Here is a 219,222-nt window from a genome sequence, read left to right on the forward strand (position 1 = left end):
CGGGTGTAGTAGAGCTTGTCGCCGATATTCTTGACGTTGAGCTGCAGCGACAGCGCCTTGGTCACCTCATAGGCGGCGGTCAGGTTGTGGACGAGATAGTCCTTCGAATAGAGCACCCGCGACAGCGGTCCGCCGACCACGGTGCGCGTCGGGAGATTGATCGCGAACTTGCCCTGGTAGGTCGCGCCGTAGCCGATCGTCAGGCCGAACGGCAGGGTATAGGCGGTGTAGAGGCTGCCCGAGTGCTTCGGGGTCTGCTGGAGCTGCGCACCGGCCGAGGGGTCGAGCGCCGCACCCTTCGCCACCGAGCGGATCAGCTCGCTGTCGAGATAGGTGTAGTTGGCGGTGATCTGCCAGGCCGAGGTGATGTGCCCGGTGGCGCCCAGCGCGACGCCGTCGACGCGCGAATGGCCGTCAAGCTGCTGATCGGGGACGGTCGGGTCGACCGAAGGCACCTTGTAGCTGTCACGATCGGTGCGGAACAGCGCGGCGGTCAGCAGCAGGCCGCCCTTGAACAGCTCCGCCTTGCCGCCGATCTCGTAATTCTTGGCGCTCTCGGGCTTCACGTTGCAGGTCGCGGCCGAGCAGCTGCCGTTGACGGTGCTCTGCGACGGGGTCCGCGAATTGCCATAGGCGACATAGAGGCTGATCGGTTCGATCGGCTTGTAGACCGCGCCGACGCGGTAGGAGAGCAGGCTGTTGCGGTTGCCCGTGCGGGTCACCGCCGTGATCTGGCCCAGCGTCGCTGCCGCGGTCGACAGGGTGTAGGCCGCGAACTCGCCGATGTTGCGCTCCCAGCGAACGCCGCCGTTGAGCTCGAAATGGTTCGACAGCTTCATCGTGTCGAACAGGTAGACCGCCTTGTTCGCGACCTCGCTGTGGCTCCGCGCGCTGACGATGAAGTTCACCGGACCGCTATAGACATTGCGGTTGTTCAGGTTCGGATCGTTCCAGGCGTAGGCCGGGATGGTCACGGCGGTGCCATTGGCATTGCGCTGCGAATTGCCCGAGCGCACGTCATAATATTCGCGCGAGAGCGAGATGCCCAGGTCGAAGCTGTGCTCGATGCCGAAGGTCTCGAACGTGCCCTTCAGGTCGGTCTGGTTGTAGATGATCTGGTTGCGGGTATCGCGGGTGTTGCCGCGCGAGCCGCCGCTCGGCGTGAACAGGCCCGGGGTGGTGCAGGCCAGGCCGGCGGCAGTGAGGCTCGTCGGCAGGCAGAAGGTGCCTTCCGGGCCGTCCGCGATCGAATATTGCTCGACGTCCTGGTAGCGGGTGAGGTTGCGCAGCGAGATCTTGCTGCTCAGCTCATGCTCGAAGATCGCCGTCGCCTGATCGACATTGCTGTCCTGCTTGTCGAGGTTGCGGAAGCCGTAATAGGCGCTGCGGCTGGTGCCCGGCACCTGGCCGGTGAACCAGTTGTTGGTGCTGCTGACATAGGGCACGCCGAACTGCGGGATGTTGTTGTCCTCCTGGTGGAGGTAGATCAGGCTCAGCTTGGTCGGCGCCTCGAGCCCGAAGGTAACCGACGGCATCACGCCCCAGCGCTTGTTGTTCTCGACTTCGCGACCGGGAACATCGTTGCGGTGATACATCGCGTTCAGCCGGACGCCGATGCTGTCGCTCAGCTTCCTGTCGATATCGGCGGTGGCACGGTAATATTCGTCGGTGCCGATCCCGGCCTGCACCACGGTCTTGTCGCGGCCGCTCGGGCGCTTGCTGACCAGGTTGATGTTGCCGGCGATCGAACCGGCACCCGAATAGACCGAGTTCGAGCCGTTGGTGACTTCGATCTGCTCGATGTTGAAATTGTCCGAGCGGGTATATTGCGCGCTGTCGCGCACATTATCGATCGTGATGTCGTTATTGGCGCTGAAGCCGCGCAGGTTGATACTGTCGCCATAGCCGCTGCCGCCTTCGCCGGCGCCGAAGGTGATGCCGGGCACCGTCGCCAGCGCATCGCGCAGCGACAGGATGTTCTGCTGCTCCATCACTTCGGCCGTGATCACCGTCACGGTCTGCGGGGTATCGCGCAGCGGACGGGTGTTCTTCGGGCTTTCCTGCTTCGGCTGGTAGACCTGGCCGTTGACCGTGATCTGGTCCTTGTCCTGCACGTCGTCAGACGAAGCGGGGGTATTCGCCTTGTCGCCGTCCGGCCCGTTGGAGGCGTGGGCTGGCGCGCTGGCGACGAAGCCGACACAGGCGAGCGCGAGGAAGGCGGGCGCAGCCGCACCGGTCGAACGATTCACTTGGGAACCCCCTGTTACAGATTGTTTCGCCGCCAGCTATTGCGAACCAATCTCAGAGTCAACGCTAATGCGACTGGATCGCAACATTGTCGTAAAATTGTCGCGACCGTCACAGCGGGAAAACGTCAGGGGCGATGCATCTCGGCGAGCAGCCAGGTGCGGATCGCACTGGCAAGGTTGGGGGGATCCTCCCCGCTGATCCGGGCATGGTCGATGGCCGCGACCAGCGCATTGAGCGGCAAGGAACGCCCCGCTGCGGCACGTTCCAGCGCGTCCCAGAAGATCGGCTCGAGGCTGATCGAAGTCTGGTGCCCGGCAATGGTAACGGAGCGCTTGATCGGCCCCTCGAAGCCGCCCGGGGGAGGATCGATCTTCATTCCCGCCGGCTCGCTCGCGGGCCGGGCATCATTCGGAGTCGAAGAGCGCGGCCAGCTGCTCGACCATCGTGCCGGCAAGCTGCTCGGCGTCCATGATGGTCACGGCGCGGCTGTAGTATCGGGTCACGTCATGCCCGATGCCGATCGCCACCAGCTCCACCGGTGAGCGCGCCTCGATCCAGCCGATCACCTGGCGTAGATGGCGCTCCAGATAGGAGCCCGAATTCACCGACAGGGTCGAATCATCGACCGGGGCGCCGTCCGAGATCACCATCAGGATCTTGCGGTCCTCGCTGCGCCCGATCAGTCGGTTATGCGCCCAGAGCAGCGCCTCGCCGTCGATATTCTCCTTGAGCAGCCCCTCGCGCATCATCAGCCCGAGTGACTTCTTGGCGCGGCGCCACGGCTCGTCGGCCTGCTTGTAGACGATGTGGCGAACGTCGTTGAGGCGGCCGGGCTGGGCCGGTCGGCCATCGGCCAGCCACTTCTCGCGGCTCTGCCCGCCCTTCCACGCACGGGTGGTGAAGCCGAGGATCTCGGTCTTCACGCCGACGCGCTCCAGCGTGCGCGCCATGATGTCGGCGCTGATCGCAGCGATCGAGATCGGCCGCCCGCGCATCGAGCCCGAATTGTCGATCAGCAACGTGACCACCGTGTCCTTGAACTCGGTGTCCTTCTCGCTCTTGTAGGAGAGCGACTGCATCGGGTTGATGACCACGCGCGCCAGCCGAGCCGCGTCGAGCAATCCCTCTTCCTGATCGAAGTCCCAGCTGCGGTTCTGCTGCGCCATCAGCCTGCGCTGCAGCCGGTTGGCGAGCTTGGTCACCGCGCCCTGCAGATGCACGAGCTGCTGGTCGAGATAGGAGCGGAGCCGGTCGAGCTCCTCGGTGTCGCACAGGTCGGTCGCGGCGACGACTTCGTCGAACTGGGTGGTGTAGGCGCGATATTCGAACTGGGGCGGCAGGTCGCTCCACGGCCGGTTCGGGCGGACGGGCATCATGCCCTCCTCGCCTTCTTCGCCGGGCTCGCCGTCGCCATCTTCCATCGCGTCGGACTGCTGCTGCTCGCCTTCCTCGCCCTCGTCGGATTCGCGCTGCTCGCCACGCGCCTCCGCCTGGCCTTCGCTCTGGCTCGACTCGCTCTCGCCTTCCTCGTCGCCGTCCTGCTGCTGGTCGTCGGTGCCTTCGTCCTCGCCGCCGCCTTCATCGGCTTCGTCGGGGATCAGGTCGCCCTCGGTCAGCTCCAGGTCCTGGAGCAGCTTCGACGTAAGCGAAGCGAATGCCTGCTGGTCGTCGATCGCCAGCGCCAGGGCATCCAGGTCGGAGCCGGCGCGCTCTTCGATCCAGTCGCGGATCAGCGCCATGCCCAGCGCCGCGGTGGCAGGCGATTCACGCCCGGTCAGCCGCTCGCGGACCATCAGGCCGAGCGCCGTCGACAGCGGCACTTCCTCGCGGTTTCGCGCCCGGGTGATCGGGTCGGCGCGCAGCTTCAGTTCCAGCGCATGCTCGAGATTGGCGGCGATGCCGGCATAGCCGCGCGAGCCCAGCGCCTCGACCCGCGCCCCTTCGACCGCGTCGAACACCGCGCGCGCCACCGGCTCCTTGGGCGCGCCTTTCAGGTGCAGCGCATTGTCGTGGTGGCGCATGCGCAGCGCGAAGCTGTCGGCAAAGCCACGCGCCTCGGCGACTTCCTCGGCCGGCAGGCCGCGTGAGGGCGCCGGCACCTTGATCTGGCGACCGTCCTGGCGCGGCGCCTCGCCGGTGAAGCTCAGCTCGGCCTCGCGCTCCCCCGAAAGCGCGCGCGCTGCGCCGCCAAGGACATTGCGGAACCGGTCGAGCGGAGAGTCGGCAGCCATGGCGATTGTCTTTGTGTGCCTTGTCCCCCAGGATCAAGTCCGAAGGGGGATTGGATGAAGTTTCTTGACCGTATCGGCCTCGGGCGGATGAGCCACGGGGAATATAATGCCAACCTCACCGGACTCGGCATTTTCTTCGGCGCAGTGCTCGGCTTCGTGATGGCCAGCACCGAGAACCTGACCACCAAGGACTATGTGCTGGTGCTGTTCACCACCGCGGCGATGGTGATCACCATCCTCTATGTCTCGTCGAGCCGGCACCGGATCGCCTATTCGATCCTCGCTTTCGCCTTCATCGCGGCGCTGCCCTATATCCTGGGGCTCCTGGTGACCCCGGGCGCACAATTGCCGCCCAAGCTCCAGCCGACGCTGGCGGTGTGGCTGGCGATGACGCTGATCGCCGAGTTCAACCCGCGCGACCGCGAGACCGGGCAAACCGCCTAGCGGCGCCACAACCGCCGCCAGAAGCCGCGCCGCACGGGCGGCTGCGGCGGCGAGGGCTCAACCTTGCCCACGCCCATCCGCGCGTGGATCAGGTCCTTGAGATAGGCATATTCGTCGCCGGTAATCGGCCCGCCCTCACCCCCGCGCGCCGTCCAGCGGCGGGGGTGGAGCGGATCGTCGTCCGGCGTGTCGCTCAAGCCTTGCCGACCACGCTTTCGGGCAGGTCCTTGCCGAACACGCGCTGGTAGTATTCCGCCACCTGCGCGCGTTCCGCCTCGTCGCACTTGTTGAGGAAGCTCAGCCGGAACGCGAAGCCGACATCCTTGAAGATCTCGGTATTCTGCGCCCAGGTGATCACCGTGCGCGGGCTCATCACGGTCGAGATGTCGCCGTTGACGAAGCCCTTGCGGGTCAGGTCGGCCACGCGGACCATGTTCTCGACCAGCTCCTTGCCGCCCGGCTTGTCGAAATCGCCCGACTTGGCGAGGACGATCTGTGCCTCGACCGCGGCGGGGAGGTAGTTGAGCGTCACCACGATGTTCCAACGGTCCATCTGGCCCTGGTTGATCTGCTGGGTGCCATGATAGAGGCCGCTGGTGTCGCCCAGGCCGACCGTGTTCGCGGTGGCGAACAGGCGGAAATAGGGGTTCGGGCGGATCACGCGATTCTGGTCGAGCAGCGTGAGCTTGCCCTCGGTCTCGAGCACGCGCTGGATCACGAACATCACGTCCGGGCGGCCCGCGTCATATTCGTCGAACACCAGAGCCGTCGGCGTCTGCAGCGCCCAGGGGAGCAGGCCTTCGCGGAACTCGGTGATCTGCTGGCCGTCCTTGAGCACGATCGCGTCGCGGCCGATCAGGTCGATACGCGAGATGTGCGCATCGAGGTTAATGCGGATGCACGGCCAGTTGAGACGCGCGGCGACCTGCTCGATATGCGTCGACTTGCCGGTGCCGTGATAGCCCTGGACCATCACGCGGCGATTGTGCGCGAAGCCCGCCAGGATCGCGAGCGTGGTATCCGGATCGAAGACATAGGCCGGATCGAGATCGGGCACGCGCTCGTCCGCTTCGCTGAACGCGGGGATTTCGAGGTCGGTATCGATCCCGAACAGGTCGCGTGCGCTCACCATCTTGTCGGGCGAGTCGAGGATCGTGGTGCTCCGGCTGTCGGGCTGGGTGTTGGGGATGTCCGCCATGTCTTCGTCCTTCCGTCGCCTGAGCGACTAGAAGCTCCCGTGCCGCACTGCAACGGGGATCGCGCAAAAGCCGCGATCCAAACGACCGAGCGCCGGCCCTTCCCTCGAATCGGCTTTCATGGGATCATGACGTCATAGCAACGGTCGCGCGTACACCGATTCTTGTCATCACCTGGGGAAGTCGATGAACTGGAAGCTGTTGTTCCTGGCGCTGCTTGCGCCGCTTGCGGCCTGCGACTGGGGCCAGCAGCCAGCCCAGCCGCCCCATCGCCCCCCGCCCCCGGTGACCCGCCCGATCGATCGCGGCCCCGACTGGCTCGCCGCCGTGCCTTATTGCGAGGGCGCGCTGCGCCGCGGCCAATGGCTGGTCTGTGACAACAAGGGCCTGAACTGGCTGCACCGCACGCTCGCCAACCAATGGGCCGAGGATCGCCAGGGCGCCACCCGCCAGCAACTCTGGGTCCAGCGCCAGCAGCTTCAGGCGCTGGCAAGCGAGCGCGACGCCTGCGAGACGGCGGAATGCGTGGCCACCGCCTATCGCCGCTATCTGCGCAAACCCGATCGCTGGGTGCCCGAGCCCGGCGGCTGGAACCCGCCGCCCCGGCCGCGCCCCCGCCCGGTCCATCACCGCCCGCCGGCCCCCAAGTACAACTGGCGCGACAATGGCGCGACCTGCGCGTCGAAGATCGGCTGGCAGAAGGCGGCGCTGCTCGCGCGGCAATGCTCGGTGGTCAATCCGGACGGCCAGTGCGGCCCCCAGCGCTCGTGCGGCGCGCTCAAGACGATGATCCTCGACGGCTGCTGGGACATGGGCGACCGCAAGCCGGGCTTCTGCGGGCGGGTCTAGGCGCTGCCTACAGCGCCGCGGCACCGGCTCGCGAAAAGTACAGGCCAAGAGCGGGTTTTCGCGGCCGGAATTTTGACCTTTTGGGCGGAAACGCACCGCATCTCGCAACATGCTTGCGCGCGCGTGATCCTATCTTTCCTACAGTATCAAAGAGGCGGAGCCGCCCCCTTCACCGTCACCCCGGCAGGCGAAATCCTACATTGCAAGGTACAGGAGTGATGCCCCCTACCTGCTCCTCGGCGTGCCTGACCGCCAGTCCCTAATCGTTCTCGAACCGCGGCAGCCCGAACAGGTCGACGAAGCGCTGGCCCGCGGCGAGGTCGCCGGTGACCGCCACCCGCCCCTCGCGGATCGACTCCGTGAGCGGCAACGGGCCGTAGAAGGTCGCGGCCAGCAGCGTAGGCACGCCTTCGAAGATCACCTCCGCCCCGGCCGGATCGCGCCGCTCGATCACCAGCCCGCCCTCGACGATCGCCGCGCGGAACGGCTCGCCGCCGACCCGGAAGCCCAGGTCGATCGAGAGGCCCCGCGCCGGCTCGCGCGCGATCATCGTCTTGAGCGACAGCATGAAGGCGCCGTTACTGAGCGGCAGCGTGACGTCATGCGCGGGCGAACCCGCCGCCCAGCGGCTCAATGCGAAGATCGGTTCCTCGAGCTGGGCACCCCATTTGGTCAGCTCATAAACCTGGGCGTTGACCGGCGAGGGCAGCTGCCTGCGGCGGATGATCCCGCCCTTCTCGAGCCCCTCGAGCCGCTGGGTGAGGATATTGGCGCTCAGCCCCTCCAGCGCGCCGCGGATCTCGCCGAAACGACGCGGCCCCAGCAGCAATTCGCGAACGATCAGCAGCGACCAGCGTTCTCCGATCAGATCCATTGCGAGCGCCGTCCCGCACGCGTCCTGATACCAGCGGCGCGCCTTGGCGAAGTCGTTGCTAGTTACTTTTTGTGACTCCATGGTTGCTTTTAATAACCGATGGGCGCATCAGGATCAAGAAAGCGATTCGCGAAGCCCCCAAAGCGGAGGTTTATTCCGATGACACTCGTTCCCGCCGCAGAACTGGCCGCCCGCGAAACCGCGCGCTGGCCGAATGAGAGCCCGCAATATCGCCAGGCGCGCACCGCACTGCTCGCCGAGGAGATCGAACTGCGCCGCCATATCGAGGCCGTCGCCGAGCAGCGCCGCGCCCTGCCCGCCGGCCCCGAAGTGACCAGCGACTATCGGTTTGAGGGCGAGCACGGCCCGGTCCACCTGGCCGACCTTTTCGGCACGCACGACACCCTGGTGATCTACACCTGGATGTTCGGACCCCAGCGCGAACGCCCCTGCCCGATGTGCACTTCCCTGCTCTCGGCCTGGGATGGCGAGACGCCCGACATCGAGCAGCGCGTCGCCTTCGCGGTGACCGCACGCTCGCCGATCGACAAGCTCACCGCGTTCAAGGCCGAACGCGGCTGGCAGCATCTGCCGCTCTATGCCGACACCGACCAGGCGTTCAGCCGCGACTATAACGCGATCGCCCCGGACGGCAGCGACATCCCGCAGCTGCTGGTCTTCACCCGCCGCGACGGCACGATCCGGTTCTTCTGGGCCGGCGAGATGGGCGCCGAAAGCATGGATCCCGGCCAGGACCCGCGCGGCGCGCCCGACCTGATGCCGCTCTGGACGATACTCGACTGCACGCCGGAGGGCCGCGCGCCCGACTGGTATCCCTCGCTCACCTACTGACAAGAACCACCAGGAGAGAAGCAATGCCCCAGATGATCTTCGTCAACCTGCCCGTCAGCGACGTGGCCAAGTCGACCGCCTTCTACGAGGCGATCGGCTGCACCAAGGATGCGCGCTTCAGCAACGAGCAGGCATCGGCCATGCAGCTGAGCGACACGATCGTGTTCATGATCCTCAACCGCGACTTCTTCCAGACCTTCACGCCCAAGCCGATCGCCGATGCGCATGCGGTGACCGAGGCGCTGATCTGCATCTCGCGCGACAGCCGCGAGGCGGTGGACGCGATCGTCGAGGCAGCGGCAAGTGCCGGCGGCAGGGCCGATATCCGCGAGAAGCAGGACATGGGCTTCATGTACGGCCGCAGCTTCGAGGATCCGGACGGCCATATCTTCGAGCCGATGTTCATGGACATGGAAGCGGCGATGGCCGCCTTCCCCGAAGGCCCCGCGCATGAGCCGGCCTGATCCCGTGCAGCGCAACCGCATCCTCGGCTGGTGCCTGAGCGGGCTGGTCCTGCTGTTCCTGGCGATGGACGCCGGTGGCAAGCTGATCGCCCCGGCGCAGATGATCGCCTACAGCCCGCCGATCGGCATTCCCGCCGAGCCAGGGCTCTACCAGCAGCTGGGCGTGATCCTGGCGGTATGCGCCCTGCTCTATGCGGTGCCGCGCACGGCGGTGCTCGGCGCGATCCTGCTCACCGGCTATCTGGGCGGTGCGGTCGCGCTGCACTGGCGGGTGGGCAGCCCGTTGTTCAGCCACACCCTGTTCGGCGTCTATCTGGGCGTGATCGCCTGGGGCGGGCTGTGGCTTCGCGATCCCCGCGTCCGCGCGCTGATCCCGATCGCCTGAGAATATCAGAGTCCAAAGGAGAGGACCGATGGCAGACAAGATCACCACCGTATTGTGGTTCGACCATGTGGCCGAGGAGGCCGCCAATTTCTATACGTCGCTGCTGCCCGACAGCCATGTCGGCAAGGTCTATCGCGCGCCCGGCGACAATCCGAGCACCGAGGAAGGCGCGGCGCTGGTCGTCGAATTCACCCTGGCCGGGCGCAGCTATGCCGGGCTCAACGGCGGGCCCAATTTCAAGCCGAACGAGAGCGTGTCCTTCCAGATCCTCACCGAGGACCAGGAAGAGACCGATCGGCTGTGGAATGCGATCGTCGGCAATGGCGGCCAGGAGTCGATGTGCGGCTGGTGCAAGGACAAATGGGGCTTCAACTGGCAGATCACCCCGCGCCGGCTGATCGAGATAAACTTCGGCGATGACCCCGATGCCGCGCGCCGCGGCTTCGAGGCGATGATGACGATGAAGAAGATCGACATCGCGGCGGTCGAAGCCGCGGCGAAAGGCTGAGGAGAGATGCCATGGCTATCGAGATCACCGGCTTCAACTGGGTGCCCGACTTCGCCCGCGGCTATGTCCGCGACCTCAGGCCGCGCTGGGCCTGTGAGGAGATCGGCCTCCCCTATTCCACGCGGCTGATCAGCCCGATCCCGCCCAAACCGGCCACCTATTTCGAGGAGCAGCCCTGGGGCCAGGTGCCGGTGCTGCACGACGGCGGCATCCAGCTGTTCGAAAGCGGCGCGATCCTGCTCCACCTCGCCGAGAAGGACACAAGGCTGCTGTCGCGCGACCCGCAGCAGCGGGCGACGACGCTCGCCTGGCTGTTCGCTTCGCTCAACAGCGTCGAGCCCGGCCTGTTCGAGTTGGGCAACGTCACCCTGTTCTCGAAGGACGAGGAATGGGCGAAGCTGCGCCGGCCGAGCCTGATGGAGGACATCGGCAAAAGGTTCGACCGGCTCGCCGATGCGCTGGGCGACCGCGAATGGCTGGGCGACGGGTTCAGCGTCGCCGACATCGCGATGGTGACGGTGCTGCGCAATGCCGACAACAGCCCGCTGATCACCGAGCGGCCGGCGCTCGCCGCCTATGTCGAGCGCGGCATGGCGCGGCCCGCCTTTCAGCGCGCGATGGCCGCGCAGCTGGCCGATTTCCAGCCCGCGCCCGTCGCGGCCTGACACCCGGATAGAGGAGAGAGATGATGACCTATATCGACGGTTTCGTAGCCCCCGCGCGCGATCGCGAGGCCTATCGCGCGATGGCCGCCAAGGCGGCGCCGGTGTTCCTCGAGCATGGCGCGCTGCAGGTGGTGGAGAGCTGGGGCCATGACGTGCCGCGCGGCAAGACCACCGATTTCTACATGGCGGTGAAGGCCGAAGACGGCGAGACGCCGGTCTTCTCCTGGATCGTCTGGCCCGACAAGGCGACGCGCGATTCCGGCTGGGAAAAGGTGATGGCCGACGAGCGGATGAAGCCGCCGGCCGAGATGCCCTTCGACGGCAAGCGCATGTTCTGGGGCGGGTTCGAGACGATCGTGGACACGGGAGAAGCCAAGTGAACGCGCATGGGAGCTTCATCTGGTACGAGCTGCTGACCAGGGATGCCGGCAAGGCCAAGGCCTTTTACGACTCGGTCTGCGGCTGGAACATCGATGCCCAGCCGGCGCCGGGCGGCATGGACTATCGCATGATCAACGCGGAGGACGGCCAGGCGGGCGGCGTCATGCAGCTGAATGCAGACATGGTCGCCGGCGGCGCGAAGCCCGTCTGGCTCGGCTATCTCGGCGTCGATGACGTCGATGCCTCGGTCGCCGCGGTAGTCGCCGAAGGCGGGCAGGTCCATCTTCCCGCTTTCGACATTCCCGGCGTCGGCCGGCTGGCGATGGTCACCGATCCGCAGGGCGTGCCCTTCTACGTGATGCGCGGTGCGGTGGACGCGACCAGCACCGCCTATCAGCGGATGGGCTTCGGCCATGTCAGCTGGAACGAGTTGCTGGCGCCGGACGATACGGCCGCGCTCGCCTTCTACGCGAAGCTGTTCAACATCGAGAAGGTCGGCGGCATGCCGATGGGCGAGATGGGCGAGTACAGCTTCATCGCCAATGGCGACAGCAAGGGCGAGGCCGTCGGCGCGGTGATGAAGGCACCGCCGGGCGCGCCGACCGGCTGGGGCTTCTATTTCCGCGTGCCCGACATCACCGAGGCGCAGACGAAGGTCGAGGCCGGGGGCGGCACCGTCGTGCAGGGGCCGATGGAAGTTCCCGGCGGCGAATGGGTGATCAACATCGTCGATCCCGAGGGTGTTACCTGTGGCCTGGTCTCGCCGGGCAAGAGCGGATGACGATCACCATCACCGCCTTCGATCGCTCCCCCGATGGCGGCAAGGGGCTGGCCCGCGACACAAGGGTGCGCTGGGCGCTCGAGGAAGTCGGCCAGCCCTATGATGTGCGGCTGGTCACCTTCCCGGAGCTGAAGCAGCCGGCGCATCTGGCGCTCCACCCGTTCGGCCAGATCCCGACCTATGAGGAAGGCGATCTCGCGCTGTTCGAGACCGGGGCGATCGTCTTCCACCTGGCGGAGCGATTTGCGGGACTGCTCCCGGCGGATGCCGATGCGCGGGCACGGGCGATCAGCTGGATGTTCGCGGCGGTGAATACGATGGAGCCGCCGATCCTCGACCTGACCACCGCGAGGATCTTCGAAGGCGACAAACCCTGGGCCGCCGAGCGGTTGCCGCTGGTGCAGGCGCGCATCCGCCCGCGCCTCGACCAGCTGGCCGCGCGGCTGGGCGAAGCCGAATGGCTCGACGGCGATTTCAGCGCGGGCGACCTGATGATGGTCTCGGTACTGCTCCGCCTGCGTCCCTCGGGCATGCTCGACGACTATCCGACGCTCGCGGCCTATGTCGCCCGCGGCGAGGCCCGCCCGGCCTACCAGCGCGCCTTTGCCGACCAGCTGGCGGTGAACACGCGCGCATAGGCACTTGGCTCCACGTCTCCCGTTCCCCGGCGAAAGCCGGGGAGCAGGTCAGGCAACCTAGGCGAACGCCGGCGCGGTCTTCAGGTGCTGGTACGCCTCGATCACGCGCTGGAGTCGCCCCTCATGGCTGCGGTCGCCGCCATTGCGATCGGGATGGAACTTGCGGACCAGCTCCGAATAGCGCTTGCGCAGCATCGTGCGGTCGGCGTCGATCTCAAGGTCGAGGACCTTGAGCGATTCCCGGTCCTTGCCCGACAGCGGCTTGCCGTCCTTGCGCTCGGCACGGTCCTTCATACGGTCCTTGAACCGCGCGCCGATCGCGTCGAGCGGGTCGGCGAAATCGGCCCAGCGCGGCGGGCGGTCGGCGCCGCCGGTGCCGTTGAAGGCACGCGTCTCGCGCTCCCAGCCGGCATAGGGCCGCTGGGCGTCGTGGATCTCGTCCGGGCTCATGCCCTGGAAGAAATTGTAGCCCGAGTTGAACGCGCGGACGTGATCGAGGCACAGCCAGCGATATTCGCCGGGGCCGTCAAAGGTCGCCCGGCTCTCGCCCGCGGGCGCGCGGAACTCGCCCGGCTCGTTGCAGCCCGGCTCGGAACATAGTCTTCCCTGCGCCTCCACCCGGCCGTGGAACCGCGCATTCGGCCTGTCTTTCTTCGGGTGGCTGTCAGCCACGTGACCTCCCTTGAGCAAACCGCCTATATAGGCGCGATGACAAACCCTGCCAGCGGCGGACTCGCCGACATCATCGCTGCCCGTCTCACCGCCGCGCTCGCCCCGACGCATCTCGAGGTGATCAACGACAGCCATCACCATAGTGGTCATCTCGGCGACGACGGCACCGGCGAATCGCACTGGACCGTGGTGGTGGAAAGCCCCGCCTTCCAGGGCCAGTCGCGCGTCCAGCGCCAGCGCATGGTCAACACCGCGCTCGCCGATCTGCTCCAGGCGCGCATCCACGCGCTGGCGATGAAGGTGCGCGCGCCGGGCGAATGAGCGCGACCCGAAAGGGTGGGTTTCCAAACTGTGGCTGTCCGCCGAACATGGCGCAGGCTAGCTATCTGGTGACGAGAGGGCCCTTATGACCGACGAGCTTTTCACCCAGATCATCACGCCCACCACCCATGACCTTGGCGGGTTCAAGGTGCACCGCACCCTGCCCTCCAAGCCGCGGACGATGGTGGGGCCGTTCATCTTCTTCGACCAGATGGGCCCGGCCCGGCTGACCGTCGGCACCGGCATCGACGTGCGGCCGCATCCGCACATCAACCTGGCGACGGTGACCTATCTCTATGCCGGCGCGATCGATCATCGCGATTCGCTCGGCACCTTCGCGACGATCGAGCCGGGCGCGGTGAACCTGATGACCGCCGGCCACGGCATCGTCCATTCCGAGCGCTCGCCCAGCGCCGAGCGCGAGAAAGGCCCCGAGCTTTCGGGCATCCAGACCTGGCTGGCCCTGCCCGAGGACCGGGAAGAGATGAACCCGGCGTTCGAGCATGTCTCGGCCGCCGAGCTGCCGATCGTCGAGGACATGGGCGCGCGCTGCCGCGTCATCATGGGCGAGCTGTGGGGCGCCAGGGCACCGACAACCACCTATGCCCAGACCATCTATGCGGACATCGAGCTGGAGGCCGGCGGCGCGGTGCCGATCGATCCCTCCGCGACCGAGCGCGCCGTGTATCTCGCCTATGGCGATGCCAGCATCGACGGGATCGAGATGGAAGTCTCGACCCTCTACATCCTGCGCCCCGGCATCACCGCGATCCTGCGCTCCGGCAGCGGCGGGCGCGTGGCGCTGTGCGGCGGCGAGGACTTCGCGACGCCGCGCCATGTCTGGTGGAACTTCGTCTCGTCGAACCGCGACCGGATCAACCAGGCCAAGGAAGACTGGAAGGCCGGCAACTTCCCCAAGGTGCCAGGCGACGACAAGGAATTCATCCCGATCCCCGAAGTGCCCAAGACGGTGAGCTATCCCTAGCACCCGCCTGAGCGTCTGCCGCCGCAAGGCGCGGTTTCCCTCAAGGGAAGACGCGCTGGCGGCGATCGCGAAGAGCGGCTGGGAACTGCGCCCCTATCGCTGCGACCGGTGCTGGCAGTACCACCTGACCAGCCGGACCAAGGGGAAGCGCTTGCCGCGCGGCGCCTGATCGCTAGGCTCGCCTGAAAAGGAGAGGCGACATGGCGGAATTCGAGACCCAGCGCATCGCGCTGCCCACCGGGGTGGAGCTGAACGTCGCCCTCGCCGGCGATCCCGCCAACCCGCCGATCGTGCTGCTCCACGGCTTCCCCGAATCGCACCGCACCTGGCGCCACCAGATCGCCGCGCTCGCCCGCGACCATTATGTCATCGCGCCCGACCAGCGCGGCTTCGGCTATTCCTCGCGCCCCGCGGGCGTGGCGAGCTACACGCCCGACAAGCCGGTGGGCGACCTGCTCGCGCTCGCCGACCATCTCGGCATCGGTCCGTTCACGCTGGTCGGGCACGACTGGGGCGGCGCCATCGCCTGGATGGCCGCGCTGCAGAACCCGCAGCGGATCGCCCGCCTGGTCATCGTCAACGCGCCGCACCCGCTGGTCTTCCAGCGCAGCATCTTCGACGATCCCGCCCAGCGCGCGGCGAGCCAGTACATCATTGCCTTCCGCAACCCCGATTTCGAGCAGTTCGTCGAGCGGATCGGGCTCGAGACCTTCTTCGACGAGAGCTTCGCCAAATATACCGACGCGGCGAAGCTGGAGCCGGAGAAGCCCGCCTATCTCGCCGAATGGAGCCAGCCCGGCGCGATGACCGCGATGCTCAACTGGTACCGGGCCAGCGCGATCCTGGTGCCCGCGCCGGGCGAGACGCCCGAGCGGCCGGCATGGCTCGACGCGCCCTTCCCGCCCGTCACCCAGCCCACCCTGGTGATCTGGGCGATGCAGGACACCGCGCTCCTCCCTGTCCAGCTCGACGGGCTCGAGGCGCTGGTGCCCGACCTCACCGTCGTCCGCATCGCCAGCGCCGGCCATTTCGTGCCCTGGGAAAAGCCCGAGCTGGTCAACGAGGCGATCATGGAGTGGCTGTCGTAGCGACACACCCAGTTGCTACCCCTACAACACCACCTGCGCCGCCGCATCCAGCGCGATCCCCTCGGTCGCGCGCGCGTCGCCGGGGCGGACCCAGGCGGCATGGGCATGGGCGGTGGCGACCACTTCGCGCGCCGCGGGGCCGGGCCAGGTCCGGATGCTGACCACCTGCTCGCCCAGCGCCCGGTCGGGCTCCATCGCCACCCAGGCAAGCGGGCGCGACGCCGTGGCGCGCGCCCCCGCGGCTTCCATCGCCGCGCGGATCCGCGCCGTCCGGTCATCGGGGATGTATTGCCACACCACCGAATGCATCAGCACCCGCGTGACGCCCTCGGCCTGCGGCTCGGCCAGCCGCGCCTCCATCCAGTCGGCGGCATCCGCGCGATCCAAAGACACACCCCGCGCCCGGATCATCCCGATCGCCGCCTGCAACCGCTCCAGCCGCTCGGGCTTCTCGGCCCAGACATAGGCGGCGAGCCGCGCTTCGACCGCGGGATCGGTCACGTCGAGCGGCGCGATGTCGCTGCCCCGCGTCGAGACGATCTCCAGCGGCGGCAGCGCTGGCGTCGGCCCCAGCCATTCCGGCGCGATCGTGATCGGCGAGTCCGCCGGCCCCAGCATCGCCCCGCCCAGATCGAAGCGGAAGCGATCGATCAGCAGGTTGAGCCCACCGCTCGATCCGATCTCCAGCACTTCCAGCTTCGGACCCAGGCGCCGCGCCACCTCGACCAGCCCGACGATCAGCGCACCGGAGCGCCCCGCCTCGTTGGTCTGCGGCGGCCCGTCGAGCCAGGGCAGCAAGTCAGCATCGTTGCGCGCCAGCACCCGGTTCAGCGCATCCTGCAGCGCCGCGCCCGAAACCCGCCCGGCGAATATCTCCGCCAGCTCGGCATCCGCCCCCGCCAACACCAGCGCATGCAGCCCGCCGATCAGCCGGAGCGGCAGCGCATCGCGCGTCGGCTCCCCCGTCCAGTCGAGCACCGCCCGCCCCGTCCCGCTGCTCCGGTCGAGCCCGTCGGCCAGCGCCGTGCAGAGTTCGGCGTAGAGGGGCGCCGCCATCTTCCGGCAATAATATTCCTGGATCCGGAACGCCCCGCGGTTCGTCGCTTCATCGGCCAAAAGAAATACCTCCGCGGCCGCTCTGTTGCGCCTGGGGGGTGCCCCGAGTAAAGCCCCGGCTTCGATGACCGAACCGCTGATCCTTGCCGTCCCCAAGGGGCGCATCCTCGACGAGGCGCTGCCGCTGCTCGCCCGCGTCGGTATCATCCCCGAGCCCGACTTCTCGAACGAAAGCTCGCGCGCGCTGCGCTTCAAGACCAACACGCCGGCGATCGACCTGATCCGCGTGCGCGCGTTCGACGTGGCGACCTTTGTCGCGCATGGCGCCGCGCAGCTCGGCATTGTCGGGTCGGACGTGCTTGCCGAGTTCGACTATTCGGAGCTCTACGCGCCGGTCGATCTCGGCATCGGCCATTGCCGCATCTCCGTCGCCGAGCCGGCCGACCTGGCGGTGAAGGACGATCCGCGCGGCTGGAGCCATGTCCGCGTCGCGACGAAGTATCCGCACATCACCCGCGCCCATTTCGAGGCGCGCGGGGTGCAGGCCGAGTGCATCAAGCTCAACGGCGCGATGGAGCTGGCGCCGGTGCTCGATCTCGCGCCGCGCATCGTCGACCTCGTCTCCTCGGGCCGCACGCTCAAGGAGAACGGCCTGGTCGAAGTCGAAGTGATCGCCGAGGTGAGCAGCCGGCTGGTGGTCAATCGCGCCGCGTTCAAGACACGGGCGACCGATGTCGTCCCGCTGGTCGACAAGTTCCGCAAGGCGGTGGCGGCATGATCCGCCTCAACGCCTCCGACGCCGGCTTCTCGGCCGCCTTCACCGATCTGGTCAACGCCCGCCGCGAAGCCGACGAGGATGTCGCGCGCGACGTGACCGCGATGATCGCCCGCGTCCGCAACGAAGGCGACGCCGCGGTCAGGGAACTCACCCAGCGCTTCGACAGGTTCGACCTCGATGCCCAGGGCTGGACGCTCGACCGCGCCGATTGCCTCGCTGCCTGGGAGGGCCTCACCCCCGAGCTGCGCGACGCGCTCGAGCTCGCCGCCGAGCGGATCGCCACCTATCACGCCAAGCAGAAGCCCGAGGATCGCGACGAGATCGATTCGACCGGCATCCGCCTCGGCGCACGCTGGAAAGCCGTCGATGCCGCCGGCGTCTATGTGCCTGGTGGCCGCGCCGCCTATCCCAGCTCGGTGCTGATGAACGCACTGCCGGCCAAGGCGGCGGGCGTCGGCCGGCTGGTGATGGTCACGCCCACCCCGAACGGCGAAGTGAACCCACTGGTGCTCGCCGCCGCGCATCTCGCCGGGGTCGACGAAATCTGGCGCATCGGCGGGGCGCAGGCGATCGCCGCGCTCGCCTATGGCACCGAGACGATCGAGCCGGTCGATGTGATTACCGGCCCCGGCAATGCCTGGGTGGCCGAGGCCAAGCGCCAGCTCTACGGCGTGGTCGGCATCGACATGGTCGCCGGGCCGAGCGAGATCGTGGTGGTGGCGGACAGCCGCAACGATCCGGACTGGATCGCCGCCGACCTGCTCAGCCAGGCCGAGCACGACCCGACCAGCCAGTCGATCCTGTTCACCGACAATGTCGATTTCGCCGACAAGGTCGCCGATGCCGTCGAGCGCGCGCTGGCGAAGCTGGCGACCGAGCGGACCGCCCGGGCGAGCTGGAATGCCAATGGCGCGATCATCGTCGTGCCCGATCTCATCGCCGCGATGCCGCTGGTCGATCGGCTGGCGCCCGAGCATCTGGAGCTCGCCTGCGATGCGGCGGAAGGGCTGTTCGACATGGTGCGCCATGCCGGCTCGGTGTTCATCGGCCGCTACACGCCGGAAGCGGTGGGCGATTATGTCGCCGGTCCGAACCATGTCCTGCCCACCGGCCGCCGCGCGCGTTTCGCCTCGGGCCTGTCGGTGCTCGACTTCATGAAGCGCACCAGCTTCCTCTCGCTCGACCAGGCCGGCCTGGCGGCGATCGGGCCGGCGGCGGTGGCCCTGGCGAACGCGGAAGGCCTGCCGGCGCATGCCGAGTCGGTCGCCATTCGCTTGCGGAACACGTGATGCGCGCGCCCGATCTCGACGAGGATGGCTGGTGCCTGGCAAGCGCGGTGGACTATCACGCGCTCGACGCCGAAGTCTTCGACCTGCCCGACGAAGCGACCCGCACCGGCCTTAAGCCCGGCGACTTCGCCAAGCTGATCTTCCTGATCGCCGTGGAGGAAGACGAGGAGCCGATCACCGACCGGATGTGGGTGGTCGTCCGCGAAACCGCCGATGGCGGCTATTTCGGACTGCTCGATAACGAACCCGACATCGACGAGAATGACGAGTTCTGGCTGGGGACGGAGGTTCCGTTCGGGCCGGAGCATGTGATCGAGGTCCAGCCGGGCAACGCCGAGAGCGTCGCCTATGCCGCACGGACGCCGCTGAAAGTGTGGCCGCGGGGTTGAGTTCATCGTCACCCTGAACTTGTTTCAGGGTCCAACTCTCCCCAAACGATATCCCTCGCGGCTCCTTGGATGCTGAAACAAGTTCAGCATGACGAAGTTGGGCCTATCGCAAGACGCTTTGCCAACTCGCCCGAAGCGACCTATGGGGCGCAGCATGCCAAGCCATCAAGCAAAGTCCCGTTCCAAGGCGCGCGCCGCCGCGCGCCTCGCTGCCGTGCAGGCGCTGTACCAGCACGAAATGGAAGCGGTCTCGATTCCCGCGCTGCTCCACGAGTTCCACAATCATCGCCTGGGCGCGACGATCGAGGACGTGGAATATGCCGAGGCGGACATCGCCTTTTTTGACGACATCGTCACCGGCGTGAGCGAGCGCCGCGACGAGATCGACCGGATCATCGCCGGCAAGCTGACCGCCGACTGGACGCTCGACCGGCTCGACAAGCCGATGCGCCAGATCCTGCGCGCCGGCACCTATGAGCTGATGGCGCGCAAGGATGTGCCCGTCGGCGCCGCGATCAGCGAATATCTCGACGTGACCGACGCATTCTACGACCGCCGCGAGAAGGGCTTCGTCAACGGCATCCTCGATGCCGTGGCCAAGGAAGTGCGGGGTTGATCCCATTCCTCCCCCGGAGGGGGAGGGGGACCGCCGCTAAGCGGTGGTGGAGGGGTAGCGCGCCTCACGCTTCATCGCTCGTGGAGATTACACCTCCACCAGCTTCACTGGTTCCCCTCCCCCTCCGGGGGAGGATTGGATTGTGAACGAAGCCGAGTTCATCGCCGCCCTGCGCACGCTGCCGCTCCACCCCGGCGCGCAGGAACTCCGCGACGACACCGCCATCCTGGCGATCGGGGGCGAGACGCTCGTCCTCACCCATGACGCGATCGCCGAGGGCGTGCACTACCGCCCCGGCACCGATCCGTTCGACGTGGCCTGGAAGCTGGTCGCCACCAACCTCTCCGATCTCGCCGCCAAGGGTGCCGAGCCGGTGGGCCTGCTGGTCGGTGCGGTGCTGGTCGATGGCGCCGAGCGCTTCGTCGAGGGGCTGCGGGCGATCCTCGCCGAATATGACGTGCCGCTGCTCGGCGGGGATACCATCTCGGTTTCGCCGGCCACCTTCGGCTGCACCGCGATCGGCCGGGCGACCTTCACCCCGGTGCCGCGGCGCGACGGCGCGCGGCCGGGCGACGGGCTGTGGATCACCGGGCCGGTCGGCGCGGCGATGCTCGGTTTCGAGACCGGGCAGGGCAGCGCCTATCTGCGCCCGCGGCCCCGGCTGACCGACGGGCAGGCGCTGGCGCCGCACGTGACGGCGATGATGGACGTGTCCGACGGGCTTCTGCTCGATGCCTCGCGCATGGCCGAGGCGAGCGGCTGCACAGCCGATATCACGCTCGCGAAGGTGCCGGTGGCCGCCGGGGCCGACCCGCTGCGCGCGGTCACCTGGGGCGATGATTACGAGCTGCTGTTCGCCGCGCCCGCCGGGTTCGAGCCGCCGGTGCCGGCCGCGCGGATCGGCGGGATGATCGCCGCCGGAAAGGCACCGCTGCTGCTCGATGGGCAGGCCCCGGGAATCGCGCTGGGATACCAGCATCGCTGAGCGGCTTGCGCTGAGGGCACGCGCCCGATAGCCTCCCCCATACCGGGCCTTTTAAATCCGGCACACAGACCGGCGCGGCTCGATATCCAATAGGGGAAGGGCTTGAACGCATGACGATTGTGTACATCGCCATAGCCTGCGGCGTGCTCGCAGTGCTCTATGGCTTGTTGACCAGCCAGCAGGTGCTGAACGCGCCGGCGGGCAACGAGAAGATGCAGAGCATCGCCGCTGCCATCCAGGAAGGCGCCAAGGCCTATCTCGGCCGGCAATATACTACGATCGGCATAGTCGGCGTGATCGTCGCCGTGGTCGTGTTCTTCACGCTCGGCACGCTGCCGACGGTGGCGTTCCTGGCCGGTGCGGTGCTTTCGGGCGCGGCCGGCTTCATCGGCATGAACATCTCGGTCCGCGCCAATGTGCGCACCGCCGAGGCCGCGCGCGGCTCGCTGCAGGGCGGGCTGACGCTGGCGTTCCGCTCGGGCGCGATCACCGGCATGTTCGTGGCGGGGCTGGGGCTGCTCGCGATCGCCGTGCTGTTCTGGTACCTGGTCGGCCCCGCCGGCCTCACGCCCAATTCGCGGGCGGTGACGCTGGCGCTGACCGCGCTGGCGCTCGGCGCCTCGCTGATCTCGATCTTCGCGCGTCTCGGCGGCGGCATCTTCACCAAGGCCGCGGACGTCGGCGCCGACCTGGTCGGCAAGGTCGAGGCGGGCATCCCCGAGGACGATCCCCGCAACCCGGCGGTGATCGCCGACAATGTCGGCGACAATGTCGGCGACTGCGCGGGCATGGCCGCCGACCTGTTCGAGACCTATGTCGTGACGCTCGGCCTCACCATGGTGTCGATCGCGCTGCTGGTGAAGAACCTCGCGCCCGAGCTGCTGCTCAAGCTGATGGCGCTGCCGCTGATCGTCGGCGGCGTGTGCATCATCACCTCGATCATCGGCACCTATATGGTCCGCCTGGGCAAGAGCCAGTCGATCATGGGCGCGCTCTACAAGGGCTTCTGGACCACCGCGATCCTCTCGGTGCCCGCCATCTGGTTCGCCACCCAGTATACGCTTGGCGACATGCATGCGGTGATCGGCGCGCTGCCGGTCGATCCCAGCGCCTTCCTCGAGCCGAGCGACGCGATCACGCCGGAAGCGGCGGCGGGGCTCGCCTCGGGCGCGCAGTTCACCGGCATGAGCCTGTTCATCTGCATGATGATCGGCCTGGCGGTGACCGGCCTGCTGGTGTGGATCACCGAATATTACACCGGCACCAACTATCGCCCGGTCAAGTCGATCGCCAAGGCATCGGTGACCGGCCATGGCACCAACGTCATCCAGGGCCTGGCGATCAGCCTCGAATCGACCGCGCTGCCGACGCTCGTCATCGTCGTCGCGGTGATCGCCGCCTACCAGATCGCCGGGATCATCGGCGTCGCCTTCGCCGCGACCTCGCTGCTCGCGCTGGCCGGCATGGTCGTCGCGCTCGACGCCTATGGCCCGGTGACCGACAATGCCGGCGGCATCGCCGAGATGGCCGGGCTCGAGGACGAAGTCCGCCACAAGACCGACGCGCTCGACGCGGTGGGCAACACCACCAAGGCCGTGACCAAGGGCTATGCGATCGGCTCCGCCGCGCTCGCCGCCCTCGTGCTGTTCGGCGCCTATACGACCGACCTCAAGGAGTTCTTCCCGGACGTCCCGGTCGATTTCAGCCTGAACAACCCGTACGTCATCGTCGGCCTGCTGCTCGGCGCGCTGCTACCCTATCTGTTCGGCGCCTTCGGCATGACCGCCGTCGGTCGCGCGGCGGGTTCGGTGGTCGAGGACGTCCGCCAGCAATTCGCCAACGACAAGGGCATCATGGCCGGCACCAGCCGTCCCAACTATGCCCGCACGGTGGACATCGTCACCAAGGCGGCGATCAAGGAGATGATCGTCCCCTCGCTGCTGCCGGTGCTCAGCCCGATCGCGATCTACTTCATCATCACCGCGGTCGCCGGCCAGTCGCAGGGCTTCGCCGCGGTCGGCGCGATGCTGCTCGGCGTGATCGTCTCGGGCCTGTTCGTCGCCATCTCGATGACCTCGGGCGGCGGCGCCTGGGACAATGCCAAGAAATATATCGAGGACGGCAATTACGGCGGCAAGGGATCGGACGCGCACAAGGCGGCCGTGACCGGCGACACCGTCGGCGATCCCTACAAGGACACTGCCGGCCCGGCGGTGAACCCGATGATCAAGATCACCAACATCGTCGCGCTGCTGCTGCTCGCGGCGCTGGCGGGCCACGGCGCGGGCTGATCCGGGCCACCTGAAACTGAGGGGCCGCCGGCGCGATCCGGCGGCCCTTTTTCATGCCCGATCGGGGCGGGATCGCCCCGCCGTTTTGCGATTGCAAAAAGCGACATCGTCGCCGCGAAGGGCCGATTTTCCCCTTTTCCGGCAATAGTTTGCCACAAATCCCTCCGTAAGAATACGTACGTAAAATTCGTAATTCATGCCGCATCGCGCCACGCACCTCGGCAATAAAATACTGAAATTGCGTGATTTATCGCTACATCATCTGTCGCGCCCACCGCCACAGTTGCAAAAACTGCATCTGTCCCGCCGCCTATAATGATCCCGAAACAGGAAAAAAGGGATCCGGCTGGTGCGATTGAAGATTGGTGCAAGGGTCAATTTGATCGGTGTGGCCTCGTTCCTGGGGCTGGTGCTCGTCACGGTGCTGTCGCTGATGCAGCTGAGCAGCGTCATGCGCGGCGGCATCGCCGACCAGACGCGCAAGACCGTAGAGGTCGCCTACAGCACGATCGCCCATTACCAGGCCGAGGAGCAGGCCGGCCGGATGACCCGCGCCCAGGCACAGGCCGCCGCGCTCCAGGCCGTCTCGGCGATGCGCTATTCCGGCAAGGAATACTTCTGGATCAACGACATGCAGCCACGGATGCTGATGCACCCGATGAACAAGGCGCTGGTCGGCCAGGACGTGTCCGCCACCAAGGATCCGAACGGCGTGCCGGTATTCACCTCGATGGTCGACATCGTCCGCGCCAAGGGCGAGGGCTTTCTCGACTATAGCTGGCCCAAGCCGGGCAGCGAGCAGCCCCAGCCCAAGATCTCGTTCGTGAAGGGCTTCGCGCCCTGGGGCTGGGTGGTCGGCAGCGGCGTCTATGTCGACGACGTGCAAGCCGCCGTCGGCGCCGCCGCGTGGCGCCAGGGCGGTATCGCGCTGGTCGTGATCCTGCTGGTCAACGCCATGGCCTTCATGCTCGGCCGCACGATCAAGCTGCCGCTGGTCGCGATCACGCGGCGCATGCGTGGTCTCGCCGATGGCGACAAGGACAGCGAGATCCCCGGCCTGAGCCGCGGCGACGAGATCGGCGAGATGGCCGGCGCGCTCGAAGTGTTCCGCGAAGCCGCCGTCGCCAAGGAGCGCGCCGAGGCTGCCAAGGCCAAGGCCGATGCGGAACAGCAGTTCGTCGTCGACACGGTCTCGCAGCAGCTCGGCCAGCTGTCGGAAGGCGACCTGACCGCCGAGATCAAGGCCGAGTTCCCGGCGTCCTACGGCACGCTTAAGTCCAACTACAACAAGGCCGTCGGCAACCTGCGCGACCTGATCGGCGCGCTGTCCACCGCCGCGGTGGCGATCCGCACCGGCGCGAGCGAGATCGCCTCGGCCTCGGAGGACCTCGCCCGCCGTACCGAAGCCAATGCCGCGAGCCTCGAGGAGACCTCCGCTTCACTCACCCAGATGCGCGGTCGCCTCGAAAGCTCGAGCGAAGCCTCGACCCGTACCGTGGCCCAGGCCGATGGCGCGATCAGCACCGTCTCGGGCGGCCGTGCGATCGCCGAGGAAGCGGTCCAGGCGATGACCCGCGTCGCCGACAGCTCGAAGGGCATCGACAGCGTGATCGAGGGCCTCGACAAGATCGCCTTCCAGACCCGCGTCCTCGCGATGAACGCCGCCGTCGAGGCGGGCCGCGCCGGCGAGGCGGGCCGTGGCTTCGCGGTCGTCGCCGACCTGGTCTCGGCGCTGGCGATGCGCTCGGAGGAGGAAGCCGGCCGCGCCCGCGACCAGCTGACCGCCACCCAGACCGACATCGTCTCGGCGGTGGACCGGGTCCGCGAAGTCGACGGTGCGCTGGCCGACATTTCGAGCAGCGTCGAGCAGGTCCATGAGCTGGTCGCGAAGATGGCCGAGGACAACCGCGCCCAGTCGAGCACGATCGGCGAGATCGCCTCGGTCGTCTCGGCGATGGACACCTCGACCCAGCAGAATGCGGCGATGGTCGAAGAGACCTCGGCGGCGGCACGCAGCCTCTCGGGCGAAGTCGACCACCTCGCCGACCGCGCCGCCCAGTTCCGCACCGAGGACGCGCCCCGCGCGACGCGATCGGTGGCCAGGCCGGCCGCAGCCGCCAAGCCCCGCCCGGCCGCCGTGCCGATCGCCCGGGCAACCGCGGACGCCGGCGACTGGGCCAGCTTCTAAACCCCAGTTCCCCGGCGAAAGCCGGGGCCCAGGGTTTCTCTGCCGGCTCGCTTGCGACCCTGGGCCCCGGCGTTCGCCGGGGAGCAGTCAACCGATCGCCCAAAGCCCGCTTCTCAAAGGACTCCCCCATGTTCTCGCGCAAATTCGCACCGGCCCTGCTGGCCGGAACCATCGCTGGCGCCTGGGCCACCCCGGCCCTTGCCCAGCAGACCGACAGCGACCGGTTCAAGGCACTCGAAGCGCGTCTGGGCGCGCTCGATGCCGAAGTCGCCGAGCTCCGCAGCGCCCTCGCTGCCGAGCGGTCCAGGAACCCCGGCGTGGTTGCCCCCGCGTCCCTGGACCGCCCCGTGACCGTCGCCGCTGCAACCCCTGCGGCGGCGGTCACGCCTCCCCTCGTCCCCACGCCCAAGGCTCCGGCGAACGTCGGTCCCAGCGTGAAGATCAGCGGCTTCTTCAAGACGGTCGCCTCGTTCAGCCACACCAGCGGCGGCACGATCGCCACCAACACGATCGGCCGCGACTTCTACGTCCCCGGCGCGATCCCGATCGGCGGCCGCTCGGGCGGCACCGATTTCGAGACGCATGCCAAGCAGTGGCGCATCGTCGTCGCGGCGAGCACGCCGGTGGGCGGCCATACCCTGTCGGGCCTGGTCGAGACCGATTTCCAGACCGGTTTCGGCGCCGGCAACCAGCGCATCGTCAACGCCTATAACCCGGCGCTGCGCCGCGCCTTCATCCAGTTCGACGGCTTCCTGGCCGGCCAGGAATGGACCAACTTCCAGTATATCGCGGCGCTGCCGGAGACGACCGACTATCTCGGCCCGAGCGAAGGCACCGTCTTCGTCCGCCAGTCGCAGCTGCGCTACACGCGGAAGCTCACCCCCACGCTCAGCCTGTCGGTCTCGGCCGAGAACCCGGCGACGATGAGCGCCAGCGTGGGCGGCGCGCTGGTCGAGAACGACACCGATCGCCTGCCCGACGGCACCGCGCGACTCAACTGGAAGCTCGGCAAGAGCGAGCTGTCGCTCGCCGGCCTGGCGCGCAAGCTGACCGTGGCGGGCGCCAACAACGATGCCGATGCCACCGGCTGGGGCGTGTCGCTGGCGGGCAAGCTGCCCTTCGGTCCGAACGGCCGCCACGACCTGCGCTTCATGGCGACGCATGGCAGCGGCATCGGCCGCTATGTCGGGCTCAACCTGGTGCCCGACGCGATGATGGCGGCCAGTGCCGGGCGCATCCGGCTGGAGACGGTCGATGTCACCGCCGGCTTCGCCGCGCTGCGCCTCGGCTGGACGGGCACTTTGCGCTCGACGCTGATGGCCAGCTACCAGAGTGCCGACTATCCGGCCGGCCTGATCGATCCCGCCGCCACCGCGGAATCGTGGAGCGGCTCGGCCAACCTGTTCTACTCGCCGATCAAGCCGGTCGATCTCGGCGTGGAGTTCCGCCACGGCCGCCGCGAACTCGTCTCCGGCGCCCACGGCGTCCTCGACCGCTTCGAGATGATCGCCAAGTACAGCTTCTGAGTGGGATGGCGGGGTGCATCATCCCCGCCTCTTTCGCTTCCCCGGCGAACGCCGGGGCCCAGGGTTTCTCTGCCGGATCGCCCGTGGCCCTGGACCCCGGCGTTCGCCGGGGAGCAGGAACTAGTTCCCCTCCCTGCAAGGGAGGGGTTAGGGGTGGGTGAGAAAAGGCCGGGCTCGACGCCCGGTCTTTTCTTTATCTCCACCGGTTAGCTGGGCTCCCCCGGCCTTCGCCGGGGTCGCAACCCACCCCCGGCCCCTCCCTTGCAGGGAGGGGAGCAAGAAGAGCGCCGATCGAAAAATGGTTTGGCCCCGCACCCAAAATCCCCGCCCAACCGGCTGACAATCCCACTCCCGCACCCCATATCGGTGCAAGGCGGGGAACCTCATCGGGTTCTCCGCCTTTCCTTTTCCCGTCTTGCGCTGTAAAGGCACCGCCACTTTAAGCGCGCGCTGACTAGAGAGGCATATTTTTGGCCAAAGAAGAACTGCTTGAAATGCGGGGCCAGGTCGTTGAGCTTTTGCCCAACGCCATGTTCCGTGTTCGCCTCGAGAACGACCATGAGATTCTCGGCCACACCGCCGGCAAGATGCGCAAGAACCGCATCCGCGTGCTGGTGGGCGACGAAGTGCTCGTCGAGCTGACGCCCTACGACCTGACCAAGGGCCGTATCACCTATCGCTTCAAGTGATCCGGGGCACAGCACCGGATCGTCCCGGCGCTGGCCGGGCACCTGAAGCCTGAAGGTCCGCCCCGTGCGGCTCGTACTAGCCTCCACATCGCCGCGCCGACTCGATCTGCTCAAGCGGATCGGGGCCGAGCCCGTGCGGGTCGCGGCCCCCGATGTGGACGAGGATGTCCGCGCCGGCGAGAGCCCGCGCGCCTATGTGCTGCGCGTCGCGGTCGACAAGGCGCATGCGGTGGAGCGCGCGGCCGATGAGATCGTCCTCGCCGGCGACACCACGATCGCGGTCGGCAAGCGCATCCTCGCCAAGCCCGAGGACGAGGCCGATCTGCGCCGCATGCTGAAGCTGCTGTCCGGCCGCCGCCACCATTGCCTGTCCGCAATCTGCCTGATCGGGCTCGACGGCAAGGCGCGCACCCGCATCTCCGACACGATCGTCACCTTCAAGCGGCTGACCGATGCCGAGATCGACTGGTACGTCGCGTCCGGCGAAGGCATGGGCAAGGCGGGCGGCTATGCCATCCAGGGCAAGGCCGAGGCGTTCGTCCGCTATATCGCCGGCAGCCATTCGGGCGTGGTCGGCCTGCCCGTGTTCGAGACGCGGGCGCTGCTCGTTTCGGCAGGCCTCGTACTTGGCTGAGTGGCTCTACGAGGCCGGGATCGGCGAGAACCGCGCCGCGCTGGTCTCGCGCGGCGCCATCTGGAAGGCACGGATCGAGCTTGAGGACACCGGTCCGCGCGTCGATGCGGTGCTCGAGGCGCGGCTGGTCGACAAGGCCGCCAAGCTGATCGCGCTCGACGGCGGCGGCGAGGCGCTGTGCGACCATATCCCCAGGACCGTGACCCAGGGCGCCAGGCTGCGGGTGAAGATCACCCGCGAGGCGATTCCCGAGCCCGGCCGCGCCAAGCTGCCCAAGGCGGTGCCGAGCGACGAGCCCCTGTCCGACGGGCCGACGCTGCTCGATCGGATCACCGCGAGCGGCCTGCCGGTACGGGTGCTGCGCGCGCACGAGCCCGATGCGCTGGAGGAAGCGGGCTGGTCCGAAGTGCTCGACGAGGCGATCACCGGCGAGATCGGGTTCGCGGGCGGCGCGCTGCGCCTCTCCCCTACCCCGGCGATGGCGCTGTTCGACGTCGATGGCTCGGGCAATCTCGAGACCTTGTCGGTCGCGGCCGCGCATGCGGTGGCGCGGGCGATCGAGCGGCTCGGGATCGCGGGGTCCATCGGTATCGATTTCCCCACGCTGGTCGGCAAGGACGCGCGCAATGCGGTGGCCGAAGCGATCGACGCGGCCTTGCCCCAGCCGTTCGAGCGGACCGCGGTGAACGGGTTCGGCTTCCTGCAGATCGTGCGGCGGCGGGTGCGGCCTTCGCTCCCCGAATTGCTGCGCGCCGATCTGGCGGGCGCGGCGACTCGTGCGGAGCTTCGCGTGCTCGAGCGTCTTCCCCCGCCGCCGCCGACTACCCATATGGTGACCAGGAACATCGCCCGCCGCCTCGCCCAGCAGCCTGGCTGGACCGCGGAGCTGGCACGGCGAATCGGCGGGGTGACGGTGTTCACCTCGGCAGGGGATTGAAATGAGCCGGAACAAGGGCTGCCCGGTCTGTGGGCAGCAGGTGGTAATCGAACACGCGCCTTTCTGCAGCAAGGGCTGCAAGGACCGCGATTTATTGCAGTGGCTGGGAGAGGGATATCGAATCCCTGCAGAGCCGGCGCCCCGGGATGTAAATTCGGGGGTGGACAGCCCCGATTCGCCCGACTAAGAGGCGCGCTCCCCGGCACTCGCCGGGCGTGCCCGGGTAGCTCAGTTGGTAGAGCATGCGATTGAAAATCGCAGTGTCGGCGGTTCGACTCCGTCCCCGGGCACCACGTCTCCCAGATGGTGCGGAACGCGTTTTCAGGTGGTGATCCGCCGGCGGCTGTGCCACGAATCGCCGCGAAAATGTCGTCGCTCCCAAAATCCTCGCCGCTGATCGGCGCCCCTGGATCCGAGCCCGCCCGCCGGGCCCCGACGATCGATGATGTGGCGGCCCTGGCAGGCGTCGGCCGCGCCACCGTCTCCCGCGCCCTCAACGACCAAGCACATGTCAGCCCCCGCATGCGCGAGAAGGTACTGCGCGCGGTCGAGGCGCTCGACTATCGGGTGAACCCGCAGGCACGCAACCTGGCGAGCCGGACGAGCAAGACGCTCACCCTGATCAACTGCAACTCGCGCGACGCCCCGCCCAACTCGCATTACTTCGCCGCGATCGAGATGGGAGCCCTACGCGCCGCCGCCGCGGCGGGCTTCGAGCTGCTGACCTACAGCCTGCATATCGAGGACGAGGATCGCGACGATCGCGTCGTCGAGTTGTTTGCCGCAGGACGTACCGCCGGGCTGGTTCTGTCGCCGCCGCTTTCCGCCGATGTCGCGCTCGCCCGCCGGCTGATCGCCCAGGGCTGCCCCGCCGTGTGCATCTCGCCAGGCGACGACGTCTCCGCGCTGCTGCCGAGCATCGGCTTCGACGAGGAGGCGGCCGGCTATGAAATCGCCCGGCACGTGATCGCGGCCGGTCACCGGCGCTTCGGCTATATGCTGGGCATCGAAGGCCATCCGGCGGCCGAGCGGCGCCATGACGGCTTTATGCGCGCACTGGCCGAGGCCGGACTGAGCGCCGATGCGGTAACCGCCCTGCGCGGCGATTTCAGCTTCAAGTCGGGCGTCGACCTGGCCGAAGAAATGCTGGCCGGGCCGCAGCGCCCGACCGCGATCGTCTGCGCCAATGACGACATGGCGGTGGGCACGATGTTCGCCGCGCAGCGCATGGGGCTGGCGCTGCCGGCCGACCTTACCGTGGTCGGCTTCGACGATGCGCCGGTGACCGGCTATATCTGGCCGCCGCTGACCACGATCCACCAGCCGATCCGCCAGATGGCGGCACGCGCGGTCGAGCGCCTGGTCGAGACGCTGCTGCGTGGGCACGGCGTGATGACGCCAGGACTGGAACTGGTCGCGCACCATCTGGTGCCGCGCGATTCGGTGGCGCCGCCCAGGAACTGAGCGGCAGCCCGACGCTACTTCTTGGGGGTGACCCAGACCGATACCGGCACCACCACCTTGCCCGGCGCGGGCTTGCCCACATCGACGCGATCGATCGCGACCAGTTCGCCGCTCTCGAGGTTGAACGAGGCCCAGGGCTTGGGCATGCGGCCGAAGCTCATCTTCTGGATCGGCTGGCCGGTGGTCGAATTCATGACGGTAGCAATAACGGGCATTCGCGTGGCCGTAGCCAGCCGGCGCGGCGGGTGTCCAGTAGCGATGGCGCGCTATCCACAGCCTAGTTTCGGCATGCCCCTGATGAAGCATTTGTTTATTCACCTACTAATTCAGTGGGATATTCTAGCCCCTCGTAACCGGCCTGAGACTCACCGCGCGAGGCTAACCCATGTCGCTCAAGCTTTTTGATACCGTCCCCGACTTCACCCAGGAATCGACCTTCGGCACGCTCAACTTCTACGACTGGGCCGGCAGGGACTGGGTGGTGCTGTTCTCGCACCCCAAGGATTTCACCCCGGTGTGCACCACCGAGCTGGGCACGGTCGCGCGACTGAAGCCCGAATTCGACAAGCGCGGGGTGAAGGTGATCGGCCTGTCGGTGGATCCGGTGGACCGCCATCTCGACTGGGCGAACGACATTGCCCGCACGCAAGGCGCGGCGCTCAACTTCCCGCTGCTCGCCGATGTCGACCGGCGCATCTCGGAGCTGCTCGGGCTGATCCATCCCAATGCCTCGGACACGAACACGGTGCGCACGGTGTTCGTGATCGACCCGCAGAAGCGCGTGCGGCTCACCCTTACCTACCCCGCCTCGACCGGGCGCAACTTCGACGAGATATTGCGCACGATCGACAGCCTGCAGCTGACCGACAGCCACAAGGTGGCGACCCCGGCCGACTGGAAGCAGGGCGAGGATGTGATCATCGTTCCCGCGGTGGGCGAGGAAGAAGCGCGCGCGCTGTTCCCGCAGGGCTGGACCGAGCACACCCCGTATCTGCGCACCGTCGCGCAGCCGGTGCCCGCGCCGTGAACGAGACCGTGACGGCTCCTGCCCTGTCGCCGTTCACGGGCGAGATCGCCCAGGCGGTCTCCGCGCTCAATGCGGCACGCTCGGCCTGGCGGGAACGCCAGGCCGGGCGCCATGCCGTCACACGCTTCCCCTCGCCCACGGCACTGGCCGAGGCGATCGAGCATCTCTCGGCCGCGCTGTTCCCCGCCCGGCTCGGTGGCTTTCGCGGCGGCCCGGCGCGCGAGGACGACTTCGTCGCCGAGCAACTCGCCCAAGCCTTTGCGCTGCTGCGCGAGGAAATCGCCGCCGAGTTCGACTATTGGCAGCGCGAGGCCGACCAGCCCTTCGATCCCGACCAGCCGGAAGCGATAGTCCGCCTGTTCTCCGCGACCCTCTCCGACATCCGCGCGGCGATCGATGCGGACGTGGAGGCGGCGTTCGTCGGCGATCCCGCCGCGCGCAGCGTCGACGAGATCCTGGTGAGCTATCCCGGGGCGTTGGCGATCCGCTATCACCGGATCGCGCACGAACTGCACGAACTGGGCGCAGCGATCGTCGCGCGGATCATCTCCGAGCTGGCCAATGCCCGCACCGGCATCGACATCCATCCGGGCGCGACGATCGGGCAGAGCTTCTTCATCGACCATGGCACCGGCGTGGTGATCGGCGAGACCGCGATCATCGGGCGCAACGTGCGGCTGTTCCAACATGTCACGCTGGGCGGGCGCAGTCCGCTGGGGCTGGCGCCGGCGGGGCCGCGCAGCCGCTTCGCCCGGCATCCGATCCTGGAGGATGACGTGATCGTCTATGCCGGGGCGACGATCCTGGGCCGGGTCACCATCGGGCGCGGCAGCAAGATCGGCGGCAATGTCTGGTTGCTCGACGATGTCCCGCCGCATAGCCTTGTCGTGCAGCCCGGCGCGATCCGACTGGATTCGGCGGAAGCCGACAGCATCGGCGCGCGGCTGGCGGAGCATGGCGCATGAAACCCCTGATCGGAGTCCTTTGCTGCAACGAGTTTTCGGAACGGCCGATCCAGACCGTGGCGAGCCGCTTCATCGCGCCGCTCGCCCAGCTTTCCGACGCGACCGTTCTGCTGGTACCTGCGCTGCCCGACACGGTGGACGCGCGTTCGCTCGCCCGCAAGCTTGACGGGTTGCTGCTCACCGGCTCGCGATCGAACGTCGCCGGGCATCGCTACAGCGACAGCGGCTTGGACCAGACCCCGCTCGACGAGCAGCGCGACGAAGTGGCGCTGGCGCTGAGCGGCGCGATGATCGACGCCGGGCGGCCGGTGTTCGGCATCTGCCGCGGGCTGCAGGAGCTCAACGTGCTGTTCGGCGGCACGCTGCGTGGCGACCTGGACGGGCATCATCTCGAAGGTGAGGAGCGCAGCTTCGAGTGCCTGTTCACCCACGGCCATGACGTGACGCTGACCCGGGACGGCGTGCTTGCCGGCGCCACCGGCGCGGACCGGCTCGCGGTCAATTCGGTGCACCGCCAGGGGATCGACCGGCTGGGGAGCGGGTTGACGATCGAAGCGCTGTCGCCCGAGGACGGGCTGGTCGAGGGCTTCTCCGCGCGCCCCAATGGCGGGCAGGTGCTGGCGGTGCAGTGGCATCCCGAATGGGACGTTGCGCGCCAGCAGGGTAGCCAGGCCTTCTTCCGGCTGGTTGGGGAAGCGCTGGCGGCCTGAACGCTGGCGGCGGTTATCGGATTTGCAACATCGTACGGAACACCCCCTGCCCAAACTGCTCCCCGGCGAAGGCCGGGGAACGGAAGCAATCAATGCCGGTGCTACGGACCCGCTAGCGATTGTCCGGGCCGGCAACGTTCGCTGAGCTGCCGACGGGCTCGCCTTCCTTGGCCTGCTTGTAATGGCCGAGGTTCATGCCGACGAAGATCAGCACGACCAGCGCGAGGATGATCGCGACGACAAGCACGAAGCCGCGCTTGCGGCGGGGCGTGAGCGGCGGAGATTCCTGCTGCGGTTCCATGCAGGAGATACCAGCGAGCGGGGCTTCCGGTTCCGTGCACCCCTTCAGTCGTGTGCGGGGATGAACTCGGTTTTCTTCTGCGCCGGCAGGCCCACGGGATGGAAATACGCCATGGCCCGGACGCCGATCCGCCCGTTCCGCCGGACTATTTCGAGGGAGCAACCGTCTTCCGGCGAGTTCTGGGGGAAGAGCTTGTCGCCCAGGCGAGCCTCTACCCCAGCTTCCTCGGGCCGCGCCGGATCGGCCGGCGCCGCGTCCGGCCTGAAGCCCCCATTCGGCGTGGAGACGAAACCCGGGCCGCCTTTCCGGTTGAAATAGATCCGGACGCCGTTCTCCGAGGTAACGACATCGGTGACCCAGCATATGAAGGGGCTGCGCGTATCAGCGCTAGGGAGATCCGCCAAAGTCGGAGGCAGGACGGCAGCGATCAAGGCAAGTCCAATCATCCTCTCATCCTCCAAAGGCTCGCCCGAGTCTTATCCCTGGCGGTATGAAGGACCGCAAGCCCGGCATCTCCGCGGGGCTTGACGCAAGATGCCTGGATGCCGACACCGATGGGATAGTCGCGCCATTGCGCGGTTCGGGGGAGGACTGTCGTGCGTCTTGGATCGATTGTGGCCGCTTGCGCGCTCGTGATGCCGCTGCAGTTCGCTCCGGCATCCGCACATTCGACGACGCCCGAGCTCAGCATGCGGCCTGCCTGGATCACCGAACCGGGAGCGGGCGACCTCATCGTCTACATCACCGACGATTTCAGGAAGTCCGCGCCTATCGCGCCGCAACCGCTGAACGTCGTGACGATCCGCCGCGCCAATCCGGGGGACCCCCGCAACAGTCCCAAGGAGGACATGGATGCACTGTTCAAATATCTGAAGGCGAACACCGCGTTCATGGCCAAGGATTCCGTTGCGTTCACCTCGGGCCGGGACCTGATCCGCTTCTATTTCAACGGCGATCATGCCGCGCTCGCCGCGAAGTTCCAGTTTCCGAAAGCCACGCTGGGTGAAGCCACCGCCCAGGACTGGACGATGCTGCGCTCGATCAGCATCCCGGACTTCTCCCGGTTCATCGCCAGGAGCGCCACCTCGCAGGCGGAACTTCAGCGCACGCTTTTCGGCGCCAAGGTCCCGCCGGCGGAAGCCCGGACCGTGGAACTCAAGCTGAAGATCGACACCGACAGCCCGGCGCAGAGTCAGGCGCTTGCGGTCGCACTGCGCAACAAGCGCCTCGACAATGTCACCGTGAAGCTGACGCCCGCCGCCGACGATCGCTCGCTAACCTTCGACGCGAGCATGCGCTTTTCCGAAGCGCTCGTGCAGAAGGTCATGAACGAGACCTGCGCCGACGCCGCCAAGGCCGGTGGCCAGTGCGTCTCCTGGGCGGGCAGGTTCCAGTCCGTCCACGTCGAACTTTCGCCCTAGCGCCCGATCAGCGTCACCCAGTCGATCGGCTTCTTGCCGGTGCGCTCGGCCAGCTTCGCGGCGAAATCGCGATAGGGAATGCCGGTGATGGCTGCGGCGAGCGCATAGGTGTTCACCGCGTTGCCCGGGTCCCAGGGGTGCGGGGCATATTCCTTCTGCCCCGCTGCCGCGCGCTCGCGATCGAAGGCGATCTGCGAATTGGCGAACTCGATATGGCTCTTCTCGCCGAGCGCATAGGGCTCGAGCCATTTGAGTGCGCCGGCGAGGCTCGATCCCGTGGGACTCTGCCACGCGTACCAATCCTGGTCGTGCACCTGTGCCGACAGCGCGGCCATCAGCATCGGATCGAGATTGTAGGTGACATAATGGAGCGCATCGCGCTCGTAGAAGTCGAATACCGAACCGTCGGGGCGGATATTGCCGGTGACCTGCTTACGGAAGGCCGCGCGGGCACGATCGATCAGCTGTGCGTCACCGACCTCGAACGCCGCCATCGTCGCCAGCTTGATACGGTGGCTCTGCCAGTTGGTGTGGGAATTCTTCACCGTGCCGTCCATCGCGTCGAGATAGCCCTTGGCCATCTTGCGCCAGAACGCATCGAGCTTTGCCTTGAGCACGGGCGACAGGTCGTCCTCGGTCAGGTCGGTGGCGAGGATCAGCGTGTCGAATCCGGTCTCGTCGATCGGGTTGAACGACATCTGGTAGATATCCGCCCAATTCTCGAGATAGCGTGCGGTCTGGTCGAGATAGCGCCTGTCGCCGGTCAGCCGCCAGGCAAGCGCCAGCGCGATCACGATCGGCTGGTCCTGCTTGGCCTTGAGGCTGATCTCGCGGATGCCCTTGCCGGGGAGCGTCCCTTCGGTGTGGAGCTGGGGGATCGCACCGGGCGGCCGATCGAGCGCGGCACTGGCTCGGGCGAGGATCTGGCGCGCCACCGGATCGGTCGCCGGAATGCCCTTGGCAAAACCCGGGCCGAGGATCGCATTGTCCTGCGCGAATGCGGGAACGGCGCCGAACGCCAGCAGGGCGACGGCGCTGGAGAGAAGCAACTTCATCGGGCGGGTCTCACCGAAAAGGGGGCGGAGCGGCTGCACGCATAGCCGCTCCGCATGCAGGGAGGCTAGAAGTTGGTGCGCACCGTCAGCGTGTAAGTGCGGCCGTCATAGTCGATGCGGCGCGGCAGCATCGGGTCGTTCTCATATTCCGAGCGGGTCGCGTTGGTGAGGTTGAACGCATCGAGCGAGAGCGAGAAGTTCTTGCTTATGTTGAGCGAGGCCGAAGCATCGAGCTGGCTGCGCGCCTTCACAGTGCGGGCATCGCCGACGAAGCTGTTGCCGGCGGCCAGATCGTACTTGCCGCGATGGTTGAAGACCATGCGCAGGCCGAACAGCTTGGTCTCGTAATAGCCGATCAGGTTGATGTTGTGCTTGGCGACGCTGGGCAGCGTGATCGGGTTGCCCGCCGTGTCCTTCCCGTCGATCTGGGTATAGGTGTAGTTCGCCGCGCCGCCGAGATACTTGAGGAAGCCCGGCAGGAAATCGAGGTTCTGCTGGATCGAGACCTCGACGCCGCGCACCCGCATCGGGTTCTGGTTGGTCAGACCGCTCGCCCGGACGATCGCGTTGACCAGCGCGCCGCCGGCGCCAATGAACTGGTTCGAGCTCACACAGTTCGGACCGACGATGCTGAGGTTGCCCAGCCCGTAGTCGACGCCGTTGATGCGGCCGTCCGACGGGCAGAGCACGTTCTGGTCGGTGATCGGGCCAATATAGCCGTTGACGTTCTTCTGGTAGACCGCGACCGCGAAGGCGCCGCCGGGCCGGTTATACCATTCGAGCGACAGGTCGAACGAGTTGGAGGTGTAGGGCTTGATGCTCGTCGCGCCGATCGTGACCGTGTAGACCGGATCGACCGCCGGAGTGAGCACTTCGGGCACCTGGACGAAGGAGATCGGCACGGTGTCGCGCGGCTGCGGGCGGACATAGGTCTTGTAGTAGGCGCCGCGCAGGACGAGGTTCTTGGCGAGGTCCGCCGCGAACATCGCCGAGGGCAGCCAATAGTCGTAATGATCCTTGTAGGTCCGGTTCGACATGCTGTGGTTGACCGGCCCGGCCAGCGTCGAGAGCGCGCTGGCGCAGTTGCGGCAATCGAGCGCGTCGATCCGCTGGTCCGTGGTCTCGTAGCGGACGCCGGCATTGCCGCGGACATGGATACCGAAGATGTCGGTATCGAACTTGCCCATGAGATAGGCCGACATCACCTTCTTCGAGTTGGTGAAGTTATTGTTCCAGTAATTGGCGTCCCAATAGTTGTTCACCAGCCCATAGGGAGTGAGGAACACGCCGCCGCTGCCATAGACGAACTGGCCGGGCAGGCCGTTGGGATTGGCGGTGGTGCGCGGGCCGGTGTTCACCGGGGTGACCGCGCCGAGCACCTGGTTGATGTTCAGGTCGCGCCAGTTCTGGGTATAGCCTCCCGCGGTGCCACCGAAGAAATCGGACACATAGGGGTTCACCACCGACATCGCCGGGGTAACGTTCCCGGTGTTGGCGCCGAGCGAGGTGTTGCGCGAGCCGATCGAGGTATATTCGTTGCGCTCGTAGCGCAGGCCCGCCTGCACACTCGACAGGAAGCTGCCTTCGAAGCTGCGCTCGAAATCGAGCTGGATCGCGTCGAGCGCATTCCACGACTGACCGTTGGTGCCGGTGACGCCGAAGCGATCGCCCTGGGTGCCCGCCGTCGCGCCCGGCATCTGCGCACCGGCCTGGGTGGCCTGGTTCGCCGCCGAGGGCAGCGGATAGCCGCCGGTCGGGATGTGCGAGGCATTGGGCGTGTTCAGGATGAACTTGGCATCCTGCAGGCTGGCGCCGCCGGTGAAGATCGAAGCGGTGATGCCGTTCAGCCCGGCGGTACCGAGATTGCGGTACGGGTTCTGAATGATGTCGAGCTCGATCTGGTTGGCAAGCACCTGGGCGCGCGAGATCGTACCCTGCGCGGTCACCCGCCACTGATCGTCCTTGAATTCGATCGTCGGGTTGATCGCCCAGGTCTTCTGCTTGGCCGGCTCGGAGCGGATCGAGTCATAGGTCTGCAGATTCTCGGCCGAGAACTGGTTGATATAGGCGCGCGGACCGCTCGAGGTCTGGACGACATAGGGCGTGCCGAGGCTGGTGAAATGCGCCACGGCTGAAGTCGCCGCGAGCGCGGTGTTGGTGTTGTTGCCCGCCGAAGTGTCGATGTAGAGGAGGTGGTTCAGGCCCTTGTCGAGATTGCGCTCGGTATAGAAGCCCGTCGCGCCGAACTTGATCTTGTCGGTCGCCTGCCACTCATAGCCCGCGGCGCCGGTGAGCAGATGTCCCTGGTTCATGCGGACGAACTGGCGGACCTGGCTCGGATAATAGACACCGCCCGGATATTGGGCGATCAGCGCCTGGTAGGTCGGGTTGGTGGCCGCCGCCTGCTGGTTGCCGACCTGGATCGCACCGAGGCGATTAGCCCAGGTGTTGACCGAGATGGAGTCGCGGCGGAACTTCTCGTCCTTGTAGGCGACGACGCCGAACACCGCGAAATTGTCGGTGATGTGCGCATTGTAGCCGGCGGAGAGCGCCGGGCTGCCGAGGTCGCCGAGATCGTTATACTCGTAAGACGCCTTGGCCCAGCCGCCCTGCTTGCGGCCGAGCGCCGGGGCGATGCGCAGATCCACATTGCCCGAGAGGCCGCCGGCCAGGTTCGCCGCCGAGGGCGACTTGATCACGGTGATCGCGGTGAAGATGTCCGAATTGAACGCGCCGAGCGGCGTGGACGAGGTGTTGGTTGCGCTGCCCAGGATCGGATCGGCGAAGCCGCCGCCGTTCAGCGTGGTGCGCGCGAACGAGCCCGGCAGGCCGCGCAGCGAGATCGTCGCGTTGCGCGAATCCGCCTCGCGGTTGATCTGCACACCCGGGATGCGCTGCACCGCTTCGCCGACGTTCAGGTCCGGGAAGCGGCCAAGGCCATCGGACGAGATCGAATCGGTGATCTGATCGGATTCGCGCTTGATGTTGAGCGCATCGGCATAGGCGCGACGGAAACCGGTGACCACGATCTGGTCGGTCGGCGTCGGCTCCTCGGCCTGCGGCGCTGTGTTCTGGTTGCTGCTGTCAATGTTCTGCGCGAGCGCAGGCGTAGCCATCAGGACGGCGCAGAGCGCCGAGCCGGCAAATAGAGCAGTCCTTCGCATGACTCTCCCTCCCCATCTGTTTCCCGGCTTGTTTTGCCAGACAGGCTGGCCACCGGTGTCAGGCCAATAAGGCCGATACGGCGACAAGTGTCAATAGAATGGTCAGGCCACATTGCATTATTGGTCGGGCAGGATGCGCTACGGGCACGAAAACGGGCCGCGGCGGGCCTTCGCGCGCGGGCATTTTGGTCACGGCCAAGCAGGCTGTGTCCAGCTACACTTTCGGGTAGTAGGGAGTGTTCGCGGCACGCATGCCGTTGAACCAGCCGCGTCCCCGCGCGCCATGAGGCACGCGGGGCGCGGGGGCGGGGGTTGGCAGGTTCAGCCCTGGGGAGACTGCTGCCACCCCCCGCCAAGCGCGAGGAACAGGGTCACGGTCGCATCGGAGAAGTCCGATTCGGCCTGTGCGAGGCTCAGCTCGTTCGAAGCGAGCGAACGCTCGGCATCCAGCACGGTCTGAAACGGCTCGGCACCGGCACGGTAGCGCAGGCGCGCGATGCGCGCCGCTTCGCCGCTCTGGTCACGGCCGCGGCGCAGCGCCTCGACCCGCTGGCCCTGCGCGACATAGGCAGCGAGCGCCGTCTCGGTATCGCGCAATGCCGTGAGCCAGGTGCCGTCGAACGTGGCGAGCGCAGCGTCCGCCCCGGCCTTGGCCTGGGCGATGCGGGCACGAGCCACGGTCATGTTCGGGAAGCTGAACGAGAGCAGCGGGCCGACGCTGAACCGGAACGACGAGCTCTTGAACAGGTCCTTCGGATCGAGCGCGGTCGAGCCGATCGAGCCGCCGATCGAGATGTTCGGATAGAGGTCCGCGGTGGCGACACCGATCTGCGCGGTGGCCGAGGCCAGGCGGCGTTCGGCGGCGCGGACATCGGCACGGCGGGCGAGCAGGGTCGCGCCGTTGCCGACCGGGATTGCCTGCTTCACGACGGGAACCGTCTCGCAACCTGCGACGTCGGCCGGAGCCTCTGCCGGCGGCTTGCCGGTGAGCGTGGCGAGGCGGAACAGCGCCGCCTTGCGCTGCGCTTCGAACACCGGGACGGTTGCGCGGGTCTGCTCGAGCAGCGCGCCGCCCTGGGCTGTCTCCAGCCCGGTGCCGCGGCCACCGGCCTCGAGCCGGCGGGTCAGGTCGAACGTGTCTTCCTGCAGCTTGAGCGTCTGCGAGGCGACCTTGAGCTGCTGGCCTGCGGCGCAGGCATCCGAATAGGCGCGGATCGTCTCGGCGACGACGGTGACGCGGGCGAGGTCATAGGCGGCCTGGCTGGCAGCGACATCCGCCCGTCCGGCCTCGATGCCGCGCGCGATCTTGCCGAACAGATCGACCTGATAGCTCGCGTCGAGGCCCACGGTGTAGGTCTCGCCCTCGAACGAGGCGTTGGGGATACCCATCGCCGCGCCCGGGGTGCGGGCATGCGTCGCCTGCGAGTTGACCGTGGTGCTGGGCAGGATCTGGGACCGGGTCTCGCGCAGCACGGCGCGGGCCTGGCGCAGGTTCGCCGCGGCGACGCGCAGATCGGTGTTGGCCGCCAGCGCCTCGCCGACCAGCCGGTCGATCACCGGCGTGTCGTAGAGCTTCCACCAGTCGGCCGGCGGCTCGTCGGGCATGAAGCCCGGCGCGTTCGCCTGGCTGAGCTCGCCCTGTGCCGGCGCCTTGGGCGCGGGCGAGACATAGTTGGGGCCGACCGCGCAACCGGCCAGGGACAGGCCGGCGGCGGTCAGGATGAGGGTCCGCTTCATTGGGCTTCTCCCGTCGCGGGTGCAGGCGTCTGGGTCGGCTCCGGCGGGGCTTGCTCGCTCACCCGGCCACCGCCCCATTTGCGCATCAGCACATAGAAGATCGGCGTGAAGACCAGGCCGAAGATGGTCACGCCGACCATGCCGAACACCACCGCGGTGCCGAGCGACTGGCGCATTTCCTGGCCCGGGCCGCTGGCGATCGCCAGCGGGATCACGCCGAAGATGAAGGCGAACGAAGTCATCAGGATCGGGCGAAGACGCGAACGGGCCGCATGGATCGCCGCATCGAACCGGTTCATGCCCTCTTCCTCGCCCTGCTTGGCGAACTCGACGATCAGGATCGCGTTCTTCGCGGCCAGCGCGATGAGCACGACGAGACCGACCTGGGTGAGGATGTTGTTGTCCATCCCGCGCAGGTTCACGCCGAGCAATGCCGCGAGGATACACATCGGCACGATCAGGATCACCGCAAGCGGCAGCGTGAGCGCTTCATACTGGGCTGCCAGCACGAGGAACACGAACACCACGGCGAGGACGAAGATCAGCGCCGAGGAACTGCCCGCCGCCTTCTGCTGATAGGCAAGGCCGGTCCATTCATAGCCATAGCCCTGCGGCAACACCTTGGTCGCCATCGCTTCCATCGCAGCGAGCGCATCGCCCGAGGAGACGCCCGGCGCCGCCTGGCCCTGCAGTTCGACTGCGGGGAGCAGGTTGTAGCGCACCACGCGCGACGATCCGGAATCGCGCACCAGGTTCGCCACTGCGGAGACCGGCACCATCTGCCCGCTCGACGACCGGACCTGGAGACGGCCGATATCGTCCATCTGGTCGCGGGCGTTCGGCTCCGCCTGCGCGGTCACGCGGAAGGTGCGGCCGAGCAGGTTGAAGTCGTTGACATAGGTCGAACCGATATAGGTGCCGATCGCGTCGAACACCTGGCTGGGCTGCACGCCGAGCAGTTGCGCCTTGTCGCGGTCGACATCGGCACGGATCTTCGGCGTCGCGGTGTTGAACAGCGAGAAGACCTGGCTGACCTTATGCTCCTGCATCGCGGCGCCCATCATCGCGCCGGTCGCGCCCTCGAGCCCGCGCCAGCCGCCATTGGCCGACTTGTCCTCGATCATCATCACGAAGCCCGAACCGTTGCCGAGGCCCTGCACCGCGGGCGGTGCGATCATGAAGATGTTGGCGCCGCTGATCTGCCCGGCGATCGCGCCGGTGAGCTGGCCGGCCAGCGCTTCCGCGCTCTGCTTCTTGCCGCGCTCGGACCAGTCCTTGAGCTTGATGAAGATCACGCCCGCGTTCGACGCCTGGCTGAAACTCGCGCCGTCAAGGCCGGCGAACGCCGCGCCGTCGATCACGCCATCGGTCTTGGCGGCGATGTCATAGGCCTTGGCGACGACTTCGCTGGTGCGGTCGAGCGACGAGCCCGGCGGCAGCTGGACGACGCCGATCAGGAAGCCCTGATCCTGCTCGGGGATGAAGCCGGTCGGCGTGGCGGTCAGGCGCCAGCCGGTCAGCGCGAGCAGACCCGCATAGATGATCATCATGATCAGGCCCATGCGGATCAGGCGGCTGGTCACATGCCCATAGCGATCCGACAGCCAGTCAAAGCCCTGGTTGAACTTCTCGGCGCCGATCTTGATCGGGCGCATCCAGCGCGGACCCTTGTTCGCATCCATATGCTCGTGCGGTTTGAGCAGCAGGGCTGCGAGGGCCGGCGACAGGGTAAGCGAGACGAGCAGCGAGATCGCCGAGGCAGCGGCGATCGTCACCGCGAACTGGCGGTAGAAGATGCCGGGAATGCCGCCGACCATCGCGGTCGGGATGAACACCGAGACGAGCACCAGGCCGATCGCGACCAGCGCGCCGGACACTTCGCGCATCGTCAGGTGCGCGGCCTCGCGCGGGTTCTTGCCCTCGCGGATATGCTTTTCCACCGCCTCGACCACGACGATCGCGTCGTCGACCACGATGCCCACGGCGAGCACGAGCGCGAACAACGAAAGCGAGTTGATCGAGAAGCCGAGCGCGAGCTGCACCGCGAAGGTGCCGACTAGCGCGATCGGGATGGCGACGATCGGGATCACCGCAGCGCGCCAGGTCTGGAGGAAAATCAGCACCACGACGACGACGAGGACGACCGCTTCGAACAGCGTGTGCTGCACGGCTTCCACCGAGGCCGAGACATATTCGGTCGGGTTGTAGGGGATGCTGTACTGCAGGCCGGCCGGGAAGTCCTTCTTGAGGACGTCCATTTCCTTCAGCACGAGCTCGGCTGCGTTGAGCGAGTTGGCGCCCGGCTGCTGGACGATGGCGAGCGCGATGCCGCGCTTGCCGCCGAACGAGCCCTGGATCGAATAATCCTGGCTGCCCAGCTCGACCCGCGCGACGTCGCCCAGCTTGGTGAGCGCGGCGCCCGAGGGATCGGACTTGATGACGATGTTCGAGAACTGCTCGACGCTGGCGAGACGGCCCTGCACATCGACCGGCACTTCGAACGAAGGCTTGTCCTTGCCCGAGGGCGACGAGCCGAGCGCACCGCCCGCGGTCTGGACGTTCTGCGCCTGCAACGCGGCGATGATCTCCGTGGAGGTCAGGTTGCGCGCGGCCGCCTTGTCCGGATCGATCCAGACACGCATCGAGTAGTTGCCGCCGCCGAAGATCTGCACCGAGCCGACGCCTTCGAGGCGCAGCAGCCGGTCACGGATCACCGTGTTGGCGTAGTTGCCCATGTAATCGACATCGAGGCTGTTGTCGGGCGACGTCAGCGCCACGATCATCAGGAAGCCCGATTCCTGCTTGTTCACCGTCACGCCGATCTGGCGGACCTGCTCGGGCAGGCGCGGCAGCGCGAGGTTGACGCGGTTCTGCACCAGCACCTGCGCGGCATCGAGATCGGTGCCGGGCTTGAAGGTGACGGTGATCTGGCCCGCGCCCTGGGTGGAGGACGAGCTCATGTAGAGCATGCCCTCGACGCCGTTGATCTCCTGCTCCAGCGGCGCGGCGACCGTCTCGGCGATGATCTCCGGCGAGGCGCCGGCATAGGCGGCCTGGACCGAGATCGTCGGCGGGGCGATCTCCGGATACTGCGACAGCGGCAGCAGCGGATAGCAGAAGGCGCCGATCAGGGTGATGAACACCGAGATCACGGCCGCGAAGATCGGCCGCTCGATGAAGAAGCTCGAGAAGCCGCGATGCTCGACCGGCGGCGCGGACTGGGCGGCCGTTGTGGCCTGGTTGTCACTCATCGACCCGTTCCTCAGCGCTTGTTCGCGGGCTGGGCGGCGTAGTCAGGCGCGTCGTTGGGGCCCTTGGCGGCCGGCGCCGCTTCCTTGACCTGGCCCGGCTGCGGCGTGACCTTCACGCCCGGACGGGCGCGCTGGGCACCGTCGATCACGACCCGGTCGTCCTTGTTCAGGCCCGAGCGGATCACGCGCAGGCTGCCCTGGAGCGGGCCGGTCTGCACCGGACGCGCCGTCACCGTGTTGGTCTTGTCGACAACGAACACGATCTGGCGGGCCGCATCGGCCATGATCGCCGTGTCGGGCACCAGCATCGCCGGATAGGGCTTGGATGCCTCGAGGCGGGCCGAGCCGAACATGCCGGCCTTCAGGAAGCCGCCGGGATTGGCGATGACCGCACGGGCGCGGATCGTGCCGGCACCAGCATCGAGCGCGTTGTCGACGAAGTCGATCGTGCCGTTATGGGTATAGTCGCTCTCGTCCGAGAGCTTGACCTTGATCGGGGTGCCGTTCTGGGTGCCCGACCCGTCGCGCTGGTACTTGAGCAGCAGCGCTTCCGAGCCCTGGAACACGAAATGCACCGGATCGACCGAAACGATCGTGGTCAGCACAGTCTGGTCGGTCGCGACCGTGTTGCCGACGTCGACCTTGCGCTCCGAGATGCGGCCGCTGATCGGCGCAACGACCCGGGTGAAGCCGAGATCGAGCTGGCGGGCGCGGAGATTGGCCTCGGCTGCGGCGACCTGCGCGCTACCCGAGCGCAACGCGGCGCGGCGCTGCTCCAGCTCTTCCTGGCTGGCGGCGCGCTGCGCGACCAGCGCTTCCGAGCGGGCATATTCGGTCTGCGCGTTGGCGAGCGTCGCCTTTGCCTGGGCGACCTGCGCCGCAGCTTGGGCGACGGCGGCCTGGGCCGGACGCGGATCGATGGTGAAGAGCAGCTGGCCCTTGCGGACATACTGGCCATCCTTGAACCAGATGCCCTGCAGATAGCCCGTGGCGCGCGGACGCACTTCGACGCTCTGGATCGCCTCGAAGCGGCCGACGAACTCGTCCCAGTCGACGACGTCGCGCACCAGCGGGGCGGCAACGGTCACGGGCGGCGCACCCTGCTGGGGCGGCTGCGCACCGCCTCCACCGCAGCCGGAAAGGACAAGCGCGGCTGCAAGAGCCGGGATGAGCAGCTGACGGTTCTTCGAGTGCATTTTCGATCCCTAAATCCGTGCCTCTGGCCGGACATCCTCCGCGGTGTCGTTGCTCGAAACGAACGACTTCCGATTTGGTCCCGCTAAGCGGGTTCAGGGAACTTGTCAACGAGTGATGACATATGTCCACAGCGGTTGACTATGCTCACCGCCATGTTAGGGAAACTGTCCATGATCCCACCGGTTCCGTCGCGGCATCGCAATGCCGTTGCGACGCGCCAGGCAATTCTCGCCTCGGCCCGGAAGCATTTCGCACGCGAGAATTACGAGAATGTCGGCCTGCGCGAGATCGCGGGCGATGCCGGCGTCGATCCCGCATTGGTCAGCCGCTATTTCGGCAGCAAGGAAGCGCTGTTCCGCGAGACGCTGCGCGATGATGACGAGAAGGACATCATGGACGGGGCGACGCGGGAGACGCTCGCCCAGCATTTCGCCGATCTCTTTCTCGAGAAGGGCGACACGCCACCGGGTGAGCGCGACATCCATATCGAGCGCATCCTGATCCTGCTCCACTCGATCGGCTCGCCCAAGGCGGGGCAGATCATCCACGACGCGGTACAGGCTGATATCCTCGACCCGGTTTCCCAGGAACTGGTCGGCCAGGATACCGAGATGCGCGCGGCGATGGCGCTTGCGGTGCTGATGGGCATGGGCATCATGCACAACATGCTCTCCATCGACACGCTTGAATGCAGCCCCGAAGAGGATGCACGCTTCGAAAAGCGCCTCACCCGCATCTTCGCCGCCGCGCTGGAGCCCATGGACGACTGACATGACCGCAGCGCCGGTCCGCAAGATCATCCATGTCGATATGGATGCCTTTTACGCATCGGTGGAGCAGCGCGACGATCCGGCGCTTCGGGGCAAGCCGGTCGCGGTCGGGTACGCAGCGGCACGCGGCGTGGTCGCGGCGGCGAGCTACGAGGCACGCAAGTTCGGGGTGCGCAGCGCCCTGCCCTCGGTCACCGCATTGCGGCGCTGCCCCGAGCTGGTGTTCGTCAAGCCGCGTTTCGACGTCTATCGCGCGGTCTCGAAGCAGATCCACGCGATCTTCGCCGACTATACCCCGATCATCCAGCCGCTCTCGCTCGACGAGGCCTATCTCGACGTGACCGCCAATCTGCGCGGGATCGAGACCGCCTGGGCGACGGCCAAGGAAATCCGCGCGCGCATCCTGGAGGAAACCGGGCTCACTGCCTCGGCGGGCATCTCGTACAACAAGTTCCTCGCCAAGCTCGCCTCGGACCAGCGCAAGCCCAACGGCCAATTCGCGGTGACGCCGGACATGGGCGCCGCCTGGGTGGAGACGCTCCCGGTCAAGCGTTTCCACGGCGTGGGGCCGGTGACCGCGAAGAAGATGCAGGGACTCGGCATCGAGACCGGCGCGGACCTGCGCGCCAAGTCGATCGAGTTCCTGCGCGCCCATTTCGGCAGCTCGGCCGAATGGTATCACGCGATCGCCCGCGGCGAGGACGACCGCCCGGTCGATGCCGAGCGCATCCGCAAGTCCTCAGGCTCGGAGACCACCTTCAACACCGACCTGACGGGCAATGAAGAGATCGAGGCCGGCGTGCTGGAAATGGCGGAGGACGTCTGGGCCTGGTGCGAAAAGGCGCAGGAGTTCGGCCGCACCGTCACGGTGAAGGTGAAATATGCCGATTTCCAGATCATCACCCGCAGCCGCAGCCTGACCGCCGGCCTGGTCGACCGCCGCGAGGCGCTGCGCGACATGAGCCTGTCGCTGATCCGCTCGGTGCTGCCCACGCCCAAGGGGATAAGGCTGGTGGGGGTGACGGTGTCGAACTTCGAGGAGCGGCTAGGGGAGGAACTACCGTTCTGAGCGCCTATGGCGCGTCGGTTTCAATCATCAGCGTAAGCGCCCTGAACCACTTCAGGATTTGCCGCCCACGAAAGAAGATAACCACGCTTAAGAACGGAATCCAGAAGACGAACAACGCCTTGTCGATCGTGAATGCTCTCCAGAGCATGCTGACGAAAAGAACGAGGATCGTCAGGTCGAACAGGACATATGCCGTACCGAGCAGCATCTCCTTGGTCGTCGTAAAACGAAGCTTCGCGTCCAACAGGACGAGCAGCGCCCGGATAGTCTTCATTACCCCCAAGTCCCTCTATTCCCCCGGCCGATACACCCGCTCGACATGCCCCTTCAGATCCTCGGGGTAGAAGTACACCGGCCGCAGGGCGCCCGCCGCATAGCGTTCGGCCTGGTCCTTGAAGTGCTTAGACTCAGGGTGCCCGCTCTCGCCGCCGGCGGTCACCGCCCAGGCGCGCACCTTCGGCCCGAACTCCACCGCCGCGACGAAGCTGTTGCCGAGCGTGCCGTAATAGCGCTTCGTCCCCGGCCAGCGCTTGGCGCCGAACGAGGCGAGCGAGCCCCATTGCGCCGAGGTGAAGGGCACCGGGATGCTCGGCTTCGCATCGTCGAACTGCTGGGCGATCGCGCCGTCGTTGCGCTGGAAGCGGTTGATCTCGCCCCAGGGCACCTGCCAGCTGCCGAAATCCTGGGTGAGGCGATCGACCGCCGAGGCCAGCGCGTCGATCCGCTGCGCGTCGGTCGCGCGCTCGGCCATCCAGTCCCATACCGACAGGCCTGCCTCCTTGGCCGGCGTCGCCGAGGGAACCCATAGCGCCTCCCCCCAGAACACCGCGAGCGACGTCGCGGTCGAGTCAGCATTCCAGCGGCGGTCCCAGCCCTTCAACAGCGCCACCGGCTCGGCAAGCCTGGCCTTGCGGGCATCCCCCTCGAGCAGCTTCTCCCAGGCCGATATCAGTCCCGGCAGCAGCCGGTCGAAGGCGGGCAGGAAGCTGTCATAAGCCGCTTGGCGCAGCGTCTCCGGCGTGAAATCCCTGCGCGCGTTCAGCACCCGCAGCGCATGTGCTCCGCGCGGATTCTCGCCCGCCTGGTCGAAATAGCGCGGATAGTCCGTCGCCTTCGGACTGTCGGCACCGGCCGCGGCCCAGGGCCAGTTGTTCGTGTTGAAGGCCCAGCCGTTTCGCGGGTTCACCACCTGCGGCAGGCTGGCAAGGCTGTGCAGCCCCCGCCAGTCGGTCGCCGGATCGCTGCCATCGACCGGCTTGCGATAATCGAAGCGATTGTCGCGCACCGGCATGAACTGCGGCATCAGGAACGCGATCTCGCCCTTCGAATCGGCGAACAAGGTGTTGTTCGAGCTGTTGGCCTTGAGCCCGGCAATCTTCAGGAAGCTCGCATAGTCGCCGGCCTTGGTGCGCAGGAAGCTCTGCTGCAGCGCCTCGACCGGCTTGTTCATCAATGAGACGGCAATCCACTTGCCGTCCGCCGTTTCGCGGACGATCGGGCCGTGATGCGTCGAATAGGTGGTGAAGCTGCGCCGCCCCCGCTCCCCGTCCGCCGTCCGATAGGCGATGGTGATCGGCTTGAGCGTTATCCGCCGCTTCTCGCCACCATAGAGATAGAAGAGCTCCTTCTCCCAACCACCCCGATCAACCGTCTCCGCGAACTCGTCGACATTGTCGACGCCGCTCGAGGTGTGCATCCAGCCGGCGTGCGGGTTGAAACCCTGGTAGATGAAGAACTGCCCCCAGGTTGCCGCGCCATAGGCATTGAGCCCCTCGCCGCTCGTCACCTGCTGCTCCGATCGGAAGAAGAAGCTGGTGTGCGGGTTGATCAGCAGCAGCGCATGGCCGTTCTTCGTGTGGCTCGGCGCGATCGCGAAGCCGTTCGAGCCCTTGGGCTCCTTGTAGAGCAGACCCTTCTCGGCATCGGTCATCGCCAGCTTCTGCCTGCCGTAGAACGCCTCGATCTGGCTGAGCGGCACCCGCTCGATATCGCCGCCGATGCTGCCTTCGGAGAAGCTCAGCGCCATCCACGGCTCGAACCGGGTGAGCACCCGCGGCTTCACCTCAGGGTGGGTGGCGAGATAATAGTTCAGCCCGTCCGCCCAAGCCTGCATCAGCGTGCGCAGCCATTCCGGGCTCTTCGCATAGTCCGCTTTCAGCACCTCGGGGTCGACGAACAGCCGTTGGCGCAGATCCTGCCAGATCGCGCCCTCGCCCTCCGCTTCCGCCAGACGCCCCAGGCTGACCAGATAATTGGTCTCGATCCGGTTGAAGTCGTCCTCGGCCTGGGCATAGATCATCCCGAACACCGCATCGGCGTCGCTCCTGCCGTGGATATGCGCGACGCCCCAGTCGTCACGGGTGATCGTCACCCGCGACGCGGTCGCCCTCCAGCGAGCGGCATCGGTCTGGGCATGGGCGGCGGTGGAGGCGAGCAGCGCGGCGGCGAGGAGCAGGCGAGTCATGCCCGCACCCTAGACCGGCTTGGGCTCAGTCCGGAATCGTTTCGATCTCGACAATCTCGATTGCCTGGGGCTTGCCCGCGAAATCGACCTTCTCGCCTTCCTCGGCACCGATCAGCGCCTTGGCGAGCGGGGCCTGGAAGGAGAGCCGGTCCGCCGAGGGATCCGCCTCGTCATGCCCGACAATATCGATCACCCGCTCCTTGCCGGTCATGCGGATCCGCACGCGCGAGCCGATGCCGACCACGCCTTCCTCAGGCTCGGGCGCGATCTGGGCAGTGGTTCGGCGGGTGTTCCAGTAGCGCAGCTCGCGCTTCAGGCCCTCGAGCGCCTCTTCCTCGCCGCCGGCCGCAACTACCGCTTCCAGCTCGGCGACCTTCGCCTCGATCAGCGCCAGCCCGCGCGCCGTGACCATATTGGGTCCCGGCGGCAGCGGCAGCTCGAACTTCGGTTCCTTATGTTCCTCGTCGCTCTCGCGGCGGAAGGCGACGCTCATTGGCCGGGGGTTTCCTCGATGCTCGACGAGATCTTCCAAAGATCGAGGCTGCCATCGGTTGCATGCTGATCGATCTCAGCCAGTTCATCCGCACTGAAATCGAGATTGTTGACCGCGTCCAGCGAGTTGTCGAGCTGCTCCACCGTGCGTGCGCCGATCAGCGCGGAGGTGACGCGTGGATCGCGCAGCACCCAGGCGATCGCCATCTGCGCCAGCGTCTGGCCGCGCTTCTGGGCGATGGCGTGGAGGGCACGAATGCGGGCGATATTGTCGTCCGACAGCAGCCGCTGGTTGAGCGAGCCGCCCTTCGAGGCACGCGCATCCTCGGGCACGCCGTTGAGGTATTTGTTGCTCAGCATGCCCTGCGCCAGCGGCGAGAAGGCGATGCAGCCGGTGCCGAGCTCGCCCAGCGTGTCGAGCAGCTCGCCTTCGACCCAGCGGTTGAGCATCGAATAGCTCGGCTGATGGATCAGCAGCGGCACCTTGTATTCGGCAAGGATCGCCGCCGCCTGGCGGGTCAGCTCGGGCGAATAGCTGGAGATGCCGACATACAGCGCCTTGCCCTGGCGGTGGATCTGGGCGAGCGCGCCCATCGTCTCCTCGAGCGGCGTCTTGGGATCGACGCGGTGCGAGTAGAAGATGTCGACATAGTCGAGCCCCATCCGCTTCAGGCTCTGGTCGCACGAGGCGATCAGATACTTCTTCGAACCGCCGACATCGCCATAGGGCCCGGGCCACATGTCCCAGCCCGCCTTGGTCGAGACGATCAGTTCGTCGCGATGGCTGGCGAAGTCGGTCACCATGACGCGGCCGAAATTCTCCTCGGCCGAGCCATAGGGCGGGCCGTAATTGTTCGCGAGATCGAAGTGGGTCACGCCCCGGTCGAACGCGCGGCGCAGCATCGCGCGGCCGGTCTCAAACACGTCGGTGCCGCCGAAATTCTGCCAGAGGCCCAGGCTGATCGCCGGCAGGTCGAGACCGGAACGGCCGCAGCGGCGATAGGGCATGCGCCCGTCATAGCGCGCGGGATCGGCGACATAGGGCTGGGGATAGGGCATCTGGTCTCTCCGCATGAACCTTGCGACGCGCCGCCTGGCGCGCATCGGCTTCGCGGCGTCCTATAATGATTCCCGGCCAGCAGTGAAGGATGCGCGTACATGCCCCGATTGGCGCTCGTGATGATCGTGCGAGACGAGGAAAGGTGCCTGGCGCGCTGCCTGGAAAGCGCCCGCGACCATGTCGACACGATGATCGTGGTCGATACCGGATCGACCGACGACACGGTCGCGATCGCCGAGCGCTGCGGCGCCACGGTGCACCACTTCACCTGGTGCGACGATTTCGCCGCCGCCCGCAATGCCGCGCTCGACCTTTCGGATGCCGACTGGAACCTGATCCTCGATGCCGACCAGTGGATCGAGGGCGATGCCGACGCGCTCGGGCCCGAGACGCTGCCGCCCGCCTTCATCGCGGCACAGCGCTTCCTCGGCTGCGCACACATGATCAACCAGGATCCGGCTGAAGGCCCGGGAGTGCGCAGGCTGGTGCCGCGCGTGCTGCCGCGCGGGGTGCGCTATGAAGGGCGCATCCATGAGCAGCCGGCCTCCTCGCTACCGCTGGTGCCGCTGTCGCTGTCGTTGAGGCATGACGGATTCGACGAGGCGCAGCTCGCCCGCAAGGCCGGGCGCAACGAAGCGCTGCTGGTCGCTCAGCTCGCCGAGACCCCCGGGGATTCCTATCTCTGGTACCAGCTCGGCCGCGAGCATCTGGTGCGCGGCAAGCCAGGCGAGGCCGCCGATGCGCTGCTCACCGCCCACCGCACCGGCGCTGCGGGCAATGCATGGCACCACGGCACCGTCGTCGGCGCGCTGCAGGCGCTCAAGCGCGCCGAACGGTTCGAGGAAGCGCTGGCATTTGCCGACCTGGAGCATCGCAACTGGCAGCGTTCGCCCGACTTCTATTTCGCTGTCGCCGACCTCTATCTCGACTGGGCGAGCCGCAATCCGGCAACTGCGATGAGCGAGCTGCTGCCGATCGCCGAGATGTCGTGGAAGCGTTGCCTCGAGATCGGCGAGCAGCCGGATCTGGATGGGTCGGTGGAAGGCTGCGGCAGCCATCTCGCCGCAGGCAATCTCGCAATGCTCTACGAGACGCTGGGGATCGACGACGAGGCGCGGGTTTATGCCGAGATGGCCACCAGCATGCGCCAGCGGATCGCGGCTTAAGGAAAGCAACTGCCCCCGGCTTTCGCCGGGGAATCGAGAAAGGCTTAAACGGTAAAGCTCTCGCCGCAGCCGCAGCTGCCCTTGGCATTCGGGTTCTGGAACACGAAGCCGGCGGTGAAGTCGTCTTCCTGCCAGTCCATCGTCGAGCCGATCAGGTAGAGGATCGAGCCGCTATCGACATAGAAAATGCCGCCGGGCGTCTCGATCTTCTCGTCGAACGGCTTGGCCTCGCTGACATAGTCGACCGAATAGGCCAGCCCCGAGCAGCCGCGCCGCGGAGTCGACAGCTTGACGCCTACCGTGCCCTCCGGCGCCTTGGCCATCAGGTCGGCGATACGCTGCTCGGCGGCCGGCGTCAGGATCAGCGCGGCAGGGCGGGTACGGGTGGCGGTGGTCATCACAGCATCCCCAGTTCGAGCTTGGCCTCGTCGCTCATCTTCTGCGGATCCCATGGCGGATCCCAGACTAGATTGACTTCGGCGTGGCCGATCCCCGCGACCGAACCGACGCGCAGCTCGACTTCGCCGGGCATCGATTCCGCCACCGGGCAATGCGGCGTGGTCAACGTCATCGTCACCGCGGCATGGCCGTCACTGGTGATTTCGACGCCGTAGATCAGGCCGAGATCATAGATGTTCACCGGGATCTCGGGATCATAGATCTCCTTGAGCGCGTCGATCACCGCTTCGTACAGCGCGCCGCCCGGCTCGGTGCCCGACAGCGCCTGCGGCTTCTGCGAGAGGAAACCGGCGAGATAATCGCGCTTGCGCTCGAACGTCTCACTCACGTCCTCAACCGCATCGTCCACGCGCGCCTTGGGGGGCGGGGCGACGGCGTCCACCTGCTCGACTTCAATCTTACGCTCTTCGTTCATCCGAAGATCCTTGTGACCCGTTCTATTCCAGCAACCAGCGCGGCGATGTCGTCCGCGCCGTTGTACACTCCGAAGCTCGCCCGCGCCGTGGCCGGCACGCCGAGCAAGTCCATCAGCGGCTGGGCGCAGTGGTGCCCGGCGCGGATCGCGACATTGGCTTCATCCAATATGGTGGCGACGTCGTGCGGGTGCACCCCCTCCACCGCGAAACTGACGATGCCGGCGCTGTCGGCCGGACCGAACAGCTTGACCGAATTGAGCTGCGACAGCGCCTCGCGCGCCTGCGTCACCAGCGCCGTCTCGTGCGCATGGATGCGCTCCAGCCCGATGCTATCCACGTAATCGATCGCCGCATGCAGCCCGACCACGCCGACGATATGCGGCGTCCCCGCCTCGAACCGTCCGGGCGGCGGGGCATAGGTCGTCTTCGCGAAGGTGACCCGGTCGATCATCGAGCCGCCACCCTGATAGGGCGGCATCGCGTCGAGCAGCGCGTAGCGGCCCCAGAGCACGCCGATGCCGGTCGGCCCGTAGAGCTTGTGGCCCGACATCACATAGAAGTCGCAGCCGATCTCGGCCACGTCGACGGGAATGCGCGGCACGGCCTGGCAGCCGTCGAGCAGCACCTTGGCGCCGACCCTGTGCGCCAGTTCGGTCGCGCGCTTGGCGTCGAGCACCGAGCCGAGCACGTTCGAGACATGGGCGAGCGCGACCAGCTTGTGGCGCTCGGTGAGCATGGCTTCCATCGCGTCGAGATCGATCCGCTGGTCGGCGGTGAGCGGCACCACGTCGATCTCGGCGCCGATGCGCTCGGCGACCATCTGCCAGGGCACGATGTTCGAATGATGCTCGAGCGCGGAAAGCAGGATGCGGTCGCCGGCCTTCAACTGGGTACCGGCCCAGCACTGCGCGACGAGGTTGATCCCCTCGGTCGCGCCGCGCACGAACACGACTTCGTTCTCGGCTCCACCCAGGAACTTCGCCACCCGCTTGCGCGCCGCCTCATAGGCCAGCGTCATATCCGCGGAGCGCTGGTAGACGCCGCGATGCACGGTGGCATAGGTCTCGCCATATGCGCGATTGATCGCGTCGAGCACCGGCTTGGGCTTCTGCGAGGTCGCGGCGGTATCGAGATAATGCCAGCCGGCCGGGATCGCCGGGAAATCGGCGAGCACATCGAGCGGGCGGGTGTCGGCAGTCACGGTCATAGCGCTGTGTCCAGCCAGCGGTCCGCATCGGCGGCAAAGGCTTCGCGCACCGCCTCCTCGCCGATCCGGGCGATCGCATCGCCGACAAAGGCGCGGGTGAGCAGCGCCTGGGCGCGGGCATGATCGATGCCGCGGCTCTGCAGGTAGAAGAGCGCCATCTTGTCGAGCTCGCCGACCGTCGCGCCGTGGGCGCACTTCACGTCGTCGGCGAAGATCTCGAGCTCGGGCTTGAGGTTCACCGTCGCCGAGCGCTGGAGCAGCAGGCCGCGCAGCGACTGCTCGCCATCGGTCTGCTGCGCACCGCGCGCCACTTCGACCCGGGCAGCCAGGCTGGCGGCCGACTTGTCCGCTGCCACCGCGCGCCACAGCTGGCGCGACGTGCCTTCGAGCGCGTCGTGGCGCACCACCACCGCGGCTTCCTGCTTCTGCGAACCCGAGGTAAGCAGCGCGCCGCCCATCTCGGCGAACCCGCCCTTGCCGTTGACCAGCAGCGAACCGTCGATCCGGCTGCCCATGCCGCCGGCGCCGAGGAACACCGAGACCAGGCTCGCCGCCTCGCCCACTTCGGCTTCCTCGCGCAGCGAGACGAAGCCGTCGGACTGCAGCAGCCGCACCGAGCGCATCAGCCGCGCGCCGGTCTCCAGGCACAGGGTGGTCAACCGGTTGGCCCAGCCCGACCCCGCATAGGTCTCGACCACGCTCGCCACCGCGTCGGCGCCGAGCATCAGGCGGGCGGGCACATGGCTCTCGCCGCCCGTGCCGATATGGACGATCTGCACAGTGAGCGCGGCATGCTCGGGACCGAGATGCAGCGACCAGCCCTCGCCATCGGTGAGGCTGCCAAGCGGATGGTCGGTCGTCGCCAGCTGCTGCGTCACCTGCACCGGGCCGGGCTGCGAATGCGCGGGCTCGAAGCGACCATCGACGAACAACAGGCGCGGCCCCTCGATGTCGAGGAACAGGCCGGCCGGATCGACGCCGGTCGCATGCTGCGGCGTCGCGGCCGCCGCCTTGAGCGCGCCCATGTCGGCCCAGCGCCATTCCTCCTGGCGCGGCGTGGGGAGTTCGAGCAGCGTGTTCACGCCGCCAGGATCCCATAGCCTTCGCGCTCCAGCTCGAGCGCGAGCTCCGGCCCGCCCGAACGGACGATGCGGCCATCGGCGAGGATGTGCACGAAATCGGGCTGCACATAGTCGAGCAGCCGCTGGTAGTGGGTGATCAGCAGCACCGCCTTGTCGGGCGCGCGCATGATCCGGTTGATCCCCTCGCCCACCGCACGCAGCGCGTCGATGTCGAGGCCCGAATCGGTCTCGTCGAGGATCGCCAGCTTGGGGCTGATGATGCCCATCTGGACCATCTCGTTGCGCTTCTTCTCGCCGCCCGAGAAGCCGACATTGACCGGGCGCTTGAGCATCTCGACGTCCATGCCGAGCGCGTCGGCCTGAGCACGGGCCAGCTTGAGGAACTCGCCGCCCGACAGCGGCGCCTCGCCCCGCGCGCGGCGCTGGCTGTTGAGCGCCTCGCGGACGAACTGCAGGTTGGAGATGCCGGGGATCTCGACCGGATACTGGAAGCCGAGGAACAGGCCGGCCGCGGCGCGCTCGTGCGGCGCCAGCTCGAGCAGGTCCTGCCCCTCGAAGATCGCGCTGCCGCCGGTCGGCTCATAGCCCGGGCGGCCGCCCAGCGTATAGCCGAGCGTCGACTTGCCCGCGCCGTTCGGGCCCATGATCGCATGGACTTCGCCCGCGTTCACTTCGAGGCTGAGCCCCTTGAGGATTTCCTTGCCGTCGATTTCGGCGCGGAGGTCGGTGATCTTCAACATGTCTTGCGTCAGTTCCCTTGGGTGGCGCGCGCATCGGCGAGCGCCGCAATCATCGCTTCGCGCTTGTCCGCGAAGCATTGGCCGAGTTCCTGGTTGAGCGCGTCGAGCCGGCGCTTGCGCTCGTCAGCCGCGAGCGCCTTGTCCTGGCTGGCATCGAAGCGCGGCTGCATCGCAGTGAAGCACTGCACGGTGGACTCGCAGCCGATCCGGTCGATCGCGGCATCGCCGGTCGACTTGCGGGTGCGGCAGCTTGCCCTGCCCTTCTTGAAATCGGCATGGCCGCGCCAGTCCTTGAGCTTGCGGCCGATCACGGTGATCTCGTCCGCCCGCGCATCCTGCACGAGCGTGGCGTCCTGGGCGGTGAGGAGAAGGGCGAGCGCCATCATCCGCGCTTCCCCGCGCGGACGCGGCGGCCGAAATCCTCGAGGATCGCCGGCTTGCGCGCCTCAATGCAGATACGCATCGCGTCCTGGCTGAGCGCGCCCTGCCTGGCGCACTTCGCCGCCGCCTTGCACAGCTGGCCATCGACCGACGCGCTACCGCTCGACTGGCTGAGGCTGCAGCCGAACTTGCCGTCGGCCTCGCGCATGACATTGACCGAGATGCCCTCGAGCCGCTTGCCGACCACAACGATCTCGTTCTCTGGCGATTCCGGCACGTCCTGCGCGACGAAGAGGAGGAGCAAAGCCGCGATCATGGCCGACGCTCCGACTTGTCGGTGTCGTCGCGCTGCTGGCTGTTGCCGGTGGTGAAGCGCACCACCGGGCCGTCCGACGCGGGATTGGTCGGCGGCGAGATCGGCTTCACGCGCTGGCGCTCGGTCTCGCGGGTCTCCTCGCCATTGGCGACAGGGCCAATCCCGTTGGTCGGGAACGCGACCTTGGGCTGGACGAGCTTGGGCAGCTCGAACAGCTGCTTGCCGGGGGCGCTGGTGGTCGTCGCGGCAGCAGGCGCCGGCGCGGCGATCGCGGCCTGCTCGAGCACGCTCAGCTCGCGGCAATCGGTCACTTCGTCGGCGGTCTTCGCATAGCAGACCGGCGTCGCCTGGCACGCCGTGGTGTCGCGCCGCTGGCTGCCGCTGGAAACCATCACCCGGCAATTGCGCAACTTGCCGTCCGCCCCCTTGTCGAACAGCATCGTGGTGCGGCCGAACGTGGCGCGCACGACGATCTGCGCCTCGTCCTCCACCGGCGCGCCGACCGCCTGGGTGGCGGGCACGTCCTGGGCGAGGAGAAGAAGGGCGGCGGCGAGGATCATGAAAGCCATCCGAACAGCAGGGCTATCAGAATGATGGCGACCGGGAGCCCGGCACCCAGCAGAAACTGGTAATAGCCGAACGGGTTGTCTGCCTTGGTAATGAGCGCCCCCCAATGCCAGGCGCGTTCAGTCTTCAGCGACCAGGCCATGATGCCTGCGCCAAACAACATGAACACCAGCCACGGCATAGCGGACATCACCCGACGCTGCCCTCCAGGCTGATTCCCAGCAGCTTCTGCGCCTCGACGGCGAATTCCATCGGCAGCTGCTGGAGCACTTCCTTGGCGAAGCCGTTGACGATCAGCGCCACCGCGGCTTCCTGGTCGAGCCCCCGCTGCATCGCGTAGAACATCTGGTCCTCGCTGATCTTCGAGGTGGTCGCCTCATGCTCGATCTGCGCGGTAGGGTTCTTCACTTCGATATACGGCACCGTATGCGCGCCACACTGGTCGCCGAGCAGCAGGCTGTCGCACTGCGTGAAGTTGCGGACATTCTCGGCGCCGGCATTGACCAGCACCTTGCCGCGATAGGTATTGTCCGAGCGCCCGGCCGAGATGCCCTTCGACACGATCGTCGAGCGGGTGTTCTTGCCGATGTGCAGCATCTTGGTGCCGGTATCGGCCTGCTGGCGGCCATTGGTGACCGCGACCGAGTAGAATTCGCCGACCGATCCGTCACCCTTGAGCACGCAGCTCGGATATTTCCAGGTGATCGCGCTGCCGGTCTCGACCTGGGTCCAGCTCACCTTCGAGTTCTTGCCCTCGCACAGCGCGCGCTTGGTGACGAAGTTGAAGATGCCGCCGACGCCGTTCTCGTCGCCCGGATACCAGTTCTGCACCGTCGAATATTTGATCTCGGCATCGTCGAGCGCAACCAGCTCGACCACGGCGGCGTGGAGCTGGTTCTCGTCGCGCATCGGGGCGGTGCAGCCCTCGAGATACGAGACGTACGCACCCTTGTCGGCGACGATCAGCGTGCGCTCGAACTGGCCGGTATTCTCGGCATTGATCCGGAAATAGGTGCTCAGTTCCATCGGGCAGCGCACGCCCTCGGGAATGTAGACGAAGGTGCCGTCGGAGAAGACCGCGGCGTTGAGCGCCGAGAAGAAATTGTCGCGCACCGGCACGACCTTGCCGAGCCACTTCTTCACCAGCTCGGGATATTCGCGGATCGCCTCGCTGATCGAGCGGAAGATCACGCCCGCCTCTTCCAACTCCTTGCGGAAGGTGGTGGCAACCGAGACGCTGTCGAACACCGCGTCGACCGCGATCTTGCGCGCGCCTTCCACGCCGGCGAGCACCTTCTGCTCTTCGATCGGAATGCCGAGCTTCTCATAGGTCCGCCGGATCTCGGGATCGAGATCGTCGAGGCTGTTGATCGTCTTCTTCTGCTTCGGCTCCGCGTAATAATACGCGTCCTGGTAGTCGATGTGCGGGATCTGCAGCTTCGCCCATTCCGGCAGGGTCATCTCCTGCCAGATGCGGAACGCCTTGAGCCGCCAGTCGAGCATCCACTCGGGCTCGCCCTTCTTGGCCGAGATATAGCGGACGGTGTCCTCGCTCAGCCCCTTGGGCGCGAACTCCTGTTCGACGTCCGAGGCGAAGCCCCATTCATACTTCTTGTTGGCGGCCGCCAGTGCTTCCGCGTTCTTCGTAGCCATGCTTACACCTGCTCCCCGGCCAGCGCCGGGGTCCGGATCGAGTCTGCCGGAGTGTGCGCCCCGGCATCTGCCGGCGCGCTGGAAATCTGGGCGAGGGAAATGCCCGCGAGCGCGCCCTTTACAGCACCGTTCACGACATTCCAGTGCGGCTTCACCTTGCAGCTGTCCTGCACGCAGCAATCCTGCTTGCCGGCATCAACGCAGCTGGTCAGCGCGATCGGACCTTCGACGGCCTCGACAATGTCGGCCAGGGTGATCGCCGCCGCCGGACGCGCCAGGCGGAAGCCGCCGCCGGTGCCGCGCGCGCTCTCGATCAGGCCCGCGCCAGAGAGCTTGCTCACCAGCTTCTGCACGGTGGGAAGCGGCAGCCCGGTATCCTCGGCGAGCAGGGTCGCGTTGAGCCGGCACGTCGCGCCGCAATGGCGCGCCGCGGCGGACATCATCACGACCGCATAGTCAGCGAGGCTCGACAGGCGCACTTGAATTCCCTTGCCGCCCCTTCGCGCAACCGCGCTCCGGGCTCAATCGGACAAATATGTTCCGATTGGCCAAATGGGCTCAGCGGCGGCGAAGGTCAACCGATTCGGGGATCACATCCGGCAGGAAATGGAAGGTTTCGTTGTCGAGCGTCACCGCCAGTATCGGATCGATAGCCGCGCGCAGCGACGTCGGCGTGTGCCCCGTGAACTGCCGGATCTCGTTGATCATGTGCGACTGGTCCGAGAAGGGCTCGACCACTTCGTCCACGCTCGCGCCCTGATAGATGCGCATCGCCGCGCCGATCGCGCGAAACTTGCGCTTCAGGTGCGCCGGGCTGCCGGCGAAATAGTCCTTGCACAGCCGCTGGACCTGGCGCTCGCCGATGTTCGAGCTCTTGCGGATCCGCGCATAGAGATCGTCGATCGTCGGATCCTTGGTCGCCGCCCATTCGCGCACCGCGCGCAGGAAGACGAGATGCGCCGCCGGCACCGGCTTCACTTCATGCTGGCGCATCTTGAGCAGCGGTTCGATCGCATCGATCATCTCGTCGAGCGTCTCCATCTTGTGGAGACGGTGCCAGAGCAGCCCCGCCTGCTCGCAGAAGAGCTTCTCGCCATCGACGATATGGTCGGCGACCTTGTAGGCCGGCAGGCCGATCAGCGCCTTCCAGCCGATCGCGCGCAGCGACACGCCGAAGCAGTGGAACGGCCCCTGCATGCGATAGGAGGCGGCGGCCGTGCCCGGGCCGTTGATCATCACCTTCTTGGTGCTCTCGCTATGCCCGTCGGGGAAGTGGACCGTGCCGCTCCCCTTGATGACGAAGCGGAGCTGGCCGAGATCGACGCGTTCGATCCCTTCCAGATCCGCGCCGTCATGGCGATAGAGATAGTAGGATTCCACGTGCGGGAGCAGCGCGCCCTCCGCCTTGCGGAATTCGATCTGAGGCCGCGGATCGCGGTCATTCTCAGCGGCCGGATGGGCCGGTTTCATCCTGGTTGCGCCCCGCATGTTATGCCCTGTTCATCCGAGTTTTCCCCTCCTCGGATTCCCTCTTTTGTGGGCCAAATATACCGCGTGGTCGCCAAATAGAAAAGTGGCCCGGTTAGCCGAAGCCAACCGGGCCAAAAGGAAAGGGTTCCCCCATTGAGCGGAAACCCCTCGGGTCGCAGTTCTCCTCTAGCCCGCCCCTCGGCCAGCGTATTGGAAGGAATCGACATACGCAGCTTTACGGAGGGAAAATCCGATGCGAAGGCCATGCCCATGACCTATGGCTTCCGCTCCGCGCTGTTCGCGCTCGATGCCGAGAAGGCGCACCGCGCCGCGATCCGCGCCCTCGCGCTCTGGGGATCGCTCGGCACGCCTTTTTCATCCGAAATGGTGCAATCGCCCATCCAATTGGGAGGATTGACCTTTCCGAACCGAATCGGGCTCGCGGCCGGGCTCGACAAGGATGCCGAGGCGATTCCGGGGCTGTTCGCGCTGGGCTTCGGCGCGGTCGAAGTCGGCACCCTCACCCCCCGCCCCCAGCCGGGCAATCCCAGGCCGCGGCTGTTCCGGCTGGTCGAGGACGAAGCGGTGATCAACCGCATGGGCTTCAACAATGGCGGGATCGACGCGGCGCTCGCGCGCATTGCGAAGCTCGGCCCGCGCAAGGGGCTGCTCGGCATCAATGTCGGCGCCAACAAGGACAGCGACGACCGCGTCGCCGACTATGCGCTCGGCGTCGGCAAGGCAGCGGCGCTCGCCGATTACATCACGATCAATGTCAGCTCGCCCAACACGCCGGGCCTGCGCGACCTGCAGAGCCGCCCGGCGCTCGACGAGCTGCTCGCCGCCAGCCATGCCGCGCGCGGCAAGACGCCGATCTTCCTCAAGGTCGCGCCCGATCTCGACCGCGCCGGGCTGGAGGGTGCGATCCAGGCGGCGGTCGACAATCATATCGATGCGCTGATCGTCTCGAACACCACCATCTCGCGCCCGCCGCTTCGCTCGGCCCATGGCGGGGAAGCGGGCGGCCTGTCGGGCAAGCCGCTCACCGAGCTCTCCCGCGCCAAGCTGGTCGAGGCACGGGAGATCGCCGGCGGCGCGCTGCCGCTGATCTCGGCGGGCGGGATCGACAGCCCGGACGAGGCCAAGCGCCGCGTCGATGCGGGGGCGACGCTCGTCCAGGTCTATTCGGCGCTGGTCTACAAGGGCCCCGGCCTGGCCCGGGCGATCGCGAAGGCGCTGGCCTAGCCGGCCAGCTTCTTCAGCCGCAGCGACAGCGCGACATAGGTCGCGCCGGCGAAGATCGACACCCAGGCGATCAGCCATACCAGACTGATCGCGCCCGCGACCGGCCAGGCCAGCAACGCGATGCCGAAGGCGATCGAGGCGAGGCCGGCGAGGATCAGGAAGATCTCGCCCTCGATCTCCTTGCGCAGCGCGATCGCGCCGGCGACTTCCATCACGCCGGTGACCAGCGCCCAGGCGGCGATGAGCAGGAGGAGCACCTGCACGGTAACCCCCGGCCAGATGAAGGTGAGCAGGCCGGCGGCGATGCCCGCCAGGCCGGTCAGCACCAGCCACCAGCGCGGCGTGTCGCCGCTGCGCATGCCCGACATCGCGGCGGCGAGCGCGAACGCGCCGTCGGTCAGCGCATAGGCGCCCCAGACGATCGCCAGGGTAAGCAGCGCCACCCCCGGCCACAGCAGCGCGAGGAAGCCGAAGGCGATGCCCGCCGCGCCGCGCAGGGTGAACAGCCACCAGCGCTTGGCGAGTGCGCGCAGGAGCGAGGGAGATGCGAATGTCGAGGCGGTGGTCATGCGAACCCTCCTGTTGACCGCGATACCCGGAGAGATTGCGCCCGGTTATACCCCCACGCAACCATCCGATCGTTTGCCCCTGGCCGTAGCGTCTTTGCGCTCCGGCCAAAGCCCGCTACGGCTAGGGTCATGAAGAAGCTGATCCTGCTGTTCGCGTTCCTTGCCGCGCCCGTCGCGGCTTCGGCCCAGGGTGTGGTGAGTGCGGCGGACCCCCGCGCGGCGGCCGCCGGCACCGAGATCCTCAACGCGGGCGGCAGCGCCACCGACGCGGCGATCGCGACGATGCTCGCGCTCAACGTGGTGGAGCCGCAGAGCGCCGGCATCGGCGGCGGCGCCTTCTTCCTCCAGTACAATGTGAAGACCGGCAAGATCCGCACGATCGACGGGCGCGAGGCAGCCCCCATGGCGGCGGACAATCGCTGGTTCTACGGCCCGGACGGCCAGCCGCTCGACCACCGCGCCGCGGTCCCCGGCGGGCGCAGCGTCGGCGTGCCCGGCACGCTGCGCGCCATGGCGCTGGCGCATGCCCGCGGCGGCAGGCTGCCCTGGGCCCGGCTGTTCCAGCCCGCGATCCGGCTCGCCCGCGACGGCTTCGACGTCTCGCCCCGCCTCAACAACGCCCTGCGCAGCTATGCCCCGCATGTCGATGTCGGCACCCGCGCCATCTATTACGGCGCCGACGGCAAGCCGATCGCCACCGGCACCCGCGTCACCAACCCGCAACAGGCCGCGCTGCTCGAGCGCGTCGCGAAGCTCGGCCCCGACAGCTTCTATGTCGGCCCCCAGGCCGAGAAGCTGGTCGCCACCGTCAACAACGCCGCGCGCAACCCGTCGAAGATGACGACCGGCGACCTCGCCGCCTATGCCGCCAAGGACCGCCCGGTGCTCTGCGGCACCTACCGCGCCTACAAGATCTGCTCGATGGGCCCGCCCTCCTCGGGCGGCGTCACCGTGCTGATGATCCTGGCGCAGCTCGAGCGCTTCGACATGGCGAAGCTCGGCAAGGACAATCCCGTCGCCTGGCACCTGTTCGCCGAGAGCTCGCGCCTCGCCTATGCCGACCGCGACATGTATGTCGGCGATCCGGACTATGTGCAGGTGCCGCTGGCCGGCCTGCTCAACCGCAAGTATCTCGCCGGCCGCTCGGCGCTGATCTCGCCCGACAAGAGCATGGCCGTGGTCGAGGCCGGCAAGCCCGTGGGCGCGCCGAAGCGGATCAAGGCGCAGAGCATGGAAGTGCACGGCACCACCTCGCTCTCCATCGTCGACAAGGCCGGCAATGTCACCCAGGTGACAACCACGATCGAGAGCCCGTTCGGCTCGGGCCTGTCGGTCGACGGCACGATGCTGAACAACGAGCTGACCGATTTCGACATCGTCCCCGAGAAGGACGGCTATCTCGTCGCCAACCGGGTCGAGGGCGGCAAGCGCCCGCGCAGCTCGATGGCGCCGACGATCGTCTATGGCCCGGATGGCAAGGTCCGCCTCGCGATCGGCGCGGCCGGCGGCTCGACGATCATCGCACAGGTGGCGAAGGGCATCATCGGCGTGGTCGACTGGAAGCTTTCGGCCCAGGACGCGATCGGCCTCGGCCTGCTCTATGCGCCGGGCATGATGGCGACTGCCGAGAAGGGCACCCAGCTTGACGCGATGGTCCCGGCGCTGCAGGCGTTGGGCGAGAAGGTGCAATCGGGCCCGCTCGGGCTCAAGATGAATGCGGTCGAGCGGGTGAAGGGCCGCTGGACCGGCGGCGCCGATCCGCGCAGCGAGGGCGTCGTGATGGACCAACAGGGCCACACGACCGTTATCACCCGCGTGGGCGCGCAGCCGAACCGGCCGTCGGAATAAGGCGGGACGCCCCGGAAAGGGGTGCCCGTATGGGGAGAGGGAATGCGTAGGCTCGAACGGTTTGAGAACCTGGTCCAGATGTTCTTCGCGCGCGCGCGGGAAAAGGGCGACGCGCCCTTCCTCTGGCACAAGGCGGGCGGGAAATGGCAGCCGACCAGCTGGGCGGAAGCCGCGCGGCAGGTGGCAAGCCTGTCGGCGGCGCTCACCGCGCTCGGCCTGAAGCGCGGCGACCGGGTGATGCTCGTCTCGGAGAACCGCCCGGAATTCTGCATCAGCGACCTGGCGATCATGGCCGCGGGCTGCGTGACGGTGCCGACCTACACGACCAACACCGAGCGCGACCACCAGCACATCATCGAGAACTCGGGCGCCTGCGCGATCATCGTCTCGAACGGCAAGCTGGCCAAGACGCTGCTGCCGGCGGCGATCCGCGCGTCCACCGCCCGGATGATCATCGGGCTGGAAGACCTGCGCGTCGGGCAGCAGAGCAGCCTGGAATTCCATGACTGGCGCGCGTTGATCGCGAAGCACGACACCGATCCGCGCGGCGTCTCGTGCAACTGGCGGCGCGAGGACCTGGCCTGCATCATCTACACCAGCGGCACCGGCGGCTCCCCGCGCGGCGTGATGCAGCACCACGGCGCGATCCTGTGCAACGTCGAGGGCTGCTGCACGATCATCTCCGAGGATTTCGGCTGGGAGGACGAAGTGTTCCTCAGCTTCCTGCCGCTCAGCCATGCCTATGAGCATACCGGCGGCCAGTTCTTCCCGATCGGGCTCGGCGCGCAGATCTATTATTCCGAAGGGCTGGAGAAGCTCGCCTCGAACATCGAGGAAGTGCGCCCGACGCTGATGGTCGTCGTCCCCCGCCTGTTCGAGGTGCTGCGCACCCGCATCGTCAAGCAGGTCGAGAAGCAGGGCAATTTCGCCAATTTCCTGCTCGACAAGGCGGTGGCGATCGGCGGACGCAGGGCGGCGGGCAATTCGGGGCTCCGCGACCTGCCGATGAACCTGCTGCTCGGCGCCACGCTCAAGCCCAAGCTCGCCAGGAAGTTCGGCGGGCGGATCAAGGCGATGGTCTCGGGCGGCGCGCCGCTCAATCCGGAAGTCGGCATCTTCTTCCAGAGCCTCGGCATCACCTTCCTCCAGGGCTATGGCCAGACCGAGGCCGCCCCTGTGATCTCGTGCAACCGGCCCAAGGCCGGGCTCAAGATGGACACGGTCGGCCCGCCCTTGCCCGATGTCGAGGTCCGCATCGCCGATGACGGCGAGATCCTGGTGCGCGGCGAGCTCGTGATGCACGGCTATTGGCGCAACGAGGAAGAGACCAGGCGCGTCCTCAAGGACGGCTGGCTCTATACCGGCGACATCGGCCATATCGACGAGAAGGGCCGCATCAAGATCACCGATCGCAAGAAGGACATCATCGTCAACGACAAGGGCGACAATGTCGCGCCCCAGAAGGTCGAGGGCATGCTGACGCTGCAGCCCGAGATCGTCCAGGCGATGATCGCCGGCGACAAGAAGCCCTATATGTCCGCGGTGATCGTCCCCGATCCCGAATGGACCGCCGAATGGTGCGCCCACACGGCGACCAAGTGCGACTTCAAGGAGCTGTCGCACGATCCCGACTACAAGGCGGCGCTCGGCGCGGCGGTGGAGCGGGTCAACAAGGACCTGTCGGTGATCGAGCGCGTCCGCAAGTTCATCGTCGCCGACGAACCCTTCACGATCGAGAACGAGCAGCTGACCCCCTCGCTCAAGATCCGCCGCCACATCCTGAAGGCGGTCTATGGCGACCGCCTCGACGCGCTCTACCGCACGAACACCCCGCCGATGGAAGATCCGAAGAAGGATTGATCGCCGCACGCGTCATCCCGGCGAAAGCCGGGATCTCGTGCGGCTCTTTCCCCGCGCCTTCGCCTGAGATCCCGGCTTTCGCCGGGATGACGATAGGAAACCGGGACGACGAAACGAAAAAGGCCGGGGCTTCCACCCCGGCCTTTCGCATTTCAGTCGGGCCGCCGGAGCCTCACTTCGCCTCCGGCACCACCTTCACCGTCCAGTCCTTGTCCGGGCGGAGATACTTCATCGCCAGGCCCTGCACATCGGCCGGGGACACTCGCGAATAGTCCTGGGCCAGCGTCTCGACCGCGGCGATGCGTGCCGGGTCATAGGTGCCGCCCTCGACCAGGCGCATCCAGAACATGTTGCCCGACGACATGCGCAGGATCTGCTGCTTGAGCGGCGTCAGCGCGCGGTTGAGCTCGTCGGCATCGACCGGCTTCGCGACGAGATCGGCCGCGATCTTGCGCGACAGCTCGAAGAAGAAGTCGACCTTGTCCGGCGGCACCATGCCGAGCGCCATGATCTTGCCGCCGGTCGACAGGCCGAGCGGCCACTGGCTCGCCACCTGCGGCGAGTAGCTGACGCCCGCCTGGCTGCGCAGCTGGTCGAGCAGCCGGTCGCGGAAGATCGCGGCGAGCACCTCGAGCTTGCGGCTCTCGGTGATGCCGCCATTGGCGGTGCCGCCGCCGGTCGGCCAGGCGATCACCGCCGCCGCCTGGTTGGGCTGGCCGGTATGGGTCAGCGTCACCGGGGTGGCGACATGCGCGGGGAACTCGAACGGCACGCGCGGCGCCATGCTGGCGACGCGCGGCTTGAGCGCGCCGAAGGTGGCGGCCACGGCCTTCACCGTCGCCTCGGCATCCATGTCGCCGAACACCTCGACTTCGATCGGGCCGGTCGCCAGCAACGGCTCCCAGAACTTGCGGAAGCTGGCCGGGGTGGTCGCCTCGATCACTGCCTTGGACGGCACGCCCCAGCGCGGATCGCCATTGTGGAGCAGCCGCTCGAGGTCGCGGCTCATCACCGCGTCCGGCGAGGCCGAGAGGCCGGCATAGCCCGACAGGATGCCCGCCTTGGCGCGGTTGACCGGGTTCGGATCCCAGGCCGGCGCGGACAGCTTGGTGGCGAGCAGCTTGAGCTGGTCGGACAGGTCGTCCTTGGTCGTCTGCGCGCGCAGGGTGAAGGCATCGTCGTCGATGTCGAAGTCGGCGCCGATCTGGCGGTTGCCCGTCAGATAGTCGAGCTCCTCCTGTCCGTATTTGCCGACGCCGCTGGCGACGAGCGCCGGCTCACCGGCCCAGGCCGGGGTCGCGCCCTTGTTGGGCAGGCTCGACAGGCCGCCGCCGAAGCGCACGTTCACATAGACCTTGCCGGTCTCCGACGGATCCTGGCGCATCAGCAGCGTGACGCCATTGGCAAAGGCGAGCTTCTCGATGCCGGTGCCCGGAAGGATCTGCTCGCGGCTGGCGACCTTGCCCGGCAGGCCAAGCTTGGGCAGCGCCGCGAAGCTGACATTGCCCAGCACCTTGCGCTTGCCGGCACCGGCGACATTGGCCTCGAGCGCCGAGGCCACCTTGGTGGTGATCGCCGGATCGGGCGCGTGCAGGTTCACGATCGCGCGGGTCGCGGTACCCTGGAACACCGTCTTCGACGAAGCGAGCACGGTGGCGGGGGTGAACATCTTGCCGTCCACCGCGCCCTTGAAGATCGCATAGGAGAATTCGGGGGTCGTCACCGTCTCGTTGATGTCGACCGCCTCGGCCAGGTCGTCGGCGAGCTTGGCGCCTGCATCCACCGGCGCGGTGTTGATCCGCTGCTGCATCGACGATGCGATCTCGGCGACTTCGCGGTCGATCTCGGCCTGGGTCGGCGCGGTCGCCTGGGCATCGGCGATCACCGCGCGCACGTCGCGCAGCGCGGCTTCCCAGTCGTCGCCGACCGGCAGCACCTGCACCGTGGTGATGTTGGCCGATCGCGCCAGGTCGCTCAGATCCGCGCCGGCGGCGATATAGGTGCCGCCCGAGCGGGCCCGGGTCTCGAGCCGGCGATTGATGATTCGGATCGCGACCAGGTCGATCATCCGCTTCTGGTTGAAGATCACCGTGTCGCCATCGACGGTCCAGGGGCGGACGATCGTGATCGTGGTGAGCACCGGCAACGCGGGCTCGACGATGCTGGCCGAGACCGGCTTACCAGCCACGGGCTTGCCGAAATCGGGACTCGGCACGGCCGGGCCGGTGCCCTTCCAGTCCGAGAAATGCTTGACGATCATCTGCTCGAGCAGCGCCGGATCAACATCGCCGATCGCGATGATCGTGGCGCGCTCGGGGCGGTACCAGCGGTCATGGAAGGCCTGGACGCTCGCCGGGGTGGCGCCGTTCAGCGTCTCCACCGTGCCGATCGGGTCGCGCTGGGCGAGCGGCTGGCCGGCGAACATCAGGTCCAGCATCGCGTCGCGCAGGCGCACCTGCGGGCCCGGCTGCTCGCGCTGCTCGGCCAGCACTACCGGGCGCTCCGAATTGAGGATCGGCTGGGTGATCTCGGGGCCGGACATCATGCCGGCAAGGATCTTGAAGCTCTCGTCGAGCCCGGCCGGCGTCGCCATCGGCAGGTCGAGCTTGTAGGTGGTGGCGGTGAAGGTGGTGCTCGCGTTCGAGTCCGAGCCGAAGGTCACGCCCAGCCGCTGCCAGATGCGCTTCGATTCGCCGTCGGGCACGTGCACCGAGCCGCGGAACGAGAGATGCTCGAGCAAGTGCGCGAAGCCCCGCTCGCTGTCCTGCTCCATCAGCGAGCCGACATCCATGCGGACGCGGACCGAGACCTGGCCCGGCGGCACGCCGTTCTTGCGCACCGCATAGCGCACGCCGTTGGAAAGCCGCCCGAACTTCCAGGCATCGTCATGGACGAGGTCGCTCTTTTCGTAGAGCCAGGGATCCTTGGCGGTCTGGACCGGCCGCCCCACCGTCTTGGTGTCGGGCACGCCCGGGGGGTTGGTATTCTGCTGGGCCTGGGCCGGCAGCACCGGGGCGAGCGAGGCGAGGGCGAGGAGCGCGAGAGGCGCACGCAGGAAAGAGTGCATAGCTGTCCATCTAGGAGCGAAGCGCCGGGCATGCCAGCGCGAACCTTGCTCCCAGATGTATGAAAAGCCGGCACGGCTACGTTACGAACCCGCCCCCATGCGCCGCGTCAGGGCCATGTTTTGGACCCATCGCCCGCCTAGAAAACAGCCTGTGGGCAAGTCCCGCGAGTCGAAGAGGCAGCGTAACAGCGAGTCAGTCAGCAAGGTCAGGTGCAGTGAAGGTCGAGCCGAGCGCGCGGGGCAGCGCAATGTGGCGGGACGCAGGCGAAGTGGAAGTCGGCGAAGCCCGGGAGATGATTCCCGATCTGACGGTGATGTCGGGCGCGGTCATGCCCGATTCGCCGCTTCGGGCCGAGCGCGACCGGCCCTTCCTGATCAAATATGGCAAATATCTGCGCGGCACCTTCGACCGGTTCATCGCGCGCTTCTCGCTGGTCTCGAACGATCCGGTGCTCGACGTGCGCGACTTCGCCTGGACCCAGGCGCTGCGCGCGAACTGGCAGGCGATCCGCGCCGAGGCGATCGCCGCCGCGCTCGATCCGCACCAGGCGCCGAGTTTGGCGCACATCTCCCCCGATCACCGCGCGATCGCGCCAGCGAACAAGTGGCGCAGCTTCTTTCTCTACGGATATGGATATTTCGTGGAGGAGAATCTGAATCGCTGCCCAGAAACCACCCGGCTGGTCGAATCGATCCCGGGGCTGAACAGCGCTTTCTTCTCGATCCTCGCGCCAGGCACCCATATTCCGGCGCATCGCGGCGTCACCAAGGGGCTGATCACCTGCCATCTCGGGCTGGTCGTGCCGCGCGATGGCGATGCGCGGATGCGGATCGACGACCGCGTCGTCCGCTGGTCCGAGGGCGAGACCCTGGTGTTCGACGATACCTATGACCATGAGGTCTGGAACGACACGAGCGGCACCCGCGTCGTGCTGCTCATCCAGTTCCGCCGGCCGCTGCGCCAGCCCGGCCGCTGGTTCGTCGACAGGTTCCTCGCCTGGATCCGCCATTCGGCCTTCGTCCAGGATGCGCGGGCCAACCTGATCCGCTGGAACCGGGTGGTCAATTCGACCAATTGATCCAGCGCAAATGCGTGCCCACATGCGCCTCCGAAAAGGAGTTGCCGAAATGGCTACTGACCAAACCAAGGCCTGGGCTGAATTTCGCCGGATGATCGTGTGGATCGCACTTGCCGGCGTGCTGATGGTCGCGGGTGCGCTCTGGTATCTCTCGCTCTACGACGCGCTCTATCCTTCCGCGATCGCGGCGACGGTGGGCGGCGTGTTCATCTCGACGCTGCTCGGCTGCGGCCTGTTCGCCGCCGCCTTCTTCAGCGACAAGAGCGGCCACGACCAGAGCGTGAGCGACGCGACCACGCATGAGGACGAGCAGGCCTGAGGTCCGGCCCACCACCCCCGGGATCGGCCTCCATCATAGTTCGTCATGCTGAACTTGTTTCAGCATCCAACTCACCACCAGCGATATCGCCCGTGGAGGCTTGGACGCTGAAACAAGTTCAGGGTGACGAAGGGGCTCTTCGGAAAAGCACCTCGCCAAAACCGAACCTGCGCACGACGCCTACCCCACCGGAAACCTTTCGTTTCCCGCGTCCCGCTTGATCCGCGCCGCCCAAGCGCCCAAATGGCGATCATGCTGATCGAAACCGAAGCCACGCCCAATCCGGCGACGCTCAAGTTCCTTCCGGGTCGCACCGTGATGGAAGCGGGCACGCGCGACTTTGCGAGCCCGGAAGAGGCCGAAGCCTCGCCTCTCGCCGTGGCGCTGTTTACTCTGGGCGACGTGACCGGCGTGTTCTTCGGCCGCGACTTCATCTCGGTAACGATCGCGCCGGGCAGCGACTGGCGTGACGTGAAGCCCGATGTCCTCGGCATCCTGCTCGATCACTTCGCCGCCAACATGCCGCTGTTCCATGCCGCGTCGGCCGGCTTCAGCGTGCCGCCGGAAAGCGCCGATTTCGGCGACAATCCCGAGGACGCGGAGATCGTCGCGCAGATCAAGGAACTGATCGAGACGCGCGTGCGCCCGGCCGTCGCCAATGACGGCGGCGACATCGTCTATCGCGGCTTCGACGCCGGCAAGGTCTATCTCCAGATGCAGGGCGCCTGTTCGGGCTGCCCCAGCTCGACCGCCACGCTCAAGAACGGCATCGAGCAGCTGCTCAAATACTACGTTCCCGAAGTTACCGAAGTCCGGGCCGTCTGAGCCCCAATCTTCTCCGAAAGGACTGTTTTCATGGCCACTCCGCTCGACGATGCGGCGCTGGATACGCTCTTCCGTACCGCGCGCTCCTATAACGGCTACACCGACGCCCCGGTGACCGAGGCCGATATCCGCGCCATCTACGAGCTCACCAAGATGGGCCCGACCTCGGCCAACAACCAGGCCGCGCGCTTCGTCTGGGTGACCACTCCGGAAGCCAAGGAAAAGCTCGCTCAGCTCGCCAGCGCCGCCAATGCGGACAAGATCCGCAAGGCGCCTGCCACGGTGATCATCGGCATGGACCTCGCGTTCAACGAGCATCTCCCCTGGCTCTTCCCGCACGCGCCGACCGCCAAGGACTGGTTCCCGACCGAGGAAGCCCGCTACACCACGGCGTTCCGCAACTCGTCGCTGCAGGGCGCGTATCTGCTCCTCGCCGCTCGCGCGCTCGGCTTCGACACCGGCCCGATGTCGGGTTTCGACAACTCCAAGGTTGACGAAGCGTTCTTTGCAGACCAGCCCAATGTGAAGTCCAACTTCATCTCGACGCTGGGACATGGCGACCCCTCCACCATCTTCGATCGCCTCCCCCGCCCGGAATTCGAGAAGTTCAATCAGCTCCTCTGACCTGACTCTCGTCATCGAGACCGCGACTGCCGCCTGTTCGGTAGCGCTTCTCGACGGGACGACCCTGGTAGCCGCGGCCCATGAGGTGGTGGGCCGTGGCCATGCCGAGCGCCTGGTGCCGATGATCGCATCGCTGCCGGCCGAAGGCCGTGCCGCACGCATTTTGGTCGATGTCGGCCCGGGCAGCTTTACCGGCGTGCGCGTCGGGCTGGCCGCCGCGCTTGGCCTGTCGATCGGCTGGGGCGTCGAGGTGCAAGGCTATTCGTCGCTCGCGCTGCTCGCCGCGTCCGGCTTTGCCGTCAATGCGGGTATGCCACAGCTTGCCGTGATCCTCGAAGGGGGGCACGGTGAGGTGTTCATGCAGGCGTTCCACTCCCAGCCATTTGGGGAAGACGGGCCGTTCCGCTCGCTCGTTCCCGCCGCCGCCCGCGAAGCGCTGGGCGCGCTGCCTGCGTTCGGCAGCGGCGTGCGCCACCTTGCCGCGCTCGGCGAAGGGCTGGAGCTGCACGAGACGCTGCCCAATGCCGCTGATGCCCGGCTGCTCCCCGCCGCCTTTGCCGCCTTGCCCGCGCGACCGATCTATGGCCGCGCGCCCGATGCCAAGACGCTCGCCGAGCGGGGCCTGGCATGAGCGGAACGGTGCACCTCGTCGAGCTGCGCGAAGGCGGCTCGCAGGATCTCTACAGCGTCAACAACATCATGCAGGAGGCCTTTGACCCGCGCTTCGGCGAGGCCTGGACCAGCGCGCAGTGCCTGGGCATGCTCTCGTTGCCCGGCGTCTGGCTGGTAGTGGCCAGTGTCGATGGCGAGGATGTCGGCTTTGCCCTGTCCCGCGCGACGGTCGATGAAGTCGAGCTGCTGCTGCTCGCCACCCGCCCGATCGCGCGGCGGCGCGGCGTGGGTGGCGCGCTGCTGCGTGCCGTGATTGAAGAAGCGCGCGGCCGCAACACTGTACGCGTGCATCTTGAGGTTCGCTCAGGAAACGATGCCGTTCAGCTCTACCGTCGCGAAGGCTTCGAAAAGGTCGGCGAACGTCGCGATTATTATCGTGGGCGTGGCGGGCAATTGTTTGACGCACATACTTATGCTCGGGATATTGCCGATCTGACCTGAAACTTACGGAAACATGCAAGTTTGGTCTTGCGTTTGATCCGAAATGGTCCGATAGGGCGATCTCAGACGACAACGAATAGTCGTCTTACCCGGGTCGAAAGGAAAAAAATGGAAACGCAAGCTGAGATTGATGAAACGCTGGTCACGCTGACCGCGGATATTGTTGCAGCTCATGTCAGCAACAACAGCGTGTCGGTCTCCGACCTTCCGACTCTGATCTCGAACGTGCATGGTGCCCTTGCAGGTCTTGGCCGCGCCGCCGTCGAGCCGGAAGTCAAGCAGGAGCCGGCCGTTTCCATTCGCGCCTCGGTGAAGCCCGACTACATCGTGTGCCTCGAGGACGGCAAGAAGCTCAAGATGTTGAAGCGTCACCTGATGACGCACTATCAGATGACCCCCGAGCAGTACCGCGCCAAGTGGAACCTGCCGGCCGATTATCCGATGGTCGCCCCGAATTATGCCGAGCAGCGCCGCAGCCTGGCGAAGAAGATCGGCCTCGGCACCAAGCGCCGCAAGCGCTGAGCCGCAACAATTTGAAATGTGAAAAGGCCGGTCCGGATCGCTCCGGGCCGGCCTTTTCGTTTCGCGATCGCGCCTTTTCGCGGCCACAGTCTTCCAACTTCCGCCCGCGCACGCTACATCGCGGCCATGGGCCGTAAGATCGATCTCGAAGCGCTTTGCCACGAAAAGGGGCTGCGCATTACCGAACAGCGCAAGGTGATTGCGCGCGTCCTCTCCGATGCGGAGGATCATCCGGACGTCGAGAAAGTCTATGAGCGCGCCTCGGCGATCGACCCGGGCATCTCGATCGCCACGGTCTACCGCACCGTGCGCCTGTTCGAAGAGGCGGGCATCCTCGATCGCCACGATTTCGGCGATGGCCGCGCCCGCTATGAGCCGGCGCCCGAAGCGCATCACGATCACCTGATCAACGTCGAGACCGGCGAAGTGATCGAGTTCGTCGATCCGGAGCTCGAGCTGCTGCAGAAGCAGATCGCCGAGCGGCTGGGCTTCCGCCTGGTCGATCACCGGATGGAACTCTACGGCGTCGCCCTCGACCGCAAGAACTGAGGTGGCGCCCGCGGGCGAGACCCGGGCGGAACGCGCCGCCCGTCGCCGCGAGGAGGCGATCCAGGGACTCGACACGAAGCTGAGCCCCGCCGGCAAGTGCCGGGTGATCCTGCGCATTGCCGGGCTGGTGCTGGCGCTGCTGGTCTTCGTGCCGCTCCATTACCTGTTCCGCCTCTTCCGCCTGCCCTCCCCCTGGCCGCGCCATTTCCTCGGCACCGCCGCGCGGATCTGCGGCGCGCGGGTCAATCGCGTCGGCACGCACCTGAAGCGCGACGTCTTCTACATCTCGAACCATTTGAGCTGGATCGACATCCTCGCGCTGGGCGGCGCCAGCGGCACCGCCTTCATCGCCAAGGCCGAGATCGAGACCGCTCCGGTGGTCGGCTGGCTCGCCGGGCTCAACCGCACCGTCTATGTGAAGCGCGAGAACCGCCTCGGCGTCGCCGAGCAGATCAACGAGCTGCGCGACGCGCTGGCCGAGACCTGGGCGATCACCGTCTTTCCCGAAGGCACGACGACCGACGGCAAGTCGTTGCTCCCGTTCAAGACGCCGATGCTGCGCGTGCTCGAACCGCCGCCGCCCGGCGTGATGGTCCAGCCGGTGATGCTGCACTATGGCGCGGCGGCCGACGACATCTGCTGGATCGGCCAGGAGACCGGCCTCAACAACGCCAGGCGCATCCTCAGCCGCAAGGGCAGCTTCCGCCTCGACGTCCATTTCCTCGAGCCCTTCCACCCGCGCGACTTCCCCGGCCGCAAGGTGATCGCCGCCGAAAGCCGCCGCCGGATCGAGGAAGCTTTGGTCAAGGTGCTCGACCAGCCGCTTCGCACCTTCCGCTTCGCCGAGGACCCGATCGGCTACAAGCCGAAGCCGGGCGCGACGTCCTGAAACTCCCCTCCCTGGAAGGGAGGGGTCGGGGGTGGGTGGCGGCCTGGCGATACTGAAGCCAGGAGCGCACCCCAGCCGCATCGCGATCATCGACCCACCCAACCCCTCCCTTCCAGGGAGGGGCTTAATGTTGTCGATTTTCGCAGCTATATGCCCGCCCGATGAACGCTCCCAAGAATCCCAAGACCTTCCACGTCAAGTCGTTCGGCTGCCAGATGAACGTCTATGACGGCGAGCGCATGGCCGAGCTGATGGCCGCGCAGGGCATGACTTCGACTGCCGACGCCGACAGTGCCGACCTGATCGTGCTCAACACCTGCCATATCCGCGAAAAGGCGACCGAGAAGGTGTTCTCGGACATCGGCCGCCTGCGCAAGCAGGCCGCCGCCGCCGATCGCGCCGCGCCGATGATCGCGGTCGCCGGCTGCGTCGCGCAGGCCGAGGGCGAGGAGATCGTCCGCCGCGCCAAGGTCGATGTCGTGGTCGGCCCGCAGGCCTATCACAACCTGCCCGAACTGGTCGCCAAGGCCGCCGCCGGCACTTCCGCGCTCGACACGGACATGCCCGCCAACAGCAAGTTCGGCGCGCTGCCCAGGCGCCGCAAGGTCGGCCCCACCGCCTTCCTCACCGTGCAGGAAGGCTGCGACAAGTTCTGCACCTATTGCGTGGTGCCCTATACCCGCGGCGCCGAGATCAGCCGCCCCTTCGCCGAGCTGGTCGACGAGGCCAGGGCGCTGGTCGATGCCGGCGCGCGCGAGATCACCCTGCTCGGCCAGAACGTCAACGCCTGGGACGATGACGCCGGCACCGGGCTGCACGGCCTGATCCACGCGCTCGACCGGATCGAGGGGCTGGAGCGCATCCGCTACACCACCAGCCATCCCAACGACATGCGCGAAGGCCTGATCCGCGCCCATGCCGAGGTCGCCAAGCTGATGCCGTTCCTCCATTTGCCCGTGCAGGCCGGCAGCGATCGCATCCTCAAGGCGATGAACCGCAGCCACAGCCGCGATTCCTACCTGAAGATCCTCGACCGCGTCCGCGCGGCCCGCCCGGACATCGCGCTGTCGGGCGATTTCATCGTCGGCTTCCCCGGCGAGAGCGATGCCGAATTCGAGGAGACTTTGAGCCTGGTCGACGCGGTCGGCTACGCGCAATGCTTCAGCTTCAAGTACAGCCCGCGCCCCGGCACCCCAGCAGCCGAGCTGCGCGACCAGTATATCCCCGCCGAAGTGATGGACGAGCGCCTCCAGCGCCTCCAGGCCGCGCTCAACCGCGATCAGCTCGCCTTCAACCAGGCGACCATCGGCAAGACCTGCGCCGTGCTGATCGAGCGCCAGGGCAAGCTCCCCGGCCAGATGCTCGGCAAGTCGCCCTGGCTCCAGTCGGTGTATCTGAACACCGACGCGAAGATCGGCGACATGGTCGAGGTCGAGATCACCGGCGGCTTCGGCAACTCGCTGACCGGCGTGGAAAAGGTCAAGGCCGCGGCCTGAACCTGCTTGTGCGGGATTTTAGTTCCCCGGCGAAGGCCGGGGAACAGCTTGAGCAACGGGTTCGCCGCGCGCGCCAAAGCCTAGCGGGCCAGATAGCCGCCATCGACCGGATAATAGGTGCCGGTCATGAAGCTCGCCTTGTCGGAGAGCAGGAAGCTGGTCAGCGCCGCGACTTCCTCGGGCGTGCCCAGCCGACCCAGCAGGTGCTTGCCCGCCAGGCCCGCGATCGCCTCGTCGGTCATGTTCGCCGCGATCGCCGGCGTGCGGATGAAGCCCGGGCCGACCGCGTTCACGCGCACGCCCTTGTCGGCATAGTCGATCGCGGCATTCTTGGTGAGGCCGAGCAGCGCATGCTTGGCGGTGACGTAGATGCCCGAGCCGCCCCAGCCGACCGCGCCGAGGATCGAGGCCATGTTGACGATCGAACCGCCCCCGGCGGCGACGATCGCGGGGATCTGGTACTTCAGGCAGTAGAACACGCTGTTCAGATCGACATCGATCACCCGGTGCCAATCCTCCAGCGAGATGTCCGCGATCGGCGCGGCGGGCCCACCGATGCCAGCATTGTTCACCGCCAGGTGCAGCGCACCGAACTCGGCCACCGCGAAGTCGACCATGGCACGCACCGCCTCGGGATCGGCGACATCGAGCTGGAACGACCGCGCGTTCCCGCCAAGGCTATCCGCAAAGCTCTTCGCATGCGCCCCGTCGAAATCGGCGACCACCACCTTCGCCCGGCGCTCCGCAAGGTCCTTTGCCACCGCCGCGCCGATGCCCGACGCCGCGCCCGTCACAATGGCGACCTTGCCTTCAAAATCCTGCATTATCTTCGTCCTTGCTAGTCGATCCCCAGGGTCTTCGGGGAACGCACCGAGCGGCGGCAAAGTCGCCATTACGGCTGCGAAACACAGGGTTTCCGATTGCGAGGGACCGAAGCGCGGGGCACGGAGGGCCGCCTTTCCGAATCGTCGCCGTATCGCATCGCTCCGACGCGTTAACGATGCCCGGCAAGCACCTGGTAAGTTTCGGAAACCTAGCTCCTTATGTCCCAACGCCCGCCATTCGGCCGGACGCAAAAGACAAGAAGGGGGTCGCGCCAGAATGCGCTTCTATCTCGCCACGCGGTTCCTGTTCCCGCGCCACTTCCACCTGCGCATCTTCGCCATCTGCTTCGTCGCGGTGCACCTGCCGCTGATCACCTTCATCGCCAGCCAGGCGGTGATCGGCGAATGGGAATGGCAGATCTTCTTGCCGCTGCTGCTCGCCACGCTCGCGGGCACCCTCGCGGCCATCTATGCGCTCGGCGCCCTGCTCGCCCCGATCCGCCAGGCCTCGGCGATGCTGCGCGAAGTACAGGACGGGAAACCCGTGGTCGATGTCCCCGCCGGCGGCCGCGATCTCGCCGGCGAGCTGCTCGACAGCGTCGGCCTTGCCGCGATCGCCACCAATACGCGGATCAGCCAGCTGCGCGATGCCGCCGAGCGCGACCTGCTCACCGGCCTGCGCAACCGGCGCGGCTTCCTCGACGCAGCGGCGCATCTGCGCGCCGGCACCCGCGCCACGCTCGCGCTGGTCGACATCGATTTCTTCAAGCGGATCAACGACATCTTCGGCCATGACGAAGGCGATCTGGTGCTGCGCGAATTCGCCAGCCGCCTCACCGAGACGATGCGCCGCTCCGATCTGGTCGCGCGCTGGGGCGGAGAGGAATTCGCCATCCTGATCCCCGGCATGGGCCCGCGCGACGCCCGCGCGCTGATCGAACGGCTGCGCACCGCGCTCCATGCCGATCCGATCGGTCCCAATCCGGAAGAACCGGTCACCTTCTCCTGCGGCCTCGCCTTCCTGCGCGGGCCCGAGCAGATCGCGGTGGCGATGCAGCGCGCCGACAAGGCGCTCTACGCCGCCAAGCGCGCCGGCCGCGATCGGATCGAGCTCGACGAGGCGCGGATGCTCGACGCCTGAGGCCCCGCTCAGGCGGCCTGCTTGGCCGATGTCGTCACCGGCTCGGCCCAGCAGCCGTCGAACGCGCCGAACACCGGCTCCGAACCCTTCTGCCCGGTCTCCAGCCACTTCACCTTGGCACGGGTATAGTCGACCATCGCATTGAGCTGCGCTGCCTTCTCCTCCAGCCGGGCAAGCTGCATCCGCATCAGCTCCAGGCTGCGCTCGGGCGTCATCCCGCCGGCATAATATTCGGCCGACAGCGTCGCGATCTCGCGCAGCGAGAAGCCTAGGCTCTGCGCCATCCGCACCATCCGCGCCGCTTCCAGATGCTCCTCGGTGAAGATCTGGTACGGGTTGGAGCCGCCCTTCACGCCCGTTTCGGGCGCAAGCAGCCCCTTGCGGATGTAGAAGCGCACCGTGTCGGTGCTCATGCCCGCCCGCCGGGCGAATTCAGAGATCAGCATGCGATTCATCCCTTGACCATGGACTATGGTCCACACTTATATGGCCAGGCTCCACCTCGCAACCGGAGCCCAGAATGCAGAAAACCGCCCTCGTCACCGGCGCCTCGGCCGGAATCGGCGAAGCCACCGTCCAGCGCCTGATCCAGGATGGCTACAAGGTCTTCGCCGCTGCCCGCCGCCTCGATCGGATGGCCCCGCTCAAGCGCCTCGGCGCCGAGCTGATCGACCTCGACCTGACCGACGACGCCTCGATCGTCGCGGCGATCGAGACGATCCGCGCCGCCGCCGGCCGGCTCGACCTGCTCGTCAACAATGCCGGCTATGGCAGCTATGGCGCGATCGAGGATGTGCCGATGGAGGAGGCCCGCCGCCAGATGGAGGTCAATGTGTTCGGCCTCGCCCGGCTCTGCCAGCTCGCCACCCCGCTGATGCGCGCGCAGAAATCGGGGACGATCGTCAACGTCACCTCGATCGGCGGCAAGTTCGGCGAGCCGTTCGGCGGCTGGTACCATGCCACCAAGTTCGCGGTGGAGGGCTTCAGCGATTGCCTGCGCCTTGAGCTGCGCCCCTTCGGCATCCGCGTCGTGGTGATCGAGCCCGGCGCGATCCGCACCGAATGGAGCGGTATTGCCCATCAGAGCCTGGTCGAGCGCTCGGGCAAGAGCGCCTATGCGCCCTGGGCGCTCCGTCACGCCGCGATGCTCGGCAATGCCAATGCGATGCGCTTCGCCTCGCCGCCTGAGGTGGTGGCGAGGACGATCGCACGCGCCGCCGCCGCACGCCGTCCGCGCATCCGCTACGGCACCGGCGGCGGCGCGCCGGTCTTCCTGTTCCTGGCGCATTGGCTGCCCGATCGCTGGCTCGATGCGATGATGTGGCAGGCGAGTCAGTCGGGCAGGATCGACTAATCCCCGGGCGGAAAGCGAACGCCGCTCCCGATCACGATGCTGCCGTCGAAATCGGGCGCGGCGCGCTGCCGCTCCTTCTCGGCGCGGACCCGCGCAATGCTGTCGGTGCGGCGCTCCGCCCGGAGCGTCTGCTCCGCGACATGTTCGCCAAGCGGCATGTCCGCGCTCTTCGTCCAGCCGTTGACGCGTTCGATATCGTGCGCAAGCGCGCTCTCGACGGCCTCGGCCCCACTTTCGTCGAGCCGCTCGATCACCGCGAGCGCATGCACCGCCTTGCGCCGCACCTTGCGATTCTCGCCGGCCTTGCGTGCCGGGATGGCCTTGCGCGCCGCCTTGTCGTTGGCGCCATAGGCGTTGCGGCGATCCTTCGCATAGGACAGCGCCTTTTTCTGCTGCGGCGACTTCTGCTCAGGCGGGCGACCTCTGGTCATGTGGCCTCTATCGCACAGTCCCCGGCTTCCTTGAAGTCAGGCCAAAATTGGCGCTGTCCAAGTTGGAAAACCTCTGTCACTCTCCCCATATCGCATGCGACAGGGAACCGCCCGCATCGTCTTCGCTTTGACACGCAGCGCCGCTACGTGCGCCGTGCAACTGGCGACCTCGCATACGCGTGGGACACTCAAGAGATTCAACATTTTTCAGCGCGAAGGAGCCGCATGAGCCGCAAGCCTGTCCCCGCCCAGTCCGGTGAACGCTCCCGCGCCGAGGTGAATTTCGACAAGCCCCAGCTCCTGCCCCAGCTTTTCGGCGAGTTCGATAGCAATATCCTCGCGCTTGAGGAGCGGCTGGGCGTCTATATCCATGCCCGCGGCCAGCGCGTGCAGATCGAGGGGACGACCGAAGCCGTCGCCCATGCCCGCGAGGTGCTGCAGGAACTCCATGCCCGGGTCATCCGCGGCGAAGTGATCGACACCGGCCTGATCGACGCCGTGATCGCGATGTCGAGCGAGCCGATGTTCACCGGCATCGTCAAGGCGGACAACGGCAACGCCCCCGCCTCGATCATGATCCGCACCCGAAAGAAGACCATCGTACCCCGCTCGGTCGCCCAGACGCACTACATGCGCGAGCTGGTGTCGAACGACATGATCTTCGCGCTCGGGCCGGCGGGCACCGGCAAGACCTATCTCGCCGTCGCCCAGGCGGTGGCGCAGCTCATCACCGGCAGCGTCCAGCGGCTGGTGCTGTCGCGCCCCGCGGTCGAGGCCGGCGAGCGGCTCGGCTTCCTGCCCGGCGACATGAAGGAGAAGGTCGATCCCTATCTCCGCCCGATCTACGACGCGCTCTATGACTGCCTGCCCGCCGAGCAGGTCGAGCGGCGCATCGCCAGCGGCGAGATCGAGATCGCGCCGATCGCCTTCATGCGTGGCCGCACCCTGGCCGATGCCTTCGTCATCCTCGACGAGGCGCAGAACACCACGCCGGCGCAGATGAAGATGTTCCTCACCCGTTTCGGCCAGAACAGCCGGATGGTGATCTGCGGCGATCCCAACCAGGTCGACCTCCCCGGAGGCCCGCCCGCCTCGGGCCTCAACGATGCGGTCCGCCGTCTCGAGGGCGTCGAGGGCATCGCCTTTTCGCGCTTCACGGCAGCCGATGTCGTCCGTCACCCGATTGTGGGCCGGATCGTCGATGCCTATGAGGGCCCGAATGCTTAAGGGGCAAAAAGCTGCCCTCCCTGAAAGGGAGGGGCTGGGGGTGGGTCGATGCGTGCGCTACGGCAGCCGCATGACTATCCATCTTCAGTATGGCCAGGACGCCACCCACCCCAATCCCTCCCTTGAAAGGGGGGGGCTTTAAGTGCTGGACGTTGCCGCCCTCGTTGAAGCCCCCTGGCCCGCTGCCGATTGGGAATCCCTCGCCAACCGCGCGGCGGAGACCGCGATCCGCCAGACGCCGTTCCTCGAATGGCTGGATCACCCCGCGACGATCGAAGTCGCGGTGCGCTTCACCTCCGACGAGGAGGTCCATGTCCTCAACCGGCAATATCGGGACAAGGACAAGCCGACCAACGTGCTGTCCTTCCCGATGATCCAGCAGGATCTGATGGAAGCGGTGACCGAGAATACCGACGACGGCGAGGTGTTGCTGGGCGACATCGTCCTGGCCCACGGCGTCTGCGCGGCCGAGGCGGCGGAGCGCAAGGTCTCGGTCGAAGATCACGCCACGCACCTGATTGTCCACGGCCTGCTGCATTTGCTAGGCTATGACCATATGGACGACGCGGAAGCCGAGGCCATGGAGGAGATGGAGCGCGCCGCGCTCCGCGACCTCGGTTTGCACGACCCCTATCTGATACGCGAGGATTGAACACCGAACATGCCCGAGGGCCAAAGTAGCAGCGCTGGCGGCGACAACCACGAAGGTGGCGGGATATGGCGCGGAATCCGCACCCTCCTGTTCGGTGACGATCAAGAAGAGACGCTGCGGGATCGGCTGGAAGATGCGATCGACGAGCATGAGGAAGATGGCGGCAGGAGCCCGGTAGGCGACCTCGCCCCGATCGAGCGGCAGATGCTGCGCAACCTGCTCCATTTCGGCGAGCGCGATGCCGGCGATGTCGGCGTGCCCCGTGCGGACATCATCGCGGTCGAGGAGAAGACCAGCTTCGCTGACCTGGTGAAGCTGTTCGAGGAAGCCGGCCACAGCCGCCTGCCGGTGTATCGGGAGGAACTCGATACCATCATCGGCATGGTCCATATCAAGGACGTGTTCAACATCCTGGCCAGTGGCGCGCCGCACCCGGAGAACCTGTCCGCCCTGATCCGCCAGCCGCTCTATGTGCCCCAGTCGATGGGCGCGCTCGACCTGCTCGCCCAGATGCGCGGCCGGCGGACGCACCTAGCCATCGTGCTCGACGAATATTCGGGCACCGAGGGGCTGATCACGATCGAGGACCTGATCGAGGAGATCGTCGGCGAGATCGAGGACGAGCATGACGAGGCACCGACCGCGCTGCTCGTGCCGATCGAGGGCGGCGGCTGGGAAGCCGATGCCCGCGCCGAGCTGGAGGACGTCGCCGAGACGATCGACCCGCGACTGGGCGAAGTCGACGGCGATGTCGACACGCTGGGCGGCCTCGCCTTCATCCTCGCCGGCCACGTACCGGCGGCGGGGGAATGTCTGGAGCATGACAGCGGCTGGAAGCTCGAGATCGTCGAGGCCGACCCCAAGCGCGTGACGAAGCTGCGCCTCCATCCGCCCGTCGAGAAGGCGCTGGCGGAGGAATAATCGGCCGCCCACCACCTACCCGTCATCCCGGCGAAAGCCGGGATCTCGGTGAAGGCGCGATGCGGCACGAGATTCCAGCTTCCGACGGATGACGGTCCTGGTGACAACGGCGTGTCGTAAAAATCACCCACTCGATCACTGACGGCGATCTAATCCATTTCTTCGATTGCATCCGGAGTGGCATCCCATGGGACGCACATTCAGCAAGGAGCTTGGGAGATGGACGCTAAGACTGGATCGATCGACGGCGGTGGCTGTCCGATGCACGGCGCAGGCGGCGTGCGCGCACTGCTCGGCCGCACCAACAAGGATTGGTGGCCCGAGATGCTTGCCACCGAAATCCTCAACCCCAATGGCTCGTCCAACCCGATGGGCGCCGATTTCGACTATGCCGAAGCCTTCAAGCAGCTCGACTATGCCGCGCTCAAGGCCGATCTCACCGCACTGATGACCGACAGCCAGCCCTGGTGGCCGGCGGATTACGGGCATTATGGCCCCTTCTTCATCCGCATGGCCTGGCACGCCGCCGGCACCTATCGCACCGCCGATGGCCGTGGTGGCGCCAACAGTGGCCAGCAGCGCTTCGCTCCGCTCGATAGCTGGCCTGACAATGGCAATCTCGACAAGGCGCGCCGCCTGCTGTGGCCGATCAAGCAGAAATACGGCAAGCACATCAGCTGGGCCGACCTGTTCATCCTCACCGGCAATGTCGCGATCGAGAGCATGGGCGGGCCCGTTTTCGGCTTCGGCGGCGGCCGCCCCGATGTCTATGAGCCCGAGCGCGACATCTACTGGGGCTCCGAAGACAAATGGGTGAACGAGGGCGTCCAGACCCGCATCGCCCCCGAGCATGGCTTCCATGAAATCGAAGGCCCGCTCGCCGCGATCCAGATGGGCCTGATCTACGTCAATCCCGAAGGTCCGCAGGGCAATCCGCATGACGATGCCGGCATGGCGCGCGACATGAAGGAAACCTTCGCGCGCATGGCGATGAACGCCGAGGAGACCGTCGCGCTCACCGCCGGCGGCCACACTTTCGGCAAGGCGCATGGCAATGGTGACGCATCGCTGCTCGGCGCTGCGCCGGCAGGCGGCGATCTGGCCGCGCAGGGATTCGGCTGGGTGAGCGGCCATGAGAGCGGCGGCATCGGCGAGCATACCGTCACCAGCGGCATCGAGGGCGCCTGGACCAATACCCCCCGCGAATGGACCGAGAATTATTTCCGGCTGCTGTTCGACTATGACTATGAACTGGTGAAGTCCCCCGCGGGCGCCAACCAGTGGCAGCCGATCAACCAGAAAGAGGAGGACATGGCGCCGGCGGCGTGGGATTCGAACATCAAGGTCCCGACGATGATGACCACCGCCGACATGGCCTTGAAACGCGATCCCGAGTTCCGCGCGATCAGCGAGAAGTTCCGCGCCGATCACGAAGCGTTCAAGGACGCCTTCGCCCGCGCCTGGTTCAAGCTGACCCACCGCGACATGGGCCCCAAGGTCCGCTATCTCGGGCCGGAAGTCCCCGCCGAAGACCTGATCTGGCAGGATCCGATCCCGGCCGGCACCGAGCCCTCGGACGCCGATGTCGCGGGGGTGAAGGCGAAGATCGCGGGAAGCGGACTAACGGTCAGCCAGCTGGTCAAGGCGGCCTGGGCCTCGGCCAGCACCTTCCGCAAGTCGGATTTCCGCGGTGGCGCCAACGGCGCGCGCGTGAGGCTGGCCCCGCAGAAGGACTGGGAGGTCAACGAGCCGGCAACGCTCGCCAACGTCATCGACACGCTCAATGGCCTGCGCGGCAACCTGTCGCTGGCCGATGCCATCGTGCTCGGCGGCGTGGTCGGACTTGAGAAGGCGATCAAGGACGCAGGCTTCGGCGTAGCGGTGCCCTTCACCGGCGGTCGCGGCGATGCGACGGCGGCGCAGACCGACGCCGACAGCTTCGCGGTGATGGAGCCCGAGGCGGACGCGTTCCGCAACTATGTCGGCAAGAAGAAGCTGGCGGTGAAGGTCGAGGAGATGATGCTCGATCGCGCCTCGCTGCTCGGCCTCTCGGTGCCCGAGATGACCGTGCTGATCGGCGGCCTGCGCGTGCTCGGCGCCAATCACGGCGAGCGCGGCCATGGCCATTTCACCAAGCGCCCGGGCCAGCTGACCAACGACTTCTTCGTCAACCTCTACGACATGACCAATGTCTGGGCGGCTGCCGGGGAAGGCGACGACGAATATGTCGCCACCGACCGCGCGGCAGGCCATGAGAAGTGGCGGGCGACCCGCGCGGACCTGATCTTCGGCTCGAACTCGGAACTGCGCGCAGTCGGCGAGGTCTATGCCGAGAACGGCAATGAGGAGAAGTTCGTGAAGGACTTCGTCGCCGCCTGGACCAAGGTGATGAACGCGGATCGCTTCGACCTGAAGTAAGACCCGCGGCGGGCGGGCCGAAAGCCATTGGCTTAGGCCCGCCCGCCCCCTATCCTTCCGCCATGCTCAAGCGGATCCTCATCGTCCTTGCCATCGTCGTGGTGGTGCTCATCGGCCTCGTCGTCTGGGCAATCCAGCCGGACAAGGCCAAGCTCTCCGAAAGCGCCGTCACCGGCGTCGTCCCCCAGCTGAGCGAAGCGCGCTACCAGGACGTCCCGACCGTCCGCATCGCCAAGCCGGTGGGCTGGGCGAACGGCGCCAAGCCGACCGCGCCCGAGGGGCTGCAGGTCGCACCCTTCGCCGACAAGCTCGATCACCCGCGCTGGCTCTATCGCCTGCCCAATGGCGACGTGCTTGTCGCCGAGAGCAACTCGCCCCCGCGCGAGGGCGGTGGCATCACCGGCTGGATCATGGGGATCATGCTGAACCGCGCCGGTGCCGGCGTGCCCTCGGCCAACCGCATCACCCTGCTGCGCGACACCAATGGCGACGGCGTGGCCGACCAGCGCTCGGCGCTGATCGAGGGGCTGAACTCGCCGAGCGGCATGGCGCTGATCGGCGACTGGCTCTACGTCGCCAATACAGACGCACTGGTCCGCTTCCCCTACAAAGCCGGCGACACCAGGATCACCGCCAAGCCCGAGAAGATCATCGACCTGGCCGGCGGCGGCAATCACTGGGCGCGCAACATCCTCGCCTCGCCGGATGGCAAGCGCATCTATGTCGCCGTCGGCTCCTCCTCGAACATCGGCGAGAACGGGCTCGACAAGGAAGGCGACATCTATGGCGCCGACTCGCCCTTCCAGGTCGCCAGGCAGCTCGACGCCGCCAGGCGCACCCGCGCCGCGATCCTCGAGGTGGTGCCGGAAACCAAGTCCTCGCGCGTCTATGCCTGGGGCCTGCGCAACCCCAACGGCATGGCGTTCGAGCCGCATACCGGCAATCTGTGGACCGTGGTCAACGAGCGCGACATGCTCGGATCGGACATGCCGCCCGACTATCTGACCCAGGTCGATTTCGGCGCCTTCTATGGCTGGCCGTGGAATTACTGGGGCGGCTATATCGACAAGCGGGTGACGCCCGAGCGGCCGGACCTGCGCGAATACACCAAGCGCCCTGACTTCGCGCTGGGCGCCCATACCGCGCCGCTTGGGCTCGCCTTCGCAGCCGATGCCAAGCTGGGCGGCAAGTTCGCCAATGGTGCGTTCATCGCGCTGCACGGCTCGTGGAACCGCGAGCCGCCCTCGGGCTACAAGCTCGTGTTCGTGCCGTTCGGCGACAATGGCTATCCGCTCAAGAACGCGAAGCCGATCGACCTGCTCACCGGCTTCCTGGGCAAGGACGGCAAGACCGTGAACGGTCGTCCGGTCGGCCTGATCACCGATGCCGGCGGCGCGCTGCTGGTGGCGGACGATGTCGGCAACATGATCTGGCGGCTGAGCAGCACGGCGGGCGCGCCGATCGCCGGGACGCCTTCGCCCGCTCCGACCAAATAACCGTCATCCCCGCCTCCGCGGGGATGACGATCTTGTAATTACACCGGAATCTGCTGGCTGATGCAGTGGAAGCTGCCGCCGCCGGTGAGGATATGGTCGGCGCGCTGGCCGATGATCGCGCGGCCGGGGAACAGCTCGGCGAGCTTGTCCACCGCTGCCACGTCGTTCTCCTGACCGTAGAGCGGCACGACCACCGCGGCATTGCCGATGTAGAAGTTCATGTAGCTCGCCGGGATGATCTCCTCATCCTCGTTGAGCACCCGACCCGGCGAGGGAAAGCGGACGACCTCGACCCCGGCGCGCTCGGCGCGGGCGGCGGCGTCCTGGTAGATGCGCCAGTTGGGGTCGTTCTCGGCCCCCTCGGGGATCAGCAGGCGGTTGGGGCCGATGAAGCGAGCGAGATTGTCGACATGGCCGTCGGTATGGTCGTTGAGCAGGCCATCACCCAGCCACAGCACCTGGGTATAGCCCAGGTCCTTGAGCAGCATCTCCTCGACCTCGGCCTTGCTGAGCTGCGGGTTGCGATTGCGGTTGAGCAGGCACTGCTCGGTAGTGACCACCAGGCCGGTGCCATCGCCGTCGATCGCACCGCCCTCCAGCACCCAGGCATGGTCCTCGACGTTCATCTGGGCGCGCTCGGCGAGGCGGTGGCCGATATCGTCATCGCCTTCGAGGTCGTACTTGCCGCCCCAGCCGTTGAACTGGAAGTCGTGCGCGGTGCCGTCGCCGCCGATGATCGCGGCGGTGTCGCGCAACCAGATGTCGCCGAAGGGCTCGACCACGACCTTGGCCGCGTTCCCCGCCAGGGTACGGGCAGCCTTGGCGGATTCCTCATTGGCGGCGACCAGGATCACCTGCTCGCCCTTGCCCTCGGCATGCACGGCCTTGGCGAAGGCGGCGACTTCGAGGCGCGCGGAGGCGAGATCGTCGAGCCAGAGTTCGGGATGGCTGGGGAAGCCGATCCACACGGCGTGATGGTGCGCCCATTCGGGCTTGGGGGGAGGCGGAATCGTCATTCCGCCCCCATAATCCCGTTCATTGTCCGGCGCGAGACCTGTCGCGAACCGCACGGAATTCGGCGGTCTTGTACCAGTTCGGCCAAGCGCTGCCCTCGGCGAGCTGGCGGCCGAGGCCGTAATAGATGTTCAGGTCCGAGACCGAACCGCTCCAGTCCCAGGCCGGGTTATATTCGTCCTGGGGCTTGTGATAGCGGTTCTGGGTATAGTCCTTGGCGGCCTTCTCGCCGGCTTCCTTGCCGCCATTGACCAGGTCGTCGCCGCTCTCGCCATAGAGCATCGGCACGCCGAGCTTGGCGAAGCTGAAATGATCCGAGCGGTAGTAACCGCCCGCCTCGGGCCGGGCCTCGGGGACGATCACCCGGCCCTCGGCCGCGACGAAGGGCTTCACCAGATCCTCCAGCTCGGACTTGCCGGCGCCGGCGATCACGAAATCCTTCGTCTTTCCAATGACATTCAAGGAATCCATGTTCACCCCGCCGACGGTCTTGGCGAGCGGATAGACCGGGTTCTCGGCGTAGAACTTGCTGCCGAGCAGGCCCGATTCCTCGGCGGTGACGGCGAGGAAGACGAGGCTGCGGCTGGCCGGGCCGGCCTTGGCATGCGCTTCGGCAAGGGCGACGAGGCCGCCGATGCCCGAGGCATTGTCGACCGCGCCGTTGCAGATGTCGTCGCCATTCACCGCGTCGCAGCGTCCGAGATGGTCCCAATGGGCCGAGTAGAGCACGACCTCGTCGGGCTTCGCGGTGCCCGGCAGCACGCCGACGACGTTCTTCGACGCCTGGCGCTTGATCGTGTTTTCCCAGCCGACAGAAGCCTTTACGCCGAGCGGAACCGCCTTGAAGCCCTTCTGCGCCGCAGCGGCCGAAAGGGCGTCGAAGTCCTTGCCCGCGGCGGCGAACAGCGCCTTGGCCTTGTCGAGCTGCATCCAGCCGATCGCCTGGCTCTGGTCCATATGGTCGCCCGGCGTGTCCTGCTCGAGCTGGGGGCCGGTCCAGGAGGACTGGACCACGCCCCAGGGATAGGCGGCCGGATAGGTGTCGTGGACGATGATCGCGGCGGCCGCGCCCTGCCGGGCGGCCTCTTCGAACTTGTAGGTCCAGCGGCCATAGTAGGTCATCGCCTTGCCGTCGAACAACCCCTTGGTTTCCGGGGTTTTATAGTCGGGGTCGTTGACCAGGATGACCACCGTCTTCCCTTTCACGTCCAGACCGGCATAGTCGTTCCAGCCGCGCTCGGGGGCGTTGATGCCATAGCCGACGAAGACGACGTCGCTGTCCTTGATCGCGACCTTGGGCACCACCCGGTAGGTCGCGATGACCATGTCCTTGCGATAGTCGAGCGACACCGCCTGCTTGCCGCCAGTGAAGACCAGCGGCGCCACGTTGTTCGCGGTGATCTCGACCAGCGGCACGTCCTGCGTCCACTGCCCCTTGTTGCCCGGCTTGAGCCCGGCCTTTTCAAAGCGTTGGACGATATAGGCGATCGTCTTGTCCTCGGCCGGGGTGGTCGGCGCGCGGCCTTCATAGGCGTCGGAGGACAGGACCTGCGTCACCTCCTTCATCGTCTCGACCGGGATGGTCTGGGCATTGGCCGCGGTGCCGGAGAGCAACAGGGCGACGGTGAGCAGATGGCGCATGGATACCCCCAAACAGAACTTCGTACGCCGATGTTGGCAAGGGTTGCGCGGGTTCGCAATGCGAGGCAGCCTGATAGCGATAACATAGGAGGGGATGCGATGCGCTTGTGGACGCTCTGTGCGCCGATATTGGCACTCGTCCTGCCCGCAGCCGCGCAGCAGCAGGATTACACCGCCGCCAATGCCGACCGGCAGGCGATGCTCGATCGGCTGGGAATCGCGGAAATCCGTGCGGGCGCGGATGGTTTCAACCCCAGCGCGCCCAATGCGGTGAACTATGACGAGGCGAAAGCGGGCACGCCGCAACTTCCGGATATGATGCGTCTGAACGACGGCCGGCCGGTCAGGAACAGCAAGGACTGGGACCGCCGGCGCCGCGAGATCGTCGAGCTGTTCGACCGCGAGATCTATGGCCGCGTGCCGCTAACCGCCCCGAAAATAACGTGGAATCTGGTGCGCGAGGAAAAGGCAAGCGAAGCCGGGATCCCGGTGACCAGGCGCTGGCTGGAAGGCGTGGCCGACAATCGGGACGCCCCGCAAGCATCCGCGACGATACGCGTACGGTACACGCTGCCCGACCGTCCCGAACGCGTGCCGGTGATGCTGAGCTTCGGCTTCCCCGAAGGCTTCAAATTCCCCGGGCCGCCGCGCCCCGCCGACCCCGGTCCGCCCTATACCGAACAGCTGCTCAAGCGCGGCTGGGGCTATGCCGTGGTGGTGGCGAATTCGATCCAGGCGGACAATGGCGGCGAGCTCAAGACCGGGGTGATCGGCATCTCGCTGCGCGGGCGCCCGCGCGGCCCCGAGGACTGGGGCGTGCTGCGCGCCTGGGCCTGGGGGGCGAGCCAGGCGCGCGAGGCACTCGCTTCGGACGCGAAAGTGGACAGGCGACGGATCGGGATCGAAGGGCTGTCGCGCTACGGCAAGGCGGCGCTGGTCGCCATGGCCTATGATCCGCACTTCGCGATCGGCTTTGTCGGCTCTTCCGGTGCGGGCGGCGCGGCGCTCTATCGGCGCAATTTCGGCGAGCGGATGGGCAATTTGGCGGCCGGGGGCGAGTATCACTGGTTCGCCGGCAATTTCCTGCGCTACGCCGGACCGAAGACCGAGTTCGACCTTCCGATCGACGCGCATATGCTGATCGCGCTCTCGGCGCCGCGGCCGCTGTTCCTGGGCGCGGGCACGGTGGATACCGGCGACGGCTGGGTCGACCCCAAGGGCAGCTTCCTGGCGGCGGTGGCGGCATCGCCGGCCTGGACGGTGCGCGGGGCGAAGGGGCTGAGCGCGAGCGTGTTCCCGCCGGAGCTGACGCCGGTGACCGAAGGCGACCTGGCGTTTCGCCAGCATCGCGGCGGGCATAACAATCGGGATAACTGGCCGAGCTTCATTGACTTCGCGGTGCGGGAATTGGGGCGGTAGGCCGGCTTCCCTGTTCCGCTGGCTCTTTCCGTTCCCCGGCGAAGGCCGGGGCCCAGGGTCACAAGCGAGACGGCAGAGAAACCCTGGGCCCCGGCTTTCGCCGGGGGAACTGCCGAGTAGCTGGCCCGCCTTCGCCCGAGATCCCGGCTTTCGCTACCCCCCGACCGCGCGCAGCACGTCGGCGGCGAGGTCGGCTGCGATCTCGGCATGGGCGAGGCGTTCCAGCGTTTCGTGCTGGAGCCGGGTGAGCGCCGGGATCAGCGCGTCGCGGCGGGCCTCGGCCGCGCGGATGCGAGGCAAGTAGCGGCGCTCGAGCTTCTTGAGCCGAGCGATGTCGGCCACCGTATCGACATGGATGATCAGATCCCGCTCGCCGTCGAAGCAGGTGGCCGAGGGGATCTGTCGCTCGGCATCGCGATAGCGCTGCCGCAGGGCGTGGACCTCCGCCTCGCTGGCGATGAAGCGCTCGAGCGGATCGGCGCGGAGCAGCGGCGCGAACAGCTGGGGCATGTTGGGCGGCCAATCGAGCGCATGATCCTGGACCGGATCGATCGCGAAGCTGGTGACGCCCACGCCCCACCCGCTGACCGGATGCGGCGAGATATCGGAGAGCTGGCCCGAGGGCGCGCGCCACACCGCATGATGCCAGCCGAACAGCGCGATGCCGGGTATCTCGACCAGCATCCAGCCGAAGACGCACGACCCGCCCTGCAACCGCACCTGATCGCGCACATTCCAGTAGCAGCGGCCGCGGCGGCTGCCGGGCAGCGGATAGCGCGGCACCGCGATGGCTTCGGCGGTGCCGAGCCGGGCAAGCAGCGCTGCCAGCGCCGGATGATCGAGACCGGCGTCCCGATGAAGCAATCCCAAAGCAAGTCCCCCCGGACTCTTGCGCGGGCGCGGATCCCCCCGGATTCCGCGACACGCGCAGCAAGAGCACCCCCGACGCCGATTGGCGCAACATGCGGTGCGGCCCCGTGCGACCCGAGACCCTGTTTGCGGATTTGTTACAGCGCCCGAACGACCGCGTCAGGCGAGGTGCCGCCGAAATGGGTCAATCCTGGCGCGATAAGCACGGTTTTCCGCCAGATTGAGTAGATTCCGGAAAGCCGCCGCCCGATCGGCTTCGACACCGCGCCGGTTCCATCACCCGATTGCCAATGCCCGCGCACCGGCTAGGCTGGCCGTTCGAATATCGGGGGGATCATGAAGAATCTTGTTCGTGCGGCATTGCTTGCCGCATCGGCCGTGCCGGCCATCGCCTTTGCCCAGAGCGAGGATGCGCGCAAATTCGGCGCGCGGGAATTCATCCAGCAGATCAGCCTGTCGCCCGACGGCACCCAGGTGGCGATGCTCCAGCCCGTTTCCGGACGGGGGGATGCGCTGGTGGTGGCGAACCTGGAGACCGGTGCTTCCAAGGTGGTCATGAACTCGAGCGGCGATCCCGACCAGATCACCAGCTGCCGCTGGGCCAGCACGACGCGGATCGTATGCAACATCTACATGATCGGGAAGCTGGACAAGAAGCTGGCCTTCACCCGGATGGTGTCGCTCAACGCCGACGGATCGGACCTGAAGCTGCTGAGCCAGCGCGACAGCGCAACCGCGCTGGACATCATCCAGTCCGGCGGCGACATCATCGACTGGGGCCCGGACGGATCGAACGGATCGGTGCTGATGACGCGCGAGTTCGTGCCGGAATATTCGACCGGTAGCCATGTGGCGAACGCGCGCGAGGGGCTGGCGGTGGAGCTGGTCGATGCGACCACGCTGAAGCGCAAGCTGGTCGAGTCGCCGCGCGGGGGCGCGAACGAATATATCAGCGACGGCCATGGCAATGTCCGCATCATCGGCTTCGCCCAGGCGCGCAACGAAGGCATGCTGACCGGCAATTACAGCTATCAGTATCGCACCGCCGGCGATCGCGACTGGAAGAAGCTGGGCGACCTGGTGAGCGATGGCGGGGGCGGCTATTCGGGCTTCAATCCCTATGCCGTCGATCGCGATGCCAATGTCGTCTACGGCTTTGACGACAAGGACGGTCGATCCGCGCTGTACCGCATCGCGCTGGACGGCAGCCTGACCCGCAAGCTGGTGTTCGCGCATCCCCAGGTCGATGTCGACGGGCTGGTGCGGATCGGGCGGCAGCGCCGCGTGGTGGGCGTGAGCTATGCCACCGACAAGCGGACCACCGAATTCTTCGATCCCGAGCTGCAGAAGCTGCGCAACGCATTGGGCAGGGCCCTGCCCGGCAAGCCGCTGGTCACCTTCATCGATGCCAGCGCCGACGAGAAGAAGCTGCTGCTGTTCGCCGGCGGCGACACCGATCCCGGCACCTATTATCTGTACGACAAGACCAGCAAGCAGCTGGGCGAGGTCATGCCGCTGCGCCCGCCCCTGGCCGAGACGAAGCTGGCATCGGTCAAGCCGGTGACCTTCCCCGCCGCCGACGGCACCCAGATCCCGGGCTATCTGACGCTGCCGGTGGGCAGCGACGGCAAGAACCTGCCCGCGATCGTGATGCCGCATGGCGGGCCGGGTTCGCGCGACGAATGGGGCTTCGACTGGCTGGCGCAATTCTACGCCGCGCGCGGCTTTGCCGTGCTCCAGCCCAATTTCCGCGGATCGACCGGCTATGGCGATGGCTGGTTCCAGAAGAACGGCTTCCAGTCCTGGCGGACCGCGATCGGCGATGTGAACGATGGCGGGCGCTGGCTGGAGAAGCAGGGCATCGCCGCGCCGGGCAAGCTGGCGATCGTCGGCTGGTCCTATGGCGGCTATGCGGCGCTGCAGAGCCCGGCGCTCGACCCCGACCTGTTCAAGGCGATCGTGGCGATCGCACCGGTGACCGACCTGGAGACGCTGCGGAACGAGGCGCAGGGCTTCACCAGCTACAATATCGTCAGCAAGTTCATCGGCAGCGGGCCGCATGTGAAGGAAGGCTCGCCCGCGCAGAACGTCCAGAAGATCAAGGCGCCGGTGCTGATGTTCCATGGCGACCAGGACCTGAATGTCGGCATCGGCGAATCGCGGATGATGGCCAGCCGGCTGCGCGGTGCGGGCAAGCCGGTGGAACTGGTGGAGTTCAAGGGGCTCGACCACCAGCTCGACGACGACAAGGCGCGCACCCAGATGCTCGACAAGAGCGATGCCTTCCTGCGGGCGGCGCTGGGGCTGGCGGCGAAGCCCTAGGGCCGTTGAACCTCCCCTCCCTTCCAGGGAGGGGAGCAAAGAAAAAGGGCGGCCCCGAAGGACCGCCCTCTTTTCTCGTTCCCGAAGGAAGCGAACCTTAGCGCGAGTAGAACTCGACCACGAGATTCGGTTCCATCTTCACCGGGTACGGCACCTCGTCGAGGGTCGGCACGCGGGTGAAGGTGATCTTCGAGGCGCCGTCCGGCGACACGTAATCGGGGATGTCGCGCTCGGCGAGGCTCTGGGCTTCCATCACCAGCGCCATTTCCTGCGCCTTCGGACGGAGCGACACGGTCTGGCCCGGCTTGATGCGGCGCGAACCGATGTTGCACTTCTCGCCATCGACCAGGACGTGGCCGTGGTTGACCAGCTGGCGGGCAGCGAAGATCGTCGGCGCGAACTTGGCGCGGTAGACGATCATGTCGAGACGCTGCTCGAGCAGGCCGATGAGGTTCTGCGACGTATCGCCCTTCATCTTCGAGGCGTCTTCATACGCCTTCTTGAACTGCTTCTCGGTGACGTCGCCGTAATAGCCCTTGAGCTTCTGCTTGGCGCGCAGCTGGATGCCGAAGTCCGACATCTTGCCCTTGCGGCGCTGGCCGTGCTGGCCCGGGCCGTATTCGCGCTTGTTCACCGGGGACTTCGGACGGCCCCAGATGTTCTCGCCCATGCGGCGGTCAAGCTTGTACTTTGCGCTGGAACGCTTCGACATTTGTAATCCTTGCAATCGCTGACAACGTGGTTCCCGGTATCCGCCTGCTGCTCTCGAGGAGAGGCAGGGCCGCCGCTTCACCGGGGTGCGGGGCCATTGCGAAGGGGCGCCGTTAGCGGCGGGGGGCAGCGGAGTCAAGTTGCGCGCGGCCGCTGGACAGCGACGCCCCGCCCGGCCAAGGAGCGGCCATGCAAGAGATACTCGACCCCGAAGCCTGCACGACGATGATCGAAGTCCGTGCCGGCGTCGACGCGGTGGACGCGGCGCTGGTGGCGCTGCTCAAGCGCCGCTTCGGCTATATGGACGCCGCCGCCCGCATCAAGCCCGAGCGCGGCCATGTCCGCGACGAGGCGCGCAAGGCCCAGGTCATCGACAATGTCCGCGCCCACGCCCGCGCGGCGGGCATTCCCGACGCGGCGATCGGCGCGATGTGGGAAACGCTGGTCGAAGCCTCGATCGCCTATGAGTTCGAGGCGTTCGACCAGCGCTGAGACGGCCTATTCCTTGTTGAAGCTGCCGTTGCCGCCCATCCCGCGCTGATCCATCGCGCGATTGGCGCGATCGGAGGTGGCGGCGCTGAGCTTGGCCCATTCCTCGCGGGTCAGGCAGTATTTCTTGCGCAGCAGGATCGAGCCGGTCTGTGCGACCATGCGGCAGATCTTCTTGTCCGACTTGCCCTCGGCCGCGGGCGCGTCTTGGGCGATGGCGGGCGCCGCGACGACGGCGAGCGCGCATAGCATGATCAACTTCATGGATTCCCCCTCTGGAATGCCGATCGATCGCCGCGGATCAATTGCCCCCGGCGCCGGCACCCGCGCGCGGGCGATTCCCGAGCGTGCGCTCGGCGTTCTCGGCGTTGGCGGCGCTGATCTGGCGCCACTCTTCCTTGGTGTGGCACTCGCGCTTGCCCATGATCGAGCCGGTGGTGTCGACCAGGCGGCAGATCTTCTTCTCGGGCTTGGCATCGGACGCCGCCGGGGCCGGCGTCGCCTGCTGGGCGAGGGCGGGAACGGCGAAGACAACACACGCGAACACAACTGCGAACTTCATCCAGCTTCTCCACTGCGAGGGGGAAGGCGTTCCCGCCCGTGCCGGCCGTTTCCAGTTGCCAGGCCCCACAAGCAACCAGAACCGGACCGATGTGACACGAAACGTACCGGAACCCCCTCCCGCTACGAAAGATTCGTGCAACATAACGCGCTTTCGCATATGCGAAAAGAAGAAGTGTGTTGCAGTTGTGTATCAGCCGGAACGGTGGCGTTTCTTGCCTTCGAGGGCGGAAAGCACGCCGCGCAGGGTGCGCAGTTCCTGCGACGACCAGCCCGGCTTGGTGAGCACCGTGCGCAAGGTGCGCTTCGTCGAGGGCACGCGATCGGGCGGGAAATAATAGCCCGATTCGTCGAGCATCGCGTCGAGCTGGCCGATCATCCCGTCGAGCTCGTCCTGCGGCGCGGGAGGATCGAGATCCTCCTGGGTCGGCTGGGCGAGGCTCTCGCCCTTGGACCATTCGTACGCGACCAGGATCACCGCCTGGGCGAGGTTGAGCGAACCGAATTCGGGGTTGATCGGCACGGTGACGATCGTGCGCGCCACCGCGACGTCGTCGGTCTCCAGCCCCGAGCGCTCGGGGCCGAACAGGATCGCCGAGCGCCCCTCCTCGCGGTGGATCTCGCGCGAAGCCTCTTCGGGAGTCATCACCGGCTTGGTGACGCCGCGCTTGCGCACCGTGGTGGCATAGACATGCGCGCAGTCGGCCACCGCATCGGCGACCGTCTCATAGACCTGCGCCTTCTCGAGCACGATGTCGGCACCCGAGGCGGCAGGCCCGGCGCTGGGGTTGGGCCAGCCGTCGCGCGGCGCGACGAGGCGCATCTCGACCAGCCCGAAATTGAGCATCGCGCGCGCGGCCTTGCCGATATTCTCGCCGAGCTGCGGGCGGACGAGGACGATGACCGGAGGCTGGCTCACTGCTTGCCGACCTCGCTGACATTGCCGGCGAATTCCTCGAAATCCTTGGCCTCGCGGAAGTCCTTATAGACCGAGGCGAAGCGGATATAGGCGACCGAATCGAGGCCCTTGAGGCCCTGCATCACCAGCTCGCCGATCTTCTGCGAGGGGATTTCGGTATCGCCCATCGTCTCCAGCTGCCGCTGGATGCCCGAGACCAGCTTCTCGATCTGCACGCCGTTGACCGGGCGCTTGCGGGTGGCGACCGAGATCGAGCGGACCAGCTTGTCGCGATCGAACGGCTCGCGCTTGTCCTCGGACTTGAGGACGGTCAGCTCGCGCAGCTGGATGCGCTCGAACGTGGTGAAGCGCGCGGCGCAGGCCTCGCACTGGCGCCGGCGACGGATCGCCGCCCCGTCTTCGGTGGGGCGGCTGTCCTTTACCTGGCTGTCTTCATGTCCGCAGAAGGGGCAGCGCAATCCTTAGAGCTCCGGATAGATGGGGAAGCGCTCGCACAGCGCGCGGACACGCTCGCGGACATTCTGCTCGACCTGGGCGTCGCCCTGCTCGCCATTCTTCTTAAGGCCGTCGAGCACGTCGGCAACCATGTTGCCGATCTCGCGGAACTCCGCCGGGCCGAAGCCGCGGGTGGTGCCCGCCGGCGAGCCGACGCGGATGCCGCTGGTCTTGACCGGCGGCAGCGGATCGTTGGGGATACCGTTCTTGTTGCAGGTGATCGCCGCGCGCTCGAGCGCCTCGTCGGCGTCCTTGCCGGTGACGCCCAGCGGCGTCAGGTCGATCAGCGCGAGATGCGTGTCGGTGCCGCCCGAGACTACCGCCGCGCCGCGCTCCTTGAGCGTGGCCGCGAGGATCTTGGCATTCTCGACGATCGCCGCCGCGTAGCCCTTGAACTCGGGCTGGAGCGCTTCGCCGAACGCAACCGCCTTGGCGGCGATGACGTGCATCAGCGGGCCGCCCTGCAGGCCCGGGAACACCGCCGAGTTGATCTTCTTGGCGATCGCCTCGTCATTGGTGAACACCGCGCCACCGCGCGGGCCGCGCAGCGTCTTGTGGGTGGTGGTGGTGACGACATGGGCGTGGCCGAACGGCGTCGGGTGGACGCCGCCGGCGACCAGGCCGGCGAAATGGGCCATGTCGACCATGAAGATCGCGCCGACTTCGTCCGCGATCGCGCGGAACTTGGCGAAATCGATATGGCGCGGATAGGCCGAGCCGCCGGTGATGATCAGCTTGGGCTGGGTCTCGCGGGCGAGCTTGGCGACCTGATCATAGTCGATCAGGTGGGTGTCGGGCGTGACGCCGTACTGGACCGCATTGAACCACTTGCCCGACATCGCGGCGCGGGCGCCGTGGGTGAGGTGGCCGCCCGAATCGAGGCTGAGGCCCATGATCGTGTCGCCGGGCTTGACCATCGCCAGCATGACGGCGCCGTTCGCCTGCGCGCCCGAATGCGGCTGCACATTGGCGAACTCGCAGCCGAACAGCTGCTTGGCGCGATCGATCGCCAGCTGCTCGACTTCGTCCGACGGGTGGCAGCCCTGGTAATAGCGCTTGCCCGGGTAGCCCTCGGCGTACTTGTTGGTGAAGACCGAGCCCTGGGCTTCGAGCACCGCCTTGGAGACGATGTTCTCCGAGGCGATCAGCTCGATCTGATACTGCTCGCGCTTCAGCTCGTGCTGCACGCCGGCGAAGACCGCCGGATCCGCCTCGGCAAGCGAGCGGGTGAAATAGCCATCAGGCTGCGCGCCAAGGTTCACGGGGTTGGTGCTCATGCATGGGTCCCTTCAGGATGGCTGAGCTTTTCGACCCGACGCTGGTGGCGGTCGCCGAGAAACTCGGTTGCGAGGAAAGTCGTGATGCAGGCCTTGGCCATCTCGATGCCGACAAGGCGGGCGCCGAGGGCCACGACATTGGCATCGTTATGCTGGCGCGCAAGGCTGGCCGAAAGCGGCTCGGAGACGAGCGCGCAGCGGGCATGCGGGTTGCGGTTCACCGCGATCGAGATGCCGATGCCCGAGCCGCAGAGCGCAACGCCCTTGTCGGCCTGGCCATCCTCGATCGCCTTGGCGAGACGATAGCCATAGTCGGGATAATCGACGCTCTCGGGTCCGTTGGTCCCGAGATCGAGCACTTCATGCCCTTCGTTACGCAACCATTCGGCGAGTTCTGCCTTCATGGCGTAGGCGGCATGGTCCGAAGCGATAGCGATGCGGTGCGACATGCGCGCTCCCCTACGCCGCAAGGACCGTGCTGGCTAGACCGACTATTCGGAGAGAAAGATGCGCAAGACGATTTTCGCCCTGCTTCCGGCACTGGCCCTGGGTGTTGCCGCCTGTTCGCCGAGCGCGGAGAGCAATTTGAGCAATTCGCTCGACCGCACCGGCGACTCGCTGGAGAACAGCGTGAACGACATGGGCGACACGCTGAGCAATGCCGCGGACGATGCCGGCGATGCGTTCGACAACACCGCGAGCGACATCGGCAACCGCGCCGAGCATGTCGGCAATGCGATCGACGAGGCGACTCGCTGATGCGCGCGCTGCTGATCCTGGCGCCCGCGCTGGCGCTCGCCGCGTGCAACACCGCCGACAAGGCGGCGGACGCGACCGCCAATGCCACCGAGACCGCGGGCAATGCCGCGGTGGCGGTGGGCGATTCGTTCGCCAATGCGGTGAGCGAAGGCGCTTCCAGCCTGAAGAACGAAGTGAGCGCCAAGCCGGTGGACCGCGACGACTGGGTCGGCCGCTGGAAGGGCGTGGAAGGCACCTATCTGGTCGTGTCCAAGGCCAAGGACCCGGGCATGTACAAGCTGGAGATGCAGTACACGCTCGACGACAAGGGAAGCTTTGACGGCAAGGGATCGAGCGAGGGTATCTCCTTCGAGCGGCCGGACGGCGACTTCACCCTGCACCCGAGCGACGGCGACGCGACCGGGCTCAAATACCTGGCGGGCAAGAAGGACTGCCTGACGGTGAAGACCGGCGAAGGCTATTGCCGGGATTGATCTCGTGGCCCGGGCTCGACGCACCGACGCCGAACCCGGGCCAACGCCCCATCAATCCAGCGTGACGACGATCTTGCCGATCTGCGCGTTGGATTCGAGGAAACGGGTGGCATCCTGGATCCGATCGAACGGGAAGGTTCGCGAGACCAGCGGATCGAGCCTGCCGGTTTCCAGCCCTTCGACGATGAACGCCTTCGCGCGCGCCAGGGCCGCGTCGTCACCGACGATCTCGGTATAGAGATAGCCCTTCAGCGTCAGGCTCTTCCCGAGTACGGCGAACTGGGGAAACGGGCCCGCATCAGGACTGAGCGCGCCATATTCCAGCAGGATGCCGCCAACCGCCATACATTCCGCGAGCTGCGCGATGGCCGGACCTCCGATCGGATCGAAGACGACGCGCGCGCCCTTGCCGCCAGTGATCTCCCGCACGCGCACGGCCAGGTCTTCCTCGGCCGTCGCGATCACATGATGCGCGCCCGCCTCGCGCAGCGCCTGCACCTTGGCGACGGTCCGGGTGGTTGCGATCACCGTCGCACCGACGCTCCGGGCGACCTGGAAGGCCGCGATGCCGACACTGCTGGATGCGGCAGAGACGATCACGAAATCGCCCGCGGCGAGCCTTGCCTGGTCGATGAGGGCGCCCCAGGCAGTGACATACTGCATCCACGCCGCAGCGGCCTTTTCGAACGGCAGGCCAACCGGATGCTTCACGACATGACGGGCGGGAATGTTGATGACTTCGCCGTAGGTGGGCCAGCGCGACATATCGAGCGTGGGGATGACGCTGACCGCATCCCCTTCCGCGAAGTCCGTCACGTCCGCGCCGACCCGCTTCACCGTACCGGCAGCCTCATAGCCGAGCTGCGAAGGAAAATTCGCTTCCTGCAGATAGGCTCCGTTGCGGAACATCACTTCGGCGCGGTTGAGCCCGATCGCGCGCACGGCGATCTGCACCTCGTCGGCCGCCGGCGCGGTCACCTCGACCGTTTCGATCCGCAGGACATCTGCGGGGCCATATTCATGAAAGCGTACGATGCGGGGCATTGGCGTCTCCAGATCACGCACCGGGACGGCGCGTTCGAACGCCCATTTGAGAGTGCCGGCTGAATTGAAAATACGGCAATCGAAAGCACATACTGCTCAAAAGTATACTGTAAGGCCGCCTTCGCCATGCCCAAGCTGCACGATTATGATCAGGTGCCCGGCTGCACCATGTACGCCACGCTGAACCTGATCAGCGGGAAGTGGAAAGGCATGATCCTGTACCACCTGATGAAGGGGACGATGCGCTTCAACGCGCTCAAGCGCGAGCTGGGCGACTGTTCGCACGGCTGCTGATCAAGCAGCTGCGGGAGCTGGAGGCGGATGGGCTGGTGGAGAGGACCGTCTATGCCGTCGTGCCGCCAAGGGTGGACTATTTGATTACCGAGGAGGGGCGCTCCCTGGAGCCGATCCTCCTGGACCTTCGCGGCTGGGGAGAAGGCTGGCTGCGCCGGCGCGGACTGACCGCCCGGGACGATCAAACGGCGCCCACACTTCGCCCGTAACTACCCCCGGGCCCGCAACCACCCCCGCGCCCGCGCGTCCGCCGCATAGGTGGCGCTGACCGGCACGCTGCCGCCGCCGGCGAGCAGCAGGCGCCATTTGCGGCCGTCGCGCTCGGCGCTTTCGACTGCTTCCGCCGCGACCCAGGCGCCGCGATGGACCTGGAGGCCGTCGATGCCGGCGACTTCCTCGAGCGCATCGCCGAAGCGGTAGTGGAGCAGCGCGCTGGTGCCGTCACGGCGATGCAGGCGGCAATAATGGTCTTCGGCCTCGATGGCGGCGAGATCGCAGGCGGCGATGCGGGCGCGGGCGAGCAGGCCGGTCTCGGCGCGGACCGGGCGCATCCGGCGGAGCAATATCCAGGCGACCGCCGAGCAGACGGTGAAGATCACCGCGCTGATCGCCGCCGCCCTGCCCCACACGTCGAGCGGCATCGCCTGCATGCTGACGCCGACCAGCCGGCCACAGGCCCAGATCTCGAAGGGCAAGGGCAGGTTGAGCGGGATCGTGCCGAGCAGCGAGATGCGCGGCCAGTCGGTCGGCTTGCGGACGCCCCAGGCGAAGAGCAGCTGCCATTTGAGCGCGTTCCAGCCCATCAGCAGCAGCCAGAAGGCGGCGCGGGTGTGGAGCGGCAGTCGCGCGGTGCCGAAGCCGCCGGTGACGGTCATCAGCGCGGCCGCGGCGAGGCAGGCGATCCAGAGCAGCGGGAAGCCCGGCACCGGCTTTTGGGGAAGTGCGCGTTTCGCGAAGCCGAGGACACGCTTCGCGAAACCGCGCTTGCCGGCGGTGCGGGCGGCGGGGCCAGTGCGGAGCGACCGGGCGGCGGGCATGGCGGACAGGCTGCCATGCGACGTTCCGGACTACAACGGAGATCGGAATGCGCAGCTGGCTTCACTTGAGTTCCCCGGCGAAAGCCGGGACCCAGGGTCACAAGCGACACGGCAGAGAAACCCTGGGCCCCGGCTTTCGCCGGGGAACTGCTTGGGTTTATGCTCTGGCCGCCCTTGCCCTGCCCGCCGCCGCGCAGGCCCAGGCCGCCGACAAGAGCGCGATGGCCGCGCAGGTGGAAGCCGCGCACAGGCTCGACTGGATGCACGGCAAATGGCGCGGCGAGGCGCGGATGAAGATGCCGGGGGCGCCGGAGCATGTGGTCGTCCATACCGAGCGGGTCGGCACGCTGCTCGACGGCACGATCACGGTGATCGAGGGCAAGTCGTTCAACCCGGACGGCAGCGTGCCGTTCAACGCCTTTGCCGTGGTCTCCTATGATCCGCAGACCAAGGCCTATGTGATGAACAGCCATACCGGCGGGCGTTCGGGCAATTTTCCGCTCGCGGTCAGCGAAACCGGCAAGGGCTATAGCTGGGAAGTACCGGCCGGGCCCAAGGCCAGGGTGCGCTACACTGCGGTGTTCGACGGCACGACCTGGACCGAGACCGGCGATTTCGTTGCCGAGGGGCAGCCGGGGCGGCCCTTCTTCAAGATGGTGCTCAAGCGGGTCGGCGACAGCGACTGGCCGATGGCCGGAAGCATGACACGGGATTGATTTTACTGGGCTCCTGCCACTAGGGGCGCCTCGGGGGGTAGCGACGCAAGGGACGTTGCGGGTGCTGCCATGAGCCCCTAAAGTGACGCCGGTTCGTCACAAAGGGGTAATAGGGCGTGGCGGACCACCGCTCGCCCGCGGGGCGTCCAGGAGCTACTGATGGGTTCGATTACCAAGACGCCGAAGAATGTCGCCGTCCGCGGCGCCGTGCATCGCCATGAGCACATGACCAAGGAAGGCCTGCTCGAGCGCGCCTTTACCTTCGCGTTCCGCGGGCTCGTCTACCCGCAGATCTGGGAAGACCCGGTGATCGACATGGAAGCGCTGCAGCTCCAGCCGGATCATCACATGGTCACCATCGCCTCGGGCGGCTGCAATGTCTTCTCGTACCTGACGGCAGACCCGGCGAAGATCACCGCGGTGGACCTGAACCCGGCGCATATCGCGCTCAACAACCTCAAGAAGCAGGCGGCGCTGAACCTGCCCGATTACGCAGCGTTCCACCGCTTCTTCGGCCAGGCCAACAAGGCCGAGAATGTCGAGGCCTATCGCCAGCATATCGCGCCGCACCTCGATGCGCCGTATCGCGACTATTGGGAGCGCCGCGGCCTGAACGGCACCCGCCGCATCGATGCGTTCAAGCACGGCTTCTACAAATACGGCCTGCTCGGCCGGCTGATCGGCTTCGTCCACTGGCTGGCGAACCGCTACGGCATCGATCCGCGCGAGATCCTCGCCGCGAAGAACATCGAGGAGCAGCGCCAGATCTTCGAGACGCGCTTCGCGCCGTTCTTCGAGAAGAAGTTCCTGCGCTGGCTGGTCGACCAGCCCGCCGCGCTGTTCGGCTTCGGCATCCCGCCGGCGCAATATGACCTGCTCAAGGTCGACGATCAGGCCGGGATCACCGGGGCGCTGCGCAGCCGCCTGCGCAAGCTCGCCTGCGACTTCGACCTGAAGGACAATTTCTACGCCTGGCAGGCGTTCGGCCGCGGCTATGGCGAAGGGCCGGACGCGCCGCTGCCGCCGTACCTCGAGGCGAAGAACTGGGACGTGGTGCGCGAACGCGCCAACCGCGTCGAGATCCGCCACACCAACTATGCCGATTATCTCGAGACGATGCCGGCCCAGTCGCTCGACCGCTATATCCTGCTCGACGCGCAGGACTGGATGACGGACGAGCAGCTGACCCGCATCTGGGGCGAGATCACCCGCACCGCCAAGCCGGGCGCGCGCGTGCTCTATCGCACCGCGGCGATCCCCGATGTGGTGAAGGGTCATATTCCCGACGAGCTGATGAACCAGTGGGAATATGAGGACCAGGCCAAGCTCGACGACTGGACGCGCCGCGACCGCTCGTCGGTCTATGGCGCGACGCACGTCTGGACGCTGAAGCCGCACGCATGAGCGCCGCCACGGGGGACGCCGACCAGAAGGGGCTGATGGACGCGACCTATGCGCTCCATCGCCACTTCTACGACTTCACGCGAAAGTTCTACCTGCTGGGGCGCGACGCGCTGATCCGCGGGCTGAACCCGCCCAAGGGCGGCACGGTGCTGGAGGTCGGCTGCGGCACGGCGCGCAACCTGATCGTGGCGGCGAAGCGCTTCCCCGAGGCGCGCTTCTATGGCTTCGACATCAGCGAGGCGATGCTGGAGACAGCGCGCGCTTCGGTCGAGAAGAACGGCCTCAGCGGCAAGATCACGCTGGCGCAGGGCGATGCCGGCGCGTTCGACGTGAACGCGCTGTTCGGGGTCGACAAGCTCGACCGGGTGTTCATGAGCTACACGCTCTCGATGATCCCGCCCTGGGTGGAAGCGATCGAGCTGGGCGCGAAGGCGCTGGCGCCGGGCGGCAGCCTGCACATCGTCGATTTCGGCCAGTATGAGAAGCTGCCCAAGTTCGCCAAGCGGCTGCACTTCAAGTCGCTCAACGACTTCCACGTCTACCCGCGCGACACGCTGCCCGCGGTGCTCAAGCGCATCGCCGAGGAGGAAGGGCTGCGGCTCGACTTCCGCTCGACCCTGCGCGGCTATGTGTGGAGCGCAACGCTGACGCGGGACTGAGCTTGGCCCGGCGCATCGTCCTGTACGGCGCGCTGCTCGCGGCGGGGACGCTGCTGCTCCAATGGCTCGACTACCAGCGGCTGGTGCGCTCGCACATCGGCGACGTCTATGTGTTCCTGATCGCGGGTGGCTTCCTGGCGCTGGGCGTCTGGCTCGGCGTGCGCGGGATCGCCCGGCCGGCCCCGCGCGGGTTCGACGGCAATCCGCAGGCGGTGGCGGCGCTGGGGCTCTCGCCGCGCGAGCTGGAAGTGCTCGAGGAACTGCTCGCCGGGCGATCGAACCAGGAAATCGCCGACGCGCTGGGCGTGTCGCTCAACACGGTGAAAACGCATGTCGCGCGGCTGCTCGAGAAGCTGGGCGCGAAGCGGCGGGGGGACGCCGTGGCACGGGCGCGCGAACTGGGAATCGTTCGGTAAAGCCCCCTCCCTGGAAGGGAGGGGTCAGGGGCGGGTCGCGTCCAGGCTTACCGAGGCGACAGGGATGCGGGCGCAGTATCGCGGTCATCCACCCACCCCCAGCCCCTCCCTTCCAGGGAGGGGAGCATGCCGGTTTCACGCAAATCATCCTTTCGGGGGATTGCCCGCCCGGCTTGCGGTGCGGCTGATCGGGGCGCAACCTGATACCCGAGGGGAGAAACGAAATGCTGCGCACCATCCTGATCTATGGCGTGATCGGCGGGCTGATCGCCGGGGGCGTGCTGTCCGTCGTCGTGCTCAACTTCGAAGGCGCCACCGGCCAGTACGGCATGGCGATCGGCTACCTGATCATGCTGATCGGCCTGAGCACCATCTTCCTGGCAATCAAGCGCCAGCGCGACGTGGCGGGCGGCGGCGTGATCCGCTTCCTGCCCGCGCTCGGCATGGGGCTGGCGATCAGCCTGGTCGCGGGCATCGTCTATGCGATCTGCTGGGACCTGGCGCTCGCCACGATCGGCATCGACGCGTTCATCGACAAGTTCGCCGGGGCGATGCTCGAGGGCAAGAGCGGCGCAGAACTGGCCAAGGCGCAGGCGGAGATGGAAGGCTTCCGCACCGCCTATCACAACCCGTTCTTCCGGCTGCCGATGACCTTCACCGAGATCTTCCCGGTGGGCGTGATCGTGTCGCTGGTATCGGCGCTACTGCTCCGCAACAGCCGCTTCCTGCCGGCGGCACGGGTGGAGGAAGAGCAAAGCTCGGAAGCGTGAACAACCTCGCTCCCCGGCGAAAGCCGGGGCCCAGGACCGCAAGCAAGTCGGATGAGAAACCCTGGGCCCCGGCTTTCGCCGGGGAACAGGAAGGAAATCACGCCGCGCGGCGGAGTTCCATGCGGCCCCAGATCTCGACCAGCGCATCGACCAGCTCGCGCATCATGCTCTCGTCATGCGCGGGGCCGGGCGTGAAACGCAGGCGCTCGGTGCCGCGCGGGACCGTCGGGTAATTGATCGGCTGGACGTAGACGCCATATTCGGCGAGCAGGATGTCGCTGATCTTCTTGGCCTTGACCGGATCACCGACCATCAGCGGCACGATGTGCGTGGTCGATGGCATCACCGGCAGCCCGGCCTCGGCCATCATCGCCTTCAGCTTGGCGGCCGCGGCCTGCTGGCCGTCGCGCTCTTCCGACGAGCCCTTGAGGTGGCGCACGCTGGCCAGCGCGCCGGCGACGAGCACCGGCGACAGCGAAGTGGTGAAGATGAAGCCCGGCGCATAGCTGCGGATCACGTCGATGATCATCTGGTCGGCCGCGATATAGCCGCCCATCACGCCGAACGCCTTGCCGAGCGTGCCCTCGATGATCGTCAGCCGATCAGCCAGGCCTTCCCGGTCCGAGATGCCGCCCCCGCGCGCGCCGTACATGCCGACGGCATGGACCTCGTCGAGATAGGTCAGCGCATTGTACTTGTCGGCCAGGTCGCAGATCTCGGCGATCGGGGCGATATCGGCGTCCATCGAATAGACCGACTCGAAGGCGATCAGCTTGGGGACGCCCGGATCGTCCGCCGCGAGCAGTTCCTCGAGATGCGCCAGGTCATTGTGGCGGAAGACGCGCTTCTCACAGCCCGAATTGCGGATGCCGGCGATCATCGAGGCGTGGTTGAGCTCGTCCGAATAGACGATGCAGCCCGGCAGTACCTTGGCGAGCGTGGAGAGCGTCGCTTCGTTCGAAACATAGCCCGAGGTGAAGAGCAGCGCGTTCTGCTTGCCGTGGAGATCGGCGAGCTCATGCTCGAGATCGACATGGTAGTGCGTGTTGCCGCCGATGTTGCGCGTGCCGCCCGAGCCCGCGCCGACGTCGTGGAGGGCTTCCTCCATCGCCGCGATCACCTTCGGGTGCTGGCCCATCGCCAGATAGTCGTTCGAGCACCAGACGGTGATCGGCTTCGGGCCGTTATGGCCGGCGAAGCAGCGCGCATTGGGGAACATGCCCTTGTTGCGCAAAATATCGATGAAGACGCGGTAGCGGCCCTCGGCATGCAGCCGGTCGATCGCGGACGTGAAAACCCGGGAATAGTCGACGGGCGCTGTGCTGTCTGCGCTGTGCATAACGTGTTCCTACCGCCAAAGTCCGGCGATTTCCAGTTGGACATAATGCCTAATCGGACCGGAATTTAGCGCCTTTGATCCAAAGCAAAATCCGGTTTGGACGGAATTGATATGCGTTGGTTCGGAAGTCGATCCCGCTGTGGTACATTGATCCCATCGCGGGCGAGTCGGCACCCAAGCATAGCCCGCGGCTGAGAGACTAGGGCTCCCGCTTGCGTATGGAGCATCCGCAATGAGCGCGAGAGACATAGAATATTACCGGAAACGCGAGCGCGAGGAGCGCGAGCATGCGGCGCGCGCCGACGACACCACGGCGCGGCGCGTGCACCAGGAAATGGCTGAACGCTATTCGGCGCGGCTGCGCGACATGGTCGCGACGGTGCCGGTGGCGCAGCAGGCCTGAGGGCGGATTCCCGGAGGCCTGGCAGCTAGCGCCGGCCCGGATGTGTCCCTTATCCTATTCCGTCATCCCCGCGAAGGCGGGGATCCAGAGTCGCAAGCAAATGGTGCGCGGCACGCTTTAGTGTATCCGTTCAGCACAGGTCCGATTGCTTCCTTCGCCCGAACTACCCTGGATCCCCGCCTTCGCGGGGATGACGGTGTGATGGGTGTGCGGCCCAGCCTATAGCGACTCGACCACGCCCAGCCCGTAGCGCGCCAGCGCGGGGGCGAGCGCTTCGGTGCGAACACTGCGGGCAGTGAAGACCGCCTTGCCTGGAATCGGCGCGGCCGGCCATTCCTGCCCTTCCGTAAGATAGGCGACGCGGCGAGCGATGCCGGGACCGCCATCGACGAACCGGACCGGATGCGGCGCAGCGGCGGCGAGTTCGGCCTCGACCAGCGGGAAATGGGTGCAGGCGTTGACGATCACGTCGATGCGGTCGCCCTCCGGTTGGTCGAACAGCCCGTCCAGCACCGCGCGCATCCGCTCGGGCACCGGCGCCACCCCTTCCAGCGCTGCCTCGGCAATCTCGACCAGTTCGGCCGAGCCGTGGCGCAGCACGGTGGAATCGCCGGCGAAGCGCGCGGCGAGATCGTCGACATAGGGCTGACGGACGGTCGCCTCGGTGCCGAGCACACCGATCACGCGGCTCTGGCTGATTTCGGCGGCGGGCTTGATCGCGGGGACGGTGCCGACGATCGGCACGTCGAGCGCGGCGCGGACATGCTGGAGCGCGATCGTCGAAGCGGTGTTGCAGGCGATGACGATCAGGCGCGGATCATAGCGCTCCGCCAGTCGCCCGAGCAGCGCCGGCACGCGTGCGGCGATCTCGCCTTCGCTGCGGGTGCCATAAGGGAAGCCCGCCGAATCCGCGACATAGACCAGCGGCGCGTGCGGCAGCAGCGCGGCGGTGGGCGCCAGCACCGAAAGCCCGCCCATGCCGGAATCGAAGAACAAGATGGGGCGATTGTCGATCATCGCCGCGGGGCATGGCTCCGCAGCCGGTGAGCGTCAACCGCCCCGAGTTTCGGAAACACCCCCGAGGGGGATCTCATCTGGCCTCGATTCCCCAGACGCTGCGCGTGGCGCCTGGCCTTGAGGCAACTCAATCCTCCCCCGGAGGGGGAGGATTGCAGCACTACCGCGGTCGACGGGCTCAAATCAGTTGCGCGGCTTCCAGTTGGCCGGGATGCCCATGGCGAGGACCATCGGGCGGCGCGTGGCGATATATTCGTCCTTGCTCACCTTGCCGTCGCCATTGGTGTCGAAGCGGGCGAGGAACATCCGGCCGCCCTGCTCCGCCCCGACATCCTTGCGCGGGCCGTTGTTGACGCTGACCGAAGCGCGCGGCGCTTCGTTTGCCTCGAGATAGCCCGACTTGTCCTTGTCCATCGTCGCGAAGCTCTGCGCGAGATAGGCCGTGGCCTGCTCCGGCGTGGCCGGCACGAACGGCCCGTCATACATCTTCATCTTCTGCTGGGGCGCCTGCGCGCTCTGCTGCGGTGCCGGGGCGCCGGGCAACGTGAGGGCCAGCGCGGCCGCCGCGATCGTGATGCTCATTGCAATTCCTCCAATCCACCACCGGCGCCTTCCGCCGGAGACGGGACCGGCATGCAGCGGCCGGGACGGCGCGGCGAGGTCCGGCGCATGGGGTACCAGCGCCTGGGACCCGGACTGCGACTCTGCCTGGACGAGCAGCCGCGCCGCCTGGAGCGAGGAGGAGAGGCCGAGCTTGGTGCGGGCCATCTTGAGCCGCTTCTCCACCGCGTGCGGCGAGACGCCGAGCTCGATCGCCATTTCCTTGGCGGTCTGGGGAAGCAGGCGGCGGCGCAGGCATTCCTTTTCGTTTTCGGTCAGCCGGCTGATCGCCGCCTGCATTCGCTCATCCAGCACCAAACGCTCCCCGACACCCGCAGCACCCACGCACTTCGTCGCGCCACGCTAGGGCAAAGTCGAGTTTCGCCCAAGTCGGAGCGATTGGTACCCCATCCACATTGCGCGGCCGTGGCCAGCCACTATGTTGGCACCGGATTGGGGGAGCGGATTTCTTGACCTTCGAAACTGCCATCGGCCCGGCCGGCGTATTGCTGCTCGGTTATCTGCTCGGCTCGATTCCATTCGGCCTGTTGCTGACGCGCTTCTTCGGCGCGGGCGACCTGCGCCAGATCGGCTCGGGCAATATCGGCGCGACCAATGTGCTGCGTACCGGCCGCAAGGGACTGGCGGCGGCGACGCTGCTGCTCGACCTGGCCAAGGGCGCGGCGGCGGTGCTGATCGCAGGCGCGCTGATCCCCGGTGGCGGCGTGCTGGGCGGCCTGGCCGCGTTCATCGGCCATTGCTACCCCGTCTGGCTCAAGTTCAACGGCGGCAAGGGCGTGGCGACGATGATGGGCGTCGTGCTCGCGCTCCACTGGCCCTCGGGCATCGTCTTCGCGGCGGTGTGGCTCGGGCTGCTGGCGGCGCTGCGCATCTCCTCGCTCGCCGGCATGAGCGCGGCGATCAGCGCGCCGGTGAGCGCGGCGTTCTTCGGGCGGATCGACCTGGTGCTGATGCTGCTCGCGCTGGCAATGATCGTGCTGTGGAAGCACCGCGCCAATATCGACCGGCTGCTCAACGGCACCGAACCGCGCGTCGGCGGCAGCAAGAAAAGTGCCTGACAGGCGCGAGGCACAGCTCAGGCTGCTGCGCTCCGCCAATATCGGCCCGGTTACCTATCGCCAGCTGATCGCCCGCTTCGGCAATGCCGAGGCGGCGCTCGATGCCTTGCCGACGCTTGCCGCCCGGGGCGGTGGGCGCGCGCCGGTGATCGCCGATGCGGGCGCGGTGCGGCGCGAGATCGCGACGGTCGAGAAGCTCTGCGCCCGCTACCTGTTCCTGGGCGAGGACGACTATCCACCGCTGCTCGCCGAGCTCGACAGCGCCCCGCCGGCGCTGATCCTGCGCGGGCGGCTGGCGCTGCTCGATCGGCCGGCGGTGGCGATCGTCGGTGCGCGCAATGCCTCCGCCGCCGCCTGCCGCTTCGCCCGGCAGATCGCGCTGGGACTGGCCGAGGCAGGGGTGACGGTGGTCTCCGGGCTGGCGCGCGGGATCGACACGGCCGCGCATATCGGATCGCTGGGCGGTGGCACCGTCGGCGTGATCGCCAGCGGGATCGACATCGCCTTTCCGCCCGAAAATGCCGAGCTGCAGGAACGGGTGGCGCGCGACGGGCTGCTGCTGGCCGAGCAGCCGCCGGGCACCGAGCCGCTGGCCCGCTTCTTCCCCTCGCGCAACCGGATCATCGCCGGGCTGGCGCTGGGCACGGTGGTGGTGGAGGCGGCACCGCGATCGGGCTCGCTGATCACCGCGCGGATCGCGGCCGAGGCGGGGCGCGACGTGATGGCCGTCCCCGGCTCGCCGCTCGACCCGCGGGCGCAAGGCTGCAACCTGCTGATCCGCGAGGGCGCGACTCTGGTGCAGGGCGTGGACGACATCCTCGAGATGGTCCGCCCGATAGATCCGCGCGCGGTGCGGGCTCCGGCCAGCGGCTGGCAGGGTCCGCCGCCCGAGGACGCAAGCGATGCGGACCGGCGCGTGGTGGCAGGGCTGCTCGGGCCGGTGGCGGTGAGCGTGGACGAGCTGATCCGGCAATCGGGGTTGGCCCCGGCGGTGGTGCAGACCGTCCTGCTCGAACTGGAGCTGGGCGGGCGGCTGGAGCGGCACGGCGGCGGGCGCGTCAGCCTGATTTCCGCATGATCTATGTGGCTTTCGCCTTGCTGCTCGTGTTCACGGGCTTTTTCGTACGCGAGACCATCGTCTCCCTGCGTCGCGGCGCAGTTCACAACCGTGGGCAGCGCTATGGCCGGCGGGAGCGGCCGATCCTGTTCTGGTCCGGCATTTTCGCATGGGTCCTGAACGCATCCGTGGGCGCCTTGTTCTTCGTAATGCTCGCCCTGTCGGAACCGCGCTGATTTCGCCCTAGCAAGTTTCGGGACCGTTCCTACATCGCCGCGGCAACCTCTCCCCAAGGAGCCCGACATGGCCGACGCACCCGATCCCGCCAACAACCAGCCCGCCGGCTATGTCCCGCCCAAGGTCTGGGTTTGGGAAGCCGGCAATGGCGGCGCCTTTGCCAGCATAAACCGGCCGGTCTCGGGCGCGACCCATGAGAAGGTGCTGCCGGTCGGCGAACATCCGATCCAGCTCTATTCGCTCGGCACGCCCAACGGCCAGAAGGTGACGATCATGCTCGAGGAGCTGCTCGCCGCCGGCCATGCGGGCGCCGAATATGACGCCTGGAAGATCAATATCGGCGAGGGCGACCAGTTCGGCAGCGGGTTTGTCGGGATCAATCCGAACTCGAAGATCCCCGCGATGGTCGATCATTCGGTGGACCCGTCGATCAGCGTGTTCGAGAGCGGCGCGATCCTGGTCTATCTGGCCGAGAAGTTCGGTGCGTTCCTGCCGACCGACCCGGCCAGGCGCGCGGCGACGATGAGCTGGCTGATGTGGCAGATGGGCTCGGCGCCGTTCCTGGGCGGCGGCTTCGGCCATTTCTTCGCCTATGCGCCGTTCAAGATCCAGTACGCGATCGATCGCTATGCGATGGAAGTGAAGCGCCAGCTGCACGTGCTCGACACACACCTGGCGAAGAACAAGTTCATGGTCGGCGACGAATATACGATCGCCGACATCGCGATCTGGCCCTGGTATGGCGGCGTGGCGCGCGGCGATGCCTATGCGGGTGCCGCCGAATTCCTCAACATCGGCGAGTATGCGCATTTCAACCGCTGGGCCGCCGAAGTGGGCGAACGCGAGGCAGTGCAGCGCGGGCGGCTGGTCAATCGCGGCAGTGGGCCCGAGGACCAGCGGGTGCCCGAGCGCCACTCGGCGGCGGATATCGATGCGGTTCGGGCGAAGATGCTGGCCTAACGGCCGACATACTCCACTCGCGCGGTCCCAGAGGCCCAGACGGGCAGGTAGAGCCCCTGCCCGCTGGCCTTGATCGCGCCGGTGCGGACATCGGCGATGTCGGCGCGAATCAGAAAGTCGCCGGCGCGCTTGCGGACGATCGCGCGGCGGACCTTGCCGAGCAGCTTCTCGAAGTCACGGGTGAAGTTCTGGGTGAGCTCGCCGGCCAGAACCTCGGACACCGCCGGCGCCTGGACAAGGCGGACGAGCAGGTCGCCGCCGATCCCGTCGGTATCGCCGTTCACCGCCAGCTGCTCGAAATGGACACGCTGCGAGCCCGGCGTGTTGACCGGCACCGCGGTGAGCCAGACCAGGCCGTGCGTCTCGGTGGTGCTGTTCTGTGGGCGCGCGGCGATGGTCAGGCCGACCGCGATGCGGCCGCCGGTGGTGCCATAGCCGGTGACCTTGTCGAACCGCGCCACCACCGGACCGATGCCTGGCAGCTCGAACGGGCGGACGGCGCGCTTGGCCAGCGCCTTTTTCAGCACGGGCTCGAGCTGGGCGTAATCGGCGATCACCGGAATGAAGAATTCGAGCTTCGATCCGGCGGCGTCGTGGCCAAGCGGGGGCAAGGGGGAGGGATTCGGATCCTCGGGGCGCGGGCCGACAAATGTCTCGGTAAGCGCCGACAAACCGAGGCTGAGGCGCAGGCGATTGCCGGAAAGGCTGTACCCGCCATAGCTAAGCTTCTGCGGCGTGATCCGCATCCAGACGGGCGGGTTCTGCTCGTTCAGCTCGAGCGAGGTGAAGCTCTGCCGCCAGGCATCGGCGACGCGGGCGCGGATGTTCACCTTCGCGATCTCCTGCGGCAGCTTGCGCTCGAGATCGCGGACAATGGGGCCGAGCTTCTCGTCGGCCTTGTCGGTGAAGGTGATGCGGCGCCCGAGGAAATCGATGCCGGGCGGGGTGGTCCAGCTATAGGCGAGGCGGACGGTGGCGCGCGGCTGCCAATTGTCGGTGACAGACAAGCGGATGCGCGCGCGGACCATTGCCGATCCGGTCGCGGTCTCGCCCTTGAGGAAGCCGCCGACATGGCGCGCGGCGATATTGGCGCGGATCGGCACATCGGCGACGATGTCCTTGCCCTCGCCGCGCAGGCGGATCGCGGAGCGAGTGACGGTGCCGACCACGGTGCAGCCGAGATCGGGGCTGACCTTGATCTTCGCCTTGAACAGCTTGACCCGCTGGGCGGGCACGCATTTGTCGATCTGCTGGTTGATCGACCAGAGCGTGCGCGGCACCGCCTGCTCGATCGCGCGGCTGATCACCGAGACATGGACGTCGAGCGGCACATCGATCGCGGAGACCTGCTTCGGTACCTCGACCTGATCGGAAGCGCGCGGCGGCGGCTCTACCTTCCCTTCGAGCCTGGCACGCAGCCAGAGATACCCGCCACCGACGCTGGCCAGCAGGAGCACGAGGATGCTTCCGAATATCCACCAGCCGCGATGCCCGCTGCGCGGCGGCGGCGAAACAGTCTCGTCGAGCAATCTTTGGCTCCCCCTGGACGTGCCGAAGTGATACCCGCGAAGCGTTACCAAGTTCCAGATCAACCGGGTTGACGGCCCCCGTCGCCGCTCCCCACCTTACACGCGTACACGTGAGGACCGCTTACCCCCCATGCAGCTCGTCATCGTAGAATCGCCCGCCAAGGCGAAGACCATCGAGAAATATCTCGGCAAGGACTATCGCGTCCTCGCCTCCTATGGCCATGTCCGCGACTTGCCCGCGCGCGACGGCTCCGTCGATCCCGAGGAGGGGTTCTCGATGGAATGGGAGACCTATGCCGACAAGTCGAAGCAGCTGAAGGCAATTGCCGACGAGGCGAAGAAGGCCGATCGCCTGATCCTCGCGACCGACCCTGATCGCGAAGGCGAGGCGATCAGCTGGCACGTCCAGGAAGTGCTCCGGAACAAGAAGGCGCTGCCCAAGGAAGTGGAGCGCGTCACCTTCAACGCGATCACCAAGCCGGCGATCCTGACCGCGATGGCGCATCCGCGCGAGCTGGATACCGACCTGATCGACGCCTATCGCGCCCGCCGCGCGCTGGATTATCTGGTGGGCTTCACCCTGTCGCCGGTGCTGTGGCGCAAGCTGCCGGGCGCCAAGTCGGCCGGCCGCGTCCAGTCGGTGGCGCTGCGCATCATCGTCGATCGCGAGCGCGAGATCGAAGGGTTCAAGCCGCAGGAATATTGGTCGGTCACCGCCGACATGGAGCAGGACGGCACGCCGTTCCAGGCCCGCCTGGTCAAGTACAAGGGCGACAAGCTCGACCGGCTTTCGATCGGCGACGGCAAGACTGCCGAGGCGGCGAAGAAGGCCGTCGAGGAAGGCCGCTTCACCGTGGTCTCGGTCGAGACCAAGCCGGCGATGCGCAACCCGGCCGCACCGTTCACCACGTCGACGCTGCAGCAGGAGGCCGCGCGCAAGCTGGGCTTCTCGGCCAGCCACACCATGCGGATCGCCCAGGGCCTCTACGAGGACGGCGCGATCACCTATATGCGTACCGACGGCGTCCAGATGGACCCGAGCGCGATCCAGGACGCCCGCAAGGCCGTGGCGGCGCGCTATGACGGCAGCTATGTGCCCGACAAGCCGCGCATCTACACCGCCAAGGCGAAGAACGCCCAGGAAGCGCACGAAGCGATCCGGCCGACCGATTTCAGCAAGGACCGCACGGGCTCGGGCGACCATGCCAAGCTGTACGACCTGATCTGGAAGCGCGCGCTCGCCAGCCAGATGGCCTCGGCCCGGATGGAGCGCACGACGATTGACCTGGAGGACGCGACCAGCCAGCACGGGCTGCGCGCCACCGGCCAGGTGGTGATCTTCCCCGGCTATCTCGCGCTGTACGAGGAAGGCCGTGACGACGAAGGCGACGAGGATTCGCGCCGCCTGCCGCGGATGAGCGAAGGCGCGACGCCAGCCAAGAAGGCGGTCAACGCCGAGCAGCACTTCACCCAGCCGCCGCCCCGCTTCTCCGAAGCGTCGCTGGTCAAGCGAATGGAAGAGCTCGGCATCGGCCGCCCTTCGACCTACGCCTCGGTCATCCAGGTGCTCAAGGATCGCGCCTATGTCCGCCTCGAGAAGAACCGCTTCTTCGCCGAGGAGAGCGGGCGGCTGCTGACGGCGTTCCTCGAGCGCTTCTTCCAGAAATACGTCAACTATGACTTCACCGCCGAGCTGGAGGAGGAGCTGGACGACGTGTCGGGCGGCCGCGCCCAGTGGCAGGCGGTGCTTGAGGCGTTCTGGAAGGACTTCAAGCCGCGCACGGCCGATGTGATGGAGCAGAAGCCGTCGGACATCACGGCTGCTCTGGACGAATTCCTCGCGCCCTATCTGTTCCCGGAAAAGGCGGACGGCAGCGATCCGCGCCTGTGCCCGAACTGCGGCAATGGGCGACTGGCGCTGCGCGGCGGCAAGTTCGGCGCGTTCATCGCCTGCTCCAACTATCCCGAGTGCAAATACACGCGGCGCTTTGCCCAGCCGGGCGGCGAGAGCGGCGAGGACAGCGGGCCGGAAGTGCTGGGCCAGGATCCGGACACGGGCCTGAACGTCGAGCGCAAGTCCGGCCGGTTCGGGCCGTACATCCAGCTGGGCGAAGGCAAGGAAGCGGCGCGCGCATCGATCCCCAAGGACGTCGAGCTCGACCTGGAGCTGGCGCTGAAGCTGCTCAAGCTGCCGCGCGTGATCGGCGACCATCCGGAGACGGGCAAGCCGATCACCGCGTCGATCGGCCGCTATGGGCCGTATCTGGCGCATGACGGGAAATACGCCCGCCTGCAGGGCACGATGGAAGTGTTCGAGACCGGCATGAACGCCGCGGTGGTCAAGCTGGCCGAAGCGGCGAACAATGCCGGGCGGCCGGCACGCGGTGCGAGCCGCGAGCCGCTCAAGGTGCTCGGCAAGCATCCGCGTACCGAGGCCGAGATCAAGCTGATGGACGGCCGCTACGGCGCCTACGTCACCGACGGCGAGACCAATGCCACGCTGCCCAAGTCGATCGACAAGGACCAGCTGACGCTCGAGGAAGCCGCCCAGCTGATCGATGCCCGCGCCGCGGCGGGTCCAGCCAAGGGCAAGGGCAAGAAAAAGGCCGCGCCGAAAAAGGCTCCGGCCAAGAAGGCGGCGGCACCGAAAAAGGCAGCGGCGAAGAAGCCGGCTGCAAAGAAGACCGCGGAATAATGGCCGTCATCCCGGCGAAAGCCGGGATCTCGTGCGGCTCTATTCCCGCCATCGCCTGATCCCCCGCTTTCGCCGGGATGACGGTGGTGGGACAAGGAGCTGATCCCCGGCGAAGGCCGGGGCCCAGGGCCACAGGCCGATCGAAAGAGAAACCCAGGGCCCCGGCTTTCGCCGGGGAGCCGCAGGTTGTCGTGTGCCGACTTAAATCAGGCCGCGCGTACCTCGAAGCCGCGGAGCCAGGCGCGGGCGGCCTTCTGCGCTTCGATGATCTCGCGGGCCGTCATGTCCTCGGCGATCTCCGCGCGGCATTCCTGCGCGCGGCTGTCACCGGTGACGGCTGCGATGTTGAACCATTTATGGGCCTCGATCAGATCGACGCCGACGCCGTCGGCGCCGCTCGAATAGACCATACCCAGATCATAACACGCGTTGGCATCGCCGCGGGCCGCGTCGCGCAGCCGGCTCTCGATAAGGAAACGCGCACTCTTCAGGCTGCTGCCCATGTCGCTTACCCCTGTTCCACACCCATTCGTGGTGGCTTGGGGTTTGGCAGCCAAATCCGAAACAAATGGTTAACAGCGTTAACCGTAATTGTTCAGGTCCGTACTATTCGGGTAGCGCGATATTATCGATGAGCCGGGTGCTGCCGATCCGGGCCGCCGCGAGCAGGCGCAGCGGACGCCCCGCCTCATAGGCGCCGACCGTCTCCAGGGTCCCCGCATCGGCGAGCGCGACATAGTCAACATCGAAGCCGGCGGCGGCGAGCGTGTCGCGCGCCTGGGCCAGCGCCGCCTCGACCTCGCCGCCATCGACGATGGTCTTGGCAGCGGCACCGAGCGCGCGCGGCAGGGCAACCGCCTTGGCGCGATCCTCGGGCATCAGGAAGGCATTGCGCGACGACAGCGCCAGGCCGTCGTCGTCACGCTGGGTGACGACCGACTGGATCTCGATTGGCAGGTTGAGGTCGGCGGTCATGCGGCGGATCACCGCGAGCTGCTGCCAGTCCTTCTCGCCGAACAGCGCGACATCGGGCTGGACCTGGTTGAACAGCTTGGAGACCACCGTGGCGACGCCGTCGAAATGGCCGGGGCGGTGCGCACCCTCCAGCACTTCGCTGACGCCCGAGACCGAGACATTGGTGGCGAAGCCCTCGGGATAGACGACCTCGACCGGCGGCATCCACAGCACGTCGACGCCGGCATTGGTGAGCATGCGCGAGTCCGCGGCTTCCTTGCGCGGGTATTTCGCCAGGTCCTCGTTCGGCCCGAACTGCTTCGGATTGACGAAGATCGAGACGATCACGCGGTGCGCGGTGCGCTTGGCCGCCTCGACCAGCGCCATATGCCCGTCATGCAGCGCGCCCATGGTGGGCACGAGGGCGATGCGCTCGCCGGCCTGGCGATAGGCGGAGACCGCTTCGCGAAGGGCTTCGAGCTGACGGACTGTTTGCACGCGTTAACACTTTCGATAAGACGGAAGCGCGGCCTTCTATGGGGGGCAGGCCGATCGATCAATACAAGGATGTTGAGACGTTGAGCGAAGGGTCGAAGCGGCTGCACGTTCTGGTGTTCGCAAATGAGAAGGGCGGCACCGGAAAGTCCACCACGGCGGTGCACACCGCAATCGCGCTTGCGTCCAAGGGCGCGCGCGTCGCCTGTTTCGATCTGGACCATCGCCAGCGGACCATGGGCCGCTATCTCGACAATCGCGGGGCGACGGCCAAGCGGATGGGCAAACCCCTGCCGATGCCGGTCTACGATACGCATGACGGCGAGAGCATGGCCTATTTCTCCGAGGCGCTCGACAAGCTCGGCGAGAATGCCGACTTCCTGGTGATCGACACGCCGGGCCGCGACGACAAGTTCGCGCGCATCGCCGTCACCAACGCCGACACGCTGGTCACGCCGATGAACGACAGCTTCGTCGATTTCGACCTGATCGGCCAGGTCGACCCCGACACGTTCAAGGTGGTGCGCCCCAGCTTCTATTCCGAGCTGATCTGGGAATCGCGCAAGCGACGCGCCAAGGCCGACGGCGAGACGATCGACTGGGTCGTCCTCAGGAACCGCATGCAGCATATCGAGGCGCGCAACATGAAGCGCGTGTCGGAGGCGATCGACCAGCTTTCCAAGCGCGTCGGCTTCCGGGTGATCTCGGGCCTGTCCGAGCGCGTGATCTATCGCGAGCTGTTCCCCCAGGGACTGACCATGCTCGACAGCCGCGATTTCGGCGAGATGGGCCTGGCGCATGTCGCCGCGCGGCAGGAGTTGCGCGAGATGATGGCCGGGCTGGCGCTGCCCGAAGTCACCATGCCGCTGTTCGCCTGATGATCTTCAAGCTCCTTATCGCCGCGGCGATCCTCTACGCGCTTTACTCGCTCGTGCTGAAGCCGCGCTCCAAGGGCCCGCGCATGCCCGAGGACGAGGCACGCGCGATCCTGGGCGTGGGCGCGGATGCCGACGAGGACGCGATCCGCTCGGCGCATCGCCGGCTGGTCAGCGCGGTGCACCCGGACAAGGGCGGCTCGGCCGAGCTGACCCGCCGGATCAACTCGGCCCGTGACACGCTGCTGCGGCGCCAGGGCTGAGCTTTCGCCGGGACGAAGGCTTTGGAAGTCCACTTGTTGCACTGCCGCATTGAACTTTCCCGCATCCTCGCGGATTAGGCGGGCAGCATTTCCCCGGGAGGCATCATGACGCACCGTTTCGACCCCACTTCGCTGCGCGAGTACGACATTCGCGGGATCGTGGGAGAGACCCTCGGCCCCGACGACGCGCGCGCGATCGGCCGCGGCTTCGCGACGCTGCTGCGCCGCGCGGGCGGCACCCGCGTCGCGGTGGGCCGCGACGGCCGGCTTTCCTCCCCCGCCCTGGAAGCGGCGCTGATCGAGGGCCTGACCGCCTCGGGCTGCTCGGTGGTGCGCACCGGCATGGGGCCGACCCCGATGCTATATTATGCCGAAGCCACGCTGGAAGTGGATGGCGGCATCCAGATAACCGGCAGCCACAATCCCGGCCATTACAATGGCTTCAAGATGGTGTTTCAGCATTCGAGCTTCTTCGGCGAGAAGATCCAGCTGCTCGGCAAGATGGCGGCGGAAGGCGATTGGGACGAGGGCGACGGCACCGAGACGGTGACCGATGCCGATGTCGAGGACCTCTATGTCAGCCGGCTGATCGCGGGCTATGCCGGCGGCGCCTATCGCGTCGGATGGGATACGGGCAATGGCGCCGCCGGCCCGGTGATCGAGAAACTGGTGAAGCTGCTGCCCGGTGAGCACCACACGTTGTTCACCGATGTGGATGGTCACTTCCCCAATCATCATCCCGATCCCACCGAGGAGAAGAACCTCGCCGATCTGAAGAAGCTCGTCGCCGAGAAGCAGCTCGATTTCGGACTGGCTTTCGACGGCGATGGCGACCGGCTGGGCGCGATCGACGGGCAAGGCCGTGTGATCTGGGGCGATCAGCTTCTGTCCATTCTGGCTGAACCTGTGCTCCGCGTGGAGCCGGGCGCGACGATCATCGCCGACGTGAAGGCCAGCCAGATGCTGTTCGACCGAGTCGCGGAGCTCGGCGGCAAGCCGCTGATGTGGAAGACCGGGCACAGCCTGGTGAAGACCAAGATGAAGGAAACCCATGCGCCGCTCGCCGGCGAGATGAGCGGCCACATCTTCTTCGCCCAGGACTATTACGGCTTCGACGACGCCCAGTACGCCGCGATCCGGCTGATCCAGGCGGTGCATGTGATCGGCAAGTCGCTGACCCAGCTCAAGGACGAGATGCCGAAGCTGGTCAACACGCCCGAAATGCGCTTCCAGGTCGATGAGAGCCGCAAGTTCGCGGTGGTCGACGAAGTGCTCGACCGGCTCGAGGCCGAGGGTGCCGACGTCAACCGCACCGACGGCGCCCGGGTGAACACCGCCGATGGCTGGTGGCTGCTGCGCGCCTCGAACACCCAGGACGTGCTCGTCGCCCGCGCAGAAGCCAAGGACCAGGCCGGGCTCGACCGCTTGCTCGCCCAGATCGACGACCAGCTCGGCAAGAGCGGCGTCGTGCGCGGCGAGACCGTGGGGCACTGATCCTTCGAAAGCCCCTCCCCACCGGGAGGGGCTTATCGTTTTGACTCGCAATTCGGCGCGGCTGCCCCCACATGCGCCCTCATGGCGTCATCCTACCCGCCCATCATCCGCGTCATCGATCTCGAGACCACCGGCGACAAGCCGCCCGCGCACGCCGTGATCGAGATCGGCTGGCAGGACGTCGCACTGGGCAAGGACGGGCGCTGGGAGCTGTACGGCGAGGGCGGCAACCGGATGGTCAATCCGGGCCGGCCGATCCCGCCGCTGACCATGGCGATCCACCATATCCGCGACGAGGACGTCGCCGACGCGCCGTGGTGGCACGACGTCGCCCGGCCTATCCTCGATCCCTGGCCGCGCCGCCTCGCCCTTGCGGCACATCGCGCGACCTTCGAGGAGCAGTTCTGCACCCCCGCGCTCACCCGCGGCGCCGACTGGATCTGCACCTGGAAGTGCGCGATGCGGCTCTGGCCCGACAGCGGCGGCTTCTCGAACCAGTTCCTGCGCTACTGGCGCAACCCCGAGGGGCTGGAGCATGCGCGCGGCCTGCCCGCGCACCGCGCCTTTCCCGACGCCTATGTGACCGCGCACCATCTGCGCGACATGCTCAACCAGACGAGCGTCGAGCAGCTGATCGAATGGTCCAAGGCGCCGGGGCTGCTGCCACGCGTGCGCTACGGCCCCGATCGCGGCAAGGAATGGACCGAGATCGACGACGACTCGCTTGCCACCTTCCTGACCGACCGCGACGAGGACATACGCTTCACCGCGCAGACCGAGCTGGCGCGACGCCATAGCGGCGGCCAGATCCGCCAGTCGCTGCCGGCGCAGGACACGTTGTTCTAAGCTAGCGGCTAATACTGGATGCTTCCCCGGCGAAGCCCGGGGCCCAGGGCAACAGGCGAGACAGCAGAGAAACCCTGGGCCCCGGCTTTCGCCGGGGAACTAGGTCGCTTCGAACCAGCCCCTACCGCTTGCCCGCGATCAACCAGCGCACGCCTTCGAGCACGATGCCATAGACCAGGTGCGAAGCCGCGCCATAGGCGTGCTGGACCAGCGGCGTATCGTCCGGACCCGGCGCCAGGCCGGCGGCGGGGACCACGCCTTCATCGAGCAGCGCGCTGGTGGCGATGCCATAGGCGCCGCCGAAGCCCGCGCTCGCCTCGGGCTTGTATTCGGTGATCACGCCGTAGATGCCGCCAAGCACCGCGCCGGTGATGTAGTGGACCGCCAGGCCCGCCTGCTCGCGATATTGCTCGGGCACCGGAGCATCGAGGATCGCCTCGCTCGCCTTGTCGGCGGCCTTCACCGTGGCGGGGTCCTCGTCCTTTCCATCCTCCGGCAGCAGCTTCTCCGCCTGATGCTGGAAAGCAGCCATCGCCGCCGAAGCGACGAGGCCGGCTGCGACGCCGGCGAGCAGGCCGAGGAAAGGACGGGGCTTTGCCATGACGAACTCCGGGCAGGGATGCGCTTCGCACTCCCCTGCCCGGCCCATGGCGTCACATCAATATAGGGGCAATCAATATTGGATGCGCTCGGCCTTGAGATTGTGCTTGGCGAGATAGGCCTGGACGCTGTCCGGCCCCGCGAGATGCCCGGCGCCAACTGCGATGAACACGGTGCCCGGCTTGGCCATGCGCGCGCTGATCCAGTCGGCCCAGCGGGCGTTGCGATCGCTGAGCAGGACCTTGCCGACCTCCGGCGTCTTGCGCATTTCCTCGTTCATCGTTGCGCCGAGCGCATCGGGATTGCCGGCGCTCCACTGTGCGACCATCTTGTCGAGCAGCGGACCGACATTGTCGAATTCCTTGACCGTGTTGGCCAGAAACTTGACCTGGGTGTCCTGGGGCAGCGTATCGAAGAAGCCGATCTGTTGCTCGAACGTCTCGAGGCCGATCAGTTCCTTGTTGGCGGTCTTGGCAGCGGCGGTAAGTGTCATCTCGACACCGCTATTGGGATCATAACCAAGCTTCGGAAGCGAAGCCGTGGACAGCGTCATCGCGGCGAACCACGGCTCGAAGCGATCCAGCGCAGTGGCGGGCATACCGAGGCTGGTGAGAGCGGCGGCATAGGGTGCGCGGCTTGCCTCGGGCAGCTTGACGGTGAGTGCAGGATCGCCAGCCGGCGCCATTGCCTTGCTCAGAACAGCGGCCTGCGCCGCCGCCGGCTCTGGCATGATCATCTCAAGCGCGATCGTATCGCTCTTGTCGAATGCCGCCTTCACGGCTTCGTCGAACCAGCTCAGGCCCGGCTTAAGGACATGGACGGTGCCGAACAGATAGATGGTGGTATCGGCATCCTTGACTACCCAGAGCGCCGGATCGGCATCCTTGGTGGCGGCAGCGGCCGGGGCAGGCGCGGTCTGGGCATAAGCGGCCGCGGGAAGCGCGAGCAGCGCCATGGGAGCCGCAAAACTCTTGAGCAGCTTCTTCATCATCTCGAATACTCCAATTGTACGGCCCGTCAGGGCCGGAGCCTCTTCCAGAAATAGACGGCAACCACGACGGCCATGGTGCCGATGAAAAGGAGCTGGTGATCGGGTTCGGGGACGAGCCCGCCCTTCCAGAGAAAATACCAGCCCGGATACAGCATTGTGTAGAAATAGATGCCGGCGGTGCAGCCGATCAGGTTGTCGCGGAGATCGACTTCATCGGTCTGGCGCAGGAACAGCCAGCTGCCGAGCGGCAGGCAGATCGCATAGAGCAGCGTGACACCCACTGCCCAGCTTGCCGACAGGCTGCGTGCGTCATTGTCTCCGAGATAGCCAAGCGTCGCGCCCACCCCGGCACCCATCAGCCCGAAGACAAGGCTGACGGCCCAGTAGCGGCGTGCGCGCAACCGCTCGGCGCGTTCCCCCGGACCTTCAGTCATCCCCCGACTCGTCATCGAAAAATATCTCCTCGATGGGCATGGCGAACAGGCGTGCGACCTTGAAGGCAAGCGGCAACGATGGATCGTGCTTGCCCGTCTCGATCGCGTTCACCGCCTGTCGCGACACGCCAAGCCGACCGCCAAGCTCCGCCTGGCTCCAGTCGCGTTCGGCGCGCAGCACTTTCAGGCGATTTCGCATCCTGTTGCTGTCCCCATGTCCTGACTTTCTGTCAGGCAAACCTTACATAGCGAGTCGAATGACGTTGTCAACAAGACCTGACATTTTGTCAGGATATGCTGGCGGCGAGTTCCTTGAGCGGAACGCTGGTGTCGGCGAGCGCGGCGGAATCGAGGGCAAGCCCCTCCACCACCAGCTTGCGGCCCTGGACATAGTCCTTGACCGCATTGACGCAGTCGAGCGCGATCACCCGGCCATCACGGAGGTAGATCAGCGAGAAGCCGCGCGTGGCGGGATCGCCGCGCACCACGATCGAATCATGCCCGGCCGAGATGCCGACGGTCTGGAGCTTGAGGTCGTACTGGTTCGACCAGAACCAGGGGACGGCGTCATAGCCCGCCTCGACTCCGCAGATCGTCTTGGCGGCAACAGTCGCCTGGTCATTGGCGTTCTGTACCGACTCGAGCCGGATCGCGCTGTCCGCGGCATAGCGGTTCACATGCAGCGCGCAGTCGCCGATCGCGAAAATGTCGGCCAGGCTGGTGCGCGACTGGTCATCGACCAGCACGCCGTTGCCGCCTGCTGCGCCGGCGGCGAGCAAGGGCTCAACCGCTGGGACGATGCCGATGCCGATAATCGCCATGTCGGCCGGGATGACCTCGCCGCCCGCCAAGCGGACGCCGCTGACCTTGGCGTCACCCTCGATCGCATCGACCTGGACACCGAGGCGGATATCGACGCCATGCGCGCGATGCTCGGCCTCGAAGAAGCGCGACAGCGGTTCGCCGGCAACGCGGGCGAGAACGCGGTCCTGCGCTTCCAGCACGGTCACCTGCTTGCCGAGCTTGGCGAGCACGGCCGCCGCCTCCAGCCCGATATAGCCGCCACCGACCACGGCGACGCGGGTGACGCCGTCCAGCTCGGCCATCATCTGGTCGACATCGGCGCGGTTGCGGACGGTGTGGATGCCCGAAAGGTCATGGCCATCGCAGGACAGCCGGCGCGGCTTGCCGCCGGTCGCCCAGACCAGTTGGCCATATTCGATCGTCTCGCCGTTCGCGGTGACATTGTGCGCGACGGGATCGACCGCGGTGACGGTGCGGTTCGGCAGCATCGTTACCTGGCGCTCTTCCCAGAAGGCGGCGTTGCGGATCAGCAGCCGCTCGAACGCCTTCTCGCCCGACAGATATTCCTTGGAGAGCGGTGGGCGCTCGTACGGCAGTTCGGGCTCGTCGCCGAGCAGCGCGATGCTGCCCTCGAACTTGTTCTGGCGGAGCGCGATCGCGGCCTGGGCGCCGCCATGGCCGGCGCCGACGATCAGGACGTCGAACTTCATGCCTTCAGCCTCTCGGCGTGCCAGGCGACATGATCGCCGAGGAAGGTGGAGACGAAATAATAGCTATGGTCATAGCCCGGCTGGAGCCGCTGGGTGAGCGCGATGCCGGCATCGCGGCAGGCGGCTTCGAGCAACTCGGGCTTGAGCTGGACCTCCAGGAACTGGTCGGCGGTGCCGGTATCGACGAGCAGCTCGGGAACGCGCGCGCCATCCTCGATCAGCGCGACGGCGTCATGCCGGCGCCATGCCGCACGATCGGCGCCGAGATAGCCGGCCAGCGCCTTCTCGCCCCAGGGCACCTGGCTGGGTGCGACGATCGGCGAGAATGCCGAGACCGAGCGGAAGCGCGCCGGATTGCGCAGCGCGATGGTCAGCGCGCCATGGCCGCCCATCGAATGGCCGGTGATGCCCTGGCGATCCATGTCCGCCGGGAATTCGGCTTCGATCAGCGCGGGCAGTTCCTGCTCGATGTACGACCGCATCTGGAAGTGCGCCGCCCAGGGCGCCTCGGTCGCATCGACATAGAAGCCGGCGCCCTGGCCGAAATCATAGGCCTCGTCATTGGGCACGCCCTCGCCGCGCGGGCTCGTGTCGGGCGCGACCAGGATCACGCCGTGCTCGGCACAGGCCGCGCGATACTCGCCCTTTTCGGTGACATTGGCGTGGGTGCAGGTGAGGCCCGAGAGGAACCACAGCACCGGCAACCTGGCACCCGGCGCGGACTCGGGGACGAAGACCGAGAAGGTCATGTCGGTGCCGGTGGCGGCGGAGGCATGGCGGTACACCCCTTGGGTGCCGCCATGCGAGCGGTTCGTGCTGAGCGTCTCGATCATGCGGTCACGACCGGGCGTTGCGGCGAGTCTTCGCCGAGATTGTTGGTGCCGCCGGGCTCGATGTTGATCATCCGCACCTCGCCGTGGCGGGCGACCGGGCGATGCTCGACGCCGCGCGGCACGACATAGAGCTCGCCCGGGCCAAGCGTGACCGTGCGGTCCCGCAGCTCGATGTCGAGCACGCCGTCGAGCACCAGGAAGAAGTCGTCGGTGTCGTCATGCGCATGCCAGACGAACTCGCCCTCCACCTTCACGATGCGGATGTCGTTGCCGTTGTAGCTGGCGACGAGGCGCGGCGCCCAATGCTCGGTGAAGGTGGCGAACTTCGCCTCGAGATTGACGACGTCGCTCACGCCGGAACGCGCCACATGGCGCAGAGCTTGTTGCCGTCGGGGTCGCGCAGATAGGCGAGGTACATCGAGCCGAGCGATCCACCCTCGCGCACGCCGGGCGGATCCTCGATCGCGGTGCCGCCGTGCGCGAGGCCGGCGGCATGGAACGCCGCCGCCTGCTCGGCCGAAGCGCATTTGAAGCCGATCGTCGCGCCGTTTGCGCAGGTCGCCGGCTCGCCGTCGATCGGCTCGCTGACGCAGAAACTGCCGCCGTCATGCCGGTAGAACAACCGGGTCTGGCCGGTGGCGTTGACGTGCCGGAACGGCTCGCCGACGCCGAGCGTGCCGAGCAGCGCGTCATAGAACGCCTTGGACCGCTCTATATCGTTGCTGCCGACCATCACATGGCTGAACATGTCCCGCTCCCTTCGCTTAGAAGACCACCACGCTGCGGATGCTCTCGCCCGCATGCATCAGGTCGAAGCCCTTGTTGATGTCCTCCAGGCCCATGACGTGGGTGATCATCGGGTCGATCTCGATCTTGCCCGTCATGTACATGTCAACGATCTTGGGCACGTCGGTGCGGCCCTTGGCGCCGCCGAACGCGGTGCCGCGCCAGTTGCGGCCCGTCACCAGCTGGAACGGGCGGGTGCTGATTTCCTTGCCCGCCTCGGCCACGCCGATGATGATGCTGGTGCCCCAGCCGCGATGGCAGGCTTCCAGCGCGATACGCATCACTTCGGTGTTGCCGGTGGCGTCGAAAGTATAGTCGGCGCCGCCATCGGTCATCGCGACGATCATCGCGACCACATCCTCGCGGCTCATGCCCTTGGAATTGAGGAAGTCGGTCATGCCGAAGCGGCGGCCCCATTCCTCGCGATCGGGGTTGATGTCGACGCCGATGATCTTGTTCGCGCCGGCGAGCCGCGCGCCCTGGATCACGTTCAGGCCGATGCCGCCCAGGCCGAAGATCACGACATTGTCGCCGACCTGGACCTTGGCGGTGTTGATCACCGCGCCGACGCCGGTCGTTACGCCGCAGCCGATATAGCAGCTGCTCTGGAAGGGCGCGTCCTCGCGGATCTTCGCCACGGCGATCTCGGGCAGTACGGTGAAGTTCGAGAAGGTTGAGCAGCCCATATAATGGTAGATCGGCTGGCCCTTGTAGCTGAACCGCGTAGTGCCGTCCGGCATCAGGCCCTTGCCCTGGGTGGCGCGGATCGCGGTGCACAGGTTGGTCTTGCCCGAGAGGCACGACTTACACTGGCGGCATTCCGGCGTGTAGAGCGGGATCACATGGTCGCCCGGCTTCACGCTGGTGACGCCCGCGCCGACTTCGCGGACCACGCCGGCGCCTTCATGGCCGAGTACCGAGGGGAAGATGCCTTCCGAGTCGAAGCCGTCCAGCGTGTAGGCGTCGGTATGGCAGATGCCGGTCGCCATGATCTCGACCAGCACTTCGCCGGCCTTGGGGCCTTCGAGGTCGAGCTCGACGATTTCGAGGGGCTTCTTCGCTTCGAAGGCGACGGCGGCGCGGGTCTTCATGGGGCTTACTCCTTGCTTGGCGGCGTGATCGGGGAAACGCCGCGCGGTTGCAAGGCGTCAGCGCAGGGTTCTGTCCTCCGGGCGATAGAGCGTGAGGAAGACGCCGGCCCACCAGAGAATGCCGGCGAACGCCGCGAATTCGAGGAAGGGGCGCGAGAAGCCGGAGATGATGGCAAGGCCCGCGAAGAGCAGCCCGGCAAGCTGTACCCAGGCAGGCAGGCTGCGCGCGGCGCGCGCCTCGCGCACGGTGAGCGTCGCCCAGAGCGCTACACCGGCATGGCCGAGCAGGGTGAGCGCGGCGACCAGATCGCCGCGGGGCGATACGCGACCCTGGCCGAGCAGGGCAGCCGCCTCGATCGAGAAATGCGCGGTGACGACAAGGCAAAAGACGCCGGCGATCCCGGCGAGCAACGCCGCATCGCGCCCGATCGTGCGCGGGCCGATCGGCCCCGCCAAGGTGAGCATCGCCAGCAGCAGCGCACCGGCCAGCACGCAGCGCACGATCTCCACAGCGAGGAGCAATCCCCAATAGTCACGGGCAGGTTCGAGGTTGCCGCGTGCGATCGCCGAGAAGGGCTGCGCCCCACCCGCGAGATCATGCGCGACATCGCCGAGGACGATCAGCGCGACCGTCAGCAACAGGCAGAACAGCGCGGCGACCGTTCCGAAGGGCCGACCACTCGCGCCGATGAAGGAGCGCTGCATAATATCTTTCCTATGTGTATTAATTGCATAATACACCAATATCCTGCAGGGACAAGCCGGACATTGGCCGATCGCCCCGGTTGCGCCTATGGGGCCCGGAATGGCGTTCTTCGAAGACCAGCGACGCGACCTTTCCGAACTGGCGGCGCGCAGCCGCGCCCGGCAGCTTGCCGTGCGGGCCGGGCGGGATTTCTCCTCCAACGACTATCTCGGCCTGGCCGCCGATCCCGCACTTACGGATGCGGTGCGCGCGGCGATGGATGCCGGCGTGCCGATCGGATCTGGCGGATCGCGGCTGCTGCGCGGCAACCATGCGGCGCACGAGCAGCTTGAAGCGGACGCCGCCGCCTTCTTCGGGGCGGAGAGCGCGCTCTATTTCTCGACCGGCTATGCGGCCAATGCGGCCCTGCTCTCCACGCTGCCCCAGCGCGGCGACCTGATCCTGCACGACGCGCTGATCCATGCCAGCGCGCATGAAGGCATGCGGCTGAGCCGGGCCGAGGCACGCAGCGCGGCGCATAACGACGTCGGCGACTTCGAAGACGCGATCCTGGACTGGCGGCACGACGGTGGCACCGGCCGCGTATGGATCACCGTCGAGAGCCTTTATTCGATGGACGGCGACCAGGCGCCACTCGCCGATCTCACCGCGCTTGCCGACCGGCATGGCGCCATCCTGGTGGTCGACGAAGCGCACGCGACCGGCGTGTTCGGGGACCGGGGGCGCGGGCTGGCCGCCGGGCTGGCCGGGCGCGAGAACCTGATCACGCTGCACACTTGCGGCAAGGCTCTGGGCTGTGAGGGGGCGCTGCTCTGCGGGCCCCAAATAGTGCGCGATTTCCTGGTCAATCGCGGACGGGCCTTCATCTTCTCGACCGCGCCCTCCCCGCTGATGGCGGCGGCGGTGAGTGCAGCCCTGAAGCTGATCGCCGAACCGGCGCGCCGGGATCGGCTGCATGCGCTGGTCGCACGCGCCGAAGCACTGCTCGCGCCGGCGGGCGTGCAGGCAACGGGATCGCAGATCCTGCCGCTGGTGATCGGCGAGGATGCACGGACCATGGCGATGGCGGCGGAGCTGCAGCGCCTGGGCTTCGATGTGCGCGGCATCAGGCCGCCGACTGTCCCAGCGGGCACGTCCCGCCTGCGCATTTCCTTGACGCTCAATGTCGACGAGAACGATATCGCCGCGCTCGCCCGGGCACTTGGAGAGCTCAAATGCGAATAGTCGTCACCGGTACCGATACCGATATCGGCAAGACCATCTTCGCCGCTGGCCTGGCCGGGGCGCTGGGCGCGAGCTACTGGAAGCCGATCCAGAGCGGGCTCGACGGCGGCAGCGACGGCGAGCGGATCGCCGCACTGACCGCAGCGGTGGTGCTTCCTGAAGCCTATCGCCTGACCACGCCCTGCTCGCCGCATCTCGCCGCCGAGATCGACGGCGTAGTGATCGATCCGGACAAGCTGACCCCGCCACCACGCGATCCCCTGGTCGTCGATCCGCTGGTGATCGAGGGCGCAGGCGGCGTGTTGGTGCCGGTGACGCGCGAGCTGCTCTATGCGGACCTGTTCGCGCGCTGGCAGCTGCCGACCGTGCTGGTCGCGCGGACCAGCCTGGGGACGATCAACCACAGCCTGCTGTCGATCGAGGCGCTGCGGTCGCGCGGCGTGCCGATCCTGGGCGTGGCCTTTGTCGGCGAGGCGAACGAAGACAGCGAGGCGACGATCGCGGCGATCGGCAAGGTCCGCCGGCTTGGCCGCCTGCCGATCCTCGATCCGCTCGACGCAGCCACCCTCAAGGCCGCCTTTGCCGAGGCATTCGACCTTTCGGACTTCACTGCATGACGTCGCCCGTCTGGCACCCCTTCACCCAGCACGGGCTGGGCGAGCCGATCCCGCAGGTGGTGCGCACCGAAGGCGCGGCGCTGCACACGGCGGACGGCGGCCGCTACGTCGATGCGATCTCGTCCTGGTGGGTGACGACGCATGGGCATTGCCATCCACGCATCATGGCGGCGATCGCCGAAGAGGCGGGGCGGATGGACCAGATCATCTTCGCCGGCTGGACCCACGAGCCCGCCGAAACGCTGGCCGCCGAGCTGGTGCGGATCACGCCCGAGCCGCTGCAGCATGTGTTCTATTCGGACAGCGGCTCGACCAGCGTCGAAGTCGCGCTGAAGATGGCGCTCGGCTTCTGGGACAATCGCGGCGAGCCCCGCCACCGCATCGTCGTGATGGAGCATGGCTATCACGGCGACACGATCGGCGGCATGTCGGTCGGCGCGCGCGGCGTGTTCAACCGTCCCTATCAGCCCTTGCTGTTCGACGTGGCGACCATCCCCTTTCCCGAGCCGGGCCAGAGCCAGGCCGTGCTCGACGCGCTCGAAGCACAGTGCCGCGAGAAGCCGGCCGCGCTGCTGGTCGAGCCACTGGTGCTTGGCGCGGGCGGCATGAAATTCTATTCGGCCAGCCTGCTCGCCGAGATGCGCAAGATCTGCGCGGCGCATGACGTCCTCTTCATCGCCGACGAGGTGATGACCGGTTGGGGGCGCACCGGCGCGCTGCTCGCTTGCGAGCGGGCGGGTGTGGTGCCCGAAATCCTCTGCCTGTCCAAGGGGCTGACCGGCGGCGCGATCCCGCTGGCAGTGACGATGGCAACGGCACCGATCTTCGAAGCGCACCTGTCCGACGATCGCGCGCGGATGTTCTTCCACTCGTCGAGCTACACCGCCAATCCGATCGCCTGCGCCGCCGCCAACGCCAATCTGGCGATCTGGCGCGAGGAGCCGGTGCTCGACCGCATCGCCGATCTCGGCGACCGCCAGCAGGACCGGCTCGACCGGCTCGCCACCCACGCGCTGATCCGCAATCCGCGCCGGCTGGGTACGATCGTCGCCGCCGAGGTCGGGGGCAGCGAATCGGCCTATCTCAATTCGGTCGGCACCCGGCTAAAGGCGTTCGCGATGGAGCGCGGCGTGTTGCTGCGGCCGCTGGGCAACACCGTCTATGTGATGCCGCCCTATTGCATTGAGGATGCCGATCTCGATGCGGTCTATGGCACGATCACGGAATTCCTGGAGCGCGAACCGCGAATGGGAGACCTGTTCGCCTTCTGATGCGGCTCTTGTCGAATCGATATTTCTGGAATAGTCGAAATATCGAACCATTGGAGACCGCAGCCATGAAGCGCCTGCACCTGCACATCAGCGTTCCCGACCTCGATCAGGCAATTGCCTTTTACGGCACCCTGTTCGATGCGCCGCCCACGGTGGTGAAGGCCGACTATGCCAAGTGGATGCTCGAGGATCCGCGGGTCAACCTCGCGATCTCGGCGCGCAGCCGCGCCACCGGCGTCGATCATGTGGGCATCCAGGTCGATAGCGCCGATGCGCTGGGCGAGCTCGCGGGACGGCTGAAAGCGGCCGGCGCCACGACCTTCGACCAGGAAGCGACCACCTGCTGCTACGCGAAATCCGACAAGTCCTGGGTGACGGACACGGCCGGGGTGCGCTGGGAGACGTTCTTCACCCATGGCGATGCGACGGCCTATGGCGAGGATGAGGTGATCCCGACCGCCAGGGCGTGCCGCTGATGCAGTTGCCCGTCGCCGTTGAGGCACTGTCCGCCCTCGCCCATGCCAATCGGCTCGCCGTATTCCGCCTGCTGGTGCGGGCGGGTGCGGATGGCATGGCCGCGGGCGACATCGCGCGCGAGATCGGCGCACTTCCCAATACGCTTTCGACGCATCTGACGATCCTGAGCAATGCCGGGCTGATCGGATCGCGCCGGGACGGCCGATCGGTGATCTATTCCGCCGATTATGATGGCATGCGGCAGCTTCTTGGCTTCCTGGTTGCCGACTGCTGCGCGGGGCGTCCGGAGATATGCGGCACGCTGGGCGATCTCGCCGCGAGCACCGATTGCTGCACATGAAGCTGCGCCGTCGCCTGCTTGCCGAGGGCATGGGCACGGCCATGCTGCTCGCGATCGTCATCGGCTCCGGTATCATGGGCGAGCGGCTCGCGGGCGGGAACCAGGCCGTGGCGCTGCTCGGGAACACCCTTGCGACCGGTGCCGGGCTGATTGTTCTCATCCATATTTTCGGCCCCATATCGGGCGCTCATTTCAATCCGGTCGTCACCCTGGCGGCTCTGCTGTTGCGCGAGACCAGCGCGGGCATCGCGATGCTCTACGTCGTTGCCCAGCTCGCGGGCGCGATCCTCGGCGCATGGGCGGCCCATGCGATGTTCGCCGAACCGATCCTGCAGCTGTCCGGAAAGGCGCGTGACGGCTTTCCCCAGGGCCTTTCCGAATGCATCGCCACCTTCGGCCTGATCGGCACGATATTGGCGACCCGGCGCACCCGGCCGGATTTCACGCCAATGGCCGTCGGGCTCTACATCGTCTCCGCCTATTGGTTCACCGCGTCGACCTCCTTCGCGAATCCAGCCGTGACGATCGCCCGCAGCCTGTCCGACACCTTTGCCGGCATCGCCCCGCATTCGGTGCCGTTGTTCATCGCGGCGCAGCTTGCCGGCGCGCTCGCGGCGATGGCGACATTCCCATGGCTTTACGAAGAGGAGTGCGTGCGATGACCGGCAGTTTCCCGATCACCATCTATCACAACCCCGATTGCGGCACCTCGCGCAACGCGCTCGCGATGATCGAGGCGGCGGGATATGCGCCGCAGGTCGTCGAATATCGCACCGCCGGCTGGGAACGCGCGCAACTGCTCGGCCTGCTGGCGGCGATGGGCGCGACGCCACGCGACGTGCTGCGCGAGAAGGGCACGCCGGCCGCCGAGCTGGGGCTGCTCGATCCCGCGACTTCGGAAGAGACCCTCCTTGAGGCGATGGTCGCCCATCCGATTCTCGTGAACCGGCCGATCGTGGCAACGCCGAAGGGCACCAGACTGTGCCGACCTTCCGAAGTGGTGCTGGAGCTGCTCGACCGCGCGCCGGCGGAATTCGTCAAGGAAGACGGCGAGATCGTCCGCCGCTGACCGGCTCTCCCCCCAAGGGGGTGGGATCTTCCATTTCGATTTTCGGGAAAATGGTGCTGCCGGTGAGGATTGAACTCACGACCTCAGCCTTACCAAGGATGCGCTCTACCACTGAGCTACGGCAGCACTCGCCCGAACGATCCGGCAGCGCCGGGTCCCAAGCGGGAGGCGCCTATGTGCTTGGGTGCGGGCGATTGTCAACCTGCTAATGGCCGGTTTATCGCAGGAAAATGAGCAATGCGGAAAAACAGGCCCGTTTAGCGGAGGCGCTGCGGGCCAATCTGCGCAGGCGCAAGGCGCAGGCGCGCGAGCAGGCCGCTACCAGCGACCTGCCCGGCGATCCGGCCACCCCTCAGAGCGAGCCGAACCAGAGCGACAAGCCCTGAGCCGTATCATAGGCGTTGCGCATAATGGCGTGCGGCCCGACGAGATACATCGCCATCGTGACCGCACCTGCCAGGAACCACATCACCCGATGGGCGCGCACTTCGCTTCCAACCATACCAACTCGTCCCCGCCCAGCTGCGGGCCCAAAATCCGCAGCACTTCAGCATGATAACTATCAAGCCAGCTGCGTTCCTGCTCGGTTAGCAAAGATGGTTTAATCAGCGTTCGCTCTATCGGCGCGAACGTCAGCGTCTCGAACCCCAGCATTTGTTGTTCCGCACCCGAAATCAACTGCTTGGTGACCAGCACCAGGTTCTCGATCCGGATGCCGAATTCCTGCGCTTTATAGTAACCGGGCTCGTTCGACAGGAACATGCCCTCGCGCAGCGGCTCAAGGCTCTGGCCACCCGGATAGTAGGGCTGGGCGATGCGCTGCGGCCCCTCATGGACCGAGAGGTACGAGCCGACGCCGTGGCCGGTGCCGTGCCCGTAATCGAGCCCGACTTCCCACAACGGGCGGCGTGCGAAGCTGTCGAGCTGGGCGCCAGTGGTGCCGTCGGGAAAGATCGCGGTGGCGATGGCGATATGGCCCTTGAGCACGCGGGTGAAGCGGTCCTTCATCTCGTCGCTCGCCTCGCCCACCGGCATCACGCGCGTCACATCGGTGGTGCCGTCGGCATATTGCCCGCCCGAATCGACGAGATAGAGCTGGCCGAGCTCGATCGGCAGGCTCGATTCGTCGGTGACCTTGTAGTGCGGGATCGCCCCGTTCGGGCCGGTGGCGGAGATGGTGTCGAAGCTCAGGTCCTTGAGCACGCCGGTCTGCTCGCGGAACCACTGGAGCTTGTCGGCAGCCGACATTTCGGTGAGGCCACCCTGCGGTGCGGTTTCCTCGAACCATTTCAGGAAGCGGCTGAGCGCGGCGCCGTCGCGAGCCTGGGCTGCCTTCTGCCCGGCGATCTCGGCCGGGTTCTTGATCGCCTTGGCAAGGATCACCGGGTCGCGCAGCGCCAGCACCTTGGCACCGCCGGCGTCGAGCGCATCGAACACCGCGGCGACGGCGCTGCCCGGATCGGCGGCGACACGCTTGCCAGCAAAGCCCTGGAGCGCTGGGGCGAAGGCGGTGCGGTCATGGATTCGAATCGCGTTGCCGAGATGCTGGCGGACTTCGTCGGTCACCTTTTCCGGCGCGACGAAGAAATCGGCGGTGCCGTCGGCGTTAACGATCGCATAGGCGAGCGCGACCGGCGTGTGGCTCACGTCCGTACCGCGGATGTTGAATGCCCAGGCGATCGAATCGAGTGCGGAGAGCACGACGGCATCGGCCTTCCGCTCGGCCAGCCAGTCGGCGATCTCGGCGCGCTTGGCGGGAGAAGACTTGCCGGCGAGGTCGTCGGACTGGACAGCGAGCGTCGCATCCGACGGAGCGGGCTTGTCCGGCCACACCGCATCGATCGGATTGGTGTTGACCGCGACCAGCTCGGCGCCCTTCTCGGCCAGCGCCCTGCGAGCTTCCTCGACCCAGGCGCGCGTGTGCAGCCAGGGATCATAGCCGATGCGGCCGCCATCGGGCGCATGGGCACCGAGCCAGGACGAAACACTGGTGGCCGGCACGCCGACATATTCCCAGTGATCGGCCGAGACCTGCTGGCGGACCTGGATCGTGTAGCGCCCGTCGGTGAAGATCGCCGCTTCCTCCGGCAGCACCACCGCGGTGCCGGCCGACCCCTGGAAGCCGGTCAGCCAGGCAAGGCGCTGGGCATAGGCTCCGACATATTCGGACATATGCTCATCGGTGAGCGGCACGACGAAGCCGTCGAGACGGTCGCGCTTCAGCTGCTCGCGAAGAGCCTTGAGGCGATCGGCATAGCTGGACATGGGATATACTCTATTGCTGGACTCTATGGGGCTGCTTTGCGCCGATATTCGGCAAAAGTCACATCCTGCGCTAGTCGAAGGCGATGAGCGATTTCCCCCTGCCCCGCGCCGACCTGTCCACCCCCGCCCTGCTGCTCGACGTGGCGGCGATGGACCGCAACATCGCGGCGATGGCCGAATTCGCCCGCGCGAGGGGCCTCGCGCTCCGGCCGCATGCCAAGACGCACAAGAGCAGCGAGATCGCGAAGCGGCAGATCGCCGCGGGCGCGGTCGGCATCTGCTGCGCCAAGCTGGGCGAGGCCGAAGCGCTGGCGGCCGAGGGCGTGGGCGACATCCACCTGACCTCACCCGTGGTGACCAGGGACGGGATCGCGCGCCTGATGGCACTGGCGGGGAAGATCAGGCTGTCGGTGGTGGCGGATCATCCGGACGCGGTGCGAGCGCTTGCCGGATGCGGAGCGACGCTGTTCGTGGATGTCGATCCAGGCAAGCATCGCACCGGCGTGACGTCCCCCGAAGCGGCGGTGACGCTGGCGGCCGCCGTCGTCGAGTCCGGGCTCGCGCTCGGTGGGGTGCAATATTATTGCGGCTCCGAGCAGCACATCGCGGTCTTTGCCGATCGCCAAGCGGCGATCGTCGAGAAGACCGACTATTTGCGCACCGTGCTGGCGGCGCTGGCAGGAGCGGGTTTCGATATCCCAATAGTGACTGGTGCCGGCACCGGCACCTTCGCGATCGATGCTGAACTGGGGGTGCTGACCGAACTGCAGGTGGGCAGCTATATCTTCCTCGACCGCGAATATCGAGATTGCGAGCTGGCGGGGCCGAGCTTCGAACAGGCGCTATGGGTGGATTCCACCGTAGTCAGCGCGAACACGCCCGGCATGGTGACGATCGATGCGGGATTGAAGTCTTTCGCCACCGATGCCGGGGTGCCCGTGCCCTTGTCAGGCTCCGCGCGCTACGCCTTCATGGGCGACGAGCAGGGAGCACTGTTCGGGGAAGCACTGCCGGGCCTGGCGGAACGCGTTACGCTCGTTCCGCCGCACTGCGACCCGACGGTGAATCTCTATGACCGCTATTGGCTGGTGGCGGGCGAGACGGTCACCGGCGCGTGGCCGGTGACCGCCAGGGGCCGTTCCACCTAGGCTTGGCCGATCCGGCCCTAGCGGCGGACGTAATAGCAGCGATGCTTGGCGCTGATCGTGCGATCGATCGCGCGGCCGCCAAAGGCGCCGCCGACACCGCCGACCGCCGCACCGAGCAGGCCGTGGCCGATGATCGCGGGGCCCGCGAGCACACCGACCGCAGCACCACCGATCAGGCCGGCATGGCCCGGGGAGCGGCGGCACTTCTTGTAATAGGTCCGGCTCTTCGAGCTCTTGCCCTTGTAGTGACTCTGGGCCTGCGCCGCCTCGATCGGCATTGCGACGGGCATGGCCAGCGCGAGAGCGGCGGTGGCCGCAATGAGCTTACGCATGATTTCCATCCCTTCCTTGATTCGATGCAGCAACAACTTGCCTGGGTGCCGCGCGGTTGCATGAACTGAAAACAACAAGGTGTTCATGGGATCGTTCGGCGGATCCAGCGCATTGGATGGGCATGACAGGCGCCGGAATCCCGACTCCGCGCGAGCGGCTGGGCAGCGCAGCGGGCGCGCTCGCTTTCGTGGCACTGCTGCTGTGGCTGCTGGTCAGCGGGCTGGGCGTACGCCTGCACATCATGCCCAGCCCATCCATGCAGCTGATCGACTTCACCCTGCCCCCGCCACCGCCGCCAGAGCCTGAAAAGCCCCCCGCCCCCAAACCCCGCCCCCCCAAGGAGGAAGGCAAGGCCTCCCCGCCCAACAAGACCTCCCGCGCCACCGAGGTGGCGACGCCGGTGAAGACGCCCCTCCCCCAGCCGATTCCCGCCGCGACGATCCCGGCGCAGGGCAGCGATGCGAGTTCGGGTAATGCGCCGATCGCCGGCCCGGGCACGGGATCGGGCGGGATCGGCGATGGCACCGGCAGCGGCGGGCGCGGCGATGGCGCGGGCGGTGGCGGCGGGACCGTGCTGCGGCTGCTCGAGGGCGACATCACCGGACGCGACTATCCCAAGGCGGCGGCACGTGCGGGCGCGCAAGGCACTGTCGGCCTGCGTTTCACCGTGGGGGTCAATGGCCGGGTGACCGACTGCCGGGTAACGCGATCGAGCGGCAATGCCGATCTCGACGAGACGACCTGCAAGCTTATCCAGAAGCGCTTCCGCTACGCACCAAGCCGCGATGCCAGCGGGCGGCCCTATGCCGATGTGGTCACCGGCGAGCAGGTCTGGGAGCTGTACGACCGGCCGGATCGCTAGCGCCCGAGTTTCTCCACCAGGAAATCGACAAACGCCCGCACCCGGGCCGGCCGGGTGGCGCCGCCGACATAGACCGCGTGGATGTCCTCCCGGTCTCCCGGGTTGAAAGGCTCGAGCAGGGAGACAAGCCGCCCGGCGGCGATATCCTGCGCCACGCTGAAGGTGCCGACCCGGGCGATGCCGACTCCCGCAAGCGCCAGCTCGGCAAGCGTCTCGCCATTGTTCGCCTCGATATTGCCGCCCACCGGCAGCGCATAGTCGCGCCCGTCGCGGCGAAACGGCCAGACCGGCTCGGCGCGACGGAAGTTGAAGTTGAGGCAATTATGCTCGTGCAGGTCCTCGGGAAGCTGCGGCGTGCCCATCCGCGCGAGATAGGCCGGGGCGGCGACGATCGAGCGCCCGGTCTCACCGATCTTGCGGGCAGTGAGCGCGCTGTCCGCCAGCGGGCCGAAGCGGATCGCGACATCGGCCCGGCCGCCGGCGACATCCTCCAGCGTGTCGCTCAGGCTGATATCGACGAGAATCCCGGGATGGCGCGTCACGAATTCGCCGAGCAGCGGCACGATCACCAGCCTGCCATGGGCCAGCGCCGCGCTTACCCGGAGACGCCCGCGCGGCGAAGCCTGGTCGGCGAGTTCCTCCTCCACCTCGGCGATATCGGCAAGGATGCGCTGGGCGGCATGGAGATAGGCATCGCCCTCCGGTGTGAGCGCCAGCCGGCGGGTGGTGCGGGTGATCAGCCGCACGCCCAGCCGCGCCTCGATCCGCCCGAGCGCACGGCTGACCGCCGAAGGGGTCAGGTCGAGCCGGCGCGCGGCAGCGGAGAGGCTCCCTTCGCGCACGGCGGTGACGAAGATCTCCATTTCCCCCGAGCGATCGGTCATGGCGCGCGTCATTCATGAATCCAATGCACAGATGTTTCGCCTTTCAGGCGCCTACCGGAAGCATGAGCGCCAGTCCATTTGTGTTGCCGCACAAATCGGAGCTGCATCCATGAGTCCCCGCCTCGCGCTCACTGCGCTTTCCATCGGTGCCTTCGGCATCGGCGTCACCGAATTCACCCCCATGGGCCTGCTGCCCGTGATCGCAGGCGACCTGGGTGTGTCGATCCCCACCGCCGGCCTGCTGGTCAGCGCCTATGCGATCGGCGTGCTGATCGGCGCGCCGCTGATGACGCTGACCACCGGGCGGGTGCCCCGCCGGACGCTGCTGATCGCGCTGACCGCGATCTTCACGCTGGGCAATCTGATGGCCGCCTTCTCCGACAGCTACGCGATGCTGCTGGCTGCCCGGATCGTCACCTCCCTCAATCACGGCGCCTTTTTCGGCGTCGGATCGGTGGTCGCCGCCGGCCTGGTGGCGCCCGAGAAGCGCGCGGGTGCCATCGCGACCATGTTCATGGGCCTGACGATCGCGACGATCGGTGGCGTACCGCTCGCCACCTGGGCGGGCGAGGCGATCGGCTGGCGTGCGGTGTTCGGCGCGATCGCGGCGATCGGCGTGGTGACGATGATCGCGCTGCGCCTGTTCGTCCCCGCCCTCCCGGCCGAGAAGGACGCCGACATGATGGCCGAGCTTCGCGTGCTCGGCCGCGGCCCGGTGCTCTTCGCGCTCGCGCTCACCATGGTCGGGTTCAGCGCGATGTTCACCGTGTTCACCTATATCGCACCGATCCTGCGCGAGGCGGCGCATGCCTCGACCTTCTGGGTCACGGTGGCACTGGTGATCTTCGGCATCGGCCTGACCGCGGGCAACTGGCTGGGCGGGCGCTATGCCGACAAGTCGGTGGAAGGCGCACTGATCACGATGACGGCGGCGCTGGCGGTGCTGCTGGTCGCCTTCGCCTTCGGCATGTTCTCGCTGCCGGTCGCGATCGTGCTGATGCCGCTCTGGGGCGCTGCCAGTTTTGCCCTGGTGCCGCCGCTGCAGATGCGGGTGATGGACGCCGCGCATGAAGCCCCCAACCTCGCCTCGGCCATGAACATCGGCGCATTCAACCTGGGCAATGCGATCGGCGCGGCGCTGGGCGGCGAAGTGATCCGCGAGGGGATGGGCTATCCGGCAGTGTCGCTCGCCGCCGCGGCGATGGCGCTGGTCAGTCTCGCGATGGTGCTCAGCCCCAAGCTGGTGCGCCGGCGCGCGGCGGCGCTGGCCTGACGACGGGGCGGGCGCTAGGAAGACGCGATGACCGATCTTCCCAAGCCGCCCGTAGCCGCTACCCGCCCGCATAGCTTCACCGCGCACGGAGTCACGATCGAGGACCCCTGGGCCTGGCTCAAGGACCCCGCCTATCCCACCGTCACCGACAAGGACGTGCTTTCCTATCTCGAGGAGGAGAACACGTTCTTCCAAGCGGTGATGGATCCCTTGAAGCCGCTCTCCGATACGCTGTTCACGGAAATGCGCGGGCGGATCAAGGAAGACGAATCGACCGTGCCGCAGAAGGACGGCGACTGGTTCTACTGGACCGATTACGAGACCGGCGGCGAATATCCGCGCTGGTGGCGCCGGCATGTGAATGGCGGCGAGGATGTGATGATCCTCGACGAACCGGCACTGGCCGCGGGCAAGGAGTATTTCCGGCTCGGCGCCTTTTCGGTGAGCCCCGACGGCAAGCTGCTTGCCTATGCCGTGGACGACAATGGCTCCGAGCGGTTCGAGGTCCGGGTGAAGGATCTGGAGAGCGGCCACCTGCTTCCCGACGTGATCCCGGGCATGCTCTCCGAGATCGTCTGGACCGCGGACTCCAAGGGCTTTCTCTACGGGCTGGCCAATGAGAACTGGCGGACCGACAATGCCCGCTGGCACGTGCTCGGCGAGCCGGTGGACAGCGATGTCGAGCTCTACAAGGAAGCGGACGAGGGCTATCGCGTCGGCGTGGGCGAGACCCAGTCGCGCAAGTATCTGCTGATCTCGACCGGCGACCATGTGACGAGCGAAGTCTATCTGCTCGACCCCGCCGACCCCTCGAAGCCAATGGTCTGCGTCTCCCCGCGCAAGCCGGGCCGCGAATATGACGTGGACGAGCATGACGGCACGCTGTTCATCCACACCAACGATATCGACCCGCAGTTCCGGCTGATGACCGCTTCGGTCGACAGCCCCGGCGAATGGATCGAGCGGATCGCACCGTCCGCCCATTTCTACATGACCGGCGTCACCTGCTTCGCCGACTATTTCATCGTCGAGGGCCGCGAGGACGGGCTCGATCAGATCGAGCTGCACCGCTACGACCCCGCCATCGCCCCGGTCCGCCTCGAATTCCCCGAGGCGAGCTATGTCGCGGGGCTGGGCGACAATCCCGAATATGCCATGGACAAGCTGCGCATCGGTTATGAGTCGATGGTCACGCCCGGCACCGTCTATGACTATAGCGTCGCCACCGGCGAGCTCGAGACGCTCAAGGTGCAGGAGATCCCGTCGGGCTATGACGGGAGCAAATACCGCACCGAGCGGCTGAAGATCACCGCCCGTGACGGCACCCAGGTTCCGGTCTCGATCGTCTACCCCAGGGACTTCCCCAGGGACGGCAGCGGCAAGCTCTATCTCTATGCCTATGGCGCCTATGGCTACGCGATCCCGCCCGGCTTCTCGACCAGCCGCATCTCGTTCCTCGACCGCGGCGTCGCATTCGCCATCGCGCATATCCGCGGTGGTGATGACCTGGGGCAGCAATGGTATCTCGACGGCAAGCTCGAGAAGCGGACAAACACGTTCAACGATTTCGTGGATTCCGCCCGGGGCTTGATAGGGGAGGGATTCACACATCCGGGCGGGATCGCGATTGCAGGGCGGTCCGCGGGGGGTGAACTGATGGGCGCGGTGGTCAATTCCGACCCCGAGCTCTGGGCCGCCGTCGTCGCCGACGTGCCGTTCGTCGACGTGCTCAACACCATGCTCGACGAGAGCCTGCCGCTCACCCCCGGCGAATGGCCCGAATGGGGCAACCCGGTGGAGGACGCCGCGGCCTTCGCGCTGATCCGCTCGTACAGCCCCTACGACAACGTCACCGCCCAGGCCTATCCGCCGCTGTTCATCTCGGGCGGCCTCAACGACCCGCGCGTCACCTATTGGGAGCCCGCGAAATGGGCGGCGAAGCTGCGCGCCACCAAGACCGACGACAATGTGCTGGTCCTCAAGACCAACATGGGCGCCGGCCATGGCGGCAAGTCGGGCCGCTGGGAGAGCCTGAAGGAAGCCGCCGACGAAATGGCGTTCGTCCTGTGGCAGCTCGACGCCACCGAGCTGAAGGGCTGAGCCCCGCCTTCCCGACGATATCAAGGAGCGGCCGGCCGCCAAGCCGGCCGCTTCAGCCAGCCAGATCAAATCCTACATTGCAAGCGGGCGGATTCCGTCGCGAGCCGATTTCGAGAGGCTTGCCCTTCCCAACCAGCTGCGCCGAGGCTGGGGCCCGGCCTTCGCCGGGGAACTAGGAAGAGCCCTCCCCCCGCGTGATCCGCGCCAGCAGCCGGGTCTCGCGGTGGCATTGGTGGCAGAAGGCGAAATCGAACGTCTCGCTGAGCACCCAGGCCTGGGAACTCGCGTCCCATTCGGCCCAGGCGTCGCGGGTGACGGCAACACCGCCGCAACGCTCGCATGCATATTCGACCCGAGGAGCATCGCCTTCTGCCACGCCCGGCACGATATGCGATTCCCGGTCCGTTTCGGCGGCAACCCTCTCCATAATGGAGGAGGTTTGCGCGGCCGTTGCGCGGGCTTCCGGGCGGGCCTAGCCTGTGCGCCTCCGACCAAGGGAGCCATCCAATGCGCACGTCCATGCTCGCACTCGGCGCCGCCGCCGCTTTGTTCACCAGCCTCGCCGCCACCGCCCCCGCCAGCCGCGCGCGGCCAGCCGCCGCCGATCCGAACGCGGAGGTGATCGCCGGACGCAAGGCGGCCTTCCTGATGTCCGGCGCGCTGTTCGGCCAGATCAAGGCGGGCGTCGACCGGGGCGACGATCCGAAGACCCTGGGCTTCGCCGCCCGCGCGCTGTCGCGCTGGGCGAGCGCGCTGCCCGGCATGTTCCCCGCCGGCAGCGGCGGCGCACCGTCCGAGGCGCTGCCCGCCGTGTGGAGCGACTGGGCCGGGTTCGAGGCCAAGGCAGCCGACTATGCGGCGGCGACGACCAAGCTCGCCGACCTGGCGCGCGCCGGCGACAAGCCGGGCTTCGCGGCGCAGTTCGCGGTGGTTGGGGGCACGTGCAAGGCGTGCCACGACACCTATCGCAAGGCCGAGGACAAGCATTGAGGGGGTAGGCCGCCCTTCCCGCTCCCGGCCCCCTAGTTCCCCGGCGAAAGCCGGGGCCCAGGGTAACAAGGCTACACGGCAGAGAAACCCTGGGCCCCGGCTTTCGCCGGGGAACGGAAGGGTGCGGCTCTCCCTTTTCATCGTCATCCCCGCGCAGGCGAGGATCCATTCTGGCTAGCCGTGATGCGTCTCACTCCCCTCAGTGCCAATGGATCCCCGCCTGCGCGGGGATGACGGATCAAACCTCCACCCGCGGCGTTGCCATCGCCTGCGCCATGCGGGTGAGCGCGTCGCCGATCTGGGCGGCCAGCTCGGTGTCGAGCGAGGGATCCCCGGCCAGCGCCTCGCGCATCGCCGTCGCCCATTGCGCCGCCAGTGCCGGTCCGAAATCCAGCTGGCGGTGCATGCGCATGATGCACAGGCCCGGGCGCTCGGCGAACCAGTCGCGCGGGCCGCCGAGCCAGGCGGTGAGGAAGCCGGCCAGCGAGGCGGCGATCGGGGCGAGATCGGGGCCGTGCGCGGCGCGCAGATCGGCATAGACGGGGTCGCGGTCGATCAGCGCATAGAAGCGCTCGGCCAGCGCCCGCACCGGCGCCGCGCCGCCGATCCGCGCAAAGGGCGTGGCCTCGCTCATCCTGACGCGGTGCCGCGCCGCCGCCCCGCCCGCCTTGATCGGCGTCAAGCCGGACCTCAGGGAAAACCCCGTTCACGCCGCCGACAGCGCGGCCATCCTATAATGATTTGGTCATTAACCTTAATTGTGCGTTCACCATGCCGTGCGGCGTGGCCATATGGCACCGGGAGTATTGCCGATGCACGATTGCATGAAACGCCGCCTGTTGTACGCGTCCAGCCAGGCCTATCAGCCGGGCATGCAGGTCCAGGGCCGCGGAGTCGGCTGGATCGAAGCGCCCTTCGTGGTGCGCCGCGAGACCGCATTGGGCGGGCGCGAGATCGACCAGGCGATCGTCGGCCGCACGCCCGAGGGCGTGGTGGTGGCGTTCCGCGGATCGCTCCCGCCCTATTTCGGCAGCAGCTATGACGGCTGGGACGTGGTGCTCGACTGGCTGAACGACGCCTTCTCGCTGTGCCTGGAAGATTCGCATTATGGCGGCGGCGTGCATTTCGGCTTTTCGGAATCGATGCGCCGGCTGTGGAGCGACGCGGGCTCGGGCCCGGGCGTGCGCACCGCGATCCAGGCGATGCTCGACCAGAGCCTGCTCGACCGCAAGGCGCGGCGGCATCTGTTCGTGACCGGCCATTCGAAGGGCGGCGCGCTCGCCAACCTGGCCGCGATGCGCGCGGCGCAGGCGAGCGAATGGGCCGATGTGCCGGTGAGCGTGGCGACGATCGCCGCGGCGCGCGCGGGCAATGCCGACTTCGCCGCGAGCTATGCGCGCACCCGCATCGCGTGCCTGCGCTACGAGATGCCGGGCGACCTGGTGCCGCACCTGCCGCTGAGCCCCGCGACGCCGGGCTGGGCGCGCAAGATCGCCAAGGGCGTGTTCCCCAAGCTCGCCGCCGCCGATTACCGACCGGTGGGTCTGCTCGTCTCGCCGCCGCCGGCGCTGAAGACCGGGCATCAGGCCTGGAGCGGCTCGCGCCGCCCGGTCCGCCGCCTGCTCGACCGGCGCGGCTCGGGCCTCGACGCGCTCGCCCCGGCGATCCTGAGCGCGCATGCGATCTGCCCGGGCAGCGGCTATGACCGGCTGATCTGCGAAGGCGAGGGTATGGTGTGCGATCACGGCGAGGCGCCGGCGCGCAAGCGGGCCTGAGGGCGGCGTACTTGCTCTGACGGTGCCCGGGGAGCAGAAGGGGGTGAATACCGAAAAGGGCGCGACGGCCGGATAGTGGCGGGCGAGCCGGGTGGCCCGCCCGCCGGCGCGGATCAGCCCAGCGGCATGTCGACGCAGATCAGCTTGCCCAGGACGTAGAAGCAGCCCGGCGGGAGCGGATCGTCGAACGCCAGGGCGACCGAGGGCGCGAGGGCCGACAGGGCGAACAGCGCGGCAACTGCGATCTTCTTCTTCATCGATGCACTCCTCCGATTGGTGGAGCGATCAGGCTATCGGTTGCGGGGTTCGGCTCAAGCCACCGGGGCCGATACCGACAGGTTTATTGGCACCGAAACGGGGGCGGCGCGGGCCGGAGCCCTGCGCCGCCTTTTTCGGGACTTAGAAGTGCGCGATCACGCCGGCCATCGGGCGGAAGCTCTTGGCGTCGCCGAAGGTGTTGATCTCCATGCGCAGGCGCAGGCCGCTGTTGCCGGTGATGCCGCCAAGGCCGATGTCCTTGGGGCCCACCTCGACGCCGGCACCATAGGTCATCGCGTGGAAATCGCGGCTGTTGTCACCGAGCGCGGCGAAATTGACCCATTGATAGCCGACCTTGCCATAGATCATGCCGCTTTCGCCCGCGCGCAGGCCGAAGCGCCCGGCGGCGCCATATTCCCAGTCGATATCGCCCTTGAAGCCCTTCACGACATTGCCCTCGGCGCCGACGAACACCGGGCCGAGCGGCACGTTGATGCCGGCGACGCCCTGGACGAGGCCGCCGTCATAGGCCTTGCCGTTCGCGGGCAACGGGATGCCGGCATTGGCCTGCTCGTCGAACCGCTCATAGCCGCCGAGGATGCCGATATAGGGCTCGATCCCGAAGGCGCGGGTGCCGTCGGGCGCGGTCTCGGCTGCCGGAGCGGCAGTGGTGGTGGCGGTGCTGTCCGTGTCCTGCGCCTGGGCGGCGGGGACGGCGAAGGGCAGCGCGGCGAATGCCGCGGCGGCGAGGATGGTACGCATGTTGGGGGAAACCTCGTGATTACTTCAGACACACGCCCCGCCAATGCCGCCCTGGATACGCGGGCGCTGGCGGCGGGGCTGTATGGGAAATGCGCGAGGAGTCAGTAGGTTGCGGGGTGGGCTTAATTGCGGCGGGGTGTTGCTTGGGGGACACGGTTGGGAACGAGATTGGCACTAGTCGCCGTCAGATTCCTCCGCATCTCGATCACCTGCAGTATCATCACGTACCATCGAGAAATAATCGTCAGCCAACTTCTTCATCGGCTTATTCAATTTATCAAAATCGAACTCCTTACGGAATTTCTCTTCACTAAAACCGCCCAAGGATTTTAAGGAATATCCCCCATCAATTCTATTAATGGATATCCCCATTGGCTCGAAATACGCTATGGCGGACATGCATCCACCAATAAAATACTGCCATTTCACGGTAGAGAACGCGTCCCTTGGATTGAATTCCTTACTATCACTCTCGGACATTTTTATTATTGAATACAGAGCTATCGCCAATCCAGAAGTCTTGTTCGAAGAATTCAAATTATCCATTGGCTTATAGGCAGCGCTCGCAGGGGATAGACCCCTTTCAATCTTGGTATTTATATCATCAAACTTTGGCTTCAACTCAGCAATATCTCTAGCCAAATCTTGCGTAAGCGAGAGCAATGTCTGCGATGCACTTCCTATGTTTCCAGACGATTCGGCAGCCTGATCCGCCGACGACCGAAGAACACCAACAGTCTCTGAGAAGCTCTGATTAGAGACGATCGAGTAGAAAATCGCCACAATAGCCAAGAAAAGAGAGGAAACAGCAACAGAGAAATTAAAGAAATCAAGCAGCTTATCCGAGTCAGGCTTTTGAACTATTAGCCAACAAATACATATCACAAGGGCAACAACAACCCAAAAGCAGTGCACCCCTCCGTGCCGCTTCCAATGCTCCTTCATTGCCGCCCCTCTTCTCCGAATAGCCTTCCGACATCACTCCGCCGCAACCCCGGACCCAGAGAACATGTCCGGCCCGCCTTCGGCCGCGTCCTCATTGGCCACCGGGGTGGCCTTGGCCTTCTGGCGCTTGTCGAACGAGTCCCACACCTCGCCCCAGTTGCCGCGGGTCGCTGCCTTCGAATATTCGGTCGCGCGGGTCTCGAAGAAGTTGGCGTGCTCGACGCCGTTGAGCAGCGGGGCGAGCCAGGGGAGCGGGTGCTCCTCGACCATGTAGATCGGCTTCATGCCGAGCTGGCCCAGGCGCCAGTCCGCGATGTAGCGGACATACTTCTTGATCTCCTTGGGCGTCATGCCGTTGACCGGGCCCATCTCGAAGACGAGGTCGATGAACGCGTCCTCGATGCGCACCGTCTTCTGGCACATGTCGAGAATGTCGTCGCGGACCGACGGGGTGAGGCAGTTGCGCTCCTTGCAGAAGGCGTGGAACAGCTTGATGATGCCTTCGCAGTGCAGGCTCTCGTCGCGGACCGACCAGCTGACGATCTGGCCCATGCCCTTCATCTTGTTGAAGCGCGGGAAGTTCATCAGCATCGCGAAGCTGGCGAAGAGCTGCAGGCCCTCGGTGAAGCCGCCGAACATGGCGAGCGTCTTGGCGATATCCTCGTCGCTGTCGACGCCGAAGGTGCTCAGATAGTCATGCTTGTCCTTCATCTCCTTGTACTGGAGGAAGGCGGCATATTCGGTCTCGGGCATGCCGATCGTGTCGAGCAGGTGCGAATAGGCGGCGATGTGGACCGTCTCCATGTTGCTGAACGCGGTCAGCATCATCTTGATCTCGGTCGGCTTGAACACGCGGCCGTATTTCTCGTGGTAGCAGTCCTGCACCTCGACGTCCGCCTGGGTGAAGAAGCGGAAGATCTGGGTGAGCAGGTTGCGCTCGTGATCGGTGAGCTTCTGCGCCCAGTCGCGGCAATCCTCGCCCAGCGGCACTTCCTCCGGCAGCCAGTGGATCTGCTGCTGGCGCTTCCAGAAATCGAACGCCCAGGGATATTCGAAGGGCTTGTAGGTCTTGCGGGCTTCGAGAAGCGGCATGGGAGTTACTCCGGGATGAACTTGGGAAAGGAAGGAAGGGCGGGCGCGAGCGGGGCGGTCATGCCGCGCCTCCCGCCAGGGTGAAGACGGCGGCGAAACCGCCGAGGAACAGGCCGAGCGCGAGCAGCATCATGCCGGCGATGCGCAGGGCGTAGGTGGTGGCCTCCGCCTCGGGCAGGCCGAGCGCGGCGCGCGCCGTGGCGGGCCTCACCAGCGTGGCGAGGCCGGCGGCGCCCGCGGCTCCGGCGATGCCGGCCATCAAGGCGAGGCTGCGGGTCATTCGTGGTCGATCACCGTGGTGTCGCCGCGGCGGACGGTGCGGTCGCGGTAGACGACCCTGGTCACCCGGGTGCCGCGATTGGCGCCGACGCCGAACACGCAGATGCCGAGGAAATAGCCGAAGTCGTACCAGCCGCCATTGTTGGGCACGGCATAGACCGCGACGTCGGGCACGATCAGCGAGAGGAACCACGCCACCGGGAAGATGAAGCCGTGCCAGAGGCCGAGCAGGAAGCCCGGCGCCTCGGGCTGGACGGCCGTGGGTATCTGCTTCGCGCAGGCGGCGAGCAGCAGGAAGGCGGCGACGGACAGAGTGCGGAACGGCTTCATGCAATCCCCCGAACGGGTGAGTGACAGGCTGCACGCGCGGCTGCATCGTTTCCCCGCCGCGCGCGTTGAGCGTGCGAAACCGTCCCCCAAGGAGAATGGCGATGACCGACGTGAGTGCAATCAAGGAGCATATGGAAGTGATCGGCGCCGACGGCGTCCATGTCGGTACCGTCGACCATGTCGAAGGCGAGCGCATCAAGCTCACCAAGAAGGATAGCGGCGCCGAGATCGAGGGCGCCGAGGGCTCGCATGCCGGGCACCACCACTACATCTCGCTCGGCCTGGTCGCCGGCGTGGAAGGCGATCAGGTCCGCCTGAGCGCGAACGCCGATGTGGCGGTCGAGATCTTCGAGGAAGAAGCCTGAGCTCAAAACCCCTCTCCCTTTGGGAGAGGGGCAAGCCGCGAAGCGGCGCGGGGTGAGGGTGAGCGCGATGCAGCTTGCGATTGGCGACCCTCACCCTTCCCACTCGGCTTCGCCGAGCGGGCCCCTTCCCTCTCCCAAAGGGAGAGGGAAATTTGGGCGATCACGCCGTCGGCGTTTTCCAGCACATCGTTGTTCCAGAACCGCAGCACGCGATAACCCTCGGACTCGATAAAGCGCGTGCGGCGCGCATCATATTCGACGGCCTCCGCATGCTGGCCGCCATCCACCTCGATCACCAGACGCTCGGCGAAGCAGAGGAAATCGACGCGATATGGCCCGACCGGGGCCTGAAACCGCCACTTCCTGTCGTGAAAGGCAGTGCGCAGCGCGCGAAGCAACCTCTTCTCAGCTTCCGTGGCACCCCGCCGCAACTCTCGAAGCCGCGGCACCGTGCCTGACGGTTGATCCTGATAGAGGCGCACTCGCCCTCACCCTTCCGCCGCTTCGCGGCTCCCTCCCTCTCCCAGAGGGAGAGGGATTATTGCCTCACTGGCACGCCAGGCATTCGTCGTAATCGGTCGACTCGCCCAGGTTGAACTGCGGCTTGTCGATCGTGTTGTCGGCTTCCACGCCGCCCGCGAAGCCGGCGCGCTGCACCGACTTGGAACGCAGATAATAGAGCGACTTGATGCCGAGCTCCCAGGCGCGGAAGTGGAGCATCAGCAGGTCCCACTTCTCGACATCGGCCGGGATGAACAGGTTCAGCGACTGCGCCTGATCGATATAGGGCGTGCGGTCGCCGGCGAGTTCGAGCAGCCAGCGCTGATCGATCTCGAAGCTCGTCTTGTAGACGTCCTTCTCTTCCGGCGTGAGGAAGTCGAGGTGCTGGACCGAGCCGCCCTGCTCGAGGATCGAGTTCCACACCGCATCCGAGTTCTTGCTCTTCTCCGAGAGCAGCTTCTCCAGATACGGGTTCTTGACCGAGAAGGAGCCCGACAGCGTCTTGTGCGTGTAGATGTTGGCCGGGATCGGCTCGATGCAGGCCGAGGTGCCGCCGCAGATGATCGAGATCGACGCGGTCGGCGCGATCGCCATCTTGCACGAGAAACGCTCCATCACGCCCATGTCGGCCGCGTCCGGGCACGGGCCGCGCTCGACGGCGAGCGCCATCGAGGCCTGATCGACCTGCGCCTTGATGTGCTTGAACATCCGCAGGTTCCAGCTCTTGGCCATCGCGCCTTCGAACGGGATGCCGCGTGCCTGGAGGAAGGAGTGGAAGCCCATCACGCCGAGGCCGACGCTACGCTCGCGGCTGGCCGAATAGGCGGCCTTCTCCATGCCGGGCTCGGCGCGGTCGATATAATCCTGCAGGACGTTGTCGAGGAAGCGCATCACGTCCTCGATCAGGTTCTTGTCGTCCTTCCACTGATCCCAGGTTTCCATGTTGAGCGACGAGAGGCAGCACACAGCGGTGCGCTCATTGCCCAGATGGTCCTTGCCCGTCGGCAGCGTGATTTCCGAACAGAGGTTCGAGGTCGAGACCTTGAGGCCCAGATCGCGGTGATGCTTGGGCATGTTCGAGTTCACGTGATCGCTGAACACGATGTACGGCTCGCCGGTGGCGAGACGGGTTTCGACCAGCTTCTGGAACAGCGCGCGCGCATCGACCTTGCCGCGCTCGGACTGGTCCTTGGGCGAACGCAGCACCCACTCCTCGCCGTTGCGCACCGCTTCCATGAACGCGTCGGGGATCAGCACGCCGTGGTGCAGGTTCAGCGCCTTGCGGTTGAAGTCGCCCGACGGCTTGCGGATCTCGAGGAACTCCTCGATCTCCGGGTGCGAGATGTCGAGATAGCAGGCGGCCGAACCGCGGCGCAGCGAGCCCTGCGAGATCGCCAGCGTCAGCGAATCCATCACGCGGACGAACGGGATGATGCCCGAGGTCTTGCCGTTGAGGCCGACCGGCTCGCCGATGCCACGCACCGAACCCCAATAGGTGCCGATGCCGCCGCCGCGCGAGGCCAGCCAGACATTCTCGTTCCAGGTGTCGACGATGCCGTTCAGGCTGTCCGGCACCGAATTGAGGAAGCAGGAGATCGGCAGGCCGCGGCCGGTGCCGCCGTTCGACAGAACGGGAGTGGCGGGCATGAACCACAGCTTCGAGATATAGTCGTAGATGCGCTGGGCGTGCGCCTGATTGTCGGCATAGGCCGAGGCGACGCGCACGAACAGGTCCTGGAAATTCTCGCCAGGCAGCAGATAGCGGTCGCGCAGCGTTTCCTTGCCGAACTCGGTGAGCAGCGCGTCACGCGAATGATCGACCTCGACATCATACGCACGCGGCGCGACGGTCTTGGAATCGGTCTTCTTGCGCAGCTTGGGCGCGGCCTTCTCGGCAGCGGCCTTGGCTGCCGCATCCGTGGCGGCCTTGACGGCAGCGGTGGGGGCTTCGGCGACGGTATCGTTCACGCTGTTTTCCGTGTCCCTGAATTCCATGACAACACCCCTGATAAAGCTTCACGCGCCTCTCGCATTGGAGAGACATCAAATCCCGACTCAAGGGGCGCCGATACTATCACCGGCTCGGTCGATCGCGAAGAACAAAACATGTCCATCACACCTCGTCCCAGGCACGAGTCGACCCCTTCCGCATATGGGTATGCGGCGGAGAGTCCACCAGTGCTTGAGCTTGCCCCTCAGTGCAACCACAACAGATTGTGCCAAACCGAGTCCGGGCACAAGAGCCGAAATGGTTAATATCCACAACGCTTCGTCGCTAAAATGACTCGCTTCACAGCAGCTGCGCAACTGCTGCAATGCCGCGACGCGCGGACTTTCCTAGGGTTTCCGAAAGGCAAGGGAACGAACGCGGAACGTAAATTTTTTTAACGTGGAGGACTCATGGCGACCACAAGGGCTTGTGGTTGACCGCTCGGAAGCACCGCAGATGGTGGCTGTCCGATTGTTCCCGGCGAAAGCCGAAGCCCGGGGTCACACGCAGCATGGCAAAGAAACCCTGGGCCCCGGCTTTCGCCGGGGAACCGGGTGCCCGGATGCCCGCTCACCCCAATGAGCGACGGCGTACTACACCGCGCGGCAATTGCAGATTGCGCCGCAGCCATGCGACTATACCAAGGTGCGCTTGCGGATCGTTCCGCCGCATGCGGAATTATATCGGGATGGCAACGAACGGGGCAGAAGCGGAGGATCGGGACGCCTGGCAACCGGCGCCGCATGAACGCTCGCCCATCCCCGGATCGCCGCCCACCCCCTGGCACCCGCTGTCGCGGCGCATCGCCTATTTCTCGGTCGCGGTGCTGGTGGTGCTGTCCGGATCGCTCGGCAATGCGATCGTCACCGCCAACCTGACCACGCTGCAGGGATCGCTGGGGCTCTATTCGGCCGAGATCCAGTGGCTGCCGACCGCCTATGTGATGACCAATGTCTGCGCCAACATGGTGCTCATCAAGTTCCGCCAGCAATTCGGCATAAGGCTGTTCACCCAGATCTTCCTGATCGCCTTCGCGCTGACCACCGCCTCGCACCTGCTGGTCCACAGCTTCGCCAGCGCCGTCGCGGTGCGCGCGATCAGCGGGATCGCGGCGGCGGCATGCAGCACGGTGGGGCTGCTCTACATGGTGCAGGCCTGGACGCCCGAGCACCGGCTGAAGGGCATCGTGCTCGCCGTATCGCTGCCGCAGATCGCCGTGCCGCTGGCCCGGCTGTTCCCCAGCGAGGCCTTCGAGCCCGATCGCTGGCAGACCATGTATCTGTTCGAGCTGGGGCTGGCGCTGTTCTGCCTGGCCGGGGTGCGGCTGCTGGTGCTGCCGCCGGTCGAGCGGATGAAGGCGTTCGAGCCGCTCGACTTCGTGACCTTCCCGATCTTCGCGGTGGGCATCGCATTGCTCTGCGCGGTGCTCGGGCTGGGCCGGTCGGTCTGGTGGTTCGAGGCGCCCTGGGTAGCGCCGGCGCTGATCGGGGCGATCGTGCTGATCCCGATCGCGGTGGTGATCGAGCATAACCGCAGCAATCCGCTGCTCAACACCCGCTGGCTGGGCAGTGGCGACATCGTGCGCTTCGCGCTGGTATCGATCCTGACCCGGGTGGTGCTTTCCGAACAATCGATCGGGGCATCGGGCCTGCTGACCGTGCTCGGCATGGGCAATGACCAGATGCGGATGCTCTATCTGGTGGTGCTGCTCGCCACGTTGGCCGGCATCGTGATCGGCGCGCTGACCATCGATCCCAATTTCCTGGGTGGGCCGATCCTGGTGGCGCTGGCGCTGATCTGCGTCGGTGCGCTGATCGATTCGGGATCGACCAGCCTGACCCGGCCGCACGACTTCTATTTCAGCCAGGCGCTGATGGGTTTCGCCAGCGCGCTGTTCATCGGCCCCGCGCTGCTGATCGGGCTGACCCGGGCGCTCAAGGAAGGGCCGACCCATTTCGTCAGCTTCTCGGCGCTGTTCGGCATCACCCAGAATCTGGGCGGGCTGTTCGGCAGCGCGATGCTCGGCACCTTCCAGGTGATCCGCGAGCATGCCCATAACAATGCGATCGTCGCGCAGCTGGCGGATGGCGACCCGCTGGTGGCGCAGCGGCTGCAGCAATATGCCGCCGCCTATGGCCGGGTGCTGATCGACCCGGCACTGCGCCAGGCCGAGAGCGCGGCGATCCTGACCCAGACAGTGACGCGCGAAGCCAATGTGCTCGCGTACAACGACACCTTCCTGCTGGTCGCGGCGATCGCGGCGGCGACGATCGTCTGGGCGAGTTTTCACATATTCCGGATCCGGCGCGAGAATCTGCGCCGGGCAGCGGAACAACAGGCGGGAGCATCCTGATGGCAGACGGGCAAGAACCGGCCCCTCCGGCAACCAGCGAAGGCGCCGATCCGCCACCGGCGCCAGCGGCGGCCGCGCGGCGCTGGAAGCCGCCGAGGCTTTCCTGGCTCTCGATCGCGATCGCGGCGGCGCTGATCCTGATCGGCGTGACCGCGGTGCTGATGGCGTGGCAGGCATGGCCGTTCGGCGGGCGCAGCCAGTCGACCGAGAATGCCTATGTCCGCGGGCAGGTGACGATCATCAGCCCGCAGGTGAGCGGCTATCTGACCAGCGTGCCGGTACAGGATTTCGCGCGGGTGAAGGCCGGCGACGTGCTGGCGACGATCGACGACCGGATCTACGCCCAGCGGGTCGACCAGGCGAAGGCGAATGTCGCCAGCGCCGATGCGGCGCTCGCCAACAATCCGCAGCAGGTGGCGTCGAAGACCGCGACCCTGGGATCGCAGCAGGCAGCGGTCGCCTCGGCCCAGGCGCAACTCGCCAAGGCGCAGGCCGATTATGCCCGGATCGACGCGCTGGCGAAGAACGGCTTCGTCACGCGCAAGGACCGCGATGCGGCGCTCGCCACGCTGCGCACCGCCCAGTCGGCGGTGGCGCAGGCCCAGGCGGCGCGGACGGTGGCGACGCAGGACATCCGCAGCGTCGATGTGAGCAAAAGCGGGCTGGTCGCCTCGGTCGACGCCGCCAAGGCCGCGCTGCGCCTGGCCGAGATCGACCTGGCCAATACGGTGATCCGCGCCCCGGTGGCCGGGCAGCTGGGCGAGATCGGCGGACGGCAGGGGCAATATGTCACCGCCGGCACTCAGCTGATGGCGCTGGTGCCGCAGACGCTCTGGGTGACCGCGAACTTCAAGGAAGCGCAGACCGCGAAGATCCGACCGGGCGCGAAGGCGAGCTTCAAGGTGGACGCGCTGGGCGGGGCGCGGCTGACCGGGGTGGTCGAGCAGCTGGCGCCGGCGGCGGGGTCGGAGTTCGCGGTGATCCGCAGCGACAATGCCACGGGCAATTTCGTGAAGATCCCGCAGCGGATCGCGGTGCGGATCCGGATCGACCCGGACCAGCCGCTGGCCGGCCGGCTGCGGCCGGGCATGTCGGTGGAGGCGAAGGTGGAGCTTGGGCGCTAGCGGCTACCCTTCCAGCGCGAGGAGTGGGGCGCTAGGCTGGTCGCGAAACGAGATTCGGGGACGGCATATGCGCACGGGACTGACGGCTTTGGCGGTGGCACTTGCCTGGGCATCGCCCGCTTGGGCACAGGAAGCGCCCGCTCCGGCGCCCGGGGCCGCGCCGGTGATTACCCCGACGCCGCTGCCCGCCGACGCGGTGGTGGTCAGCACCGACGACAATCCGGCCAACCTTGTCGTCGAGAAGTCGATCGACGAGCTGCAGGCGATGCTCGCCGCCGGCAAGGTCGAGGCGTGGAAGCTCGCCGACCTCTATGTCGAGCGGATCGGCAAGGTGGACCGCGACGGGCCGACGCTGCGCTCGGTGATCGTCACCGCCCCGGCCAAGGACCTGCGCTATGACGGCCGCGCCAGCGACGACCGGCGCAAGGCGGGCAAGACGCTGGGGCCGCTCGACGGCATCCCGGTGCTGATCAAGGACAATATCGAGACGCAGAACATGCCCACCACTGCGGGCAGCCTGGCGCTTGCCAACAACGATACCGGCCGCGACGCGCCGCTGGTGGCGAAGCTGCGGGCGAAAGGCGCGGTGATCCTCGGCAAGACCAACCTCAGCGAATGGGCGAACATCCGCTCGAACCATTCGATGAGCGGGTGGAGCGCGGTCGGCGGGCTGGTCAGGAACCCCTATGCGCTCGATCGCTCGGCCTGCGGCTCGTCGAGCGGTTCGGGCGCGGCGGTGGCGGCAAGCCTCGCGGCGGCGGCGGTGGGCACCGAGACCGACGGATCGGTGGTGTGCCCTGCGGCGATGAACGGGCTGGTGGGCCTCAAGCCCACGCTCGGCCTGATCAGCCGCACCGGGGTGGTGCCGATCAGCCATAGCCAGGATACGCCCGGGCCGATGGCGCGGACGGTCAAGGACGCAGCGATCCTGTTCGGCGCGATGATCGGCAGCGACCCCGGCGATCCGGCGACCAAGGATGCCGACAAGCACAAGGCGGACTATGCCGCCGGCCTCAGCCCCGATGCGCTGAAGGGCATGAAGATCGGCTATTGGAAGCCCGAGATGGCCGCCGACCTCGCCACGCGCTTCGACAAGGCGCTCGAGGAGCTGACCGCGGCGGGCGCGGTGCTGGTCGAAGTGAAGATGCCCGAATTGAAGGGGCTGGGCGAGGCCGAGGGGCTGGTGCTCTACACCGAGCTCAAGGCCGACATGGCGACCTATCTCGCCACCACGCCGGCCAGCGTGGGCCCGAAGACGCTCGCCGACCTGATCGCGTTCAACGAAGCGAACAAGGCGAGCGAGATGCCGTTTTTCGGGCAGGAGACCTTCCTCAAGGCCGAGAAGACCAAGGGGCTCGACGATCCCGACTACAAGGCGGCGCGCGAGAAATCGGCACGGATGGCGGGACCGGAGGGGATCGACGCGATGCTGGCCGCCGGTGGCGTGCAGATCCTCGTCACCCCGACCTATGGCACGCCCTGGCTGAGCGATCCGGCCCATGGCGACCAGTTCCAGGGTCCTTCGGCGAGCGAATTGCCGGCGGTGTCGGGCTATCCGCACCTCACCGTGCCGATGGGGCTGGTGAACGGGTTGCCGGCCGGGCTTTCGTTCATCGGCACGGCCTATTCGGACGGGCTGCTGCTCAAGGCCGGCTATGCCTATGAGCAGGCCACGCACGCCCGGGTGGTGCCGCAATATCTGCCGACGATCCCGGCGGACCTGGGGCCGCGCAAGTAACCCGTCGCCCCGGCGACGGTTACCGCTTCTTCTCGAGCTCGAGAAGTTCCTCGCGCACATGGATCGCCTCGAGCGACATGCGCACCTCGACCAGGAAATAGATCAGCCCGGCCATCAGGAGGAGCATCGAGATGATGAAGCTCGACGCCACCCAGATGCCGACATGGAGGTTGGTCAGCCGCGCGACGAACATCATCGCGACGACGAGACAGATCGCCAGCGCGCTGGCGGTGCACAGGAAGATCGCGTTGTTGATGACCGAGATGCGGCGATCGATGATGCGCAGTTCCCAGACATGGCGGTCATGCTCGGGCCCGGTCGAGCGCGGGTGAAGCTGCTCGATGTTGCGCGCGCGATCGACGATCCGGGCAAGCCGCCCGACCATCACGTTGAGGAACGCCCCGATGCCCGCGAGCAGGAACACCGGCGCGATCGCGGCCTGGATGGTCTCGGAGACCGTGGAGAGATAGGGGCCTTCCATCGTTATCCTTATGCCGGGTGCGAAACGAGGAGTGAAGACGCGATGATGACCTTCGAGACCGATACGCAGGCAGGCGTCGTCGAGTTCCTTGTCGATGGCGGTGTGACCCGCGCGGACTATGATGCGGGCGTAGCCGCGATGGAAGCGGTGATCGCGGACAAGGGCAGCCTTTCGGCGCTTGCGGTGATCCGCAATTTCTCCGGCATGGAGCTGGGCGCCTGGTGGAAGGACATAAGCTGGGGCGCCACGCACATGGGCAAGATCCGCCGCGCCGCGATCGTCACCGACAGCGGCTGGATCGAAATGGCGACCCGGGCAGGCAGCATGATGGTCTCGGCCGAGGTGAAGCTGTTCAAGCCCGACGCGCTCGACGAAGCGCGTGCCTGGGTGCGGGAGGGCTGAGGGGCATCCAGGTGCAACCTAATCCTCCCCCGGAGGGGGAGGGGGACCGCCGCGAAGCGGTGGTGGAGGGGTAGCGCGCCTCAAGCTTCAAAGCCCGTGGAGAATACCCCTCCACCACCGCTTCGCTGGTCCCCCTCCGGGGGAGGATAGCAGTGGGATCCGGAACCACACGCCAAAACCCGTCATCACCGCTTGGTAACGGGTAGCGTAGTACAAGCACCGCATGTCGAAGCCGATGCTGCTCGAGGAATTCACGCGCCTGCCGCCGGCGCTCACCGTCGATTGCGTGGACGGCCTGTCCGGCGCGATCGACGCAGTAGCGACGCGCGCGGCGCCGTCGCACCGATTCCTGCGCTATGGCTGGTTCGCCGCGGGGCTGCGCGCCTATGGTGGCCATGCCCGCACGATCACCGTGTCACGCGAGGGCGAACCCGTCGCCGCGCTGCCGATCGTCCCCGCCGGCCCGGCCTGGGCGAAGCTCGTCGCCATTCCAGGCTGCTACTGGCCGTTCCGCAGCTTTCCCGTGCGCGAGGATGCCGGAGTGGAAGCCGTCGAGGCCCTGCTCCCCCGCCTGGCCCGCGAGGCCCGGGCGCTGCGCGTCGGCCCGGTCTATGACGGCGATCCGGGACTGGAGTTGTTCAAGGAAGCCGCGCGCAACCAGGGCTGGGCGCTGCTCGACCGCTTCGTGGCGGACAGCTTCGCGCTCGATATTGCCGCCGAACGCGCCGAAGGCACCTGGCCGCGCAACTCGACGCTGAAGAAGAACCGCTTCCACGAGAAGCATCTCGGCAGCCATGGCGCACTCGACTGGAGCTTCGTCAGCGGTGGCGACTGGAACGCCGCCGCGTTCGATGCGCTTGCCGAGATCGAGGAGAAGAGCTGGATCGCGGCGCGGACCGACGGATCGGACGCCAAGTTCACGACGACCGGCCACGGCGCCTTCTGGCGCGCGGCGGCGGAGGATCCGGTGCTGGCCGGCATGATGTGGGCGGCGATGCTGCGCGTTGACGACGCACCTTCCGCCTTCTCGTTCGACATGAACGCCGGCGCACTCAAATACGCGATCGCCAACAGCTATGACCCAGCCTTCGCCAAGCATTCGCCGGGCAAGCTGCTCTATTATCGCAACCTGGTCCGCGCGATCGAGGACGGGATCAGCGATGTCGACTGGGGTGCGGGCGACAGCGGCTACAAGCAGGTGATCGGCGCGGCCAAGGGCCCGGCGATCCGCGACTGGCTGTTCGTGCGCCCGGGCATCGACGCGCTGGCCGGCAAGCTGCTGCGCGGCGCGTGGAAGCGCACCGGCAGAAGCGAGACAGGCTCAGCGCCGGCTGAAGCGGAGCGCGTCCTCGATGCTGAGAAAGGCGACGACGCCCGTGAAAAGCGCGAAGGCGCCGACGACTAGGTAGAGGAACATCGCATTGCTCCATGCTGGCAATGTGTTCGCCATGCCCCCTGGGACAATCCGCCGCTTTGACGATTCTCAAATGGCGGCCATAGTAGGGGCATGACCGCTGCCCATATCTGCTCCGACTGCGCCGTGCGCGACCGGGCGCTATGCGCCAGTCTCGACGACGCGGAATTGAATGCGCTCAACACGCTCGGCCAGCGCCGGACGCTGCAGCGTGGCCAGGCATTGATCTGGGCGGGCGAGGAAAGCCCGGTCTGCGCCAATCTGATCTCCGGTGTGCTCAAGCTGAGCGCGACCACCCCCGACGGGCGCGAACAGGTGGTGGGTCTGCTCTATCCCGCCGATTTCGTCGGCCGTCCCTGGGCCAACACCGCCGATTTCACAGTGACCGCACTGGGCGAGGCCGAGCTCTGCGTGTTCCCGCGCGGCCCGTTCGAGCGCGTCCTCGAGGATCATGTCCGCATGGAGCGGCTGCTGCTCCAGCGCACCCTCGCCTCGCTCGACGAGGCACGCGCCCGCATGCTGACGCTCGCCCGGCTCTCGGCACGCGAGAAGCTGGCGGGCTTCCTGCTCGACCTGGCCGATCGCTCGCATGGCTGCCGCGCCACCGCCTTCGGTCCGGTGACCTTCGACCTGCCGCTCACCCGCGGCGAGATGGCCGACGTGCTGGGGCTGACGATCGAAACGGTGAGCCGCCAGCTGAGCAAGCTCAAGGCGGAAGGCGCGATCAACCTGATGGGCGCGCGCGGGATCACGATCCGGGATCGCGCCAAGCTGGAGGCGAGCAGCCAATAGGCTGCCGCACCGGCGCCAATATCGTCATCCCGGCGCACGCCGGGACCTCAGGCGAAGGCGCCGGGAAGGAGCCACACGAGATCCCTGCTTCGCCGGGATGATGGATGACGCGGCGCAGGCTAGCCCGCGATCTTCCGCAGCGCTTCCACGAAGCGATCGACCTCATCGATCGTCGTCGCCAGCGCCGGCGTCACCCGCACGCAGCTGCCCGAGGCCAGGCCGTCGCGATGGACGGTGAAGATGCCATGTTCGTCGAGCAGCCGCTTCGCCAGCGCGACATTGGCCGCATGGCTGGTCTGCCCCTTCAGCCGGAACGCCGTGATCGCGCCGAAGAAGAGAGGATCGTCGGGGGTGAGCACTTCGATCCCCTTCATCTCGCGCGCCAGCAGCGCCCAGCGACAGCGCAGCATCTGGAGACGCGCCGCCTTGGCCTTGATCCCGATGCTCTCATGAAAATCGAGCGCGGCCGGCACGGTGAGTTGCGCCGCGAAATCGAGCGTGCCGGTATGCACGCGGCTGCGGATGTCGGCCGGGTCCGCGCCGAGTTCGGCAGGGTCGACATCGATGTCCGCCAGCCGTCCGCCGCGGATCACGATCGCCCCGACGCCCAGCGGTGCGCCGAACCATTTGTGCAGGTTGATGCCGATGAAGTCGGCGCCGAGCTCCGGCAGCCTGAAATCGAGCTGGCCGACGCTGTGCGCGGCATCGACGATCACATCGATCCCGTGCAGCTCCGCCATCGCCGCGATGTCTGCGACCGGCAGGACCAGCCCGGTCCGGTGGCTGACATGGGTGAGCAGCACCATGCGCAGGTTCGGATGGGCGATGAACGCCTTGGCATAGGCATCGATCACCGACTGATAGGTGGCGGGCTCGGGCAGCGCGATCTTCACCACCTCCACTCCGCGCCGGGCGTGCAGGCTCTCCATGCAGGCCTGCATCGAATCATAATCGAGATCGGCATGGAGCACCGCGTCGCCGGGGCGCAGCTTGTTGTAGCCGAGGATCAGCGCGCGCATCGCTTCGGTGGCGTTGCGGGTGAAGGCGATCTCTCCCGTCGCCACGCCGAGCGTCGCGGCTACCCGGGCGCGGATCGCCTCGATCTCGCCGGGCATCTCGCGCCGGGCATAGAAGCTGGTGTCGCGGTTCACCCGCTCGACATTGGCACGATAGGCGGCAAGCACCGGCCGGGCCATCATGCCCCAATTGCCATGCTCGAGCTGCACGACCTTGCGGGTGATATCGTACTGGGCGGCGATCTTCAGCCAGCGCTCGTCATCGGCGGCGAAGGCGGGCACGGGAGCGACGGAAGCGGCGGCGGCGGCGCCGAGCAGGGTCCTGCGGTCCATCATCTCCCCTCCCCTGTTCAGACCCGGATGTAGCGGAAGTACCAGACTTCGTGGCCGAGCCGCCGCGCCTTGCGCTCATAGCGCGTCTCAGGCCAGTCGTCAGGGCGGGTGAGGAAGTCCTGCGCGGTCTTCGCCTGCCACTCGAAATCGCGGCGCTGGTTCATGATCATCATCGCCCAGCGGACATAGACCGGATGATCGGTGCCGAGGCGGAACTCGCAGCCCGGCTTCAGCTTGGCGGCGATGATGTCCATCGGGCCGTGATTGACCATGCGGCGCTTGGCGTGGCGGGCCTTCCGCCAGGGATCGGGGTGGAGGAGATAGAGCCGGTCGAGGCTGGCATCGGGCAGCCGCTCGAGCACTTCGAGCGCATCGCCCATGTGCAGGCGGACATTCTGCAGCTCGCCGTCTCGGATATGGCCGAGCGCGCCGACGACGCCGTTGAGGAAGGGCTCGCAGCCGATAAAGCCGTGATCGGGGCGCGCGGTCGCCTGGCCGGCGAGATGCTCGCCCGCGCCGAAGCCGATCTCGAATTCGAGCGGCCGGCTGTCGCCGAAGAGGATCTGGGAATCGAGCGGGCCGGATTCGGGCACGCTCAGCTGGGGCAGCAGCGCCTCGACGAGCTCGGACTGGCCCTGGCGGAGCTTGTGGCCCTGGCGACGGCCATAGAGGCGGCGGATGGAAACGGGATCGGACACGGGCCGCCTGTTAGCGTGCCGCGCGGAGAGAACAAGCTTTAGAGCGCCTGGGCGATCGACGCGGCGGCAACGGGACGGGTGGCGCCGCTGCGCTGGTGCGCGGCAAGGCGGCGATGCTGGGGCACGGCGACACGCGGTTCGCGGCGGGCGATGTGCGGGCGCGGCAGCGGGTGCGCCATCGCCGGCGCGATCCAGTCGCCCTGCATGTGGCGGATGCCCATGGTGCCGAGCATCGCGAGATCCTCGCGGCGGACGATGCCGTTGGCGATCAGCGTCACGTCCATGTTGCGAGCGAGCCGGAGCACGCCCTCGACGATCACGCGGCGCGAGCTGCTGTCGGAGATGTTGCGGACCAGCCCCGAGTCGAGCTTGACGAAGCGCGGGGTGAAGCGGCCGAGCAGGCGGACGGCGAGCGGGCCGACGGCGAAGCTGTCGAACGCGATGGCGATGCCGCGATCGACGCATGCCTGGGCGAGGCCGGCGACATGGTTGAGATCCCCGCGCTCGTCGGCATTGATCTCGACGACGATGCGGTCGACCGGCACGCGGTGCTCGATCGCGGTGCGGAAGAGATGGGCGAGCAGCGCGTCGGGCGCGCCATGCGCGGCGCCGACCGGGATGGCGAGCAGCGCCTCGCCCTCGAGCAGACCGGCATCGACCGCGCCGGCGATGGCGGCGCTGATTCGCGCCATCTCGAGGCGGGGGCGGTCCGCGGGGGCAAGCGCGGCGGCGATCTGCGGGAAGCTGCGGCCCTGGGCGGTGGCGATGACGGCCCAGGCGAAGGGCAGGCCGGTGGCGGTGGCGACCATCGGCTGGAAGGCGATGGCGATACCGGGCTGACTGGCGTGCGAAACAGGATCGGCGTGCATGGAGCTTCCTTTCTGAGCCCCTTTAAAGATGGTTAACGATACCAACTCCATTCCGTGCGGTTGCGAAGGGGGATTCCCCCCATGGGGATTCTACCAAGCGCGACTCGCACGATTCCGCTTGAACCGCGGATTCCCGCGAGTCGCGGGCCGGCGAAGCGCACAGGCCATAGCGCACGGATGCGGGCCAGGAGCCGCAAGCCTTTGGGTTTTATTGCAGATTTTTTGTCCGGAGCGCCCGCGAATCAGGCGGCGTTGCGCGTCGCCGTCTGGGGCAGGATGCCGGCAACCGGTGCGCCGACATAGCTGCCCTGGACCAGCGGCACGCCGAAGCTGCGCAGCCGCTCATAGGCCGATTCGCTGTCTACGCCCGCCGCGACGATGCGCAGGCCGAGGCTCTGCATGCGACGGACAAGGTCTTCCATCGCGATCCGGCGCGACCAGCTGGAACCGACATTGCTGACCAGGTCCGGCTCGATCGTCACCATGTGTGGGGCGAACTTGCCGCAGGCGGCGAGGCCCGACTCGTTCGGGCCGATGCCGTGGAACGCGACGACCGGGCCGAGCTTGTTGAAGACATGCATGATGTCGGCAAGCTGCGAGTTGGTGATCGACTGATAGTGATGCAGCGAGAACACCAGCCGCTCCGCGACGATGCCGTACTGGCGGGCGGTGAGCAGCGCGGGCTGGATATGCTCGGCGGGATCGCCGATCGCGGGCGCGCTCAACGGAATGGCGAGGCGGCCGCCCGAAGTGGCGAAGCCGGCCGTGGCGGCCCAGCGGATCGCGGCGACGGCGCAGCGGCGATCGACATCGCCGCGCTGCTCGGCCGAGAGCTGGTCGAAATCCTGCGCGGCCGGCGCGCCGTTGCGCAGCACCTGCGCCTCATAGGCGTGGATGCGGCTGCCGGCGATCTCCGCGATGGGCTGGAAGGCGATCGCGAGGCCCGCGCTGGCACCTGCGGATGCTGCCCCGGCTTCCGGACCCATCATCGAATTCTCCGTCTCCACCGACTCGCTCCTTTCCATTCCTTCCTGATGAAGAATTGCGGTTGCTCAGTGCTTTATAGGCGCCTCGGGACGAATACGGAGCCGCGCGCAGCGGATTTTGTCGCGGCGTCGAGCAGATATGCGCCGATCTCAGTCGCTTCCCGCATGCTTCTCAGCAACGCGCCCGGACAAAGAAAAAGCCCCGCGCCGGTGGTCCGGCGCGGGGCTCCTCATGACTTGCCGAAGCGAAGGATCAGGCCAGGGCGGCCTTGAGGTCCTCGACCAGGTCGGTCTTCTCCCAGGGGAAGAAGTCGCCTTCCGGCTTGCGGCCGAAGTGACCATAAGCCGCGGTCTTGCTGTAGATCGGCTTGTTGAGCTGCAGATGCGTGCGGATGCCGCGCGGGGTGAGGCCGCCCAGCTTCTCGATGCCCGCGATCGCGGCTTCGATCTTGTCGTCGGCGACGGTGCCGGTGCCGTGGGTGTCGACATAGAGCGACAGCGGCTTCGACACGCCGATGGCATAGGCCAGCTGGATCGTCACGCGCTTGGCGAGGCCGGCGGCGACGATGTTCTTGGCGAGATAGCGGGTGATGTACGCCGCCGAACGGTCGACCTTGGTCGGGTCCTTGCCCGAGAAGGCGCCGCCGCCGTGCGGAGCCGCGCCGCCATAGGTATCGACGATGATCTTGCGGCCGGTGACGCCCGCGTCGCCGTCCGGACCACCGATCTCGAACGAGCCGGTCGGGTTGATGTGGTACTCGGTGGCGTCCGAAAGCAGCGCCGCCGGGATCACGTCCGCGACGACCTTCTTCACATAGGCCTTGAGCTCGGCTTCCTTGTCGCCTTCGTCATAGCCCTTGCCGTGCTGGGTCGAGACGACGATCGCGGTGGCCGCAACCGGCACGCCATTTTCGAAGCGCAGCGTGACCTGGCTCTTGGCGTCCGGCTCGAGGAACGGCGCGGCGCCCGAGTGACGGTCGGCCGCCATCTTGGCGAGGATCTTGTGGCTGTAGTCGAGCGTCGCCGGCATCAGGTCAGGAGTCTCGTCGGTAGCGAAACCGAACATGATGCCCTGATCGCCCGCGCCTTCGTCCTTGTTGCCCGAAGCATCCACACCCTGCGCGATATGCGCCGACTGCGGGTGCAGGTTGTTCTCGAAGCGGAAGCTCTCCCAGTGGAAGCCGTCCTGCTCGTAGCCGATGCGCTTGACGGTGTCGCGGACGGTCTTCTCGACCTCTTCCTGCACGCCCGGGGCCCAGTTGCCCTCGGTGTCCATGATGCCCTTGCCGCGGATTTCACCGGCGAGGACGACCAGCTGGGTGGTGGTCAGCGTTTCGCAGGCGATGCGGGCTTCGGGGTCCTTCGAGAGGAACAGATCGACGATGGCGTCGGAAATCTGGTCGGCGACCTTGTCGGGATGGCCTTCCGAGACCGATTCGGACGTGAAGAGATAGTTGGAACGCATGGTTTTCCTCAGACAATGGGAGGAAAGCGCGGCCGTTGCCATGCCATATAAAGCTTTCCTTATATCCTGCCCTAGCGGGCCAGGCGCCGGAAGGCAATTGCCAACACTACGCAAGCGAGCGCGGCGAGCAGCGCCAGCCAGTTGCCCAGGCGGGAGAACAGGGTCGGCGGCGCCGCCCGCGGGAGCGGCGCTTCGATCGCACCTTCCTGCTCCGCCGGCACGGTGCCGAGCAGGCGGCCGCGCGCATCGATGATCGCGGAAATGCCGGTGGGCGTGGCGCGCAGGATCGGCAGCCCCTCCTCGATCGCGCGTAGCCGTGCCTGCGCCAGATGCTGCACCGGCCCCCAGCTGCCGAACCAGGCATCGTTCGAGGGATTGAACAGGAAATCGGGCCGGTTGCGCTGATCGATGATCTGGCCGGAGAAGATGATCTCGTAGCAGATCGCCACGCCCGACTTGCCGAATCCCGGCACGTCCAGCGTCTGCGGGCCCGGGCCGGGCAGGAAATCGAAGTCGCCCATCACCACCCGAGCGAGGCCGAGCGGCGCGAGCAGCGTGCGCATCGGCAGATATTCGCCATAGGGCACCAGATGCGCCTTGTCGTAGCGCTTGCCGAGCATCCCGGCGGAATCGACCGTCCATACCGAATTGCCGACGCCGGCAAGCTTGCCTTCCGAGAAGATCAGCGCGTTGCCGCCGACCATCGCGCGATCCCGCGGCCCCAGCAGCCCGCCGATCCGCCCGCGCACCCAGCGGGGATCGGCGTCGCGGTAATAGGCCTTGGGATAGCCGTCCTCGATCAGGTAGTTGACCATGCCCTCGGGCCAGACGACCAGTCGCGGCACCGCGCCCGGCTGGCCGCTCCAGTCCGCCAGCTTGTTGAGCACCCGCGGTGCATAGTCGGGCTGATCCACGCCCACCTGGCCGATATTGGGCTGGACGATGCGGACATGCGGGCGGCTCATATCCTCGGCCGGACGACCGGGATTCAGCGCGAAGCCGGCGACCAGCAGCAAAGCGGCAGTGGCCAAGGGCGCGCGATACTGGTGCTGGCTGGCAAGATAGAGCGCGCCGGCGGCGAGCAGGGTGACGCCCGACAGCGCATAGGTGCCGGTGAATGCCGCGAGCTGCGCGATCGGCGTCGGCACCCAGATCACGCCCATCGGGTTCCAGGGATAGCCGGTGAACAGCGTGCCGCGCAGATATTCGGTGACGATCCAGGCGCCGGCGGCGGCAAGGACAAAGCCGAGGTCCGGCTCGTCCCAGCGCGCCTTGACCAGCCGGGTGAAGCGCCAGGCCAGGCCCATGGCCACCGCCGGATACACCGCCAGATAGAGCGCCAGCAGCACCACCGCGAAATAGCCGAGCACCGGCGGCATCTTGTCCTGGAAATCGAAGGCGTGCTGGATCCAGTTATTGCCGAGGGTGAAATGCCCGACCCCGAACAGCCAGCCGCGCAGCAGCGCGCTCTTCGTCGTCGGCGCGTGCCAGGTGAGGTGCAGCAGCACCGCGAGGCAGATCAGCGTTACCGGCCACCAGTCGAGCGGGGCGAATCCGGTAGCGGAGAGGAAGCCGGCGATCAGCGCGATGAGCAAAGGGCGGTTGAGCATCGGGTGGGTGCTTACCCGATCCCAAAATACCCTGTCATGCTGAACTTGTTTCAGCATCCAACGTGCGGCTGACGACACCGCCCGATCCTCCAGGCCACGGCCCGGCCCAACCTTGGACCCTGAAACACGTTCAGGGTGACGAAGTGGGGAACGGATCGGGTAGCGAATCCCCCTCGACCGCACTACATGGCGCGCCATGACCGAGATCACCGTCGCCGCCCTGCAGCTCGCCTTTTCCGACAATATCGACGCGAACATCGCGAACGTGTCGCGGCTTGTCCGCGAGGCGGCCTCGCGCGGCGCGCAGGTGGTGCTGCCGCCCGAACTGTTCGAAGGCGAATATTTCTGCCGGGTCGAGGACGAGGGCCTGTTCGCCAATGCGAAGCCCATCTCCGAGCACAAGTCGGTCCTGGCGATGCAGGAACTGGCGCGCGAGCTGAAGATCCACATCCCGACCAGCTTCTTCGAGATGGACGGTCATCATTACTACAACAGCCTCGCGATGATCGATCCGGACGGCAAGATCGCCGGCGTCTATCGCAAGAGCCACATCCCCGACGGCCCCGGTTACGAGGAAAAGTTCTACTTCCGCCCCGGCAATACCGGGTTCAAGGTTTGGAACGGTCCCGACAAGACCACGCTCGGCGTCGGGGTGTGCTGGGATCAATGGTATCCCGAGACCGCGCGCGCGATGATGCTGATGGGCGCCGACATCCTGTTCTACCCGACCGCGATCGGCAGCGAGCCGCATGACGACAGCCTCGACACCGCGCGCCTGTGGCGCCGGGCAATGGTGGGCCATGCCGTGTCGAACGTCGTCCCCGTGGTCGCCGCCAACCGCATCGGCACCGAGCATGGCCAGACCTTCTATGGCACCAGCTTCATCACCGACGAGCGCGGCGACATCCTGGCCGAACTCGACCGCGAAGAAGAGGGCGTGATCACCGCCAAGATCGACCTCACGCTGGCCAAGCGCCACCGCGCCGCCTTCGGCTTCTTCCGCGATCGCCGCCCGGAGCTGTATGGTCGCCTGGTGCAGGATATCTGATGCGCAGCAAGCGCCACCTCGAGCGTCACCTGGTCTCTCGGATCGGTTGGCTGCGCGCGGCGGTGCTTGGCGCGAATGACGGTATCGTCTCCACAGCAAGCCTGATCGTCGGCGTTGCTGCGGCAGCGCCGGACCGGTATGCGATCCTGATCGCGGGCGTGGCAGCCTTGCTTGCCGGCGCACTTTCGATGGCTGCAGGCGAATATGTCTCCGTGAGCTCGCAGGCAGATACCGAGAGAGCCGATCTTGATCGCGAGCGGACCGAACTCGCAGAAATGCCCGAGATGGAGCTGGAGGAGCTTAGCCAGATCTATATCTCTCGCGGGGTCGAAGAGAAGCTTGCCCGCGATGTTGCGGCCCAGATGATGGCGCATGATGCTCTGGAGGCCCACGCACGCGATGAGCTCGGCATCACCAGTCATCTTGCCGCTCGGCCGGTCCAGGCGGGAATAACATCGGCGCTTACATTCGCGGTCGGTGCCGCCGCGCCCTTGCTGGTCGCGCTGCTTGCCCCGACTGCGATGGTGATTCCAGCCGTATTCATCGCCTCGTTGCTCTGTCTTGCCCTGCTCGGCGCGCTGGGCGCCCGCACCGGCGGCGCCGGCATCGGCCGAGCGGTGATGCGGGTGGTGTTCTGGGGAGCCGTAGCGATGGCTGTCACCGCAGGAGTGGGAGCGTTGTTCGGCACCAATCCAGGCTGACACGCGTTCGCAAAGGGCCTAATCTTTGCGGCAACTGCGACTGGAACCGCAAGCATGGACGACCCCGAACTTCCCGACGACAGCAAGCTGACGCTCTCCAAGCAGCAATGGGCGAGCCAGGGCAAGTTCCTGACCGGTCATATCGCCCGGCCCGAGGAGGAGCGCCTGCCGCCCGGCCAGCACCTGACCGTCAAATGGCCGGTGCTCGATCTCGGCCGCCAGCCCGACATCGCCCGCGAGCGCTGGAAACTGGAAGTGACCGGCATGGTCGCCAGGCCGGTGACGCTCGACTGGGCCGGGCTCATGGCGCTGCCGCAGACGCGACTGACCAGCGACATCCACTGCGTCACCAGCTGGTCGCGCTACGACAATGACTGGCAGGGCGTGCTGACCCGCGACCTGCTGGAGCATGTCGAGCCGCGCGACGAGGTGCAGGCGGTGATGCTTCACGGCTATGACGGCTATACCACCAATGTGCTGCTCAGCGACTTCGCTGCTCCGCAAGCGATCGTCGCGCATGGCTGGGCCGGCCAGCCGCTGGCGCGCGACCATGGCGGCCCGGCGCGGCTGGTGATCCCGCACCTCTATTTCTGGAAAAGCGCCAAGTGGATCCGCGAGATCGAGCTTATCGGCGCGGACAAGCCCGGCTTCTGGGAAGTGAACGGCTATCACATGCGCGGCGATCCCTGGACCGAGCAGCGCTACAGCCGGGATTAGAGCATTCTCTGGCCGCGCAGGTTCAGCGCTGCTTGTCGCCCAGTTCGTCGGCGATCTTCACGGGCTTGTCGCAACCGTCTTCCGTACGCTGCACGGCAAGGAACAAGCCGGCCTTCGGTTCCCGACCGAGCGTGCCCGCGCGCACCGGGTTACCGAAGATGGGTATGGCATAGCCCATGCGTGCATTCTGGCACTCGACCTTGGGTGCCGCAGGCAGCGCAAGGTGCGAAGCCGGAACCGATACGTCCCGCTCACCGGCGAAAGCGGGGACAGGCGTCAGGGCCAGACAGAGAAGCACGATACGCATGGGCACCTCCTTTACCTGGAGCCATGCTAGCAGAGTTGCCGCCAACCGGCGTACCGCAAGATGTCACCGATCCGGTGCTATACGTCGCGGAGCGCCACGGCACGGGCAACCACCGCCTCGAGCATCTCGGGCGTCAGCCGCCCGGTATTCTGGTTGTAGCGCGAGCAGTGATAGCTATCGAGCAGCAGCTGCCCGCGGTGCATGCGATGCTCGGCGCCATGCGCGAAGCGATGCTTGGGGAGCTTGCCGCCCATCGCCTTGACCGCCGACTGGTGCGCGACCTGACCGAGCGCGATCACGATCGGCGCCTTGAGCTCGGCGGCCAGGAACGGGCGGCAGGCATGGATCTCGGCCGGCTCGGGCTTGTTCTCGGGCGGCAGGCAGCGGACGGCATTGAGGATCACCACGCCCCTGGGCTCGCCCGCCTCCGCCAGCCCGAACTTGGCGAGCGTCGCGAACAGCAGGTCACCCGAGGCATCGCCGGTAAAGGCGCGGCCGGTGCGGTTCGCACCATGCTTGCCGGGGGCGAGGCCGACGATCGCGATCGGCGCATCGGGCTCGCCCAGCATCGGCACCGGCGCGTTCCACCAGTCGGGATGTGCCGCACGCAGCTCGGTGCGGAGCGCGACGAGGCGCGGACAGAGCGGGCAATCACGGCTTGGCTCGAGCATCCGCGCGCGATAGTCGCCGAAGCGTGCCGAGGACAAGCTATGCCATCGCGATCGGATCGAACCGGCCGGGCCGCCATGGCGGCCCGCGGCGCGAGGTGCTGGCGGCGATCGCGGCGCTGGAGGGGGTGCGCGCGGTATCGCCGATCCTCCACACGCCGCCGCTCGGCCCGTCGAAGCGCCGCTTCGCCAATGCGGTGGCGTTGATCGAGAGCGACGACGAGCCTCCTGCCCTGCTGCGGCGATTGAAGGCGATCGAACGCAGTTTCGGCCGGCGGCGCGGGCAGAGCTGGGCGGCGCGGGTGATCGACCTCGACATTGTGCTGTGGTCGGGCGGCAGCTGGGGCACGCCCGGGCTCACCGTGCCGCACCGCCTGTTCCGCACCCGCGATTTCGTGCTGGCGCCGCTGCTGCGGGTGGCGCCGGAATGGCGCGATCCGATCACGGGCCTGAACGTCCGGCAGCTTCACGCCCGGTTGACCCGCCGCAAGCCCGCATCTAGGGGCAGGGCCGGTGTGGGTCCGTAGCTCAGTCGGTAGAGCAAGCGACTTTTAATCGAGAGGTCCCGGGTTCGAATCCCGGCGGACCCACCACCGCCTCTCCGCGCACATGCGCCGATCCGGATCCGCGCAATTTCCATTTGGGCCCGGCCTGCGCACGCGCTGCAGCTGACGGGAATGACGGTGGGCGAAGAAACGCAGGTTCGGGACAATCTCCTCCAGGCGCTCGAAGGTGCCGTCGGTGCGCGACATGTATTGACCGATCCCAGGCGCACCCGCTTCTATCGCACCGGTTTTCGAACCGCGGCGGGAGATGCCTTTGCCGTGGTCCGGCCGGGATCGCTGGTGGAGATGTGGCGCGCGATCGAGGTCTGTACCCGCTTCGGCGCGCCGATGATCGTGCAGGCCGCCAATACCGGCCTGACCGGCGGCTCCACGCCGGCACCGGGCGGATATGACCGGCCGATCGTGATCATCAGCACCCTGCGCATCGGCGGCATCACCCCGATCAACGAAGGGCGCCAGGCGATCTGCCTGCCCGGGGCAACGCTTCACGCGCTCGAAAGCGCGCTGAAGCCGCTGGGCCGGGAGCCGCACTCCGTGATCGGCTCCTCCTGCTTCGGCGCGTCGATCGTCGGCGGAGTCTGCAACAATTCGGGCGGCTCGCTGGTGCGACGCGGCGTCGCCTATACCGACTATGCCCTGTTCGCCCGGTCGACGGCCGATGGCGGCATCGAACTGGTCAATCATCTCGGCATCGACCTGGGGGACGACCCCGTCGAGATCCTGCACCAGCTCGACACTGGAGCCTTTCCGCGGATCGCGGACGAGACCCCCGGCAAGTCGGCCAGCGACAAGGACTATGCCAGCCAGGTCCGCGACGTCGATGCGGATACGCCCGCGCGCTACAATGCGGACAAGAGGTGCCTGCACGAAGCCTCCGGATCCGCGGGCAAGCTCGCGGTCTTCGCGGTCCGGCTCGACACGTTCGAGCTGGAGAAGGACACCCGTACCTTCCTGGTCGGCTGCAACGATCCCGCCCAGTTCGCGACGCTGCGCCGCGCTATCCTGAGCGAGGATCGCCCGCTCCCGATCGCGGCGGAATATCTGCATCGCGAAGCGTTCGATCTCGCCGACACCTATGGCAAGGACCAGTTCCTGCTGATCGAGAAGCTGGGGACGGACCGGCTTCCCAGGTTCTTCGCGCTCAAGAGCCGCATCGACGCGATGCTCGAGCGCTGGCGGTGGATGCCCGCCAATGCCGTCGATCGCCTGCTGCACGGACTGGCGCGCTGGCTGCCGGACCATCTGTCCCCCCGGCTGCGCGAATGGCGCGACCGGTTCGAGCACCTTCTCCTGATCAAGGTATCGGCCGGCGCGGTTCCGGAAATGCGCGCGCTGCTCGACCAATGGGGCGCCGGCAAGGACGCAGCGAGCGTCGAATGCACCCCGGGTGAAGCGTCCAAGGCGTTTCTCCACCGCTTCGTGATCGCGGGCGCGGCGATCCGGTACCGAGCGCTGCACACCCGGCAATCGGCGGGCGTCCTGTCGCTCGACATCGCGCTTCGCCGCAACGATGCCGACTGGTTCGAGACGCTTCCGGCCGAGATCAGCGAGCAGGTCGCCCACCGCATCTATTACGGTCACTTCCTCTGCCATGTGCTGCACCAGGACTATGTCCTCACGGCAGGCGCCGATCCCGATGCGATCAAGACAGCGATGCTCGACCTGCTGGACAAAAGGGGCGCGCGCTATCCTGCCGAACACAATGTCGGCCATACCTATCCTGCGGCACCGAACCTGGCAGCCTTCTACGAAGCGCTCGATCCGGCCAATCTTTTCAATCCCGGGATCGGCAAGACCTCGCGCCGGAAGAACCACGAGGCGGGATAAGGCACCGCTGGATCAAGCCGGCAATCGATAGATGCGTTCGGCATTCCGCCAGAAGAAGTGCTCGCGATCGGACTCACTCCAGTCCTCGCTCAGTGCTTCCGCCAGCCCGAACCAGGCCTTGTAGCCGCCCGCGACTTCACAAACCGGCCAGTCGCCGCCGAACAGGATGCGATCGGGACCGAACGCCTCGACCGCAGCGCGGGCGTACCAGAGGATCGCGTCCGGCACCCAGCCGGTCCAGCCCGCCTCGGTAAGCAGGCCGGAGATCTTGCAGGCGACATTGGGCAGAGCCGCCATCTCGCGCATCTGCGCGTGCCAGGGTTCCCGCAGCCCGGCCAGGATCGCCGGCTTGGCGCAATGGTCGAGGACGAACTGTCCGTCTGGGCATTGCCTGACGAGCTCGATCGCCTCCGTCAGCTGGTCATGGGTGAGGCAAAGCTCGAAATGCAGCCCGGACCGATGCACCTCGCGCACGCCGGCTACGAAGCCCGGCTGTACTGCATAGCCCGCAGGATGACCCTGGAGATTGTCGCGGATCCCGCGCACCAGCGGCATGGCGCGCACTGCCTCGAACGTTGCCGGAGCGGCATCGTCGAGCAGCGCGACGCGCGCGACAATGGCCTGGATGCGCGGATCGGCCTCGGCCAGGCCGGCCACCCAAGCCGCCTCCTGCACCGAACAGCGCGGATGCGCATCGCACTCGACAAAGACCATCCGGGCAACCGGCACGTCAGCGGAGGCGCGCTGATATTCGGCGGGAAGGAAACTGCGGTCGAACGGCGAGCCCTTCTCGATCCAGGGATAGTCGAGCGCATCGACATCCCAGAAATGGACGTGCGTATCGATGACCTGCAAGCAGCCTTCCCCTCGAGAGATTTTCAGGGCCGCATATTGCGTGCCGATGCGCCCGTTCCGCAATCCGCCGCAGCATCCCCGCGCACGAAATTGCCATCGATCGATCAAACCAAGGGATGGATTGCGCCAGCGCCCTCCCGTCCCCAAGGTCCCGTCTTCCCTGGTTCACGAGTATCGCCTTGCTTCGTTCGCTTCTCGCCCGCTTCTCGATCGATCCCTATCTCCTGCTGCTGATCGGCACCGTGATCCTCGCGCTGCTGCTTCCGGCACGCGGGGCGGCGCAAGGCATCGCCGAGATGGCGGTGACGCTCGCGGTCGGGCTGCTGTTCTTCCTCTATGGCGCACGGCTTTCCGCCTCGGCGGTATGGGAAGGCATCGCCCATTGGCGGCTCCAGTCGCTGGTGCTGGCGAGCACCTTCGTCCTGTTCCCGCTCCTCGGCCTTGCGGTCTATTTCCTCGCCGGCACCTGGGTGCCGCATGATATCGCGATCGGCCTGCTTTACCTCTGCCTGCTACCCTCGACGGTGCAGTCCTCGATCGCCTTCACTTCGATCGCGCGCGGCAACGTGCCGGCGGCCCTGTGCAGCGCGTCGGTATCGAACCTGCTCGGCGTGGTGCTCACCCCGATCCTGGTCGCCTGGCTGCTACCGGCCTCGGGCGGCGGCTTCTCGATGGGCGCGATCGAGGACATCGCACTGCAGATCCTGCTCCCCTTCCTCGCCGGCCAGGCGCTGCGCCGCTGGATCGGCGGCTGGATCCTGCGCCACCGCACGCTCACCTCGATCGCCGACCGGGGCTCGATCCTGCTCGTCGTCTATGCCGCGTTCAGCGCCGGCGTAGTGGCAGGTGTATGGAGCAGCCTGAGCGTGCCGGACTTCGTCATCGTCCTGCTGCTGAGCACGCTGATCCTCGCCATCGTCATCGCGATCACCACCGCGCTCAGCCGCGCGCTCGGCTTCTCGACCGAGGACGAGATCGCCATCGTCTTCTGCGGCTCGAAGAAGAGCATGGCGAGCGGCATCCCGATGGCGACGATCCTGTTCGCCGGCCACGCGGTCGGCCTGATCGTGCTGCCGCTGATGCTGTTCCACCAGATCCAGCTCTTCGTCTGCGCAACGCTCGCCAGACGCTATGCGAAGCGCCCACAGGCCTAGCCCGCCACCGCCTGTTTGCCGAAGTTGCGCTGGACCAGCGAGCGCTGGTCGATCCTCGCCGCCAGGCCGGTCACGATAGCATCGAGCCCCGCATCGAGGTCGTGCGCAAGCCCGCACATGAAGATGTCGACACAGGCGGTGCCATATTCGGGCCAGGTGTGGATCGAGATGTGCGATTCAGCGAGCAGGGCCACGCCGGTCACCCCCTGTCCAGGGCCGAAGCTGTGCAGCCGCACTTCGAGCAGCGTCGCGCCGGCAGCCGCCGCGGCAGCGACGAGGCAGGCCTCGATATGATCGGCCTCCGTCAGCCGGGTAGCGCCGCTAAGATCGGCGATCAGATGGTATCCGGTCACAACAGGGACTCATGCGCGTGGCGTAGCAGGGTCATCGCGCCTTCGGCGGCGCGAACCCCGTGATAATGGGCTTCCTCGAACAGCGACAGTCCGCTGAGGTCGGAATGGGCGAGGAACAGCGGCGGCGCGGGCTGATGCGTCGTGCCGCGATCGAGAAAGCCTGGGGTGGGGCGGATCATCGCATGGCCCCAGCGCCAGAGCTCGATCGCACCGATCGCGCCGTCCAGCTCGGGATGCAGCGCCAACAGGTCGTCGCGCACGATGCGCTTCCACTCGTCCGCCGAACGTTCGACCAGCAGCCGGCGCGCCGCGGCGGGCTCAAGGTTCGACAGCGGCAGATACCAGGTGAGTACCGTCTTCTCGGAGATCGCCGCGGGCCCCTGATGGGTGGCGACGACATAGCCGAGCGAGTCGCTGGTGCTCGACACATTGTCCCAGGCCAGCGGCACGCCGCGCCCGCCAGGCAAGTGATCGACCGTGACATTGGCGATCAGCCAGGGCGCATAGCTGAACGCCTTGGAATCGGCGAGCTCGGGGCAGACCCGGGTGGCGATGAAATGCGGCATGGCAAGGATCGCAGCGCGGGCGCGGGTGCGGACGGTGCGATTGGCGGCGACGTCGAAACTGTCGACCAGCACCCGGTCTCCCTCGCGAGTGACCCGGTGGACGATGTGGCCGCGCGCGATCTTCCCTGGAAAGAAGCCGGCGAGCTGCCCGACCAGGCGGCCATTGCCCTCGGGCCAGGTCAGCTCGTTCTCACCTGCACCGTTCGCGGCCCAGCCGCGGCGGCCGGCGAAATAATGGATACCCGCCCAGGCCGAGACATGCTGTGGCTCGGTGCCGTAGTCGTCGCGCATCGCATAGCGGACATGGGCGCGCAGCACCGGCGAATGCCAGCCCTGCGCATCGAGCCATTCGGCGAAGGACTGCCCGTCGAGTGCGCGCAGGTGCGGCTCCTGCGAACTATAGGCCATGGGCACGGCGAAAGCCGGCTTGCCATCGGTGCCGATATAGCTGGAAAAGCGCTTCATCTGCGCGTCGAAGGCCGCGAGGTCCTCGCGGTCCCGCCGGGTGAGCCCGGTGCGCGGGATCAGCCCCTCCTGCCAGCGCCCCTGCCAGAACAGCCGTTCCTGCAGATCGGCGCAGAGCTGGACAGGATCATAGACCGGCACGCCATCCGCATCGCCGGTGATCATGCCGAGTTGGCGCAGCAGGTGCCGGAGCGCCTTCGCCTCCCGGTTGGCGACCGGCAGGTAATGCGCGCCAAGCGGATAGGCCGATACGGCGTTGCGCCCGCACCGGGCATTGCCGCCGACCGCGTCCTCCAGCTCGAGCAGCTTGAACTTGCCGAAGCCGGCATCGGTTAGCCGCCAGCCTGCGGAGAGCCCGGCCACGCCGCCGCCGGCGATGATGAGGTCGACTTCCTCCTCGGCGCTGGGTTCGGGAAAGCCGCCGTCACGCAGCCGGTGGCCGCGCGCCATGTCGGCGCCGCCCAGCGCGCCCGGCGGCAGCGGCGCCTCATGGTTCAGCGCATAGGCGAGACCGCCGCCGGCGACTGCGATCGCCGCTGCGCCCAGGCCCAGCGCCGTGCGCCGGTCAGCCTTCATATTTCCCCCAGGCATCGGCGAACTCGCGCACCAGCACCTGGTTGTCGAGCCGGTTCACCGGGGTCGGTCGCCGCGCCATGTCGGGCGGAAAATCGAACAGGCGCTGGTCGATCGTGGGGGTGAGGAAGCGCCCGCCCGGCAGGACGCGCGCCTGGTCCGGGATAGGCCTGGCCGCCGCCAGCACGAAACCCCACTCGCCGAAGCTCGGTACATAGACATGATAGCCGCGCGTCTGCAGCCCCACCGCCTCGAGCGTCGACGCGACGGTCCAGAAGGCGTTGGGCGCGACCAGCGGGGAAGTACTCTGCACCACCATCATGCCGCCCGGCGCGAGCAGCTTGCGCACCGCGCGATAGAAGGTGTCGGTGTAGAGCTTGCCGACTGAGTAATCGACGGGATCGGGGAAATCGACGATGATCGCATCATACTGGCCGCTATGCTCGCGCGCCCAGCGAAAGCCGTCGGCATTGATCACGGTCATCCGCTTGTCGGTCAGCGAGCCGCGATTGAGCGCGGCGAGGGTCGGCGTGTTCGAGAACAGGCTGGTCATCTCGCCGTCGAGGTCGACCAGCGTGAGTTTCGCCACTTCGGGATGCTTGAGCACCTCGCGCGCGGCCAGCCCGTCGCCGCCGCCGAAGATCAGCACGTTGCGCGGATTGGCCACCCGGCCGAGCGCGGGGTGCACCAGCGCTTCGTGATAGCGATATTCGTCGCGCGACGAGAATTGCAGGTTGCCGTTGAGATAGAGCCGCAGGTCGTCGTCGCGGCGCGTCAGCACGATGCGCTGGAAGCGCGTGGTCTGGGCATAGATCACCGGTTCGCCGTAACTCGCCACCTCCGCCCAGCGCTGGAGCCGGTCGGACGCAATGAAGCCGGCGATCAAGCCGATCAGGATCAGCACCCCGGCCAGCTTCTCGCTCCGGTAGCCGGTCGCGCGGGGCAGCACGAACAGTAGCGCCAGCGCCACTGCGGCGTTGGCGATACCGAACAGGAAGCCGGTGCGGATCATCCCGAGATGCGGCATCAGCAGCAGCGGGAAGAGCAGGCTGGCAACGAGCGCGCCGACATAATCGAAGGTCAGCACGTTCGACACGGTCTCACGGAAATCGAAGCCGCGCAGGATGCGGATCAGCAGCGGGATCTCGAGCCCGACCAGGAAGCCGATGGCCAGCACCAGTCCGTAGAGCGCGACCCGGAAATGCTCGACCAGCGGGAAGAGCAGGAACAGCGCGGCGGCCGAGCTGCCGCCGATCAGCGCGATCAGCAGCTCGACCCGGACGAACAACCGCACTTCGTCGCGCTTCACGTAGCGCGAGCACCAGCTGCCGACGCCCATCGCGAACAGATAGGAGCCGATGACGGTGGAGAATTGCGTGACGCTGTCGCCGAGCAGATAGCTGGCCAGGGTGCTCGCCAGCAGCTCGTAGATCAGTCCGCAGGTGGAGACGACGAACGCGGACGCAAGCAGCGCCGCCGCGGGGGCGGAGGCGCGGAACCGTGGATGGGCGGGATCGCCTTCAGCCATGGATGGCGGCGGCGACGATCATCGCGAGCCCGATCGCGACGGCACCGGCGAAGATCGCAACGGCGATATTCTGCTTCTGGTGGATCTCCTGCCACAGCTTGCCCGGGGTGAGCAGGTCGAGGACGATGAAGCCGATTGCGAAGATGACGATGCCGACCACGGCATAGACGAGCGTGGCGAGCAGGGCTGGAAAAGAAGTGAACATATCCAACTCCTTATTTGTGGGTGGGGCCAGAGATGCGGGAATAACCGTGCGCCCGCCCGCCTTCGGCGAAGGGGGACCAGGCGAAGATGCCGCTGAGCACGAACAGCGCGGCCACGCCGAGGCACCAGAGCGCATAAAGGAAAGTGCGGGTGCTCATTCTTCGTCATCCTCCGAGGATTGCGTCAGCGCGGCAAAGCCGGTCGGTGCGAAATCGCTTTCCGCCTGGCGTGCCTTGTCGAACTGGATGTGGCGGATCAGGCCGATCAGCAGCGGCAGGCCGAGCAGGAGCAGCGCGATGAAGAAGCTCGAGGCGAACAGCGCGCCGCCCCGCACCTCCACCACGACTTCCGGCTGATTGTCCTGGTTCAGCCAGCCCGGATCCTCGACCGACATGCCCCTGGCGTAATCCCAGGTCGTGCTGCTGTTCCAGCGATTGCCCTTGTAATCGACGACCAGGTCATAATCCCCGGCCGGCACGCTCGCCACCGAGATCGAGGAGCGGCGCGAACCCTCCGTCCACGGCCCGTCGGAATCGCTGCCCGAATAGCGCTCGGCCGCGCCATAGGCTTCGTAGACCTGCTGCGTCTTGCGATCGACCAGGGTGTAGTCGAGATCGACCCAGCCATTCTCCAGCCGCGGCACATCGGCGCGGATCTCGACGCGCTGATAGAGATGGCCAAGGTGGATCGGGCCCAGCGTGACGGTACGTTCGGTGCCGTCGGAGGCGATCGGGAAGCGCCCCGCAGTAACCCAGCTGGTGCCGCCGAAGGCCAGGATCAGCACGGTCAGCAGCAGGAACATGCCCGCGAAGATCTTGAACCCGGTGCCCAGCCAGGCGGCGTTGGGCGAAGGCTGGTGCGGCATCGGCGGCCAGCTGGCGCCCTTCTGCACGCCGAACGCTTCCGCCATCTCCTTGTGGTCGAGCAGGATCGACCGGGTCCAGCTCACTTCATGCGCGTTCTTCTCGCGCGAGAGCATCGAGCCCGGGCGGACCCAGTCGGCACCGACCACTTCCTCGCCTACCGCCACGCGCCAGTAGAATTCGCCGAGCACATAGTTCACCCGCGCGGTGCTGTCCTCGTAGAAGCGGGTATAGGCCCGGTCGCCGAGCATCATCGTCTCGTAATCGCTATAGCTCGGCGAGACGGTCAGCTGCTCGCCCAGGCTCCAACCACGGCCGTCCGTGATCAGCCAGCGATAGCCGTGATAGGGATTGAACAGCAGATATTCGTCCCAGGCCCCGCCGCCGGCGGCCGAGCGCTGCAGATAGCCGATCGCTTCCCATTCGATCCCGCGCAACGTGCCGCGCGACCCAAGCGGAATCTCCAGCGCCTCGGCGGCCTGGCGATATTCGGTGATCAGCTTCACTTGCGGATCGGTGACGTCGAGGATCGAGCTGCAATATTGGCAGACGATGCTCACGCTGTAGCCGGCCGCGCGGAGCGCGACCGAGCCGCCGCATGCCGGGCAGGCCAGGGCCTTCACCGCAGGGGCCGCGGGCAGCTGGAGTTCGGTTTCAGGCTGCATAAGCAGGGAGCGTCCAGCCTTCGAACGCGCGCAGCCCGGTGGGGGCAAGCTCGGCGAGCGTCACATAATGGCCCTGGTAGAAGCTGGTGGCGAGCGCATCGCGCTGGAGCGAGGCGCATTCGCCCTTCGGCCCGCGTAGATCGACGCTGTAGACCCGCCAGCCCGGCGTCGGGGTGAAGGGCAGCTCGCCTTCGGCCGCGATGCAAAGCACGTCGCGCGCATCGACGATCGTCAGCTTGCGCGCGTCGAGCGTGATCTCGGCGCCCGGCACCGCCTCCTTGCCCTTGCCGATGTCCTTGAGCGTGCGGGTCTGGACCTGGCTGAACGGGCGCTCGCGCATCAGCATGAACTGGCCCATCGCATCGCCCAGCCAGCCGTGGCTGCCATCGCCGAACAGCAACAGCCACTCGTTCCAGGCGCCGTCGGTCCAGGCCCAGCGCACCCGGCCGATCACTTCGAACGGCTGATCCTCGATGCGCCCCCGCATCCCGATCTGCACCGGGCTGACATCGAAGGGCAGCGGCGCGGACTTGCCGACCACCATCACGCCGGTGTCGCTGCGGGAAAGCAGGCTATGGCAATAGTCGCAGACGCGCGCCGGCAGGGCCGCCGAACGGAAGACGGCTTCGGCGCCGCAATTGGGGCAATTGACGCTCAGGCTCATGACGGCTTCAGCGGATGCGCGAAAGCAGCTCGGCCTTCTTGGCGTCGAACTCCTCTTGGGTGATCGCCCCGATCGTCAGCAGCTTGTGGAGCTTCTCGATCTGGGCATAGGCATCTTCGCCCGGCGCCGCGGCAGCACCCGGCGCCGGCAGCGCGCCGCCGCCGATCCCCCCGGCCATGCTCTGGCCGATCGCCACACCTGCCGCCGCGCCCGCGCCGATCCCGGCAATGCCGCCCGACTGGGCCGCCGCCGTCTCGATCGCCTCGGCGCTCTGGAAACGCACGAACCGGTCAAGGTCCCCGACCACGCGCATCGAGCTGGCCTTGTCGAGCATCGCCTGCACTTCGTCGGGCAGCGACAGGCTCTCGATGAAGAAGCTGGTGCAGCTCAGCCCCCATTGCGCGAAGGCCGGCTCGACCGCTGCCTTCAGCTTCTCGGAAAGCGCGCTCTGGTTCGCGGCGAGATCGAGGAAGGCGATCTCGCCGGTGCCCAGCGCCGAGGCTATCGACGTGGCGATCGCGGCGCGCAGCTGCGGCTCGAGGTCGCTCACCGTCAACCGGTCGAGCGAGCCCATCATCTTAACCGCGAAGGCCGAGACATCCTCGACCCGGAAGCTGTAGCTGCCGAATGCGCGGATGCGCAGCGGGCCGAATTCCTTGTCGCGCACCGTGATCGGCTGGGTGGTGCCCCATTTGAGCCCGGTCTGCTCCTTCTGGCTGTAGAAATAGACATCGGCCTTGAAGGGCGAGGCAAAGCCCTTGTCCCAGTTCATCAGCGAAGTGAGCAGCGGCAGATTGCCGGTCTGCAGCGTGTGCAGCCCGGGCAGGAAGGCGTCGGCAATCTCGCCCTGGTTGAAGAACAGCGCGGTCTGGCCGCTGCGCACGGTCAGCTGCGCGCCGTTCTGGATCTCGCGATCCTGCATCGGATAGCGGATCGCCAGCGTGCCGGGCTCGTCGACCCAGTCAATGACGTCGACGAACTGCTTCGAAAGGAAGTCGAAAATGCCCATGATGCCCCTCCTGCACTGCAGGATAGGCGATATATTGCCGGCGCAAAACTGCAAAGCGACATGCCAACCGGCATTTCGACATTCCGGCAACTGCCCGACCGCTTGCGCAAACCGGGCAGTTGCTGGTCTCAGCCGCTCGCCAGCCGGACGAGATGGCACCCATCGGACTGTTGCTCGAACAGCCAGCGTTGCCCCGTGAACCGTTCGATAATATCGGCGGCGGTCCGCGCATGCTGGCTCGGCTTCACCGTGGTGAAGCTGCCCCCACCGGCAAGCGCGAAGGGCAGCAGCAACTGGTCGGCGAGATACGGCCCTGCGAATGCCGGCGATTCGAGAAACCCGGCCATGCGCTGCGCCGCCGTCCGGGCGAGCGATTCCGCCGATACGCCCAGCTTGCCGAAGCCGGTGACGACCTCGGTCACCTGCTCGAACTCGGCCGCGAGCAGCAGCGCATTGCCCGGCCCCTGCCCCTCGGGGAGCTGGTGCATGGCAAAGGCGTCCTCGGGCCAGTCGGGCAACAGATTGCGGACGGTCCGCAATTCGCGCTCGGCGATATTGCCCGGCAGCGCGGCGAACAGCGCCGTGGCCGACACCGAACGCACCGCACCGCGATCGACGCAGTCGATCGGCGTGAGCTTGCCCGGCACGATGTCCACCTCGATCCGCCCGCCGCCACGCGGGTAGAAGCCGTGGCGGACCAGCCGCATCTCGATCTCCGCGCCCATCCGCCGCACCACCGGCGCGAACGTCTTCGCGATGAAGTCGAACGGGGGCGCGAGCATGTTGTGCGTGCCGCCCTCGAGGACGATCCGCGACGGTCCATCGGCCATCAGCAACGGCATCAACAGGGTCTGGAAGACCAGCCCGGTGCTGCCCGCCGTACCCACCGCGAAATGATATTCGCCGGGCGTGACGCGGCCAGGCGTAAAGCTGAAGTCAGACGCGCCGACTTCCAACCCCTCGCAGACCGTGCCGCCGATCGCCAGCGCCGCTTCGATCGCAGTCACATGCTGGCGCATCAGCCCCGGCTTCTCGCGCTTGCCGCGCGCATTGGTGATGCGGAAGGGCTGGCCGGTCACCAGCGACAGCGCGCAGCTGTTGCGCACGATCTGGCCGCCGCCCTCGCCTTCCGATCCGTCGATGACAATCATGTATTCACCAGTTCCAGAAAAAGGTCGTTCGCACGATCGACGAAGCGATCGTGCAGCTTGCGCGCCGGCAGCTCTCCCGCCCGCTCGAGTTCGCCGCGGATCAGCGCGTCGATCTCGGGCAGCCGGGCGCAATTGGCACGCTCGTTAGTGCGCGCCTTGGCCTCGACCAGCGCCTCGATCTGCTCGACCAGCAAGGCCGGCAGGTCGCTCGCCGCAACCAGCGCCTGCAGGTTCATCGGCGGCCGCACCCCCGGGTTGAGCCGGATTGCACGGATCGCCAGCGCAGGACGCAGGGCGTAGAAATACTTCTTCACCGGCACATCCCCTTCCCCGTCGAGCCACCGATCCGCGGCCAGCTTGCCCGACCGCGCATAATGATAGGCGATCGCCCGCGGATCGAGCAGGTCGTCCGCCAGTTCCGCCAACCGGGCGATGAACGGATCATCGGTCCGATAGCGGATCGGCGAGAGCATCCATTCGCTGACCCCGGCATTCGACTTGAGCAGCAGAGGGAGCGCCTTGCGCACGTCCCAGCCGTTCAGGTCGATCTCGTCCTCGATCGGCGTCTCGATCACGTCGCGGCCGGGCGCGAGCGACAGGTACCAGTCGCGCGGCCGCACATAGAAAAAGCGCACGTCATAGTCGCTGTCAGGCGAGGGAAAGCCCCAGGCGCGCGAGCCGGATTCGATTGCGAGCAGCAGGCGCACGCCGTTCTCCGCCTCGATCCGGTCGAGACGGGTTTCGATCTCGCGCCGCACGGGAGGCGAGATCGTTGAATCGAACGTCATCGTGAAAGCCTTCCCTCGGTATAATTGACGCCCGGCACCCACCAGAACATCCAGGCATCGGCGCGCTTCTCTTCCGAGGGAGCGATGCCGAAATCGCCGTCGCCGATCTCGACCGAGGCAAAGGCCGCCGCCAGCTTGCGCGCGCGGCGCCCTCCTAACGCCAGGACCAGCATATTCCCGCCCGGAGTGAGGCTCAGCGCATCGAGCTCCGGCCTATAGTCCAGCCGTAGCCGGTCGAACCGTCCCCCAAGGCGATAGCCGGCATTGGGCACCGCCAGCACATTGTCGGTCACCGGATCGAGCCGTAACGTCCGGTAGCAGGCCTCACCGCCCTGCATCCGATCGATCAGGTTCCGGACCGACCGGGCGCCCGCGGGATCGGCAGCGAACTGCCAGCCGCACCAGGCTCGCCTCGGCTCGGCATAGCGCCAGACGAAGAGCTTGCCCTCCTGCTGCCAGGCGGCGACGCTTCCAATCACTTCAGGTCTCCGGAAATCGGCGGTGCGCGCGCCGGGCTGACGAGAGCTTTAGCCCTTCACGCACACCACCTGCTTCAGCGTATGGACGATCTCGACCAGGTCGGCCTGCGCCGCCATCACGGCCTCGATCGGCTTGTACGCCTTCGGCGTCTCATCGATCACGCCTTCGTCCTTTCGGCACTCGACGCCCGCAGTGTCACGGATGTGCTCGTCGAGCGTCACCAGCTTCTTCGCCGCGGTTCGGGACATGATGCGTCCAGCTCCGTGCGAGCAGCTGTCGAACGACTCCGCGTTGCCCAGGCCGCGCACGATGAACGACTTGGCGCCCATCGATCCGGGGATGATCCCCAGCACGCCCTTGGCCGCGCGGACCGCGCCCTTGCGGGTGACCAGCACATTCTCACCGAAGTGGTTCTCGCGCTGGACATAGTTGTGGTGGCAATTGACTGCCTCCAGCTCCGCATCGAACGGCTTGGCGATTTGCCCTCGCAGTGCGCGGATGACGTTGGTCATCATCATCCGCCGGTTCAGCGCCGCGAAGTCCTGCGCCCAGCCGACCGCCTCGACATAGTCGTCGAAATGGTCGGTCCCTTCCGGGAAATAGGCCAGGTTCTCGTCGGGCAGGTTGATGTGCCACTTGCGCATGTCCTGCTTCGCCAGCTCGATGAAGTAGGTGCCGATCGCATTGCCGACGCCGCGCGACCCCGAATGGAGCATCACCCACACGCGCTGGTCCTGATCCAGGCACAGCTCGATGAAGTGGTTGCCCGTGCCCAAAGTCCCCAGATGCACCAGGTGATTGGTGTTCTTGAGCTTCGGATACTTCTCGACGATCCGGTCGAAGCGCTGGGCAAGCGTCGCCCAGGCTTCGACGATCGCCGGGGGCGGATCGCCCCACGAACCCGTGTCACGCTTGTTGCGGTTCATCGATCGGCCGTGCGGAACGGCACGCTCGATCGCGCTGCGGATCCCTTCCAAATTGTCGGGCAGGTCGCTTGCCACCAGCGAGGTGCGCGCCGCCATCATGCCGCAGCCGATATCGACACCCACCGCGGCAGGGATCACCGCGCCCTTGGTCGGGATCACCGAGCCGACGGTCGCGCCGATGCCGATATGGACATCGGGCATCGCGGCGACATGCTTGAACACGAACGGCATCTTCGCCGCGCGCGCCAGCTGGTCGCGGGCCCCGTCTTCCACAGGCACGCCACGGGTCCACATCTTGATCGGCACGCCCCCTTCGACGTGCTGGAAATCATACAGCGTCTCGGTCATCGCGACCTCCTTCAAACTCGATCATGGTGCCGGCGACGAGCGGTGGCGAGACAGTTTTGCTGAGCTATCCGGTTGCCCGGAGGCGGAGTTGAACCGCCGACCTCCCGCCGCAAGAGGGCGGGTGCTCTGTCCTGTAGTCCCGCCGGCATTCGCCAGCGAATTGGGTTCCGGCGACGAGGGATGCGATGGACGTTCCCCGAAGGGACACTTTGGAGGTGTAGTCCAACGCGGCATTCGCCGGGTTTTGCCGGTCACGGCGACGAGGGATGGGAAAGACTGCCCCGAAGGGCCGGTGCTCTATCCGCTGAGCTACCGCTCCCGGGGGAGCGGGCGGGATTCGAACCCGCGACACCCGCATTACCAATGTAGTCCTTGCCCGGCATTCGCCGTGATGTTCGTGTTGGGCCGTGGCGACGAGGAGTGACGAGAACGTCCTTGAGCTACCGCTGCAACGGGGGGACTCAAACCCCACCTCCCGTTCGGCCGAAGCCTCCCGGGCGCTCTTTCCGGACTTTCGGGTTTCCCCTTGGAGCAATGTAATCCCGCCGGCATTCGCCACGGCCCTGTTCGTCAGATCTCCACTTGCTTGACGATGCCCACCCAGTCACGCGTGTCGCCGGAAACGAAGCGCGCGATGGTGTCGAACACCGCGTCGGAGAAGCCCCCGACATTCAATATGTCCGCCCGGTCCTGCGCCTGGCTGGTGCCATGCGGCTGGATGTCGATGCAGACGAGCTTGGCAGCCGGGTTGCGGCGCTTCAGCGCGTTCCACTCGCGCATCGTCGCCGTCGCGCCGTACCGGTTGGCATCCACCCAGGACTCGTTGTCCGAGACGATCACCACCAGGTCCACCGGCTCGCGCAGCAGGTTGAGTGCAGCCAGCGGTGCCGAGACGTTGGTCCCGCCCCCGCCGATCGCCGCCAGCTTCGCCGCATTCACAGCGACGCGGGCGCGCGGATCGAGCTTCACCTTCACCACCGCCTGCTCGAACGGCAGTACGCGGGTATCGCGATTGGTGCGCAGCATCGCTGCAGCAACCAGCGCCGCGACATCGATGCACCGCACCTTCGACGAGGCGCCCTTGCGGTAGCCCGTCGCCGGCGAAGACATCGACCCCGACACATCGGGACAGACCACGACCCGGCCCGGCACCTTCGGCACGCGCGCGAGCGACTGCTCGAGTGCATCCTCCAGCGCCGCCTGGACCTTGAGCGGCACGCTCTCGCGGGCCTGGTCCAGCGCCACCATCAGCTGGTAGGGCATGGGCCGGACCTTCGCGATCGCGTCGCCAGCCGCCAGCCGCACGGCAACCGCATCGGCGACCCCCGCCACGTCGAACGCGCCGTTGCGCGCCAGCGTGTTGAGGTTCATCCGCAGCGCCTGCCAGCCGATCCGCGTGGACAGCACCGCCCAGTCTTCCGCCGTCAGCGGAAAGGCCGTCAGCCACTCGAACGGCACGTTCGGCAGCGGGAGCGACCGATCGGCCTTCCACGCCTCGAACCCGGCGATCTCGGCAGGCAGCGCGGCAACGTCGTACGGACGCCCGATCAGCCAGCCGTAGAAAGCGCGCCGCGCCGCATCGGCGGGCTTGGGGTGCACCATGCGGACAATGTCCGCCAGGCTCGGATCCTTGCCCGTCGCCGCCATCAGCTGCGGCATCGACGCCTGCTCCAGCCAGCGCTGGACCAGCCGCTTCGGCCGCGAGCCGAGCGAAGTACGCCCCACCTGCCCCGAGCGCATGATCTGCACGAAGTTGCGCAGCATGCGGCCATTGTCGATCACCCGGCCGAACACGCGGACCGCAAGATCCGGATCGGCAACTGTGAGATACGCCGCAAGCAGCGCCGGCATGTCCTTCATCGCGCCCGACTGCCGGGCGTAGACCGCGGCCTGGGCAACGAAATACGGATCGCAGACCCGTGCGGCATCGAGCATCTCGGCCAGCTGCGTTTCCGCCGGCGCGTAGAAATTGTCGGCCAGCGTGCCGGTCACGGCAAGCTGGGCGAGCTTGTGCTCGGGCCCATAGGCATAGGCCGGCGCACCCTCGCGGTTCCGCGTATCTGCGGCCGGCATCAGCTTTGCGATCGCCGAAGCGAAAAGTCCTTTGTTGGCCATCGTCCAACTCCTCGTATCTGGTCAGGGCGGCAGGATTTGAACCTGCGACCTCCCGCTCCCAAGGCGGGCGCTCTGCGCAGCCTGAGCTACGCCCTGTGAAATTCCCGGGGGCGGCCAGCCCATTCCGGCCGCCCCGCGTTTCCGCCGCCGGCTTGGGAGGTTCGACATCTCCCCGTCCGACGCCGAAATGTATTGCAGTGCGCGTGCCAGTTTCGCTGCGCGCGCCGGAATTTTCTCACAACATATTGGTTATTAGTTATTTTATTCGGCACGCTGATGTGACTGCATTCTCATCGAAAACAAATCGAAAGCGATTTTTCTATCGATAGAGATCGTAATTTATCCTATGGTATAAGCATGAAGCCACTCACCGTTATCGGATTCCTCGGCTCGACGCTTGACGCGAGCAAGTTTGGCCCGTCACGCTGGGGCAAGTGGCGCCCGTCCGTCGCACTGACGATGCACGAGGATCTGCGCGTCGATCGCTTCATCCTGCTGCACGGCTCGCTGCATCGTCGGCTGGCGGAATACGTCGCCGAGGACATCGCCTCGGTGTCCCCCGAGACCACCGTCGAGATGCGGCTGCTCGATTTCGGCGACCCCTGGGATTTCGAGCAGGTCTACGGAAAGCTGCTCGACTTCGCCCGAGCCGAACCCTTCGATCCGGACGTCGAAGACTATCTGATCCACATCACCACCGGCACGCATGTCGCGCAGATCTGCCTCTTCCTGCTCACCGAGGCGCGCTATCTGCCCGGCCGCCTGCTGCAGACCCAGCCGCGGCGCGGCACGCCCGGCGATGCCGCCGGCCTGTGGAACGTGATCGACCTCGACCTGTCGCGCTATGACAGCATCGCCACCCGCTTCGCCGTTGCCGCGGAGGAAAGCACCTCCTTCCTCAAATCGGGCATCGAGACACGCAACGCCGCGTTCAACCGGATGATCGACGAGATCGAGCATGTCGCCCATCGCTCCAAGGCGCCGATCCTGCTGATGGGGCCCACCGGCGCGGGCAAGAGCCAGCTTGCGCGACGCATCTACGAGCTCAAGCGCCTCAAGCACCAGATCGCAGGCACCTTCGTCGAAGTGAACTGCGCGACGCTGAAGGGCGACGGCGCGATGTCGGCGCTGTTCGGGCACCGCAAGGGCGCTTTCACCGGCGCGGTTGCCGATCGGCCGGGGCTGCTGCGCGCCGCCGACAAGGGCATGTTGTTCCTCGACGAGATCGGCGAGCTGGGCCTCGACGAGCAGGCGATGATCCTGCGCGCGATCGAGGACAAGCGTTTCCTGCCGGTGGGGTCTGACAAGGAAGCCGCATCCGACTTCCAGCTGATCGCCGGCACCAATCGTGACCTGGGCGAGGCCGTCGCCGCCGGCCAGTTCCGCGACGATCTCTATGCCCGGCTCAACCTCTGGACCTTCCAGCTGCCCGGCCTGGCCGAGCGGCGCGAGGATATCGAGCCGAACCTCGACTATGAGCTCGAGCGCTTCGCCGAACGCGAGGGCGACAGCGCCAGCTTCAACAAGGAAGCCCGCCAGCGCTACCAGGCCTTCGCGACCGGACCGGATGCCAGGTGGCCGGGCAATTTCCGCGACCTCGCCGCCAGCGTGACGCGCATGGCGACGCTCAGCGCCAAGGGCCGGATCGACCTCGAATGCGTGGAAGCGGAGATCGAGCGGTTGAAGCGGCTCTGGTCGGGCCAGCGCGAGGACGAAGCGGGCGTGCTGGGCACGATCCTCGCCCCCGAGGCACTCGCCGAAATCGATCCGTTCGATCGCGTCCAGCTGGCGGAGGCGATCCGCACCTGCCGGCGCAGCCGCTCGCTATCCGAAGCCGGCCGCACCCTCTTCGCCGCCTCGCGCACCCGCCGGACCAGCGCCAATGATGCAGACCGGCTGCGCAAATATCTGGCGCGCTTTGGGCTGGATTGGGCGGTAGCGTCGGGCCAATGAACCGACCAAGGCATATATAGCAACAATCATGGCTGATATTGTGCCTTTCCGCAGGATATCGGCCATTTTCGTTGCTGTGTTCGCCACACTGGCTAGGATGCCCTCGCCCGCATCGACAAGGGCCGCGCAGGGAGAGGATGATGACCCGCATCGTGGAAGCCGGTAGCCGCCGGAACATGCTCAAGGCGGCTGCGCTGCTGCCCGTCGTCGCGGCGGGCGCCGCGAGGGCGCAAGCCGCGTCGCCAGGCGACCTCCTCGCCTTCGCCCGCGACACCCGCGAGCCGGATCTCGTCCTGCCGCTCTGGCCCGAGGGCAAAATGCCGGGCGACCCGATCCCGGCGATGACCGAACGCATCGACGACCAGACCGACAATGCCGGGCTGCGCTACCGCGTCGCCGAGCACGTCACGCGCCCCACCCTTTCCTTCTTCGCGCCGACCGCGAGCCCGACCGGCGCCTCGATCCTGATCCTGCCCGGCGGCGGCTATTCGCGCGTCGGCATCGACCGCGAAGGCTATGAGACTGCGCGCTGGTTCAATGCGCAGGGCATCGCCGCCTTCGTGCTGCGCTACCGATTGCCCGCGGATCGGTGGGGCGGCGGCGCGCTCGTCGCGCTGCAGGATGCGCAACGGGCAATGCGGCTGATCCGGGCGGGCGGCAAATGGAGCATCGACCCCAAGCGCGTCAGCGTGCTCGGCGGATCTGCCGGCGGGCATCTGGCGATCAGCCTGTGCGTGAAGGTCTATGACCGCACCTATCCGGTGATCGACGCCGCCGACCGGCTGCTCACCCGGCCCGATGGCGCGATCCTGCTCTATCCGGTCGTGTCGATGGGCGCGGGCGCGCATACCGGATCGAAGCTGGCGCTGCTCGGCCCCGACGCCTCAACTGCGGACGCAGCCGCCTGGTCGTTCGACCAGCGCCTGCCAGGGATCACGCCGCCGATCTTGCTGGCGCATGCAGTCCATGATCGGGTGGTGCCGGTCGATCACGCGCTCGCGCTGTTCGGCGCGGTGCGCGGATCGGGCGGTTCGATCGACATGCATTTGTTCGAGGACGGCGCACACGGGCTCGGCCTGCGCGGCGATCCGGCTTGGCCGATGTCGGACTGGCCCAACCTCGCCCGACGCTGGCAGCAGCGCAACGGGCTGGCGTAGACCCCGATATACTCGTCACCCCGGCCTTGAGCCGGGGTCCCGCTATCCTACCCTCCCGCGAAGGAGCGGGACCCCGGGTCAAGCCCGGGGTGACGGAAGAAGATTAACCCGGCCGCAGTTCCGACGTCGGCTGGCTGCGCAGTGCCACAAAGGCGATCAGCATCGCCAGCGGGTGGAGGCACCCCATCAGCAGGAAGATCTGCCCGTAATTGCCCGACTGGGCGAGACGGCCGACAAGCTGAGTCGAGAAAATCCCGCCCAGCCCGCTGCCCGCCGCGACGATGCCGAACACGGTCGCCACCACCCGGGTCGGATAGAGGTCGACCACCAGGGTGCTGATATTGATCTGGAAGACGAGGTGCGCGAACGCCACCAGTGCCGCCAGCGCGAAGGTCACTTCGATCCCCGGATTGGTCGAGATCAACATGCCCACCGGCGCCAGCACCGCCGCGACACCAAGACCGACCAGCCGGCTGTTCGGAGGAGTCATCCCGCGCTTGATCAGCTGGCCCGAGAAGATGCCCCCGCCAATGCTGCCGATGTCCGCCGCGAGATAGACGATCCACGCCGTCGCCGCGATCGTCATCAGGCTCAGCTCGCGCTGATCGGCAAGGTATTTTGGGAACCAGAACAGGTAGAAATACCACACGGGATCGGCGAGCATCCGCGACACGGCAAAGCCCCAGAGCGGCCGCTCGCGCAGGATGACGCGCCACGGCGTCGGCTCGCGCACTTCCTCCCGCGCCTCCTTGCGACGCGGATAGATCGCCAGCCAGGCAACCAACCAGACAAAGCCCATCGCGCCGGTCGCCACGAACGCTTCGCGCCAGCCATAGGTGAGTGCCAGCCAGCCGATCAGCGGCGGGGCGATCGTCGCGCCAACCATTGCGCCGGCGGTATAGGTGCCGAATGCGAAGCCACGTTCGCGCGGCGGGAAATGCTCGGAGACCGCCTTGGGCCCGGCGGTATAGTTGCCCGCCTCGCCCAGGCCGAGCATCGCCCGTGCCCCGCCCAGCGCCCCGGCGCTGCGCACGAAGCCCGTCGCCATGTTGGCGAGCGACCACCAGCCGACGAACAGCGCCAGCGCCGTCCGCGTGCCCAGCTTGTCGGTCAGCCAGCCGGCGACGAGATAGGCGATGGTGTAGGCGATCAGGAACAGCTGGACGACATGCGCATAGCCGATGTCGTTCATGCCCAGGTCGCGCTGGACCATCGGCGCCAGGATCGAAAGCGTCTGCCGATCGACATAGTTGAGCACGGTCGAGGCGAAGAGCAGCGCGAGGATCGCCCAGCGCAAAGGGCTCGGCGATTTGGTCTCGCCGATGGGCACAGCCGGATCGGACATTCAGCCTCCTATTTCGGGTGCAGCCTCGCGCAGCGCGGCAACCAGCGGCTCGGTCGCCGCCTCGGGAATCCAGCCGGAAAGCGCGATGCCGGCATGGGCCGGGTCGCCAGTCGAAACCGCGACGACATGATGGTCGCGCTCATCGGCGACATGGACACGCGCATAGCCCAGCCGCCGCACCTCGGCGAGCTTGGCGAGCAGCTGCTCGATCCCTTCCGGGAACATCGGAATGTCCTTGTCGCGGTAGATGTCGCGCACTTCGTCGTCGTCCAGCTCGGAGAGCAGGACGATGCCGATGCCGCTGGTGGTGGCGGGCAGCAGGCCGATACGCCCCAGCCCGCGCGATGCCTCGATTCCCGGCGGCGCGTGAAACAGATAGCTGACACTGTCGCCCCACAGCACGCCGAGCGCGACCGTGTGGCCAAAGCGGCGAAGATTCTCGAGCACCGGCAGCGCGCGCCGGATCAGGCCTGATGCGAACAGGCTCTGCGCGGCGAGCACATGCATGCCGGCGCCGGCGGTATATTTGCGGTTGGCGGTCTGCCGGGCGATGCCGAGATAGGCGAGCGTCTTGAGCAGCCGGTTGATCTTGGTCGGATCGGCGTCGAGCCGGCGAGCGAGCTCGCGGCAGCCGACCGGCTCGGGCGAAGTGGCAAGCGCCTGGAGCGTGGCGATGCCGTCGATCAGGCTCTGGTTCGGCTGGGCGTTGAGTTTAGCGCGCATGGTTGCATCCTATGCACCCGCGCGTGCGCGCCGCATAGCTCACGCCACCTGCTCCGCATGGTCCCAGAAGCGCGCGTTCGGCTCGACGCCAAGGCCCGCACCAGTGGGCAGGACATAGCCGCCCTCGCCATGCCCCATATCGGTGTCGAGCAGTGCCAGGTTCCGCTCGAATACGGAGTGCTGCCACTCATGCTTCCACAGGCCCGGGATCGTCGCCGAAGCCTGGAGGCTGGCGGCGAGGAAGATGCCGGTGCCGACCGTCGCATGCGGCGCCACCGCGACGCGCTTCGCCGCTGCCAGCCGGGCGATTCGGACGAACTGGGTGATGCCGGTATGGCCCATCTCGGGCTGGATGTACGCCAGCGGGCCGGCGGCTAGGCGGTTCGCGGCCTCATACTCGGTGTACCATTCCTCGCCCGCCGCGACCGGCACCGGGCTGGTCGCCGCAAGATGTGCCAAGCCGGCGATGTCCTCGGGCCTGACCGGCGCCTCGACGAAGCCGGGGCGGTACGGCACAAGCTTCTGGATCAGGTCGGCAGCCTCGGCCGGGCTGAACTTCCAGTGCAGGTCGATCAGGACCTCGGCCTTGTCGCCCAGCACCTCGCGAAGCGCCGCCATCTCGGCAACGATCCCCTCATGGCTGACCACCGCGGCGAACTTGAACGCGTCGATCCCGCGCGCCTGCCATTCCCTGGCCAGCGCCACCCGCGCCTCAAGCGTCGCCGCAGGCAGGCCCGAGAGATAGCTCGGGATCGCCCCGTGCACCGTCTCGCCGATCAGGTCGCGGACAGGCTTGCCCTTGGCCTTGCCCTTCAAATCCCACAACGCGATGTCGATCGCCGCGATCGCATCGACATGGAAGCCGCCCCAGGCGCCGCGCACGCGCATCAGCCCGTAGAGCAGGTCCCAGGTCGCACCGATGTCGGTGATTTCCTCGCCGATCAGCACCGGTGCGAGCAGATCGTTGATGATCTCGCAGGTCGCGCGCGGTGCGCAGATGCCATAGGTCTCGCCCCAGCCCACGCTGCCGTCCTCGGTGGTCACGCGCACCACGATCGAACGGTCAACGGTGGGGTAGATCGTGCCGTTGCCCTTGCGCACGATATAGCCATGCGCATTCACGCGCTCCCCCTCCGCGAGCGGCCCGAGATAGGGGGTGTCGCGGGGGACAGTGACGATGAACGTGTCGATCGCGGCGATGCACATGGTCAGGCGAGTGCCCCCTGGGGTGCTTCCATCGGCAGCAAGTCTGCCAGCCGGGCGAGCAGCGCGTCCAGCTCTGCCTGGTCGTAGCGGTCGAGTTCCGGCCCCGGCGCACGCACATAAGTGCTCTCGATCAACCCACGACGCTGCAGCACCGCCTTGGTCAGCCGCCAACGGAAGATCGCCTGCATGTTGAGCAGGGGCAAAGTACGCTCGAACAAATCCCGCGCGCGCCCTTCCTCGCCCGCCGCATAGTCGGCGAGCATGCGGACGTGCAGCTCGGTGATCTCGCAGGCCGGCATCGTGCCGCGTGCGCCGCGCGCCAGCTCGTCGATCACATAGCGCGCGCCGGCCCCGCCAAAAACGGCCTCGAGCGAATCGCCGGCCAGTGCGGTCAGCCGGGTGATGCGCTGGCCCGAGGGCGGCGCCTCTTCCTTGACATATTTGATGCCCGGCACCTGGTGCGCAAGTTCCGCGACCTGCTCCAGCGGCATGCCGATGCCCATCGGCGCCGGCGCGTTCTGCAGCATGATCGCGATGCCCGAGCCTTGGTGCGCGGCGTGGAAGAAACCGGCCATCGCGGCAAGATCGCCGGCAAAGGTCTTGGGCGTGAGGATCATCGCCGCCGAAGCACCGGCCTTCGCGCCGGCCTCGGCATAGGCGATCGCCTCATTGGTATCGCCGGTGCTGCCCCCGACCACGAAAGGCACCCGGCCATCCAGCCATTCGCCGATTCGCGCAGTGAGGTGTAGCCGCTCCTCGACGCTCAGCATGTCATATTCGCTGGCGAGCCCCGGGAAGACCACGCCCTGCGCGCCGGCGGCGACGATATAGTCGAGGACGCGGCGCATGCCGGCCTCGTCCACCGCGCCCGTGGCAGTGAAAATCGTCGGCAGAATCGGCAGCACGCCTTGCAGTTGGGTCACGTCCCCTCCGAAATATTTTGTTGCTATATTTGTCATATGCATCCGCAAAATCACCCTTGTCAACTCAGGCGTTGCGCCGCTGTCACAGCGCCTCCCTCTGTGAACGAGGGTGTTGCGCGATCCTTATTGTTGCTTTAGTAGATACGTCATGCGGAAGCCAAGGGCATAAAGTCCGGGCCCGCCAACCGCCGGGTTGATAAGGGGAGAGGATATGAAGAATCGCACCGTCCAGCGCCTGCTGGTGTCCACCATTCTCGGGTCGGCGGCATTGCTCGCCACGCCCGCCGCAGCGCAGACCGACTCGGCCGCGCCGGCCGCCCAGGCAGCCGATCCCGCCGGGCAGCAAGACGACGGCGCCATCATCGTCACCGGCATCCGCCAGAGCCTTGGCGCCGCGCGTGACATCAAGCGCGACGCGATCCAGTTCGTCGATGCGATCGTCGCCGACGACATCGGCAAGCTGCCCGATCGCAACGTCGCCGAATCGCTCGCCCGCGTCTCGGGCATCCAGGTCGATCGCGGCATTGCGGAGGGCACTAACGTCTCGGTGCGCGGCCTTCGTCAGAACGTCTATCTGTTCAACGGCCGCGAGATCGTCGATGCCACCGGCCGCGGCGGCGTCGGCCTCGATCAGCTCGGCAGCTCGACCTATGGTATCCTGTCGCTGGTCCCCTCCGAGCTGATCTCGCGCCTCGAGGTGACCAAGCTTGCCGGCGCCGACGACATTGCGGGCGCGCTTGGCGGCATCGTCGATATCAACACGCGCAAGCCACTCGACGGCCCGAACAGCATCGCCGCCCGCGCCGGCGCCAGCTACGACACGCTGACCGAGAAGCCGAGCTACGAGCTGTTCGGCCTGGTCTCGCAGAAGTTCGCCGGCGACACGCTCGGCGTGCTGGTCTCGGCTTCCTATGGTCGCCGCAAGCTTTCGCAGCAGGGACTCGATACCTTCTCGGGCTATACCCGCTTCACTGACTCAAACGGCGCTGTGCATTTCGGTCATTCGGACGTTCGCCCCGAGGAAATTTCCGAGACGCGCACCAAGTTCGGCCTGGACGGCGTGATCCAGTGGAAGCCGGGCCCGGGCGTCGAGATCACCCTGGACAGCTTCTATTCCAAGCTGATCTCGGACCGCGAGCGCTACTGGGTCTCGTTCAACCCGCAGACCGGGCTGACCAACGCCACCTATTCGCCGAACAACATCCTGATCTCGGGCAACTCGACCGCGCCGGTGCTGACCAACAGCGAGTTCGCCTATACCAAGGCCGACACCTGGTCCTCGGCGCTGAACGGCAAGTTCGACGTGACCGACCGGATCAAGGCAAGCGCCGAGGTGTCGTACAACCGCTCGACCTCGAGCTACGACCAGAATTACCTCCGGCTCCAGCCGCTCACCACGATCACGCCGAGCACCAGTTTCGACTTCTCCAAGGGCGATCTTGGCGCCTATTCGATCAGCGGCATCAACCTGAGCGATCCATCGCAGCTGCGCTTCACCATCCTGTTCGACAATCTCTACCGGGCGAAGACCGAGGCCACCGCCGCGCGCACCGACTGGAGCGCGGACCTGGGCGAAGGCTTCCTCGACAAGCTGAGCGTCGGCGTGCGCTATCAGAAGCTCGACACGCGGGTGAACCCGGCGCTCGCCGATATCCGCCCGACCGGCGGCATCGTCGCGACCTCGCTCGCGCAATATCTGACGCTGCGCTCGAATCCCAAGTTCGCCGAGGGTGACTTCGCGGGCCTGACCCGCACCTTCCTGGCGGGCAATGACACGATCGCCAACGGCTGCAGTGCCTGGACCACGGTCACCGCCGTCTCGCAATCGGCGGCCTGCCTCAATCCGACCCAGACGGCCACCGCGCTCGCCGGTACCTATCGGATCAACGAGAAGTTCACCGAAGGCTATGCCAAGCTCGACTTCAAGGTGGAGGGCGGCCTCGACCTCGCCGGCAATATCGGCGTGCGCTACCTGCACCGCGACATGACCTCGATCGGCAACCTGATCGGCGCCACCGGCGGGGTCACCCCGGCCAGCTTCGAGCGCACAGATGACGAATGGCTGCCCTCGGCAACCGTCCGACTGAACGTCGCCGACGGGATGATCGTGCGCCTGGGCGCGGCGAAGGTCGTCGCCTTCCCGAACACCGCCGATCTCAACAACGGCGTCACGCTCAACAACACCGCGATCTTCGTCGGCGGCGTGCAGACCACCCCGGGCACCGGCAGCGGCGGCGCGCCGAACCTCAATCCGTTCAAGGCGAACCAGTTCGACGCCTCGCTCGAATATTATTTCGGCCGCCAGGCGCTGTTCTCGGTCGGGCTTTTCTACAAGGACGTCTCGACCTTCATCGTCGCCAAGCAGAGCCCTGAGACGTTCAACAACGTCAACTACCTCATCAACCGCAAGATCAATGGCGACGGCGCCAAGGTGAAGGGTATCGAGGCACTGCTCCAGCTGCCCTTCTACTTCCTCCCCGGCGCGCTGGACGGGTTCGGCATCGTCGCCACCTATTCGTACATCGACTCGACCACGCCGATCCGCGACGCGGTGGGCCGCGTGCTCGCCTTCCCGGGCCTGTCGAAGAACAATGCCAATCTGGTCGGCTATTACGAGAAGGGTCCGGTTTCCTTCCGCGTCGCATACAACTGGCGCGACGACTATCTGGTCGGCCTGTCGGGTGCGAACACCGGCATCTACAACGATGCCTATACCGATCTGTCGGCGACCTTCCGCTATGACATCTCGAAGAACTTCTCGCTGAACCTCGAGGCGAACAACCTCCTCAACGAGCATCAGCGCACCTATGACGGCTCCTCGGAGGCCCTGCGGACGAACCTGTTCTTCGGGCGCATGTACAAGGCCAGCGTGAGCGTCAAATTCTGACGCCGGCCTGCCGGGAGGAGATCGAAGGTGAGCGATAGCGAACTGGCCGGACGCACGGCGCTGGTCACCGGCGCCGCGAGCGGGATCGGTGCGGCGATCGCCCGGCGGCTCCGCACTGCCGGCGCCCGGGTCGTCGGGCTCGATCTTCGGCCGGCATCCGATGCGGACGAGGCGCTGGTCGCCGATCTTCGCTCGGATGCGGACGTGGCCGAAGCGGTGGCGCGGCTGGGCGGGATCGACATCCTCGTCCACGCCGCCGCGATCTCGGTGCATGGCGGCGTGATCGACACCGACACCGCCGCCTGGGCCGACATCTACAATGTCAACGTGATCGGCGCCGTGCGGTTGCTGCGCCATGCCGTGCCTCCGATGCGGGCGCGGGGCGGCGGGTCGATCCTGCTGCTTTCCTCGATCAACGCCGATTTCGCGACGCCGACGCTTGCGGCCTATGCCGCATCCAAGGCCGCTATCGAGAGCCTGACGCGCACCGCCGCGCTCGAATTCGCGCCGGATGGGATCCGGGTCAACGCAATCGCTCCGGCTTCGGTCGATACGCCGTTGCTGCAGGACTCCTTCGATCGCGCGGCCGATCCTGAAGCCGCGCGTGCCGCCAATATCTTGCGCCATCCGCTTGGCCGCCTCGGCACGCCCGAGGACGTTGCGGAGCTGGCGCTGTTCCTCGCCTCGGATCGGGCGAGCTGGATCACCGGGGCCATTCATCCCCTGGACGGAGGTGCAAGTGTCACACGCCGCTGATGCCGAGATTGTCGGCGTCAATTGGGGAAGCTCGAACTTCCGCGCCTGGCGCATCGCGGGCGACGGGACCGTGGTCGATGAGATCGTCGCGGCGAAGGGCGTTGCGGGGCTGAGCCGGGAAGGCATGGCCGAGGTTATGGCGACACTCGCCGCGCGCTGGCCCGATCACGGCCCGATCTACGCATCGGGCATGATCGGATCGAATATCGGCTGGGCCGAGGCGCCCTATGCGATTGCACCGGCCGGCATGGCGGACCTCGCCCGTGCGACGATCCCGGTGGAGATCGGCGACAGCCCGGTGCGGATCGTACCTGGCATCGCCTGCAACCGCGACTTCGACGCCGCGCCGGACATCCTGCGCGGCGAGGAAACCGAACTGCTCGGCCTGATGGAGCTGGCTCCCGGCGACGGCGTCGCGGCGCTGCCCGGCACCCATACCAAATGGGTGCGACGCGAGAATGGACGCATCGGCGAGTTCCTCACCGCCATGTCCGGCGAGATCTTCGACCGGCTGACCGCGCAGGGGCTGCTCGCCTCGATCGTCGAAGGCGAGGCGGCGGACGGACCGGCATTCCGCGAGGGAGTCGCACGCGGCCGTGCCGGCGGGCTTGGGCTGTCGAGCCTCCTCTTCGGCGCCCGCGCCCGCGTGATCCGCGGCGCGCTCAGCCGTGCCGACGCCGCATCCTATATCCGCGGACTGCTGATCGGTTCGGAGATCGCCGATGCGATGGCGGCCTTCCCCGATATGGGCGGTGCCGTGGTGCCGCTGATCGGTAACGGGCCGCTTTCCCGCCTCTACGCCGCCGCGCTCGGCTCGGTCGGCATCGAGAGCGAACTCGTCGAATCGCGCCGCGCCTGTCTTCTCGGCTTCCGCGCGATCCACCGGGCTAGCATCGGATGAGCGACGGCGCGGCCGCCCGGCTCGATGCGGCGCTGGCCGAACTGCCGATCGTCGCGATCCTGCGCGGCCTGCGCGTGGAGGAAGCGGTGGCGGTGGTCGGCGCGCTCTACGATGCCGGAATCCGTGTCGCCGAAGTCCCGCTCAATTCGCCCGACCCGTTCGACACGATCGCGCTGCTCTGCCGCCAGTTCGGCGACCGGATGGCGATCGGGGCGGGGACCGTCACCGATCCGGAGCAGGTACGAAAGCTGGCCGCATGCGGCGCGGCGATCTGTGTCTCGCCCAATGTCGATGCCGCGGTTATCGGGGAGGCACTAAATCTCGGCCTGGTTCCGCTGCCCGGTTGCGCAACGCCGAGCGAAGCGTTCGCCGCACTCGCCGCCGGCGCGCGCCACCTTAAGTTCTTCCCTGCCGCCGGGCGCGAAGGTGACATCGCCGCGCTGCGCACGGTGCTGCCTAAGCATGTGGTGGTGCTGGCGGTCGGCGGCGTCGGCCCGGCCAATATCCCGACATTGCGGGAGGCCGGCTGCAGCGGCTTCGGCATCGGATCGGATCTCTACAAGCCGGGCCGCTCCGCCGAGGAGGTCGGCGGCCGCGCCCGTGCGCTGGTCCGCGCCATCCGGCACGCCCCGCGCGCGCTGCTGCTCGCCAACCCGCAGGCGATCATCGGCGAGTCCCCGGTAGTGCAGGGCGATACCGTCACCTGGACCGATCCGGTGCGCCGCCGAATCTATCGCTTAACCGAAGGCCAGGCGACCGAACAACCGACCGACCAACCCGTCTTCGGCCTCGCCCCGCTGCCCGAGGACCGCATCGCCGGCACGCTCGAGAGCGCCTTCTGCACCCTCGCCGGTACTACCGGACCCGTTGCGGAGATCGGCGCCGGATGCCGCTTCAACGACCTGGCCGTCGATCCCAAAGGCGGCCTGTGGGGCGGGACGATGCACAAGGCGATCCTGGCGGGCCGCGGCGCAATCTTCCACGCGCCAAGCCCCGAAGCCGCGCCGCGCCGCGTGGCGGAAGGCCTGGGCGTTCCCAATGGCATGGCCTTCTCCGAAGACGGCAAGACGCTGTTCGTCATCGACACGCTCTCGCGCACCTTGATCGCCTATCCTGCCGATATCGAAGCCGGGATGCTCGGTGAGCCGGTGATCGTCAGCGACTTCATGAACGTGCCCGGCAAGCCCGACGGCATGACCCGCGCGGCCAATGGCCGTTTCTTCGTCGCGATGTGGGGCGGCGGCTGTATCGCCGAGCTGGCGCCCGACGGCGCCATGCTGCGCAGCATCCCGGTGCCGGCACCCAATCTCAGCAGCGCCGCGCTGGCTGGCGACACGCTCTACGCAACAAGCTCGCGCATGCGGCTTTCGCCTGCCCAGCTCGAGGCTTTCCCCGCCAGCGGCGGGCTTTTCGCGATTGACCTGACGGGCGGCTGATCCGCCCGACACACCCGGTCCAAGGAGACGCGTACCGAGTAACCAAAACTAAAATCAGGAGAGAATGCCATGCGCTTGCGCTTGATTGCCAGCACAGCGTTGCTGTGCCCGCTTGCCCTTTTGACGCCCGCCACCGCCCAGGCCCAGGTGGTCGTGGACACGGTACCGGCCGAGACCGATTCCTCCAATGCCGCCGCCTGGTGGCGGCCGATGGTGGTGAAGGGCAACACCACCTATGTCGCGTTCAACGCGCCGGGCGATACCGCCGGCACGCACAAGATCAAGATCGGTGTGAAGACCGGCACCGGCGCCTGGACGATCGACTATCTCAAGGACGAGAACGGCAATGTCTGGAGCCATGCCGACGATGTCGGGCATGACCAGCCGACGATCGCGGTGGACGGAGACGGCTATATCCATGTCTGGACCGATCATCATGTCGACGACTGGCGCTATTTCCGCTCGAGCGCACCCAATGATCCCACCGGAATGCTGCGCCGCATCAGCGACATGCCGGGCACTGTCGGCGCAACCTATCCAATCGCCGAGGATGCGCCCAATGGCGACATCTTCCTGATCATCCGCAACCATTACAACAATGCCGGCCAGGGCGAGCTCTATCGCTGGGACAATGCCGCGAACAGCTGGTCGAAGATCGGCATCTTCGCGCGCGAGAACACCAACTACGTCTATCCCGACGACCTGAAGATCGACGATGCGGGCAACGTCCATATCGCCTTCGAATGGGCCTATGGCACGCCGCGCTCGCTGCGCCACTACGGCTCCTACCTGAAGTACGATGTCGCCGCCGGCGTATTCCGCACCGCGAACGGCGTCGCGCTCAGTGCCCCGGCCACGCGCACCACCGCCAATGTCCTGTTCCAGGGGCTGGGCACCGGCGAGGTGTGGAACAACTCGAACGACGGCGTCGGCATCCAGGCGGCAGGACTCACCGTCGATCAATATGCCCGGCCGAGCATCGCCTATCGCTATCGCACCGCCGGCGGCACCAACGCGTACAACTTCGACGTCTACCGCGTGCGCTGGAACGGCGCCTGGGTCGATCGGGTGAAGATCTACACGGCGAACAACGACGTGCCCGCCGCCGTGGAGACCACGCACAACGGCACCCGGGCGCGGGTCTATTTCACCGTGCTGGGCAGTGGCCTGATGGCGGCGGAAAGCCCGACCTGGGCAGTACACCAGGTCGCGCCGGCCCAGAGCGCGGTGACCCGCATCTCGGGCATCCTCAAGTCGACGACCGAGGACGTGATCTACGCCGCGGCACCGACCGAGATCGACGCCAATCGCGGGCGGCTCCACGTCATCAGCATCGGCAACACCCTGCCCTGACCGAACGAACGCTCCGGCGGCGGGTCCCGCCGCCGGAGCGCTTCCGCATGGAGATCGCCCTTGATCCGCAAACACTTGCTCTGGCTGCTGCCGCTGGCGGGCATAGCCGGCCTGATGCTGTTCCTCGCACGCACCGCCGATGCGCCGGCAAAGAGCGGCACCGTGATCGTTTCGCCGACGCCCGACGCCGCGCCGAGCCCGGCGCCCATCCTCACTCCGCTGCCCGTCGCCACCGAGACGCCGAAGCCGAAGACGGTCCTCATTCCCGAGGCTCCAGCGAAGACGGCGGACGGCACGATCGTCACCCGCTGCACCGATCCGGAGTGCTGAGCGGCTTGGCGCGGCGTTCCATTTGCCCTATGCGCCGCGCCGTGGAGGGCACACGCCCTCCACGACAAGATCGCGCCGGTGCCCCGAAAGGGGCTTAAACGGGAATGCGGTGCGGACGGGCCTTCCGTCCAATTCCGCGGCTGTCCCTGCAACTGTAAGCGGCGAGCGCGATGCACTGGCTCCCCAATCGAGGGAGCAGCCACTGGACCATCGGTCCGGGAAGGCCGTGCATCACGCCCTGACCCGCGAGCCAGGAGACCTGCCGGCGCAACGGTCGCTCTTGCTTTGGTCCAGGGGATGGCCAGGGCACGGTATCTCTCCGTCTGAGCGACGAACCAAGCGGCAGGGGCCGCTTCGGTACGTGCGCGACGGCGAACAAGCGCCCGCCTCGCGTCTCGCACCGGCCGTTCGCGGCAGGCCCCCGCCCTCGTTGCACGGGCGCCGGGGGGACTACCCATGTTGAAGACCAGTTTCGTCTCGCTGCTCGCGATCGCCGCCGCCACGCCGGCCTTCGCCCAAGACGCGGTCCCGGCCAGCGACCCGCAGGATACGATTGTCGTCACCGCCTCGCGCTCGGGCGAAGGCACCGAACTCAAGGACCTGCCCGCCTCCGCCACGGTGATCACCGCGCAGCAGCTCGACCAGCGCCAGACCCGCATCGTCTCCGACGTGCTGCGCGACGTGCCCGGCGTCTCGGTCAGCCGGATCGGCGCGATCGGCGGCCAGACCCAGATCCGCATCCGCGGCTCGGAGAGCAACCACGTCCTCGTCCTGATCGACGGGATCGAGGCGGCCGATCCCTATTATGGCGAATATGACCTGGGCACGCTGATCGCCGATCCGGCGGCGCGCGTCGAAGTGCTGCGCGGCCAGCAGAGCTCGCTCTACGGATCGGACGCGATCGGCGGCGTAATCAACTACATCACGCTCTCGGGTCGCGAGGCGCCGGGCTACAGCGCGCGCATCGAAGGCGGCTCGTTCGGCACGATCAGCACCGCGGCCCGCGCCGCCGGCGCCTCGGGCGACTTCGACTATGCCGTGTCGGGCAGCTGGTACCACACCAAGGGCTATCCCACCGCGCGCGGCGGCAGCCGCGACATCGGCTCGGACAATGTCGGCGCGACCACCAAGCTGAACTGGACCCCGGCAGAGAATTTCAAGCTGAGCGGCGTGCTGCGCTACAGCTATACCGATGCCGAGACCAACGATGCCGATGCCAATCCGGCGAGCCCGAGCTTCGGCTACACGATCGACAGCCCCGGCACCTATTTCACCAACGAAGCGCTTTACGGCCTGCTCAGCGCCGAGCTGACCGCGCTCGACGGGCGCTGGACCAACACGCTCTCCGGCCAGTTCTCGGACACCACGCGCAAGGGCTACAACGCCTTCGGCTTCAACTATGGCGACAAGGGCCAGCGCTACAAGGGATCCTTCGTGTCGAGCTTCCGCTTCGGCACCGACGCGATCAGCCACCGGCTGACCGGTGCGGTCGATTGGGAGCGCGAGCAGTTCCAGAACATCGCGCCGTCCACCGGCTCGCCCTATGACGCGTTCCGCGGCCGCCGCGACACCGACAATCTGGGCCTGGTCGGCCAGTATGAGCTGACCGCGGGCGGCTTCACCGGCGGTGCCTCGATACGCTACGACGACAATAACCGCTTCGCCGACACCACCACCTGGCGCGTTCAGGCCGGCTATCGCCTGCCGACCGACACGCGCGTCCACGCCGCTTACGGCACCGGCGTGAAGAACCCCGGCTATTACGAGCTCTACGGCTATTCGAGCGGCACCTATATCGGCAATCCGGACCTGAAGCCGGAGAAGTCCGAGGGCTGGGAAGTCGGCGTCGACCAGAGCTTCTGGGACGGCAAGGCCGTGATCGGCGCGACCTGGTTCGATTCTAAGCTGACCGACGAGATCTACACCAGCTATCCGGCGCCCAACTACACCGCGACGCCGGCCAACCGCGCCACCGATTCCAAGCAGCACGGCGTGGAAGTCACCGCCAGCCTGCGCCCGATCCGGCAAGTGCAGATCGAGGCGGTCTATACGCATCTTGATGCTACCGAGGACGGTGTCACCGAAGTCCGCCGCCCCGGCGACATTGCCAGCTTCAACGCCACGCTCTTCAGCAAGGACGAGCGCTTCTCGACCACGCTGACCGTGCGCTACAATGGCCGGATCGACGACGTCGCCTATACCGACCCGAGCTATGTGCCGGTGCGCGTGTCGCTCAAGCCCTTCACGCTGGTCAATCTCAACGCGCAGTACAAGCTGACCGATCGCTTTTCGGTATTCGGCCGCGTCGAGAACCTGTTCGACGTGAACTATGAGGAAGTGTTCAGCTTCGCGACCCCGGGTGCTGCCGTCTATGGCGGCGTCCGCGTGGCGTTCTGAAGCATCAGGGGGAAGCGGCCGTGAAGCAGCGCACCGACGAAGAGCATAATGCCAAGATGAAGAAGCTTCAGGTCGCCCAGGCCAAGAAGCTTGCCACCAAGACGGTCGAGAAGGGCCTGATCATCGTCCATACCGGGCCGGGCAAGGGCAAGACCTCCGCCGCGCTCGGCATGGCCGTGCGTGCGATCGGGCACGGCATGAAGGTTGGCATGGTGCAGTTCGTGAAGGGCGCGATGGCCACCGGCGAGAAGGCGGTGTTCGACCGCTTCCCCGACCTGATCGAATTCAAGCCGATGGGCGAGGGCTTCACCTGGGACACGCAGGACCGCAGCCGCGACATCGCGGTGGCGCGCGAGGCGTGGGAAGAAGTGAAGCGGATGATCGCCGATCCCGAATACGCGATGGTGATCGCCGACGAGCTCAACATCGTGCTGCGCTACGATTATCTGCCGACCGAGGAAGTGCTCGAGGCGCTCGCCGCGAAGCCTGCAATGAAGCATGTCATCATCACCGGTCGCAACGCCCCCCAGGCGCTGATCGACGCCGCCGATCTCGTCACCGAGATGGCGCAGGTGAAGCACCCCTTCCGTGAACAGAACGTCAAGGCACAGGCGGGGATCGAGTTCTGATGGCTCCGGCCAAGCTCCTGGCCCTGCCGCTGCTCGCCCTGGGCGGCGCGGCGCTCTGGGCGAGCGCCCCCGCATCCGCGCCGCCCTCGACCAAGCCCGAGCGGATCGTCTCGCTCAACCTGTGTGCCGATCAGCTCGTTCTCGCGCTCGCCGATCGCAACCAGATCGCCGGACTCACCCGCAACGCCACCGACACCGAGATGTCGGGCGAGGCCATGAAGGCGCGCGGTCTGCCGGTGCTCAAGAACTCGGCCGAGCAAATCCTTGCGATCGATCCCGACCTGGTCGTCGGCATGCCGGCGAAGCGCAGCGCGGCGATGCGCGCGCTCAAGGGCCACAAGTACAACATGCTCGATCTCGAGACCGCCAATACGGTCGATGAGATCTATGCCTCGATCCGCCAGACAGCAGTGGCGGTCGGCCATCCCGAGCGCGGTGAAGCACTGGTCGCGAGGATGCAGGCGGCGCTGGCCAGGATCGGCAAGCCCGGCGGCGGCAAGGTCGCGGCCTATTACCAGCGCCGCGGCTTCATGACCGGCACCGGCACGCTGATCGACGACCTGATGCAGCGCATGGGACTGGTGAACCTGGCAGCGAAGCTCGACAAGCCGCCGCTCTCGCAGCTCAGCCTCGAGGAGATGGTCGCGGCCGGCCCCGATTACCTCATCGTCGAGAGCGCCACCGACAAGATCGCCGACCAGGGCACCGAGATGCTCCACCATCCGGCGATCGCCAACATCCCCCGTATCTCCATCCCCCAGGCATGGACCGTGTGCGGCAGCCCCGCCTATGTCGAGGCGGCCCAGGGGATGGCGACCCAACTTATCCGCTATCAGGATCGGACCCACGCCCGATGACCCTATCCCGTCCCTTGTTGATCGGCGGCCTGCTCGCTCTCACGCTCGTCGCGGCGATCGGATCCTTGCTGTTCGGCCCGGTCCATCTGTCACTCGCCCGGATGTTCGCCGCCTTTACCGGGCATGGTGACCGCATCGCCTCCACCATCCTGCTCGAACTGCGCCTGCCGCGCATGCTGCTCGGCCTCGGCGTCGGCGCGATGCTCGGCCTGGCCGGCGCGGCGCTGCAAGGGTATCTGCGCAACCCGCTCGCCGAGCCTTCGGTGCTCGGCACGTCAAACGCCGCGTCGCTCGGCGCGGTGGCGGCGCTCTATTTCGGGCTGGCCGAGTTGCATCCGATCGTACTCCCCGTACTGGCGGTGCTTGGCGCGCTGCTGTCGCTGGTCGGCCTGTCCGCACTTGCCGGACGCTCGGAAAGCCCGCTCACCCTGATCCTCGCCGGCATCGCCATCGCCACCTTGGCCACGGCGGGCGTGAGCCTGGCGCTCAACCTTTCGCCCAATCCCTTCGCGGCGATGGAGATCATGACCTGGCTGCTCGGCAGCCTGGAGAACCGCTCGTTCGAACATGTCTGGATCGCCTATCCCTGCATCGCGATCGGTGCGCTGCTGCTTTTCTGGGACGGCCGCGCGCTCGATGCGCTGACGCTCGGCGAGGACGGCGCCCAGGCGCTCGGCGTCGATATCCAGCGCACCCGCATCCGCCTGTTGCTCGGCACCGCGATCGGCGTCGGCGGCGCGGTCGCGGTATCGGGCGCGATCGGATTTGTCGGCCTGATCGTCCCGCATCTCGTCCGCCCGCTCACCGACCGGAGCCCCTCGGCGATCCTGCTGCCCTCCGCGATCGGCGGCGCCGCCCTGCTCACCTTCGCCGATCTCGCGGTGCGGCTTATCGATACCAAGAACGAGCTCAAGCTCGGCGTCGTGACCGCGTTCCTCGGCGTACCGGTCTTCCTGATCCACCTGATGCGGGAGCGCCGCCTGTGGTGAACATTCGTCTCGAACAGGTCGGCGTGTCGCTCGGCAAGCGCCATGTCGTCCGAAACGCCAGCGCAGCCTTCGTGCCCGGCACGCTCACCGGCATCGTCGGCCCCAATGGTGCGGGCAAGTCCACCCTCGCCCGCGCGATGCTGGCGCTGGTGCCGCATAGCGGGCGCATCCTTGTCGATGACGCCGACGTCGCGAGCATGGCGCGCGCGGAACTGGCCAGGCGTGTCGCCTATCTCCCCCAGGGCCAGACGCTGCACTGGCCGCTCACCGTCGAGCGGCTGGTCGAGCTTGGCCGCCTGCCGCATCTCGCGCCGATGTCGCGGATCGGCGAGGCCGATACCGCAGCGATCGAGCGGGCGATGGCGCGCGCCGATGTCGGGGGCTTGCGCGACCGCCCCGCCACCGAGCTTTCGGGCGGCGAGCGCGCCCGCGTCCTCCTCGCCCGCGCGCTCGCGGTGGAAGCCCCCGCACTGATCGCCGACGAGCCGCTCGCCAGCCTCGATCCCGGTCACCAGATCGACGTGATGGAGCTGCTCCAGTCCGAGGCCCGCGCCGGCGGTCTGGTGATCGCGGTGCTCCACGACCTCACCATGGCCGCACGCTACTGCGACCGGCTGGTGCTGATCGACGGCGGCACCGTCGTCGCCGACGGGACGCCCGCCGAAGTTCTCACTTCCGCCAATCTCAAGTCGGTCTACGGCATCGAGGCGAAGGTAGAGCTCAGCGGCGACTGGCCGACGATCACCACTTTGGGCCGCAGCCGATGACCGATCCCGCCTTCTACCGCGAACAGGGCTATGCCGCCCTGCCACTGTTCGATCGCGCGCTGGTCGAGGCCGCACAGGCCGATATCGCCGAGCATATCGACCGGCTGTCGCACGCCTTCTACCTGCCCTTCGACAAGAGCTGCCCCGACGTCCCGCTCGCCGAACGGCTCGACCGGATCTATGCGAGCGACCGCAGCCAGGCGAACCTGCTGCGCGTCGCGATCTGCACCGATGCGCATCGCGGCCCCAGGCTGCAGGAGATCGCCAACGATCCGCGCCTGCTCGCCGAGGCCCAGCGGCTCAGCGAGCGCGAACTGGCCGGCAAGGTCGTCCGTATCCGCGCCAGCATCGCCAGCTTCCCCGAGCACCGCCACGCCTGGCACTCGGACGTTGCCCGCGACGACGGCACCTCGTGCGGGCAGGTCTGGACCACCGCCTGGATCCCGCTCTGCGACGCCGGGCCCGGCAATGGCGGGCTGGAGATCATCCCCGGCCGCCAGCCCGCGCCGCTCGCCAGCGAGACCGACCAGGGCCTTCGGATCACCGACGAGGCGATCGCCGGCATGCCCCGGCTCCAGCCCGAATGTCCGGCGGGCACCGTCCTGTTCCTCGATCGCTTCACGCCGCACCGCACGCTGCCGGCCGACAAGGCACGCTTCGCGCTTGTCGTCTGGATGAAGGCCGCCTAAGGGCAGCGCCGCGACAGGTTCCCCGGAGACGGGGATGAAAAGGGAACGGGAAAACCCCGGCTGCCCCTGCAACTGTAAGCGGTGAGTCATCGGCCATTTGCCATTGGGTGTTGCAGCCCGAGAAGGCGGCCGACCGGCATCGACCCGCGAGCCAGGAGACCTGCCCGTCGTGGTCGTCTTTCGTGCGGACAGGGTGTGCCGGACGGACGGGGGTGAACCCGAGCGACGACAAGGTTGGCCGCGCGCATGCGCGGACGCTGTCGTGCGCGCCCAATGGCCCCGGCAGCGTCCGCGCGTACCCGGCATGTCGATTGGGTCGAATAATGCTGAAGTCCGTTTTCCGTCTCTCCGTTTCTGTTCTCGCCCTCGCCGCAGCTCCCGCCGCCTTCGCGCAGCAGGCCGCCGCACCCGATGCCGCCGCCACCGAGAGCAACGACGACATCGTCGTCACCGCCACCCGCGCGCCGGTGAACATCGACCAGGTTCCCGCCTCGATCACCGTGCTCGACAAGGCCGCGATCGATCGCAGCCAGGATGTCGGCGCGACCGAACTCCTGCTCCGCACGCCCGGCATCAGCATCTCGCGCAACGGCGGCTATGGCACTTCGACCTCGCTGCGCATCCGCGGCGCCGAATCCGACCAGACCGTGGTGGTGATCGATGGCGTGAAGCTCAACGATCCGGCGGCCACCGGCGGCGGCTACAACTTCGCCAACATGCTGATCGGTGACAGCGCGCGCATCGAAGTGCTGCGTGGGCCCCAGTCGATCCTCTGGGGCAGCCAGGCGATCGGCGGCGTGGTCAACATCGTCACCGCCACGCCCGAAAAGCCGCTCGAGGGCAGCTTCGACATCGAGGCCGGCTCGCGCGAGACGGTCAGCGCCCGCGCTGCGATCGGCGGCAAGACCGGCCCGCTCGCCTGGCGCATCGGCGGCCAGCGCTTCACCACCGCGGGCATCTCGGCGATCGCCCCTGAATTCGGCGGCAAGGAAGCCGATGGCTACACCAACAGCAGCGCCAGCGGCCGCGCCGAGCTGACGCTCACCAGCAACCTGAGCGTCGAGGTCCGCGGCTATTATTCGAACGGCCGTACCGAGATCGATTCGACCAGCGGCGACAATAGCGACTATTCGACCAACGAGGAGTTTGTCGGCTATGCGGGCATCAACCTGTCGCTGCTCGACGGGCGTTTCCGCAACCGCTTCGCCTATGCCTATACCGACACCGATCGCGACAGCTACGGCCCGACCCGCGCCCGCCCGTTGAGCTTCGAGTCCGACGGCAAGAACAAGCGCTTCGAGTACCAGGGCAGCTTCGCCTTCACGAAGCAGATCTCCGCGGTGTTCGGCGTCGAGAACGAGAATTCGGACTTCCGCAGCCGCTCGCCCGCCGCGTCGCTGGCAACGCCTCTGCCGGCCTTTGCGCGCGGCGAGGCCGAGCTGACCAGCGCCTATGCCCAGCTCAGCGTCGAGCCGATCACCGGCCTGACCCTGAACGGCGGCATCCGCTATGACGATCACAGCCGCTTCGGCGGGCAGACCCTGTTCCAGGCCGGCGGCGTGTGGCGCCTGCCGACCGGTACAATCCTGCGGGCCAACTACGGTGAAGGCTTCAAGGCGCCCTCGCTGTACCAGCAGTTCAGCGAATACGGGAACACTGCGCTGGACCCGGAACAGGCCAAGGGCTGGGAAGCCGGCGTCGAGCAGCAGCTGTTCGGCCGCAAGCTGGTGTTCGGCGCGACCTGGTTCGAGCGCAAGACCACCAGCCAGATCATCTTCAACAGCTGCACCACGACCTCGACCGTGCCGCTCTGCTTCGTGCCGGGCAGCACCACCGTGCGCCGTTTCGGCTATTATTCGAACGTCTCGCGTGCCGAAGCACATGGCATCGAGGCTTCGGGCGCGCTCAACCTGGGCGGCTTCACCCTGGACGGCAACTACAGCTGGACCGTCGCCGAGGATCGCTCGGCCGGCACCGCGACCTTCGGCAAGTGGCTGCCGCGCCGCCCGCAGAACACCGCGAACGGCTCGATCAGCTATGCCTTCCCGTTCGGCCTGACCACCGCCGCGGCGGTGCGCTGGTCCGGCCACAGCTTCGACAATGCGGCGAACACCACCAGGCTCGACGACTATACGCTGGTCGACCTGCGCGCCGAGCTCAAGGCCGGTGACAATCTCAGCGTGTTCGCCCGCGCCGAGAACCTGTTCGACGAGAAGTACATGACCGCCTATCGCTACGGCACGCTGGGCCGCAGCATCTATGCCGGCATCCGCGGGCGCTTCTGATGGGAGAAGGCAATATGACGCAGGCACGCGCATCCACGCTGTGGATCATGCTGCTTACCCTGGCGAGCATGGCGACCAGTTTCGCTCTTGCCTGCACGGCTCCGGTTGCGGCGCTCGCCGCGCTGGCGGCAGTGCATATGCGCCGGCGCGACGGGATCGCGCTGGCGCTCGCCGCCTGGGGCGCCAACCAGGCGGTCGGCTTCCTGTTCCTCCACTATCCGCATGACCCCAAGACGCTCCTCTGGGGCGTCGGGCTCGGCACCGCGGCGGCCGGATCGGCGATCGGCGCCTATGCCGCGCTCGGCCAGCTCCGAATCCAATCGACCGTCGCGAAACTGGCCATCGCCTATGTCGCGGCGTTCGTTGCCGGCAAGCTGGTCACCCTGTGCTGGGCGGCGATGCTGGGCGGCGTGGCAATCACGCTTCACCCCGGCTATTCGCTCGACCAGTTCCTGCGCAACGGTGCGATCCTGATCGGGCTCTATGCCTTTTACCGGCTGCTGGTCGCGCTCGGGGTGCCGGCGCCGGGCGGCAAGCTGGCCACCGCCTGATGCTTACCCGCGTCGCGGACGGCCCGGCGGTCGTCGCCTGCAACACCTGTCGCCATTCCGCGGACTCCCGCGAGGATGGCGCAGGCGTGCGCGGCGGCGCCCGGCTGGTTGCGGCGCTCCGGGCCGTGCAGGCGAAGGATCCGCGCTATGCCGGTGTCGCAGTGCAGGAAATGCCGTGTCTGTTCGCCTGCACCGATCACTGCACCGTCCATCTGCGCGCGCCCGACAAGGTCGGCTATGTCCTGGGCCGGTTCACGCCCGACGAGGACAGCGCACGCGCCATTCTCGACTATGCCGTGCACTATGCAGCCAGCGAGCATGGCCGTGTCCCCTATTCCGCCTGGCCCGAGGGAATTAAGGGCCATTTCATCACGCGCACCCCGCCCCCAGGATTCGTCGCAGAATGATCTTCGCCTCGCCCGCCGATTTCCGTGTCGCGCTCGCCGATCTTTGTGTTCCGGACGAAGGCGCCATCGCTGCGGCGCGCGCCCGCCAGGCCGAGCTGACCAAGCCGGCAGGCTCGCTCGGCCGGCTCGAGGAGCTCGCGGTCTTTATCGCCGGCTGGCAGGGCAATCCGCGCCCCACTATCAAGCGCGCCCGTACCGCGATCTTCGCCGGCAACCACGGCGTGACCGTCCACGGCGTCAGTGCCTTCCCGGCCAGCGTGACCGTCCAGATGGTCGCCAATTTCGAGGCCGGCGGCGCGGCGATCAACGCCCTGTCCGGCGCGGCCGGCCTTGAGCTCGAAGTGACCGCGCTCGATCTCGACACCCCCACCGCCGATTTCACCATCGCCCCGGCAATGACCGAGGCCGAGTGCCTTGCCGCGCTCAACGCCGGTGCAGCCGTAGTGGGCAACGACCTTGACCTGCTCACCGTAGGCGAGATGGGCATCGGCAATTCCACCGCCGCCGCCGCGCTCTGCCTGCGCGCCTTTGGCGGCACCGCGGCAGAGTGGATCGGCCCGGGCACCGGCGTCGATGCCGAAGGTATCGCCCGCAAGACCGCGGTCGTGGAGCGTGCACGCGCCTTCCACGCCGATGGGCCGGCGGACGCCTTCGAGACGCTGCGCCGGGTCGGCGGGCGCGAGATCGCGGCGATCGCCGGTGCCGTGTTGCACGCCCGGCAGCTCGGCATCCCCGTGGTGCTCGACGGCTTCATCAGCAGCGCGGCCGTGGCCCCGCTCGCGGCCGACAATGTCGAGATCACCGATCATTGCATCGCCGGCCATGTCTCGGCGGAGCCCGGCCATGTCCGGCTGCTCGCCAGGCTCGGCCTCGACCCGCTGCTCGAACTCGGCATGCGGCTCGGCGAAGGCAGCGGCGGAGCGCTCGCGGTGAACCTGATCCGCTCCGCACTGGCCGCGCACAACCAGATGGCGACATTTGCCGAGGCACAGGTCGCCGCCAAGCTGTGACGCCCTGGACACTGCATCTGCTGCGCCACGGTGCACCGGCTTTGCCCGGACGGCTGATGGGGCGCACCGATTGCGGATCGACACCCGAAGGGATCGCCGCCTGCGTCGCGCGTGCTGCCGGTCTGGATATTGAGCGCATCGTCAGTTCCGATCTCCAGCGCGCGCGCCACGCCGCCGCCGCGATCGCCGACGCCGGCAGGATCTGGCCCGCTGTCGACCCGCGCTGGCGCGAACTCGATTTCGGGGTCTGGGACGGGTTGGCGCCGGACGAGGTCGAGTCCGGCGCGATGCTGCGCTTCTGGGAAGACCCCGACGCCAATCCGCCGCCCGGCGGCGAGCGCTGGTCGGAGCTGGTCGCGCGCGTCTCCGCCGCGATTGCCGCACTCGAACCCTCGCCCACGCTGGTCGTTACCCATGGCGGCGCGATCCGCGCGGCGCTGCACCTGTTGTGCGGCTTCGGCCAGCACAAGCTCTGGGCCTTCGACCTGCCCTATGCGGCTTTGGTCTCGCTGCGCGTATGGCCGGGCGAGAAGCCGAGCGCCCAGATTTCCGGGCTCGTCACATGAAGGGCCTGATCGTCGCGATCCAGTTCCTGACTCGACTCCCGACTCCACGCCTGCCGGTGAGCGGCGCCGAGTTCGCCGCGTCGATGCGCTGGTTCCCGGCGGTCGGCCTGATCATCGGTGCCCTCGTCGCGGGCGGATGCTGGCTCGGCGCCGCGATCGATCCCTGGAGCGGTGCGCTCGCCGGGCTGGTGCTGTGGGTAGCGGTCACCGGCGCGCTGCATCTCGACGGACTCGGCGACATCGCCGATGCGGCGGGCGCCGCGCACAAGGACCGAGACCGCGTCCTTGCGGTGCTCTCCGATCCGCATATCGGCAGCTTCGGCGCGGTGGCGATCGGCGTGCAGCTCATCGCCAAGCTGATACTGCTTCACGCCCTGGTCGCGACGAGTGCCTGGCTGGCCATCGTGCCGATCCCCTTTGCTGCGCGCATCGCCCCGCTGTTCTGGACGCGCTGGCTGCCCGACCTCCATGCCGGCCTCGCCTCGCGCTTCCGCGACGCGGTGCGCCCGCTCGACCTGGCGATCTGGAGCGTGGCGCTGCTCGCCGCCTGCTGGTTCTCGCCGAGCCTGATCGCCGCGCCCCTGCTGTGGTTCGGCTGGGCGGCCTGGCTGTGGCGCAAGCTTGGCGGCATATCGGGCGACGGCCACGGCGCCGGGATCGAGCTGACCGAAACCGGCCTGCTGCTCGCCGCGCTGCTGCTGGTCCGCTTCGCATGAGCGCCAGCTGGACCTGGCACGGCGGCGGCATGGAAGCCGCCCGCAGGCATTTCGGCGGCGAGGACTGGATCGATCTTTCGACCGGCATCAACCCCCACCCCTGGCCCGGCACCAACGCCCTGGCCATCGACTGGCAGCGCCTGCCGGAGCGGCATGAACTGGCCGGACTCGAGGCCGCCGCCGCCGACTATTTCGAGGTCGACCCGCGCCATGTCTGCGCGGTGCCCGGCACCGAAATCGGGCTGCGGCTCGCGGGTGGCCTTGTCGGCGGCAGCGCGCACTATGTCGCGCCGACCTATCGCACCCATGGCGAGATGATCGCCGGCGCAATCCGGACGACACTCGACGCGGCCGGTGCCGGCACGGTGATCCTCGCCAACCCCAACAATCCCGACGGCCGCGCCCTTTCGTCCGCGCAGCTTCGCGGCCTGCTCGACCGTCGCGATCCCGGCGCCTGGCTGCTGCTCGACGAAGCCTTTGCCGATGCCGACCCCGCGCTGAGCCTCGCCGATCATATCGACGATGCCCGGCCGCTGATGATCTTCCGCTCCTTCGGCAAGTTCTTCGGGCTGGCCGGCGTACGGCTCGGCTTCGTCCTCGGCCCCAGCCCGATGCTCGAAGCGATCCGCGCGGCTCTTGGCGCCTGGCCGGTCTCCGCTGCCGCGATCGCGATCGGCACCGCGGCCTATCGCGATCGCTCCTGGACCGAGGCCATGCGCGCTCGGCTTAGGAATGACGCCGCCGCGCTCGACGCCGTGCTTGCCGCTGCCGGACACGCCGCGATCGGCGCCTGCCCGCTCTTCCGCCTGATCGAAGTGCCGAGCGGCATTGCGCTGTTCGAGCAGCTCGCCCGCCACGCCATCCTGACCCGCCCCTTCGCCGAGCAGCCCCGCTGGCTGCGCATCGGCCTGCCCTCGACGGGCGAAGCACTCGCCCGGCTCGAAGCGGCGCTCCGTGGCTGAGCCGATCGCCCTCGCCGCGCTCGCGCTCGACGCCACGCTGGGCTGGCCCGGCAAGCTCTACCGCCGGATCGGCCATCCCGTCGGCCTGTTCGCGGCGATCATCGGCACCTGCGAGAAGCTCTGGAACCGCCGCGAGCGCGGCTTCGCAGCGCGGCGCACACTCGGTGTCCTGACGGTCCTGCTGCTCGTCATCCTGATCGGTGGCACCGCCTGGCTCATCCAGAGCATGCTGCTGCGCCATCTCGGCACCTGGGGCTGGCTCGCCGTCGCGCTGCTCGCCTGGCCGGCCCTCGCCCAGCGCAGCCTGTTCGACCATGTCCGCCCGGTCGCCCGGGCACTGGCAGCAGGCACCCTGCCCGAAGCCCGCCGCGAAGTCGGCAAGATCGTCGGCCGCGACACGGAACAGCTCGACGCGCCCGGCATCGCCCGTGCCGCGATCGAAAGCCTGGCCGAGAGTTTCTGCGACGGCGTCGTCGCTCCCGCCTTCTGGCTGCTGCTGCTCGGCCTGCCCGGGGTGTGGACCTACAAGGCGATCAACACCGCGGACTCGATGATCGGCCACCGCGAGGAGCGCTGGCGCGCATTCGGCTGGGCGGCGGCGCGCAGCGACGACCTGCTCAACCTGATCCCCGCCCGCCTTTCCGGCCTGCTGCTCTGCCTCGCCGCGCCGGGGGGCTGGCGGACATTGCTACGCGACTCGCACAAACATGCCTCGCCCAATGCCGGCTGGCCCGAGGCGGCGATGGCGGGCGCCCTGGGGCTGCGCCTGGCCGGCCCGATCGCCTATGACGGCGCGGTGCAGAACAAACCCTGGATCGGCGACGGCCGCAGCGACGCGAACGCTGGAGACATCGCCCGCGCGCTGCACCTCTATGTCCGCGCCTGCCTGCTGCTCTGGATCATCGCGGGAGTTGTCGCATGGGCGCGCTGATGCTGCAGGGCACCGGCTCCGATGTCGGCAAGTCGGTGCTGGTCGCCGGGCTCTGCCGCGCCTTCGCCAATCGCGGGCTCACCGTACGCCCGTTCAAGCCGCAGAACATGTCGAACAACGCCGCGGTGACCAGCGATGGCGGCGAGATCGGCCGCGCCCAGGCGCTGCAGGCCATCGCCTGCCGGGTCCCGCCGCATACCGACATGAACCCGGTGCTGCTCAAGCCCCAGGCCGATCGCACCTCGCAGTTGATCGTGCAAGGCAAGGTGCGCGGCACGCTCGGCTCGGGCAATTTCCGCCAGGCGCGCGGCAGCCTGATCGGCGAGGTGCTGGAGAGCTACCAGCGCCTGCGCGAGCAATGCGACCTGGTCGTGGTCGAAGGCGCCGGCTCCCCGGCGGAGATCAACCTGCGCGCCGGCGACATTGCGAATATGGGCTTTGCCCGCGCCGCCAATGTGCCGGTGGTGCTGGTGGGTGACATCGATCGCGGCGGCGTGATCGCGGCGATCGTCGGCACCCGCGCGGTGATCGAGCCCGAGGATGCGGAGATGATCCGCGGCTTCCTGATCAACAAGTTCCGCGGCGATCCCGCGCTGTTCGAGGATGGCTATCGCGCGATCGAGCAGCGCGCCGGCTGGCGCGGCTTCGGGGTGATCCCCTGGCTGCCCGCCACCGTCCGCCTGCCGAGCGAGGACGCCGTCATTCTCGATCGCACCGCCTCGCGCGGGGAATGGCGCAAGCTGGTCGCGTGCCCGATCCTGCCGCGCATCGCCAATTTCGACGACCTCGATCCGTTGAAGCTCGAACCCGGCGTCGAACTGGTCATGATCCCGCCCGGCACGCCGATCCCGGGAGACGCCGCGCTGGTCGTGCTACCCGGCTCCAAGGCGACGGTCGCCGACCTCGCCTTCCTGCGCTCCCAAGGCTGGGACGTCGACATCCTGGCGCATCATCGCCGCGGCGGCGCGGTGCTCGGCCTGTGCGGCGGCTACCAGATGCTCGGCCGCACGGTTGCCGATCCGCTGGGAATCGAGGGGCCGTCGGGCGAAGTCGCCGGTCTCGGCCTGCTCGATGTCGAGACCAGCCTCGCCCCCGCCAAGATACTGCGCCATGCCAGCGGCACCGCGCTCGGCGCGCCGGTGACCGGCTATGAGATGCATATGGGCGAAACGACCGGCCTGGACACTGCCCGTCCCTTCGCCGATCTCGACGGGCTCGGCCCCGAAGGCGCGGTCAGCCGCGACGGTTCGGTGATGGGCAGCTATCTCCATGGCCTGCTCGCCACGCCCGAGATGCGCACGGCATTGCTCGCCCGGATCGGCGTGGCCGGCGCGGGGCGCGACTATCAGGCCGATGTCGATGCCGCGCTCGACGAGATCGCCGGCGAACTCGAGCGCCACGCTGATGTGGACGCGCTGCTCCAGCTTGCCCGGGAGGCCCGATGACCAGGTTGTTCGTCCTAGGCGGCGCCCGCTCGGGCAAGAGCCGCTACGCCCAGCAGCGCGCCGAGGCGCTCGCCGGCCGCCATGTCTTCATTGCCACCGCCGAGGCATGGGATGAGGAGATGGCCGATCGCATCGCCCGCCACCGCGCGGACCGTGACGCCCGCTGGCAGACGGTGGATGCTCCGCGCGACCTCGTCGCCGCGCTTGATGCGGCGAGCGGCACCAGCGCGGTGGTGCTGGTCGATTGCCTGACGCTCTGGGCCAGCAACCTGCTGCTCGCCGATACCGATATGGATGCCGCCACCGTAGCGCTGGCCGAAGCCATCGCCCGGTTCGACGGAGCGCTGATCCTCGTCGCCAATGAAGTCGGCCTCGGCATCGTCCCCGACAATGCCCTTGCCCGCCGCTTCCGCGACGCCGCCGGGCGGATCAACCAGGCCGTGGCGACGATCGCCGACGAAGTGATGCTGGTGGTCGCCGGCCTGCCGATGCGCGTCAAGTAACTCTTTCGGAGTGCTGGAGCGCTCCGGGGCGGCGTGATATTCCAGAGATGCTGCTTGGGGAGTTCAACATGGCGTCGCCGATCAAGATCCTGCTCCAGACCACGATCCCGCCGGTCGAGGATGACTGGAACATCCGCCGCTTCTCGATGCTCCACGCGCATCTTGCCGGCCTGACCGGCGAGGACGGCGCGCCGCTGTTCGAGGTGACCGCGCGCGATCGCACGCCCCCCGGCACGCCCGACCCGGTGCTCTCGACGCTCGACGATTCCGATTTCGACCAGCTCTGGCTGTTCGCGGTCGATACCGGCGACGGACTGGCCGAGGCGGATTGCGCCGCGATCAGCCGCTTCCGCGAAAAGGGCCGCGGCCTGATGGTGACGCGTGACCATATGGATCTGGGCTGTTCGGTCTGCTCGCTCGGCGGCGTCGGCGCGGCGCATTATTTCCACACCC

The 219,222-nt window shown here is 67.0% G+C and carries 230 protein-coding genes, 4 tRNA genes, 1 pseudogene and 2 riboswitches (2 of these 237 cut by a window edge); of the genes and pseudogenes, 128 read left to right on the forward strand and 107 right to left on the reverse strand.

What is annotated here, in order from left to right; all coding sequences use genetic code 11:
• The 3 genes from AC1RJ5_RS10220 to cobT (AC1RJ5_RS10230) all read right to left on the reverse strand — a co-directional run.
• Positions 1–2,249, reverse strand: partial view of a TonB-dependent receptor gene (locus AC1RJ5_RS10220; RefSeq protein ID WP_493113143.1) — the 5' portion only. The gene continues 76 nt to the left of window position 1, outside the view; the window shows 2,249 of its 2,325 coding nt (coding positions 1–2,249); the start codon lies at positions 2,247–2,249; its stop codon lies beyond the left edge, outside the window.
• Between the two features lie 125 nt (positions 2,250–2,374).
• Positions 2,375–2,626 (reverse strand): ribbon-helix-helix domain-containing protein, encoded by a 252-nt coding sequence (locus tag AC1RJ5_RS10225; RefSeq protein WP_493113145.1) that lies wholly within the window; start codon positions 2,624–2,626, stop codon positions 2,375–2,377.
• A 28-nt stretch (positions 2,627–2,654) separates the two neighbouring features.
• Positions 2,655–4,481, reverse strand: a complete 1,827-nt coding sequence (gene cobT, locus AC1RJ5_RS10230) for a cobaltochelatase subunit CobT (protein WP_493113147.1) — start codon at positions 4,479–4,481, stop codon at positions 2,655–2,657.
• 54 nt (positions 4,482–4,535) lie between these two features.
• Here cobT (AC1RJ5_RS10230) and AC1RJ5_RS10235 point away from each other — a divergent pair, with 54 nt between their 5' ends.
• Positions 4,536–4,925, forward strand: a complete 390-nt coding sequence (locus AC1RJ5_RS10235) for a hypothetical protein (RefSeq protein ID WP_493113149.1) — start codon at positions 4,536–4,538, stop codon at positions 4,923–4,925.
• On the opposite strand, the gene AC1RJ5_RS10240 is transcribed toward AC1RJ5_RS10235, so the two are convergent.
• Entirely contained in the window at positions 4,922–5,122 is a 201-nt protein-coding gene (locus AC1RJ5_RS10240) for a hypothetical protein (RefSeq protein ID WP_269573982.1), read from the reverse strand. The two genes, AC1RJ5_RS10235 and AC1RJ5_RS10240, sit on opposite strands and share 4 nt — an antisense overlap.
• The gene (gene cobS / locus AC1RJ5_RS10245; protein ID WP_184161029.1) at positions 5,119–6,123 is read right to left on the reverse strand and encodes a cobaltochelatase subunit CobS; all 1,005 of its coding nucleotides are present in this window, start codon (positions 6,121–6,123) and stop codon (positions 5,119–5,121) included. The genes AC1RJ5_RS10240 and cobS overlap by 4 nt, the downstream gene beginning before the upstream one ends.
• A 184-nt stretch (positions 6,124–6,307) precedes the next feature.
• Here cobS and AC1RJ5_RS10250 point away from each other — a divergent pair, with 184 nt between their 5' ends.
• A complete protein-coding gene (locus tag AC1RJ5_RS10250; RefSeq protein ID WP_269573981.1) occupies positions 6,308–6,970 on the forward strand; it encodes a hypothetical protein in 663 nt (220 codons plus the stop codon).
• Positions 6,971–7,229: 259 nt separating this feature from the next.
• Here the strand turns inward: AC1RJ5_RS10250 and AC1RJ5_RS10255 are convergent, their stop codons facing one another.
• Positions 7,230–7,844 carry a winged helix-turn-helix transcriptional regulator gene (locus tag AC1RJ5_RS10255; protein ID WP_269573980.1) on the reverse strand — a complete coding sequence of 205 codons (615 nt, stop codon included), beginning with the start codon at positions 7,842–7,844 and terminating at the stop codon, positions 7,230–7,232.
• Positions 7,845–8,003: 159 nt separating this feature from the next.
• Here AC1RJ5_RS10255 and AC1RJ5_RS10260 point away from each other — a divergent pair, with 159 nt between their 5' ends.
• From AC1RJ5_RS10260 to AC1RJ5_RS10295, 8 genes are read left to right on the forward strand one after another with little or no spacing between them, the layout of a single operon-like run.
• Positions 8,004–8,696, forward strand: a complete 693-nt coding sequence (locus AC1RJ5_RS10260) for a DUF899 family protein (protein WP_269573979.1) — start codon at positions 8,004–8,006, stop codon at positions 8,694–8,696.
• Positions 8,697–8,719: 23 nt separating this feature from the next.
• Positions 8,720–9,160 (forward strand): VOC family protein, encoded by a 441-nt coding sequence (locus AC1RJ5_RS10265; protein WP_269573978.1) that lies wholly within the window; start codon positions 8,720–8,722, stop codon positions 9,158–9,160.
• Positions 9,147–9,545 carry a DoxX family protein gene (locus AC1RJ5_RS10270; RefSeq protein ID WP_269573977.1) on the forward strand — a complete coding sequence of 133 codons (399 nt, stop codon included), beginning with the start codon at positions 9,147–9,149 and terminating at the stop codon, positions 9,543–9,545. The genes AC1RJ5_RS10265 and AC1RJ5_RS10270 overlap by 14 nt, the downstream gene beginning before the upstream one ends.
• A gap of 28 nt (positions 9,546–9,573) precedes the next feature.
• Positions 9,574–10,053 (forward strand): VOC family protein, encoded by a 480-nt coding sequence (locus AC1RJ5_RS10275; RefSeq protein WP_269573976.1) that lies wholly within the window; start codon positions 9,574–9,576, stop codon positions 10,051–10,053.
• Between the two features lie 11 nt (positions 10,054–10,064).
• Positions 10,065–10,718: a glutathione S-transferase family protein gene (locus AC1RJ5_RS10280; protein ID WP_493113154.1), complete on the forward strand. Its 654-nt coding sequence runs from the start codon at positions 10,065–10,067 to the stop codon at positions 10,716–10,718.
• 23 nt (positions 10,719–10,741) lie between these two features.
• The gene (locus tag AC1RJ5_RS10285) at positions 10,742–11,098 is read left to right on the forward strand and encodes a DUF1428 domain-containing protein (protein WP_269573974.1); all 357 of its coding nucleotides are present in this window, start codon (positions 10,742–10,744) and stop codon (positions 11,096–11,098) included.
• Positions 11,095–11,880: a VOC family protein gene (locus tag AC1RJ5_RS10290; protein ID WP_493113156.1), complete on the forward strand. Its 786-nt coding sequence runs from the start codon at positions 11,095–11,097 to the stop codon at positions 11,878–11,880. The genes AC1RJ5_RS10285 and AC1RJ5_RS10290 overlap by 4 nt, the downstream gene beginning before the upstream one ends.
• On the forward strand, positions 11,877–12,518 hold the full coding sequence (locus AC1RJ5_RS10295; protein ID WP_493113158.1) for a glutathione S-transferase family protein: 642 nt from the start codon (positions 11,877–11,879) through the stop codon (positions 12,516–12,518). Before AC1RJ5_RS10290 ends, AC1RJ5_RS10295 begins: the two co-directional genes overlap by 4 nt.
• Before the next feature lie 57 nt (positions 12,519–12,575).
• Here AC1RJ5_RS10295 and AC1RJ5_RS10300 read toward each other — a convergent pair whose 3' ends face one another.
• Positions 12,576–13,190 carry a J domain-containing protein gene (locus AC1RJ5_RS10300; RefSeq protein WP_493113160.1) on the reverse strand — a complete coding sequence of 205 codons (615 nt, stop codon included), beginning with the start codon at positions 13,188–13,190 and terminating at the stop codon, positions 12,576–12,578.
• Between the two features lie 36 nt (positions 13,191–13,226).
• On the opposite strand from AC1RJ5_RS10300, the gene AC1RJ5_RS10305 reads away from it, so the two are divergent.
• The 3 genes from AC1RJ5_RS10305 (at position 13,227) to AC1RJ5_RS10315 (ending at position 15,584) form a co-directional block, all read left to right on the forward strand.
• Positions 13,227–13,511 carry a BolA family protein gene (locus tag AC1RJ5_RS10305; RefSeq protein ID WP_269573970.1) on the forward strand — a complete coding sequence of 95 codons (285 nt, stop codon included), beginning with the start codon at positions 13,227–13,229 and terminating at the stop codon, positions 13,509–13,511.
• Positions 13,512–13,596: 85 nt separating this feature from the next.
• A complete protein-coding gene (locus AC1RJ5_RS10310; RefSeq protein WP_269573969.1) occupies positions 13,597–14,496 on the forward strand; it encodes a pirin family protein in 900 nt (299 codons plus the stop codon).
• Positions 14,497–14,696: 200 nt separating this feature from the next.
• On the forward strand, positions 14,697–15,584 hold the full coding sequence (locus AC1RJ5_RS10315) for an alpha/beta fold hydrolase (protein WP_493113163.1): 888 nt from the start codon (positions 14,697–14,699) through the stop codon (positions 15,582–15,584).
• A gap of 21 nt (positions 15,585–15,605) precedes the next feature.
• On the opposite strand, the gene AC1RJ5_RS10320 is transcribed toward AC1RJ5_RS10315, so the two are convergent.
• Positions 15,606–16,700, reverse strand: a complete 1,095-nt coding sequence (locus tag AC1RJ5_RS10320; protein ID WP_493113165.1) for a DUF2332 domain-containing protein — start codon at positions 16,698–16,700, stop codon at positions 15,606–15,608.
• Positions 16,701–16,764: 64 nt separating this feature from the next.
• Here AC1RJ5_RS10320 and hisG point away from each other — a divergent pair, with 64 nt between their 5' ends.
• The 14 genes from hisG to AC1RJ5_RS10390 all read left to right on the forward strand — a co-directional run bounded on the left by hisG (position 16,765) and on the right by AC1RJ5_RS10390 (position 30,426).
• Positions 16,765–17,418, forward strand: coding sequence for an ATP phosphoribosyltransferase (gene hisG, locus AC1RJ5_RS10325; protein ID WP_184161073.1), 654 nt, complete (start codon positions 16,765–16,767; stop codon positions 17,416–17,418).
• Positions 17,415–18,707, forward strand: a complete 1,293-nt coding sequence (hisD, locus tag AC1RJ5_RS10330) for a histidinol dehydrogenase (protein WP_493113167.1) — start codon at positions 17,415–17,417, stop codon at positions 18,705–18,707. Before hisG ends, hisD begins: the two co-directional genes overlap by 4 nt.
• Positions 18,707–19,096, forward strand: a complete 390-nt coding sequence (locus AC1RJ5_RS10335; protein WP_342251063.1) for a hypothetical protein — start codon at positions 18,707–18,709, stop codon at positions 19,094–19,096. The genes hisD and AC1RJ5_RS10335 overlap by 1 nt, the downstream gene beginning before the upstream one ends.
• 154 nt (positions 19,097–19,250) lie before the next feature.
• Positions 19,251–19,712: a transcription antitermination factor NusB gene (nusB, locus tag AC1RJ5_RS10340; RefSeq protein ID WP_269573964.1), complete on the forward strand. Its 462-nt coding sequence runs from the start codon at positions 19,251–19,253 to the stop codon at positions 19,710–19,712.
• Positions 19,713–19,851: 139 nt separating this feature from the next.
• On the forward strand, positions 19,852–20,697 hold the full coding sequence (gene thiL, locus AC1RJ5_RS10345) for a thiamine-phosphate kinase (protein ID WP_342251077.1): 846 nt from the start codon (positions 19,852–19,854) through the stop codon (positions 20,695–20,697).
• Positions 20,698–20,807: 110 nt separating this feature from the next.
• Complete coding sequence (locus tag AC1RJ5_RS10350; RefSeq protein WP_269573963.1) at positions 20,808–22,988, forward strand: sodium-translocating pyrophosphatase; 2,181 nt, start codon at positions 20,808–20,810, stop codon at positions 22,986–22,988.
• 349 nt (positions 22,989–23,337) lie between these two features.
• Complete coding sequence (locus tag AC1RJ5_RS10355; RefSeq protein WP_493113170.1) at positions 23,338–25,176, forward strand: cache domain-containing protein; 1,839 nt, start codon at positions 23,338–23,340, stop codon at positions 25,174–25,176.
• Positions 25,177–25,304: 128 nt separating this feature from the next.
• Positions 25,305–26,702: a DcaP family trimeric outer membrane transporter gene (locus AC1RJ5_RS10360; RefSeq protein ID WP_493113172.1), complete on the forward strand. Its 1,398-nt coding sequence runs from the start codon at positions 25,305–25,307 to the stop codon at positions 26,700–26,702.
• Between the two features lie 470 nt (positions 26,703–27,172).
• Positions 27,173–27,391 (forward strand): translation initiation factor IF-1, encoded by a 219-nt coding sequence (gene infA, locus AC1RJ5_RS10365; protein WP_003049127.1) that lies wholly within the window; start codon positions 27,173–27,175, stop codon positions 27,389–27,391.
• Positions 27,392–27,455: 64 nt separating this feature from the next.
• The gene (locus tag AC1RJ5_RS10370; RefSeq protein WP_493113174.1) at positions 27,456–28,025 is read left to right on the forward strand and encodes a Maf family protein; all 570 of its coding nucleotides are present in this window, start codon (positions 27,456–27,458) and stop codon (positions 28,023–28,025) included.
• Positions 28,018–28,962 carry a ribonuclease E/G family protein gene (locus AC1RJ5_RS10375; protein WP_269573960.1) on the forward strand — a complete coding sequence of 315 codons (945 nt, stop codon included), beginning with the start codon at positions 28,018–28,020 and terminating at the stop codon, positions 28,960–28,962. Before AC1RJ5_RS10370 ends, AC1RJ5_RS10375 begins: the two co-directional genes overlap by 8 nt.
• A gap of 1 nt (position 28,963) precedes the next feature.
• A complete protein-coding gene (locus AC1RJ5_RS10380) occupies positions 28,964–29,149 on the forward strand; it encodes a DNA gyrase inhibitor YacG (protein ID WP_269573959.1) in 186 nt (61 codons plus the stop codon).
• A 30-nt stretch (positions 29,150–29,179) separates the two neighbouring features.
• Positions 29,180–29,255, forward strand: a tRNA-Phe gene (locus tag AC1RJ5_RS10385).
• 73 nt (positions 29,256–29,328) lie between these two features.
• Entirely contained in the window at positions 29,329–30,426 is a 1,098-nt protein-coding gene (locus tag AC1RJ5_RS10390) for a LacI family DNA-binding transcriptional regulator (protein ID WP_269573958.1), read from the forward strand.
• Positions 30,427–30,440: 14 nt separating this feature from the next.
• Here the strand turns inward: AC1RJ5_RS10390 and AC1RJ5_RS10395 are convergent, their stop codons facing one another.
• On the reverse strand, positions 30,441–30,620 hold the full coding sequence (locus AC1RJ5_RS10395; protein WP_446745986.1) for a hypothetical protein: 180 nt from the start codon (positions 30,618–30,620) through the stop codon (positions 30,441–30,443).
• Positions 30,621–30,811: 191 nt separating this feature from the next.
• Between AC1RJ5_RS10395 and AC1RJ5_RS10400 the strand changes: the two genes are divergently transcribed.
• From AC1RJ5_RS10400 to AC1RJ5_RS10410, 3 genes are read left to right on the forward strand one after another with little or no spacing between them, the layout of a single operon-like run.
• Positions 30,812–31,453 carry a peroxiredoxin gene (locus tag AC1RJ5_RS10400; RefSeq protein ID WP_493113177.1) on the forward strand — a complete coding sequence of 214 codons (642 nt, stop codon included), beginning with the start codon at positions 30,812–30,814 and terminating at the stop codon, positions 31,451–31,453.
• Positions 31,454–31,461: 8 nt separating this feature from the next.
• Positions 31,462–32,418 carry a serine O-acetyltransferase EpsC gene (gene epsC, locus AC1RJ5_RS10405; RefSeq protein ID WP_493113179.1) on the forward strand — a complete coding sequence of 319 codons (957 nt, stop codon included), beginning with the start codon at positions 31,462–31,464 and terminating at the stop codon, positions 32,416–32,418.
• A complete protein-coding gene (locus AC1RJ5_RS10410) occupies positions 32,415–33,128 on the forward strand; it encodes a gamma-glutamyl-gamma-aminobutyrate hydrolase family protein (protein WP_493113181.1) in 714 nt (237 codons plus the stop codon). The genes epsC and AC1RJ5_RS10410 overlap by 4 nt, the downstream gene beginning before the upstream one ends.
• Before the next feature lie 112 nt (positions 33,129–33,240).
• On the opposite strand, the gene AC1RJ5_RS10415 is transcribed toward AC1RJ5_RS10410, so the two are convergent.
• Together AC1RJ5_RS10415 and AC1RJ5_RS10420 are read right to left on the reverse strand one after the other, a co-directional pair.
• Positions 33,241–33,429, reverse strand: coding sequence for a hypothetical protein (locus AC1RJ5_RS10415; RefSeq protein WP_269573954.1), 189 nt, complete (start codon positions 33,427–33,429; stop codon positions 33,241–33,243).
• A gap of 44 nt (positions 33,430–33,473) precedes the next feature.
• Positions 33,474–33,875 carry a hypothetical protein gene (locus AC1RJ5_RS10420; RefSeq protein WP_269573953.1) on the reverse strand — a complete coding sequence of 134 codons (402 nt, stop codon included), beginning with the start codon at positions 33,873–33,875 and terminating at the stop codon, positions 33,474–33,476.
• A gap of 189 nt (positions 33,876–34,064) precedes the next feature.
• On the opposite strand from AC1RJ5_RS10420, the gene AC1RJ5_RS10425 reads away from it, so the two are divergent.
• Positions 34,065–34,850 (forward strand): hypothetical protein, encoded by a 786-nt coding sequence (locus tag AC1RJ5_RS10425; protein ID WP_493113184.1) that lies wholly within the window; start codon positions 34,065–34,067, stop codon positions 34,848–34,850.
• Here the strand turns inward: AC1RJ5_RS10425 and AC1RJ5_RS10430 are convergent.
• From AC1RJ5_RS10430 to AC1RJ5_RS10450, 5 genes are all read right to left on the reverse strand, one after another.
• On the reverse strand, positions 34,847–35,905 hold the full coding sequence (locus tag AC1RJ5_RS10430) for an alginate lyase family protein (RefSeq protein WP_493113186.1): 1,059 nt from the start codon (positions 35,903–35,905) through the stop codon (positions 34,847–34,849). The genes AC1RJ5_RS10425 and AC1RJ5_RS10430 overlap by 4 nt on opposite strands.
• Positions 35,906–35,970: 65 nt before the next feature.
• Positions 35,971–39,069, reverse strand: a complete 3,099-nt coding sequence (locus tag AC1RJ5_RS10435; protein WP_493113188.1) for a TonB-dependent receptor — start codon at positions 39,067–39,069, stop codon at positions 35,971–35,973.
• A 321-nt stretch (positions 39,070–39,390) separates the two neighbouring features.
• On the reverse strand, positions 39,391–40,806 hold the full coding sequence (locus tag AC1RJ5_RS10440; protein WP_493113190.1) for an efflux transporter outer membrane subunit: 1,416 nt from the start codon (positions 40,804–40,806) through the stop codon (positions 39,391–39,393).
• On the reverse strand, positions 40,803–44,057 hold the full coding sequence (locus tag AC1RJ5_RS10445; protein WP_342250200.1) for an efflux RND transporter permease subunit: 3,255 nt from the start codon (positions 44,055–44,057) through the stop codon (positions 40,803–40,805). The genes AC1RJ5_RS10440 and AC1RJ5_RS10445 overlap by 4 nt, the downstream gene beginning before the upstream one ends.
• 11 nt (positions 44,058–44,068) lie before the next feature.
• Entirely contained in the window at positions 44,069–45,253 is a 1,185-nt protein-coding gene (locus AC1RJ5_RS10450) for an efflux RND transporter periplasmic adaptor subunit (protein WP_342250201.1), read from the reverse strand.
• Between the two features lie 171 nt (positions 45,254–45,424).
• Between AC1RJ5_RS10450 and AC1RJ5_RS10455 the strand changes: the two genes are divergently transcribed.
• Positions 45,425–46,024, forward strand: a complete 600-nt coding sequence (locus tag AC1RJ5_RS10455) for a TetR/AcrR family transcriptional regulator (RefSeq protein WP_269573946.1) — start codon at positions 45,425–45,427, stop codon at positions 46,022–46,024.
• A gap of 1 nt (position 46,025) precedes the next feature.
• Positions 46,026–47,093: a DNA polymerase IV gene (dinB, locus tag AC1RJ5_RS10460; RefSeq protein WP_269573945.1), complete on the forward strand. Its 1,068-nt coding sequence runs from the start codon at positions 46,026–46,028 to the stop codon at positions 47,091–47,093.
• Positions 47,094–47,097: 4 nt separating this feature from the next.
• On the opposite strand, the gene AC1RJ5_RS10465 is transcribed toward dinB, so the two are convergent.
• From AC1RJ5_RS10465 to mgrA, 4 genes are read right to left on the reverse strand one after another with little or no spacing between them, the layout of a single operon-like run.
• Complete coding sequence (locus AC1RJ5_RS10465) at positions 47,098–47,367, reverse strand: hypothetical protein (protein WP_493113193.1); 270 nt, start codon at positions 47,365–47,367, stop codon at positions 47,098–47,100.
• A 15-nt stretch (positions 47,368–47,382) separates the two neighbouring features.
• On the reverse strand, positions 47,383–49,557 hold the full coding sequence (locus AC1RJ5_RS10470; RefSeq protein ID WP_493113195.1) for a penicillin acylase family protein: 2,175 nt from the start codon (positions 49,555–49,557) through the stop codon (positions 47,383–47,385).
• Positions 49,558–49,582: 25 nt separating this feature from the next.
• Positions 49,583–50,050 (reverse strand): GreA/GreB family elongation factor, encoded by a 468-nt coding sequence (locus tag AC1RJ5_RS10475; RefSeq protein ID WP_493113197.1) that lies wholly within the window; start codon positions 50,048–50,050, stop codon positions 49,583–49,585.
• Positions 50,047–51,108: an L-glyceraldehyde 3-phosphate reductase gene (gene mgrA / locus AC1RJ5_RS10480; protein ID WP_493113199.1), complete on the reverse strand. Its 1,062-nt coding sequence runs from the start codon at positions 51,106–51,108 to the stop codon at positions 50,047–50,049. The genes AC1RJ5_RS10475 and mgrA overlap by 4 nt, the downstream gene beginning before the upstream one ends.
• Positions 51,109–51,207: 99 nt before the next feature.
• Here mgrA and AC1RJ5_RS10485 point away from each other — a divergent pair, with 99 nt between their 5' ends.
• Positions 51,208–52,275: a glycosyltransferase family 2 protein gene (locus tag AC1RJ5_RS10485; RefSeq protein ID WP_493113201.1), complete on the forward strand. Its 1,068-nt coding sequence runs from the start codon at positions 51,208–51,210 to the stop codon at positions 52,273–52,275.
• A 44-nt stretch (positions 52,276–52,319) separates the two neighbouring features.
• On the opposite strand, the gene AC1RJ5_RS10490 is transcribed toward AC1RJ5_RS10485, so the two are convergent.
• The 12 genes from AC1RJ5_RS10490 to AC1RJ5_RS10545 form a co-directional block, all read right to left on the reverse strand.
• A complete protein-coding gene (locus tag AC1RJ5_RS10490) occupies positions 52,320–52,673 on the reverse strand; it encodes a HesB/IscA family protein (protein WP_184161162.1) in 354 nt (117 codons plus the stop codon).
• A complete protein-coding gene (locus AC1RJ5_RS10495; protein ID WP_493113204.1) occupies positions 52,673–53,149 on the reverse strand; it encodes an SUF system Fe-S cluster assembly protein in 477 nt (158 codons plus the stop codon). Before AC1RJ5_RS10495 ends, AC1RJ5_RS10490 begins: the two co-directional genes overlap by 1 nt.
• Complete coding sequence (locus AC1RJ5_RS10500; RefSeq protein ID WP_493113206.1) at positions 53,146–54,357, reverse strand: cysteine desulfurase; 1,212 nt, start codon at positions 54,355–54,357, stop codon at positions 53,146–53,148. The genes AC1RJ5_RS10495 and AC1RJ5_RS10500 overlap by 4 nt, the downstream gene beginning before the upstream one ends.
• Positions 54,354–55,439 carry a SufD family Fe-S cluster assembly protein gene (locus tag AC1RJ5_RS10505; RefSeq protein ID WP_269573938.1) on the reverse strand — a complete coding sequence of 362 codons (1,086 nt, stop codon included), beginning with the start codon at positions 55,437–55,439 and terminating at the stop codon, positions 54,354–54,356. The genes AC1RJ5_RS10500 and AC1RJ5_RS10505 overlap by 4 nt, the downstream gene beginning before the upstream one ends.
• A complete protein-coding gene (gene sufC / locus AC1RJ5_RS10510) occupies positions 55,436–56,179 on the reverse strand; it encodes a Fe-S cluster assembly ATPase SufC (protein ID WP_269573937.1) in 744 nt (247 codons plus the stop codon). Before sufC ends, AC1RJ5_RS10505 begins: the two co-directional genes overlap by 4 nt.
• An 8-nt stretch (positions 56,180–56,187) precedes the next feature.
• Positions 56,188–56,562 (reverse strand): hypothetical protein, encoded by a 375-nt coding sequence (locus AC1RJ5_RS10515; protein ID WP_493113209.1) that lies wholly within the window; start codon positions 56,560–56,562, stop codon positions 56,188–56,190.
• On the reverse strand, positions 56,562–56,876 hold the full coding sequence (locus AC1RJ5_RS10520) for a hypothetical protein (protein WP_269573935.1): 315 nt from the start codon (positions 56,874–56,876) through the stop codon (positions 56,562–56,564). Before AC1RJ5_RS10520 ends, AC1RJ5_RS10515 begins: the two co-directional genes overlap by 1 nt.
• Positions 56,873–57,445: a hypothetical protein gene (locus AC1RJ5_RS10525; RefSeq protein WP_269573934.1), complete on the reverse strand. Its 573-nt coding sequence runs from the start codon at positions 57,443–57,445 to the stop codon at positions 56,873–56,875. The genes AC1RJ5_RS10520 and AC1RJ5_RS10525 overlap by 4 nt, the downstream gene beginning before the upstream one ends.
• On the reverse strand, positions 57,433–57,633 hold the full coding sequence (locus tag AC1RJ5_RS10530) for a hypothetical protein (protein ID WP_269573933.1): 201 nt from the start codon (positions 57,631–57,633) through the stop codon (positions 57,433–57,435). Before AC1RJ5_RS10530 ends, AC1RJ5_RS10525 begins: the two co-directional genes overlap by 13 nt.
• Positions 57,633–59,096 carry a Fe-S cluster assembly protein SufB gene (gene sufB, locus AC1RJ5_RS10535; protein ID WP_493113211.1) on the reverse strand — a complete coding sequence of 488 codons (1,464 nt, stop codon included), beginning with the start codon at positions 59,094–59,096 and terminating at the stop codon, positions 57,633–57,635. The genes AC1RJ5_RS10530 and sufB overlap by 1 nt, the downstream gene beginning before the upstream one ends.
• Before the next feature lie 2 nt (positions 59,097–59,098).
• Positions 59,099–59,575, reverse strand: a complete 477-nt coding sequence (locus AC1RJ5_RS10540) for an SUF system Fe-S cluster assembly regulator (protein WP_493113213.1) — start codon at positions 59,573–59,575, stop codon at positions 59,099–59,101.
• A gap of 79 nt (positions 59,576–59,654) precedes the next feature.
• Complete coding sequence (locus tag AC1RJ5_RS10545; RefSeq protein WP_269573930.1) at positions 59,655–60,566, reverse strand: helix-turn-helix domain-containing protein; 912 nt, start codon at positions 60,564–60,566, stop codon at positions 59,655–59,657.
• A 270-nt stretch (positions 60,567–60,836) separates the two neighbouring features.
• On the opposite strand from AC1RJ5_RS10545, the gene AC1RJ5_RS10550 reads away from it, so the two are divergent.
• On the forward strand, positions 60,837–61,811 hold the full coding sequence (locus tag AC1RJ5_RS10550) for a quinone-dependent dihydroorotate dehydrogenase (protein ID WP_269573929.1): 975 nt from the start codon (positions 60,837–60,839) through the stop codon (positions 61,809–61,811).
• Here AC1RJ5_RS10550 and AC1RJ5_RS10555 read toward each other — a convergent pair.
• Complete coding sequence (locus AC1RJ5_RS10555) at positions 61,808–62,380, reverse strand: HdeD family acid-resistance protein (RefSeq protein ID WP_269573928.1); 573 nt, start codon at positions 62,378–62,380, stop codon at positions 61,808–61,810. The two genes, AC1RJ5_RS10550 and AC1RJ5_RS10555, sit on opposite strands and share 4 nt — an antisense overlap.
• Before the next feature lie 129 nt (positions 62,381–62,509).
• Between AC1RJ5_RS10555 and ggt the strand changes: the two genes are divergently transcribed.
• Positions 62,510–64,228, forward strand: coding sequence for a gamma-glutamyltransferase (gene ggt, locus AC1RJ5_RS10560; RefSeq protein ID WP_269573927.1), 1,719 nt, complete (start codon positions 62,510–62,512; stop codon positions 64,226–64,228).
• A 42-nt stretch (positions 64,229–64,270) separates the two neighbouring features.
• Positions 64,271–66,088, forward strand: a complete 1,818-nt coding sequence (locus tag AC1RJ5_RS10565; RefSeq protein WP_493113217.1) for an AMP-dependent synthetase/ligase — start codon at positions 64,271–64,273, stop codon at positions 66,086–66,088.
• Positions 66,089–66,260: 172 nt separating this feature from the next.
• Here the strand turns inward: AC1RJ5_RS10565 and AC1RJ5_RS10570 are convergent, their stop codons facing one another.
• Positions 66,261–69,155 (reverse strand): M16 family metallopeptidase, encoded by a 2,895-nt coding sequence (locus AC1RJ5_RS10570; RefSeq protein ID WP_493113219.1) that lies wholly within the window; start codon positions 69,153–69,155, stop codon positions 66,261–66,263.
• A 248-nt stretch (positions 69,156–69,403) separates the two neighbouring features.
• Between AC1RJ5_RS10570 and AC1RJ5_RS10575 the strand changes: the two genes are divergently transcribed.
• The 10 genes from AC1RJ5_RS10575 to miaB all read left to right on the forward strand — a co-directional run bounded on the left by AC1RJ5_RS10575 (position 69,404) and on the right by miaB (position 76,571).
• Positions 69,404–70,234, forward strand: coding sequence for an aspartyl/asparaginyl beta-hydroxylase domain-containing protein (locus AC1RJ5_RS10575; protein ID WP_269573924.1), 831 nt, complete (start codon positions 69,404–69,406; stop codon positions 70,232–70,234).
• A 49-nt stretch (positions 70,235–70,283) separates the two neighbouring features.
• On the forward strand, positions 70,284–70,553 hold the full coding sequence (locus AC1RJ5_RS10580; RefSeq protein ID WP_269573923.1) for a hypothetical protein: 270 nt from the start codon (positions 70,284–70,286) through the stop codon (positions 70,551–70,553).
• 252 nt (positions 70,554–70,805) lie between these two features.
• A complete protein-coding gene (locus tag AC1RJ5_RS10585; RefSeq protein WP_269573922.1) occupies positions 70,806–71,378 on the forward strand; it encodes a NifU family protein in 573 nt (190 codons plus the stop codon).
• A 30-nt stretch (positions 71,379–71,408) separates the two neighbouring features.
• Positions 71,409–72,002: a malonic semialdehyde reductase gene (locus AC1RJ5_RS10590; protein ID WP_342250214.1), complete on the forward strand. Its 594-nt coding sequence runs from the start codon at positions 71,409–71,411 to the stop codon at positions 72,000–72,002.
• Positions 71,989–72,633 carry a tRNA (adenosine(37)-N6)-threonylcarbamoyltransferase complex dimerization subunit type 1 TsaB gene (gene tsaB / locus AC1RJ5_RS10595; RefSeq protein WP_493114669.1) on the forward strand — a complete coding sequence of 215 codons (645 nt, stop codon included), beginning with the start codon at positions 71,989–71,991 and terminating at the stop codon, positions 72,631–72,633. The genes AC1RJ5_RS10590 and tsaB overlap by 14 nt, the downstream gene beginning before the upstream one ends.
• Positions 72,630–73,115 (forward strand): GNAT family N-acetyltransferase, encoded by a 486-nt coding sequence (locus tag AC1RJ5_RS10600; protein WP_493113222.1) that lies wholly within the window; start codon positions 72,630–72,632, stop codon positions 73,113–73,115. Before tsaB ends, AC1RJ5_RS10600 begins: the two co-directional genes overlap by 4 nt.
• A gap of 108 nt (positions 73,116–73,223) precedes the next feature.
• On the forward strand, positions 73,224–73,637 hold the full coding sequence (locus AC1RJ5_RS10605; RefSeq protein WP_269573920.1) for a Ros/MucR family transcriptional regulator: 414 nt from the start codon (positions 73,224–73,226) through the stop codon (positions 73,635–73,637).
• Positions 73,638–73,763: 126 nt separating this feature from the next.
• Positions 73,764–74,186: a Fur family transcriptional regulator gene (locus AC1RJ5_RS10610; protein ID WP_184161227.1), complete on the forward strand. Its 423-nt coding sequence runs from the start codon at positions 73,764–73,766 to the stop codon at positions 74,184–74,186.
• Position 74,187: 1 nt separating this feature from the next.
• Positions 74,188–75,075 carry a lysophospholipid acyltransferase family protein gene (locus tag AC1RJ5_RS10615; protein WP_493113225.1) on the forward strand — a complete coding sequence of 296 codons (888 nt, stop codon included), beginning with the start codon at positions 74,188–74,190 and terminating at the stop codon, positions 75,073–75,075.
• Positions 75,076–75,236: 161 nt separating this feature from the next.
• Entirely contained in the window at positions 75,237–76,571 is a 1,335-nt protein-coding gene (gene miaB / locus AC1RJ5_RS10620) for a tRNA (N6-isopentenyl adenosine(37)-C2)-methylthiotransferase MiaB (protein WP_493113227.1), read from the forward strand.
• Positions 76,572–76,651: 80 nt separating this feature from the next.
• Here miaB and AC1RJ5_RS10625 read toward each other — a convergent pair whose 3' ends face one another.
• On the reverse strand, positions 76,652–77,395 hold the full coding sequence (locus tag AC1RJ5_RS10625; RefSeq protein WP_493113229.1) for an SDR family NAD(P)-dependent oxidoreductase: 744 nt from the start codon (positions 77,393–77,395) through the stop codon (positions 76,652–76,654).
• A gap of 277 nt (positions 77,396–77,672) precedes the next feature.
• On the opposite strand from AC1RJ5_RS10625, the gene AC1RJ5_RS10630 reads away from it, so the two are divergent.
• Complete coding sequence (locus AC1RJ5_RS10630; RefSeq protein WP_269573917.1) at positions 77,673–78,536, forward strand: GGDEF domain-containing protein; 864 nt, start codon at positions 77,673–77,675, stop codon at positions 78,534–78,536.
• A gap of 8 nt (positions 78,537–78,544) precedes the next feature.
• Here the strand turns inward: AC1RJ5_RS10630 and AC1RJ5_RS10635 are convergent, their stop codons facing one another.
• A complete protein-coding gene (locus AC1RJ5_RS10635; protein WP_269573916.1) occupies positions 78,545–78,982 on the reverse strand; it encodes a MerR family transcriptional regulator in 438 nt (145 codons plus the stop codon).
• A 74-nt stretch (positions 78,983–79,056) separates the two neighbouring features.
• Between AC1RJ5_RS10635 and AC1RJ5_RS10640 the strand changes: the two genes are divergently transcribed.
• Entirely contained in the window at positions 79,057–79,890 is an 834-nt protein-coding gene (locus tag AC1RJ5_RS10640) for an oxidoreductase (protein WP_342250220.1), read from the forward strand.
• Here the strand turns inward: AC1RJ5_RS10640 and AC1RJ5_RS10645 are convergent.
• The gene (locus AC1RJ5_RS10645; RefSeq protein WP_342250221.1) at positions 79,887–80,321 is read right to left on the reverse strand and encodes a hypothetical protein; all 435 of its coding nucleotides are present in this window, start codon (positions 80,319–80,321) and stop codon (positions 79,887–79,889) included. The genes AC1RJ5_RS10640 and AC1RJ5_RS10645 overlap by 4 nt on opposite strands.
• A 225-nt stretch (positions 80,322–80,546) precedes the next feature.
• Between AC1RJ5_RS10645 and AC1RJ5_RS10650 the strand changes: the two genes are divergently transcribed.
• From AC1RJ5_RS10650 to AC1RJ5_RS10670, 5 genes are all read left to right on the forward strand, one after another.
• Positions 80,547–81,548: a PhoH family protein gene (locus AC1RJ5_RS10650; protein WP_184161239.1), complete on the forward strand. Its 1,002-nt coding sequence runs from the start codon at positions 80,547–80,549 to the stop codon at positions 81,546–81,548.
• Between the two features lie 142 nt (positions 81,549–81,690).
• Entirely contained in the window at positions 81,691–82,200 is a 510-nt protein-coding gene (gene ybeY / locus AC1RJ5_RS10655; RefSeq protein WP_493113233.1) for an rRNA maturation RNase YbeY, read from the forward strand.
• 9 nt (positions 82,201–82,209) lie between these two features.
• Positions 82,210–83,121 carry a hemolysin family protein gene (locus AC1RJ5_RS10660; RefSeq protein ID WP_493113235.1) on the forward strand — a complete coding sequence of 304 codons (912 nt, stop codon included), beginning with the start codon at positions 82,210–82,212 and terminating at the stop codon, positions 83,119–83,121.
• A gap of 219 nt (positions 83,122–83,340) precedes the next feature.
• A complete protein-coding gene (gene katG / locus AC1RJ5_RS10665) occupies positions 83,341–85,539 on the forward strand; it encodes a catalase/peroxidase HPI (protein ID WP_493113237.1) in 2,199 nt (732 codons plus the stop codon).
• A 62-nt stretch (positions 85,540–85,601) separates the two neighbouring features.
• On the forward strand, positions 85,602–87,035 hold the full coding sequence (locus AC1RJ5_RS10670) for a PQQ-dependent sugar dehydrogenase (protein WP_493113239.1): 1,434 nt from the start codon (positions 85,602–85,604) through the stop codon (positions 87,033–87,035).
• A 38-nt stretch (positions 87,036–87,073) separates the two neighbouring features.
• Here AC1RJ5_RS10670 and AC1RJ5_RS10675 read toward each other — a convergent pair whose 3' ends face one another.
• Positions 87,074–88,051 carry an agmatine deiminase family protein gene (locus AC1RJ5_RS10675; protein WP_269573909.1) on the reverse strand — a complete coding sequence of 326 codons (978 nt, stop codon included), beginning with the start codon at positions 88,049–88,051 and terminating at the stop codon, positions 87,074–87,076.
• Positions 88,052–88,070: 19 nt separating this feature from the next.
• Entirely contained in the window at positions 88,071–89,690 is a 1,620-nt protein-coding gene (locus tag AC1RJ5_RS10680) for a M28 family metallopeptidase (RefSeq protein ID WP_269573908.1), read from the reverse strand.
• 99 nt (positions 89,691–89,789) lie between these two features.
• On the opposite strand from AC1RJ5_RS10680, the gene AC1RJ5_RS10685 reads away from it, so the two are divergent.
• Complete coding sequence (locus AC1RJ5_RS10685; protein ID WP_493113242.1) at positions 89,790–91,109, forward strand: glucuronyl esterase domain-containing protein; 1,320 nt, start codon at positions 89,790–89,792, stop codon at positions 91,107–91,109.
• Between the two features lie 153 nt (positions 91,110–91,262).
• Here AC1RJ5_RS10685 and AC1RJ5_RS10690 read toward each other — a convergent pair whose 3' ends face one another.
• A complete protein-coding gene (locus AC1RJ5_RS10690) occupies positions 91,263–91,979 on the reverse strand; it encodes a hypothetical protein (RefSeq protein WP_269573906.1) in 717 nt (238 codons plus the stop codon).
• Positions 91,980–92,315: 336 nt separating this feature from the next.
• On the opposite strand from AC1RJ5_RS10690, the gene AC1RJ5_RS10695 reads away from it, so the two are divergent.
• Positions 92,316–94,301, forward strand: a complete 1,986-nt coding sequence (locus AC1RJ5_RS10695) for an alpha/beta hydrolase family protein (protein ID WP_493113244.1) — start codon at positions 92,316–92,318, stop codon at positions 94,299–94,301.
• A gap of 97 nt (positions 94,302–94,398) precedes the next feature.
• Here the strand turns inward: AC1RJ5_RS10695 and rpsD are convergent, their stop codons facing one another.
• Complete coding sequence (gene rpsD, locus AC1RJ5_RS10700; protein ID WP_184161264.1) at positions 94,399–95,013, reverse strand: 30S ribosomal protein S4; 615 nt, start codon at positions 95,011–95,013, stop codon at positions 94,399–94,401.
• A gap of 188 nt (positions 95,014–95,201) precedes the next feature.
• Between rpsD and AC1RJ5_RS10705 the strand changes: the two genes are divergently transcribed.
• The gene (locus AC1RJ5_RS10705) at positions 95,202–95,504 is read left to right on the forward strand and encodes a chorismate mutase (protein ID WP_269573903.1); all 303 of its coding nucleotides are present in this window, start codon (positions 95,202–95,204) and stop codon (positions 95,502–95,504) included.
• 6 nt (positions 95,505–95,510) lie between these two features.
• Here AC1RJ5_RS10705 and AC1RJ5_RS10710 read toward each other — a convergent pair whose 3' ends face one another.
• The 6 genes from AC1RJ5_RS10710 to rpiB form a co-directional block, all read right to left on the reverse strand.
• Complete coding sequence (locus AC1RJ5_RS10710; protein WP_269573902.1) at positions 95,511–95,765, reverse strand: hypothetical protein; 255 nt, start codon at positions 95,763–95,765, stop codon at positions 95,511–95,513.
• 37 nt (positions 95,766–95,802) lie between these two features.
• Positions 95,803–96,063, reverse strand: coding sequence for a hypothetical protein (locus AC1RJ5_RS10715; RefSeq protein WP_493113247.1), 261 nt, complete (start codon positions 96,061–96,063; stop codon positions 95,803–95,805).
• A 192-nt stretch (positions 96,064–96,255) separates the two neighbouring features.
• Positions 96,256–96,981 carry an RNA methyltransferase gene (locus tag AC1RJ5_RS10720; protein WP_342251528.1) on the reverse strand — a complete coding sequence of 242 codons (726 nt, stop codon included), beginning with the start codon at positions 96,979–96,981 and terminating at the stop codon, positions 96,256–96,258.
• Positions 96,978–97,439 (reverse strand): transcriptional regulator NrdR, encoded by a 462-nt coding sequence (gene nrdR, locus AC1RJ5_RS10725; protein ID WP_269573900.1) that lies wholly within the window; start codon positions 97,437–97,439, stop codon positions 96,978–96,980. Before nrdR ends, AC1RJ5_RS10720 begins: the two co-directional genes overlap by 4 nt.
• Positions 97,440–97,442: 3 nt before the next feature.
• A complete protein-coding gene (gene glyA / locus AC1RJ5_RS10730) occupies positions 97,443–98,753 on the reverse strand; it encodes a serine hydroxymethyltransferase (RefSeq protein ID WP_184161281.1) in 1,311 nt (436 codons plus the stop codon).
• Complete coding sequence (gene rpiB, locus AC1RJ5_RS10735) at positions 98,750–99,202, reverse strand: ribose 5-phosphate isomerase B (RefSeq protein WP_269573899.1); 453 nt, start codon at positions 99,200–99,202, stop codon at positions 98,750–98,752. The genes glyA and rpiB overlap by 4 nt, the downstream gene beginning before the upstream one ends.
• 58 nt (positions 99,203–99,260) lie before the next feature.
• On the opposite strand from rpiB, the gene AC1RJ5_RS10740 reads away from it, so the two are divergent.
• Both AC1RJ5_RS10740 and AC1RJ5_RS10745 read left to right on the forward strand, forming a co-directional pair.
• Positions 99,261–99,512 carry a hypothetical protein gene (locus AC1RJ5_RS10740; protein WP_269573898.1) on the forward strand — a complete coding sequence of 84 codons (252 nt, stop codon included), beginning with the start codon at positions 99,261–99,263 and terminating at the stop codon, positions 99,510–99,512.
• Positions 99,512–99,985, forward strand: coding sequence for a hypothetical protein (locus AC1RJ5_RS10745; protein ID WP_269573897.1), 474 nt, complete (start codon positions 99,512–99,514; stop codon positions 99,983–99,985). The genes AC1RJ5_RS10740 and AC1RJ5_RS10745 overlap by 1 nt, the downstream gene beginning before the upstream one ends.
• 51 nt (positions 99,986–100,036) lie before the next feature.
• Here AC1RJ5_RS10745 and AC1RJ5_RS10750 read toward each other — a convergent pair whose 3' ends face one another.
• Positions 100,037–101,029: a zinc-dependent alcohol dehydrogenase family protein gene (locus AC1RJ5_RS10750; RefSeq protein ID WP_493113251.1), complete on the reverse strand. Its 993-nt coding sequence runs from the start codon at positions 101,027–101,029 to the stop codon at positions 100,037–100,039.
• A 240-nt stretch (positions 101,030–101,269) separates the two neighbouring features.
• Between AC1RJ5_RS10750 and AC1RJ5_RS10755 the strand changes: the two are divergent.
• Positions 101,270–101,532, forward strand: a pseudogene (locus AC1RJ5_RS10755) (winged helix-turn-helix transcriptional regulator).
• Here AC1RJ5_RS10755 and AC1RJ5_RS10760 read toward each other — a convergent pair.
• Entirely contained in the window at positions 101,533–102,360 is an 828-nt protein-coding gene (locus AC1RJ5_RS10760) for a LytTR family DNA-binding domain-containing protein (RefSeq protein ID WP_493113253.1), read from the reverse strand.
• Positions 102,361–102,581: 221 nt separating this feature from the next.
• Between AC1RJ5_RS10760 and AC1RJ5_RS10765 the strand changes: the two genes are divergently transcribed.
• The 5 genes from AC1RJ5_RS10765 (at position 102,582) to AC1RJ5_RS10785 (ending at position 106,325) form a co-directional block, all read left to right on the forward strand.
• Positions 102,582–103,076, forward strand: coding sequence for a DUF1579 family protein (locus AC1RJ5_RS10765; RefSeq protein ID WP_269573893.1), 495 nt, complete (start codon positions 102,582–102,584; stop codon positions 103,074–103,076).
• Positions 103,077–103,235: 159 nt separating this feature from the next.
• Positions 103,236–104,480: a BtaA family protein gene (locus tag AC1RJ5_RS10770; protein ID WP_493113255.1), complete on the forward strand. Its 1,245-nt coding sequence runs from the start codon at positions 103,236–103,238 to the stop codon at positions 104,478–104,480.
• On the forward strand, positions 104,477–105,139 hold the full coding sequence (locus AC1RJ5_RS10775; protein ID WP_493113257.1) for a class I SAM-dependent methyltransferase: 663 nt from the start codon (positions 104,477–104,479) through the stop codon (positions 105,137–105,139). The genes AC1RJ5_RS10770 and AC1RJ5_RS10775 overlap by 4 nt, the downstream gene beginning before the upstream one ends.
• 2 nt (positions 105,140–105,141) lie before the next feature.
• On the forward strand, positions 105,142–105,555 hold the full coding sequence (locus tag AC1RJ5_RS10780) for a response regulator transcription factor (protein ID WP_269573890.1): 414 nt from the start codon (positions 105,142–105,144) through the stop codon (positions 105,553–105,555).
• A gap of 224 nt (positions 105,556–105,779) precedes the next feature.
• Positions 105,780–106,325 (forward strand): DUF4199 domain-containing protein, encoded by a 546-nt coding sequence (locus AC1RJ5_RS10785; RefSeq protein ID WP_269573889.1) that lies wholly within the window; start codon positions 105,780–105,782, stop codon positions 106,323–106,325.
• A 97-nt stretch (positions 106,326–106,422) separates the two neighbouring features.
• Here AC1RJ5_RS10785 and hemA read toward each other — a convergent pair whose 3' ends face one another.
• Complete coding sequence (hemA, locus tag AC1RJ5_RS10790) at positions 106,423–107,664, reverse strand: 5-aminolevulinate synthase (RefSeq protein WP_269573888.1); 1,242 nt, start codon at positions 107,662–107,664, stop codon at positions 106,423–106,425.
• Between the two features lie 232 nt (positions 107,665–107,896).
• Between hemA and AC1RJ5_RS10795 the strand changes: the two genes are divergently transcribed.
• On the forward strand, positions 107,897–108,067 hold the full coding sequence (locus AC1RJ5_RS10795) for a hypothetical protein (RefSeq protein ID WP_269573887.1): 171 nt from the start codon (positions 107,897–107,899) through the stop codon (positions 108,065–108,067).
• 219 nt (positions 108,068–108,286) lie between these two features.
• Here the strand turns inward: AC1RJ5_RS10795 and murI are convergent, their stop codons facing one another.
• Both murI and AC1RJ5_RS10805 read right to left on the reverse strand, forming a co-directional pair.
• A complete protein-coding gene (murI, locus tag AC1RJ5_RS10800; RefSeq protein ID WP_493113260.1) occupies positions 108,287–109,084 on the reverse strand; it encodes a glutamate racemase in 798 nt (265 codons plus the stop codon).
• Between the two features lie 183 nt (positions 109,085–109,267).
• Entirely contained in the window at positions 109,268–109,999 is a 732-nt protein-coding gene (locus AC1RJ5_RS10805; RefSeq protein ID WP_342251540.1) for an EF-hand domain-containing protein, read from the reverse strand.
• Positions 110,000–110,154: 155 nt separating this feature from the next.
• Between AC1RJ5_RS10805 and plsY the strand changes: the two genes are divergently transcribed.
• From plsY to yghU, 4 genes are all read left to right on the forward strand, one after another.
• A complete protein-coding gene (gene plsY, locus AC1RJ5_RS10810; RefSeq protein ID WP_269573884.1) occupies positions 110,155–110,763 on the forward strand; it encodes a glycerol-3-phosphate 1-O-acyltransferase PlsY in 609 nt (202 codons plus the stop codon).
• Positions 110,756–111,841, forward strand: a complete 1,086-nt coding sequence (gene dprA, locus AC1RJ5_RS10815; protein ID WP_493113263.1) for a DNA-processing protein DprA — start codon at positions 110,756–110,758, stop codon at positions 111,839–111,841. The genes plsY and dprA overlap by 8 nt, the downstream gene beginning before the upstream one ends.
• Positions 111,838–112,056 (forward strand): hypothetical protein, encoded by a 219-nt coding sequence (locus AC1RJ5_RS10820; protein WP_493113265.1) that lies wholly within the window; start codon positions 111,838–111,840, stop codon positions 112,054–112,056. The genes dprA and AC1RJ5_RS10820 overlap by 4 nt, the downstream gene beginning before the upstream one ends.
• 67 nt (positions 112,057–112,123) lie before the next feature.
• Positions 112,124–113,017 carry a glutathione-dependent disulfide-bond oxidoreductase gene (yghU, locus tag AC1RJ5_RS10825; RefSeq protein ID WP_493113267.1) on the forward strand — a complete coding sequence of 298 codons (894 nt, stop codon included), beginning with the start codon at positions 112,124–112,126 and terminating at the stop codon, positions 113,015–113,017.
• On the opposite strand, the gene AC1RJ5_RS10830 is transcribed toward yghU, so the two are convergent.
• Positions 113,014–114,546, reverse strand: coding sequence for a DUF4403 family protein (locus tag AC1RJ5_RS10830; RefSeq protein WP_493113269.1), 1,533 nt, complete (start codon positions 114,544–114,546; stop codon positions 113,014–113,016). The genes yghU and AC1RJ5_RS10830 overlap by 4 nt on opposite strands.
• Positions 114,547–114,676: 130 nt before the next feature.
• On the opposite strand from AC1RJ5_RS10830, the gene topA reads away from it, so the two are divergent.
• Positions 114,677–117,241 carry a type I DNA topoisomerase gene (topA, locus tag AC1RJ5_RS10835; RefSeq protein WP_342251534.1) on the forward strand — a complete coding sequence of 855 codons (2,565 nt, stop codon included), beginning with the start codon at positions 114,677–114,679 and terminating at the stop codon, positions 117,239–117,241.
• Positions 117,242–117,447: 206 nt separating this feature from the next.
• Here the strand turns inward: topA and AC1RJ5_RS10840 are convergent, their stop codons facing one another.
• Positions 117,448–117,744, reverse strand: a complete 297-nt coding sequence (locus tag AC1RJ5_RS10840; protein WP_137864493.1) for an SEL1-like repeat protein — start codon at positions 117,742–117,744, stop codon at positions 117,448–117,450.
• Between the two features lie 103 nt (positions 117,745–117,847).
• Positions 117,848–118,693: a pantoate--beta-alanine ligase gene (gene panC, locus AC1RJ5_RS10845; protein WP_342251188.1), complete on the reverse strand. Its 846-nt coding sequence runs from the start codon at positions 118,691–118,693 to the stop codon at positions 117,848–117,850.
• 38 nt (positions 118,694–118,731) lie between these two features.
• Here panC and AC1RJ5_RS10850 point away from each other — a divergent pair, with 38 nt between their 5' ends.
• The 4 genes from AC1RJ5_RS10850 to AC1RJ5_RS10865 all read left to right on the forward strand — a co-directional run bounded on the left by AC1RJ5_RS10850 (position 118,732) and on the right by AC1RJ5_RS10865 (position 122,168).
• Positions 118,732–119,568, forward strand: a complete 837-nt coding sequence (locus AC1RJ5_RS10850) for a division plane positioning ATPase MipZ (RefSeq protein WP_184161338.1) — start codon at positions 118,732–118,734, stop codon at positions 119,566–119,568.
• Positions 119,568–119,828 (forward strand): J domain-containing protein, encoded by a 261-nt coding sequence (locus AC1RJ5_RS10855; RefSeq protein ID WP_342251189.1) that lies wholly within the window; start codon positions 119,568–119,570, stop codon positions 119,826–119,828. Before AC1RJ5_RS10850 ends, AC1RJ5_RS10855 begins: the two co-directional genes overlap by 1 nt.
• A gap of 105 nt (positions 119,829–119,933) precedes the next feature.
• Complete coding sequence (pgmG, locus tag AC1RJ5_RS10860) at positions 119,934–121,322, forward strand: phosphoglucomutase/phosphomannomutase PgmG (protein ID WP_269573877.1); 1,389 nt, start codon at positions 119,934–119,936, stop codon at positions 121,320–121,322.
• A gap of 81 nt (positions 121,323–121,403) precedes the next feature.
• A complete protein-coding gene (locus tag AC1RJ5_RS10865; protein WP_269573876.1) occupies positions 121,404–122,168 on the forward strand; it encodes an exonuclease domain-containing protein in 765 nt (254 codons plus the stop codon).
• A 121-nt stretch (positions 122,169–122,289) separates the two neighbouring features.
• Here the strand turns inward: AC1RJ5_RS10865 and AC1RJ5_RS10870 are convergent, their stop codons facing one another.
• The 10 genes from AC1RJ5_RS10870 to AC1RJ5_RS10915 all read right to left on the reverse strand — a co-directional run bounded on the left by AC1RJ5_RS10870 (position 122,290) and on the right by AC1RJ5_RS10915 (position 129,122).
• Complete coding sequence (locus AC1RJ5_RS10870; RefSeq protein ID WP_342251191.1) at positions 122,290–122,769, reverse strand: DUF1440 domain-containing protein; 480 nt, start codon at positions 122,767–122,769, stop codon at positions 122,290–122,292.
• Between the two features lie 72 nt (positions 122,770–122,841).
• Complete coding sequence (locus tag AC1RJ5_RS10875; RefSeq protein ID WP_342251192.1) at positions 122,842–123,759, reverse strand: TraB/GumN family protein; 918 nt, start codon at positions 123,757–123,759, stop codon at positions 122,842–122,844.
• 26 nt (positions 123,760–123,785) lie between these two features.
• On the reverse strand, positions 123,786–124,193 hold the full coding sequence (locus AC1RJ5_RS10880; protein ID WP_493113274.1) for a hypothetical protein: 408 nt from the start codon (positions 124,191–124,193) through the stop codon (positions 123,786–123,788).
• A complete protein-coding gene (locus tag AC1RJ5_RS10885) occupies positions 124,186–124,392 on the reverse strand; it encodes a helix-turn-helix transcriptional regulator (RefSeq protein WP_184161352.1) in 207 nt (68 codons plus the stop codon). Before AC1RJ5_RS10885 ends, AC1RJ5_RS10880 begins: the two co-directional genes overlap by 8 nt.
• Positions 124,393–124,480: 88 nt before the next feature.
• On the reverse strand, positions 124,481–125,707 hold the full coding sequence (locus AC1RJ5_RS10890; protein WP_269573873.1) for an NAD(P)/FAD-dependent oxidoreductase: 1,227 nt from the start codon (positions 125,705–125,707) through the stop codon (positions 124,481–124,483).
• Positions 125,704–126,540 carry an S-formylglutathione hydrolase gene (fghA, locus tag AC1RJ5_RS10895; RefSeq protein ID WP_493113277.1) on the reverse strand — a complete coding sequence of 279 codons (837 nt, stop codon included), beginning with the start codon at positions 126,538–126,540 and terminating at the stop codon, positions 125,704–125,706. The genes AC1RJ5_RS10890 and fghA overlap by 4 nt, the downstream gene beginning before the upstream one ends.
• Positions 126,537–126,893 carry a cupin domain-containing protein gene (locus AC1RJ5_RS10900; RefSeq protein WP_493113279.1) on the reverse strand — a complete coding sequence of 119 codons (357 nt, stop codon included), beginning with the start codon at positions 126,891–126,893 and terminating at the stop codon, positions 126,537–126,539. The genes fghA and AC1RJ5_RS10900 overlap by 4 nt, the downstream gene beginning before the upstream one ends.
• On the reverse strand, positions 126,890–127,288 hold the full coding sequence (locus tag AC1RJ5_RS10905; protein WP_269573870.1) for a VOC family protein: 399 nt from the start codon (positions 127,286–127,288) through the stop codon (positions 126,890–126,892). Before AC1RJ5_RS10905 ends, AC1RJ5_RS10900 begins: the two co-directional genes overlap by 4 nt.
• Positions 127,289–127,304: 16 nt before the next feature.
• Positions 127,305–128,417, reverse strand: coding sequence for an S-(hydroxymethyl)glutathione dehydrogenase/class III alcohol dehydrogenase (locus AC1RJ5_RS10910; protein WP_493113281.1), 1,113 nt, complete (start codon positions 128,415–128,417; stop codon positions 127,305–127,307).
• A 57-nt stretch (positions 128,418–128,474) separates the two neighbouring features.
• A complete protein-coding gene (locus AC1RJ5_RS10915; protein ID WP_342251194.1) occupies positions 128,475–129,122 on the reverse strand; it encodes a hypothetical protein in 648 nt (215 codons plus the stop codon).
• A 100-nt stretch (positions 129,123–129,222) separates the two neighbouring features.
• Here AC1RJ5_RS10915 and AC1RJ5_RS10920 point away from each other — a divergent pair, with 100 nt between their 5' ends.
• From AC1RJ5_RS10920 to arsC, 7 genes are all read left to right on the forward strand, one after another.
• Entirely contained in the window at positions 129,223–130,347 is a 1,125-nt protein-coding gene (locus AC1RJ5_RS10920; protein ID WP_493113283.1) for an 8-amino-7-oxononanoate synthase, read from the forward strand.
• Complete coding sequence (gene bioD, locus AC1RJ5_RS10925) at positions 130,338–130,964, forward strand: dethiobiotin synthase (protein ID WP_342251195.1); 627 nt, start codon at positions 130,338–130,340, stop codon at positions 130,962–130,964. The genes AC1RJ5_RS10920 and bioD overlap by 10 nt, the downstream gene beginning before the upstream one ends.
• Positions 130,961–132,235, forward strand: a complete 1,275-nt coding sequence (locus tag AC1RJ5_RS10930; RefSeq protein ID WP_493113285.1) for an adenosylmethionine--8-amino-7-oxononanoate transaminase — start codon at positions 130,961–130,963, stop codon at positions 132,233–132,235. Before bioD ends, AC1RJ5_RS10930 begins: the two co-directional genes overlap by 4 nt.
• A gap of 65 nt (positions 132,236–132,300) precedes the next feature.
• A complete protein-coding gene (locus AC1RJ5_RS10935) occupies positions 132,301–132,711 on the forward strand; it encodes an ArsI/CadI family heavy metal resistance metalloenzyme (RefSeq protein WP_493113287.1) in 411 nt (136 codons plus the stop codon).
• Positions 132,711–133,052, forward strand: coding sequence for an ArsR/SmtB family transcription factor (locus AC1RJ5_RS10940; protein ID WP_342251197.1), 342 nt, complete (start codon positions 132,711–132,713; stop codon positions 133,050–133,052). Before AC1RJ5_RS10935 ends, AC1RJ5_RS10940 begins: the two co-directional genes overlap by 1 nt.
• Positions 133,049–133,714: an MIP/aquaporin family protein gene (locus AC1RJ5_RS10945; RefSeq protein WP_493113290.1), complete on the forward strand. Its 666-nt coding sequence runs from the start codon at positions 133,049–133,051 to the stop codon at positions 133,712–133,714. Before AC1RJ5_RS10940 ends, AC1RJ5_RS10945 begins: the two co-directional genes overlap by 4 nt.
• Positions 133,711–134,121 carry an arsenate reductase (glutaredoxin) gene (gene arsC / locus AC1RJ5_RS10950; protein ID WP_269573861.1) on the forward strand — a complete coding sequence of 137 codons (411 nt, stop codon included), beginning with the start codon at positions 133,711–133,713 and terminating at the stop codon, positions 134,119–134,121. The genes AC1RJ5_RS10945 and arsC overlap by 4 nt, the downstream gene beginning before the upstream one ends.
• 51 nt (positions 134,122–134,172) lie before the next feature.
• Here arsC and AC1RJ5_RS10955 read toward each other — a convergent pair.
• Positions 134,173–134,247, reverse strand: a tRNA-Thr gene (locus AC1RJ5_RS10955).
• 104 nt (positions 134,248–134,351) lie between these two features.
• Between AC1RJ5_RS10955 and AC1RJ5_RS10960 the strand changes: the two genes are divergently transcribed.
• Positions 134,352–134,507, forward strand: coding sequence for a hypothetical protein (locus tag AC1RJ5_RS10960; protein ID WP_342251199.1), 156 nt, complete (start codon positions 134,352–134,354; stop codon positions 134,505–134,507).
• A gap of 82 nt (positions 134,508–134,589) precedes the next feature.
• Here the strand turns inward: AC1RJ5_RS10960 and AC1RJ5_RS10965 are convergent, their stop codons facing one another.
• A complete protein-coding gene (locus AC1RJ5_RS10965; RefSeq protein WP_342251200.1) occupies positions 134,590–136,386 on the reverse strand; it encodes an aminopeptidase P family protein in 1,797 nt (598 codons plus the stop codon).
• A gap of 83 nt (positions 136,387–136,469) precedes the next feature.
• Here AC1RJ5_RS10965 and AC1RJ5_RS10970 point away from each other — a divergent pair, with 83 nt between their 5' ends.
• Positions 136,470–137,534: a DSD1 family PLP-dependent enzyme gene (locus tag AC1RJ5_RS10970; protein WP_493113293.1), complete on the forward strand. Its 1,065-nt coding sequence runs from the start codon at positions 136,470–136,472 to the stop codon at positions 137,532–137,534.
• 17 nt (positions 137,535–137,551) lie between these two features.
• Here AC1RJ5_RS10970 and AC1RJ5_RS10975 read toward each other — a convergent pair whose 3' ends face one another.
• The gene (locus AC1RJ5_RS10975; protein ID WP_184161401.1) at positions 137,552–137,866 is read right to left on the reverse strand and encodes a hypothetical protein; all 315 of its coding nucleotides are present in this window, start codon (positions 137,864–137,866) and stop codon (positions 137,552–137,554) included.
• A 122-nt stretch (positions 137,867–137,988) separates the two neighbouring features.
• On the opposite strand from AC1RJ5_RS10975, the gene AC1RJ5_RS10980 reads away from it, so the two are divergent.
• On the forward strand, positions 137,989–138,729 hold the full coding sequence (locus AC1RJ5_RS10980) for an energy transducer TonB (RefSeq protein WP_493113295.1): 741 nt from the start codon (positions 137,989–137,991) through the stop codon (positions 138,727–138,729).
• On the opposite strand, the gene AC1RJ5_RS10985 is transcribed toward AC1RJ5_RS10980, so the two are convergent.
• Positions 138,726–139,625 carry a LysR family transcriptional regulator gene (locus AC1RJ5_RS10985; protein WP_493113297.1) on the reverse strand — a complete coding sequence of 300 codons (900 nt, stop codon included), beginning with the start codon at positions 139,623–139,625 and terminating at the stop codon, positions 138,726–138,728. The two genes, AC1RJ5_RS10980 and AC1RJ5_RS10985, sit on opposite strands and share 4 nt — an antisense overlap.
• A 97-nt stretch (positions 139,626–139,722) precedes the next feature.
• On the opposite strand from AC1RJ5_RS10985, the gene AC1RJ5_RS10990 reads away from it, so the two are divergent.
• Together AC1RJ5_RS10990 and AC1RJ5_RS10995 are read left to right on the forward strand one after the other, a co-directional pair.
• Positions 139,723–140,886 (forward strand): MFS transporter, encoded by a 1,164-nt coding sequence (locus AC1RJ5_RS10990; RefSeq protein WP_184161409.1) that lies wholly within the window; start codon positions 139,723–139,725, stop codon positions 140,884–140,886.
• A gap of 27 nt (positions 140,887–140,913) precedes the next feature.
• Positions 140,914–142,986 (forward strand): S9 family peptidase, encoded by a 2,073-nt coding sequence (locus AC1RJ5_RS10995; RefSeq protein ID WP_493113299.1) that lies wholly within the window; start codon positions 140,914–140,916, stop codon positions 142,984–142,986.
• A 172-nt stretch (positions 142,987–143,158) separates the two neighbouring features.
• Here AC1RJ5_RS10995 and AC1RJ5_RS11000 read toward each other — a convergent pair whose 3' ends face one another.
• Positions 143,159–143,362: a hypothetical protein gene (locus AC1RJ5_RS11000; RefSeq protein ID WP_269573855.1), complete on the reverse strand. Its 204-nt coding sequence runs from the start codon at positions 143,360–143,362 to the stop codon at positions 143,159–143,161.
• Positions 143,363–143,493: 131 nt separating this feature from the next.
• On the opposite strand from AC1RJ5_RS11000, the gene AC1RJ5_RS11005 reads away from it, so the two are divergent.
• A complete protein-coding gene (locus tag AC1RJ5_RS11005) occupies positions 143,494–143,976 on the forward strand; it encodes a c-type cytochrome (protein WP_493113301.1) in 483 nt (160 codons plus the stop codon).
• Positions 143,977–144,214: 238 nt separating this feature from the next.
• On the opposite strand, the gene AC1RJ5_RS11010 is transcribed toward AC1RJ5_RS11005, so the two are convergent.
• Positions 144,215–144,658, reverse strand: a complete 444-nt coding sequence (locus tag AC1RJ5_RS11010) for a globin domain-containing protein (RefSeq protein ID WP_493113303.1) — start codon at positions 144,656–144,658, stop codon at positions 144,215–144,217.
• A 142-nt stretch (positions 144,659–144,800) separates the two neighbouring features.
• On the opposite strand from AC1RJ5_RS11010, the gene AC1RJ5_RS11015 reads away from it, so the two are divergent.
• On the forward strand, positions 144,801–145,751 hold the full coding sequence (locus AC1RJ5_RS11015; RefSeq protein ID WP_269573853.1) for a lipase family protein: 951 nt from the start codon (positions 144,801–144,803) through the stop codon (positions 145,749–145,751).
• A 113-nt stretch (positions 145,752–145,864) separates the two neighbouring features.
• Here the strand turns inward: AC1RJ5_RS11015 and AC1RJ5_RS11020 are convergent, their stop codons facing one another.
• From AC1RJ5_RS11020 to AC1RJ5_RS11045, 6 genes are all read right to left on the reverse strand, one after another.
• Positions 145,865–146,008 (reverse strand): hypothetical protein, encoded by a 144-nt coding sequence (locus AC1RJ5_RS11020; RefSeq protein ID WP_184161424.1) that lies wholly within the window; start codon positions 146,006–146,008, stop codon positions 145,865–145,867.
• A 142-nt stretch (positions 146,009–146,150) separates the two neighbouring features.
• Positions 146,151–146,771, reverse strand: a complete 621-nt coding sequence (locus AC1RJ5_RS11025) for an opacity protein (protein WP_493113306.1) — start codon at positions 146,769–146,771, stop codon at positions 146,151–146,153.
• A gap of 174 nt (positions 146,772–146,945) precedes the next feature.
• On the reverse strand, positions 146,946–147,716 hold the full coding sequence (locus tag AC1RJ5_RS11030; protein ID WP_493113308.1) for a hypothetical protein: 771 nt from the start codon (positions 147,714–147,716) through the stop codon (positions 146,946–146,948).
• A gap of 33 nt (positions 147,717–147,749) precedes the next feature.
• Complete coding sequence (locus AC1RJ5_RS11035) at positions 147,750–148,808, reverse strand: ribonucleotide-diphosphate reductase subunit beta (RefSeq protein WP_184161433.1); 1,059 nt, start codon at positions 148,806–148,808, stop codon at positions 147,750–147,752.
• Positions 148,809–148,866: 58 nt separating this feature from the next.
• On the reverse strand, positions 148,867–149,088 hold the full coding sequence (locus AC1RJ5_RS11040; RefSeq protein ID WP_493113310.1) for a hypothetical protein: 222 nt from the start codon (positions 149,086–149,088) through the stop codon (positions 148,867–148,869).
• The gene (locus tag AC1RJ5_RS11045) at positions 149,085–149,417 is read right to left on the reverse strand and encodes a hypothetical protein (protein WP_342249344.1); all 333 of its coding nucleotides are present in this window, start codon (positions 149,415–149,417) and stop codon (positions 149,085–149,087) included. The genes AC1RJ5_RS11040 and AC1RJ5_RS11045 overlap by 4 nt, the downstream gene beginning before the upstream one ends.
• A gap of 101 nt (positions 149,418–149,518) precedes the next feature.
• Between AC1RJ5_RS11045 and AC1RJ5_RS11050 the strand changes: the two genes are divergently transcribed.
• A complete protein-coding gene (locus tag AC1RJ5_RS11050; RefSeq protein WP_184161445.1) occupies positions 149,519–149,782 on the forward strand; it encodes a DUF2171 domain-containing protein in 264 nt (87 codons plus the stop codon).
• 2 nt (positions 149,783–149,784) lie between these two features.
• On the opposite strand, the gene AC1RJ5_RS11055 is transcribed toward AC1RJ5_RS11050, so the two are convergent.
• Both AC1RJ5_RS11055 and AC1RJ5_RS11060 read right to left on the reverse strand, forming a co-directional pair.
• Positions 149,785–150,264, reverse strand: a complete 480-nt coding sequence (locus tag AC1RJ5_RS11055) for an endonuclease domain-containing protein (protein ID WP_493113313.1) — start codon at positions 150,262–150,264, stop codon at positions 149,785–149,787.
• Between the two features lie 64 nt (positions 150,265–150,328).
• The gene (locus AC1RJ5_RS11060; RefSeq protein WP_184161451.1) at positions 150,329–152,278 is read right to left on the reverse strand and encodes a ribonucleoside-diphosphate reductase subunit alpha; all 1,950 of its coding nucleotides are present in this window, start codon (positions 152,276–152,278) and stop codon (positions 150,329–150,331) included.
• A 683-nt stretch (positions 152,279–152,961) separates the two neighbouring features.
• Between AC1RJ5_RS11060 and AC1RJ5_RS11065 the strand changes: the two genes are divergently transcribed.
• From AC1RJ5_RS11065 to AC1RJ5_RS11075, 3 genes are all read left to right on the forward strand, one after another.
• Complete coding sequence (locus AC1RJ5_RS11065; RefSeq protein WP_269573846.1) at positions 152,962–154,626, forward strand: MFS transporter; 1,665 nt, start codon at positions 152,962–152,964, stop codon at positions 154,624–154,626.
• Positions 154,626–155,750, forward strand: coding sequence for an HlyD family secretion protein (locus tag AC1RJ5_RS11070; RefSeq protein WP_493113315.1), 1,125 nt, complete (start codon positions 154,626–154,628; stop codon positions 155,748–155,750). Before AC1RJ5_RS11065 ends, AC1RJ5_RS11070 begins: the two co-directional genes overlap by 1 nt.
• Positions 155,751–155,817: 67 nt before the next feature.
• Positions 155,818–157,488 (forward strand): amidase, encoded by a 1,671-nt coding sequence (locus AC1RJ5_RS11075; RefSeq protein WP_493113317.1) that lies wholly within the window; start codon positions 155,818–155,820, stop codon positions 157,486–157,488.
• 19 nt (positions 157,489–157,507) lie between these two features.
• Here the strand turns inward: AC1RJ5_RS11075 and AC1RJ5_RS11080 are convergent, their stop codons facing one another.
• Positions 157,508–157,969, reverse strand: coding sequence for a DUF2721 domain-containing protein (locus tag AC1RJ5_RS11080; RefSeq protein WP_184161462.1), 462 nt, complete (start codon positions 157,967–157,969; stop codon positions 157,508–157,510).
• Between the two features lie 42 nt (positions 157,970–158,011).
• On the opposite strand from AC1RJ5_RS11080, the gene AC1RJ5_RS11085 reads away from it, so the two are divergent.
• The 3 genes from AC1RJ5_RS11085 (at position 158,012) to AC1RJ5_RS11095 (ending at position 160,577) form a co-directional block, all read left to right on the forward strand.
• Entirely contained in the window at positions 158,012–158,371 is a 360-nt protein-coding gene (locus tag AC1RJ5_RS11085) for a SpoIIAA family protein (protein ID WP_493113319.1), read from the forward strand.
• A gap of 223 nt (positions 158,372–158,594) precedes the next feature.
• Positions 158,595–159,776 (forward strand): GNAT family N-acetyltransferase, encoded by a 1,182-nt coding sequence (locus AC1RJ5_RS11090; protein ID WP_184161467.1) that lies wholly within the window; start codon positions 158,595–158,597, stop codon positions 159,774–159,776.
• Positions 159,777–159,878: 102 nt separating this feature from the next.
• Positions 159,879–160,577 (forward strand): Crp/Fnr family transcriptional regulator, encoded by a 699-nt coding sequence (locus AC1RJ5_RS11095; RefSeq protein ID WP_184161470.1) that lies wholly within the window; start codon positions 159,879–159,881, stop codon positions 160,575–160,577.
• A gap of 119 nt (positions 160,578–160,696) precedes the next feature.
• On the opposite strand, the gene AC1RJ5_RS11100 is transcribed toward AC1RJ5_RS11095, so the two are convergent.
• From AC1RJ5_RS11100 to lnt, 6 genes are all read right to left on the reverse strand, one after another.
• Entirely contained in the window at positions 160,697–161,926 is a 1,230-nt protein-coding gene (locus AC1RJ5_RS11100) for an aminotransferase class V-fold PLP-dependent enzyme (RefSeq protein ID WP_353739203.1), read from the reverse strand.
• Positions 161,927–161,943: 17 nt separating this feature from the next.
• Positions 161,944–162,624 (reverse strand): tRNA (guanine(46)-N(7))-methyltransferase TrmB, encoded by a 681-nt coding sequence (trmB, locus tag AC1RJ5_RS11105; RefSeq protein WP_493113322.1) that lies wholly within the window; start codon positions 162,622–162,624, stop codon positions 161,944–161,946.
• 38 nt (positions 162,625–162,662) lie between these two features.
• Positions 162,663–163,493 carry an EAL domain-containing protein gene (locus AC1RJ5_RS11110; protein ID WP_493113324.1) on the reverse strand — a complete coding sequence of 277 codons (831 nt, stop codon included), beginning with the start codon at positions 163,491–163,493 and terminating at the stop codon, positions 162,663–162,665.
• Between the two features lie 242 nt (positions 163,494–163,735).
• Positions 163,736–164,500, reverse strand: coding sequence for an EAL domain-containing protein (locus AC1RJ5_RS11115; protein ID WP_269573838.1), 765 nt, complete (start codon positions 164,498–164,500; stop codon positions 163,736–163,738).
• Positions 164,501–164,732: 232 nt separating this feature from the next.
• Positions 164,733–165,944 (reverse strand): methionine adenosyltransferase, encoded by a 1,212-nt coding sequence (gene metK, locus AC1RJ5_RS11120; RefSeq protein ID WP_184161484.1) that lies wholly within the window; start codon positions 165,942–165,944, stop codon positions 164,733–164,735.
• 71 nt (positions 165,945–166,015) lie between these two features.
• Positions 166,016–167,554, reverse strand: coding sequence for an apolipoprotein N-acyltransferase (gene lnt, locus AC1RJ5_RS11125; RefSeq protein ID WP_493113327.1), 1,539 nt, complete (start codon positions 167,552–167,554; stop codon positions 166,016–166,018).
• Between the two features lie 196 nt (positions 167,555–167,750).
• Between lnt and aguB the strand changes: the two genes are divergently transcribed.
• From aguB to AC1RJ5_RS11140, 3 genes are read left to right on the forward strand one after another with little or no spacing between them, the layout of a single operon-like run.
• The gene (gene aguB, locus AC1RJ5_RS11130; protein WP_493113329.1) at positions 167,751–168,602 is read left to right on the forward strand and encodes an N-carbamoylputrescine amidase; all 852 of its coding nucleotides are present in this window, start codon (positions 167,751–167,753) and stop codon (positions 168,600–168,602) included.
• Positions 168,602–169,303 carry a VIT1/CCC1 transporter family protein gene (locus AC1RJ5_RS11135; RefSeq protein WP_493113331.1) on the forward strand — a complete coding sequence of 234 codons (702 nt, stop codon included), beginning with the start codon at positions 168,602–168,604 and terminating at the stop codon, positions 169,301–169,303. Before aguB ends, AC1RJ5_RS11135 begins: the two co-directional genes overlap by 1 nt.
• Before the next feature lie 54 nt (positions 169,304–169,357).
• On the forward strand, positions 169,358–170,020 hold the full coding sequence (locus AC1RJ5_RS11140; protein WP_493113332.1) for a sulfite oxidase-like oxidoreductase: 663 nt from the start codon (positions 169,358–169,360) through the stop codon (positions 170,018–170,020).
• 22 nt (positions 170,021–170,042) lie between these two features.
• Here AC1RJ5_RS11140 and AC1RJ5_RS11145 read toward each other — a convergent pair whose 3' ends face one another.
• Both AC1RJ5_RS11145 and AC1RJ5_RS11150 read right to left on the reverse strand, forming a co-directional pair.
• On the reverse strand, positions 170,043–170,327 hold the full coding sequence (locus AC1RJ5_RS11145; protein ID WP_493113334.1) for a hypothetical protein: 285 nt from the start codon (positions 170,325–170,327) through the stop codon (positions 170,043–170,045).
• Positions 170,328–170,404: 77 nt separating this feature from the next.
• A complete protein-coding gene (locus AC1RJ5_RS11150; protein ID WP_493113336.1) occupies positions 170,405–170,998 on the reverse strand; it encodes a uracil-DNA glycosylase in 594 nt (197 codons plus the stop codon).
• Positions 170,999–171,021: 23 nt separating this feature from the next.
• On the opposite strand from AC1RJ5_RS11150, the gene folK reads away from it, so the two are divergent.
• The 3 genes from folK to dld all read left to right on the forward strand — a co-directional run bounded on the left by folK (position 171,022) and on the right by dld (position 173,388).
• The gene (folK, locus tag AC1RJ5_RS11155) at positions 171,022–171,522 is read left to right on the forward strand and encodes a 2-amino-4-hydroxy-6-hydroxymethyldihydropteridine diphosphokinase (RefSeq protein ID WP_269573832.1); all 501 of its coding nucleotides are present in this window, start codon (positions 171,022–171,024) and stop codon (positions 171,520–171,522) included.
• A tRNA-Lys gene (locus AC1RJ5_RS11160) sits at positions 171,513–171,588 on the forward strand. Before folK ends, AC1RJ5_RS11160 begins: the two co-directional genes overlap by 10 nt.
• 84 nt (positions 171,589–171,672) lie before the next feature.
• The gene (gene dld / locus AC1RJ5_RS11165) at positions 171,673–173,388 is read left to right on the forward strand and encodes a D-lactate dehydrogenase (protein WP_493113338.1); all 1,716 of its coding nucleotides are present in this window, start codon (positions 171,673–171,675) and stop codon (positions 173,386–173,388) included.
• A 12-nt stretch (positions 173,389–173,400) separates the two neighbouring features.
• On the opposite strand, the gene AC1RJ5_RS11170 is transcribed toward dld, so the two are convergent.
• Complete coding sequence (locus AC1RJ5_RS11170) at positions 173,401–174,243, reverse strand: amidohydrolase family protein (protein ID WP_493113340.1); 843 nt, start codon at positions 174,241–174,243, stop codon at positions 173,401–173,403.
• A gap of 173 nt (positions 174,244–174,416) precedes the next feature.
• Between AC1RJ5_RS11170 and AC1RJ5_RS11175 the strand changes: the two genes are divergently transcribed.
• On the forward strand, positions 174,417–175,397 hold the full coding sequence (locus AC1RJ5_RS11175) for a bile acid:sodium symporter family protein (RefSeq protein WP_493114671.1): 981 nt from the start codon (positions 174,417–174,419) through the stop codon (positions 175,395–175,397).
• Here AC1RJ5_RS11175 and speD read toward each other — a convergent pair.
• From speD to AC1RJ5_RS11245, 14 genes are all read right to left on the reverse strand, one after another.
• On the reverse strand, positions 175,394–175,750 hold the full coding sequence (speD, locus tag AC1RJ5_RS11180) for an adenosylmethionine decarboxylase (protein ID WP_269573829.1): 357 nt from the start codon (positions 175,748–175,750) through the stop codon (positions 175,394–175,396). The genes AC1RJ5_RS11175 and speD overlap by 4 nt on opposite strands.
• Positions 175,747–177,357: an FAD-dependent oxidoreductase gene (locus AC1RJ5_RS11185; protein WP_493113342.1), complete on the reverse strand. Its 1,611-nt coding sequence runs from the start codon at positions 177,355–177,357 to the stop codon at positions 175,747–175,749. Before AC1RJ5_RS11185 ends, speD begins: the two co-directional genes overlap by 4 nt.
• Positions 177,347–178,882, reverse strand: a complete 1,536-nt coding sequence (locus tag AC1RJ5_RS11190) for a polyamine aminopropyltransferase (RefSeq protein ID WP_269573827.1) — start codon at positions 178,880–178,882, stop codon at positions 177,347–177,349. The genes AC1RJ5_RS11185 and AC1RJ5_RS11190 overlap by 11 nt, the downstream gene beginning before the upstream one ends.
• Positions 178,875–179,087: a DUF350 domain-containing protein gene (locus tag AC1RJ5_RS11195; protein WP_269573826.1), complete on the reverse strand. Its 213-nt coding sequence runs from the start codon at positions 179,085–179,087 to the stop codon at positions 178,875–178,877. Before AC1RJ5_RS11195 ends, AC1RJ5_RS11190 begins: the two co-directional genes overlap by 8 nt.
• Positions 179,088–179,097: 10 nt before the next feature.
• Positions 179,098–179,244, reverse strand: a complete 147-nt coding sequence (locus tag AC1RJ5_RS11200) for a hypothetical protein (RefSeq protein WP_184161688.1) — start codon at positions 179,242–179,244, stop codon at positions 179,098–179,100.
• Positions 179,241–180,614 carry a DUF4178 domain-containing protein gene (locus tag AC1RJ5_RS11205; protein WP_493113345.1) on the reverse strand — a complete coding sequence of 458 codons (1,374 nt, stop codon included), beginning with the start codon at positions 180,612–180,614 and terminating at the stop codon, positions 179,241–179,243. Before AC1RJ5_RS11205 ends, AC1RJ5_RS11200 begins: the two co-directional genes overlap by 4 nt.
• Entirely contained in the window at positions 180,604–181,278 is a 675-nt protein-coding gene (locus AC1RJ5_RS11210; protein ID WP_493113347.1) for a DUF4178 domain-containing protein, read from the reverse strand. Before AC1RJ5_RS11210 ends, AC1RJ5_RS11205 begins: the two co-directional genes overlap by 11 nt.
• Before the next feature lie 7 nt (positions 181,279–181,285).
• Entirely contained in the window at positions 181,286–182,287 is a 1,002-nt protein-coding gene (locus AC1RJ5_RS11215) for an SPFH domain-containing protein (RefSeq protein WP_269573823.1), read from the reverse strand.
• A 128-nt stretch (positions 182,288–182,415) separates the two neighbouring features.
• Positions 182,416–183,438 (reverse strand): RNA 3'-terminal phosphate cyclase, encoded by a 1,023-nt coding sequence (gene rtcA / locus AC1RJ5_RS11220; protein ID WP_493113349.1) that lies wholly within the window; start codon positions 183,436–183,438, stop codon positions 182,416–182,418.
• Entirely contained in the window at positions 183,435–184,226 is a 792-nt protein-coding gene (locus AC1RJ5_RS11225; protein WP_493113351.1) for a nucleotidyltransferase domain-containing protein, read from the reverse strand. The genes rtcA and AC1RJ5_RS11225 overlap by 4 nt, the downstream gene beginning before the upstream one ends.
• Positions 184,223–184,705 carry a hypothetical protein gene (locus AC1RJ5_RS11230; protein ID WP_493113353.1) on the reverse strand — a complete coding sequence of 161 codons (483 nt, stop codon included), beginning with the start codon at positions 184,703–184,705 and terminating at the stop codon, positions 184,223–184,225. The genes AC1RJ5_RS11225 and AC1RJ5_RS11230 overlap by 4 nt, the downstream gene beginning before the upstream one ends.
• A 48-nt stretch (positions 184,706–184,753) precedes the next feature.
• Entirely contained in the window at positions 184,754–185,980 is a 1,227-nt protein-coding gene (locus tag AC1RJ5_RS11235; RefSeq protein ID WP_342249422.1) for an RtcB family protein, read from the reverse strand.
• A 570-nt stretch (positions 185,981–186,550) separates the two neighbouring features.
• Entirely contained in the window at positions 186,551–188,095 is a 1,545-nt protein-coding gene (locus AC1RJ5_RS11240; RefSeq protein ID WP_493113355.1) for a vWA domain-containing protein, read from the reverse strand.
• 18 nt (positions 188,096–188,113) lie between these two features.
• Positions 188,114–188,191, reverse strand: a tRNA-Pro gene (locus AC1RJ5_RS11245).
• Positions 188,192–188,452: 261 nt separating this feature from the next.
• On the opposite strand from AC1RJ5_RS11245, the gene rtcR reads away from it, so the two are divergent.
• Complete coding sequence (rtcR, locus tag AC1RJ5_RS11250; RefSeq protein WP_493113357.1) at positions 188,453–190,048, forward strand: RNA repair transcriptional activator RtcR; 1,596 nt, start codon at positions 188,453–188,455, stop codon at positions 190,046–190,048.
• Between the two features lie 140 nt (positions 190,049–190,188).
• A complete protein-coding gene (locus AC1RJ5_RS11255) occupies positions 190,189–191,205 on the forward strand; it encodes an alpha/beta hydrolase (RefSeq protein WP_493113359.1) in 1,017 nt (338 codons plus the stop codon).
• Positions 191,206–191,308: 103 nt separating this feature from the next.
• Here the strand turns inward: AC1RJ5_RS11255 and AC1RJ5_RS11260 are convergent, their stop codons facing one another.
• The 4 genes from AC1RJ5_RS11260 to AC1RJ5_RS11275 are packed head-to-tail and all read right to left on the reverse strand — an operon-like array spanning position 191,309 to position 195,402.
• The gene (locus AC1RJ5_RS11260) at positions 191,309–192,550 is read right to left on the reverse strand and encodes an MFS transporter (protein ID WP_493113361.1); all 1,242 of its coding nucleotides are present in this window, start codon (positions 192,548–192,550) and stop codon (positions 191,309–191,311) included.
• Positions 192,551–193,273, reverse strand: a complete 723-nt coding sequence (locus tag AC1RJ5_RS11265; RefSeq protein ID WP_184161717.1) for an IclR family transcriptional regulator — start codon at positions 193,271–193,273, stop codon at positions 192,551–192,553.
• Positions 193,274–193,312: 39 nt separating this feature from the next.
• Positions 193,313–194,479 carry a mandelate racemase/muconate lactonizing enzyme family protein gene (locus AC1RJ5_RS11270; protein WP_493113363.1) on the reverse strand — a complete coding sequence of 389 codons (1,167 nt, stop codon included), beginning with the start codon at positions 194,477–194,479 and terminating at the stop codon, positions 193,313–193,315.
• Positions 194,480–194,481: 2 nt separating this feature from the next.
• On the reverse strand, positions 194,482–195,402 hold the full coding sequence (locus AC1RJ5_RS11275; protein WP_493113365.1) for a dihydrodipicolinate synthase family protein: 921 nt from the start codon (positions 195,400–195,402) through the stop codon (positions 194,482–194,484).
• A gap of 211 nt (positions 195,403–195,613) precedes the next feature.
• On the opposite strand from AC1RJ5_RS11275, the gene AC1RJ5_RS11280 reads away from it, so the two are divergent.
• The 23 genes from AC1RJ5_RS11280 to AC1RJ5_RS11390 form a co-directional block, all read left to right on the forward strand.
• On the forward strand, positions 195,614–198,289 hold the full coding sequence (locus AC1RJ5_RS11280) for a TonB-dependent receptor (RefSeq protein ID WP_342249429.1): 2,676 nt from the start codon (positions 195,614–195,616) through the stop codon (positions 198,287–198,289).
• 27 nt (positions 198,290–198,316) lie between these two features.
• On the forward strand, positions 198,317–199,045 hold the full coding sequence (locus tag AC1RJ5_RS11285) for an SDR family NAD(P)-dependent oxidoreductase (RefSeq protein WP_342249430.1): 729 nt from the start codon (positions 198,317–198,319) through the stop codon (positions 199,043–199,045).
• Positions 199,029–199,946, forward strand: coding sequence for a 2-dehydro-3-deoxygalactonokinase (locus tag AC1RJ5_RS11290; RefSeq protein WP_342249431.1), 918 nt, complete (start codon positions 199,029–199,031; stop codon positions 199,944–199,946). Before AC1RJ5_RS11285 ends, AC1RJ5_RS11290 begins: the two co-directional genes overlap by 17 nt.
• Entirely contained in the window at positions 199,943–201,382 is a 1,440-nt protein-coding gene (locus tag AC1RJ5_RS11295) for a 2-dehydro-3-deoxy-6-phosphogalactonate aldolase (RefSeq protein WP_493113368.1), read from the forward strand. The genes AC1RJ5_RS11290 and AC1RJ5_RS11295 overlap by 4 nt, the downstream gene beginning before the upstream one ends.
• Before the next feature lie 69 nt (positions 201,383–201,451).
• A complete protein-coding gene (locus tag AC1RJ5_RS11300; RefSeq protein WP_342249433.1) occupies positions 201,452–202,735 on the forward strand; it encodes a BNR-4 repeat-containing protein in 1,284 nt (427 codons plus the stop codon).
• 60 nt (positions 202,736–202,795) lie between these two features.
• On the forward strand, positions 202,796–203,065 hold the full coding sequence (locus AC1RJ5_RS11305) for a hypothetical protein (RefSeq protein WP_269573808.1): 270 nt from the start codon (positions 202,796–202,798) through the stop codon (positions 203,063–203,065).
• A 59-nt stretch (positions 203,066–203,124) separates the two neighbouring features.
• Positions 203,125–203,346, forward strand: a riboswitch (cobalamin riboswitch).
• Positions 203,347–203,521: 175 nt separating this feature from the next.
• Positions 203,522–205,462 (forward strand): TonB-dependent receptor plug domain-containing protein, encoded by a 1,941-nt coding sequence (locus tag AC1RJ5_RS11310; RefSeq protein ID WP_493113371.1) that lies wholly within the window; start codon positions 203,522–203,524, stop codon positions 205,460–205,462.
• Between the two features lie 20 nt (positions 205,463–205,482).
• Positions 205,483–206,091 (forward strand): cob(I)yrinic acid a,c-diamide adenosyltransferase, encoded by a 609-nt coding sequence (gene cobO / locus AC1RJ5_RS11315; protein ID WP_269573806.1) that lies wholly within the window; start codon positions 205,483–205,485, stop codon positions 206,089–206,091.
• On the forward strand, positions 206,091–206,948 hold the full coding sequence (locus AC1RJ5_RS11320; protein WP_269573805.1) for an ABC transporter substrate-binding protein: 858 nt from the start codon (positions 206,091–206,093) through the stop codon (positions 206,946–206,948). Before cobO ends, AC1RJ5_RS11320 begins: the two co-directional genes overlap by 1 nt.
• Positions 206,945–207,937, forward strand: coding sequence for a FecCD family ABC transporter permease (locus tag AC1RJ5_RS11325; RefSeq protein WP_269573804.1), 993 nt, complete (start codon positions 206,945–206,947; stop codon positions 207,935–207,937). The genes AC1RJ5_RS11320 and AC1RJ5_RS11325 overlap by 4 nt, the downstream gene beginning before the upstream one ends.
• Positions 207,931–208,704 carry an ABC transporter ATP-binding protein gene (locus AC1RJ5_RS11330; protein ID WP_493113374.1) on the forward strand — a complete coding sequence of 258 codons (774 nt, stop codon included), beginning with the start codon at positions 207,931–207,933 and terminating at the stop codon, positions 208,702–208,704. Before AC1RJ5_RS11325 ends, AC1RJ5_RS11330 begins: the two co-directional genes overlap by 7 nt.
• Positions 208,701–209,393: a phytanoyl-CoA dioxygenase family protein gene (locus AC1RJ5_RS11335; protein ID WP_342248844.1), complete on the forward strand. Its 693-nt coding sequence runs from the start codon at positions 208,701–208,703 to the stop codon at positions 209,391–209,393. The genes AC1RJ5_RS11330 and AC1RJ5_RS11335 overlap by 4 nt, the downstream gene beginning before the upstream one ends.
• A riboswitch (cobalamin riboswitch) is annotated at positions 209,392–209,575 on the forward strand. (Overlaps the previous gene by 2 nt.)
• Positions 209,576–209,716: 141 nt before the next feature.
• Positions 209,717–211,678: a TonB-dependent receptor plug domain-containing protein gene (locus tag AC1RJ5_RS11340; protein WP_493113376.1), complete on the forward strand. Its 1,962-nt coding sequence runs from the start codon at positions 209,717–209,719 to the stop codon at positions 211,676–211,678.
• A gap of 14 nt (positions 211,679–211,692) precedes the next feature.
• Positions 211,693–212,229, forward strand: a complete 537-nt coding sequence (locus AC1RJ5_RS11345) for a hypothetical protein (protein WP_493113378.1) — start codon at positions 211,693–211,695, stop codon at positions 212,227–212,229.
• Positions 212,229–212,636 carry a DUF1636 domain-containing protein gene (locus tag AC1RJ5_RS11350; RefSeq protein ID WP_342248847.1) on the forward strand — a complete coding sequence of 136 codons (408 nt, stop codon included), beginning with the start codon at positions 212,229–212,231 and terminating at the stop codon, positions 212,634–212,636. Before AC1RJ5_RS11345 ends, AC1RJ5_RS11350 begins: the two co-directional genes overlap by 1 nt.
• Complete coding sequence (gene cobT / locus AC1RJ5_RS11355) at positions 212,633–213,646, forward strand: nicotinate-nucleotide--dimethylbenzimidazole phosphoribosyltransferase (protein WP_342248848.1); 1,014 nt, start codon at positions 212,633–212,635, stop codon at positions 213,644–213,646. The genes AC1RJ5_RS11350 and cobT (AC1RJ5_RS11355) overlap by 4 nt, the downstream gene beginning before the upstream one ends.
• Positions 213,643–214,212, forward strand: a complete 570-nt coding sequence (locus AC1RJ5_RS11360; RefSeq protein ID WP_493113381.1) for a histidine phosphatase family protein — start codon at positions 213,643–213,645, stop codon at positions 214,210–214,212. The genes cobT (AC1RJ5_RS11355) and AC1RJ5_RS11360 overlap by 4 nt, the downstream gene beginning before the upstream one ends.
• Positions 214,209–214,928 (forward strand): adenosylcobinamide-GDP ribazoletransferase, encoded by a 720-nt coding sequence (locus AC1RJ5_RS11365; protein WP_493113383.1) that lies wholly within the window; start codon positions 214,209–214,211, stop codon positions 214,926–214,928. The genes AC1RJ5_RS11360 and AC1RJ5_RS11365 overlap by 4 nt, the downstream gene beginning before the upstream one ends.
• Positions 214,925–215,890 carry an aminotransferase class I/II-fold pyridoxal phosphate-dependent enzyme gene (locus tag AC1RJ5_RS11370; protein ID WP_493113385.1) on the forward strand — a complete coding sequence of 322 codons (966 nt, stop codon included), beginning with the start codon at positions 214,925–214,927 and terminating at the stop codon, positions 215,888–215,890. Before AC1RJ5_RS11365 ends, AC1RJ5_RS11370 begins: the two co-directional genes overlap by 4 nt.
• Positions 215,883–216,821 (forward strand): adenosylcobinamide-phosphate synthase CbiB, encoded by a 939-nt coding sequence (gene cbiB / locus AC1RJ5_RS11375; protein ID WP_493113387.1) that lies wholly within the window; start codon positions 215,883–215,885, stop codon positions 216,819–216,821. The genes AC1RJ5_RS11370 and cbiB overlap by 8 nt, the downstream gene beginning before the upstream one ends.
• A complete protein-coding gene (locus tag AC1RJ5_RS11380; RefSeq protein ID WP_493113389.1) occupies positions 216,809–218,266 on the forward strand; it encodes a cobyric acid synthase in 1,458 nt (485 codons plus the stop codon). Before cbiB ends, AC1RJ5_RS11380 begins: the two co-directional genes overlap by 13 nt.
• Entirely contained in the window at positions 218,263–218,769 is a 507-nt protein-coding gene (cobU, locus tag AC1RJ5_RS11385; protein WP_493113391.1) for a bifunctional adenosylcobinamide kinase/adenosylcobinamide-phosphate guanylyltransferase, read from the forward strand. The genes AC1RJ5_RS11380 and cobU overlap by 4 nt, the downstream gene beginning before the upstream one ends.
• A 68-nt stretch (positions 218,770–218,837) precedes the next feature.
• Positions 218,838–219,222 carry the 5' portion of a hypothetical protein gene (locus AC1RJ5_RS11390; protein ID WP_269573791.1) on the forward strand. 584 nt of this gene lie beyond the right edge of the window, so only the first 385 of its 969 coding nucleotides appear in the window; its start codon is at positions 218,838–218,840; its stop codon lies off the right edge, out of view.

It is taken from the genome of Sphingomonas sp. GW822-FHT03G08 (genome assembly GCF_058801135.1).

Bases quoted from the DNA above. Each gene is read 5' to 3' on its own strand.
- AC1RJ5_RS10225 (WP_493113145.1), bottom strand. From the start codon at position 2,626: ATGAAGATCGATCCTCCCCCGGGCGGCTTCGAGGGGCCGATCAAGCGC.
- cobT (WP_493113147.1), bottom strand. From the start codon at position 4,481: ATGGCTGCCGACTCTCCGCTCGACCGGTTCCGCAATGTCCTTGGCGGC.
- AC1RJ5_RS10235 (WP_493113149.1), top strand. From the start codon at position 4,536: ATGAAGTTTCTTGACCGTATCGGCCTCGGGCGGATGAGCCACGGGGAA.
- cobS (WP_184161029.1), bottom strand. From the start codon at position 6,123: ATGGCGGACATCCCCAACACCCAGCCCGACAGCCGGAGCACCACGATC.
- AC1RJ5_RS10250 (WP_269573981.1), top strand. From the start codon at position 6,308: ATGAACTGGAAGCTGTTGTTCCTGGCGCTGCTTGCGCCGCTTGCGGCC.
- AC1RJ5_RS10255 (WP_269573980.1), bottom strand. From the start codon at position 7,844: ATGGATCTGATCGGAGAACGCTGGTCGCTGCTGATCGTTCGCGAATTG.
- AC1RJ5_RS10260 (WP_269573979.1), top strand. From the start codon at position 8,004: ATGACACTCGTTCCCGCCGCAGAACTGGCCGCCCGCGAAACCGCGCGC.
- AC1RJ5_RS10265 (WP_269573978.1), top strand. From the start codon at position 8,720: ATGCCCCAGATGATCTTCGTCAACCTGCCCGTCAGCGACGTGGCCAAG.
- AC1RJ5_RS10270 (WP_269573977.1), top strand. From the start codon at position 9,147: ATGAGCCGGCCTGATCCCGTGCAGCGCAACCGCATCCTCGGCTGGTGC.
- AC1RJ5_RS10275 (WP_269573976.1), top strand. From the start codon at position 9,574: ATGGCAGACAAGATCACCACCGTATTGTGGTTCGACCATGTGGCCGAG.
- AC1RJ5_RS10280 (WP_493113154.1), top strand. From the start codon at position 10,065: ATGGCTATCGAGATCACCGGCTTCAACTGGGTGCCCGACTTCGCCCGC.
- AC1RJ5_RS10285 (WP_269573974.1), top strand. From the start codon at position 10,742: ATGACCTATATCGACGGTTTCGTAGCCCCCGCGCGCGATCGCGAGGCC.
- AC1RJ5_RS10295 (WP_493113158.1), top strand. From the start codon at position 11,877: ATGACGATCACCATCACCGCCTTCGATCGCTCCCCCGATGGCGGCAAG.
- AC1RJ5_RS10305 (WP_269573970.1), top strand. From the start codon at position 13,227: ATGACAAACCCTGCCAGCGGCGGACTCGCCGACATCATCGCTGCCCGT.
- AC1RJ5_RS10310 (WP_269573969.1), top strand. From the start codon at position 13,597: ATGACCGACGAGCTTTTCACCCAGATCATCACGCCCACCACCCATGAC.
- AC1RJ5_RS10315 (WP_493113163.1), top strand. From the start codon at position 14,697: ATGGCGGAATTCGAGACCCAGCGCATCGCGCTGCCCACCGGGGTGGAG.
- hisG (WP_184161073.1), top strand. From the start codon at position 16,765: ATGACCGAACCGCTGATCCTTGCCGTCCCCAAGGGGCGCATCCTCGAC.
- hisD (WP_493113167.1), top strand. From the start codon at position 17,415: ATGATCCGCCTCAACGCCTCCGACGCCGGCTTCTCGGCCGCCTTCACC.
- AC1RJ5_RS10335 (WP_342251063.1), top strand. From the start codon at position 18,707: ATGCGCGCGCCCGATCTCGACGAGGATGGCTGGTGCCTGGCAAGCGCG.
- nusB (WP_269573964.1), top strand. From the start codon at position 19,251: ATGCCAAGCCATCAAGCAAAGTCCCGTTCCAAGGCGCGCGCCGCCGCG.
- AC1RJ5_RS10350 (WP_269573963.1), top strand. From the start codon at position 20,808: ATGACGATTGTGTACATCGCCATAGCCTGCGGCGTGCTCGCAGTGCTC.
- AC1RJ5_RS10360 (WP_493113172.1), top strand. From the start codon at position 25,305: ATGTTCTCGCGCAAATTCGCACCGGCCCTGCTGGCCGGAACCATCGCT.
- AC1RJ5_RS10380 (WP_269573959.1), top strand. From the start codon at position 28,964: ATGAGCCGGAACAAGGGCTGCCCGGTCTGTGGGCAGCAGGTGGTAATC.
- AC1RJ5_RS10390 (WP_269573958.1), top strand. From the start codon at position 29,329: ATGTCGTCGCTCCCAAAATCCTCGCCGCTGATCGGCGCCCCTGGATCC.
- AC1RJ5_RS10395 (WP_446745986.1), bottom strand. From the start codon at position 30,620: ATGAATTCGACCACCGGCCAGCCGATCCAGAAGATGAGCTTCGGCCGC.
- AC1RJ5_RS10400 (WP_493113177.1), top strand. From the start codon at position 30,812: ATGTCGCTCAAGCTTTTTGATACCGTCCCCGACTTCACCCAGGAATCG.
- AC1RJ5_RS10410 (WP_493113181.1), top strand. From the start codon at position 32,415: ATGAAACCCCTGATCGGAGTCCTTTGCTGCAACGAGTTTTCGGAACGG.
- AC1RJ5_RS10415 (WP_269573954.1), bottom strand. From the start codon at position 33,429: ATGGAACCGCAGCAGGAATCTCCGCCGCTCACGCCCCGCCGCAAGCGC.
- AC1RJ5_RS10420 (WP_269573953.1), bottom strand. From the start codon at position 33,875: ATGATTGGACTTGCCTTGATCGCTGCCGTCCTGCCTCCGACTTTGGCG.
- AC1RJ5_RS10425 (WP_493113184.1), top strand. From the start codon at position 34,065: ATGCCGCTGCAGTTCGCTCCGGCATCCGCACATTCGACGACGCCCGAG.
- AC1RJ5_RS10430 (WP_493113186.1), bottom strand. From the start codon at position 35,905: ATGAAGTTGCTTCTCTCCAGCGCCGTCGCCCTGCTGGCGTTCGGCGCC.
- AC1RJ5_RS10435 (WP_493113188.1), bottom strand. From the start codon at position 39,069: ATGCGAAGGACTGCTCTATTTGCCGGCTCGGCGCTCTGCGCCGTCCTG.
- AC1RJ5_RS10440 (WP_493113190.1), bottom strand. From the start codon at position 40,806: ATGAAGCGGACCCTCATCCTGACCGCCGCCGGCCTGTCCCTGGCCGGT.
- AC1RJ5_RS10445 (WP_342250200.1), bottom strand. From the start codon at position 44,057: ATGAGTGACAACCAGGCCACAACGGCCGCCCAGTCCGCGCCGCCGGTC.
- AC1RJ5_RS10450 (WP_342250201.1), bottom strand. From the start codon at position 45,253: ATGCACTCGAAGAACCGTCAGCTGCTCATCCCGGCTCTTGCAGCCGCG.
- AC1RJ5_RS10455 (WP_269573946.1), top strand. From the start codon at position 45,425: ATGATCCCACCGGTTCCGTCGCGGCATCGCAATGCCGTTGCGACGCGC.
- dinB (WP_269573945.1), top strand. From the start codon at position 46,026: ATGACCGCAGCGCCGGTCCGCAAGATCATCCATGTCGATATGGATGCC.
- AC1RJ5_RS10465 (WP_493113193.1), bottom strand. From the start codon at position 47,367: ATGAAGACTATCCGGGCGCTGCTCGTCCTGTTGGACGCGAAGCTTCGT.
- AC1RJ5_RS10470 (WP_493113195.1), bottom strand. From the start codon at position 49,557: ATGACTCGCCTGCTCCTCGCCGCCGCGCTGCTCGCCTCCACCGCCGCC.
- AC1RJ5_RS10475 (WP_493113197.1), bottom strand. From the start codon at position 50,050: ATGAGCGTCGCCTTCCGCCGCGAGAGCGACGAGGAACATAAGGAACCG.
- mgrA (WP_493113199.1), bottom strand. From the start codon at position 51,108: ATGCCCTATCCCCAGCCCTATGTCGCCGATCCCGCGCGCTATGACGGG.
- AC1RJ5_RS10485 (WP_493113201.1), top strand. From the start codon at position 51,208: ATGCCCCGATTGGCGCTCGTGATGATCGTGCGAGACGAGGAAAGGTGC.
- AC1RJ5_RS10490 (WP_184161162.1), bottom strand. From the start codon at position 52,673: ATGACCACCGCCACCCGTACCCGCCCTGCCGCGCTGATCCTGACGCCG.
- AC1RJ5_RS10495 (WP_493113204.1), bottom strand. From the start codon at position 53,149: ATGAACGAAGAGCGTAAGATTGAAGTCGAGCAGGTGGACGCCGTCGCC.
- AC1RJ5_RS10500 (WP_493113206.1), bottom strand. From the start codon at position 54,357: ATGACCGTGACTGCCGACACCCGCCCGCTCGATGTGCTCGCCGATTTC.
- sufC (WP_269573937.1), bottom strand. From the start codon at position 56,179: ATGTTGAAGATCACCGACCTCCGCGCCGAAATCGACGGCAAGGAAATC.
- AC1RJ5_RS10515 (WP_493113209.1), bottom strand. From the start codon at position 56,562: ATGGCGCTCGCCCTTCTCCTCACCGCCCAGGACGCCACGCTCGTGCAG.
- AC1RJ5_RS10520 (WP_269573935.1), bottom strand. From the start codon at position 56,876: ATGATCGCGGCTTTGCTCCTCCTCTTCGTCGCGCAGGACGTGCCGGAA.
- AC1RJ5_RS10525 (WP_269573934.1), bottom strand. From the start codon at position 57,445: ATGGCTTTCATGATCCTCGCCGCCGCCCTTCTTCTCCTCGCCCAGGAC.
- AC1RJ5_RS10530 (WP_269573933.1), bottom strand. From the start codon at position 57,633: ATGTCCGCTATGCCGTGGCTGGTGTTCATGTTGTTTGGCGCAGGCATC.
- sufB (WP_493113211.1), bottom strand. From the start codon at position 59,096: ATGGCTACGAAGAACGCGGAAGCACTGGCGGCCGCCAACAAGAAGTAT.
- AC1RJ5_RS10545 (WP_269573930.1), bottom strand. From the start codon at position 60,566: ATGAAACCGGCCCATCCGGCCGCTGAGAATGACCGCGATCCGCGGCCT.
- AC1RJ5_RS10550 (WP_269573929.1), top strand. From the start codon at position 60,837: ATGACCTATGGCTTCCGCTCCGCGCTGTTCGCGCTCGATGCCGAGAAG.
- AC1RJ5_RS10555 (WP_269573928.1), bottom strand. From the start codon at position 62,380: ATGACCACCGCCTCGACATTCGCATCTCCCTCGCTCCTGCGCGCACTC.
- ggt (WP_269573927.1), top strand. From the start codon at position 62,510: ATGAAGAAGCTGATCCTGCTGTTCGCGTTCCTTGCCGCGCCCGTCGCG.
- AC1RJ5_RS10565 (WP_493113217.1), top strand. From the start codon at position 64,271: ATGCGTAGGCTCGAACGGTTTGAGAACCTGGTCCAGATGTTCTTCGCG.
- AC1RJ5_RS10570 (WP_493113219.1), bottom strand. From the start codon at position 69,155: ATGCACTCTTTCCTGCGTGCGCCTCTCGCGCTCCTCGCCCTCGCCTCG.
- AC1RJ5_RS10575 (WP_269573924.1), top strand. From the start codon at position 69,404: ATGTGGCGGGACGCAGGCGAAGTGGAAGTCGGCGAAGCCCGGGAGATG.
- AC1RJ5_RS10580 (WP_269573923.1), top strand. From the start codon at position 70,284: ATGGCTACTGACCAAACCAAGGCCTGGGCTGAATTTCGCCGGATGATC.
- AC1RJ5_RS10585 (WP_269573922.1), top strand. From the start codon at position 70,806: ATGCTGATCGAAACCGAAGCCACGCCCAATCCGGCGACGCTCAAGTTC.
- AC1RJ5_RS10590 (WP_342250214.1), top strand. From the start codon at position 71,409: ATGGCCACTCCGCTCGACGATGCGGCGCTGGATACGCTCTTCCGTACC.
- AC1RJ5_RS10600 (WP_493113222.1), top strand. From the start codon at position 72,630: ATGAGCGGAACGGTGCACCTCGTCGAGCTGCGCGAAGGCGGCTCGCAG.
- AC1RJ5_RS10605 (WP_269573920.1), top strand. From the start codon at position 73,224: ATGGAAACGCAAGCTGAGATTGATGAAACGCTGGTCACGCTGACCGCG.
- AC1RJ5_RS10610 (WP_184161227.1), top strand. From the start codon at position 73,764: ATGGGCCGTAAGATCGATCTCGAAGCGCTTTGCCACGAAAAGGGGCTG.
- miaB (WP_493113227.1), top strand. From the start codon at position 75,237: ATGAACGCTCCCAAGAATCCCAAGACCTTCCACGTCAAGTCGTTCGGC.
- AC1RJ5_RS10625 (WP_493113229.1), bottom strand. From the start codon at position 77,395: ATGCAGGATTTTGAAGGCAAGGTCGCCATTGTGACGGGCGCGGCGTCG.
- AC1RJ5_RS10630 (WP_269573917.1), top strand. From the start codon at position 77,673: ATGCGCTTCTATCTCGCCACGCGGTTCCTGTTCCCGCGCCACTTCCAC.
- AC1RJ5_RS10635 (WP_269573916.1), bottom strand. From the start codon at position 78,982: ATGCTGATCTCTGAATTCGCCCGGCGGGCGGGCATGAGCACCGACACG.
- AC1RJ5_RS10640 (WP_342250220.1), top strand. From the start codon at position 79,057: ATGCAGAAAACCGCCCTCGTCACCGGCGCCTCGGCCGGAATCGGCGAA.
- AC1RJ5_RS10645 (WP_342250221.1), bottom strand. From the start codon at position 80,321: ATGACCAGAGGTCGCCCGCCTGAGCAGAAGTCGCCGCAGCAGAAAAAG.
- AC1RJ5_RS10650 (WP_184161239.1), top strand. From the start codon at position 80,547: ATGAGCCGCAAGCCTGTCCCCGCCCAGTCCGGTGAACGCTCCCGCGCC.
- AC1RJ5_RS10660 (WP_493113235.1), top strand. From the start codon at position 82,210: ATGCCCGAGGGCCAAAGTAGCAGCGCTGGCGGCGACAACCACGAAGGT.
- katG (WP_493113237.1), top strand. From the start codon at position 83,341: ATGGACGCTAAGACTGGATCGATCGACGGCGGTGGCTGTCCGATGCAC.
- AC1RJ5_RS10670 (WP_493113239.1), top strand. From the start codon at position 85,602: ATGCTCAAGCGGATCCTCATCGTCCTTGCCATCGTCGTGGTGGTGCTC.
- AC1RJ5_RS10675 (WP_269573909.1), bottom strand. From the start codon at position 88,051: ATGACGATTCCGCCTCCCCCCAAGCCCGAATGGGCGCACCATCACGCC.
- AC1RJ5_RS10680 (WP_269573908.1), bottom strand. From the start codon at position 89,690: ATGCGCCATCTGCTCACCGTCGCCCTGTTGCTCTCCGGCACCGCGGCC.
- AC1RJ5_RS10685 (WP_493113242.1), top strand. From the start codon at position 89,790: ATGCGCTTGTGGACGCTCTGTGCGCCGATATTGGCACTCGTCCTGCCC.
- AC1RJ5_RS10695 (WP_493113244.1), top strand. From the start codon at position 92,316: ATGAAGAATCTTGTTCGTGCGGCATTGCTTGCCGCATCGGCCGTGCCG.
- rpsD (WP_184161264.1), bottom strand. From the start codon at position 95,013: ATGTCGAAGCGTTCCAGCGCAAAGTACAAGCTTGACCGCCGCATGGGC.
- AC1RJ5_RS10705 (WP_269573903.1), top strand. From the start codon at position 95,202: ATGCAAGAGATACTCGACCCCGAAGCCTGCACGACGATGATCGAAGTC.
- AC1RJ5_RS10710 (WP_269573902.1), bottom strand. From the start codon at position 95,765: ATGAAGTTGATCATGCTATGCGCGCTCGCCGTCGTCGCGGCGCCCGCC.
- AC1RJ5_RS10715 (WP_493113247.1), bottom strand. From the start codon at position 96,063: ATGAAGTTCGCAGTTGTGTTCGCGTGTGTTGTCTTCGCCGTTCCCGCC.
- glyA (WP_184161281.1), bottom strand. From the start codon at position 98,753: ATGAGCACCAACCCCGTGAACCTTGGCGCGCAGCCTGATGGCTATTTC.
- rpiB (WP_269573899.1), bottom strand. From the start codon at position 99,202: ATGTCGCACCGCATCGCTATCGCTTCGGACCATGCCGCCTACGCCATG.
- AC1RJ5_RS10740 (WP_269573898.1), top strand. From the start codon at position 99,261: ATGCGCAAGACGATTTTCGCCCTGCTTCCGGCACTGGCCCTGGGTGTT.
- AC1RJ5_RS10745 (WP_269573897.1), top strand. From the start codon at position 99,512: ATGCGCGCGCTGCTGATCCTGGCGCCCGCGCTGGCGCTCGCCGCGTGC.
- AC1RJ5_RS10750 (WP_493113251.1), bottom strand. From the start codon at position 101,029: ATGCCCCGCATCGTACGCTTTCATGAATATGGCCCCGCAGATGTCCTG.
- AC1RJ5_RS10760 (WP_493113253.1), bottom strand. From the start codon at position 102,360: ATGCCCGCCGCCCGGTCGCTCCGCACTGGCCCCGCCGCCCGCACCGCC.
- AC1RJ5_RS10765 (WP_269573893.1), top strand. From the start codon at position 102,582: ATGGCCGCGCAGGTGGAAGCCGCGCACAGGCTCGACTGGATGCACGGC.
- AC1RJ5_RS10770 (WP_493113255.1), top strand. From the start codon at position 103,236: ATGGGTTCGATTACCAAGACGCCGAAGAATGTCGCCGTCCGCGGCGCC.
- AC1RJ5_RS10775 (WP_493113257.1), top strand. From the start codon at position 104,477: ATGAGCGCCGCCACGGGGGACGCCGACCAGAAGGGGCTGATGGACGCG.
- AC1RJ5_RS10785 (WP_269573889.1), top strand. From the start codon at position 105,780: ATGCTGCGCACCATCCTGATCTATGGCGTGATCGGCGGGCTGATCGCC.
- hemA (WP_269573888.1), bottom strand. From the start codon at position 107,664: ATGCACAGCGCAGACAGCACAGCGCCCGTCGACTATTCCCGGGTTTTC.
- AC1RJ5_RS10795 (WP_269573887.1), top strand. From the start codon at position 107,897: ATGAGCGCGAGAGACATAGAATATTACCGGAAACGCGAGCGCGAGGAG.
- murI (WP_493113260.1), bottom strand. From the start codon at position 109,084: ATGATCGACAATCGCCCCATCTTGTTCTTCGATTCCGGCATGGGCGGG.
- AC1RJ5_RS10820 (WP_493113265.1), top strand. From the start codon at position 111,838: ATGATCTATGTGGCTTTCGCCTTGCTGCTCGTGTTCACGGGCTTTTTC.
- yghU (WP_493113267.1), top strand. From the start codon at position 112,124: ATGGCCGACGCACCCGATCCCGCCAACAACCAGCCCGCCGGCTATGTC.
- topA (WP_342251534.1), top strand. From the start codon at position 114,677: ATGCAGCTCGTCATCGTAGAATCGCCCGCCAAGGCGAAGACCATCGAG.
- AC1RJ5_RS10840 (WP_137864493.1), bottom strand. From the start codon at position 117,744: ATGGGCAGCAGCCTGAAGAGTGCGCGTTTCCTTATCGAGAGCCGGCTG.
- AC1RJ5_RS10850 (WP_184161338.1), top strand. From the start codon at position 118,732: ATGGGGGGCAGGCCGATCGATCAATACAAGGATGTTGAGACGTTGAGC.
- AC1RJ5_RS10855 (WP_342251189.1), top strand. From the start codon at position 119,568: ATGATCTTCAAGCTCCTTATCGCCGCGGCGATCCTCTACGCGCTTTAC.
- pgmG (WP_269573877.1), top strand. From the start codon at position 119,934: ATGACGCACCGTTTCGACCCCACTTCGCTGCGCGAGTACGACATTCGC.
- AC1RJ5_RS10865 (WP_269573876.1), top strand. From the start codon at position 121,404: ATGGCGTCATCCTACCCGCCCATCATCCGCGTCATCGATCTCGAGACC.
- AC1RJ5_RS10870 (WP_342251191.1), bottom strand. From the start codon at position 122,769: ATGGCAAAGCCCCGTCCTTTCCTCGGCCTGCTCGCCGGCGTCGCAGCC.
- AC1RJ5_RS10875 (WP_342251192.1), bottom strand. From the start codon at position 123,759: ATGATGAAGAAGCTGCTCAAGAGTTTTGCGGCTCCCATGGCGCTGCTC.
- AC1RJ5_RS10880 (WP_493113274.1), bottom strand. From the start codon at position 124,193: ATGACTGAAGGTCCGGGGGAACGCGCCGAGCGGTTGCGCGCACGCCGC.
- AC1RJ5_RS10885 (WP_184161352.1), bottom strand. From the start codon at position 124,392: ATGCGAAATCGCCTGAAAGTGCTGCGCGCCGAACGCGACTGGAGCCAG.
- AC1RJ5_RS10890 (WP_269573873.1), bottom strand. From the start codon at position 125,707: ATGAAGTTCGACGTCCTGATCGTCGGCGCCGGCCATGGCGGCGCCCAG.
- fghA (WP_493113277.1), bottom strand. From the start codon at position 126,540: ATGATCGAGACGCTCAGCACGAACCGCTCGCATGGCGGCACCCAAGGG.
- AC1RJ5_RS10905 (WP_269573870.1), bottom strand. From the start codon at position 127,288: ATGTTCAGCCATGTGATGGTCGGCAGCAACGATATAGAGCGGTCCAAG.
- AC1RJ5_RS10910 (WP_493113281.1), bottom strand. From the start codon at position 128,417: ATGAAGACCCGCGCCGCCGTCGCCTTCGAAGCGAAGAAGCCCCTCGAA.
- AC1RJ5_RS10915 (WP_342251194.1), bottom strand. From the start codon at position 129,122: ATGCAGCGCTCCTTCATCGGCGCGAGTGGTCGGCCCTTCGGAACGGTC.
- AC1RJ5_RS10920 (WP_493113283.1), top strand. From the start codon at position 129,223: ATGGCGTTCTTCGAAGACCAGCGACGCGACCTTTCCGAACTGGCGGCG.
- bioD (WP_342251195.1), top strand. From the start codon at position 130,338: ATGCGAATAGTCGTCACCGGTACCGATACCGATATCGGCAAGACCATC.
- AC1RJ5_RS10930 (WP_493113285.1), top strand. From the start codon at position 130,961: ATGACGTCGCCCGTCTGGCACCCCTTCACCCAGCACGGGCTGGGCGAG.
- AC1RJ5_RS10935 (WP_493113287.1), top strand. From the start codon at position 132,301: ATGAAGCGCCTGCACCTGCACATCAGCGTTCCCGACCTCGATCAGGCA.
- AC1RJ5_RS10940 (WP_342251197.1), top strand. From the start codon at position 132,711: ATGCAGTTGCCCGTCGCCGTTGAGGCACTGTCCGCCCTCGCCCATGCC.
- AC1RJ5_RS10945 (WP_493113290.1), top strand. From the start codon at position 133,049: ATGAAGCTGCGCCGTCGCCTGCTTGCCGAGGGCATGGGCACGGCCATG.
- arsC (WP_269573861.1), top strand. From the start codon at position 133,711: ATGACCGGCAGTTTCCCGATCACCATCTATCACAACCCCGATTGCGGC.
- AC1RJ5_RS10960 (WP_342251199.1), top strand. From the start codon at position 134,352: ATGAGCAATGCGGAAAAACAGGCCCGTTTAGCGGAGGCGCTGCGGGCC.
- AC1RJ5_RS10965 (WP_342251200.1), bottom strand. From the start codon at position 136,386: ATGTCCAGCTATGCCGATCGCCTCAAGGCTCTTCGCGAGCAGCTGAAG.
- AC1RJ5_RS10970 (WP_493113293.1), top strand. From the start codon at position 136,470: ATGAGCGATTTCCCCCTGCCCCGCGCCGACCTGTCCACCCCCGCCCTG.
- AC1RJ5_RS10975 (WP_184161401.1), bottom strand. From the start codon at position 137,866: ATGCGTAAGCTCATTGCGGCCACCGCCGCTCTCGCGCTGGCCATGCCC.
- AC1RJ5_RS10980 (WP_493113295.1), top strand. From the start codon at position 137,989: ATGACAGGCGCCGGAATCCCGACTCCGCGCGAGCGGCTGGGCAGCGCA.
- AC1RJ5_RS10985 (WP_493113297.1), bottom strand. From the start codon at position 139,625: ATGACGCGCGCCATGACCGATCGCTCGGGGGAAATGGAGATCTTCGTC.
- AC1RJ5_RS10990 (WP_184161409.1), top strand. From the start codon at position 139,723: ATGAGTCCCCGCCTCGCGCTCACTGCGCTTTCCATCGGTGCCTTCGGC.
- AC1RJ5_RS10995 (WP_493113299.1), top strand. From the start codon at position 140,914: ATGACCGATCTTCCCAAGCCGCCCGTAGCCGCTACCCGCCCGCATAGC.
- AC1RJ5_RS11005 (WP_493113301.1), top strand. From the start codon at position 143,494: ATGCGCACGTCCATGCTCGCACTCGGCGCCGCCGCCGCTTTGTTCACC.
- AC1RJ5_RS11015 (WP_269573853.1), top strand. From the start codon at position 144,801: ATGAAACGCCGCCTGTTGTACGCGTCCAGCCAGGCCTATCAGCCGGGC.
- AC1RJ5_RS11020 (WP_184161424.1), bottom strand. From the start codon at position 146,008: ATGAAGAAGAAGATCGCAGTTGCCGCGCTGTTCGCCCTGTCGGCCCTC.
- AC1RJ5_RS11025 (WP_493113306.1), bottom strand. From the start codon at position 146,771: ATGCGTACCATCCTCGCCGCCGCGGCATTCGCCGCGCTGCCCTTCGCC.
- AC1RJ5_RS11030 (WP_493113308.1), bottom strand. From the start codon at position 147,716: ATGAAGGAGCATTGGAAGCGGCACGGAGGGGTGCACTGCTTTTGGGTT.
- AC1RJ5_RS11035 (WP_184161433.1), bottom strand. From the start codon at position 148,808: ATGCCGCTTCTCGAAGCCCGCAAGACCTACAAGCCCTTCGAATATCCC.
- AC1RJ5_RS11040 (WP_493113310.1), bottom strand. From the start codon at position 149,088: ATGACCCGCAGCCTCGCCTTGATGGCCGGCATCGCCGGAGCCGCGGGC.
- AC1RJ5_RS11045 (WP_342249344.1), bottom strand. From the start codon at position 149,417: ATGAAGCCGTTCCGCACTCTGTCCGTCGCCGCCTTCCTGCTGCTCGCC.
- AC1RJ5_RS11050 (WP_184161445.1), top strand. From the start codon at position 149,519: ATGACCGACGTGAGTGCAATCAAGGAGCATATGGAAGTGATCGGCGCC.
- AC1RJ5_RS11060 (WP_184161451.1), bottom strand. From the start codon at position 152,278: ATGGAATTCAGGGACACGGAAAACAGCGTGAACGATACCGTCGCCGAA.
- AC1RJ5_RS11065 (WP_269573846.1), top strand. From the start codon at position 152,962: ATGGCAACGAACGGGGCAGAAGCGGAGGATCGGGACGCCTGGCAACCG.
- AC1RJ5_RS11070 (WP_493113315.1), top strand. From the start codon at position 154,626: ATGGCAGACGGGCAAGAACCGGCCCCTCCGGCAACCAGCGAAGGCGCC.
- AC1RJ5_RS11075 (WP_493113317.1), top strand. From the start codon at position 155,818: ATGCGCACGGGACTGACGGCTTTGGCGGTGGCACTTGCCTGGGCATCG.
- AC1RJ5_RS11080 (WP_184161462.1), bottom strand. From the start codon at position 157,969: ATGGAAGGCCCCTATCTCTCCACGGTCTCCGAGACCATCCAGGCCGCG.
- AC1RJ5_RS11085 (WP_493113319.1), top strand. From the start codon at position 158,012: ATGATGACCTTCGAGACCGATACGCAGGCAGGCGTCGTCGAGTTCCTT.
- AC1RJ5_RS11090 (WP_184161467.1), top strand. From the start codon at position 158,595: ATGTCGAAGCCGATGCTGCTCGAGGAATTCACGCGCCTGCCGCCGGCG.
- AC1RJ5_RS11095 (WP_184161470.1), top strand. From the start codon at position 159,879: ATGACCGCTGCCCATATCTGCTCCGACTGCGCCGTGCGCGACCGGGCG.
- AC1RJ5_RS11100 (WP_353739203.1), bottom strand. From the start codon at position 161,926: ATGGACCGCAGGACCCTGCTCGGCGCCGCCGCCGCCGCTTCCGTCGCT.
- AC1RJ5_RS11110 (WP_493113324.1), bottom strand. From the start codon at position 163,493: ATGCACGCCGATCCTGTTTCGCACGCCAGTCAGCCCGGTATCGCCATC.
- metK (WP_184161484.1), bottom strand. From the start codon at position 165,944: ATGCGTTCCAACTATCTCTTCACGTCCGAATCGGTCTCGGAAGGCCAT.
- lnt (WP_493113327.1), bottom strand. From the start codon at position 167,554: ATGCTCAACCGCCCTTTGCTCATCGCGCTGATCGCCGGCTTCCTCTCC.
- aguB (WP_493113329.1), top strand. From the start codon at position 167,751: ATGACCGAGATCACCGTCGCCGCCCTGCAGCTCGCCTTTTCCGACAAT.
- AC1RJ5_RS11135 (WP_493113331.1), top strand. From the start codon at position 168,602: ATGCGCAGCAAGCGCCACCTCGAGCGTCACCTGGTCTCTCGGATCGGT.
- AC1RJ5_RS11140 (WP_493113332.1), top strand. From the start codon at position 169,358: ATGGACGACCCCGAACTTCCCGACGACAGCAAGCTGACGCTCTCCAAG.
- AC1RJ5_RS11145 (WP_493113334.1), bottom strand. From the start codon at position 170,327: ATGCGTATCGTGCTTCTCTGTCTGGCCCTGACGCCTGTCCCCGCTTTC.
- AC1RJ5_RS11150 (WP_493113336.1), bottom strand. From the start codon at position 170,998: ATGCTCGAGCCAAGCCGTGATTGCCCGCTCTGTCCGCGCCTCGTCGCG.
- dld (WP_493113338.1), top strand. From the start codon at position 171,673: ATGACGGTGGGCGAAGAAACGCAGGTTCGGGACAATCTCCTCCAGGCG.
- AC1RJ5_RS11185 (WP_493113342.1), bottom strand. From the start codon at position 177,357: ATGAAGGCTGACCGGCGCACGGCGCTGGGCCTGGGCGCAGCGGCGATC.
- AC1RJ5_RS11190 (WP_269573827.1), bottom strand. From the start codon at position 178,882: ATGGCTGAAGGCGATCCCGCCCATCCACGGTTCCGCGCCTCCGCCCCC.
- AC1RJ5_RS11195 (WP_269573826.1), bottom strand. From the start codon at position 179,087: ATGTTCACTTCTTTTCCAGCCCTGCTCGCCACGCTCGTCTATGCCGTG.
- AC1RJ5_RS11200 (WP_184161688.1), bottom strand. From the start codon at position 179,244: ATGAGCACCCGCACTTTCCTTTATGCGCTCTGGTGCCTCGGCGTGGCC.
- AC1RJ5_RS11205 (WP_493113345.1), bottom strand. From the start codon at position 180,614: ATGCAGCCTGAAACCGAACTCCAGCTGCCCGCGGCCCCTGCGGTGAAG.
- AC1RJ5_RS11210 (WP_493113347.1), bottom strand. From the start codon at position 181,278: ATGAGCCTGAGCGTCAATTGCCCCAATTGCGGCGCCGAAGCCGTCTTC.
- AC1RJ5_RS11215 (WP_269573823.1), bottom strand. From the start codon at position 182,287: ATGGGCATTTTCGACTTCCTTTCGAAGCAGTTCGTCGACGTCATTGAC.
- rtcA (WP_493113349.1), bottom strand. From the start codon at position 183,438: ATGATTGTCATCGACGGATCGGAAGGCGAGGGCGGCGGCCAGATCGTG.
- AC1RJ5_RS11225 (WP_493113351.1), bottom strand. From the start codon at position 184,226: ATGACGTTCGATTCAACGATCTCGCCTCCCGTGCGGCGCGAGATCGAA.
- AC1RJ5_RS11235 (WP_342249422.1), bottom strand. From the start codon at position 185,980: ATGACCGAGACGCTGTATGATTTCCAGCACGTCGAAGGGGGCGTGCCG.
- AC1RJ5_RS11240 (WP_493113355.1), bottom strand. From the start codon at position 188,095: ATGGCCAACAAAGGACTTTTCGCTTCGGCGATCGCAAAGCTGATGCCG.
- rtcR (WP_493113357.1), top strand. From the start codon at position 188,453: ATGAAGCCACTCACCGTTATCGGATTCCTCGGCTCGACGCTTGACGCG.
- AC1RJ5_RS11255 (WP_493113359.1), top strand. From the start codon at position 190,189: ATGACCCGCATCGTGGAAGCCGGTAGCCGCCGGAACATGCTCAAGGCG.
- AC1RJ5_RS11260 (WP_493113361.1), bottom strand. From the start codon at position 192,550: ATGTCCGATCCGGCTGTGCCCATCGGCGAGACCAAATCGCCGAGCCCT.
- AC1RJ5_RS11265 (WP_184161717.1), bottom strand. From the start codon at position 193,273: ATGCGCGCTAAACTCAACGCCCAGCCGAACCAGAGCCTGATCGACGGC.
- AC1RJ5_RS11270 (WP_493113363.1), bottom strand. From the start codon at position 194,479: ATGTGCATCGCCGCGATCGACACGTTCATCGTCACTGTCCCCCGCGAC.
- AC1RJ5_RS11280 (WP_342249429.1), top strand. From the start codon at position 195,614: ATGAAGAATCGCACCGTCCAGCGCCTGCTGGTGTCCACCATTCTCGGG.
- AC1RJ5_RS11295 (WP_493113368.1), top strand. From the start codon at position 199,943: ATGAGCGACGGCGCGGCCGCCCGGCTCGATGCGGCGCTGGCCGAACTG.
- AC1RJ5_RS11300 (WP_342249433.1), top strand. From the start codon at position 201,452: ATGCGCTTGCGCTTGATTGCCAGCACAGCGTTGCTGTGCCCGCTTGCC.
- AC1RJ5_RS11310 (WP_493113371.1), top strand. From the start codon at position 203,522: ATGTTGAAGACCAGTTTCGTCTCGCTGCTCGCGATCGCCGCCGCCACG.
- AC1RJ5_RS11320 (WP_269573805.1), top strand. From the start codon at position 206,091: ATGGCTCCGGCCAAGCTCCTGGCCCTGCCGCTGCTCGCCCTGGGCGGC.
- AC1RJ5_RS11325 (WP_269573804.1), top strand. From the start codon at position 206,945: ATGACCCTATCCCGTCCCTTGTTGATCGGCGGCCTGCTCGCTCTCACG.
- AC1RJ5_RS11335 (WP_342248844.1), top strand. From the start codon at position 208,701: ATGACCGATCCCGCCTTCTACCGCGAACAGGGCTATGCCGCCCTGCCA.
- AC1RJ5_RS11340 (WP_493113376.1), top strand. From the start codon at position 209,717: ATGCTGAAGTCCGTTTTCCGTCTCTCCGTTTCTGTTCTCGCCCTCGCC.
- AC1RJ5_RS11345 (WP_493113378.1), top strand. From the start codon at position 211,693: ATGACGCAGGCACGCGCATCCACGCTGTGGATCATGCTGCTTACCCTG.
- AC1RJ5_RS11350 (WP_342248847.1), top strand. From the start codon at position 212,229: ATGCTTACCCGCGTCGCGGACGGCCCGGCGGTCGTCGCCTGCAACACC.
- cobT (WP_342248848.1), top strand. From the start codon at position 212,633: ATGATCTTCGCCTCGCCCGCCGATTTCCGTGTCGCGCTCGCCGATCTT.
- AC1RJ5_RS11365 (WP_493113383.1), top strand. From the start codon at position 214,209: ATGAAGGGCCTGATCGTCGCGATCCAGTTCCTGACTCGACTCCCGACT.
- AC1RJ5_RS11370 (WP_493113385.1), top strand. From the start codon at position 214,925: ATGAGCGCCAGCTGGACCTGGCACGGCGGCGGCATGGAAGCCGCCCGC.
- AC1RJ5_RS11380 (WP_493113389.1), top strand. From the start codon at position 216,809: ATGGGCGCGCTGATGCTGCAGGGCACCGGCTCCGATGTCGGCAAGTCG.
- cobU (WP_493113391.1), top strand. From the start codon at position 218,263: ATGACCAGGTTGTTCGTCCTAGGCGGCGCCCGCTCGGGCAAGAGCCGC.